This is a genomic window from Parabacteroides faecis, from assembly GCF_014647375.1.
Classification (GTDB): Bacteria; Bacteroidota; Bacteroidia; order Bacteroidales; family Tannerellaceae; genus Parabacteroides; species Parabacteroides faecis.
The window spans coordinates 230,687-461,372 of record NZ_BMPB01000001.1 but is presented as its reverse complement, the minus strand read 5'-3'; the positions used below and the strand labels follow the sequence as shown (position 1 = coordinate 461,372).

Annotated in this window: 144 protein-coding genes, 1 tRNA gene and 2 pseudogenes (2 of these 147 cut by a window edge); 96 read left to right on the top strand and 51 right to left on the bottom strand. The window is 43.2% G+C overall.

The window, feature by feature from the left end; genetic code table 11:
* The 26 genes from IEY67_RS01470 to IEY67_RS01345 all read left to right on the top strand — a co-directional run.
* On the top strand, window positions 1-1,266 hold the 3' portion of the coding sequence (locus IEY67_RS01470; protein WP_183670279.1) for a RagB/SusD family nutrient uptake outer membrane protein. Its footprint begins 444 nt before the window's first position; 1,266 of the gene's 1,710 nt are visible here — the last part of the coding sequence; the start codon falls outside the window, past its left edge; its stop codon occupies window positions 1,264-1,266.
* 59 nt (window positions 1,267-1,325) lie between these two features.
* A complete protein-coding gene (locus tag IEY67_RS01465; protein ID WP_183670281.1) occupies window positions 1,326-3,476 on the top strand; it encodes a TIM-barrel domain-containing protein in 2,151 nt (716 codons plus the stop codon).
* A 198-nt stretch (window positions 3,477-3,674) separates the two neighbouring features.
* A complete protein-coding gene (locus tag IEY67_RS01460; RefSeq protein WP_183670283.1) occupies window positions 3,675-5,651 on the top strand; it encodes a glycoside hydrolase family 97 protein in 1,977 nt (658 codons plus the stop codon).
* A 131-nt stretch (window positions 5,652-5,782) separates the two neighbouring features.
* Window positions 5,783-7,018, top strand: coding sequence for a glycoside hydrolase family protein (locus tag IEY67_RS01455; RefSeq protein WP_183670285.1), 1,236 nt, complete (start codon window positions 5,783-5,785; stop codon window positions 7,016-7,018).
* Between the two features lie 77 nt (window positions 7,019-7,095).
* On the top strand, window positions 7,096-9,927 hold the full coding sequence (locus IEY67_RS01450; protein ID WP_183670287.1) for an NPCBM/NEW2 domain-containing protein: 2,832 nt from the start codon (window positions 7,096-7,098) through the stop codon (window positions 9,925-9,927).
* A 317-nt stretch (window positions 9,928-10,244) separates the two neighbouring features.
* Window positions 10,245-13,229 (top strand): glycoside hydrolase domain-containing protein, encoded by a 2,985-nt coding sequence (locus tag IEY67_RS01445; protein WP_183670289.1) that lies wholly within the window; start codon window positions 10,245-10,247, stop codon window positions 13,227-13,229.
* Between the two features lie 59 nt (window positions 13,230-13,288).
* Window positions 13,289-16,456: a DUF5107 domain-containing protein gene (locus IEY67_RS01440; protein ID WP_183670291.1), complete on the top strand. Its 3,168-nt coding sequence runs from the start codon at window positions 13,289-13,291 to the stop codon at window positions 16,454-16,456.
* Between the two features lie 175 nt (window positions 16,457-16,631).
* Complete coding sequence (locus tag IEY67_RS01435; RefSeq protein ID WP_183670293.1) at window positions 16,632-20,273, top strand: family 78 glycoside hydrolase catalytic domain; 3,642 nt, start codon at window positions 16,632-16,634, stop codon at window positions 20,271-20,273.
* Window positions 20,274-20,715: 442 nt separating this feature from the next.
* The gene (locus IEY67_RS01430) at window positions 20,716-23,847 is read left to right on the top strand and encodes a SusC/RagA family TonB-linked outer membrane protein (RefSeq protein WP_189086816.1); all 3,132 of its coding nucleotides are present in this window, start codon (window positions 20,716-20,718) and stop codon (window positions 23,845-23,847) included.
* A gap of 13 nt (window positions 23,848-23,860) precedes the next feature.
* Complete coding sequence (locus tag IEY67_RS01425; protein WP_183670297.1) at window positions 23,861-25,405, top strand: RagB/SusD family nutrient uptake outer membrane protein; 1,545 nt, start codon at window positions 23,861-23,863, stop codon at window positions 25,403-25,405.
* A 75-nt stretch (window positions 25,406-25,480) separates the two neighbouring features.
* Window positions 25,481-28,381, top strand: coding sequence for a glycosyl hydrolase (locus IEY67_RS01420; protein WP_183670300.1), 2,901 nt, complete (start codon window positions 25,481-25,483; stop codon window positions 28,379-28,381).
* A gap of 98 nt (window positions 28,382-28,479) precedes the next feature.
* The gene (locus IEY67_RS01415) at window positions 28,480-31,032 is read left to right on the top strand and encodes an alpha-L-rhamnosidase-related protein (RefSeq protein ID WP_183670302.1); all 2,553 of its coding nucleotides are present in this window, start codon (window positions 28,480-28,482) and stop codon (window positions 31,030-31,032) included.
* Between the two features lie 51 nt (window positions 31,033-31,083).
* Entirely contained in the window at window positions 31,084-33,756 is a 2,673-nt protein-coding gene (locus tag IEY67_RS01410; protein ID WP_183670304.1) for a glycoside hydrolase family 78 protein, read from the top strand.
* Window positions 33,757-33,764: 8 nt separating this feature from the next.
* Complete coding sequence (locus IEY67_RS01405; RefSeq protein WP_183670306.1) at window positions 33,765-36,422, top strand: alpha-L-rhamnosidase; 2,658 nt, start codon at window positions 33,765-33,767, stop codon at window positions 36,420-36,422.
* Window positions 36,423-36,533: 111 nt separating this feature from the next.
* Window positions 36,534-39,650: a glycosyl hydrolase gene (locus IEY67_RS01400; RefSeq protein ID WP_183670308.1), complete on the top strand. Its 3,117-nt coding sequence runs from the start codon at window positions 36,534-36,536 to the stop codon at window positions 39,648-39,650.
* 213 nt (window positions 39,651-39,863) lie between these two features.
* Complete coding sequence (locus tag IEY67_RS01395; RefSeq protein ID WP_122353607.1) at window positions 39,864-40,748, top strand: TIM barrel protein; 885 nt, start codon at window positions 39,864-39,866, stop codon at window positions 40,746-40,748.
* A gap of 4 nt (window positions 40,749-40,752) precedes the next feature.
* Window positions 40,753-41,895 carry a glycoside hydrolase family 43 protein gene (locus IEY67_RS01390; RefSeq protein WP_183670310.1) on the top strand — a complete coding sequence of 381 codons (1,143 nt, stop codon included), beginning with the start codon at window positions 40,753-40,755 and terminating at the stop codon, window positions 41,893-41,895.
* A 136-nt stretch (window positions 41,896-42,031) separates the two neighbouring features.
* Complete coding sequence (locus tag IEY67_RS01385; RefSeq protein WP_122353605.1) at window positions 42,032-42,922, top strand: YitT family protein; 891 nt, start codon at window positions 42,032-42,034, stop codon at window positions 42,920-42,922.
* Window positions 42,923-43,551: 629 nt separating this feature from the next.
* Entirely contained in the window at window positions 43,552-44,100 is a 549-nt protein-coding gene (locus IEY67_RS01380; protein ID WP_122374755.1) for an RNA polymerase sigma factor, read from the top strand.
* Window positions 44,101-44,166: 66 nt separating this feature from the next.
* Window positions 44,167-45,249: a FecR family protein gene (locus tag IEY67_RS01375; protein ID WP_183670312.1), complete on the top strand. Its 1,083-nt coding sequence runs from the start codon at window positions 44,167-44,169 to the stop codon at window positions 45,247-45,249.
* A gap of 123 nt (window positions 45,250-45,372) precedes the next feature.
* Window positions 45,373-48,897, top strand: a complete 3,525-nt coding sequence (locus IEY67_RS01370; protein ID WP_183670314.1) for a TonB-dependent receptor — start codon at window positions 45,373-45,375, stop codon at window positions 48,895-48,897.
* A 91-nt stretch (window positions 48,898-48,988) separates the two neighbouring features.
* Window positions 48,989-50,731, top strand: coding sequence for a RagB/SusD family nutrient uptake outer membrane protein (locus IEY67_RS01365; RefSeq protein WP_229800929.1), 1,743 nt, complete (start codon window positions 48,989-48,991; stop codon window positions 50,729-50,731).
* Between the two features lie 110 nt (window positions 50,732-50,841).
* A complete protein-coding gene (locus IEY67_RS01360) occupies window positions 50,842-51,264 on the top strand; it encodes a hypothetical protein (protein ID WP_122374759.1) in 423 nt (140 codons plus the stop codon).
* 140 nt (window positions 51,265-51,404) lie between these two features.
* Window positions 51,405-52,346 (top strand): endonuclease/exonuclease/phosphatase family protein, encoded by a 942-nt coding sequence (locus tag IEY67_RS01355; RefSeq protein WP_183670316.1) that lies wholly within the window; start codon window positions 51,405-51,407, stop codon window positions 52,344-52,346.
* 2 nt (window positions 52,347-52,348) lie between these two features.
* Window positions 52,349-53,308 carry a metallophosphoesterase family protein gene (locus IEY67_RS01350; protein ID WP_229800928.1) on the top strand — a complete coding sequence of 320 codons (960 nt, stop codon included), beginning with the start codon at window positions 52,349-52,351 and terminating at the stop codon, window positions 53,306-53,308.
* Window positions 53,309-53,327: 19 nt separating this feature from the next.
* Window positions 53,328-55,805 (top strand): outer membrane protein assembly factor BamB family protein, encoded by a 2,478-nt coding sequence (locus IEY67_RS01345; protein ID WP_183670321.1) that lies wholly within the window; start codon window positions 53,328-53,330, stop codon window positions 55,803-55,805.
* A 58-nt stretch (window positions 55,806-55,863) separates the two neighbouring features.
* On the opposite strand, the gene IEY67_RS01340 is transcribed toward IEY67_RS01345, so the two are convergent.
* From IEY67_RS01340 to IEY67_RS01305, 8 genes are all read right to left on the bottom strand, one after another.
* Window positions 55,864-58,101: a glycoside hydrolase family 3 C-terminal domain-containing protein gene (locus IEY67_RS01340; protein WP_183670323.1), complete on the bottom strand. Its 2,238-nt coding sequence runs from the start codon at window positions 58,099-58,101 to the stop codon at window positions 55,864-55,866.
* Between the two features lie 6 nt (window positions 58,102-58,107).
* Window positions 58,108-59,373 (bottom strand): glycoside hydrolase family 5 protein, encoded by a 1,266-nt coding sequence (locus IEY67_RS01335; RefSeq protein ID WP_183670325.1) that lies wholly within the window; start codon window positions 59,371-59,373, stop codon window positions 58,108-58,110.
* A 5-nt stretch (window positions 59,374-59,378) separates the two neighbouring features.
* Entirely contained in the window at window positions 59,379-61,631 is a 2,253-nt protein-coding gene (gene bglX / locus IEY67_RS01330) for a beta-glucosidase BglX (RefSeq protein ID WP_183670326.1), read from the bottom strand.
* A gap of 56 nt (window positions 61,632-61,687) precedes the next feature.
* Entirely contained in the window at window positions 61,688-63,253 is a 1,566-nt protein-coding gene (locus IEY67_RS01325; protein WP_183670328.1) for a RagB/SusD family nutrient uptake outer membrane protein, read from the bottom strand.
* A 19-nt stretch (window positions 63,254-63,272) separates the two neighbouring features.
* The gene (locus tag IEY67_RS01320) at window positions 63,273-66,455 is read right to left on the bottom strand and encodes a SusC/RagA family TonB-linked outer membrane protein (protein ID WP_183670330.1); all 3,183 of its coding nucleotides are present in this window, start codon (window positions 66,453-66,455) and stop codon (window positions 63,273-63,275) included.
* A 216-nt stretch (window positions 66,456-66,671) separates the two neighbouring features.
* Entirely contained in the window at window positions 66,672-68,381 is a 1,710-nt protein-coding gene (gene susR / locus IEY67_RS01315; RefSeq protein ID WP_229800927.1) for a SusR family glycan utilization regulator, read from the bottom strand.
* Between the two features lie 197 nt (window positions 68,382-68,578).
* Complete coding sequence (locus IEY67_RS01310) at window positions 68,579-71,389, bottom strand: M16 family metallopeptidase (protein WP_183670334.1); 2,811 nt, start codon at window positions 71,387-71,389, stop codon at window positions 68,579-68,581.
* Window positions 71,390-71,400: 11 nt separating this feature from the next.
* Window positions 71,401-71,988: an HU family DNA-binding protein gene (locus tag IEY67_RS01305; protein WP_183670336.1), complete on the bottom strand. Its 588-nt coding sequence runs from the start codon at window positions 71,986-71,988 to the stop codon at window positions 71,401-71,403.
* Window positions 71,989-72,246: 258 nt separating this feature from the next.
* Between IEY67_RS01305 and IEY67_RS01300 the strand changes: the two are divergent.
* Window positions 72,247-72,441, top strand: a pseudogene (locus tag IEY67_RS01300) (Fic family protein); the annotation flags it as partial.
* Window positions 72,442-72,662: 221 nt separating this feature from the next.
* Here the strand turns inward: IEY67_RS01300 and IEY67_RS01295 are convergent.
* Window positions 72,663-72,998, bottom strand: a complete 336-nt coding sequence (locus IEY67_RS01295) for a hypothetical protein (RefSeq protein ID WP_229800926.1) — start codon at window positions 72,996-72,998, stop codon at window positions 72,663-72,665.
* Between the two features lie 164 nt (window positions 72,999-73,162).
* Here IEY67_RS01295 and IEY67_RS01290 point away from each other — a divergent pair, with 164 nt between their 5' ends.
* The 3 genes from IEY67_RS01290 to IEY67_RS01280 all read left to right on the top strand — a co-directional run bounded on the left by IEY67_RS01290 (window position 73,163) and on the right by IEY67_RS01280 (window position 76,805).
* Window positions 73,163-74,950 carry a tetratricopeptide repeat protein gene (locus IEY67_RS01290; protein ID WP_229800925.1) on the top strand — a complete coding sequence of 596 codons (1,788 nt, stop codon included), beginning with the start codon at window positions 73,163-73,165 and terminating at the stop codon, window positions 74,948-74,950.
* 161 nt (window positions 74,951-75,111) lie between these two features.
* Window positions 75,112-75,501: a DUF3244 domain-containing protein gene (locus IEY67_RS01285; RefSeq protein ID WP_122353255.1), complete on the top strand. Its 390-nt coding sequence runs from the start codon at window positions 75,112-75,114 to the stop codon at window positions 75,499-75,501.
* A 32-nt stretch (window positions 75,502-75,533) separates the two neighbouring features.
* Complete coding sequence (locus tag IEY67_RS01280; protein WP_122375789.1) at window positions 75,534-76,805, top strand: C10 family peptidase; 1,272 nt, start codon at window positions 75,534-75,536, stop codon at window positions 76,803-76,805.
* Between the two features lie 140 nt (window positions 76,806-76,945).
* On the opposite strand, the gene IEY67_RS01275 is transcribed toward IEY67_RS01280, so the two are convergent.
* Window positions 76,946-77,323: a hypothetical protein gene (locus tag IEY67_RS01275; RefSeq protein WP_183670340.1), complete on the bottom strand. Its 378-nt coding sequence runs from the start codon at window positions 77,321-77,323 to the stop codon at window positions 76,946-76,948.
* A 211-nt stretch (window positions 77,324-77,534) separates the two neighbouring features.
* Between IEY67_RS01275 and IEY67_RS01270 the strand changes: the two genes are divergently transcribed.
* The 8 genes from IEY67_RS01270 (at window position 77,535) to IEY67_RS01235 (ending at window position 83,124) form a co-directional block, all read left to right on the top strand.
* Window positions 77,535-77,936, top strand: coding sequence for a DUF4377 domain-containing protein (locus IEY67_RS01270; protein WP_183670342.1), 402 nt, complete (start codon window positions 77,535-77,537; stop codon window positions 77,934-77,936).
* Window positions 77,937-77,999: 63 nt separating this feature from the next.
* Window positions 78,000-78,896: a M12 family metallopeptidase gene (locus IEY67_RS01265; protein ID WP_183670343.1), complete on the top strand. Its 897-nt coding sequence runs from the start codon at window positions 78,000-78,002 to the stop codon at window positions 78,894-78,896.
* Between the two features lie 413 nt (window positions 78,897-79,309).
* Window positions 79,310-79,666, top strand: coding sequence for a DUF3244 domain-containing protein (locus tag IEY67_RS01260; protein WP_229800924.1), 357 nt, complete (start codon window positions 79,310-79,312; stop codon window positions 79,664-79,666).
* Window positions 79,667-79,766: 100 nt separating this feature from the next.
* Window positions 79,767-79,997 carry an NVEALA domain-containing protein gene (locus IEY67_RS01255; protein WP_183670345.1) on the top strand — a complete coding sequence of 77 codons (231 nt, stop codon included), beginning with the start codon at window positions 79,767-79,769 and terminating at the stop codon, window positions 79,995-79,997.
* A 94-nt stretch (window positions 79,998-80,091) separates the two neighbouring features.
* A complete protein-coding gene (locus tag IEY67_RS01250; protein WP_122375785.1) occupies window positions 80,092-81,204 on the top strand; it encodes a 6-bladed beta-propeller in 1,113 nt (370 codons plus the stop codon).
* Window positions 81,205-81,220: 16 nt separating this feature from the next.
* Entirely contained in the window at window positions 81,221-81,565 is a 345-nt protein-coding gene (locus IEY67_RS01245; protein WP_122375784.1) for a hypothetical protein, read from the top strand.
* A gap of 83 nt (window positions 81,566-81,648) precedes the next feature.
* Window positions 81,649-82,761: a 6-bladed beta-propeller gene (locus IEY67_RS01240; protein WP_122375783.1), complete on the top strand. Its 1,113-nt coding sequence runs from the start codon at window positions 81,649-81,651 to the stop codon at window positions 82,759-82,761.
* Between the two features lie 18 nt (window positions 82,762-82,779).
* Window positions 82,780-83,124 (top strand): hypothetical protein, encoded by a 345-nt coding sequence (locus tag IEY67_RS01235; RefSeq protein ID WP_122375782.1) that lies wholly within the window; start codon window positions 82,780-82,782, stop codon window positions 83,122-83,124.
* Window positions 83,125-83,247: 123 nt separating this feature from the next.
* Here IEY67_RS01235 and IEY67_RS01230 read toward each other — a convergent pair.
* Window positions 83,248-83,652: pseudogene (locus IEY67_RS01230) on the bottom strand (ATP-binding protein); the annotation flags it as partial.
* A gap of 278 nt (window positions 83,653-83,930) precedes the next feature.
* Between IEY67_RS01230 and IEY67_RS01225 the strand changes: the two are divergent.
* From IEY67_RS01225 to IEY67_RS01200, 6 genes are all read left to right on the top strand, one after another.
* Entirely contained in the window at window positions 83,931-84,638 is a 708-nt protein-coding gene (locus IEY67_RS01225) for a hypothetical protein (protein ID WP_122375781.1), read from the top strand.
* A gap of 127 nt (window positions 84,639-84,765) precedes the next feature.
* A complete protein-coding gene (locus IEY67_RS01220; RefSeq protein ID WP_122375780.1) occupies window positions 84,766-86,328 on the top strand; it encodes a PD-(D/E)XK nuclease domain-containing ATP-binding protein in 1,563 nt (520 codons plus the stop codon).
* Window positions 86,329-87,650: 1,322 nt separating this feature from the next.
* A complete protein-coding gene (locus tag IEY67_RS01215; protein ID WP_183670347.1) occupies window positions 87,651-90,359 on the top strand; it encodes a type I restriction endonuclease subunit R in 2,709 nt (902 codons plus the stop codon).
* A 1-nt stretch (window position 90,360) separates the two neighbouring features.
* Entirely contained in the window at window positions 90,361-91,806 is a 1,446-nt protein-coding gene (locus tag IEY67_RS01210; RefSeq protein WP_183670349.1) for a type I restriction-modification system subunit M, read from the top strand.
* A 4-nt stretch (window positions 91,807-91,810) separates the two neighbouring features.
* Entirely contained in the window at window positions 91,811-92,944 is a 1,134-nt protein-coding gene (locus IEY67_RS01205) for a PDDEXK nuclease domain-containing protein (RefSeq protein WP_183670351.1), read from the top strand.
* Window positions 92,945-92,978: 34 nt separating this feature from the next.
* Window positions 92,979-94,445: a restriction endonuclease subunit S gene (locus IEY67_RS01200; protein ID WP_183670353.1), complete on the top strand. Its 1,467-nt coding sequence runs from the start codon at window positions 92,979-92,981 to the stop codon at window positions 94,443-94,445.
* Here IEY67_RS01200 and IEY67_RS01195 read toward each other — a convergent pair.
* Window positions 94,440-95,051 carry a restriction endonuclease subunit S gene (locus IEY67_RS01195; protein WP_229800923.1) on the bottom strand — a complete coding sequence of 204 codons (612 nt, stop codon included), beginning with the start codon at window positions 95,049-95,051 and terminating at the stop codon, window positions 94,440-94,442. The genes IEY67_RS01200 and IEY67_RS01195 overlap by 6 nt on opposite strands.
* Here IEY67_RS01195 and IEY67_RS01190 point away from each other — a divergent pair.
* On the top strand, window positions 95,035-95,838 hold the full coding sequence (locus tag IEY67_RS01190) for a tyrosine-type recombinase/integrase (RefSeq protein ID WP_183670355.1): 804 nt from the start codon (window positions 95,035-95,037) through the stop codon (window positions 95,836-95,838). The two genes, IEY67_RS01195 and IEY67_RS01190, sit on opposite strands and share 17 nt — an antisense overlap.
* Before the next feature lie 25 nt (window positions 95,839-95,863).
* On the opposite strand, the gene IEY67_RS01185 is transcribed toward IEY67_RS01190, so the two are convergent.
* The 3 genes from IEY67_RS01185 to IEY67_RS01175 all read right to left on the bottom strand — a co-directional run bounded on the left by IEY67_RS01185 (window position 95,864) and on the right by IEY67_RS01175 (window position 98,884).
* The gene (locus tag IEY67_RS01185; protein ID WP_183670357.1) at window positions 95,864-97,063 is read right to left on the bottom strand and encodes a restriction endonuclease subunit S; all 1,200 of its coding nucleotides are present in this window, start codon (window positions 97,061-97,063) and stop codon (window positions 95,864-95,866) included.
* A 194-nt stretch (window positions 97,064-97,257) separates the two neighbouring features.
* Complete coding sequence (locus tag IEY67_RS01180) at window positions 97,258-97,626, bottom strand: RhuM protein (protein ID WP_183670359.1); 369 nt, start codon at window positions 97,624-97,626, stop codon at window positions 97,258-97,260.
* Complete coding sequence (locus IEY67_RS01175) at window positions 97,610-98,884, bottom strand: site-specific integrase (protein ID WP_183670361.1); 1,275 nt, start codon at window positions 98,882-98,884, stop codon at window positions 97,610-97,612. The genes IEY67_RS01180 and IEY67_RS01175 overlap by 17 nt, the downstream gene beginning before the upstream one ends.
* Before the next feature lie 401 nt (window positions 98,885-99,285).
* Here IEY67_RS01175 and IEY67_RS01170 point away from each other — a divergent pair, with 401 nt between their 5' ends.
* From IEY67_RS01170 to IEY67_RS01150, 5 genes are all read left to right on the top strand, one after another.
* On the top strand, window positions 99,286-99,717 hold the full coding sequence (locus IEY67_RS01170) for an ATP-binding protein (protein WP_183670363.1): 432 nt from the start codon (window positions 99,286-99,288) through the stop codon (window positions 99,715-99,717).
* Between the two features lie 220 nt (window positions 99,718-99,937).
* Window positions 99,938-103,180 (top strand): DUF2723 domain-containing protein, encoded by a 3,243-nt coding sequence (locus IEY67_RS01165; RefSeq protein WP_183670365.1) that lies wholly within the window; start codon window positions 99,938-99,940, stop codon window positions 103,178-103,180.
* 3 nt (window positions 103,181-103,183) lie between these two features.
* Window positions 103,184-103,795, top strand: coding sequence for a polysaccharide deacetylase family protein (locus IEY67_RS01160; protein WP_122353243.1), 612 nt, complete (start codon window positions 103,184-103,186; stop codon window positions 103,793-103,795).
* Between the two features lie 3 nt (window positions 103,796-103,798).
* Window positions 103,799-104,752 (top strand): tRNA epoxyqueuosine(34) reductase QueG, encoded by a 954-nt coding sequence (queG, locus tag IEY67_RS01155; RefSeq protein ID WP_183670366.1) that lies wholly within the window; start codon window positions 103,799-103,801, stop codon window positions 104,750-104,752.
* Complete coding sequence (locus tag IEY67_RS01150) at window positions 104,749-106,038, top strand: S28 family serine protease (protein WP_183670368.1); 1,290 nt, start codon at window positions 104,749-104,751, stop codon at window positions 106,036-106,038. The genes queG and IEY67_RS01150 overlap by 4 nt, the downstream gene beginning before the upstream one ends.
* A 122-nt stretch (window positions 106,039-106,160) precedes the next feature.
* On the opposite strand, the gene IEY67_RS01145 is transcribed toward IEY67_RS01150, so the two are convergent.
* From IEY67_RS01145 to IEY67_RS01110, 8 genes are all read right to left on the bottom strand, one after another.
* Window positions 106,161-106,610: a YqaA family protein gene (locus IEY67_RS01145; RefSeq protein ID WP_122353240.1), complete on the bottom strand. Its 450-nt coding sequence runs from the start codon at window positions 106,608-106,610 to the stop codon at window positions 106,161-106,163.
* The gene (locus IEY67_RS01140) at window positions 106,598-107,605 is read right to left on the bottom strand and encodes a hypothetical protein (RefSeq protein ID WP_122353239.1); all 1,008 of its coding nucleotides are present in this window, start codon (window positions 107,603-107,605) and stop codon (window positions 106,598-106,600) included. Before IEY67_RS01140 ends, IEY67_RS01145 begins: the two co-directional genes overlap by 13 nt.
* Window positions 107,606-107,749: 144 nt before the next feature.
* Window positions 107,750-109,018, bottom strand: coding sequence for a phosphoribosylamine--glycine ligase (gene purD, locus IEY67_RS01135; protein ID WP_183670370.1), 1,269 nt, complete (start codon window positions 109,016-109,018; stop codon window positions 107,750-107,752).
* A gap of 125 nt (window positions 109,019-109,143) precedes the next feature.
* Window positions 109,144-111,345 carry a S9 family peptidase gene (locus IEY67_RS01130; RefSeq protein WP_183670372.1) on the bottom strand — a complete coding sequence of 734 codons (2,202 nt, stop codon included), beginning with the start codon at window positions 111,343-111,345 and terminating at the stop codon, window positions 109,144-109,146.
* Window positions 111,329-112,939, bottom strand: coding sequence for a THUMP domain-containing class I SAM-dependent RNA methyltransferase (locus IEY67_RS01125; RefSeq protein ID WP_370449253.1), 1,611 nt, complete (start codon window positions 112,937-112,939; stop codon window positions 111,329-111,331). The genes IEY67_RS01130 and IEY67_RS01125 overlap by 17 nt, the downstream gene beginning before the upstream one ends.
* Window positions 112,940-112,963: 24 nt before the next feature.
* Window positions 112,964-113,863 (bottom strand): serine O-acetyltransferase, encoded by a 900-nt coding sequence (locus IEY67_RS01120; RefSeq protein ID WP_122375773.1) that lies wholly within the window; start codon window positions 113,861-113,863, stop codon window positions 112,964-112,966.
* Between the two features lie 59 nt (window positions 113,864-113,922).
* On the bottom strand, window positions 113,923-114,393 hold the full coding sequence (locus IEY67_RS01115) for a hypothetical protein (RefSeq protein WP_183670374.1): 471 nt from the start codon (window positions 114,391-114,393) through the stop codon (window positions 113,923-113,925).
* Window positions 114,394-114,413: 20 nt separating this feature from the next.
* The gene (locus IEY67_RS01110) at window positions 114,414-114,890 is read right to left on the bottom strand and encodes a pyridoxamine 5'-phosphate oxidase family protein (protein ID WP_122353234.1); all 477 of its coding nucleotides are present in this window, start codon (window positions 114,888-114,890) and stop codon (window positions 114,414-114,416) included.
* A gap of 1,125 nt (window positions 114,891-116,015) precedes the next feature.
* Between IEY67_RS01110 and IEY67_RS01105 the strand changes: the two genes are divergently transcribed.
* Window positions 116,016-117,842, top strand: a complete 1,827-nt coding sequence (locus IEY67_RS01105) for a heparinase II/III domain-containing protein (protein ID WP_183670376.1) — start codon at window positions 116,016-116,018, stop codon at window positions 117,840-117,842.
* Here the strand turns inward: IEY67_RS01105 and IEY67_RS01100 are convergent, their stop codons facing one another.
* The gene (locus tag IEY67_RS01100) at window positions 117,843-119,204 is read right to left on the bottom strand and encodes a phosphatase PAP2 family protein (RefSeq protein WP_229800922.1); all 1,362 of its coding nucleotides are present in this window, start codon (window positions 119,202-119,204) and stop codon (window positions 117,843-117,845) included.
* A 274-nt stretch (window positions 119,205-119,478) separates the two neighbouring features.
* On the opposite strand from IEY67_RS01100, the gene IEY67_RS01095 reads away from it, so the two are divergent.
* The 3 genes from IEY67_RS01095 to IEY67_RS01085 are packed head-to-tail and all read left to right on the top strand — an operon-like array spanning window position 119,479 to window position 122,962.
* Entirely contained in the window at window positions 119,479-120,204 is a 726-nt protein-coding gene (locus tag IEY67_RS01095) for a succinate dehydrogenase/fumarate reductase cytochrome b subunit (RefSeq protein ID WP_122353231.1), read from the top strand.
* A gap of 31 nt (window positions 120,205-120,235) precedes the next feature.
* Window positions 120,236-122,179 carry a fumarate reductase/succinate dehydrogenase flavoprotein subunit gene (locus tag IEY67_RS01090; RefSeq protein WP_075559508.1) on the top strand — a complete coding sequence of 648 codons (1,944 nt, stop codon included), beginning with the start codon at window positions 120,236-120,238 and terminating at the stop codon, window positions 122,177-122,179.
* Between the two features lie 27 nt (window positions 122,180-122,206).
* Window positions 122,207-122,962 (top strand): succinate dehydrogenase/fumarate reductase iron-sulfur subunit, encoded by a 756-nt coding sequence (locus tag IEY67_RS01085; RefSeq protein ID WP_183670381.1) that lies wholly within the window; start codon window positions 122,207-122,209, stop codon window positions 122,960-122,962.
* A gap of 391 nt (window positions 122,963-123,353) precedes the next feature.
* Here the strand turns inward: IEY67_RS01085 and IEY67_RS01080 are convergent, their stop codons facing one another.
* Entirely contained in the window at window positions 123,354-124,199 is an 846-nt protein-coding gene (locus IEY67_RS01080; protein ID WP_122353228.1) for a helix-turn-helix domain-containing protein, read from the bottom strand.
* A 239-nt stretch (window positions 124,200-124,438) separates the two neighbouring features.
* Between IEY67_RS01080 and IEY67_RS01075 the strand changes: the two genes are divergently transcribed.
* From IEY67_RS01075 to IEY67_RS01035, 9 genes are all read left to right on the top strand, one after another.
* Complete coding sequence (locus IEY67_RS01075; RefSeq protein ID WP_122353227.1) at window positions 124,439-125,653, top strand: radical SAM protein; 1,215 nt, start codon at window positions 124,439-124,441, stop codon at window positions 125,651-125,653.
* Between the two features lie 170 nt (window positions 125,654-125,823).
* Window positions 125,824-126,408: a DUF417 family protein gene (locus IEY67_RS01070; RefSeq protein WP_122353226.1), complete on the top strand. Its 585-nt coding sequence runs from the start codon at window positions 125,824-125,826 to the stop codon at window positions 126,406-126,408.
* 395 nt (window positions 126,409-126,803) lie between these two features.
* Window positions 126,804-127,532 (top strand): LiaF transmembrane domain-containing protein, encoded by a 729-nt coding sequence (locus IEY67_RS01065; protein WP_183670383.1) that lies wholly within the window; start codon window positions 126,804-126,806, stop codon window positions 127,530-127,532.
* Window positions 127,533-127,534: 2 nt separating this feature from the next.
* Window positions 127,535-128,332, top strand: a complete 798-nt coding sequence (locus tag IEY67_RS01060) for a LytR/AlgR family response regulator transcription factor (RefSeq protein ID WP_183670385.1) — start codon at window positions 127,535-127,537, stop codon at window positions 128,330-128,332.
* Between the two features lie 446 nt (window positions 128,333-128,778).
* Window positions 128,779-130,983 carry an alpha-galactosidase gene (locus IEY67_RS01055; RefSeq protein ID WP_183670387.1) on the top strand — a complete coding sequence of 735 codons (2,205 nt, stop codon included), beginning with the start codon at window positions 128,779-128,781 and terminating at the stop codon, window positions 130,981-130,983.
* Between the two features lie 17 nt (window positions 130,984-131,000).
* A complete protein-coding gene (locus tag IEY67_RS01050; RefSeq protein ID WP_183670389.1) occupies window positions 131,001-132,998 on the top strand; it encodes an alpha-galactosidase in 1,998 nt (665 codons plus the stop codon).
* A gap of 21 nt (window positions 132,999-133,019) precedes the next feature.
* Window positions 133,020-136,112, top strand: a complete 3,093-nt coding sequence (locus IEY67_RS01045) for a SusC/RagA family TonB-linked outer membrane protein (protein ID WP_122353278.1) — start codon at window positions 133,020-133,022, stop codon at window positions 136,110-136,112.
* Window positions 136,113-136,133: 21 nt separating this feature from the next.
* On the top strand, window positions 136,134-137,711 hold the full coding sequence (locus IEY67_RS01040) for a RagB/SusD family nutrient uptake outer membrane protein (protein ID WP_122353221.1): 1,578 nt from the start codon (window positions 136,134-136,136) through the stop codon (window positions 137,709-137,711).
* A gap of 261 nt (window positions 137,712-137,972) precedes the next feature.
* Window positions 137,973-140,315, top strand: coding sequence for a hypothetical protein (locus IEY67_RS01035; RefSeq protein ID WP_183670391.1), 2,343 nt, complete (start codon window positions 137,973-137,975; stop codon window positions 140,313-140,315).
* A gap of 373 nt (window positions 140,316-140,688) precedes the next feature.
* Here IEY67_RS01035 and bamJ read toward each other — a convergent pair whose 3' ends face one another.
* From bamJ to IEY67_RS01015, 4 genes are all read right to left on the bottom strand, one after another.
* The gene (bamJ, locus tag IEY67_RS01030; RefSeq protein ID WP_122353219.1) at window positions 140,689-141,288 is read right to left on the bottom strand and encodes a BamJ family beta-barrel-assembly machinery protein; all 600 of its coding nucleotides are present in this window, start codon (window positions 141,286-141,288) and stop codon (window positions 140,689-140,691) included.
* Between the two features lie 5 nt (window positions 141,289-141,293).
* Window positions 141,294-142,838, bottom strand: coding sequence for a glycine--tRNA ligase (locus IEY67_RS01025; protein WP_122353218.1), 1,545 nt, complete (start codon window positions 142,836-142,838; stop codon window positions 141,294-141,296).
* Window positions 142,839-142,992: 154 nt separating this feature from the next.
* A complete protein-coding gene (locus IEY67_RS01020; RefSeq protein ID WP_122353217.1) occupies window positions 142,993-144,657 on the bottom strand; it encodes a SusD/RagB family nutrient-binding outer membrane lipoprotein in 1,665 nt (554 codons plus the stop codon).
* A gap of 21 nt (window positions 144,658-144,678) precedes the next feature.
* Complete coding sequence (locus IEY67_RS01015; RefSeq protein ID WP_183670394.1) at window positions 144,679-147,969, bottom strand: SusC/RagA family TonB-linked outer membrane protein; 3,291 nt, start codon at window positions 147,967-147,969, stop codon at window positions 144,679-144,681.
* A gap of 574 nt (window positions 147,970-148,543) precedes the next feature.
* On the opposite strand from IEY67_RS01015, the gene IEY67_RS01010 reads away from it, so the two are divergent.
* Together IEY67_RS01010 and IEY67_RS01005 are read left to right on the top strand one after the other, a co-directional pair.
* Window positions 148,544-149,098 carry an NAD(P)H-dependent oxidoreductase gene (locus IEY67_RS01010; protein WP_122353215.1) on the top strand — a complete coding sequence of 185 codons (555 nt, stop codon included), beginning with the start codon at window positions 148,544-148,546 and terminating at the stop codon, window positions 149,096-149,098.
* Between the two features lie 140 nt (window positions 149,099-149,238).
* A complete protein-coding gene (locus IEY67_RS01005) occupies window positions 149,239-150,675 on the top strand; it encodes a Gfo/Idh/MocA family oxidoreductase (protein WP_122353214.1) in 1,437 nt (478 codons plus the stop codon).
* 143 nt (window positions 150,676-150,818) lie between these two features.
* On the opposite strand, the gene IEY67_RS01000 is transcribed toward IEY67_RS01005, so the two are convergent.
* On the bottom strand, window positions 150,819-151,292 hold the full coding sequence (locus tag IEY67_RS01000; RefSeq protein ID WP_122353213.1) for an arsenate reductase ArsC: 474 nt from the start codon (window positions 151,290-151,292) through the stop codon (window positions 150,819-150,821).
* Between the two features lie 51 nt (window positions 151,293-151,343).
* Window positions 151,344-151,727 carry a helix-turn-helix domain-containing protein gene (locus IEY67_RS00995; protein ID WP_122353212.1) on the bottom strand — a complete coding sequence of 128 codons (384 nt, stop codon included), beginning with the start codon at window positions 151,725-151,727 and terminating at the stop codon, window positions 151,344-151,346.
* Between the two features lie 366 nt (window positions 151,728-152,093).
* Here IEY67_RS00995 and IEY67_RS00990 point away from each other — a divergent pair, with 366 nt between their 5' ends.
* Genes IEY67_RS00990 through IEY67_RS00975 form a run of 4 tightly spaced genes read left to right on the top strand, consistent with a single transcriptional unit; the run spans window position 152,094 to window position 159,808 of the window.
* On the top strand, window positions 152,094-155,291 hold the full coding sequence (locus IEY67_RS00990; protein ID WP_229800921.1) for a SusC/RagA family TonB-linked outer membrane protein: 3,198 nt from the start codon (window positions 152,094-152,096) through the stop codon (window positions 155,289-155,291).
* A gap of 20 nt (window positions 155,292-155,311) precedes the next feature.
* Complete coding sequence (locus IEY67_RS00985) at window positions 155,312-156,976, top strand: RagB/SusD family nutrient uptake outer membrane protein (RefSeq protein ID WP_183670396.1); 1,665 nt, start codon at window positions 155,312-155,314, stop codon at window positions 156,974-156,976.
* Between the two features lie 24 nt (window positions 156,977-157,000).
* Window positions 157,001-158,434 (top strand): DUF3863 domain-containing protein, encoded by a 1,434-nt coding sequence (locus tag IEY67_RS00980; RefSeq protein ID WP_183670398.1) that lies wholly within the window; start codon window positions 157,001-157,003, stop codon window positions 158,432-158,434.
* Window positions 158,435-158,440: 6 nt separating this feature from the next.
* Window positions 158,441-159,808 (top strand): DUF3863 domain-containing protein, encoded by a 1,368-nt coding sequence (locus tag IEY67_RS00975; protein WP_183670400.1) that lies wholly within the window; start codon window positions 158,441-158,443, stop codon window positions 159,806-159,808.
* Between the two features lie 63 nt (window positions 159,809-159,871).
* Here IEY67_RS00975 and ilvA read toward each other — a convergent pair whose 3' ends face one another.
* A complete protein-coding gene (gene ilvA / locus IEY67_RS00970; RefSeq protein WP_122353208.1) occupies window positions 159,872-161,071 on the bottom strand; it encodes a threonine ammonia-lyase in 1,200 nt (399 codons plus the stop codon).
* A gap of 277 nt (window positions 161,072-161,348) precedes the next feature.
* Here ilvA and IEY67_RS00965 point away from each other — a divergent pair, with 277 nt between their 5' ends.
* The 5 genes from IEY67_RS00965 (at window position 161,349) to IEY67_RS00945 (ending at window position 166,540) form a co-directional block, all read left to right on the top strand.
* The gene (locus IEY67_RS00965) at window positions 161,349-163,946 is read left to right on the top strand and encodes a DNA gyrase/topoisomerase IV subunit A (protein ID WP_373292230.1); all 2,598 of its coding nucleotides are present in this window, start codon (window positions 161,349-161,351) and stop codon (window positions 163,944-163,946) included.
* A 3-nt stretch (window positions 163,947-163,949) separates the two neighbouring features.
* Window positions 163,950-164,819 carry a DUF3316 domain-containing protein gene (locus IEY67_RS00960; RefSeq protein ID WP_122353207.1) on the top strand — a complete coding sequence of 290 codons (870 nt, stop codon included), beginning with the start codon at window positions 163,950-163,952 and terminating at the stop codon, window positions 164,817-164,819.
* 9 nt (window positions 164,820-164,828) lie between these two features.
* Window positions 164,829-165,839: a S41 family peptidase gene (locus IEY67_RS00955; RefSeq protein ID WP_183670404.1), complete on the top strand. Its 1,011-nt coding sequence runs from the start codon at window positions 164,829-164,831 to the stop codon at window positions 165,837-165,839.
* Window positions 165,840-165,921: 82 nt separating this feature from the next.
* A tRNA-Leu gene (locus IEY67_RS00950) sits at window positions 165,922-166,003 on the top strand.
* 243 nt (window positions 166,004-166,246) lie between these two features.
* Window positions 166,247-166,540 (top strand): nucleotidyltransferase family protein, encoded by a 294-nt coding sequence (locus IEY67_RS00945; RefSeq protein ID WP_122353205.1) that lies wholly within the window; start codon window positions 166,247-166,249, stop codon window positions 166,538-166,540.
* A 399-nt stretch (window positions 166,541-166,939) separates the two neighbouring features.
* On the opposite strand, the gene IEY67_RS00940 is transcribed toward IEY67_RS00945, so the two are convergent.
* The 4 genes from IEY67_RS00940 to IEY67_RS00925 all read right to left on the bottom strand — a co-directional run bounded on the left by IEY67_RS00940 (window position 166,940) and on the right by IEY67_RS00925 (window position 170,003).
* Window positions 166,940-167,332: a BSAP-5i family immunity protein gene (locus IEY67_RS00940; protein WP_122353204.1), complete on the bottom strand. Its 393-nt coding sequence runs from the start codon at window positions 167,330-167,332 to the stop codon at window positions 166,940-166,942.
* Window positions 167,333-167,426: 94 nt separating this feature from the next.
* Window positions 167,427-167,996, bottom strand: coding sequence for a Crp/Fnr family transcriptional regulator (locus IEY67_RS00935; protein ID WP_122375753.1), 570 nt, complete (start codon window positions 167,994-167,996; stop codon window positions 167,427-167,429).
* A gap of 214 nt (window positions 167,997-168,210) precedes the next feature.
* A complete protein-coding gene (locus IEY67_RS00930) occupies window positions 168,211-168,789 on the bottom strand; it encodes a GNAT family N-acetyltransferase (protein ID WP_122375752.1) in 579 nt (192 codons plus the stop codon).
* 812 nt (window positions 168,790-169,601) lie between these two features.
* Window positions 169,602-170,003, bottom strand: a complete 402-nt coding sequence (locus tag IEY67_RS00925) for a hypothetical protein (protein WP_183670406.1) — start codon at window positions 170,001-170,003, stop codon at window positions 169,602-169,604.
* Between the two features lie 551 nt (window positions 170,004-170,554).
* On the opposite strand from IEY67_RS00925, the gene IEY67_RS25495 reads away from it, so the two are divergent.
* The 12 genes from IEY67_RS25495 to IEY67_RS00865 all read left to right on the top strand — a co-directional run bounded on the left by IEY67_RS25495 (window position 170,555) and on the right by IEY67_RS00865 (window position 188,899).
* Complete coding sequence (locus IEY67_RS25495; protein ID WP_506330611.1) at window positions 170,555-171,124, top strand: HEPN domain-containing protein; 570 nt, start codon at window positions 170,555-170,557, stop codon at window positions 171,122-171,124.
* 275 nt (window positions 171,125-171,399) lie between these two features.
* The gene (locus IEY67_RS00915; protein ID WP_221267777.1) at window positions 171,400-172,005 is read left to right on the top strand and encodes a class I SAM-dependent DNA methyltransferase; all 606 of its coding nucleotides are present in this window, start codon (window positions 171,400-171,402) and stop codon (window positions 172,003-172,005) included.
* A 378-nt stretch (window positions 172,006-172,383) separates the two neighbouring features.
* A complete protein-coding gene (locus tag IEY67_RS00910; protein ID WP_183670410.1) occupies window positions 172,384-173,277 on the top strand; it encodes a HEPN domain-containing protein in 894 nt (297 codons plus the stop codon).
* A gap of 127 nt (window positions 173,278-173,404) precedes the next feature.
* A complete protein-coding gene (locus tag IEY67_RS00905; RefSeq protein ID WP_122376457.1) occupies window positions 173,405-174,013 on the top strand; it encodes a type 1 glutamine amidotransferase family protein in 609 nt (202 codons plus the stop codon).
* A gap of 124 nt (window positions 174,014-174,137) precedes the next feature.
* A complete protein-coding gene (locus tag IEY67_RS00900) occupies window positions 174,138-175,064 on the top strand; it encodes a HEPN domain-containing protein (RefSeq protein WP_183670413.1) in 927 nt (308 codons plus the stop codon).
* Complete coding sequence (locus IEY67_RS00895) at window positions 175,036-175,662, top strand: RNA polymerase sigma-70 factor (RefSeq protein WP_308425739.1); 627 nt, start codon at window positions 175,036-175,038, stop codon at window positions 175,660-175,662. Before IEY67_RS00900 ends, IEY67_RS00895 begins: the two co-directional genes overlap by 29 nt.
* Before the next feature lie 113 nt (window positions 175,663-175,775).
* Complete coding sequence (locus tag IEY67_RS00890; protein WP_183670415.1) at window positions 175,776-176,711, top strand: FecR family protein; 936 nt, start codon at window positions 175,776-175,778, stop codon at window positions 176,709-176,711.
* A gap of 199 nt (window positions 176,712-176,910) precedes the next feature.
* On the top strand, window positions 176,911-180,279 hold the full coding sequence (locus tag IEY67_RS00885; RefSeq protein ID WP_183670418.1) for a TonB-dependent receptor: 3,369 nt from the start codon (window positions 176,911-176,913) through the stop codon (window positions 180,277-180,279).
* Window positions 180,280-180,330: 51 nt separating this feature from the next.
* A complete protein-coding gene (locus tag IEY67_RS00880; RefSeq protein ID WP_187576628.1) occupies window positions 180,331-182,004 on the top strand; it encodes a RagB/SusD family nutrient uptake outer membrane protein in 1,674 nt (557 codons plus the stop codon).
* A 29-nt stretch (window positions 182,005-182,033) separates the two neighbouring features.
* Complete coding sequence (locus tag IEY67_RS00875) at window positions 182,034-185,615, top strand: glycoside hydrolase family 2 TIM barrel-domain containing protein (protein WP_183670420.1); 3,582 nt, start codon at window positions 182,034-182,036, stop codon at window positions 185,613-185,615.
* A gap of 35 nt (window positions 185,616-185,650) precedes the next feature.
* Window positions 185,651-187,612 (top strand): glycoside hydrolase family 97 protein, encoded by a 1,962-nt coding sequence (locus tag IEY67_RS00870; RefSeq protein ID WP_183670422.1) that lies wholly within the window; start codon window positions 185,651-185,653, stop codon window positions 187,610-187,612.
* A gap of 192 nt (window positions 187,613-187,804) precedes the next feature.
* Window positions 187,805-188,899 carry a tyrosine-protein phosphatase gene (locus IEY67_RS00865; protein ID WP_122353192.1) on the top strand — a complete coding sequence of 365 codons (1,095 nt, stop codon included), beginning with the start codon at window positions 187,805-187,807 and terminating at the stop codon, window positions 188,897-188,899.
* Here IEY67_RS00865 and IEY67_RS00860 read toward each other — a convergent pair whose 3' ends face one another.
* From IEY67_RS00860 to IEY67_RS00840, 5 genes are all read right to left on the bottom strand, one after another.
* The gene (locus IEY67_RS00860) at window positions 188,900-191,485 is read right to left on the bottom strand and encodes a hypothetical protein (RefSeq protein ID WP_183670424.1); all 2,586 of its coding nucleotides are present in this window, start codon (window positions 191,483-191,485) and stop codon (window positions 188,900-188,902) included.
* Between the two features lie 141 nt (window positions 191,486-191,626).
* The gene (locus tag IEY67_RS00855; RefSeq protein WP_183670426.1) at window positions 191,627-192,511 is read right to left on the bottom strand and encodes a BT_3987 domain-containing protein; all 885 of its coding nucleotides are present in this window, start codon (window positions 192,509-192,511) and stop codon (window positions 191,627-191,629) included.
* 39 nt (window positions 192,512-192,550) lie between these two features.
* Window positions 192,551-194,572, bottom strand: a complete 2,022-nt coding sequence (locus IEY67_RS00850; protein WP_183670428.1) for a RagB/SusD family nutrient uptake outer membrane protein — start codon at window positions 194,570-194,572, stop codon at window positions 192,551-192,553.
* Between the two features lie 11 nt (window positions 194,573-194,583).
* On the bottom strand, window positions 194,584-197,667 hold the full coding sequence (locus IEY67_RS00845; RefSeq protein ID WP_122375640.1) for a SusC/RagA family TonB-linked outer membrane protein: 3,084 nt from the start codon (window positions 197,665-197,667) through the stop codon (window positions 194,584-194,586).
* A gap of 22 nt (window positions 197,668-197,689) precedes the next feature.
* A complete protein-coding gene (locus IEY67_RS00840; RefSeq protein WP_183670430.1) occupies window positions 197,690-199,063 on the bottom strand; it encodes an IPT/TIG domain-containing protein in 1,374 nt (457 codons plus the stop codon).
* 1,004 nt (window positions 199,064-200,067) lie between these two features.
* Between IEY67_RS00840 and IEY67_RS00835 the strand changes: the two genes are divergently transcribed.
* Window positions 200,068-200,610, top strand: a complete 543-nt coding sequence (locus tag IEY67_RS00835; RefSeq protein WP_183670432.1) for a hypothetical protein — start codon at window positions 200,068-200,070, stop codon at window positions 200,608-200,610.
* A 10-nt stretch (window positions 200,611-200,620) separates the two neighbouring features.
* Here IEY67_RS00835 and IEY67_RS00830 read toward each other — a convergent pair whose 3' ends face one another.
* Entirely contained in the window at window positions 200,621-201,256 is a 636-nt protein-coding gene (locus IEY67_RS00830; RefSeq protein WP_183670434.1) for an HAD family hydrolase, read from the bottom strand.
* Between the two features lie 107 nt (window positions 201,257-201,363).
* On the opposite strand from IEY67_RS00830, the gene IEY67_RS00825 reads away from it, so the two are divergent.
* Entirely contained in the window at window positions 201,364-202,140 is a 777-nt protein-coding gene (locus IEY67_RS00825; RefSeq protein ID WP_122375644.1) for a nitrilase-related carbon-nitrogen hydrolase, read from the top strand.
* 7 nt (window positions 202,141-202,147) lie between these two features.
* Here the strand turns inward: IEY67_RS00825 and IEY67_RS00820 are convergent, their stop codons facing one another.
* Entirely contained in the window at window positions 202,148-202,975 is an 828-nt protein-coding gene (locus IEY67_RS00820) for a permease (protein ID WP_183670435.1), read from the bottom strand.
* A 1,061-nt stretch (window positions 202,976-204,036) separates the two neighbouring features.
* Here IEY67_RS00820 and IEY67_RS00815 point away from each other — a divergent pair.
* Window positions 204,037-207,081, top strand: coding sequence for a SusC/RagA family TonB-linked outer membrane protein (locus IEY67_RS00815; protein WP_229800920.1), 3,045 nt, complete (start codon window positions 204,037-204,039; stop codon window positions 207,079-207,081).
* A 24-nt stretch (window positions 207,082-207,105) separates the two neighbouring features.
* On the top strand, window positions 207,106-208,764 hold the full coding sequence (locus IEY67_RS00810) for a RagB/SusD family nutrient uptake outer membrane protein (protein ID WP_122353178.1): 1,659 nt from the start codon (window positions 207,106-207,108) through the stop codon (window positions 208,762-208,764).
* A gap of 51 nt (window positions 208,765-208,815) precedes the next feature.
* Here IEY67_RS00810 and IEY67_RS00805 read toward each other — a convergent pair whose 3' ends face one another.
* Entirely contained in the window at window positions 208,816-209,580 is a 765-nt protein-coding gene (locus IEY67_RS00805) for a DeoR/GlpR family DNA-binding transcription regulator (protein ID WP_229800919.1), read from the bottom strand.
* 211 nt (window positions 209,581-209,791) lie between these two features.
* On the opposite strand from IEY67_RS00805, the gene IEY67_RS00800 reads away from it, so the two are divergent.
* A complete protein-coding gene (locus IEY67_RS00800; protein ID WP_183670436.1) occupies window positions 209,792-210,307 on the top strand; it encodes a 5' nucleotidase, NT5C type in 516 nt (171 codons plus the stop codon).
* 94 nt (window positions 210,308-210,401) lie between these two features.
* Here IEY67_RS00800 and IEY67_RS00795 read toward each other — a convergent pair whose 3' ends face one another.
* From IEY67_RS00795 to IEY67_RS00780, 4 genes are all read right to left on the bottom strand, one after another.
* Window positions 210,402-211,991, bottom strand: a complete 1,590-nt coding sequence (locus IEY67_RS00795; protein ID WP_183670437.1) for a S41 family peptidase — start codon at window positions 211,989-211,991, stop codon at window positions 210,402-210,404.
* Window positions 211,992-212,014: 23 nt separating this feature from the next.
* On the bottom strand, window positions 212,015-212,476 hold the full coding sequence (coaD, locus tag IEY67_RS00790; RefSeq protein WP_183670595.1) for a pantetheine-phosphate adenylyltransferase: 462 nt from the start codon (window positions 212,474-212,476) through the stop codon (window positions 212,015-212,017).
* Window positions 212,477-212,616: 140 nt separating this feature from the next.
* Window positions 212,617-214,482 carry a DNA topoisomerase IV subunit B gene (locus IEY67_RS00785; RefSeq protein ID WP_183670438.1) on the bottom strand — a complete coding sequence of 622 codons (1,866 nt, stop codon included), beginning with the start codon at window positions 214,480-214,482 and terminating at the stop codon, window positions 212,617-212,619.
* Between the two features lie 9 nt (window positions 214,483-214,491).
* Window positions 214,492-215,622 carry a hypothetical protein gene (locus IEY67_RS00780; RefSeq protein WP_122375650.1) on the bottom strand — a complete coding sequence of 377 codons (1,131 nt, stop codon included), beginning with the start codon at window positions 215,620-215,622 and terminating at the stop codon, window positions 214,492-214,494.
* A gap of 433 nt (window positions 215,623-216,055) precedes the next feature.
* Here IEY67_RS00780 and IEY67_RS00775 point away from each other — a divergent pair, with 433 nt between their 5' ends.
* Window positions 216,056-216,991: an SMP-30/gluconolactonase/LRE family protein gene (locus IEY67_RS00775; RefSeq protein ID WP_183670597.1), complete on the top strand. Its 936-nt coding sequence runs from the start codon at window positions 216,056-216,058 to the stop codon at window positions 216,989-216,991.
* Between the two features lie 94 nt (window positions 216,992-217,085).
* A complete protein-coding gene (gene rnr, locus IEY67_RS00770) occupies window positions 217,086-219,266 on the top strand; it encodes a ribonuclease R (RefSeq protein ID WP_122353172.1) in 2,181 nt (726 codons plus the stop codon).
* 117 nt (window positions 219,267-219,383) lie between these two features.
* Here the strand turns inward: rnr and IEY67_RS00765 are convergent, their stop codons facing one another.
* The 3 genes from IEY67_RS00765 to porX all read right to left on the bottom strand — a co-directional run bounded on the left by IEY67_RS00765 (window position 219,384) and on the right by porX (window position 221,649).
* Window positions 219,384-219,596, bottom strand: coding sequence for an immunity 17 family protein (locus tag IEY67_RS00765; RefSeq protein ID WP_183670439.1), 213 nt, complete (start codon window positions 219,594-219,596; stop codon window positions 219,384-219,386).
* 3 nt (window positions 219,597-219,599) lie between these two features.
* Window positions 219,600-220,019 carry a tRNA (adenosine(37)-N6)-threonylcarbamoyltransferase complex ATPase subunit type 1 TsaE gene (tsaE, locus tag IEY67_RS00760; RefSeq protein ID WP_122353169.1) on the bottom strand — a complete coding sequence of 140 codons (420 nt, stop codon included), beginning with the start codon at window positions 220,017-220,019 and terminating at the stop codon, window positions 219,600-219,602.
* A gap of 79 nt (window positions 220,020-220,098) precedes the next feature.
* Window positions 220,099-221,649 (bottom strand): T9SS response regulator signal transducer PorX, encoded by a 1,551-nt coding sequence (porX, locus tag IEY67_RS00755; protein WP_122353168.1) that lies wholly within the window; start codon window positions 221,647-221,649, stop codon window positions 220,099-220,101.
* Window positions 221,650-221,952: 303 nt separating this feature from the next.
* Here porX and IEY67_RS00750 point away from each other — a divergent pair, with 303 nt between their 5' ends.
* From IEY67_RS00750 to IEY67_RS00740, 3 genes are all read left to right on the top strand, one after another.
* Complete coding sequence (locus IEY67_RS00750; protein WP_183670440.1) at window positions 221,953-226,095, top strand: hybrid sensor histidine kinase/response regulator transcription factor; 4,143 nt, start codon at window positions 221,953-221,955, stop codon at window positions 226,093-226,095.
* Between the two features lie 19 nt (window positions 226,096-226,114).
* Window positions 226,115-228,382 (top strand): beta propeller repeat protein, encoded by a 2,268-nt coding sequence (locus IEY67_RS00745; RefSeq protein ID WP_229800917.1) that lies wholly within the window; start codon window positions 226,115-226,117, stop codon window positions 228,380-228,382.
* A 213-nt stretch (window positions 228,383-228,595) separates the two neighbouring features.
* On the top strand, window positions 228,596-230,686 hold the 5' portion of the coding sequence (locus IEY67_RS00740; RefSeq protein WP_229800916.1) for a SusC/RagA family TonB-linked outer membrane protein. The gene runs 1,134 nt beyond the window's last position; 2,091 of the gene's 3,225 nt are visible here — the first part of the coding sequence; the start codon lies at window positions 228,596-228,598; its stop codon lies beyond the right edge, outside the window.

Genomic DNA, 230,686 nt, shown 5'->3' with positions numbered 1-230,686 from the left:
ATGCCGATGATCCTCAGACCACAGAAACTGACGGATGATCTGTTGGTGACTCGTAATAAAACCTCCGAATGTATAGATATTATCCTGCAGGATCTGGATTATGCTTATGAAAATTTACCTTGGAGCTGGACTGGTGATGATCTCGGCAGGGCTACTAAGGCTGCTGCACTTGCATTCAAAGGACGTGTGTTGTTGTATTATGCAAGTCCGCAGTTTAATCCGGATAATCATACCGATCGTTGGGAAACTGCCTATAAGGTGAATAAACAAGCAAAAGAAGAACTGGAAGCAAATGGCTATGGCCTATACCCCAGTTACGAGAATTTGTGGTATGATGAAATGAACAAAGAAGTCGTTTGGGGACGCAGATACCAGGAACCGGGTGCTGTAAATTATTGGAATGCATCTACACGTCCAATTTCTGAGGCACAGAATCATGCGGGAGCAAATCATCCGACATTGGAAATGGTTGAGTCTTATCCGATGGTTACAGGAGTACCTATTTCAGAATCGAAGGACTATGATCCTGTTCTATATTGGAAAAACCGTGATCCGCGGTTTAAAACAACAGTTGCATATAATAGTTGTACATGGGAATTAAGCGGTAAAAGCGGAAGAAAGCAGTGGACTTACGTTGGTGCTGAATTAAATATGCCAACTGCAACAGGATTTTATTGCAGAAAGGCTGTCGATCCGTCTTACACACCCTATTATACGGAACGAAGCAGTACGGACTGGATCGAAATCCGTTATGCTGAAGTGTTGTTGAACTATGCAGAATGTGCAGCTATGTTAGGCAGAACAGATGAAGCTTACGCTGTTTTGAAAGCGATCAGAGAAAGGGCAGGAATACTTGCCGGAAATAATGGAATGTATGGTTTGAAGGAGGGGATGACATCGGATCAGATGATTGATGCAATCATGCTTGAAAGAAAGATCGAGCTGGCTTTTGAAGGAAAACGTTATTGGGATTTGCGACGCAGACGTATGTTTGCTTCGGAATTGAATGGTAAAGTTCGTCACGGCGTTCAGCCAAAACTGAATATTCCTGAAGAAGAATTCAATAAAATAAAGGATACGGTTGACTTTGAGAATGATTATGGCACTTACTTCAGAGACTCATTGGTTGTTCTGGATAAGAAGTTTACAATCGATTTTAAAGATAACTATTATTTTTATGCCATACCGAACAAATATCTGGAAACTAATTCCAAGATGGAGCAGACACAAGGATGGAGCGGCGGAACATTCAATCCGTTAGATTGATTTTAATAATTATGGAGGCGGGGACGGCGTTCCTGCCTTCTTATCAAATATGTAGTATAATGAGAAGATACCTGACACTAATTTGTGTACTTGGTTTTCTAAGTGCATGTAATCATTCTACAGAGAAAAAGACTGGAGTAGAATGGCAAGAAAAAGCGGCTGGAGTATGGAATATTTCTGTCGGGACGCCTGAGAAGGTTAATTTATTGAGTGAATTACACATAACTCCGAAGTTGGATGCTATCCGAAAGATGGGAGATGTTTCACTGCCGGTATCTGAAGAGGATATCAGTTTTGAGCAGATCGACGGAAAGACCTATATCCGTTTTCCGCTGGAGAAAGGGGAAAAGATATTTGGTTTAGGATTGAATTTTAAAACGGTAGAACAGAGAGGGCGTATCATGCGTTTACATGTGGACCATTATGGTGGTAAGGACGATGGCCGTACGCATGCACCTGTTCCTTTCTTTGTCTCTTCCCGGGGGTATGGTGCATTAATCAACTCAGCCCGTTATATAGATGTATGGGTGGGTACTTCCGTGCGTAAAGACAGTAAAAATCCTCCGGTTGTGAGAGACCGGAATAGTGATAAGAATTGGGAAGCTCAGCCTTATTCGGATAATCTGGAGTTTCTGGTACCGTCAGATGGTGTTGAAGTCATTCTTTTCGGCGGACCGACGATGTTAGATGTGGTACGCCGTTTTAACCTCTATAACGGGGGAGGAACATTGCCGCCCCGATGGGGATTAGGATTCTGGCATCGCGTACCTTCCTTATTTTCTGATAAGGATGTGAATGATGAAGTTGCCGAATTTGAAAAGCGTGGTTTTCCTCTGAGTGTGATTGGCCTTGAACCTGGCTGGATGAGCCGTTCATATCCTTGTACCTATGAATGGGATCCGGGACGTTTCCCAGACCCGGAAGGCTTTGTGAATGGATTGAATGATAAGAATATCAAAACAAATGTCTGGATAAACCCATATGTATCTCCTGATGGAGAACTGTATGATAAAATAGAACCCTATACCGGCTCCCATACTGTCTGGTGTGGTATCGTTCCCGATTATTCAATGCCGGAAGCAAAAAAGATCATGACGGAACATTTTGAAAAGCACCAGCTGGATAAAGGTGTTAGCGGATATAAGATGGATGAAAACGATGGCTTCGATTCTTGGCTTTGGCCTGATGTTGCAACCTTCCCATCCGGACATCCAGCCGAACAAATGCGTCAGATTTACGGTTCCCTGATGCAGGATATAACCACGCAAATGTATCATAAACGGAATGAGCGAACATACGGACTGGTTCGTGCCGGTAATGCAGGAACGTCTTCTTATCCGTATGTAATTTATAATGACTATTATAATCATAAAGATTTTATTACAGCATTGATTAATAGTTCGTTTATCGGAGTTTTGTGGACTCCTGAGGTGCGTGCTTCTAAGACTTCAGAAGAGTGGTTGCGTCGTATGCAGACGGTTTGTTTTTCTCCTTTGGCAATGCTGAATGCCTGGGCAGACGGAACAAAGCCCTGGTCGTTCTCGGATGTGACGGATGAGGTGAATGAGATTGCAAAATTACGTATGCAACTGATTCCTTACCTCTATACGGCTTTTGCCGATTATGCTTTTGAAGGAATACCTCCTGTTCGTGCCATGAATCTGGAAGAAGGTTATCAGGCGGATGCCCAAACAGAAAAAGGGGTGTTGGATGCGACAGCCAATCCGTATGCGATGGCTGTAAGGAAAGAGGTGAAGGACCAGTTTATGGTGGGTCCGAACCTGCTTGTCGCCCCTCTGTTTGCAGGTGAGAAAGAACGTCAGGTGATCCTGCCGCAAGGTAAATGGTATGATTTCTATACAGGAGAGTTTGCTGGAGAAGGAGAGGTGATAACAGTTTCTCCCGGGTTGTCAAAAATTCCAGTATATGTGAAAGATGGAGGTATTATTCCTCTATGGCCGGTCGTGACAAAGGTGAAGGATGAAAAACTGCCGCTGGAAGTACGTCATTATGGCAAAGCAGCTTCTTCTTATAATTTGTATGATGATGACGGGAAAAGTTTTGACTATGAGAAAGGAGACTTCTCCCGTATCGTTCTGAAAGTGGATGTAGATGCGGATGGAAATAAAACGGGAAGAGCTGTCATTCCTGAAGGGGCTAAAGTCTGGTCATTCAGTGATTATAATTTCCGCTTTATGACTGTCAAGTGAGTATCGACAACTGCTAATAGTCTGTCGGTGACCAGAGCTGCAAATTATAAAACATCTATATCCGGGATTAGGGCGGTAGTGAAACAGATCTCCCTAATCCCGGATTTTGCAAAATAATACTCGTATTTTATAAAAGTCTCAACCGGATTGTTTCCTATTTTTACCATTTCAAAGTTTGGAACCCTAATATAACTTGAGATGAATAATCATGTATCGAAAATTTTAGTGATAGCATTGCTTTTACTGAGTGTTGATCAGCTCGTAAAAGGGAAGGATGCAGAGGGGGTTGATGCCATGTCTGGTGCTACCCCGGTAAAGTTGAAAGTAGAGGCGAATGCCGATAAGCAATTGGTGCTGGATGTCTCTTATGAGGAAAATCCAGTTATCCGGGAAGCCCCTTTGGGGCTGAATATCGACCACCGTCAGCTGGGGAAAGACGTTCAGCTGCTTAACAAGGAAAAAAAGGAAAATAATACGCTTGTCTATGAGTTACAGCAAGCCGACGGAAGCCGTTTTTATATGGATATCCGAATATTTCAGGACGGTATCGCCTTGCGTTACCGTGTTCCGGCAGAGGGACCAGTCTGTATTTACGGAGAGGAAACATCATTTATTTTTCCGTCACAGACGAAAGTCTGGTATGCCAGCGGCCCTTTCCAATATGGCTGGTTACAAGAGTACCAGGAGCGGGAGACCGACCGTATAGAAGGTGAACTACTGGCTCCGCCTGCCACTTTCCATCTGCCGAATGGGATTTATGCAGCGATCACGGAAGCGAATCTGTTCAATTATCATGGAGCCGTACTATTTGGAACAGCTCCGAACACGGTACAATTCGGTTATGTAGAGAATAAAGGGCATATGGAAACGGGGATAATAACCGGCCTTCCACCTGCAAAATACTGGCATGAAGCTGTACGTAATGTACCGTGGACCATCTCTCCGAAAGGGCAAAGCGGGGAAATCGTAACTCCCTGGCGCGTTCTTATGCTGGCAAAAGATCTGAATGGTCTGGTGAACAACCGGATTATCGCTCAGGTATCCGACCAACCGGATAAAACGCTTTTCCCTGACGGGGCGAAGACCGACTGGATCAAACCGGGCAGAGCGACCTTTACCTGGTTGGTGGAAGGCAATGATCGGCTGAGTGTTGCCAATCATAAAAAATATGTGGACGGATGTGCCGAACTGGGTATCGAGTCTGTTGTGGTAGACGACGGCTGGGAGTTGTGGCAGCAAACGGAAAAAGAGGCAAACGGACGAACCAAGTGGGAGATGTTGAAAGACCTGGTAGATTATGCCAAAGCAAAGAATGTAGATATCTGGGTATGGCGTTCTTCGTCTCCCCGGTTTGGAAATAAATCCGATGTGGGTCTGGTAGATGCGGAAGAGCGTGCCGATTTTATGAAGAAGTGTGCGGAAGTAGGAGTGAAAGGTCTGAAAATAGACTTCTTCCATACGGAGAATGTCTTTACGGTCAATCTGATGGAAGATATTCTGAAAGCTGCAGCCAAAGAAAAATTAATGGTCATCTTTCACGGCGTGAATAAACCGACAGGTGATTCGTATACCTATCCGAACTTACTGGCGAAAGAAGCAGTAAGAGGACTGGAGTGTGTAGGCGGAGAGAATAGCTGGGCTCCGGGTCCGCCCTGGCCTTATCATAATACGGTATTGCCGTTTACCCGTTGGCTGGTAGGTCCGGCTGACTATACACCTTTGAATTTCCGTGGTTTTTGTCATCCGTCCGTAACTTTTGGCCATCAACTGTCATCGATCTATATGTTCACTTCTCCGATGTTGATCTTTGCGGCAGACATGGAAGATATGCTGTCGTGCCCCGGTAGATCGTTCATAGAAAGTGTCCCGGTGACCTGGGATGAGACAATCGTGTTGCCGGAAAGCGAGATCGGGCAACTGGCTGCTTTAGCACGGAGAAAGGGAGATGTCTGGTATCTGACCGTTCTCAACGGAGAGACCGCCAGGACGTTTGATGCAAAGCTGGATTTCTTGCCAAAAGGTAAATATCATATGGAAATAGCCTCGGATACTCCCGGTAACCGGAAACAGATCGGGGTAAAGAAGAGTAAAATACGTTCCGGACAGCGAATAAAGGAAGAACTAATGTCGGGAGGAGGTTTTGTGGCACGCATATCCGTAAACGGTAAGCAATAATTATCCACGTAATAGGCAATTATTTGCTATTTCCGGGAGGAAGATGAAGACCTATTTTTGTATTAAATATCATGCAGATATTACCCCTGGGTACAGCCAGTCTGGTTAATAGAATTTGCAGAAATTGTCAGATGAAGAAAGAAAGTTTGTTCATTATAGCACTGACCGGGTTGCTACTGGGTGGCGGTTGCCGGTCTTTATCTCCGGAGGAGAACTGTCGGTATCAGTCGGAGGCGGTAGGTCTACGGATCATATCGGCTGATAGTTCCCGGGTGACCGGGCATTCCTGCTTTCAGGTGGACGGGCATTTTGTCTGGGGGGCATCACCTATTCAGGGGGAAGACGGTAAATACTATCTTGTTTTTACCGGGTTTGAGGCGGGTACTTATAAGTTTTCCGATGCCTGGGTATTGGGTTCAAAACTGGGACTTGCCGTATCCGACAGGCCCGACGGCGGTTTCCGTTTTCTCGGGTTCTTCCTGAATCCGGACGGATATGCCCCCGATACCTCATCATGGGATGCCCAGACAGTCCATAACCCGCATATACGGCGGTTCAACGGTAAATATTATCTGTATTATATCGGAGGAACTGATCCTGCAGGACAGGTTCCCATACGATGTTCTTCCGGTGAGCTCGACCGGCGTAGCCGTATCCAGCAGTGGCTGAAAATCGGGGTAATAGAGTTCGAGTCGTTCGATCGCCTGTTGAAAGGAGACTATACTCATTTCGACCGGCCTTTATTGACACCCCGAACCCGGGTGAAACAGGATGCTATCGTAGACCCTTCCCCCGAGGGAACGAAACCGTTGCCGGATAATATTATCGTAGTGAATCCTTCGGTCGTTTATCGTCCTTCCGATCAGAAATATCTGCTTTATTTCAAAGGGAATATCTATGACCCTACCTGGAGAGGTGTGCACGGAGTGGCTATTGGCGATTCGCCGGTGGGGCCGTTCGTCCCCCTCGACCGGGAGATATTTACCGTAGAGACGACAGGTGGCGAGAAGTTATCTGCCGAAGATCCTTATGTCTGGTATAATCAGACCGACAAACTCTTTTATGCCATATTCAAGGACTTTACCGGGAAGTTCACGAAAGGAGAGCCTTCTCTGGCCCTGATGTATTCGAAAGACGGTATCGACTGGTTACAGCCTGAGCACTCCCGGTTCCTCAAAAAAGAGTTGATACTGGACTCCGGCGATACTATTCGGGTAGACCGTCTGGAACGTCCGCAACTATTGTTGGATGACAAGGGGAATCCTTTGATATTATATGCTGCCTGTGCAGTTGTCGATGTCAATCCACGTACGGACGGAGGATGTTTTAATGTACAGATCCCGCTGAAACGAATGACAGGGAAATAAAACGATTATTAATCATAAGGTCGCCGGATATATATTTGAGTATCTTTGGGGGACTTATACATATGTTGAATTTTACCATGAAAAAGACAATCTCTTTATTTCTCCTTCTGGGAGGATTTTTCTTATCGGGGCTGACTGCTAACGCCCAGAATACCCTCTCCTTGCCGGAGATGGATTTATCTCTTGCCTATCAGCAGTACGGCTCGCCTATGAAGAATATGGCAGTTACCGGCGAAGCGTTGACGATAGCCGGTGAACAGTTTAAACAAGGAGTCGGCGTACAGGCAAACAGTAAGATCAAACTGAGCCTGCGTAACAACACCTCCCAATTTACCTGCAAAGTAGGGGTGAACGATCGTTCGCTCGATTACAGGAAAGAAGATTTCAGTAAGATACCTATGACGGACGGGACGATGCTGTTCTACCGGACAGATGGTACCGGAGGGAAGAAACAGTTTGTCGGAGTAGGTTCCGGTGACGGTTCCCTGGGGAAAGGGAGTGTTGTCTTCCGCCTGGTAGGTGACGGGAAAGAGATGTATAACAGCGGGATGGTTCGTGGAGGCGAGAAAGCCCGTGAAGTATCGTTGAACGTATCCGGGGTGGATGTCCTGGAGCTGATCGTGGAAGATGGCGGAGACGGTGTAAGCGGCGACCATGCCGACTGGATCGAGCCGGTCTTCTCTTACAACGAGATCAAACCATCGCTGGTTAATGCCGATTATAAAGGAGCTGTCGAAACGATGCCGGCAGCGGTGGAAAAGAAATTACGTAATAAGATCGCCGCATTACCGGTTATCGATCTGCCGGTGGCACGTCCCGGGAAGGATTGGCTGCTCGATGCCAAAGGGGTGAAAGCCGGTATCTTCCAGACGCATAATGGAAAAGATATTGTCCTTTCCAACGGCCTGGTAAGCCGTATCTTCCGTGTCTACCCGAACCTGGCAACGGTCGACCTGATCAATCAGATGACCGGTGAAAGCATGCTGCGTGCCGTCAGCAATGAAGGTATTTTGAAGATAGACGATAAGGTGTATACGTTGGGCGGCCTCGACGGGCAGTTCGAATACGGATATACCCAATATAAATGGATCGACAGCCTGACCATCCTGCCGAACTCGTTCCGGGTGACAGGATTCGATATTACCGAACTGGCACCTCGTATCGACTGGGCGAACAAACGCTGGTCGCTGGTGAAGCCGGGTGAAACGACCGGGAAGGTACTCTCTTTCTATCTCGAAGGACCGGACTACCTGAAAGGGGTAAAGGTGAAACTCAACTACGCCCTCTATGACGGCATCCCCTGCATCAGCAAATGGATGGAGATCGAGAATACAAGCGACATGCGTATTACGCTCGACGAATTTACGCTGGAGCAGTTGGCTATGGCGGAACCCGAGTCTCCGGTGGAAGCCAAGCGTCCCGAACAATTCCTGAAACCGAATATCCATGTCGAAAGCGACTGGGCGTTCCTGGGCTTTACCGAGCGGGAAGCCGATCGGACCGAGTTCTGGAATACCGACCCGCGCTATACTTCCCAGTGCAACTATCCCTTGCTCACCCCTTGCCTGCTGGAGGTAAAGCTCCCGATGGGACCGGATGAAGATATTGCTGCCGGTGGCAAGTTCAGGAGTTTCCGCACCTGGCTGATGCCTTTCGATAGCGATGACCGTGACCGGAAAGGTCTTTTCCTGAAACGGATGTACCGTAAGATAGCTCCGTGGACGACTGAGAACCCGATCTTCCTCCATTGTGTATCGTCAGACCCGAAGGTGGTGAAGACGGCTATCGACCAGTGTGCGGAGACCGGTTATGAGATGGTTATCCTCAGTTTCGGCTCCGGACTGAATATGGAGGATGAGAGTGAAGCCAACATTGCCAAGTTTAAGGAATTTACCGAATATGCCAATTCCAAAGGCATCGAACTGGGCGGTTATTCCCTGCTGTCGAGCCGCTGGATCAGCGATGAGGTGGATGTTATCAACCCGGAAACAGGAAAGCGCGGAGGCATGATCTTCGGTAGTTCGCCTTGTCTTTCCAGCGAGTGGGGGTATGACTATTTCCGCAAGATACGCTCTTTCTACGAGAAGACGGGAATGACGGTCTTTGAGAACGACGGCTCTTACCCGGGCAACGTCTGTGCTTCGACCAGCCATGCCCATCATAAGGGTTTGAAAGATTCCCAGTGGAAACAACGCCAGCAGATCGTGAACCTGTACCAATGGATGTGTGAGAAAGGTATTTATACGAATATCCCCGACTTCGGTTATATGCTGAACGGTGGGACGAAGGTCGGTATCGGTTACCGGGAGGTGAACTGGTCGCTTCCGCGTGAGCGGCAGTTGGTTCTGGGACGCCAGGTGATGTACGACGGCCTGTGGGAACGTCTGCCGGGTATGTGCTGGACATTCGTTCCGCTAACCCAATATCATGGCGGTGGGGCAGCCGCCACACTCGAGCCTTTGAAAGATCATATCCCCGATTATAAAGCACATATGATCCAGAACTATGGGGCCGGTGTACAGGCTTGTTACCGTGGTCCCCGTTTGTACGATACCCCGGAGACGAAAGCTGCCGTGGTGGAGGTGATCGACTGGTACAAGAAATACCGGAATATTCTGAACAGCGAACTGATCCACCTGCGCCGTGCCGACGGACGTGACTGGGATGGCTTTATGCATGTCGATCCGCAAGGAAAGGAGAAAGGCTTTGCCTTGTTGTTCAACCCGACCGACCAGGCTATCACCCGTACCATCCAGCTTCCGCTTTATTACACCGGCCTCTCCGATGTGGCGAAGATCAGGGAGAAAGAGAATGCTCCGGTTACCTATAAGCTGAACAGAGACTATACGGTAGATATCAAGGTGACTATTCCCGCCCGAGGAAATACATGGCTGGTGGTTGAAAAATGACTTACCTTGTTTTTTCAACGTCATATATTTTATATTGTGATAGAATGAAAGGGATCAGGACTGATACGCAGTCCTGGTCCCTTTTACATGCGTATGTGAGCACCGTCGGAATAGTAGTGCAAAAGGAGTTGAAACAGCTATTCCGCCAACAAAAAGTAAATGATAATAAGTTTTGCATAAGCAACTTAAGAAGATATTATTATCTTTGATGAATAGAATTATCGAAAGAAAAGTTTATCCGGTAAGCAGAGGATAAACACTTTTATAAGGCACTTATGATACTGGTCAGCCGGATTTGAATCTTAAATACTAAGTATATGAAACAATTACTATTTACTTTGTTGGGTTTGTTAACCTTCGGAGGCTTGCAAGCTCAGAGCATACCTGCCGGCGAACTGTATGGTTTGGGTTCCTGGGATGCCGACTCGTTGGGAAATCACCGCGTTGTCGTATCGGTGGAGAAGCCGGCAGACGCAGTGTTTGCAACTGTAGAATGGCGCCGCCGCGATCTGAATCCGGAAGATAAGAACCTGATCGTTGTGGATGCAGCTACCGGGAAGCAGGTTACGAACGTTTGCCGCTTTACAATGAATCGGGAGAAAGGAGAAATCGCTTTCCAGCCACAGACCGTTCCGGGAACCTATTATATTTATTACCTGAAGAATGTGATGAGCGGCAGTCGTTATTATCCGACCGTCGATTACCCTCCTTTTGAAAATACGGCTTCACCCGAGTGGATGAAGAAGAATAAGTTGTCAGGGAAGAAAGCCCCTTCGCTGCCTGCGGCTAAGGTGGTGCAATTCCAGGCGATTGATCAGTTGAACAGCTTCTACCCGATGGAGGTGATCGCAACGGCAGCAGAGACTGCCCGATTGTTGAAAGAACATCCTTCCGGGAAGTATATCCTGTTTACCGAAGACCGGAAATATCCGATCCGGATGACTACCGATATTCCCTATAAATGGATTGAGGAAGACCGTCATGACCGATTCACCGGGCAGGCGGATAAAGGCGAATATTATGTGTTCCAGTTGGGAGTATGGGCGGCCCGTTCCAATGTGGAGAACCTGCATGTCGACTTTTCCGGCCTGGCTAATGCGGCGACGGGCGAACAAATCCCGGCTTCTTCTTTCACTTGCTTCAATACGGAAGGGACAGACGTGACCGGTACTGTCTTCAAAAAGAACTGTTCGGTGGATAAAGGGAAGGTCCAGGCCTTATGGATCGGAACCCAGCTGCCGGAACATCTCTCTGCGGGAACTTATCAGGGAACAGTAACCGTGTCTGCTGCGAATGCGGAAACTAAAACGGTACAGGTCGCTTTGAATGTTTCGGAGAATGTGATTGCCGATCATGGGGACAACGAACCCTGGCGTCATTCCCGCCTGCGCTGGCTGAACTCACAGATCGGTTTTGACGATGAAGTGATCGCCCCGTATACACCGTTGGTACTGAAGGATAAAACCATTCGTTGCCTGGGACGTGAAGTGACGCTCTCTCCTTTAGGCTTGCCTGCAAATATTACCAGTTATTTTAAAGAAACGATAACCGGTATCGGCAGCGACGGCCGTTCCATACTGGCAGCCCCGATGGTACTGGCAGCTGACGGCGGTGCGTGGGAGAACCTGAATTTTGAGATTACGAAACATAAACAGGGAGCTATTGCCTGGAAGGCTCTGAATCAGAACAGTCGTTTCCTGATGGATCTGGAAGGAAAGATGGAATCGGATGGAAATATCGAATATAAAGTGACTCTGGTTGCCCGCGAAGATGCGGCTGTGGAAGATATCGGCCTGCGAACTCATCTGGCTTCCGGTATTGGCCGTTATATGATGGGGTTGGGTGAAAAAGGCGGTTATTGTCCGAAAGATATCCGTTGGAAATGGGATGTGGAAAAGAATCAGGATGGACCGTGGATAGGAGATGTCAACGCCGGACTTCAGATCCGTTTCTATGACGATACATACGAACGTCCGTTGAATACGAACTTCTACCACCAGAAACCGTTGCACATGCCTGTTTCCTGGTGTAACAACGGGAACGGAGGTATCGATATCAATCAGGCTGCCGACGGGACACGCATCAATGCTTATTCCGGTAAGCGGCAGGTGAAGAAAGGCGATAAGTTGTACTATTATTTCAATGTGGCTATTACTCCGTTCCGTACGATCGATACGGATAAGCAATGGCGTGAACGCTACTATCATAGTTATGATTTTATAGAGAAGGTTGAAAAGGTGGGTGCTAATGTGATTAATATACATCATGCAAACGGCATCAATCCTTTTATTAACTATCCGTTCCTGCGGACAAAGGAGATGAAAGCTTATATCGACGGTGCTCATGCACGGGATATGAAGGTGAAAATTTATAATACGGTGCGTGAACTGTCTAATAGTTGTGTGGAGATGTACGCTTTGCGCAGTTTGGGGAATGAAATATTTTCGGAGGGGCCCGGCGGAGGCTTCTCCTGGTTGCAGGAACATCTGGATCCGAATTATATAGGTGCCTGGTTTGTGCCTCATCTGAAAGATGCGGCAATCGTTAACAGCGGTGTTTCCCGCTGGCACAATTATTATCTGGAGGGTCTGGATTGGCTGGTTCGGCACGTTGGTATCGACGGGTTGTATATCGACGACCTGGCGTTCGACCGTATGACGATGAAACGCATCCGTAAGATACTGAACCGTTCGAATCCGGGAGCGATGATCGATCTGCATTCGGCGAACCAGTATAATCCGAGGGATGGTTTTGCCAATAGTGCGAATCTTTATCTCGAACATTTTCCTTATCTCGATCGCCTGTGGTTCGGTGAGTATTTCAACTATGATTATCCTCCCGAGTTCTGGTTGATAGAGGTTTCAGGTATCCCTTACGGTCTGATGGGGGAAATGCTGGAAGGTGGCGGTAACCCGTGGCGCGGTATGCTGTATGGAATGACAGGACGTAGTCCCCGTGTGGATAACGGACCGTTATGGAAATTGTGGGATTCATTCGGTATGCAAAAGAGCGAAATGATCGGTTACTGGGTGAAAGATAATCCGGTGAAGACAAACAGTGAAAAGACGTTGGCTACCGTTTACCGTCATATGGGAGATAAGACGTTGATCTCATTGGCAACCTGGGAAGATACAGATGCGAAAGTAACACTTTCCATCGATTGGGCTAAACTCGGTCTGGATGCTTCTAAAGTGACATTACATGCTCCCTCTGTTGAGAATTTCCAACAGGAAGCCAGTTGGAAACCCGGTGATGAAATGGTTGTACCCAAAGGTAAGGGACTATTAATTATTGTGAAATAAAGTCTTCCGACATAGTATAATTTATCCGGAATGTACTCCTTATATATAAATGAATTACCATGAAAAAGATTCTCATCCTTCTTTGTGCAACCTCTTTGTTGCAACCTTTATTTGCACAGCAGCAAGCGACTGTGACAGAGACGGTACAGACAGTTAAAACCTATCCGTTCTCTGATCCCGACCCTGTGGCAGATCCTTCCGATCTGTTCTATCCCTATTTCCGCTTTGACGGTTTCTCCGCTGAAGGGATCGATAAACAATGGAAAGTCGTTTCGCTTGAAAACGACTATATCAAGCTGACGCTCTTCCCGGAAATCGGAGGAAAGATATGGGGGGCGACGGACAAAACGACCGAAAAGGAGTTTATCTATAACAACCATGTCGTGAAGTTTCGCGATATAGCCATGCGCGGTCCCTGGACATCGGGGGGGATCGAGTTTAATTTCGGTATTATCGGCCATGCTCCGACTTCCAGTACGCCGGTAGACTATGTGACCCGGCAGAAGCCGGACGGAAGTGTGAGTTGTTATGTATCCTCTTATGAACTGGTTACCCGGACACTCTGGACCGTGGAAGTGAATCTGCCGAAAGATAAAGCTTATTTTACGACAACGACGACCTGGCATAACGGTTCTTCCATCGATCAGCCTTACTATCAGTGGATGAATGCCGGATATGCGGCAGCAGGGAATGCGCAGTTCTGTTATCCGGGAACCAATTATATCGGGCATGGCGGCGAACTCCATTCGTTTCCTTTGGATGAACAGGGCCGGGATATCTCCTGGTATGAAAAGAATGATTTCGGCAATTCCAAATCATACCATATAGTAGGAAAATATAACGATTTCTATGGTGCTTACTGGCATGAGTATGATTTCGGTTCGATCCATCATGCCGATTATGACGAGAAGCTGGGTATGAAGATCTTCCTTTGGGGACTTTCCCGTGAAGGAGGCATCTGGGAAGATCTGTTGACCGATACCGACGGTCAGTATATCGAATTGCAATCCGGACGTATGTATAACCAACCGGCTTCCAATAGCAGCTTTACTCCCTATAAACATACGGCATTCGGTCCGCAGGGTACCGACCGGTGGACGGAGTATTGGTTCCCGGTAAAAGGAATAAAAGGAGTTTCGAAAGCCAGCCGTGTCGGGGCGCTTAACGTGTTGAGGGAAGATGGCTTCCTGAAGTTGTATTTTTCTCCTTTGCAGAAACTGTCTACGACGCTGAAGGTCTGTGAAGGAGACAAAGAAGTACGTTCCGTCCCGTTGAATTGCGGTGTGCTTGAAACATGGAAAGATTCAATCCCTTTGAGTGAAGCAGTGGCTGCCGGAAAACTGAAAGTGGTGGTGGGAGAAGATTTATTGGTGTATTCGGAAGTCCCGTCGGATAATATAATCAATCGTCCGAAACAGCTGCCTGCCGACTTTGACTGGAACTCGGTGTATGGTCTTTATACGCAGGGAGAACAGTGGATGAATCAAAAAGTACTTGATAAAGCAGAGACGTTTTTGTTGGCATCTCTGGATAAAGATCCTTATTTCGTACCTGCGCTGACAGACCTGGCTTCCCTGTATTATCGCCAGGGGCGTTATGACGAGGCTCTTGCCCGTTGTAAAACGGCGTTGAGCATTAACACGTATGATGGAGACGTCAATTATCTGTATGGGTTATGCAATAGGGCGCTGGGGAATAACACGGATGCCAAAGACGGCTTTTCGATAGCATCCTATTCGCCGGGCGTACGCAGTGTTGCTTATGAAAAATTAGCCGAAATGTTCCTGATCGATAAGAATTGGGCGAAGGCGGAACATTATGCATTGAAGAGTAAAGAGTTCAACGGGATGAACCTGACTGCCGACCATGTGTTAATGGTGGTCTACCGTAAGACTGATCGACCGGAAAAAGCAAAAGCACTTATCGAGTCGTTGTTGGAAGACCTTCCGTTATATCATGCCGCACGTTTTGAACAGCTCTATCTGGGTGAAGGTTCCGGACATCCGATCGATGATTTCCAGTCGTTGATACGTAATGAACTGCCGTTTGAAACCTATATGGAGTTGTCTGAATGGTATGAGTCGGTTGGGTGCACGGAAGAAGCGCTGTCTCTTTTGTCATGCGCGGGTAGTTATCCGGTTGCCCTTTACAAACAGGCTTACTTGTTGCACCGGACAGGCAACGAGGATGAAAGTCGGCAGATGTTGCAACGAGCTGCCGGGATGTCCCCCGCGATGGTATTCCCTTTCCGTCCCTCCTCTTTGAAAGCGCTGGAATGGGCGAGGACAGTGCGCCCGGACTGGAAGATCGATTATTATGAAGGGCTGATCCGGTGGGCTAATCAGGATAAGGCAAAGGCGTTCGCGTTGTTTGAGCGTTGTGGAGACGTGGACTATGCACCGTTCTATTTGACCCGTGCCTCTTTGAAAGAAGGTGAATCCCGGTTGGCCGATCTGTTGAAAGCGGAACAGGTCGGGCTGTCATGGCGTACCGGTTTTGCCTTGATCAACTATTATGTAGCCGGCAACCAATGGCAGAAAGCAGTCGAGACGGGAAAAAAGTATATGAAGAAGTATCCGTCGAACTATTATATCGGTTTGAAATATGCGAAGGCATTGTGTGAAACGGGCGAGTATCAGTCATGTATCTCCTTGTTGAGCCGGATGCAGGTACTTCCGAATGAAGGCTCGTATGCCGGACGGGCTGTTTACCGGGAGGCTAATCTATATCGGGCAATGGAACAGTTGGGCCGTAAAAATTATAAGCAAGCGATGAAAAGCGTGGAGGCCTCTAAGGAATGGCCGGAAAATCTGGGGGTCGGGAAACCTTATGACAACATGATCGACAGCCGTCTGGAAGATTATATGGAAGCGAAAGCGATGGCAGGGCAGGGGAATGACCGGAAAGCTGCTGCCTTATTCGCTGCTGTAGCCGGATATAAGACATCACGTTCGTATTTCGGTTCCGGTAACTTGTTAAGTGCGCTGGCTTTGCGTGAGTCAGGAAAGGAGCCGGAGGCAGACCGTATGGTAACTGCCTGGAGTACGGATTTTCCGGAAAACCGTATTGTACAATGGTGTACTGCTATTTATCGGGGAGAAAGAGAAAAAGCTGCGGGAATGATTAAATCACGGAATGATCAGGCGGATACGACACCCTGGGAAACCTCTTTCCGTGATTCCGATTTTGACCTGATCGTACGCCTGTTTTCAATAGCCGGATTATAATCCGGTATAAAAGGCTTGGTTCTTGTCAGCCCTGTTATCGGCTTTACCGGTAACAGGGCTGACTATTTCTGCTACTGTCAAAAATGAAAAGATAAACATCAAAATTGAATGTCGGATAACTTTGTGCTATGTTAACTTTGTATTTGTAAAATAACCTCTTAATCTTTTTGTCTCAATGAAATACACATTATTGCAACTACATTGGATATATTTGTTGGTAGGCTGTCTGTTTCTTTGTCCGGCATATGCCTGGTGCACTACTTCCATTCTTTCTCTAAAGGTACAAAATAAGGTGGAGCCACTTGCTGTCGAAGATAAACATCCGGTATTCAGTTGGCAGATGCAATCGGATGAAGTGGGACAAAAGCAAACTGCCTACCGGATAGTCGTCACACGTAAAAGCGATAACCGGGTGGTGTGGGACAGTCGTAAAGTCGATTCGGATATTTCTACCCAGATAAAATATATGGGAGTGGCATTGCAGGCTGAGATGGCCTATGACTGGAACCTGACGGTCTGGGATGCACAAGGTAAAAGTTATACGGCATCTTCCTTTTTTGAAACCGGATTGATGAATCCCCATATTTCGGCCTGGGACGGTGCGGAATGGATCGGCTCGAAAGAGTTGATACTGGATGCTGCGGCTACCAACTATTTTATGATCTCGACCCGGTTCAAATTACTCAAGGGGGATAGGGCTTCGTTCATATTAGGGGCAAACGACTTTCGCCTGATCGATTCTTTTCAGAATGCTGATAACCTGCAAGGGGAAAACTATGTGCGTGTCGAATTGGATCTGTCCGGTGTAGGTAGTGCTCAGGGGGCAGCTTTACATATTTACCGTGTCGGCTATGCGAAATCCGACCGTGCCGATATTCCTTTCCTGACTGTTTCCGCAGAGAAATATCCGGAAACCAATATCAACTCCCTTTTTACATCAGACAATAAAAATACGGAACATACGATAACCGTAAAAGTCGAATCCAGCAATCTCACTTTTACTATCGACGGAAAGGCATTGACTACCACTGCTGCCTCCGGAAATACACCGGCTCGTTTTAATGTCGGTCCCTGGGGAGATACACATGACCAGAATACATTACCGCATCTGGCCTCGATCGGTTTTGCGGCTATGCCGGATTGTGAGGTCCGTTATTCCGGTTATCGGGTACAGAACTGCGGACGTAGTGAGGATAACGTAACTTTTGATAAACAGCATTATAACATTTTTGAAACATTGCCGAATGTCCGTGTGGAAGGAGACGATATTCTTGTCCGGAACGATACGGAAAAGATGACAATAGGGTATGCCGATCCAAGTCATGGCGCTTTGACGATGCTGCGCTCTTCATTCTCGACCCGGAATGGGAAGAAAATGACCCGGGCAAAATTGTATGTGACGGCCATGGGTGCTTATGAGTTGTTTATGAACGGGAACCGTGTCGGTGAAGATTGGTTTGCACCCGGTAATAGCCAGTACCGGGAGGTATTGGGCTATTATGCATATGATGTTACCGACCGGTTGGCGGAAGGTGATAACTGCATTGCTGCCCGGTTGAATCCGGGGTGGTATACCGGCTATATGACCTTTACGATGCCTAATTTTAATTTCTTTGGAGATCACGAAGCTCTGTTGGCCCGTCTCGTCATATCTTATGAAGATGGAAGCGAACAGGTGGTAGTGACCGATAAGGATACCTGGAAGATTTACAAAGAAGGGCCGGTCCGCTCCGGTAGTTTCTTCCATGGGGAACGTTATGATGCGAACCGGGAACCGGCTGTAGAAGGGTGGACTACTACGGCCTATAACGATTCGGCATGGGGGCAACCGGATATCATACAAAAAAGAGACTGGATACATTTTGATATAGTATCACGCTACGATGATCCGGTACGCGTCCGTGAAGTATTGACTGCCAGACAGGTTATGCCGGTACATAGTGCCGATAAGCATACCTATGTATATGATATGGGGGTGAATATGGTCGGTGTTCCGTCAGTGACTATTCCGGCAGGATGGCTGAAAAAAGGGGATGTTGTTATCATGCGTTATGCAGAACAGCTCTATCCAGGTTTAAAGGGAGATGATGCCTGGTATATCGGTGAATACGGGAAGAAGGGAAGAAATATAGCCGGCCGGCCGTTGCATGAAACGATGCGTGCTGCGCTGGTTTCTGATTTTTATATTGCGAAAGATGACGGAGAAGTGACTATCCGGCCTTCGACGACCTACCGGGGCTATCAGTATATACAGATTACGTTGCCGTCTCATTCGGGGGCTTTACCCGTCAGCAGTGTGAAGGGATTGGTCCTTTCTTCAGACAACTTGCCTTCCGGAAAGTATGAGGCTGTTACGGCTGATGGCAGGACTGGTAAACTGGTAAATCAGTTATTCAAAAATATACAGCGTAGCCAGATGGGTAATTTCTTTACGATCCCTACCGATTGTCCGCAACGGAATGAACGTATGGGGTGGACTGGCGATGCACAGGCTTACACGCGTACAGCTACTTACAATTCGGATGTACAGAATTTCTTCCGGCAATGGATGGTGACCTTGCGGGCAGACCAGGGAGTGGGTAGTGCTACAGAAGCTCCGGGTGGAATAGGCAGTACGGTCCCGACTTATAACCTGGCAGACGATACGACGTTTGCCGATGGTACGACTTGGGCGGCTGCTGTCTGCATGGTGCCCTGGCAACTCTATATCCAGTATGGCAACAAACAGGTCATAGAGGAAAATATGGAAGCGATGATGGATTGGTTGAACGGTATGGATTTTTATGATTTTAGTGAGACCTATCCTCATTTGTCGAGCAAAGCAAGCGGATTGTCTGACTGGCTGGCAATGGACCCGAATACTCCTGCTGATCTGGTTAATAATGCTATTTATATGTATATGATGGAAGTGACCGCTTGTATGGCCGATGCGATCGGTCGGGCAGACTATGCGGAGTTGCTCCGTGAGCGCCATGCCTTGGTAAAAGAGGAATGGAATAAGGCATATGTAGATGAAGCCACAGGTAAAACCAAAAATGTAGACGGAAAACTGGTTCATTCACAGTCTTCTTATGCCACACCGCTGAACTTCAATTGTTTTTCCGATAGGAACAAGGCCAGGGCGGAAGCCTATTTGGCAGAATTGGCTGCTAATCCATCTGCAAGTGGTCTGGGTGACGCCAGCTATCCGGCTTATACGATTACGACCGGTTTCTCCGGAACACCGAATATCCTGCCTGCATTGAGTCGTTCCGGTCATGTTAAAGAAGCATATCGGATGTTTACCTGTACTGATTTTACATCCTGGTTATATCCGGTTACTAAAGGGGCTACTTCTATTTGGGAGCGTTGGAACGGTTATGAAGTCGCCTTTGCTAAAGGTCATAGTAATGCTATGAATTCATTCAATCATTTTGCTTTAGGTGCAGTCGGGCAATGGATGTATGAATATCAACTAGGTATTACAAGCGATTACGGTCAGGGAGAAGCCGGATATAAGCATTTTGTTCTGCAGCCTTCAGCCGGTGCCGATTATCTTTCTTTAGCAGGAAGTTATGTCTCCTGCTACGGTGTTATCCATAGTGCCTGGACTGCCGATGGGAAGGGTACATTGACCGCTTATCGCACGACAGTACCGGCAAATACGACGGCAACCCTTTATTTGCCTGTCTCTGAGTCTGTTTCTGATTGTAAAGAAATTAAAGGAGTGAAATTTGTAAGAAAATCTTCTCGTAATGGAATACCTGTTGCTGTTTATGAACTGGAATCCGGCTCTTTCGAGTTCCTGGTACAGGACGGTCAGGTAGAGGTGCGTTAATAGTCTTATTCGGGTTTTAGCTGTGTGTCGTATGTGATTCAATCCTTTGGATCATCTTACACTCCCTGGTGATGCCTTCACCGGGAAGTGTGAATATATGTTATTACATCATTCTTTATAAAAGTCTTTTAATGTCTACGAAGCTTAACGGATAAGTGGGTTTTGTATGATATAAACTATTCTGTCATTTTTATAATATCTAAAGTCATTTTTCTAAACATTCTTTATTTTTAAGTGAATAATTTTGTTGCAATAAATGCGCTAGCCATGTGAAATAAAGAATTGAAGATGTTTAACATTAATATAATATGCCTATGGTTTAATTCCTTTTGAAAACACTAGTATCAAATTTATGTAAAGTACAATTTTGATAATCTTAAACGTATCAGGTAAGACTGATAAAATACTCTATTCTTAATAACATAATAAATGTGAAATAAGTATGAAAAAATGTTTAACGGGGGGGGGGGGTATATATACTCCTATATTAAGATCTACACTCCCATTATTACTTTTAAGCGTGCTCTCAGGAGCAAATGTATCTGCGGCTAATGGCTCCAATTTAAAAGATGCGTCTGTGACGATTAGCCAGCAACAAAAGAAAATCACGGGTGTTGTGACGGATAAAACAGGAACCCCGATTATCGGTGCAAATGTGCTGGAACAAGGCACGACGAACGGAACCGTTACCGATGTAGACGGACGATTTTCTTTAGAAGTTTCTCATAATGCGACATTGCAAATTTCTTATCTCGGTTATAATACACAAAACATCGTAGTAGGTAATCAAACAACTTTTTCAGTAAAGCTATCGGAAGATTCAGAAGCGCTGGATGAAGTCGTTGTTGTGGCTTACGGTACTCAGAAAGCCCGTTCGGTAACCGGCTCTATGAGTAAATTGAATAATGAAGAACTGGAAGACATTCCTGTTCCGAATATCAGCCAGAAGATGCAGGGTAAATTCTCGGGTGTACAGATCACTCAGGCAAACGGTGAACCCGGCGGTGGTATGGCTATCCGTATCCGTGGCGCTGCTTCCGTGAATGGTGGTAACAGTCCTCTTGTAGTAGTAGATGGATTCCCGATCACTCCGAACGAAGGTACGGGACTGGAGTCGATAAGTCCTGAAGAAATTGAAAATATTACAATTCTTAAGGATGCTGCTTCTACCTCTTTGTATGGTTCCAGGGCTGCCAACGGTGTTATCTTGGTAACGACCAAAAGGGCGAAAGAAGGAAAAACAGATGTAGAGTTCAGTGCTTATTTCGGTGCAACACAAGTATCGAAAAGAGGACGTCCTGATGTGATGAATGCTCAGGAATTTGCTCAGTTCAAAAAAGAATATTACGAAGATCAGGCTAAGTATGAAGGCTATACCGGAGGAGTTCCTGAATGTTATCGGAATCCTTCTTCGTTACAGAATGGAACAGACTGGTACGATGTGCTTTTGCAGACTGCATTGACGCAGAATTATAACCTGAGTTTACAATCAGGAACCACAAAAGTGAAATCGGCTGTGAACCTGAACTACAACAAGCAGGATGGTGTTATTATCAATACCTATTCGGAACGCTTCTCGGCACGTGCCAATAATGTATATGAAGCTTCGGACCGCGTAACGTTTGGCTTGAATTTATCAGGTTCTTATATGAGCGGGCAGATTATCCCCGGATTGGGTGGCGGACGTTATATAATTGGTTCTGCCTTCTTGATGGATCCACAGTTGAAATATAAGAATGATGACGGAACATATCCGATATCTTATTCACAACCAGGTATGTTTGCCAATCCGAACTTCTATCTCGTGTTGAGTGAACGTGACGATCCTAAAAGGAAAATGAGAGGAACGCTTAACACCTATGCAGATGTCAAGATTATAGACGGATTGAAATATCGTATCAGTGCGAATGCCGATTTAGGATCGGATCAAACCGAATCCTGGGTGCCTTCTATTGCAAATGGTGCCATGTTCACTGCTCCTCCTCAACCGGCTGTCGGTTCTTATGGTACCAGTAAATATGTGAACTGGTTGATCGAAAATACGTTGACCTACAATAAGACATTTGCGGATAAGCATAATGTAGATCTTTTGCTTGGATATTCAACCCAGAAGACAACCTCAGAAAATGCAAAAATCAATGCATCAGATTTTCCTGATGATGAAGTGGGGTGGTTCAATGTTGCCACGACAAAAACAGGTGAAGGTGACAGAAGTTCATGGGCAATGATCTCTTATCTGGCACGTGCCAATTATGATTATATGGGTAAATACTTACTGTCTGTATCTTTCCGTCGGGATGGTTGTTCTCGTTTTGGTATGAATGCGAAGTGGGCTAATTTCCCCTCTGTTTCTGCAGGTTGGATTGCTTCGGATGAAAGCTTCATGGAGAGATTCGATAGGTTGAGTTATTTGAAATTACGTGGAAGTTATGGTATCGTAGGTAACTATAATATCGGTAACTATAATCATTTGGCTACGATCGGAACTTACAACTATGTCTTCAATAACGGAATTTCTGCCGGACGTGGAACAAGTGGTATCGGTAATGCGGACCTTACCTGGGAAACAACCAAACAACTCGACTTCGGTGTAGATTTAGGATTATTCAATGACCGTGTATTCTTGGTTTATGACTACTATTGGAAGAAAACGGATGGTTTGTTGTATCAGATTGATATTCCTTATTCTTCCGGATTCGAAAACATCCAATCCAATATTGGTGAATTCAGATTCTGGGGACATGAAGTTGGCTTGGAAACGAAGAATATGACAGGCAAGTTTAAATGGAATACCAGCTTGAATTTGACATTTAATCGTAATAAAGCAATGAAGCTGGGTACGAACAATACGCCGATTGGCGGTAATAACAATCAGGAAGATTACAACCGTACGGAAGTCGGTAAACCGTTAGGTCTGTTCTACGGCTACGTCTATGATGGTGTTTTCATGACTCAGGAAGAATATGAAGCCGGACCTAAGCATGCCTCTTCTATGGTCGGTACTGTCCGCATGAAAGATTTGGATGGAAATGGTATTATCGATAACAATGACCGTACTTTCATCGGGGATCCGAATCCGGATTGTATTTTCGGTATGACGAATACTTTCTCATGGAAAGATTTTGACGCGAGCGTTGTATTTACCGGTTCATTAGGCGGAGACATTATAGACGGAACTTATGAATGGACGGAAAATATAGACGGTGTATTCAATGTTCGTAAGGAAGTTGCAGAACGTTGGCGCTCAGAAGATAATCCAGGTAACGGTAATATTCCGAGAACAAGAACAGGTACGACGGAATTATTCCGATATACCAATTCTCGTTGGGTATTCAAGAATAATTACATAACATTGAAGAATATCACGTTAGGATATACGATTCCGATGAAATCAAATCCTTATATCAAGGGAATACGTGTTTATGGAAGTGCTCAAAACCTGTTTACCGTAGGTTCTTATCCGGGAATGAATCCGGAAGTAAATAAGAATACAAGCGGATTATATCAGGGAGTGGATCATACAACATATCCTGTTGCCAGAATTTATACAATTGGCTTGAATGTTAAATTTTAAAGAGCATTAGAATATGAAAAAGTTAAATATATATATTTTTGCGGCAAGTGTGTTGTCTCTTTCTTCTTGCAGTGACTCTTTCCTGAATCTGACTCCTGAGACAACTATTACGACGGAAACGTTCTATAAGACTGCAGATCATTTCGAGCAAGCTACGGTTGCTTCGTATACAGGTTTGAGAAATATCGCCTTAAGTGGTATATTTATGGATGAGATGCGTTCGGATAATACATTTTATACCTACTATAGCGGTGATAGAGGTCCTTATAACTCGACTGAAAAACTAGCTTTGTTTTTAGATGACGAAACTGTCGGTTGGAGTCCGGACCGTTATAAAGGCGTTTATTCTAGTATTGCCAAGGTAAATACGATTTTGGGTAGACTGGATGCTTCCGAATTGACGGAAGAAGAGAAGAAAACGGTAAAAGCAGAAGCTTTGTTCCTGAGAGCCTTCTATTATTTCGATTTGGTACAGCATTGGGGCGGTGTTCCTCTTATGTTGCAAGAGGTTACTACCGAAGCAGAAGCTTTTGCTGCTAAATCTCCGGCAGAAGATGTTTATAAACAAGTACTTACCGATGTCTCGGAAGCGATTTCTTTGGGATTGCCGGTAGCAAGCACTTTCCCGCAGAGTGGCCGGGCAACGATGGGAGCTGCTAAAATGCTGCGTGCTTATTGTTATATGTCACAACCTACTCGTGATTACAAAGCTGCTGAACAGGATTTGAAAGATATCACACAGATGAATTACGGTCTTTTGGACAGTTATGAAGCTGTATTTAATCCTGCCAATAAGAACTCGAAAGAATCTATTTTTGAAATACAGTACATCGAAGATGGCTCTAATGCAGGCGTACATAATGATATTCCTTGGCGTTTGATTCCGAAATGTAGTAATAATGACTTCCTGATGGGTATCACCTTTTCGAACTATGCAGGTACAAGCGGTGGCTGGTGTGTTCCTACGGAAGAGATGATTCAGTCTTACGAACCGGGTGACAAGCGTTTGGATGCTTCCATTGCTGTAGCAGAAGGTAAGACAGATGACGCTGAACAGTTTACTTGCGAAGAAGTCAAGACGGTATCGGATTTTACTCCGACAACTGGTAAAAATTTCTACTACTTCATCCGGAAGTATTATCATCCTCCTTATCAGTATGCTGGGCGTGCAGGAGATAACTTCCCGGTTTACCGGTATGCAGGTGCTTTGTTGTTACTGGCAGAAAACTTGGTAGCGCAGAATCGAAATGCAGAGGCTTTACCTTATGTTAATGAGGTAAGAACCCGTGCCGGATTGGAGTCGCTGACCAGCGTTACTGCAGAGGATGTAGCTGATGAGATGCGTCATGAGCTGGCCTTTGAAAACCATCGTTGGACAGATCTGATTCGTACAGGTAAAGCGATAGAAACAATGACCGCGTTCGGAAAGACGATGAAGGCGAAGTATCAGTGGATTCTTCCTTCCGCATTTGAGGTAACGGAAAACCGTTTGGTATTCGCTTTCCCGTTAAGAGAAAGACAGATCAATTATTTGCTGGAACAGAATCCGGGATATTGATAAATAGATAATAGCAAGGAGATTGTTATAAAGAACGATCTCCTTGCTTTGTTCATATTTTTAAAGAAAAATACCATGAAACATACTGGATTAAAGTCTATCTTCTTTTTACTGGTCATATTTCTCTGCTGCAATTCGGTTGTAGGTCAGCGAGCAGGCGATCTTAGTGACTTGTTTGTCTCACCGCCGGATCATGCAAAGCCAAGAGTCTATTGGTGGTGGCTCTATAATCGTGTAAATGAAGGCTCTATTACCCGTGATTTGGAAGAGTTTAAAGCAAAAGGGATCAGTGGTGTCAATCTGATATGTACGGGTGGATATGCCGGGGAAGGGGCTTTATTAGGTGTTGAATGGCTGAGTCCTGAGTGGCGTGCTCTTTATCGGCATGCTATCCGGGAAGCTAAACGTTTGAATATTGAAATAGGATTTAACCTGGCGGGAGGCTGGACCATGATGGGGCCTTGGGTTACACCGGATAAAGCGATGAAGAAAGTAGTTCAGAGTGAACAGCTCGTTACCGGACCTGTAACCTTTTCCAAAGAATTTCCTCAACCTGAAACTGTCGATAATTATTACCATGATGTATGGGTTCAGGCATTTAAAATAGAACGCCAAACAAAAACAGTACATCCGGAAACAGCTATAGATATCACGGACTGTATAAATTCTGAAGGGAGATTGCATTGGGATGTTCCGGAAGGCGACTGGCTCATTTTACGGACAGGATATACATTGACAGGTCATCCCTGGAGCAAATGGTATGCATATCCTAAAGGCGATACGTTCGAAGGAGGAGACGGATATGAAATAGATTATTTGAGTACGGTTGCTTTGGATGATCATTTTGATCATTTAGGTAAGTTAGTTATTGAAGAGACCCGACAGGCCGGCGGTAAATTGGCTTATTTGTGGTCGGATAGCTGGGAATGCGGAAAACTGACATGGACTCAGGATTTCCCGGAGCAATTCCGGCGTTTCCGGGGATATGATTTAAAGCCATATATGGCTATATTAGCGGGATATACAGTGAATGATTCTGTCTTTTCGGCTCGTTTCCGGGATGATTTTGACAGAACGATACAGGATTGTGTCGCAGAGAACTTTTATGGACATTTCTATGAATTATGCCATGAGAATGGCATGGATGTAGGTAATGAGGCGGGAGGACCGAATGATACGCCTCCTCAGGATGCACTAAAAAATTTGGGGCGTTGTGATATTCCGGCAGGCGAATTTTGGGTACATTACAAATTGCCTGAAGACGGAATGAATTCGCGTAAAAGCGCAAGACTTAATTTGAAACAAACAGCTTCGGCTGCACATATATATGGCCGGCGTGAAGCGCAGGCGGAAGCTTTCACACAGATGGAACAGGACCGTACGCATTGGTCTCTGGGTCCCTACGAGTTAAAACCCTATGCGAATGATGCTTTTTGTGAAGGTATAAATCGTTTTATGTTACATCAGGCAACCTGCCAGCCTCCGGAAGATGGGAAACCCGGATATGAATTTTGTGCCGGTCAGCATTTTACTCCTAATATAACCTGGTGGGAACAGTCTTCAGCCTTTTTTTCTTATTTGTCTCGTTGCCAGTCTTTATTGCAGGAGGGTAAGTTTGTGGCCGATGTCTGTTTCTTTTTGGGTGAACGACCGCCGACGCTGGTCCCGCCTAAATATGTTGTGCCGACTCTCGGGGTAGGCTATGACTGTGATTATACGAATGCAGAAGTACTACTGACACGTATGTCCGTCGAAGATGGAAGGATCGTATTGCCAGATGGTATGAGTTATCGTCTTTTATATCTTCAGAATTGTGTTTCTCCTGTAGAAGAGATATGTAAGGCAGTTGGGCATTATCAACAGTTGAAGGTTTTATCTGATCCTTCGGATGCCATGTCTCTGCCAGTAATCAAGAAACTTCGGCAATTGATCAGGGATGGGGCTACTGTAGTTGGGGCGCCTCCTAAAAGGTCGGCAGAACTGAACGGGTATCCGGATTGTGACAAAGAGGTACGGAAGATTGCCGCAGAAATTTGGGGTGACCTGGATGGGAAAACTCGTACGGAACGGAAGTTTGGTAAAGGACGTATCATCTGGGGGAAGACAGCACGTGAAGTTTTGCTTGCGGATGGAATACAACCTGATTTTTCTTATACGGGTCAGACACGTGAGCCTGAAAAGTTCGATTATATCCATCGGGTGGATGGACAGTCCGAGATTTATTTTGTGATTAATCGTACAGGAGGCACCGAAGTCGGAGACTTTTCCTTTCGAGTTACCGGAAAACAACCGGAGATATGGGATCCGGTAACGGGTGAGATGAAAGAGGCGGGTTCTTTTGAGCAGAAGGGCGGACTTACCGGTTTGTCGTTGGAGTTGGCGCCGTATGGCTCTTGTTTTATTGTATTCCGCAAATCTATCTCTAAGAACAGCTCCGGCAAAGGAGTTCCTAATTTCTTGAAATATGAGAAGGTCAAAGAGTTAAGCGACTCATGGCAGGTTTTATTTGACAAAGACTGGGGTGGTCCCGGTGAAGTACATTTTGATAAGCTTTCTAACTGGATCGATAGCCCCGAAGAAGGGATTAAGTATTATTCGGGTAAAGCAACTTATCGGAAAGTATTTGACATGGGGAATGTGCAGAAAAAGCTTTCTCACGCAGGTGAAAGACTTGTCCTCGATTTGGGCGATGTTAAGCATGTGGCGGCTGTTCGTTTGAATGGTAAAGAGCTGGGTGTTTTGTGGTGCTCTCCCTGGCGTGTCGATATTACGGATTGTATAAAGGATACAGGAAATATTCTGGAGATTGATATAGTCAATTTATGGGCGAACCGGGTGATTGGAGACTGGAAATTGCCGGTAGAGAAACGTTTTACAAAAACACATGATGTTTTCCGTTTCGATATGCTGAGGGGAAGTACCCCGCTGACTGACGCAGGTTTACTCGGTCCGGTTAATATATTGCGGGGATTATAGTGTGAATAGTTTTTCATTTGTTTACTTTTATAGTCCTTTTATGAAAAGATAAATAAGCTGTTGATATTTGTTTCATCCGGATAAAATTGTTTTGTAGTATGGCAATTCATAAGGTATTATTTATAACACTTTTATTTTTCGTAGGTATGTCTTCCTTTGCAAAGGAAGACCGGAATGGAGCTTTGGATCTGTCTCCTGCGAAATGGATTTGGTATCCGGCCGGTCGGACGCTGCAAAACACTTTTATTTTATTCCGGAAAGATGTCATACTGAAAGAAAAGCCGTTGAAAGCGAATGGATGGATACTGGCGGATAGCAGATATCGTTTGTTTGTGAACGGGAAAAGAGTGCAATGGGGGCCTGCTCCGTCTGATCCCCGCTGGCAGGAAGCCGATCCGCTGGACCTGGCGGGATATTTGGTCGAAGGTAAAAATACAATAGCCGTCGAAGTCTGTTATTTTGGAACCGGTGATGGAACTTCTCCGATGGGAAAGCCCGGATTTATCCTGAATCTGGATATCGATGGGCAAAAAATACTGACGGATGACTCGTGGTTCAGCTATTTATCCCGCAGTTGGCAGCCCGGAAAATACAAACGATGGTTTCTGCGCTCTTTACAAGAGACTTTTGATGCCCGACTGTATCCGTATGGATGGGATACGCCTGACTTTATCCAGAATGCGGACTGGGTAAAAGCATTGGTTGTGAGTGATGACGGATGTCATCCGTCTGTCTGTAACGGAGTCTCGGAATATGCCTGGGAGATATCCGGGGATAAAAACGTATCAGAGATCCGCCGGAGGAGTATTCCTTTAATGCGGGAATATTCGGTGATCCGGCCCAAACTGGAAGAATCCATGTGGATTCATTGGAAGAGACCGGCGGAAGATTATTTTGATATGTTGGTCAGTGATGCTTTCGATGTTATACATCAGCCGGTTGTCAGACAGTCCGGAGACGAGTGGCTGGTGGAGCCGAATGGAAACAATGCGGCTGCGCTGACCTTTTCTTTTAGTGAACAAGGCGTCGGGTGGCCTTATTTTACTATTGACGCTCCGGAAGGAACTGTGGTGGAATTGTTGGTACATGAAGCACATCGGATCGGAGGTCCTGCTATTATAAATTCTCATTTTAACTCCTGGACCCGGTTTGTTTGTAAAGAAGGGGTTAATACATTTGAAACATTTGATTTCGAGAGTTTCAGATGGCTTCAGTTACATATTCGTAACTTTAATCGTCCGGTCAGGATATCTTCGGTCGGTATGCGCCGTAGAATATATCCCTGGCATAAAGAACCTGATATATTCATAGCAGACGATACTATTCAAAAGGTGGTCGATGCTGCAGTAAATACATTATATAATTGTGCCCAGGAAACACTGGTCGATGGAATGGCGCGGGAAAGGCAACAATACAGCGGAGATGGTAGTCATCAGTTACATGCTGTTTTTCAGACAATGGGAGATTGTTCGCTTCCTTTCCGGTATATAAATACATTCAGCCAGGGATCTTCCATAGACGGATACTTTATGGATAGTTGGCCTGCCTGGGATCGGTTGGCACGTACGATGGAACGGCAGATGCAACTGACCGGTTGGGGCCCTATTCTGGATCATAGTATCGGATTTTGTTTCGATGCTTATCATTATTACATGTATACCGGTGATTTAAAGGGATTGGAAGAAGTCTATCCGAGACTTCTTAAGTTTTTTGTTTTTCTCTGTTCGCTGACGAATGAAGAGGAGCAATTGGTACCGGCAGAGAACTTAGGAATGTGTTCGGTTTACATCGATCATGAGGCATATAAAAAGAACCGTCATAAACAATTGGCGTTAAATCTTTATATTACAGCAATGTGCAGGGATGCTTTGGCTCCTTTGTGTCGTTTGTTTGGAGATAAGGAAGAAGCTGACAAGATTGAAGCTTATGGCAATAGGATACTTCAGGGATGTATCCGTAAGTTTTGGGATGAGGAACGAAAAGTTTATGTGAATAATCTACCCTGGATAAAGGAAGAAGGAGAGATACGTTATTGTGACCGTTCTTTGTCTACGGCATTGGTCTATGATTTGTGTCCGGGTAATTCTGTAGATAAGTCATTGGAAATATTGGAACAGACTCCTGCAGAGTTGGGTATATCATACCCGTGTAATGCCGTGTGGCGTCTGTGGGCATTGGTTAAATACAGGAAGATTGAATCCGTTCTGTCTGACTTGAGAACGAAATGGGGACGAATGAGCTCTGTTTGGGAAAATAACACATTACAGGAGTTTTGGACTGCTTATCCGGATGAAGGCTCTCAGTGGAGTCATTGCGCCATGCATCCTTTGATCGCTCTCAGTCAGGGGATAGCCGGTATTTGCCCGATAGAGGGAGGATCTGGTAAAATAAAAATAGAGCCGCAGCCCGGTAGCCTGGAGAAAGTAGATTTTGATGTATACACAGCAAAAGGGGCAGTACATTTTTATTCGCAGGGAAAGAAAGGGAAACGGACCCTTCGGTTGAGGATCCCGGATACAGTGTCTGTCGAATTATGGCTGGATGCACGGGAAGAAATCAAACTACCGTTCTTACGGACTGAGAAAAATGGAATCAAAGTATATAAGATGGAAGGTCAGGAAAAATACGAATTTCATTTGAAATATACTTGATGCGTATCTTTGCATGACAAAGAATAATTTGTTAACTAAATTCATTAGGAGATGAAAAAGGATAAGATTATTAGGGGGATGGTTATGGCGTTTCTATGTTCTGTAAACATCTGTGGACTAAAGGCGCAGGAGAAAGCCGAAGAGTGTGTGCCTACGGATTTGAAGTGCGAGCATCTGATTGCTCCGTTAGGTATCGACCGCCAGGCTCCGCGTTTTTCGTGGCATCTGGAAGATAGCAGGGACGGAGCCGTTCAAACTGCCTACAGGATCACTGTAGGAAAAGATTCTGTCGCTTTGTCCAAAGGAAAAAAGATCCTGTGGCAGGAGAAAAAAGCAGACGGGAAAACGATGGCTGGTTATAAGGGGAAAGCCCTGGAGCCTTTTACGAAATATTATTGGAGTGTTACTGTTTGGGACAAAGACAAGCGGGAATCCCGGAAAGTAATTTCTTCTTTTGAAACAGGTATGTTGACGCCTTCAAACTGGAAGGGTACATTTATTTCAGATGGACAGGATATAGAGTCTCGTGAGACTCCCTATTTCCGGAAAGCTATTCGATTAGACAAGAACATCCAATCGGCAAGGGCGTACATAGTGGCAGCCGGATTATATGAACTATCCATTAACGGGCAGAAGGTCGGTGACCATTTTTTAGATCCGGCTTTTACCGATTATGACAAGCGGTTATTGTATGTTACGTATGATGTCACCGATCTTTTGAGTAAAGGAGATAATGCCGTGGGGGTAATTCTCGGAAATGGTTGGTATAACCATCAGCCGGTTGCTGAATGGTCCTTTGATAAAGCTCCATGGCGTAAGCGTCCTTCTTTCTGCCTGAATTTGCATATAACATATACGGACGGGACAAAAGAGATTCTGGCATCCGATGAAAGTTTCAAGGTGAAAGGCGGCCCCATTACATTCAATGCTATCTATGTGGCGGAAAATTATGATTTCAGAAAGGAATTACCGGGTTGGAATACCGTATCTTATGACGATTCATCCTGGAAGAATGCAACGGAAGTCGCTATCCCCTGTACGAATATAACCTCTCAGGCGATGCATCCGATCCGTATCACGGAATATTGCAAACCGGTCGACCTGAAGAAAATAAGCGATACACTCTATCTATGTGATTTCGGGCAGAACTGGTCTGGTATTACGAAGTTCACAGCGAAAGGCATACCCGGCACAAAGGTGAAAGTACGTCATGGAGAACAACTGGATTCCCGTAAAAAACGATTATTCGACGATAATAACACCCAGTTTTATCAAAATGTAAATGAACCGTTGAAGTATGGCGTTCATCCGGAAGACGAGCTGTTCCAGACGGATGTATTGATATTGGATGGCAATACGAATGAATATATGCCCCGTTTTAATTATAAAGGGTTCCAATATGCAGAGATATCTTCGGATAAGCCTTTGCATCTGTCGACAGAAAATCTTACTTCTTATTTTATACACACGGATACTCCGGTAAACGGTTCTTTTGAGTGCTCTGATGCGTTTGTCAACAGATTATTGAAAGCGACCAACTACTCGTATCTGTCGAATCTGGTCGGATATCCGACAGATTGCCCTCACCGGGAAAAGAACGGTTGGACAGGCGATGCCCATCTGGCGATTGAAACAGGACTATATAGCTTTGACGGGATTACATTGTATGAAAAATGGATGGATGACCATCGGGATAATATGTATGACGGAGGACGGTTGCGCTGTATTATACCTTCAGGTGGTTGGGGTGGTGACATTGCCGACTGGACATGCTCGATGACCATTATTCCCTGGGCTTTGTATGAGTTTTATGGTGACCCGACCTGCCTGAAGGATAATTATGAAGCCATGAAAATGCATACGGATTACTGGTTGAAAAAGTATCCGGAAGGACTGATCAGTGATTATTGCCTGGGAGATTGGGTACCTCATAAATCTGTCTCAGATAAGAAATTGACAGCTTCGATTTATCATTATAAAAATGCGGATATCGTTTCCCGTACTGCCAAACTGTTCGGTTTTGAGAAGGATTATGAGTATTATAAGGCAGCGGCAGAAAAAATAAAGAATGCGATCAATGAGAAGTTCCTGAATAGGGAAACCGGTATTTATGCCAACGGCTATCAGACGGAGCTTAGTATGCCTTTATATTGGGGTATAGTCCCGGAAGACTGTAAAGAAAAGGTTGCAGAACAGTTGACCAAACGGGTAAAAGCGGACAAAGATCATTTGGATGTGGGTATTATGGGATGTAAAACGATCCTTAATGCATTGACGGAAACGGGAAATGTAGAACAGGCTTACCGTATGGTAACCCAGCAGGATTATCCTTCATGGGGAAACTGGTTACGTCAGGGGGCGACAACCCTTTACGAGAACTGGGATTATAACGGCCTTGCCTGGGGATATTCGCAGAATCATATCATGTATGGTGAAATTGGAGCATGGTTCTATAAGGCATTGGCGGGGATTAATGTCGATCCGCAGAACCCTGGTTTTAAGAATGTGATCCTGAAGCCTCATTTTGTAGAAGAACTGACCTATGTAAAAGCTTCTTATAATTCTCCTTACGGGTTGATAAAATCAGCCTGGGAAAGAGTGGGTGATAAAGTTATTTATAAAGTAACTGTGCCTCCCGGTACAACGGCTACATTACATCTGGAAGGGGAGAATACTCCTAAAGAATTGATTGCAGGTACTTATAAGTTTGAGGTAAATAAATAATTACGGATATGAAAGGCATTTATTTAAAAGTATTATTTGCGTTTGTCTCGCTGTTAGCCGTTTCGTGCAGTACCCGTTCGTCGTTGGATATCGATGGTTTGCAGTGTGAGAACTTAAATGAGCCGTTGGGAATCGACAATACCTCTCCTCACTTCAGTTGGGTGTTAAACTCAAAGGAACAAGGTGCCGAACAAACAGCTTATCAGATACTGGTCGCTTCGGATAAAAAGTATTTGTCGGAAGGAAAAGCAGACCTGTGGAATTCGGGAAAGATGGAGTCAGACAAATCCGATGGGGTTTTATACCAGGGTAGTCCTCTGAGTTCCAGGAGCTTTTCCTATTGGAAAGTGCGTGTCTGGGATGGAAAAGGGAATGTGTCCGCATGGAGTGAACCTGCTTGTTTTGGAGTGGGATTGCTGCATCCGGAAGATTGGACTGCCCGGTATATCGGTATGAACCAGGCCGAAGGCCAAATGGAATCACCGCTATTCCGGAAAACATTCCAATGTAATACACTTGGAGAAAAGATGTTGCTCCATGTGAATTCGTTGGGTTACCATGAGGTATATGTCAATGGAAAACATGTCGGCGATGCTGTATTGACGCCGGCTGTCTCCCAGTTCGATAAACGTTCCCTGATCGTTACTTATGATGTTTCCGGACTTGTTCAGAAAGGTAGTAATGAGATTGTTCTCTGGTTAGGTAAAGGCTGGTACCGCGACGGACTTCCGGGCGTTGTGGAAGGCGGTCCGTTTGTCCGTGCCCAGCTGGAAAGCAGAGACGAAGGAGATTGGACTACGGTTTTGGTTACGGACGATTCCTGGCTGGCTCGTAAAAGCGGTTATGTCTCGACAGGAAACTGGAGACCGCATCAGTTTGGCGGGGAGGTTGTAACGGCTTCCGAACTGCTTCCCGATTTAACTGCTTCTACATTGAATAGCGTTGAATGGGAAAAAGTAAAAATAGCTTCGATACCGGTCCATAAGGCTACGCCGCAAATGGCAGAATTGAACCGGATTCAGAAAGAGTTCCATCCGGTATCATGCCAGGCATCCGGTGATACCGCCTGGATCTTCGATATGGGAACGAACTTTACGGGGTGGACGAAAATAAAGTTTCCGGCATTGGCTTCCGGTCAGAAGATACGGATTAGCTATTGCGATTTTCTGAACGAAGAAGGGCAGTTCAGAGACAGACTTTATGAAGATTATTACATCGCTTCCGGTAAAGCAGGGGAGAGCTTCGTTAATAAGTTCAATTACCAGGCCTATCGGTATCTGAAACTGACGAATCTGAGTGAGGCTCCGGCGCTAACCGATATAACAGCTTGCCTGGTTCATACGGATTATAACGGAAGTGCCTCTTTTAGTTGTTCGGATGAAGACTTAAATGCAATTCACGATATGATCCGCTATACACTCCGTTGTTTGACGTTAGGTGGGTATATGGTAGACTGTCCCCAGATCGAACGACTGGGGTATGGTGGCGACGGGAATGCCTCGACGCAGACCGTTCAGACAATGTATAATCTTACTCCTTTATACATGAACTGGATGCAGGCATGGGCAGATTGCATGAGAGAAGACGGAGGTATGCCTCATACGGCCCCTAATCCTTATATGGCAGGAGGAGGCCCGTACTGGTGCGGATTTATCATTACAGCTTCCTGGGCTACCTATGTAAATTATGGCGACAGCCGTCTGATAGAACGTTATTATCCTTATATGCAGAAATGGCTGGAGTATGTGGATGAATATACCGTGAACGGTCTGCTGAAAACATGGCCGAACACCGATTACCGGAATTGGTATCTGGGTGATTGGGCTACTCCGACCGGGATCGACCAGACAAATCCTTTATCGGTTGATGCCGTTGATAATTGCTATATATCGGTTTGCTATCAAACGATGTGTAAGATAGCGAATGTATTGGGTAAGGAACAGGATAAACAGGCGTATGCGGCTAAATATAAAGACCTGAATACGCTTATCCATAAAACGTTTTATGATCCCGGGCAGAAGAGTTATGCTACAGGTACGCAGATCGATTTGATCTACCCGATGCTGGTCGGTGCAACACCGGAAGATGAACAGTCTGATGTCAGGAATACCCTGTATCGTGTCACGAAAGACCGTTTTAACGGACATCTGGCAACAGGACTGGTGGGGATTCCTGTAATAACCGAATGGGCTGTGAAGAATAAACAGGCCGATTTTATCTATGGAATGTTGAAGAAGAGAGAGTATCCGGGCTATTTGTATATGCTGGATAATGGAGCGACTACGACCTGGGAGCACTGGAATGGAGAGCGTAGCCATATCCATAATTGTTATAATGGTATCGGCTCCTGGTTTTACCAGGCTTTGGGAGGTATCAACCCAGACGAAGCGAATCCGGGATACAAGCATGTATTTATTCAGCCTCAACTGGTAAAAGGTATTTCATGGGTGAAAGCAGCGAAAGAAACCCCTTTCGGAATGTTAGATGTGAAATGGGAAAAGACGGACGTAGCCTTTACCCTGGATCTGAGTATTCCTGTTGGCTGTAAAGCTACGGTTTTGTTACCCGTTAAAGCCAAAAGTGTTTCGATTAATGATGTAAAGTCGGACAAATTGGATCAGCTGGAAATACAATCGGGGAATTATCGGATTACATGTGCTCTGTAGGAATGACAGGCAGTAGTGAAATATCATTTTTATCAACTAAATTGTCAATTTTATAATTTAGAAGAAAGGCTTAACCTATTCTTTTGTACAAACGAATAAATCTTTAAGTATATGAAAGCACAAAACATTGTAAAATACTTATCCGGTGTTATTGCAGGAAGTGCCCTATCATTCGGTTTGGTTAGCTGTCAGAATACCAGCGTGCAAACGCAGGATTCTTTTACCACTATAGAAAAGGATTTTAAAGATCCGCCTGCCGATTTTAGAAGTGCTCCGCTGGCAGTCTGGAACAGTAAAGTGACCGAGGCCGAAGTAGAGCGTACGATGCGCGAGCTGAAAGAGGCCGGTTTCGGAGGTCTTTTCATTCATCCCCGTCCGGGTATGATCACTGAATATTTGGGTGACGAATGGTTCTCTCTCTATAAACATGCGGTAGAGTTCGGGAAAGAGATAGGTATGAACGTCTGGATTTATGATGAAAACTCCTATCCCAGCGGATTTGCCGGTGGCCACGTGCCGCAGGAAATGCCGGAATCTTATAATCAGGGCCAGGGATTGGCTTTGACAAAGGCTGAATTACTTCCGGAGGATACAGCCCCTTATTACATGTGTTTAAAAAAGGAAGGCGATGCCTGGAAAGATATTACAGCCCAAATGGCTGAATATAAAGGAACCAAAGGAGAATATTACCTGTATAAGAAAACTTATATGGGGAAATCGGATTGGTACGGCGGTTATTCGTATGTGGACCTGTTGGTTCCGGGAGTAACGGAAAAGTTCCTGGAAGTAACGATGAAGAACGGATATGAAAAGACGCTGAAAGGAGAATTCGGTTCATCCATTAAAGGTATTTTCTCTGACGAGCCGAATATCAGTACTCCGGGCGGATTGCGCTGGACTCCGGATCTGTTCGATGTCTTCCAGCAAAAATGGGGTTATGATTTAAAACCGTTGTTGCCGTTGCTGGAAGAAGAGACCGGCGACTGGAAGAAGGTGCGTCATAACTATATGGAGACTTTGTTGCAGTTGTTTATCGACCGTTGGTCAAAACCTTTCCATCAGTATTGTGAAGAGAATAACCTGGAATGGACCGGTCACTACTGGGAACACGGATGGCCTTATATGAATGACGGACCGGATAATATGGCCATGTATGCCTGGCATCAGATGCCTGCGATCGATATGCTATTCAACCAGTTTGATGAGAAAAGCCCTGTAGCGCAGTTTGGTAATGTCCGTTCGGTAAAAGAATTGCGTAGCGTCGCCAATCAGATGGGATATTCACGTACGTTGAGTGAAACGTATGGTGGCGGTGGCTGGGACGAAACCTTCAAGGATTTCAAACGGCTCGGAGACTGGGAGTATGTCCTGGGAGTAAACTTTATGAATCAGCATCTGGCACATATGACTCTTACGGGTGCCCGTAAATACGATTATCCGCCGGTATTTACCTACCATTCGCCGTGGTGGGCCGATTATAAGTCGCAGAATGATTACTTTGCCCGTCTGTCTTTACTTATGAGCAAAGGGGTTCAGCAGAACGATATATTGATCATAGAGCCTAATGCTACATTATGGAGCTATTATTCACATACTAAGAGCAGTCCGAAACTGATGGAAATCGGTCAGGCTTTCCAGACTTTTATAACGACTTTGGAAAAGAGCCAGGTAGAATATGATCTGGGTTCAGAGAATATTATAAAAGATCATGGGACCGTTGCCGACGGTAAGTTTATTATCGGTAAAGCGGCATATACGACAGTCGTATTACCTCCGATGATGGAAACATTGAATAAGCCGACATTCGATTTATTGCAGAGCTTTGTGCAACAGGGCGGACGTGTGGTCACTTTCTCTTCTCCTTCCTTGATCGACGGTGCTGAGAATGCGGATTGGAAAACGATACTTTCTGCCCAGTCTGTAACTTCCGTTCCCCAGTTGACGGATGCAGTTATTCAGAATACATTTGCGGATGCAGATTGCCGGTTCTCGTTTAGCGGAGGCGATTTATACCACCAGCGCCGTCAGTTTACCGATGGGGAATTATTGTTCCTGGTAAATTCATCCCTGGATGAAGCTGTGGACGGAACGGTTACTGTCAACGGGAAATCAGCTGTTCAGATGGATGCGATGAGTGGAAATATCTATACGTATCCTTCGACGAAAGCAGACGGTAAATTGACAATGAAGTTCCATCTGGAACCAGCCGGAAGTTTACTGTTGTATAGCTCCAAAGGTTCACAGAAGTCTTATCCTGAAATGCCGGCCGTTGCAGGCTCTACTCCGGTTCCGGCTGTTAGTCCGCTTCAGGTTAACCGTTTGAAGGATAATGCACTGAATATCGATTTCTGTGATGTGAGTGTCAATGGAAAGACAACAAAGAATGTTTACTTTGCACAGGCAGCCGATATCGTTTTCCGTGAATATGGTTTTGCGAATGGTAACCCCTGGAATACTTCCGTACAGTACAAGCGGAATATTTTAGATCGGGATACCTTTAAGAACGGTGGCTTTACGGCGATTTACCGTTTTACTGTAAACGATAAGTTCGATTATTCAAATATGAAACTGGTTTCGGAACGTCCTGAATTATTTACTGTTAAGATCAACGGCGAACAGGTGAAACCGATACCGGGAGAATGGTGGCTGGATCGTTCGTTCGGCGTTTATGCTATAGGAAAACAGGTGAAGACAGGTCTGAATACTGTGGAATTGAGTGTTAGTCCTATGAGCATCTTTGCAGAGATAGAGCCGGTTTATGTCCTGGGAGACTTTGCCGTTGTCCCGGAAAAGTTAGGATGGAGTATCAGTGCTCCGGTTGAAAACCTGACATTGGGTAGCTGGAAAGCACAGAAGCAACCGTTCTATTCCTGGGGGGTAAGTTATTCCAAAGATTTTGAGGTAGAATCTCTTTCAACCCCGTATGCTGTTCAGTTGAACGACTGGAAAGGAACGATTGCCGAAGTCTATGTCAATGATCAGAAAGCAGGTATTATTGCATACGATCCCTATCGTTTGGATGTAACATCTTATCTGAAGGAAGGTAAGAATAAGATAGATGTCCGGGTAATCGGCAGCCATAAGAACCTGTTAGGCCCGCACTATCGTAATCCGGCCCCGGGCCTGGCTTCTCCGTGGCATTGGAAAGGAATAGAAAAGCCTATTCCTGGTAATGAATATCAAATGATGGATTATGGTCTGATGACTGATTTCGATTTAGTACATTAGTACTTCTTCGGTCCATATAAACAACACAATAGTCCTGAATGGCTTATAACTATAGTCCTGATCATAGTAGCACTATAGGATGGCAGCCATTCTCACTATTGTGTTGTTTTATTATTTTAAGGAAGAATGGGTGTTGCCGTGGATAGACAAGGTGCTGAAATAGATTCTTTTCTTATATTTGTACCATCTAATTAATTATCAATTCTGAATAACATGGAAAACATCTCAAGAAGAACAGCCATTAAGACCGCACTGGTGGGTGGGGCTGCGTTAGCCGTATCCGGACTGGATGCAGCGAATCCTGCAAAGAAGAAAAAAGTAGAAACAAAGGAACCGCTTAAGGGGAATATACGTCACTCCGTTAGTAAATGGTGTTTCGGCGACTATCCGCTGGATGAATTTTGCGGAATATGTAAGAATATAGGCATTGAATCGATCGAGTTACTCGATCCGAAAGATTGGCCGGTGGTACAGCAACATGGGTTGACGGTAGCTATGTGTCAGGGAGCCGGTTTAGGGATCGACCGTGGGTTTAATGATCCTAAACTGCATGATGAACTGGTTGCCAGTTATGAACAGGTAATTCCTTTGGTAGCAGAAGCCGGATTGACCAATCTGATCTGTTTCTCCGGTAAACGGAACGGCCTGACCGATCTTCAGGGATGGGAAAATTGTGAAAAAGGTTTGAAGCGTCTGATGCCTTTGGCAGAGAAGCATAATGTGGTCCTGACAATGGAATTGTTGAATAGTGTGGGACACAAAGATTATCAGTGCGATCATACAGTCTGGGGAGTGGAACTGTGCCGCCGTGTCGGTTCGCCTAACTTTAAACTTCTGTATGATATCTACCATATGCAGATCATGGAAGGAAATATTATTGAGAATATTCAAAAGTATCACGAATATTTCTCCCATATCCATACCGGCGGTAATCCGGGACGTGCGGAGATCGACGAGACACAGGAACTTTATTATCCGGCTATCATGAAAGCGATAGTGGAAACCGGTTATAAAGGGTTTGTCGGACAGGAGTTCGTTCCGCGCCAGCAGGATAAGATCGCCTCTCTTGAAAAATGTATACGTATTTGTGACGTCTGATCGTATGAAGAAAGGTCAGATTATACAGTTGTGTATCCTGTTGTTTGCCGTTGCTTTTGTGAGTTGTAAAAGTAAAACAGGGGCAGAACAGGCAGGGGGCGTATTTACTCCCGGTGAACTGTGGCCGGATAACAACGGGACGCATATCAATGCTCACGGTGGCGGTATTCTTCATGCCGGTGATACCTATTACTGGTTTGGCGAGCATAAGACGGAAGGAACAGCCGGAAATAATGCCCTGGTCGGTGTTCACTGTTATTCCTCCAAGGATCTGTATAATTGGAAAGACGAAGGTATCGCTCTGTCTGTCGTGGCGGATGATTCGACACATAACATAGCGAAAGGCTGTATTCTGGAACGTCCGAAAGTGATCTATAATAAGAAGAATAACAAGTATGTCATGTGGTTTCATCTGGAGCCGAAAGGGGCGGGATATTCCGGTGCTCTTAGCGGTATTGCCGTAAGCGATCGAGCGGTTGGTCCTTATACGTTCCTTCGTGCCGTACGTCCGAATGCCGGTCATTGGCCGATCAATGTGCAGGATATTCATAAACAGCGGGTTCCGGAATCGGATAGGAGTCAGTTTACAGGCGGTAGTTTGCCAGCTCATCCGGACAGTCTGAATTTACTCGGACGTGACATGGAAGGCGGACAAATGGCCCGCGATATGAATCTGTTCGTCGATGAGGATGGTAAAGCCTATCATATCTATTCTTCCGAAGAGAATAGTACGCTGCATATCTCTCAACTGACGGACGATTATACCGGTTATTCCGGTGCTTATGCCCGTTTCTTCCCCGGTCGTTTCATGGAGGCTCCGGCTATGTTCAAACGTGACGGGAAATATTACCTGATCATGTCCGGCTGTACCGGATGGGCGCCGAATGCGGGACGCTCGGCCGTCGCTTCTTCTGTTTGGGGACCCTGGGAGGAACTGGAGAACCCGTTTGCCGGGGCGGATGCCGACCTCTCTTTCCATTCCCAAAGTACGTATGTTTTACCGGTTCCGGGCAAACCGGGGCAATTCATTTATATGGGTGACCGATGGACTCCCGACAATGCGATAGATGGCCGTTATATCTGGCTTCCTATCCGTTTCGATGGTGACCAGCCCGTCATTGAATGGCGTGATAAATGGAGTTATTGACTGCCTAATCCGTCGTAATAGAAATTTAACAATCTGTTTTTTATAAATTCATTCGAATCATACCGATAAATTGATTTAATCTTCATTAATTTTGCAGCTTCGTTTTTGCGGAGCTGCAAATTAATAAACTTTTAAAATGAAACCAACTTTATCGATTACCTCAAGGCAGTTAATGCTGAGAGAGCTGCACGATTACCTGATGATCGCTCTTGGCATGCTTTTCTATGCTATTGGGTGGACAGTTTTCCTTTTGCCCAACGACATAACTACCGGTGGGGTGCCAGGTATTGCTTCTATTGTGTATTGGGCGACCGGACTGAATGTTCAGTACACGTATTTTGCAATTAATGGCGGGCTATTGATCGCTTCTCTGATCGTTCTGGGGTGGAGGTTCAGCGTAAAGACCATTTTTGCCGTATTGGTCATGACTTTTATTCTGCCGATTATTCAAGGGGCGACAGCCGGTTTGCATTTACTTGGTGATCAGCCGTTCATGGCTTGTGTTATCGGTGCTTCTTTTTGCGGAAGCGGTATTGGTATTGCTTTTTCTGCTAATGGCAGTTCCGGCGGTACGGATATTATTGCTGCCATTATCAATAAGTACAGGGATATTACGTTGGGGCGTGTCATTCTGATGACGGACATGATCATTATCTCTTCCAGTTATTTCGTACTGCATGATTGGGAAAAAGTGGTTTATGGTTTTGCTACTCTGTATATCTCCAGCTTTGTGCTCGACCAGGTGGTGAATAGTGCCCGCCAGTCAGTGCAGTTCTTTATTATTTCCAAAAAACATGAAGAGATAGGACGTCGTATCAATAAAGATCTCCACCGGGGTGTAACGGTAATAGACGGAACCGGCATGTATACCGGACTCGGTGTGAAGATGATGTTCGTGTTGGCAAAAAAGCGGGAGTCGACTACAATTTTCCGTTTGATCAAAGATATAGATCCGGAGGCATTTGTTTCACAGAGTGCTGTTATCGGTGTGTACGGGGAAGGTTTCGACCATATCAAAGTAAAATAAATAACTCTTTATATTCACTTTCTTTCAGGCATGGAATTTATATATTCCGTGCCTGAATAGTTTGTAGAAAAGCCTTTTCTACTTAGTTCTCCCCACTGCAATGGGGAAAAGAACCCACTATAATGGGGATTTATCCCCACCGGTGCGGGGAAAATTCCCCACTCATTTTTTTGAGTGGGGAATTTTTATGGTAATTTAAGACGGTAAAGCAGGAAGAACAGGTTGCGGTATTAGATTTGTATGTTAATGCCATCGTTCTGTTAGAACTATAGTATATATTGCTACTTTTTACTGAAAACAATGATTTACTCCTATGCATAATACTTCGATTGTTAACAAACGTTCCTTAAAACGTTCATTCTTCTTCTCAATTTAACCTATTATAATAAAAATGAGCTATATTTGCATCCGTTGGGTTATTAGTTCTAACAGAACTATTTCCAACCTTTTATTTTCAAAGAGATAGATATGTTGAAAGTGTAATACTATTTATGGACTTATGAAATTATACGATCTGAATACTAATACTTACTTAATTTTGATGTAATATGAGTGTAATAATGCGTGTTTACTTTTGCACACCAATTGTTGTTGATAGGCTATTACAATAATTATAAGTAGGTATTTATATGCAAATATCCGATGAGAAATTATGGGGATTATGTTTGACAGGGGATAAAGAGGCTTTCAGGGAAATCTATTGCCGCTTCTATTCTTTATTGTATAATTATGGCTCCAAATTGGTCTCGGATAAGGATTTAGTAAAGGATTGCATCCAGGATATTTTCATAAAACTAATTCAGAACTATCAGTCTCTTTCCGCTACCCCGAATGTGAAAGGATACCTGATTAAAGCCTTACGTAATAAATTGTATGATACACTTGAAAAGGAGAAAGCCACGGATGATATCTCCTTGTATGAAGAAGTGTTTGTGACCGATGAACTGATGCCTTTACTTTCTTTTGAAGATTCGGATGCTGATAATCGGGCTAAACATCTGATGCAGGTCTTTTCGCAATTATCTCCCCATCAACAGGAAATAATTTATCTATATTATGTCAATGAACTAAAGCATGATGAAATAGCCGAGATAATGGGAATAAATTATCAGTCTAGTAAGAATCTGCTATTCAGGTCTTTGACGTGTCTTAGGAAATTATATCTAAAAAAGAATTGATTTTATTCAAAAAAAGTGAGTACCAAATGAGACCTATCCCGTAATAAGGATAAAAAGAGGTTACTTGTGAATAAAAAACAAAACATATTAAGTAAGAAATCATTTGGGCAGGCCGGGAAAGACTTACTCAGGAAAGTTCATGAAGCGGAGTCGGATAAATTACCGGAAGCTCTGGCATCATGGCAGGAGATAGAAGCCCGGTTGGATCAGCCACATACTTCATTCAGATTACGCTACCGTTATATATGGTCTGTTGCTGCATCAATAGCCATACTTCTTTCTGTCGGTCTTTATTTTGTAATGGATACGAAGAATGATACTTCTATGTCGCTTGCTTTGCTTGAAAACAACACTTCTTCTTTGTCCGGCGATGAAATCGTTTTGATCGAAAGTGAGGATAAGATGCAACTGAAAGATGAATCGTCTATCAGATATGATGTGGATGGAAAGTCGAATGCAGAGGAACACGTTGTAAAGAAGGAGACAGCAGAAGATAAGAAAGAGAAAAAAGAGGAAATAAACCAGATCATTGTCCCGAAAGGTAGAAGGGCGGATATCACTTTCTCCGATGGAACAAGGATGTATGTAAATGCCGGTACGCGTGTATTTTATCCGGCAGTATTCAAAAAGGAAAAAAGAGAAATAATTGTGGAAGGAGAGGTTTACCTGGATGTAACGAAAGATCCTTCACGTCCTTTTATTGTCAAAACAAATGGTTTTGATGTAAAAGTGCTCGGTACACAGTTTAATGTTTGCGCCTATAAGGAAGATGCTTTTGCTTCGGTCGTGTTGGTTGACGGACGGGTGGAAGTTAATTCCGGTAAGAATAACAAGTCGGAACTCTCTCCTAATCAAATGTTTGAGATAAATGATAAAGGTACGGCAATCAAGGAGGTGGATGTTTTTGAGTATATCTGTTGGAAGGATAATATGATGATGTTGAGCGACCGGAAGGTTGGAGAGACCTTGGACCGGTTGTCCCGTTATTACGGGCGTACCATTTGGTATAATGAAGAGATAGGAGATATCCCCATTTCCGGAAAACTGGATTTGCGGGAGAACATGGAAGATGTGATCAATATCATCTGCCAGTCCCTGTTCCTTCAATATAAGACGGATGCGAATAACAACGTAATAATATCAAAATAGAATTGCCTATGTGAAAGACGTCGAATTAAAAAAAGAACCGAACGATACGGCCATATCACTCGGTTCTCAAGTTTCTTGTTTAATCTATTAATTTATGTATCAAAGAAAAAACGTTACAAATGTATGAAAAAGAATGAAGAATTCAGCCGAAAACCGGCTCATTTTCTTAAAAGTGCATGTTTAGCCTTATGTCTGGTAAGTTATGGGGGATCTGTAGTCTATGCAGAATCAACCTATGCGGAACAAACCACATTGACCGTTCGCATGAACAACCGGACTGTAAAAGATGTATTTTCTTACATCGAAAAGAACAGTGAATTTATTTTTGTGTACCACGGTTCAAATATCAATTTGAACAGGAAAGTAAATGTGGACGTCAACAATCAGACCGTTGAATCCATATTGAAAAAAATGTTCGAAGGAACGGACATTGAGTATATCATTAATGACCGCCAGATTATTGTTCGTAAGAACGAAACGAACAGAAAACAAGTTGCTGTTGCCGCTCCCCAGCAGGAAAAGAAAATTACTGTAACAGGTAATGTTAAAGACGGGACAGGAGAACCGCTGATCGGTGTGAATATCCTGGTAAAAGGAACCACTATCGGTGGTATAACTGATGTCGATGGTAATTTCTCTTTACCGGAAGTTTCTCCGAATGCTGTTATCAGTATTTCTTATATCGGTTATAAGACACAGGATATTCCTTTGAATGGAAAAAGTGCATTGAATGTGACTTTGAGTGAAGACAGCGAAACACTGGACGAAGTGATCGTTGTTGGTTACGGTACACAGAAGAAAGCTAACCTTTCAGGTGCTGTAGATGCTATTACTTCCAAAGCGTTGGAAAACCGTCCTATCACAAATGTGGGGCAAGGTTTGCAGGGAACAATCCCTAACCTGAATATTACCGTTCCCAGTGGTAGTGCCAATGAAGCCAGTAAATTCAATATTCGTGGTAAAACGTCTATTAACGATGGCGATCCGCTGATCTTGGTGGATAACATTCCGACTACAGCCGGTGAACTTTCCCGTTTGAACACTAATGATATCGAGAGTATTTCCGTATTGAAGGATGCGGCTTCTGCTGCCATTTATGGTGCGCGTGCAGCTTTCGGTGTGATTTTGGTAACGACTAAAACAGCTAAGACTGATAAAATTGCTATTGGTGTAAATGCATATTATTCAACCAGAAAGATCAGCCGAGTACCTAAGCATGTAACGGATCCTTATGTGACAATGGATTTGAAGAATCAGGCAGCATGGCCGTTGTATAACCCGCTTTATACACAGGAACAGATGAATGAGGCCAAAAAATATTCAGAGAATCCTTCTTTGAATCCGGTGGCTCTAAATCCTACCGATCCTAATAAATGGGCTTACTATGGTCATACGGACTGGATGGATGAAGTTTATAATTCAACCGCTCCTTCTTACACGGTAAATTTCAATATTTCTCAGAGAGGTAAGAAAGTTGGTTACTATTTCTCCGGTGAATATTATGATCAGGATGGTATGTTCCGTTACGGTAATGACCTTTACAAGCGTTATAACATGAGAGGTAAGGTGGATTATCAGATTACCGACTGGTTGAACGTTAGTAATAATACTTCTTTCACATATCGTACATACGATGAACCTTCTTTCGGTGAATCAGGATGGTCAACCAAAGACTTCTTCCATATGGTGAACAGAACTAACTCTTTGGATGTTCCTAAAAACCCTGATGGAACCTGGACCAGTAGTGGAGGTGCACTGTTGGGAAAACTACAAGATGGTGGTCGCAAGGTAAACAACAGCCGTGAGTTCCAGACTTCATTTGCAGCAACAATTGACTTGATGAAAGATGTATGGCAGTTGAAAGCTGATGCTACATTCAGAAGAGACAGCGAAATAACAAGAAAATCATTCTTGCCTTATACTTACAAGACCGGTCCGGAAAGACCGCTGGAAACAAGCAACGTGACTCCTTCTGCAAGAAATGAAAGTGCTTTCTATGATTACAATGTATTCAATGTCTATACGGACTTCCACAAGACATTCAATGAGAAGCATTATTTGCAGGCAATGGTCGGTTTTAACCAGGAATATCGGAAGACAAATAGCTTCTGGGTGTCTCGAGACCAGTTGATCAGTGATGGCTATCCTACTCCGGAGCTGGCTACCGGTACGGTGAAGACTAGCGAAACGATAAAGGAATGGGCCGTTCGCGGTACTTTCTTCCGTTTGAATTATATCTATAACAATCGTTATATCCTCGAATTCAACGGACGCTATGACGGAACATCTAAGTTCCCGAAGAATGACCGTTACGGTTTCTTCCCTTCTGCATCTGCTGCATGGACTGTTTCTGAAGAATCATTCTTTACCAATGTTAAGGATGCTTTGAATATGACTTCTTTCAAACTGCGCGGATCTTATGGTAGTCTGGGGAACCAGGGTGTAGATGAGTATACTTATCTTCCTAGTATGTCTACTTATGAAATCGGTTCTATTCTGGATGGAAGTCGTCCTATCGGTATTTATATGCCATATATCGTTGCTCCTAACCTGACATGGGAAAAGGTATCGACTGTGAATGGTGGTATCGACTTGTCGTTCCTGGACAACCGGTTGACGGCCAATTATGACTACTATGTACGTTATACAACCGGCATGCTTACAACTGGTAAAACATTGCCTAACGTAATAGGTATCCGTGAACCGAAAGAAAATGCGGCAGATATGAAGACTAGAGGTTGGGAATTGTCTTTGATGTGGAGAGATCAGTTTAATTTGAAAGACTCGCCGTTTAATTATAGCGTACGTTTTGTGCTGGCCGATAGTCGTTCGTTTATTACGAAATTTGATAACTATGTGAATATTACAGATAAGAATGGTAATGTAATAGGTAGAACATCCAAATGGGATAAGTATTATGTTGGACAGGAAATCGGAGAGATGTGGGGATTGACAACCGAAGGATTCTTCCAAAGTGAAGAAGAACTGAAGAATCATGCCGATCAGTCTAAAGTGGGTGAAGACGACCAAAGTTATCAGTTCTATGTTGGTGACTTGAAATTTAAAGATATAAATGGGGACGGTAAAATTGATAATGGTGCTGGTACATTAGCGGATCCGGGAGACTATAAGAAAATCGGTAATAAATCTAACCGTTTACCATTCAGTGTTGACCTGAATGCTGATTGGAAAGGTTTTGATATACGTGCTTTCTTCCAGGGTATCGGAAAGAAAGACTGGTATGCAGAAGGTGGTAACCATTATTTCTGGGGAATTTATGCACAGCCTTGGACAAACGTTCAGGAGCAAAACCTGGATCACTGGACTCCAGAGAATCCGAATGCTTACTTCCCGAGAGTAAAAGCTTATATTGCCGAATCTACAGGTCATGAACTGGCCGCCGTTCAAACAAAGTATTTACAGAATGCAGCTTATATGCGTTTGAAAAACTTTACTTTCGGTTATACATTACCTAAGTCTGTAACTAAGAAAGCGGGTATCGAACGTCTGCGTTTCTATTTCAGTGGTGAAAACTTGTTTGAAGTGAGTGGATTGAAAGCAAATCTAGACCCGGAAGCATTGGACGATGATGGTAAAGTTTATCCGTTGCAGCGTTCTTTCTCTTTTGGATTTAATCTTAATTTCTAAATAATAACAATACTGGATAATTATGAGATCATTAAAATATATACTAACTGTTGGAGCAAGTTTATTTCTGGTAGCTTGTAACGATAGTTTTATGGAGAGATACCCACAGACAAGTATTAGTGAGGAGAACTTTTTCAATACTCCTCAGGACTTGGAAACATACACGAACGGGTTGTATGAAATCTTACAGTATAGTACAGATGATGTTTATTCGGATAATATCAGTACATACAGTGGTTCCAATGAATGGGATAATATGTTGAGAGGTAAGATCGATGAAAAGAATGTCGGAGGATGGGCGAATGATGGTCGGCCAGACTATGTTAACGGTAGCCATAGTGATTGGGGTACATTGCGTAAATGTAATGTATTGTTGGTTAACGGATATAGGGCACAGGGAGATGAAAGTGAAGTTAAGCATTACGTTGGTATAGGAAAATTCTTCCGCGCTTGGTTCTATTTCTCTCAAATCAAGAAATACGGATCTTCTCCTTGGTATCCTAAACCACTACAGACCTCTGATGTGGATTTGTTGGAAAAAGGCCAGGATTCAAGAGAGTTAGTGGTCGATTCGATTATGGCTGACCTACAATTTGCTGCTGAAAATATTAAAGCAATAGAGAGCCGTACACGTATTAATAAATGGGCCGCTTTAGCTTTGATGGCTCGTGTTGCGTTGTATGAAGGTACATATCGTAAATATCATACGGAACTGAATCTGCAGGGTACTGCCAATGCGTTTTTGGAAAAAGCAATATGGGCAACCAATGAAATTATGACAAAGGGTGGCTTTGAAATTACCGGAAACGGAGCAGAAGGGTATCGAAACTTGTTTATTAGCGGAGACTTGTCTGGAAATAAAGAAATGATTCTTTATGCTGATTACGATCGTACAATCGGACATGGTAACAATACATCTTCCGTATTAGACTGGCAGTGGCATTTGAGTAGAAGCTTGGCTGATAGCTATCTGAAACTGGATGGAACCCCTATCTCTTTGGATCCTTCTTATGCTAAAAGACAGTTCACTCAGATTTTTGAAGACAGAGATCCCCGTATGGCAGAAACAATTATGCCGGCAGGTTTCATCGCTTCGGGTGACGTTCAGGCTAAGAAAGTAAACCCGACTTATGGCGGGTTGGGACAGGTAAAGTTTTATCCTAGAACACAGGATCTGAATGGTGGATACGGTAAGAATTATAACGATCTTCCTATCTTCCGTTATGCGGAGGTTTTATTGATTAATGCAGAAGCAAAAGCAGAGTTGGGATCGATTACTGCGAACGATATCAATAATACGATTAATTTGTTAAGAAACAGGGTTGGAGTAACTCCGATGGATATGGGTAATCTTCCGAATGACCCGGTGATTGCTGCCCAGTATCCTAATGTAACAGGTGCCAATGCAAAAGTTATTCTTGAGATTCGGCGTGAAAGACGTGTCGAAATGGCTTGCGAAGGTCTGAGAACAGATGATATCAAAAGATGGTGTGTTGGTGAGTTGATGGAAAGACCTTCTGAAGGTATGTATATTCCTGGCTTCGGACCGCTGGATATTACAGGTGATGGCGAACCTGATATTGCTATTTTCAAAACTCCGGCAGATAATAATCTCTCAGGCGAAGATAAGGATAAGCTGACTGTTTACACATTGTTCGATGAAACAGGTAAAGAACAAGGTATCTATTTGAGTGAAGGAGATAAAGGATATATCCGTTTTGTAAAAGATAAGAATATCCCTATTACATTCATCGCTCCTAAATATTATTATTATCCGATACCATTTACACAGGTACAGTTGAATCCTAATCTGAAACAGCCTACCGGCTGGTAATAATCTTTGTTCTAGTTATTATTCAACATAATAAATTAGATTGCACCAAGAAAAATATCTTTTATTGAGTATTGGTGCAGTCTTTATCTTAATAATCTAATATAATTAACATGAAACGTTATATAATTATAGCTGTAAGCTTTGCATTATGTTTGTTATTCAATGATAAGGTAGCTGCTCAGTCTATTGTAGAGCAGGCTGTAGAAACTTTAAAAGTAGATGCCAATCAACAAGTACAGGACCTTATTGAACGATCTGTTGCAAGATGGCAATCTGAGGGATATACAGTTGTCCCTTATACTGAATTTAAGACATCTTCTAATCCATTACCACAAGAAATAGAAGTTCGTTTTCAGGAAAATCTTGTTAAATATGCAAATAAGGAATTTGGTGGCGAACATAATTCATTTGTAATATATAAACGAGAATATTATTATAGTACTGTTTATATATTACAAGTAATTGAAGATTGTCCTAGTGGAATTATTCCAAATAAATTTACTAAGGCAGATACATATTCACTATTAGATTAGAAGGCTATTTTTTAATAAAGATATATAGCTATTTATTTGGTATAAAAGAGTGTATCAAAAAGATATTTTATTTTTTGATACACTCTTTTATTCTATCTTTGTGATAATATTTTAACAAAACATTGATAAGTATTATATACATGAAAACACAAAGTCTTGTCTGTATTATATCTGTAATACTCTTTATAAATATGTTCCTTTCTTGCTCAGAACAGAAAAAAGAGCAACAACTCACCGTCCTGTCCTGGAACGTCTGGCATGCAGGTCACTCAAAAACTTATGGACAAAAAGCCTGTGACGGCATCATCGGCATTTTGAAGAAAAGCCAGGCGGATGTCATTCTGATGGTTGAAACTTATGGGGCGGCTCCGATGATCGCGGACTCGCTCGGATACGAACATTATCTGATTTCCAGTAACCTTTGTATCTTTAGCCGTTATCCGATCGTAAAGAGATATTCTTATCCCGATGTGATCGATACGTTTAATTTCGGAGGGGTAGAAATAGATATGGACGGGACACCGGTCCGCTTGTTCGATACCTGGATACATTATTTACCTGATATGCGTTTGACCCCCACCGATAAGTCGGAAGAAGAAATACTGGCCTGGGACGATGCCGGTACACGTGACGACGAGATACGCAAAATATTGGGTGCCCTGAAACCGATGATAGCGGAGACAGATAGCATTCCTATCATTATGGGAGGCGATTTCAACAGTCACTCTCATCTGGACTGGACGGAAGCGACCAAAGACATGTACAATCATGGCGGCGCTGTTGTCAACTGGACGGTATCCAAAGAGATGGAGGCAGCCAATTTCAAAGACAGTTTCCGTGAGATCAACCCCGATCCGGTGAAGAACATCGGAACGACCTGGCTGACAGATGCCGACTCGCTGGAAACGGTGAACCGTCAGGATCGTATCGACTTTATCTATTATCAGGGTAAAACGATACAGGCAGTAGAGTCCCAATGCTATGACAATATCCTGGGTGAAACATTCTCCTTTAAAGGAGATGACTTCTTCTATGCTTCCGATCACGGATTCGTATTGACAACCTTCAATATCAAAAAATAGTTATGATGAAACACTTATTCTTATCCCTTCTTATCTGTCTGGGATTCGGTTCCTGCCAGAAAGAAACGAAGCCTGTTACATTTGCCATCGTATCGGATATACATCAGGATATTGCCCATGATGCGGAAGAACGTTTGAGTACCTTTTTACATGCAGCCGAAGAGAATCAGGTCGACTTTATCATCGAACTAGGTGACTTCTGTATGCCGAAAGAAGAAAACAAGCCTTTCCTGAAGCTCTGGCAGGATTATCCCGGCGAGAAGCACATGGTGTTTGGAAACCATGATATGGATAACTGTTCGAAAGAGGAGTTTATCCGGTTCACAGGGATGCAGAGTCCGTACTATTCTTTCGATAAGGGAGATTTTCATTTTATCGTTCTCGATCCGAATAATATCTATGACGGAGAAAAGTATCTCCCTTACGACAAAGGGAACTATTATAAAGCGGAAAAGATTTCGTTGGTGGATCCCGAACAAATGGAATGGCTGAAGCAAGACCTCCAGGCTACCGATAAACGTTGTATCATCTTCTCGCATCAGAGCTTTGAATGTTCTTCAGAGAACCGTGAAGATATCCGGAAGATCTTTGAAGAGGAGAACCGGCGTGCCGGATATAAAAAGGTGGCGGTCGCTTTCAGCGGGCACGATCATACGAATTATATGAAGGAGATCAACGGTATTGCCTATATCCAGATCAACAGTGCTTCCAATCAGTGGGTAGGCGAGAAATATGCCTGTCCGGAACGTTTCAGCGACGAGATCAATCAAAAAAGACCGGCTTTGAAATATACGCTGCCTTATAAAGACGCCCTTTACGGGATCGTTACATTGACAGATAAAGGTATGAACCTGAAAGGAGTAAAGAGCGAGTTCATTGCTCCCGGACCTGAAGAACTGGGTATTACCGACCGCTCGCAACCTTTAGTACCTTGGATAGAAGATTTACAACTAACATTCTGAATATAAACACATCAATCACATGAAAAAAACATTTCTGAACATCGCCCTGTTGAGCTGTGTGGCATTCTCTGCCAGCGCTGCCTATACAGGACGGGTCTTTGTAGATAAGAACAATAACGGAGTTTTTGATAAGGGAGAGAAACCGATGGCTGGTGTAGCTGTTTCCGACGGACTGAATGTCGTGAAAACGGCTTCCGACGGTTCGTTCTCCTTGCCGGGACATCCGAGGGAACGGTTTATCTTTATCACCACTCCTTCGGGATATAAGACGGATAATAAACATTATATCCGTATCGACGGTGAACAGAAAGGGTATGAATTCGGTTTGCAGCCTTATAACGGAGGGATCAAAAAAGATGGCAGTCATAAATATGTCCATATCGCCGATACGGAGATCTTCAATACGGAGAATCACGGTGATTGGGTAAATAATGTGCGCGATTATGCAGCCAACGAACAGGTTGCCTTTATTATGCACACAGGCGATATCTGCTATGAAAAAGGTCTGAAGGCACATATCCAAATGATGAATACCGCCAATATGGATTGCCCGATGTTTTATGCCATCGGTAACCATGACCTGGTGAAAGGGAAATATGGTGAAGAACTTTTTGAAAGTATTTACGGTCCTGTTTATTACTCTTTCGATGCAGGTAGCACGCACTATATCGTGACTCCGATGGCCGGAGGCGATTATCAGCCCGGTTATACGAAGGAAGATGTCTATCGCTGGCTGAAGAACGACCTGGCACAGGTTCCGCAAGGCAAGCCGATCGTCGTTTTCAACCATGACCTGCTGACGTATGGCGACCAGTTCATTTTCGGAATCAACGATCAGGAACAGATCAACCTGAACGAACATAACCTGAAAGCCTGGGTATACGGACACTGGCATATCAACTATATGAAGAAGCAGGGAGATGTATATTCCGTTTCTACGGCAACGTTGGATAAAGGTGGTATCGACCATTCAACCAGTGCTTTCCGTGTCTTGCATGTCGATAAGAAAGGAGATTTCGTTTCCGAGCTTCGTTATACTTATCTGAATAAACAGATTCAGATAACCTCCCCGGTTGAGGGACAGGTGCCTGTATTGGCTTCGGGTGCCGTACCTTTGGCGGTAAATGTCTATTCATCCGTAACGCCGGTAAAAGAGGTGACTTATACCTGTCTGGTAGACGGTAAGGCCTTATTCAGTAATAAGAAACTGCAAGAGGCTACCGACTGGTGCTGGAATGCCGAAGTTCCTTTGACTGCCAAACAGGAGGGAAAGGCTGTTACTTTAAAGATAAAAGCCCGTTTTAATAATGGAGAAACAGCTGAAACAGAAAGTGCCTTTACATATCATGCTGCTCCTGTGGAGGTGAAACTGGGCGGTAACTGGGTGAACCTGCTGGAGAATCCTCAGCATGCCGTACCTGCTCAACCTGCACTGAACCAGCCTTTACAGATGGCCTGGATAAAGAATGTAGGAGCGAATATTTATATGACATCGCCTTTGGTTTATAACGGAAAGATCTATATCGCTTCTGTGGATGAGAACCTGAAAGGGGAGGCCCATGTATATGCCCTCGACGGTAAGACCGGCGAACTTATCTGGAAATATCCGGTACGCAACTCAGTTAAGAACACGATTGTTATAGATAATGGTCAGGTTCTGGCACAAGATGCACAGGGGTATTTATATGCCATTCATGCCGAAAGCGGTAAACTCAGCTGGGAAAAACAGTTACCGATAAACGGTCTGCCTTCCTTGATCGAAGGGCTGGTTGCTTCCGACGGTGTTGTTTATGCAGGTACAGGTAAAGGGCTTTGTGCTATCGATACGAAAGACGGTCGTGAAATCTGGCGGAATAAAGCCTGGGGGCAGGGTGAAGGAACAACAACGACATTCTCTATAGCAAAGAATGTATTGGTCGGTTCTTCCCAATGGCGTGCACTTTACGGAAACGACCTGAAAACCGGAGAATTGAAATGGGAAGCCAATACGAACGGCCTGCGTAACCGTGGTGCTTCGGCAGCTGTCCATGGTGACCTGCTGTATATCATTTCGAGTGAATCGTTCTTTATTCTGGATGCCAATACGGGTCGCGTGGTTGTGCGCAAGGAGTTACCTTTCAGTGTGGATGTGACTTCTACACCTTTGCTGACGGATAAAGAGATCATCTTCGGTTCAGCTAAAGACGGCTTGATCGCTCTGGATAACGAGACACTGGAGTTGAAATGGAAGTTTGCAACCAACGACGCTTTGGTATTCACTTCTCCTTATTCCCGTAAACCTTCCGCAACGATCGAAACCAGTCCGGTTCTGGCAGGTAATACGGTTTATGTAGGCGCTTCCGACGGAACTATCTACGGAGTGAATAAAGAAGACGGTAAACAGGTATGGAAACATGCGACAGGTGCTCCGGTATTCGGTTCGGTGACTGTTTCAGGGAATGCTTTGATCGCTGTTGATTTCGGTGGAAATGTTTATACATTTGTGGCAGGAAATTGATATATATATATTTGATAAAATAGTAAGAGGGAAGCTTGACTGACTTCCCTCTTTTCATCTATTTTAATTCAAACACAACTTTTTCCCGGATATCCGTAGAGGAGGCTCCGATGAGAATTTCGAACTGTCCGGGTTCGGCAACCCATTCATGTTTGCCGTCATTAAAGAAGCTCAGGGCATCGGTGCCGATGGTGAAGGATATCTGTTTTATCTCTCCCGGTTGCAGGTAAACCTTTTGAAAACCTTTCAGCTCCTTGACAGGGCGGGGGAGTGATGATTTTTTGTCGCTGACGTAAAGTTGTACGACTTCTGCCCCTTCACGGTTACCTGTGTTTTTTACGGTTAGGGTGAAAGTGATAGGTTCATTTTTCGTAATCGTCTTCTTGTCAGCTGTTATTTTTCCATATTCGAATGTAGTGTAGCTCAGACCGTGACCGAAGCTGAAGAGCGGTTTGACTTTCTGCTTGTCTGCCCAACGGTAGCCGACGAAGATACTTTCGTTGTACTTCTCGTCTACTATGCTACTACCGTCATTTCTGGGAGTACCCGGATATTCGCCTAACCGGTGTGCACCTACGTCCTGTAAAGAGACAGGGAAGGTAAACGGTAACTTACCGGATGGATTTACATCACCGACTAATACCGAAGCAATGGCATTTCCCGCTTCCGATCCCAGATACCACGCCTGTACGATGGCCGGAACATCTTTCACCCACGGCATGGCGATGGCATTCCCTGAAATATTTACCAGGATCAGATTTTTATTCGCCTGAGCCAGGGCTGTTATTACCTGATCCTGTCCGTAAGATAAGCCTAGTTCCTTGCGGTCCGCGTCCTCACAGTCCTGATGCGCACTCTTGTTCAGACCACCGATAAAGATCACATAGTCGGCCTCCCTGGCTACAGCCACGGCTTCGGCTATTAATTCCTCCGGCGAACGGTTGTCTTCCAGATCCTGTCCGGACTTCACCCCATTGTATTCACCACTCGGATCGCCTACATAACCACGTGCATAAACAACTTCGGCTTTGTCACCCACTCTCTTCCGGATACCATCCAGCGGGGAGAGTTCGTATTTTACTTTCAAAGAAGAGGAACCGCCGCCTACGGTCATCATCTTGACGGCATTTTCACCGATAACGGCTATTTTCTTTGCACGGTTCAGGTCGATAGGGAGTACATTGTTCTTGTTTTGCAGCAAGACAATACCTTCTTCCCCGATTTGGCGGGCTGCGGTAAAATGTGCTTCCGAGCAAAGTGACCCGTAAGGACGGTTTCTATCCATATTCGTGCGATAAGCCAGGCGAAGGATACGTCTTACCTTGTCGTCCAGCTCTTTCGTTCCGACTTTACCCTCCCGGATCAGCTGAAGATAGGGATCTGCCAGGTAATAATTATCGTAAGCGTTGCTTGCTCCGTTGGATAATCCGTTGGTCCAGCTACCGAACTCCATATCGAGTCCCTTGGTTATGGCTTCCTGCGTATTATGAACGCCTCCCCAGTCGGAAACGACAACGCCGTCAAAACCCCAGTCGCCTTTCAGAATGTCATTCAACAGATATTGGTTATGGCAACCGTGCTGGTCTTTGTACAGATTATAAGAGCCCATGATTGCCCAGGCTTTTCCTTCCTGAACAGCGGCTTTGAAAGCTGGCAGATAGATTTCGTGCAGAGCACGGTCATCTACAATTACATTGGTTGTATGACGGTTTACTTCCTGATTGTTTAGTGCATAATGCTTTACACAGGCTGCCACGCCATTTTGTTGAACACCTTGTATATAGGGAACCACCATCTTTCCGGCCAGATAAGGGTCTTCACCCATATATTCAAAGTTACGTCCGTTCAGTGGTGAGCGGTAAATGTTTACACCGGGACCTAGTAACACTGTTTTGTTACGGTAGCGGGCTTCTTCGCCGATGCTCTTTCCGTACAACAAAGCTATTTCCGGATTCCAGGTAGCAGCCAGGCAGGTCAGCGCCGGGAAAGCGACACAAGAGTCGTTGGTCCATCCGGCTTGCTCCCATTCATCCCATAATACTTCGGGACGAATGCCATGAGGGCCGTCGGTCATCCAGAATTCTGGAATGCCCAGGCGTGCCACCCCCGGCGAACAGAATTTGGATTGCGCATGTGTCAGCGCCACTTTTTCTTCCAGTGTCAGACGCGACAGGGCATCTTCTACACGTTCTTCCATCGGTTTGTTGTTATCCAGATAAACCGGAATGCTTTGTTGCGCCTGGCTGAAAGAGGGCAGCAGCAATAGGAAGCAAGCAATATATTTAATCGGTTTCATGTTGTTTTATTGTGTTTTTAAACTTAGTGAGCGGATATATTCATTCTGAATGATACAGTTCTGTAACCGGCTGTTCTCTATAAATTCCATCAGGGCAGCTTTTGCCTCTTCCTGGTTGGGACGGGCCTCGCGTATTTCCTGGTAGGTACTTCGGGGAGCTTCTGAGAAGGCTATGATACGGTCCCAGTTCTTAGGTGCTTTGATACCGGCAAAAGATGAGTCGTCGATCTTTTTATAGGGCCAGAAGGTCCAGCCGATGTTGTTCTCCTGCATGACGTGGCAGAATGCATTTTGCCAGGCTGCCGTGTTGTGACCGATCTCTCCCATGTACATCGGCAGGTTCACGCGGTCGCGGAAATCGATGATCTCCTGGATAGCGGCCTTTGTTGCTTCTCCGCCGTAACGATGGCAGGTGTACATGATCTTATCATCGAACGTGGAATCGGTAAACGGACGGAAATTACCGTTCCACTGGGCACCTCCCAGCAGGATGATGTGGTTGGTATCTGCCTCCCGGATAGCCGAGACAGCCCGTTTATATAACGGTTCCAGTTTCGCATTCAGCTCTTCCATATTGCTGAAATAAGGAGCGATAGGTTCGTTGGCCAGTTCGTATCCCAGGATAACCGGTTCGTTCTTATAGTATGTAGCTATTTTTTTCCAGATATTGCAGAACTGTTGCTGGCTGGCTTCGCTTTCAAACAGCCAGGGATAACCGTAACTGTCATCGATATTATCACCGGTCTGTCCGCCCGGGGCATCGTGCATATCGAGGATCAGGTACAAACCGGTTTCCCGGCACCAGTTGACAACACTGTCTATGCGGGCGAAACCGTCCTGGTTGGCTGTCAGCCCCATATAATCCTCATCGGTAAAGAGTTTATAATGGAAGGGGAGGCGGATCGTGTTGGCACCTGTCCCGGCGATGAACTGCACATCGTCGCGGGTAATATAATTGTCTTTGAATGATTTCCAGAACTCAGCGGTGAAATCAGGTCCGACCATTTCGCACAACATCTGGTTGATCCGTCCCGGTGAGTTCGTCTTGCTAAAGCCGAACATGTAGCCTTCGGGATTCAGCCAGTTACCGAGATTGGTCCCTTTGATAAAGAACTTCTGCCCCTTGGGGGTAATCAGGTCTGTTCCGGATATGCGCATAAATGCCTCCGGAGGCATATCGGTCGTGTCCGTACCTGCTGTTGTTGCGTCCTGCTGACATCCGGTACAGGATACCAGTAAAAGCATGATTATTAAATATAGATTCTTTTTCATATCTGTTATTCTACTGTGAATGTTGTTTGTAATCCTTCTGCACTGCTGGGACCGACCCAAAGGTTGAACTCACCCGGCTCCACTACTTTCTGCATGTCTATGTTCCAGAAAGCCAGCTCTTCGACTGGAAGAGAAAAGGTGACGGTTTTCTTTTCACCCTGCTTCAGCGGAACACGTTGGAAACCTTTCAGCTCTTTGACCGGACGGGTAACAGAGCCAAAGGTATCTTGTACGTACAATTGTACCACTTCTGTCCCGTCATATTTACCGGTATTGGTCAGGTCGAAACTGATTTCCAGTGTTCCGTTGGCAGCCAGCTTATCGTTGGCCAGTTGCAGGTTGTCGTATCCGAATGTGGTGTACGACAATCCGTAACCGAAGGGGAACAGAGGATCGAAACCGGCATCCATATAGAAAGATGTACAGCCCAGTGAAGTCTGCCCGGCTTCCAGCGGGATAGCGTCGATCAGCGTTTCCTGGCGGGATGCGGGGCGGCCTGTATTATTGTGAGCATAGTAAACGGGTATTTGTCCTACCATCTTCGGAAAGGTAACCGGTGTTTTACCGCTCGGTGCCACTTTACCGAAAAGCAGGTCGGCAATAGCCGGGCCACCCATAGTACCCGGGTGGAAAGCGTAGAGAACGGCATCGGACAGGTTTACTTCCTGCTCGATCGTCAGCGGACGACCTGCCATGATAACCGTTACGAGAGGTTTTCCAGTCTTTGCCAGGGCGGCAATCAGTTCGTTTTGCGCTCCCTGCAGATGTAAATCTGCTAAAGAATGGGCCTCGCCCGAGAGGATAGACTCTTCTCCTACGCATACCAATACGACGTCCGCACGTGTGGCTGCACTTACGGCTTTGGAGATATTGCCTGTGTTCTTGTCGCGGCTGTATCCCAATCCGGGTTCGTAGATAAACTGAACCTTGTCGCCATACATTTCTTTCAAGGCTGTCAGTACGGTTTGAGTATGTGCTTTTTCTCCGTCGAATACCCAGGTACCCATCTGGTCGTGAGGGGCATCCGCTAACGGACCTACGACCGCAATGGTACGGATCTTATCGGTGAAAGGTAAGGTTTTCCGGTTGTTCTTTAACAGGATAACCGATTGTTCTGCTGCTTCTTTGGCTTTGGCTAGATGTTCAGGTGCATATTTTACATGTTGGTCTGTGTTTACATAAGGATTGTCGAACAGTCCCAGACGGAACTTAAGACGAAGGATGTTACGTACTGCATTATTAATGGTCGCTTCCGATATTTCCCCATCTTTTACAAGTTCTTCCAGATGACGGATAAAGGTACCACTGACCATTTCCATATCGATACCGGCATTAACCGATTTCAAGGCAGCTTCCTTCTCGTCTTTGCAGAAGCCGTGGGAGATCATTTCGGCTGTCGAAGCCCAGTCGGTAACGACCATGCCGTCGTATTTCCACTCATTGCGCAATACATCTTTCAGGATAAAGGTATTTCCTGTCGAAGGAACACCGTCATTATCGTTGAAAGACGTCATAAAGGTGGCACATCCGGCTTTCGCAGCCGCTTCGAACGGAGGAAAATAGACGTTACGCATCTGGCGTTCGGGAATGAATGTCGAATTATAATCGCGTCCTCCTTCTGCTGCTCCGTAGCCGATAAAATGTTTGGCACAGGCTGCAATGGAGGTCGGATCGTTCAGGGAATCGCCCTGAAAACCTTTCACCATAGCTACACCCATAATGGAACTCAGGTACGGATCTTCACCACAGCTTTCAGCGATTCGTCCCCAGCGGGGATCGCGAGAGATATCGATCATCGGGGCAAATGTCCAGCGGATACCGTCGGCTGATGCTTCTATTGCGGCTACACGCGCACCGTCTTCCACAATTTGAGGATTGAAAGTAGCGGCCTGTCCCAGGGGTATTGGGAATATTGTTTTATATCCGTGAATGACATCACGCGATATTAACAGGGGGATACCCAGCCGGGATTCTTCCACCGCTACTTTCTGTATCTCATTGACTTTTTCAGGGTCCGTCACATTCAGTAACGACCCGATCTCTCCTTGGCGAACCTGCCCTGCGATTTCATCCATGCTGCCAAACGGACTCAATTGGTTCATCTGACCGATCTTTTCGGGTAAGGTCATTTTGCCGAGTAGTTCTTCTACCTGTTTTTCGATAAGAGAATCTTTACCAGTTCCGGAAGGCTGGCTGCACGCCGTCAGAATAAGAGCCATCAGACCGGTATTGAATATCGTTGATCTTACTGTTTTCATGGTTGTTATATTATTGTTGTAAAGGGCGGATAAACGCCGCCCCTACATGGTAACTGTTAATACGGATTTTGAACGATAGTCCCTTTGGCCGCTTCTATTTCACTCTGCGGGATGGGAAGATATTTCTTGTTTATCGTCCATTGAACGCGTTCGGGGATACCGTCTTTCACGTACGATCCGCCTTTCTTATCCAGTACTTTTCCGCCTTTGGGCTTTAAAACTTCTTCCGCTTTGCCGAAACGGACCAGGTCGAAATAGCGTTTGCCTTCACCGACGAACTCGCGGCGGCGTTCCTGTAGGATATTATCCAGTGTCGGATCGATCGAAGCTACTCCGGCACGTTCACGGACCTGGTTCAGGTAGCTTTTGGCAGAACCTGTATCGTTGGTGCGTGTTGCCAGTTCGGCTGCGTTCAGTAATGTTTCCGCGTAACGGTAGATACGGAGATTGTTATCCCAGTTCAGGTCGGGATCACCTACACAACCGGCATTGCCCCCAATGCGTCCCAGGTATTTACGAAGGAACAATCCCGTGTTCTGATAACGGCCTCCGTAAGTAACTGTTATCCCTTTTGCCGCATTGTCTGCTATATATTTATCCATATTCAGAATACCGGTGTCACGGCGTTTGTCATTTTCCTCGTAGGCATCGTAAGCCTCTTTGGCCACTGCTTCAAATCCCCAGCCGCTAACATAGTCGGGACTGCCGCTCAGTCCGTCGATACCGATCATGGCAGGGACTACGGTGCCTCCGGTAAAGTTGGCATCGCCCCAGGTTCTTTTACCGCCTTTGGCTATATAATTGATGTCGAAGATCGTCTCGTTATTCCATTCGAACTCTGTTTCCCAGAGATTTTCGAACGGCTGCAGGGAATATTCGCCGGAAGAAATGATATCTTTCATATATCCCAATGTTTTTGCATACTTACTTTCATCCTGCTGGTACATCACATATTCTGCATATACCATCGAAGCCATAGCCTGTGTGACACGTCCTGCCCATTCGGCCGGTTGTTTCATCGGAAGCACTTTGCTGTCGAGTACTTCAGCCAGATCTGCTTCCACCAGGTCGTACATTTCTTTCGCTGTTTTCTGCTCTGCGATATACGGGAAAATCAGGTTCACATCATAATAAGGAACATTTCCCCATAATTTCCACAGGACAGAATAATACCAGGCACGCAGTACGCGGGCTTCTGCGATCAGTTTTTTCTTATCCGTATCGGACATATCCGAAGCTTCGACATCGGCAATCACAAGGTTTGAACGGTTGATACCCGAATAGCTGGTAGTCCATGCACCGCTGATCGTCTTGATCGGGTCCGACAGGTATTGTGAGATCAGATGGATCTCACCCTGGTCGCTGGTGCTGCCGCCACCTACGTAAACATCGTCGCTCATGCAATCGTATACCAGGCTTAGAGGTGCCCAGCCTGAGAAGTAGTCATACCATTGCAACGGATCGTAAGCAGCGGTCACCGCCTCCATGATACGGCTTTCCGTATTGTAATATCCGTCGATAGGTACACTGCTGGAAGGATCAACGGATAAGAAATCATCTCCGCATGAGGTAGCTCCGAACAGGGTGAGAGCTACACAAGAAATCGTTATTATCTTTTTCATTTGTCTTGTCTTTTTAATGTTAGAAATTAAGGTTCAAACCAACGGTGAATGTACGTGCCTGCGGGTAGATTCCACGGTCGATACCGGCAGAAGCGTCGTAGGAAATTTCAGGATCGAATCCCTTGTATCCCGTCAGTGTAAGCAGGTTCTCTGCCGCTACATAAATGCGCAGGCTGGATATGAATGCCTTTGAAGTCAGGTCTTTCGGTAAGGTATAACCTAACTGGATATTTTTCAGACGCATGTATGAACCGTTCTTGATATACAGGTCCGATACACGGTAGTTGTCATTGTTGTTTGCCCAGGTGAAGCGGGGAACTGTATTGGAAGTTCCTTCTCCATGCCAGCGATCCATCATCTCGCCAGACAGGTTGACATATCTCAAGTCGATACGGCGGGTGGCATCGAATATATCGTTACCGATAGAACCGGCGATCAGCATGCTGAAATCGATGTCTTTCCAGGAAGCCTGGAAGTTGAGGCCGTATGTCCAGTCGGGAGTACCTTTACCTATCTTCGTACGGTCCGTATCGCTGATCGCACCGTCTTTGTTCGTATCTATGAAAATTACATCACCGGGTTCGGCATTCGGTTGCAGTTTCTCACCTTTGTTGTTCACGTAGGCATCGATCTGTGCCTGGTTCTGGAAGATACCGGCTGTTTTGTAACCGTAGAAGAACGGATAGACTTCCCCGTTTTCTGCGCGGCTGACATTACCCAACTGGTGTACGTTGTCTTTCATTTCGAAACCGTCGGAGTTTCCTAAGTTGATCAGTTTGTTTTTCAGGTAACTGATGTTACCACCTACTTTGAAGTTCCAGTCGCCTGTATTGAATTTATATCCCAGGTCCACTTCAACGCCCGAATTTTCCATAGAGCCTACGTTACCCCAGGGTTTGGATTCACCCAGGTAAGAAGGGATACTCATTTCCTTCAACATGCCGTTTGTTCTCTTATTGAAATAATCGGCACTGATTGTCAGTGAATTATTCAGGAATCCGAAGTCAAGACCTGCATCGTATTGTTCTGACTCTTCCCATCTCAGGTCGGCATTCGGAGTGCCCGACGGTTTGCTACCCATAATAATCTGCTGGCCTGATCCGTCACCGAATACATAGTTGTTGCCGGTTGCCACGTTCGCTGTATAGCGGAATGCTCCGATATTCTCGTTACCGTTCTTACCCCATGACAGGCGGAGTTTCGTACTGGTCAGCCAGTCCGGGCGTTCTGCCATGAAAGATTCGTTGGTGATATTCCATCCCAGGGAAACGGAAGGGAAAGTAGCCCATTTATTGTTCGGTCCGAAATTGGACGAACCGTCACGGCGTACCGTGAATTGCAGCATATAGCGTTCATTGTAATTGTAGCTGATACGGCCGAAGTAAGAAGCCAGTGTGGAAGGATCGAACATACCGCCGTATACATCGCGTTTACCGTCGGATGCCAGGCCGCTTGTAAAGTCGAGATTCGCTTTATCTTCCAGTTCCGCAATCATGTCGTATGCGCTGCCGCCTATTTTACGGCCGGTATATTTCTTTGCCGATTGTCCCAGTACGACTGAGAATGAATGAGCGCCGAATGTCTTGTCGTACGTCAGGATATTTTCCAGCTGCCAGGTGCAGCCGCGGTTCATTTCCGACCATACTTTCGATTTGTCGTTATGGCTGTTTACTGCCAGGTAATACGGTTTGCTCCATCCGTCGGTTCCCCAGAATGCCAGGTCGGTCCCGTAGGATGTTTTGAATTTCAGATTATCCCAAAGTGTCAGTTCGGCGAAGAAATTGGCTACGAACTTGTCTGAATTGAATTTTTCTCCTGGCAGGGACAGATATCCGAGCGGATTGCTTATCTCATTGAAATCTTTGCTTGGAATGGTTACCAGGCGTCCGGTTTTCTTATCTCTCACCAGGTCGCCATATTGTTTGATTTCGTCCGCATACTGATTATACAGTGCACTCTCGTCATCGGCATATACCCCCATGATAGGAGAAAGGAACATCGCGTTACCCAACGCGGAACCTGTCAGCGAGTTCGTCTCGATGGTCGTATTGTTGATACGGGAATAAGCGGCATTCACACCGATCACTATTTTATTCAGCCAGCTGCGTGTCTTGCTTTCGTCGAATAAGGTGTAGGTCGAATTGGTACGCATGGTCATACGTTTGTAGTTGGAACGGTCGTAATCGCCGCCTACGATACCTTCCTGGTTATAATAACCGAGTGAAAGAAAATAATTGACCTTTTCACTGGCACCGCTTACGCTTACCTGGTGGTTCTGTACCGGAGCGTTGTAGTTGAACGTTTCTTTCTGCCAATTGGTTCCGATACCGTATTGCGACGGATTCTGGTACATATCGCCTTCGCCTGCATAGTTGCTGGCTTCGTTCATCAGGGTCGCATATTGAGTGGCATTCAGCATATCGCGTTCTTTCCAGGGACGCTGCCAGCCGAAAGAAAAGTCATAAGTGACTCTTACCTTCCCTTCTTTACCACTTTTTGTCGTTACAAGAACGACGCCATTGGCGGCACGTGCACCATACACAGCACCTGAAGCTGCGTCTTTCAATACTTCGATAGAGGCGATATCATTCGGGTTCAGATAATCGATCCCGCCGTCGATAGCCATCCCGTCTACGATATAGAGCGGATCGGAATTATTGATAGTACCTGTACCGCGGATGCGTATCTTGGCTGCTGCTCCCGGTTGACCGTTGGTAGTCGTTACCTGTACCCCCGAAGCCAGACCTTTCAGTGCATTATCCACACGTACAGGAGCAGTTGAACTCAGGTCGTCGGCAGAAACGCGGGCGATGGAAGCCGTTACCACACTCTTCTTCTGAACTCCGTAGCCGATAACGACCACTTCATCCAGTGCCTGGTTGTCTTCTACCAATGTAATGAATATAGGAGCATTTCCCGACACCTTTACAGACTGGGATAAATAACCGATAAAAGAGATATCCACCGTGGCACCTACTTCTACATCAGGAATACTGAACATACCGTCCAGATCCGTTATGGCTCCGGTCGTAGTACCTTTTATCGCGATATTCGCACCGATGACCGGTTCTCCCAGGTGATCTTTTACCTGTCCGTTGACAGTCACTTTTTGGGCAAACACAAATACTGGGAATAATAACAGGCATAGGAATAAAGGAATGATCCCTTTATAATGCCTCCTTTTTGCTAAAATGTCTTTCATACGATACATACATTTTTAAAGTTAACATACTAATTGTTTTTACACTTTTTGTACTTGCAAAAGTAAAGTGCAATCTGTAAGTCTCAATAGCCTGGTAAGCGGGAGAAGTAAACTCGGTTAAATTGTATATTGTTTATTATTAATTGGTTATGTATGTGTGGTTGTTCGAAAAAAGTAAGTTTCAATAGTAGGTAAAGGAGGCTTTCTGAGCCGTTTTCAGCGTTCTATTTTTCCCAAAGATTTTACAATATCTGCAAAATGCTCCTTAGGAACGACAGCTTTGCTGCGTGTTTTCAGCCGGTTGTTGTAAACGGTCTGTGGGGAACAATGCAGGAACTCGGCAATTTTTACGCTGTCGCTGATACCCAGGCGCACGAGGGCATAGATGCGGAGTTCGGTGTTCAGCAATTCTCCTTCCCGGGGTATGATCTGTTTGTCCGGTTGTAGCAAGGCATTGAAATCAGAGACAAAATCCGGATAGATATGCAGGAAGATGGCATCGAAGTTACTGTAAAACTCTTTCAGTTCGTTAGCTGCCAGGGTCGAGGTATCCGTCATCTTCTTGACTTCTTCTACCATGCCCGTTTTGATTTTCCGGTTGATATTCTTCCGGTATTCGTCCAGTTTGCTGATATAGCTGGAACAGATGTTGAATACGTAACCTATATATTCTTCCTTGACATAATTGGATTCCGTCAGTTTGTTGTTGGCATCCAGTAACTGTTCATTGAGCGACTGAAGCTGGTTGTTCACTTCCGCCAGCTGTTTATGAGCCTGTTCGAGTTCTTCTACATGCCTGTTCAGGTCCAGGTTGGCGCTGTTCAGCTTCTTGCGTGATTCTTTCAGCCGCTTCATTTGTGATCCGATAAGGAATACGGCTGCAAGCAGGACCAATAGCAATGTGCTGACAATGAACAGATACCGGCGCAGGTCGGCTTCCTGTTTCCTGTTCCTTTGTTCGTATGTTTTGTGGATGGCATCCAAAGCGGAGGAAATGCCGATCATACGTATCCTGTTCTTATATAATTGTGCGCATCCCAGACAATAGTTAAGATATGAATAGGCACGGTCTATGGATCCTTTTTCGTAAAGGATCTTTCCCAGTTCTTCCAGGGAAGCAATATCATGGTTCGCCGAGCGGATATCAGCCATGGCTGATAAAATGAGGTAACGAAAATATGCATCTTCGTTACCTTCGTCTCTATACATGATTGCCAAGATATAAGCATTCATGGCATCTTTTCTGGAGTCGAAAGAAGCAGAAGCAAGCACTTGTGTCAATTGTTCTTTTACTTCAGCTGCTTGTGGAGTTTTGTTATATTGCCATCCTTTGTACCATAAACCATAAGGATGGTTGTCGGGAATACTGGCGAAGATAGAATCCCGGTAGTTCCGTTCTTTTGCATAGTAAAGAGTGCTCTGTTCTGAATTCTCCCCGGAATATTGTCCGTAATGGGAATAGAGATACATCATTTGTCCGTAATAGTCCGTTCTGGAATAGGGCGACAGGTTTTCCGGTTTTATTTCGTTCAGTGCATCCAGCCCCTCTTTCAGAAAACCGGTGGCTGTCAGGATGAACGATTGTTCGATCTTCCACTGCGCAGCCCATTGGGGATTGTTCAGTCGCTGTGCTATTTCCAGGTTTTTATGGATATAACTAAATGCGGAGTCGCTGTCATAAACCATGTATTCTTCGTAAAACAATTTGTTCATCCAGTATTGCTCTTCCTCTGTCGCAACTTTCATCTCCATTTTCCTCAGATCCTCGATTCTTTTTTCTTTGGCAATGATAAAAGTCTCTTTTTTAGCCAGTAACGAGTCCAGGCTGTTCAACATTTTTTCAGTCTCGGCAGAAAAAGCTTGTCCGGATATATTCCCGGAAAGAATGAATAGTGGTAGCAGACAGAGAATTACTCGGATGTACATTGTATTCGATTTAAGGTTTACAAGAACAAAGATAAAAAAAGAGGATGAATTCATCCTCTTTTTCGCTTTAGATATCATCTGAATATCTCAACATATTTTTTTAAGATATAGATCCGTCCTCGTTTTCCACCTGTAATCTCTTTTAAAACGTTGGTTGATCGATTTCCTAATTGTTTTATGCACTCGTTATTATAGTCTTACGGCTCCATCACCACCTCGATACTATTTCCCTGGCCAAGTAGTTTCTTAGCGAAGGCCTGTATTTTGGCAGGAGTGATACTGTTGACCGTTTCAACATATTTTGTTTCCCCGTCGAATCCTTTGTAATAATAATTATCCAGCGTATTCAGCCAGTAACCATTTTCCTGCAGGTTTTCAGCATGACGTTTCAGGATGTTGTCCTGTGTTTTCTTGAAATATTCAGGAGTTGGGCCAATGTCGGAAATACGTTTCAGCTCGTTGCGGACGATCGTGTTCATCTTTTCGCGTTTGTCCGGGTCGGTATCGAAATAAGCCTGCAGGAATGTCTGTCCTTTGGGGAAGGAAGAGATGCGGGCGGAAGTCTGCACACCGTAAGTACCACCTTCGTCTTCACGTACTTTTTCTGTATATACCAAGTCGAGAACCTGTTTCAACATGGTTGCCGTAAGGATATTTTCCAGATTGTAATCCATCTGTCCGGAATAGAGATTCACGACGGATGCTTTCGGGGTTTCCATCGGGCGTTTGAAACGGTTTACGTAATCGCCTTTGCGGATGGGAGGTACTTCTTTCGGGTTACCCTGTTCGATCTTTCCGTTTGCCGGAAGGGTTGCCAAATATTGTTCAGCCAACGGGCGGATGCTGTCTATGTTGATATTCCCTACAAAAGTGAAAACGAAACCGGAAGCATCGCCGAAACGTTCTTTATACATCTCCATGATACGCGGATAACTGATATTCTTGAAATCGGCAGCGTCGATACGCATGGCACGCGGATTATTATCGTAAATCGCTTTAGTCAACGAATCACTGAAAGCGACCATTGGGTTTAGTTCCAGATTCTTCAACTGTGCCTTCATGCGGTTTTCAAAAGAAGTATATGCCTCTTCATCCATGCGTGGAGCCGTGAAGTTGAGATAAATCAGTTCGAATAACGTTTTCAGGTCGGCAGGAGTGGACGAACCGTTTACGTTCTCACTATCCATTCCCAACGAAGTGGAACAGGATACTTTCTTACCTGCCAGCATCTTGCTCAGGTCGGTCGCAGAGAAGTTACCCAGACCACCCAGGCCGATCACGTCGTTGAACACTTTCAGGTTGTCGATGTCCTTATTCCCGAACAAAGTACTTCCTCCCGGGCTGGTTGCCGTCATTTGGATCTCATCCTTCTTGAAGTCAGTGTGTTTTAATACCACTTTGATACCGTTACCCAATGTCAGGATCGTGGCACCGAACAGCGGGTCTTCCTTTGTCTCCGTGATCTTACCCGGAGCAGGGAGTTCAGCGATCAGCGGTTCGTTGGAGACTGTTTCCTTATAGGCTTCTACAGGAATGCGTTGCGCCTTCATAAAATCGCGGAGCAATTCTTCTTCTGTAGGAAGGGGGATACCTTCTTTTTCCGGACCGGTCAGGCTGATAACGATATTTCTGTCACCGATCATATCCTGTATATATTTGTTGATCTGTTCGACCGGAACAGCCTGTGCAACCTGGTTGATCAATGCATATTCGGCTTCGATGCCGGGAATATATCCTCCTTCGGTAAAGTGGCGGACATATTCATTGGTGAAAGTGCTGTTACGCTGTTTGTCGCGGTCATTGTAGAGCGATTCGTAGTCTTTCAGTACGTTGATACGGGCGCGGTCATACTCTGAAGGAGTGAAGCCGAAACGTTTTACCCGCTCTGTCTCTGTTACCAAAGCATTCATGGCCGAGTCGACCTCGTTATCTTTTACCAGGGCAGCAACAGTCCAGGCACCTTTTGTCTTGGAAACCATGAAATCACCGTCTGAAGCCTGGGCCGCAACAAACGGCGGATTGGCTTTCTGCACCATTTCGTTGAAGCGTTCGTTCATTATCGTTGCCGCTATGTTCTGGATATAATCTTTCACCAGTCCGGCAATCGTTCCGTACATATCCTGCGGCATTTTTTCATGTTTATATGAAATAGAGAGGATCGTGTTCGATGCCTCTTTGTCTGTCGCAACGGAGATCAGCGGCATATCGTTGTCAGGAACCTCGAACATGGTACGCGGAGCGGGGTTTACAGGAGCGGGGATATCGGCAAATATTCTTTTTACAGCGGCTTCCACCTTGTCGACATCTATATCTCCAACAATGATGATACCCTGCAGGTCGGGACGGTACCATTTATGGTAATAGGCGCGCAATTCGTCCGGCTTGAAATTGTTGATCACGTCGATCGTACCGATCGGCATGCGGTTGGCATAACGGCTGTTCGGATAAATTTTCGGCAACTGCTGTTCCCAGATACGCATTTGTGCATCCTGCCGGGTACGCCATTCTTCGCGGATCACACCACGTTCCTTTTCGATGGCCGAATCGGCAAGCGTGATGAAGCCGGACCAGTCATGCAGGATCAGCAGGCAGGAATCCACTACACTTTCGCGAGTCACCGGGGCATTCATGATCATATAAACCGTTTCATCGAAGCTGGTATAAGCATTGAAATTTTCCCCCATACGCATACCGATGCTTTCAGTAAATTCGTCCATTCCCTTATTCGGGAAGTTTTTGGAACCGTCGAATGCCATATGTTCCAGGAAATGTGCCAGCCCGCGCTGATTTTCTTCTTCGAGAATGGAACCGACGTTTTGGGCGATATAGAAATCGGCCCGTTCTTTTGGTAACTCATTATGACGGATATAATACGTCAAACCATTCGGAAGTTTACCGTAACGAACCTGCGGATCGATAGGTAACGGTTGCAGTTCCTGTTGTGCCGCCAGTTGGAAAAGGCAGAAGAAGCTCAGCAGGAAAAAGATAAAAGATCGTTTTTGTTTCATTTGTTCCTATTTTATTTATTATCAGCAGTTAATACATACATGACATGCGTGCCGCCTCCTATTTTGGATAAAACATTTTTTTCTGTGAATAGTTTCAGATCAGCGGTAGCACGATAGCGCGAGCAGCCGTTTAGCTCGGCATAATCCGGGGTTGTAATCTGTTTGTGCCGTTCCAGAAAATCCAACATTCGCTTTTCGCGTTCATCGAACGTTAATTTTTTAGGTGTTTTGACTTGTTTCAGTTCTGCATTTCTCAGTTCTTCTTTTAACTTTTCCGAGCAACGGAAGTTTACGTTGTCTACCGTTACGGTTATTTTCTTCCCGTCAACGGATGGGCGGGTACGCAATGAAGGCGAGAAATGTCCCAGTTCTTCCAACTCCACATGTTGCCCGCTTTCCAAAGAAAATCCGATCGCCCATACAAATGAGTCGAGTACTGCCTTCACATCGGCCGAAGAGATCGTCGACCGTGAGCAGATCATTTTACACAGATGATCCATTTTTACCGTGCTGTCGCATAATGCCCGTGCATGGATTAACTTCGGACCTTTCCTGCCTTTCGGCCGTGGCGTTTCGTGGATTTTGAATCTGATTCCCATTTTTATTTTGTTTTATACTTGTGTGCCTGAAAAACAACACGTAGTCTTTCCGTTTCTCTGCCGACGAAATTGCCTGTCGACAATTGTCTGCAAGCCTGTCGATAATTATGAGCAGGTCTGCCGAAGGTTGTGTGCAGACTTGCTCATAATTATCGGCAGGAAAAAAGGTTGAGGGCAAATATACGATGCAATAGCAGGAATTGTACTCAGGGTGGGTATAATTATGGAATATTTATACTATACCTTATTCCCATATGTTTTGAGGTGATTCACCCTTTTCAGGATGGTAATGGACGTGTCGGTCGCCTGATCCTGTTTAAAGAATGCCTTTCAAACGGACATGTTCCCTTTATTATCACCGAAGAATTGAAAATGTCCTATTATCGGGATACTTGTTTGACTGCGCAGGATAATTATAAAGAGGTATTGGATAAGTATCGGATTAAGTATTGAGATTCGAATATTTTATGGAATACCGGATGGCGTAAAGTCCCTTTTCGTTATATTTCTTACAAATGACAATATGATTATTATTTAAGTGTTTTGTAAACGGATTGATACGTTAAAAAATATTACCCGCTGGGGTATTTTTATTTATCCGGTATATTAATCCGATTTACCTGGTAGAGTAGTGACATTTTGATAATGGAGGGAATCTTTTATAAGAATTACGATTAGTTGCAAGTTGTTCGGTTAGCTTGTTCGGCGCTTGTTCGGTCAACATGTTGAGATGGATTGATAATCATAGTTCTATTTTTCAACTCATTATTTTCTCCCATCATCAGATTCCTGAAAAACAAAACTAAGAAACTCATATCCGGTTCAACGCCTTTTCGTATATTTCTGTAATTTGCACGCACCAACGCATTGCGGAAGTACCAAGAGTTGTCGGCAAACAGATCATTATTCACGTCAAAACCAATACTACGCAAATACTTTATAATAAAGACTGCCGTTGTACGAGTGTTTCTAAGTGATGAATATTCAAAAGAAATTGAAGTAAGTTTCAAAAAACATGTTTTGAACTCAGATAATTAGTTTGTGGCTGTATTGAAAAAATTGATTATTAATAGCTTTAGGTTGAATTGTTTCATTATCTTTGAGGCTATAACAATTATGCCGTGCAGCGATGAGATACCTATCTTATATAGTATTCTGTCTGCTCTCTTTCGTGATGTGTACTGAACAGCCAAAAGAGTTATTGCCGGAACTGTCTCGTGCAGAGTTGCTTATGCAACGTTGTCCAAACAGTGCTTTGGCGGTATTGGATTCAATGGAAGTACCCTCTCCATCTGATAAATTTCAATATGCGACATGGTGTCTGTTGATCACTCAGGCACGTGACAAGAACTATATCAAACATATTTCTGATTCACTCATCAATATAGCATTGGATTATTTTGAAAAACAGAATGATCCGGTAAGAAAAGCGACTGCGTTATATTATGAAGGGCGAGTTAACCATGATCTGAATAATGCGGAGGAAGCTGCTGATTATTATTTACGAGCGAGGGATGCGGCAAAGAATACGACGGATTATAGGTTGCTTTGTTTGATAAATATTCACTTAGGTACATTATATGCTTATCGTGGTTTGGCGGACTTGGCATTGAAAGCTTATGAGAATGCATATGATTATTCAATTCAATTGAAAGATAGCACATTGATTTCCAACTCATATTCTTGTTTGGGACGTGTTTCTACGCTTAACAATGATTGGACTAAAGGATTAGATTATTATAAAAAAGCAATAGGAATTGCAGAACAGGCAGGAAGTTTGAAAGCTTTAACATTGGCTTATGGGGAAATCGTGACTGTGTACAGATCTTTATCCATGCTTGATTCATGTATGTATTATCTTGATAAATCAAAGAAGATAGAAGAAAAACATAACATTTCTGCTTTGCCACAAACTTATTTAGGAATCGGAGAAACTTATTATTGCATGGGACAATCTGATTCAGCTTATTTTTATTTAGAAAAAGCATTGAATACTACTAATCCTTATACAAAACAAGATGCAACACAAACTTTATATTATTTATGTAGAGATTTAGGGAAATATGAAGATGCAATTCAATATAATGAACAATATTGGATTTATAAAGATTCTGTAGATAATATCAATCGCAGTTCGGAGATTGCGGAAATTCAAGTAAAGTATAAACAGGAAAAGTTATTGAATATAAATAATAACTTAGAAAACAAGTTGTTATGGGGAACGATAATATTATTAGTAATAATATCTATATTAATATATTTTTATCAACATAAGTTGCTCAAGAAGGAACGTACAATTCAAGAAAATAGAAAGCAGTTGGAGATGAGTATAAACCATTTACATGAAAATGAAAATATAATTTATGAAAATGAGACTCTTATAAAAGCCTTATCTTCTCAGATAGAGGACCATGTAGGCTCACAGGAGCATATAAATGATCAGATGAAAGAATTTGAACGAATTCGCCAAAACAATGCTTCATTACAGTCTCAAAATGAAATATTGCAGAGAAATATAGAGAAATATGTATCCCGTTTAAAAGAAAAAGGGGAGGAACTAAAAACGTATGAACGCTTGGTTACTGAAAATACTTATTTGTCCGAGCGGCAAAGATATCTATGTTCCCAATTGATTAAGCATATAAATATACTTAATTGTTTAAAATCCAATCCGGAATATATCGATGAATTCCGATGTTCTGAAATCTTTAATTTAATGAATATCGTTTATCCGAATCTGATTGACCGGTTGAGGAGAGACTTTTCATTAACGAATGATGACCTTTTGATTTGTTGCCTGATAAAATTACAATTGAATAATTCCATTATGGCTGAATTACTAGCTATTTCACCTTCATCCGTAACCAAGCGTAAGCAACGTTTGAAAGAGCGGATCAATCAGCATTTGGAAACCCCGTTAGAGGGAGAAAGGTCCATTGATGCTTACCTTTGGAAGTACTAGGAAACACCTTGTCCACATTTTGTGATTGCTTGATATTGATAAACGCCTTAATATTAGCGTTCTGGCTGTTCATGTCTGTCCACTTGCTGTCCGTTTATTTTTATCTGTTTCTATTATAAACCGCATACCTTTGTAGAGTAGAAATTAATAAAATTATCGTTATGGCAAAGAACCTCAAAAAGCCTGTTGGGGCAATGTGTGTATTTCTTTTTTTCAGTTGTTTACTACTACAGAGTATATCAGCGGAAGGGAGCAAGAGGGTTTCATTTTGGGGAGAATGGAGAGAAGATACTCGTTCCATTTCTCCTTCAATTCCAATCTCCGCTTTTATTAATGATGGTGTCTTATCCATTCATAGTAGTACTCAACGTTCTGATATAACAATATGTATATCGAAAGACGGAAAGGTACTTTATGAAGAAATGATTCCGGCATCGAAAACTGATTGTGTTACAATTGATTTGAGTGAATTTGAATCTGGAACTTATTCTATTGGATTGAAAAATCAATGGGCTGATTGTCTTTGGGGAGAGTTGTTTTTAAATGAATAGTTTGTATTATTATGAACTCAAAATATTAAAGTATGAAGACTATATTTAAATTAATGCCAGTTATGATGGTATTATTGTTTTGCAGTTGTAATCAAAGAGAAGTTGAAGAATTATCTCAAGTATCTCTAAAAGGTTCTATTGCGGAAAATTCTCTTGTAGAAAGCGTAACACTTGATCTTCTTAACAAGTTTAGCAAGTCTCTTCGAAATTCATCTCTAACAAAGTCTGAAAATAGCATTATCGTAGATGAATCAATAAAAACAACTTATCATTTTAAATGGAATCATGAAACAAATACTAAATCAAATGGTCCACAAATTCCTGATTCGGTAAGTGTTGATTTGTATTTAATGAAGTTTCATGAAGCAGACGGAACTTTAGGTTATTCAATTGCAACAGGAGATGAAAGAATAAATAAAGTTTATGTCTATTCACATGGGGATATTAGTGATACCGCCCGGATTTATCCTTTGGCTCATATTATAAAATCAATACCTTTCATTGTTAAAAATGATCTTGAAAATTATTATAAAAATCCGTCAGAAACTATACATACTTATGGTGCACGTCCTGATATAACTACTCATGGACCTTTACTTTGCACTCATTGGCATCAGGAATATCCTTATAATAGCCAAATTAAAGCTTTTCCTGTGATGAATGCACATCCGACCTTAAAGGGGCATGCTCCAGTGGGATGCGCGGCAACAGCAACTGCGCAAGTAGTGACTTTTTATTCAAAATTTAAATCAGATATTATGGCAAATGGAAAACCTTACGTTTATAATTTTTCAAAATTTGCATTTGTGGCAGTTCCTGGAGAAGATGCTCAATTTGAGGTTAGCCAATTATGTAAAGAGATAGGTATTGCACTTGGTATAGATTATTATCCAACCGTGGGGATTTTGTATGATCCTCGTAAAATTGGGACATACTTGGCTGATAAACAAGGATATTCAGTAGAAACAAAATATCACAAGAATATTGATATAAATAAATTGGCAGATCTTATCATGAAAAATAATCCACATATCACAGCAGGAGTTATGCATGGTACAACAAGTGGTCATGTATGGGTATGGGATGGCGTACAAATGAATTGGAATACAAATGAAGTTATGATGGTCCATTGTAATTGGGGGATGGGGATTCAAAAAGATTCTGATTTTGGCAGTGATACATGGTTTACACCAGCAACAATGAGTCAAATAGATTCACAACAGCCGGCATTGACTGATGATCAAGTCCAGATATATTTATCAAATAATAATTCATATTACCCCGGTGGAGGTGGTATATTGTAAAACTATAAGAATAAGAGAAATTGTCAAAAGCAATATGAATGTAATAAATGTATTTATTTTATCAATCAACTATTTTTTAATTAAAAAATAAACGTAGAGAAGTCTATTTATATACAAAAATATAAGAATTGTATTTCAAATTATTTTTCTTCTGCTTTTTGTATTATTGTTAAAAGAGAATAGTAGTTGATCTTTTTTATTCCAATAGACAATTTGCGCTCTTTTTCAGGATTGTTGGCTACTTTTATTAATATGGACTTACCGTCATTTTTTTTAATGAGCGTATACCAACTGCCATTAATTGTATCACCTTCAATTATAGAATTATTTTCATCAGTGACAGTCATAGTCCAATAAGTTGAACTTGCTTGAATCTCTGTCTCTTGTAGATCAGAATTTAATACAACTGGATTTTTTTCAAATGTTACAATAGTGGAAGTTTCTACTTCGTTTTCAGATTTATCACAACTACATATAATTGTAGGAAAAATTAATAATAGAAAATACAGTTTATTCATGATGTTATTCTTTTGTTTATCTATAATAATAGATGCATTTGTATGATAAAAAGCTGCATAAAATATATAAATACTATTTGTACTGGATAAAAATAGCAATACAAAAACTAAATCCAGTATTATTATATAGAACTGAATGATATATTTAACATATATAGTGCAGCAAATAAATCTCTAAAAGCATCATTTATGTAAATAAACAATTAAATATATGATTCGTATGAGATTATTTATAATAGTAGTTTTTGGTATTTTTTGTTTAGTTTCATGTAATGATAATGATTTGCCTGAAAATAATAAAAAAAGTGTACATTCGGTTGAAACTTATACGATTTTTGTTGCACCCAATACAGTAATTATTAAAGATTCAATTTCAAACTCAAAGAAAGAGTGTATATTGATCAAATATGCAAATGTTGATATGGATAAATGGATTCCATTTGAATCTGTAATAGACAGATTTGAATATGAGCTAGGATACGAATATACTTCATTAATAACAGTTGTTACATATAATGTATATTCATATGATAATAGTCAAAAAATGACAGAAAAATTTGAGAAGGAATATGTTCTAAGAAAAATATTGAAAAAACGAAAATTTCATAATTAATTTGTTTTTTATAATACTTATTTTATATATATTCACCACTATAATATTAAAATTGTATATGATATGAAAAGTGTTTTAGTTTGTATTACTTCATTTTTTTTATGGAGTTGTAGTGATGGTAATTTGCCTTTAGAAAAAAGTCTTTTGGAAGCCGATATAGGTGCCTTGGTAAAATCAACATTATCTGTTGAAAGTGATTCTGTTAATATTTGTCAAGAAATTGCATTTGAATCGCTAGTAAAAGATACCATAAGGCTTGCTAATGGTCTGCAGTTATCAAAAGTAAATGAACAATATGTATGTGGTGATATACTGTTGAGTGATAAACAAGTTGAATTACTTGCTAAAAAGAATGTATCCCGTGGAGTTTCTATTTCTGAGTTATCCCAAATATGGCAAGATAAAGTTGTTTATTTTGTATTTGCTTCTAACGTTTCTTTAGAAGATCAAAATATAATATATGATGCTATGTATGAATGGGAAAGTGCATGTAATATTTTATTTAGAGTGGGACAGGGTTCTGGAGATTATATCGAATTTATTATAGGTAATGGTAGCTACTCAAATCTTGGTCGAATAGGTGGAAAACAAACTTTAAGTCTTTCTATTGCAGGATGGAATAAAGGAACTGTTATGCATGAACTTGGACATGCATTAGGAATGTTACATGAGCATCAGCATCCAATGAGAGACAATTATATAATAGTAAATGAAAGGAATATTCAAATTCCTGCTAGAGATCAGTTCGACATTTGGCCTTATGGCTATGCGTCATCAAAATTTGATTTTGACTCTATAATGATGTATGGATCCTATGCATATTCAAGAAATAATCAACCTACAATGACGAAAAAGGATGGTACAACTTGGACTGCTAATAGGTCATATATAACATTTAATGATCAGTTAGTTGTTATGAATTTATATGGTCATTATTTGCCACCAGGTCCAATTGGATAATTTTTGATAAGTTTGCATGATTACAAAGTGATAAATTAAAAATTCGTATTTCTGATTTGTTCTATAAAGATTCATTTTAGATAGCTGGTTAAAACTGGCTATCTAAAATGAAAATACTTAAAAAGACTATCTTGTTTTTATCTTCTGATTATCTCTTTTCTGTCACTAAATGTAGGCAACGTTTAAAAGAGCGGATCAATCAACATCTGACGACTCCGTTAGAGGGTGAAATGTCCATTGAAGCTTACCTTTGGAAATACTGAGAAACAGGCTGTCCATATTCTACTTTGTTCAATTCTTTAAAAGCGTTTATTATCAATGCTTAGAGTGCTCTTGGCTGTCCACTTGTTGTCCATTGGTATTATATATAAACCTTATACCTTTGCAAGGTAGAAATTATTAAAATTATCGTTATGGTAAAAGCTCAAAAAAAGCTTGCTTGGGGAATGTGCACATTATTTGTTTTCAGTAGTCTATTGCTACAGAGTGTATTGGCGGAGGGAAAAAGAAGTATTTCTTTTTGTGGAAATTGGAAAGAAGGTGCTCGTTCCATTTCTCCCTCAATTCCGATCTCAGCTTTTGTTAATGATGGTGTTTTATCCATTCATAGTAATACTAAATGTTCCGATATAACAATATATATATTGAAAGGCGGAAAGGCTTTTTATGAAGAAATGATCCAAGCATCGGAGACGGACTATATTACAGTTGATTTAAGAGGATTTGATGAGGAAGATTATTTTGTTGAGTTAAGAAATCAATGTGGCTGATTGTCTTTGGGGAGAAATTAATCTTAAATAAATTGATTATAGAAAATTGTTTCATGAATGAGACAATGATAATGTTGTTAACTAACTAAATATTTGAAAAATGAAAAGAAAAGTAACTGGTTTTATTGCAATTGCTGCTATTGCATTGTTAGCAGGATGGAATGGTGTTCAGCAGGCAGATAATGTGAAGCTATCTGAGCTAGCTCTTGAAAATGTAGAAGCATTGGGGTGTGGTGAGGTAATTGGTTGGTGGCATGGTAATTATCGTGTTACTAATTATGGTTGTGCTTGGACTTGTACAGCAGGAGGTGTACTTAATTGTCCATATTAGTGCTTATAGGTGAATTTTTTAAGACTAATTTGAGTTATTAAGAAGATAATTCAAATTAGTCTTTCATTTTTTTATCAATATATTTATTTTACTTATGAAGAAATTTGTATTTATATTATTAAGTTTTTGTTTTTTATTCTCATGTCATCAATTTCAGAATAGGAGTATAGGACTTGTATATGTTGTTAATGTGGATGAAGCTCAGAAGAGTGATTTCTATTCAATGTTTGATAGTGTGGCCTATATCTCTTTGGAGACAATAGATGATAATGAAATTGGTCAGATTGACAGAATTTTATATTATAATGAGAAATATATAATTACAGACAGACTGACTAATAGGGTTTTTATCTTTAATGATGATGGCAAATTTTATTCTGCTATAGATGCTATTGGTAATGGACCGGGAGAATATGTACAAATAACAGATGTTGCTGTAGATAAGTTTGAAGATATGATTAAAATTCAAGATGCTATGCAGGGAAAAATTGTTTCTTATGATCTGGATGGTCATTTCATAAAGGAAACAAAATTTCCTATATTTCCTGCTCCTATGCAGTTTTGTCAAGTAAACAAAGATAAGTATGCATTTGATTATCAGCGTTGTTCGAAAGAAAAGGAATGGCAATATAATTTGTCGATAAATTCGGAGGATTTTTCCGGAAAGATCAGCAAATATTTACCTTATGATAAGTCTTTGGATGTTTGCTTTTCTCCGAGGGTTACTCTTCAAGATGTAAATGGTGAGATTCTTTATATACCTTTATATAGTTCTACTGTATATACTATTGATTCTTCAGATGTAAAGCCACGTTATATATTTGATTTCGGAAATAAATGGGTTAGCCAAGAATTTATAGATACAAAATGGAAAGATGCTCTTGAATTCAGAAATAAATTAAACGATGTGAATTTTGTTTACTATTTCAATTTGTTGGAATCGGGATCTCATATTTGTGCTGAATTTATGTACAAAGAAAATAAGTATCATATGGTGATAGATAAAGAAACAGATCATTTATTTCTACAGCAAGAAACAGAAGCCTATAAATGCCATTATACGGAGAATCCTATGTGTTGTATCGGGAATCAGTTTGTAATTCCTCTGACTCCCTTTGAATATAATTCTATGATAGGTGAAGATGCCGTTCAACTTCCTGACGATAATAATCCGGTACTGATGTTTGCTACCTTTAAAAAATTCTGATTATAAACTTATTGATATGAAATTATTATTGCTATTGTTTGTTTTAATGCAAGGTTTAGTAGGAGATAAACCTGATTGTAAGGCGTTTTATGAGGAAACATTGTATCCAATATCTTTATCCGCCAGACTTTTCAAAAAAGAAAAGACAGATGAATACTATCTCTTATATTTAAAGGGTGAGGACGATGGCGATAAAGAAGTTGTTGTCCGGTTACTTAAGAATCAAATGGGAAAAAGTATATTTCTCTTTGCTGTAGACAAGAGCTTGATCAGTAAAAGAAAAGGAGAAACGGCCCTTCATATCTTAGCTCCGATGAAAGATGGTTTCAATGTCCGGATATTTACGGATCTTTGTGAATAAGTATCAGAATAAGAAATTGGATATGAAAGTTATTCAAATTTTAATTAGTTGATATCTTTTAGGTTTTGAAAATTATATTCTGTATGAAAAAATCTATAACTTTATTATTAACCATCTGTTTTTTATTTTCGTGCCGTTCATCTCGGGATGGAAATGCGGAACATATATACATTGTAAATGTTGATGAAGCTCAGGACAGTGAATTTTATTCGATGTTCGATAGTGTCGCTTATATCCCTTTGGAAACAAAAGAGGATCTTGAAATCGGCAAAATCAATCGGATCTTATATCTCAATGAGAAATATATAGTTTGGGATGGATTGACTAATATGGTCTTTATCTTTAATGATGATGGAACATATTATTCCAAAATAGACGCAATCGGTAATGGGCCAGGGGAATATGCACAGATTATAGATATTGCTATAAATAAGTATGATGGAACAATCAAAATCTTAGATGCTATGCAGAAGAAAATCGTCACTTTTGATAAGGAAGGGCAGTTTGTAGGAGAAACAAAACTGCCAGTCTCTTCTACACCTCAACATTTTTGTCAAGTAAATAGGGAAAAGTATGCATTTGATTTTCAGCGTTGTTCTTATGAAAAAGAGTGGCAATATAATGTATCTGTGAATTCAGAGGACTTTACCGGGGAAATCAATAAGTATTTTCCTTATGATAAACCTCTGAGTATTTGTTTTTCTTCAAGAGTTACTCTTCAGGATGTAAATGGTGAGATCCTTTGTTTGCCATTATATAGTCCTACTGTGTATACAATTGACTCTTTGGAAATGAAACCTCGTTATTCTTTTGATTTTGCCGGAAAATGGGTGAGTCAGGATTTTATAGATACTGAATGGAAGGATGCTCTTGAATTCATGAATAAATTAAACGATGCGAATTTTGTTCACTATTTTCATTTACTGGAATCCGGATCACATATTTATGCTGAATTTATATATGGAGAAAATAAATATCATCTGGTGATAGATAAAGAAACGGATCATCTATATTTGCAGCAGGAATCAGAGGCTTATAAATGTCATTATTCGGAGATACCAATGTGTTGTGTTGGGAATAAGTTTGTTATTCCTTTAACTCCTTTAGAATATAATTCGATGGTTACTGAAAATACTGTTCAACTGCCGGAAGATAATAATCCGGTGCTTATGTTCGCTACATTTAAGAATTTCTAATTATAAACTGGTGTTGATATGAAACTATTACTTTTATTATTTCTTTTTCTGCAAGGCTTGACAGGGAATGAATCTGATTGTAAAGCCTTTTATGAGAAAACATTGTATCCTATATCTCTAAAAGGTAATCTTATTAAAAAGGAAAAAACGGATGAATACTATCTGTTATATGTGAAGAATGAAGAAGAGGGTGGGAAAGAGGTTATTGTCCGGTTGCTTAAGAATCAAACAGGAAAAAGTATATTCCTCTTTGCTTTAGATAATAGTCTGATCAGCAAACGAAAAGGGGAAACAGCTCTCCATGTCCTGGCTCCGATATCAAACGGTTTCAAAGGGCGGATATTTCCGAATCTCTGCGAATAAATTTTAAGATCCGAAAAGCTATCATGTTGGACCAGGCTCGCAAAGAGATAAAGAAATAATTATCAGATAGCGAATGAAGTTTATGGTTTCCGGTAAATTTGTGTTTAACTAAGAAGCTGTCTTTCAATAAATCTCATTCGCCAGTTTCCATGCCTGAATATGTTTTATCCCCTGATTTAAAGGGAATGAAATATCATCAAGGGAAACTACATATTTTTCATAATTATCAGGAATGGCTTCTAAAGATGCATATTCGCGACGGATTGTCTGTTCGTTGTATCCTGTACCATAAGCAAATCCGGGATAAAGATAATTTTTAAAAGACAGGTCGTTAATATAATATTTACAGTTACCGGAAATTGTATCTTTCCCTCTTATATCATATCGTTCTGCCTTATGAATCAAAAAAGTATCTTCGATGTATCCTATATAATTAGAAACAGTATCCTTAATAGCAGCAATATAATTTCGTTTAGTCTCATTGTTGGGTAAAACAAACAATTCCGGTAAAGCACCAGTTTCCATATATCTTATCAGTATAACTATGCCTGATAAACCCTAATTCCGGTACATTCCCATTCCAGAAATTATACCGCTGCATTAATGCAAAATATTCTTCCATACTCGAAAATATCTCCCCAAAGATAAAAATATTCTTCCACACTCGAAAATTTTGCATTGAATATTGGACTGTGTTAGCTCCAGATATACTCAAAAAGTAACTGAATATTTTTATTTTCAACGTATGCAGCGGTTTTGAATATAATCTCATCTTACATAATGTAAACTTAAATACAAGGTAGGTCATGAGAACTCTAAATTTGAAATTCCCTTTATTACTTTTGTTGGTTGCGGTGTGTGCTGTTTTAAGTGCGTGTAGGTTTGATGAGGATGAAAAGATGTACTCTTCAAGGAGTTATGATGAGACTTACGCATTGTTGCGACCTTATATATTAGTGAATGAATCAGATGAATTTGAACTAAGTGCAGGTAAGGAGGTGACCGATCTGTTGAGAATTTATCCGGGGCATATTTCAAAATTAAAAGGAGAGTTGTATGATATAAATCTGCAGATAAAGAAAGCATTGAATGATCCTTTGTGTTCACAGGTTCTGATGGTTACAGAACGTCAGGGTGCCCTTATTAAAAAAACTGCACCTAATCTTAAATATGAGATCAGTTCGAATGAGCCAGATATAATAACTACACGTGCTGACGCATATATGACTATCGATTCCGATCAGGGAGGAAGTGCTGTTTTTACCGGCGGAGCACAGGTAAGATCAGATATCAGTATGTATCCCGGATCTGCTTCTCCCTATGTGCTAAACTTTCATTGTAAAACCGGTGAGCTCAGGGAGGGTGAGAATTATATTTGCTGGACGGGGACGGTTGGCTCCACACTTACAAACTGGTGGTATGCCAATAACCCTGATGGAAATAATACTCGTTGGAGCTACAATGCAGATGATTTGGGTGGAGGTGCTTATGGAAGTGCTGTTTTTCAATGGTAAGGCGGGGAATTCCCAAATGTACGAGTATCGGATTTGACGTTGATTTATCGTCAAGAAAAGATTACTTGTCTTTTATGCCTGAAATTACTATCTTTGTTATCGTATCAAAATAAGTAAACTGAAGAATATGGAAGCGAACTACAGGCGTTATCCGATCGGGATCCAGAATTTCGAGCAGTTGAGGAAACGGAATTGTGTGTATGTGGACAAGACCGAACTGGTCTATCGGTTGGCGAATACCGATAGTGTATATTTCCTGAGCCGCCCGCGACGGTTTGGGAAGAGTCTGCTGGTTTCTACGCTGGAGGCTTATTTCCAGGGGAAAAAAGAACTTTTCTCCGGACTGGCTATGGAGCGATTGGAAAAAAGCTGGGAGATATATCCTATCCTGCACATAGATTTCAGTTTAACGAAATATACGAATCTGTTCGATTTGCAGGAACAGTTGAATCTCTTTTTGTTACGTTGGGAAAAGGAGTATGGGAAGGAAGAAGAGGAAACAACGCCTGCGGCCCGTCTGCAGGGGATTATAAGAAGAGCATACGAGCAGACCGGTAAGCCTATTGTCGTATTGGTAGATGAATACGATGCTCCTTTATTGGATAGTAATTCCGATATACCCTTGCAGCAAGAACTTAGAAATGAGATGCGGAAGTTTTTCAGTCCGCTCAAGGGACTGGGGCAATACTTGCGATTCCTCTTTATCACAGGTATCAGCAAGTTTAGCCAGATGAGTATCTTCAGTGAACTGAATAACTTGAAAAATATCAGTATGCGCGATGAATTCAGTACGATATGCGGTATTACCGAACAGGAGTTGCTGACGGAACTGGAACCTGATATTGAATGGATGGCTGCGGCTAATGGGGAGACTTTTGAAGAGGCTCGCGATCATTTGAAGCGGCAATATGATGGCTATCATTTCAGCAAACGGTGTGAGGATATTTACAATCCGTTCAGCTTGTTCAATGCTTTTGATTCGAAAGAATACAAGAATTATTGGTTCTCTACGGGTACACCTACCTTTCTCATCGATTTATTACAGGAAGTGGACTTCGATGTTCGTGAACTGGATGGGGTGGAAGCTACCGATGAGCAGTTTGACGCACCGACGGAACGTATCACGAGTCCTATACCTGTTCTTTATCAGAGCGGTTATTTAACGATAAAAGGATATGATCCGGACTTTCAAACTTATTGGTTGGCATATCCCAATGGCGAGGTGCGTAAGGGTTTTATCGAATCGTTGCTTCCCGCCTATATCGGGTTGCCGGGGCAGAGCAATACTTTTTATGTCGTTTCGTTTATACGCGATTTGCGCAAAGGTGATATCGAGAGTTGCCTGGAGCGTACCCGCTCTTTCTTTGCTTCTATCCCGAACGATTTGGAGAACAAGACTGAAAAACATTATCAGACTATCTTTTACCTGTTGTTCCGCCTGATGGGGATGTATGTGGAAACGGAAGTAAAGAGTGCTGTCGGTCGTGCGGATGTAGTTATAAAAATGCGGGATGCTATCTATGTATTAGAATTTAAATATGACGGAACAGCAGCAGAGGCTTTGGCTCAAATCGAGAGCAGGCAATATGCGATTCCTTATAACAAAGACGGGCGGCGCATTGTGAAGGTCGGTATTAATTTTGACAGTGCCACACGGACGATCGGGGATTGGATGATCGTCGAAGAATGAAATAAGGACTTTTAATCATAACTTATAAACTGACGATAACGGAGGTGTTTATAAGTTATACTTAATAAAATACCTATATTTGTACATTGAAGTTACTAACTTTTCTTGTAGTAATTGAAAGTAAACGAGTTAGGCAGTCTTTTTATGGATTACGAACCTTAATAGGTTACGATTTAGTTAGATACAGAATGTTTCGGTATTCCATGCTTTGCAAGACTTCAATCAACTCTACTATTTGCAAAAATAATACTTTTCTGCGGATATTCGAGTGATTCCTCTGCGTTTTTTGGAATTGTTTTGGCAGAATATTGTCCTTACTCATGATGTATAGACTTTCTTACCTATGGTTCATCCGTTTCTCTCTGTTTATCCTCCACGGAATACGTTTTCTACCCATCGCATCAGACAGTCATTTTCGTTTTGGATGCAAAGGTAATTCCGGGATTTTACGAAGATGCAAGGTCGGGCCTTCTGTTTTCGGAAGAAATCTCCACGCCTCAATCCTTTCGGGTAGTATTTCCTTCCGAAAAACCTTGCATCTTCTAATCCCGACCTTTTTAGAGCACCCGAAACGAAAACGACCGATGCGAAAAGAAAACGCATAAAAAAATGTCGGATAAACAAGAAACGGAAGTTTGGAAACTCAACTTCCTCCGCTCTTAGAGCCGCATTAAATCCTCTATCAATGTAGCACGTATGAAAGCAATGTTTCATCAATGATTGCAAGTTTTCTTCTGAGTATTCTTGTGTGTTCACAAAATTTATCGTTGTTCCACGTGTTTGCAATATTACAATCCTTCTTGCGGACATTCCTGCAAACGAGTTATCTTGCAGGCTATGCCATTTGCAAATTCTAACGTATGCAAGTAACATTGATTGCTTACGTAATGGCAAAGAAGAATACGTTCAATACAAAAATTCCAATCCGTTTCAGACGGATTTTTATGTTCGTCAAAGAACAGCAAGGTATGTTTTGAGTTACCCGAAATGATTCGGGTAACTTAAAACGCCTTGCCCTTGCAGGGAACTGAATTATCCTCCGAAGTCGGATAATTCCAAATAAGCGACACCTTGTGAGCATGGGTTGCACATATATACTTTCTCTTATACTTTTTGTCCAAATAAACAAGGGGAAACCGATAAAAATTGCTACCTTTGCACTCATTATCGGACTGCTAATGACCTGAGAAAACAATTAAAACAACATACGAAACTCCTTCGCTGTCTTATAGGCTTTGGTCAGCCTCGCAGGGATAGCGGAGGAGTTTTCGCTTTAATAGAAACTTCCGATAATATTGCATTATCGGCATTATATAGAAGCTATGACACCGGAAGAAAAGGCAAGAGTAAAGATAGACAAGCTGTTTCAAGAAGCAGGTTGGTCCGTTGTCGACCGTGACCAATATACGCCTGCATTTACAGCGGCAGCTATAAGAGAGGGGCTTCTTGAAAAAAATTTTAGAGCGGACTATTTTTTGTTTATTAATGGTAAGGCTGTGGGGGTATTGGAAGCCAAACGTGCGGAAATTGACCCTTCTACTTCTGTTGTAGCAGAGCAGGCAGAAGGTTATATCAGGTCTGTACCATCTTGTTACCAAGCATACCAAAGTCCTTTACCACTTATATATACATCTAACGGAGAATATACTTACTTTAGGGATAGCCGTGAAAAGGAATCGGAATTGACCGCCATTAACAGAATACACAAGCCGAAAGAAATTGTAAAAATGCTTGGTATCACTGACTTTTGGGCAGGGCTACCTACATTGCAGAAGAAAGGACTGCGTGATTGCCAGTTCGAGGCGATTACGGAATTGGAAACCAGTTTCCGCACGGGACAAGACCGTGCTTTAATGGTGTTGGCGACCGGGGCGGGAAAGACATACACTGCCGTAACCGCCGCTTACCGCTTCTTGAATTACACTTCGATACGCCGTGTATTGTTTCTTGTTGATAGAAACAACTTGGCGAAACAAGCGGAGGGCGAATTCGGTACGTACCGCCTTACCGAAAACGGGGACGCTTTCAATAATATTTATGGAGTCAACCACTTGCGTTCTTCCAAAATACCGAAAGATGCTAATGTGATTATATCCACCATTCAGCGAGTTTTCGCCTTGCTGACAGGACAAGAAATTGTGGATAACGAGGACGAGGAAGAAGAAACCAACGAAGACGGAAAAACCGTAGAGTTGTTGGGTAACCTCCAACTGCCGCATGATTTCTTTGACTTGATTGTCATTGACGAGTGCCACCGCTCTATCTATGGGCGTTGGAAAGCTGTTTTAGAATACTTCGACACCGCCCGGCTGATTGGCTTGACTGCAACTCCTATTCCTGAGACCAAAGCGTTTTTCAATAACAACATCGTTATCAACTATACCCTTGAAAAATCTATCATTGACGGGGTGAATGTGGATTGCAGGGTATATCGTATCAAGACCGAAGCGACTGAAAACGGAGGGGCTATCAGGAAAGGCGACCCTTTGCACCGTGAAACCCGATATACGGGTAAGGTTGAAACCATTCGCAATGTGGAAACCAGCACCTACACAAAGGAGGAATTGAACCGAAGCATCATCAATCCCTCTCAAATAAAACTGATATTGGAAACCTATCGTGATTCGGTATATACCGAGATGTTCACCGAACCGCAACGGGAAGCCAACTTCGACTATCTGCCCAAGACATTGATATTTGCGCTCAATGAAAAGCATGCTACCAACATTGTTAGGATTGCCAAAGAGGTGTTCAACCGTGAGGACGACCAATTTGTACAGAAAATAACCTACTCCGCCAATGATAGCAACGAATTGATACGACAATTCCGAAATAACAAGGAGTTCCGCATTGCCGTTACTTGTACGTTGGTGGCAACGGGTACAGATGTCAAGCCGCTTGAAGTGGTGATGTTTATGCGTGATGTGGCTTCCGAGCCGCTTTACATTCAAATGAAAGGACGTGGCGTGCGTACAATCGGTGATGAGCAACTGCGGGCGGTTACTCCTAACGCTGTCAGCAAGGATTGTTTCTTCTTGGTGGATGCGGTCGGTGTGACGGAAAGTGCCAAGGTGATTACTACACCGGACGAAGAACAACCCGCCACCATTACATTGGAACGGTTGCTCGAACTGCTCGCTCACGGCAATGTAAGTGATGACAACTTGCGACTGCTTGCCGCTCGTTTGGCTCGCATACACAACAAGTCTAACGAAGAACAGCGGAAACATTTTGTAGATTTGGCGCATATCGAAATGTCAGCCATTTCCGCTAATATATACAATGCATTGGAAAGCGGCACTTTGCCGGAGTACAAAAACATCAACGAGCCGAACAATGAACGTAAAGGTTTGGTGGCAGCAATAGTCAATCACCCCGAAGCCCGTAAATACTTGCTCATCCTGAATGCAGGTTTCGTGAACACGTTGCAACCGGGCGAGGATACGTTGATTTCAAAAGGCTTCTCGCAAGAAGAAGCAGCCGCCACGGTTTCGGCTTTCGAGGAATACTGCCATAAGCATTGTGACGAAATAGAAGCCCTGCGCATCATATACAACAATACGGGTGAACCTTTGACGTATACTTTACTCCTTGACTTGGAACGGAAATTGCGTCAATTTGATTCAAAGTTCACCACTTCGATGTTGTGGAACAATTATGCCATTCTCTATCCGGACAAGGTGAAGAAGCGTTCCACTAAAGAGGAACAAAAGGCGCTGACAAACATTATTCAGCTTGTCAGAAAGGCGTATCACCAAATAGAACGGTTGGAAAGTCTGTACCCGGCAGCAGCGCAGCGTTTCAACCTTTGGTACGGTCAGCGTCAAAGACTTTTGTCTGATGCACAAATTGAGGTCATACGACAAATAGTGAATTATGTAGCATCCAACGGTGCTTTGACAATAAAGGAAATACGGGAAATGGATAAGGATAAAGCCAATGCGCTGATTAGGGTGTTTGGCAATATGACTGTGGTGAACGAGACCATCGAATCCCTTTCTACATTTATATTAACAGCAAAAGCGGCATAACATGGCTAAAAATACAGATAACGCTATCAGCAATAAACAATCGGCTTTAACTCAAAAAGTATGGAACTTGGCTGACGTTCTCGCAGGTGCGGGCGTGGGCTTCACCGATTATATCACGCAACTCTCTTACTTGTTGTTCCTCAAAATGGATGATGAGAGTGTAAACTGTTACGGGGAAGAATCGGCTCTGCCCGAGGGCAACCGTTGGACGGACTTAATCGAACTTGACGGTGAAGACTTGATTGATAAATATGAGAAGATACTGAAAGAGTTGAGCGGACTAAGCAACCTTATCGGTACAATCTATTCAAAAGCCCAAAACAAGATAGACAAACCCGTACATCTTCAGAAAGTTATCTCCTTAATCAATGAAGAAAATTGGTTGATTATGGAAGGCGATGTAAAAGGGGCTATCTACGAAAGTATTCTTGAAAAGAACGGAAAGGATAAAAAGAGCGGTGCGGGGCAGTACTTTACGCCTCGTCCGTTGATTAAGGCGATGGTCGATGTAACGCAACCGAAAATCACCGAAACCGTATGCGACCCGGCTTGTGGTACGGGTGGATTCCTCCTTGCGGCATACGACTATATGAAAGGTCAGTCGCAAGACAAAAAGGAACTCGACTTCTTGAACAATGAGGCTTTGCACGGTGTGGACAATACCGCACTTGTGGTTACCTTGGCTTCAATGAACCTCTACCTCCACGGCATCGGCACAGACCGTAGCCCGATTGTTTGCGAGGACTCTTTGGAGAAAGCTCCCGAAAAGTTGGTGGATGTGATTCTTGCCAATCCTCCGTTTGGCGACCGTCCGTCCGGGTCTGTAGCATTGAACCGTGATGATTTTTATACCGACACGAACAACAACCAGCTGAATTTCTTGCAGCATATCATGGTTTCGCTTCGCAATGGCGGTCGTGCTTCTGTCGTCTTACCCGACAATGTGTTGTTTGATGGCGCGGGCGAAACCATCCGTAAAGAGTTGCTTAAAAACTTCAACCTGCATACCATTCTCCGTTTGCCAACGGGCATCTTCTACGCCAATGGCGTGAAAGCGAATGTGTTGTTCTTTACCAAAGGCACACCGACTACCGATGTGTGGTTCTATGACTACCGCACGGGGGTGAAGCACACGTTGGTGCAAAGTCCGATGGAACGCCACCACCTCGATGACTTCGTGAATTGCTACAAGGTGGGCGACACGCAGCATCGCGTGGAAACCTACAACGAGACCGATAACCCCAACGGACGTTGGCGCAAGTATTCGGTGAACGAACTTCTCGCGCGCGACAAGACAAGCCTTGACATTACTTGGATAAAACAGACGGACGAAAGCCTCGACCGTCCGCTCTCGGAAATGATTGCCGACATCAAGGCTAAGAGCGAAAATATCTACAACGCGGTCGCTGAACTTGAAAAACTTTTGGCTAATATTGAGGAGGAATAGTATTATGGAGAAAAAAATACAAAAAAAGGAAGAACAGCTTACGCCATCAGAAATTCGCTTTGCGGATGAATTGCGAAATATTGTACTTTCAAATTTACGAAAGGCGTATGCTGCCATCAACTATACTCAGGTCAATACAAATTGGAATTTAGGTCGCCGCATCGTGGAAGAAGAACAACACGGTGAGGCTCGTGCAGAATATGGGAAACGTGTAATAGCTATTGCTTCAAGGATTCTTACAGAAGAATTTGGTCGTGGCTATTCAGAAACTAATTGCAAAAGCTTTAGGCGTTTCTATCTCGAATTTCAAGGATTTACAATTGGGCAGACGGTGTCTGCCCAATCAGACATGGAAAATCGGCAGACACCGTCTGCCCAAATCGACAATCATCTTGAATTACTTTCGTGGTCGCATTACGAACGCCTGATGAGAGTCTCTGACAAGAAAGCACGCGATTGGTATATGCGTGAGGCTGCTAAGGAAATGTGGAGTTTTCGTACACTCAATCGCAACATAAACACACAATACTATGAGCGTATGATGCTGTCGCAGCTTTCTGACGATGTAAAGCACGAGATGATGCTTAAAACGTCATTTTATCAACATGATAAATTTGAGTTTATCAAAAATCCTACTGTTCTTGAATTTCTTGGGCTTCCCGGTAATTCCGGTTATACAGAGCGAAAACTTGAACAGGCTATCATTGACAACATGGAGCATTTCTTACTTGAAATGGGAAAAGGCTTCGCGCTGGTGGCTCGTCAACAATTAATTCGTACTCCGCAAGAGGATTACTATGTAGACTTGGTGTTCTATAATTATTTACTCAAATGCTTTGTCTTAATTGACCTCAAATTAAATAAGGTATCCTATCAGGATGTAGGCCAGATGGATATGTATGTGAAGATGTATGATGAACTTCGGCGTGGCGCGGATGATAATCCTACTATTGGAATTGTGCTTTGTTCTGAAACGGATGAGAATATCGCACGCTATTCTGTGTTAAAAGGAAACGAACAGCTCTTCGCTACTAAATACAAACTGATTCTTCCCTCAGCACAAGAACTGCAAGAAGAAATAAGCCGCCAAACTGCTATTTTGAAATTACAGTTTGGGAACGAAGATAGCAATATGTGAGACGCTGTCTCACATATTTTAAAAACGAAATCAAATGGACACCAAAAAATTACGTCAAAAAATACTCGACCTTGCCATTCGTGGAAAGCTTGTACCGCAAAACCCTGCGGACGAGCCGGCTTCCGTATTGCTTGAACGCATCAAAGCGGAGAAAGAACAACTCATCAAAGAGGGCAAGATTAAACGAAGCAAGAAATCATCTAAAACTACCGATACGCCCCATTATGGGAACGTGCCGTTTGAAGTGCCGAGTTCGTGGGTGTGGTGCAAGTTGGACGATTTAGCCTTTTACAAAAAAGGACCTTTTGGAAGTAGCTTAACTAAAGCTATGTTTGTTCCTAAAGGCGATAAAACATACAAGGTATATGAACAAAAAAATGCTATTCAGAAAGATGAGCATTTAGGAACTTATTATATAACGGAAGAAAAATATCAGTCACTCATTGGCTTTGCAGTTCAACCGTATGATATAATAGTAAGTTGTGCTGGTACGATTGGTGAATCCTTAGTTCTTTCGGAGAATCCTGATGAAGGAATTATCAATCAAGCTCTAATGCTAATAAGGTTATTCAATCGAAGTATTGAACGATTTTATTTGCTTTACTTTGATTATATCCTAAAGGAAGAAGCATATAAAGAAAGTAAAGGAACTGCTATCAAAAACATTCCACCGTTTGATGTTCTAAAGAATTTTTACATACCTATACCCCCACTGGCAGAGCAATTAAAAATCATTCAAGAAGTTGATAAATGGTTTGAATTTGTTGATGCGATTGAAAAAGATGCTGTACATCTTCACAACCTTATTGCCCAAGCCAAAAGTAAAATCCTTGACCTTGCCATTCACGGTAAACTCGTCTCGCAAGACCCTACGGACGAGCCAGCTATCGAATTGCTCAAACGCATAAATCCCGACTTCATACCTTGTGATAACGGGCATTATGAGAACTTGCCCAATGGGTGGTGTTGTACTTCTATAAATGAAATGTGCTCAAGTACTAATGGTTTATGGAAAGGCAAGAAACCACCATTCATAAATGTAGGTGTTATCCGAAATGCCAATTTTACAAAGGACTTCAAATTGGATTACACTAAGATTGAATTCATAGACGTTGAACAAAGGTCTTTTGAGAAACGTAATTTGCGTAATGGAGATTTAATTGTGGAAAAATCAGGTGGAAGCGAGAAAAATCCCGTTGGCAGAGCAATCCTTTATGAGGGAAAAGATAACGTCTATTCATTCAGCAATTTTACAATGTCTTTGCGAATTGAATATCCTGAAATCTTGCATTACAAGTATCTATATTACTTGCTGTTGCAAAACTATAACCAAGGGGACATGAAACAAATGCAAACACAAACTACTGGATTACACAATTTAATATTAGACAAGTATCTGTCCATAAAGATACCATTACCTCCTTATAAGGAACAGTTAAGAATGGTTGAAAAGATTGAGTACCTTAGCAAGATTCTTGATAGAATAACGGAAGAGCTATAACTCCTCCGTTATTTTATCAAGCGTAGCAAACAATAAATGTATTTTGTTTGCTATGCGTTCTTGCTCGGCAAGAGGTGGTATGCCAATGTTGATATTTTCGATAATTGCTTTACTTACTCGTTGTTGACCTACTACGCCATTGAATGTGCCTACACACTGATTAATAAAGTAATCCGACTTAAAGAAACATAGTCCGAAATGAGCGTCAATACATTGCGACCTAAATACGTGTAGTTCGGTCGTACCAGCACCTATTTCATTTGGCAAACCTTTTAATATCATTGATTTTCTGTTCTCAAGACAAGGAGATATTTTAGCTACTGCAATATCTCCATTTGCAAAGTGAGTGAAACCTGATTTTATTTTGCACCAAGGTCTCGTTTCATAAATAAAATCATTAGAATAACCTTCTGAAATCATTGCCATAGGAACGAAACCCGCATCAATGTTTTCATCATCGACTTTATTCCTTGGATTGATAGTAAATGCTTCTTTAATAGGAACACAGCACCACCCATCGGGCAAGTTCTCATAATGCCCGATAGATGCACATATATTACTGCCGTATTCACCAATAAACAAGAAGAATATGGTAGTAAAATTCAAACGACATTTAGCCAAAACCAACTTGGCTAAAAATACCGTTACATCGTATGTGTGGACGGTAAACTATTTCCTTGAACATTACAAGGAAGTCAACAAGAAGAACCTTTTAGCCTATAAGGGTTACTTGGTGGAAAACTTCAGCCCTCAAACTGTAAATCTACGGTTACAAGGTATCAACAAGTTCTTGGAGTTTACGAAGCAGGACAAGCTAAAACTGAAATTCGTAAAGGTACAGCAAAAGAATTTCTTGGAGAATGTAATCAGCGATGCGGATTACAAGTTCTTCAAAGCGAAGCTAAAGGCAGACGGCTATGATGAATGGTATTTCATTGTATGGTTTATGGCTGCAACCGGGGCGCGTGTCAGTGAACTGCTCCAAATCAAAGCAGAGCACGTGAAAGTCGGTTACTTAGATATGTACAGTAAAGGCGGAAAAATCCGCCGTCTGTATATCCCGAAAAACCTGCGCACCGAAGCCGAAAAGTGGCTGAACGGCATGGGGTTGACATCGGGATATATCTTCTTGAACCGTTTCGGCAAGCAAATTACCACTCGTGGCATTGCGCAACAACTAAAGCATTTCGCTGAAAAGTACGGTCTGAATCGTGATGTGGTCTATCCACATTCTTTCCGCCACCGCTTTGCCAAGAACTTTCTCGACCGTTTCAACGACCTTGCTTTGCTTGCCGACCTCATGGGGCACGAGAGCATAGAAACCACTCGCATCTATCTTCGCCGCACCGCCAGCGAACAACAAAAGATTGTGGATAAGGTAGTAAATTGGTAGCACCATTCCTTAGAAGCGTTCTCGCTTATGCTTCTAAGGAATTTTGAATACCGTCAAGAATAGAGAATGTTTCTTCAATCTTGGCTACAATGCGTTGTTGCTCGGCAAGAGGGGAAATAGGAAACGGGAAATCATCCAAATTTGACTTGTTGATAGACGGAGAATTATCCCCTTTCATAAAATGGTTCAATCCGCTTACTACATAGTCAGAAAGCATCATATTCAGACAGTACTTTGGCAATATAGAGCCATTGGAATGACACACATAAAACCCTGTTGAAGCAATACATTCATCACATTCTATCATTGCGATGTTGCGCAAATAAGGACGAACCATAGAAAACAGAACATCACCATTTTCAGTGTGTCGACTTGCTCGACTTGGAGCTAAAGAAACACTTATTGATTTCGGACGTACTATATTCAGATGGTTGTCAATACTGTCAATATCTGCATATAAGAATGTATCTCCCTTTGGTTTTGTGCTGCGCATCGAAGTAAAAATACATTTCCCTTGGGCAAAAATCCACCCGCTCGGTACATCAAACGGATAATGCCCGTTATCACAAGGTGTGAAGTCGGGATTTATACGTTTAAGCAATTCAATGGCGGGTTCGTCCGCAGGGTCTTGCAGGACGAGTTTACCGTGAATAGCCAAATCGAGAACTTTGCTTTTGGTTTGGGCTATAACCGTTTGCAATTCGGTGGCATTTGATTCAAGGTTGTCAATCAACTTATACCATTTTTCAATCTCGCCAACTATACGCAGTTGTTCTGCAAGTGGTGGAAGTGGCAACAATGTAGATGACGCAGTTTCTATTGACAACTTTGGTTGAGCTACTTGATGAAACTTGGAGCTAAAATGCTCTTGTGAATTTGTTGATAATAAAGCATACATCAGATACAATCTATTACAACCAATATCGGTCAATTTAGCTGCATTTTCCGTTAAACTCATACCACTAACCTCTTGGGGGATTTCCCCAACGTCACCGATAGTACCTGCTATAGTAAGATACAAGTCATTTGAAGAAATAGTGTAGTTTTTTATTTCTTGAAACACATCTTCTTCAATATATTTCAAATCATCGAGAGAAATAGTTCTGTTCTTCATGTTGGTAACACGAAGATAAATATGTTCAGTACATTGATTAGAAAAGCCTTTACCTTTGGGAATTCTTTTGCCACCTTTTATACTGCACAAATCTTCCAATTTGCACCACATCCAATTATCGGGTATCTCAAACGGCACGTTCCCATAATGGGGCGTATGTAATTGTCGGAAAATGCATTAAACTCCCAATAGAAGAAATTCAATATTCGGCGAAAAGAAAAACCGTCATTGGTGCTCTCTGATGTGAGAGTAACCAATGACGGCTTCCCTTTTGCGCTTATGTGCCTATAATAAGGTGAGAGTTTTTAGCAAAACCCACCCTTATCCGATTGTACAGAGGATAAGAACATAGGGATGATTTCTTTCCTTGACTCAAACATCCGTTTCATCATCCACTTGCGGAAAAGGTTGGTATAAAAGGTATTCCACTTGTAAGACAACACAATGATGAGTTCCATCGAGTAGAATTCCATCAGCAACCCGTTATCCAAACGGATGAGTTTCAATACCTCATAATCATTTAGTACGTCCGCTTTCAACACTTGCTTTACGGCACGGTTCACGCTTGTCGCCATGATGTTAAAAGGTCGGCTATCTCCCCGGCACTCATCCACACATTGCCACCCGTGGCGACAATGCGGTTGTCCTCTTCTACCATTATCGTGTCGCGCCACATACGTTGTCCTCCTTTCCGTTTTTGTGTGAATCCGACAGGAAACTTTCAATATTCCCCAATCGTTTTTCCAGATTTTCCATGTCTTGATTGAGCTTTTCCTTGGTGATTTTGGCGTAAATTTGGGTTGTGGAAATGTTCTTGTGTCCAAGAATGGAACTGACCGTTTCTATCGGTACTCCGTTGGAAAGCAACACGGTAGTGGCTGCCGTATGACGGGTGACATGCCAAGAAAATGACTTGGTTATGCCACATCTTTTGGCTACGGAACGGATACCTGCCAAGTAAACTGTATAGTGCGGAACGGGAAAAATCCTGCCATCTTCGCTCAATCCTCTATACTTCTCCAAAATGCGGAGAGGAACATCCAATAAGCGGATATTCGATTCCACTCCCGTCTTCTGTCGGTTGATTTTTATCCATTGGTGCTCGTCAAAGTAGGTCACGATGTTCTCTTCCCTCAGATTGCGCATATCCGAAAAACTCAATCCCGTGAAGATACAGAACAGGAACATATCGCGGTATAATTCCTGCTTGGCGTTCTTCAACTTGCCATCCATCAAAAGTTGGATTTCCTCTTTGGTGAGGAATGTGCGTACCGTGTCCTCCTTTTTGATTTCGTAATCACGGAAAGGGTCGTGCACCAACCATTCGTTGCTGATGGCTACCGAAATCATCGTGCGAAGCGGGCAGACGTAAATCCACGCGGTGTTGTTGCAACAATGCTTGTCCGTGCGCAGGAACATATCAAAGTCCATGATGAACGACTGGGTCAGTTCCTTCAAGGCGATGTCCTGCACATGGTAGCGTTGCATGAGAAACTCTTTCAAATGCTTGTACACCACAAGATATTTTTCGTATGATTTCTTAGACTTCATTCCGGCTTCCACCATTTTGGCATAGTCGGCGGTGAATTGCTCATAGACTTTCATCAACGTGTGGCATCGGTGTTCCAACCCCAAGAAAGCGTTCTTCACCTTTTCCGCCGTGACAAAGTTGTCCCTGTCCATGATTTCCTGATAATGGGTGTTTATCTTCACCCGGATTTTGTCCAGCATACGGTTCGTTTCCAACGCAACGGTACTCCTGCCCGTTGCCCGTCCCGTCTTGGTTTCCCAAATCTTGGGGTCGATGGTCAGCTTGCAACTGAATTGCGTCTGCGTTCCGTCCACCGTGATACGCCCCATGATGGGCACCGTCCCGTCCTTTTTCACTACCTGCCGTTTGAGGTAGAAGATTGTCGAAAATGTACTTCTCATTGCTCTACTCGTTTTTTGATTACAAAATTAGTTCGGGTAGAGCCGATGGAATGTATGCAAAACAAGGCAGACCGGAGAAGATAAATCCAAAGGCGAAAAATCTTTGCCAATTATTAGGTATTCAACCACTTATTGCCTAATATTGTGCCATAAAGTGCCTGAATTCCGTTGGTCACGAATAGGTAACGCAGCTCAGGCTTCAATTGGCATTTTCATGGCTTCTCGTGGCGTTCACACACCATTCAAAATTCCTTTAATCATCTGTATCTCAAATCATCTTCCTCGTTTTTCCGTATATCAAGAAAAAGTAGTACTTTTGTAAAATTTATCAAGTATAACTTATAAAAATATGAAGATTATAGAACATATAGTAAAAGAATAAAACCTTTTAAGAGTTCCGCATGATTCGAAATGATGAAGACTTATTTGCTTATCTGAAAGCATTGGGTAATGCTTATCTTATCAATAAGGTAGGGCGGGTTGATGTGAATGGTTTGAAGAAATTTGAAATCGGTGATAAATATTTTTTTGAAGATCTGGGTTTGCGCAATTGCAGACTAGGATCTTTCCTTCAATATGAGGTTTATGTAGGTCAGAAAGATAATCAGGAAATTGATTTCGTGGCGTTGAAACAAGGGAAAAAAGTGTATGTACAGGTCGCTTATCTTATCTCGGATGAAAAAACGCGTGAACGTGAGTTTGGTAATCTGATGACTATTCAGGATAACTATCCGAAATATGTAGTTAGCCTGGATGAATTTAACAGAGGGAGTGATGTAGAAGGAATCATTCATCTTCACCTTGCTGATTTTTTGAAGAGAGAGGTGTTATGAACGATGGAATGGCGTTTTTTGCTATCTGACATTTCTGTCATACAATTGTCATCTTCAGTCACTTAAAAATCAGGTTTTTTTTAATATAATTCTAATCTCTTCAATACAATTTATGGAGTATTAAGGCGTTGGTATTAAACGTAAATGCTTACCTTTGCGGCCGACTGTCCGTGTGAGGATAGCATATATTGACAATTTAATTATCACACTTTATACAAACATGAGAAAGTATAAACTAATCAACAACGTGTTGGGGTGGGTTGTTTTTCTGATCGCCTCTACCGTTTATTTGATGACTATCGAACCCACTGCCAGTTTCTGGGATTGTGGTGAGTTCATTTCTTCAGCTTTTAAACTGGAAGTAGGGCACCCGCCCGGAGCACCGTTCTTTATGTTGACGGCTAACCTGTTCACGCAACTTGCGTCGGATACTTCCATGGTGGCAAAAATGGTGAATTCGATGTCGGCACTTTTCAGTGGGCTGACCATTTTATTCCTGTTCTGGAGTATTACGCACCTGGCCCGTAAGATCATGGTGAACGATGAGGACGAAATCTCATTAGGTAAAATGATCACTATCATGGGTAGCGGTCTGGTAGGTGCGTTGGCTTATACCTTTAGTGATACATTCTGGTTCAGTGCGGTAGAAGGTGAGGTATATGCCTATTCTTCTCTGTTCACGGCATTGGTTTTCTGGCTGATCCTTAAATGGGAAGAGGCGGCAGACCGTCCGCATGCCGACCGTTGGATCGTACTGATTGCTTACCTGATGGGGTTGAGTATCGGTGTCCACCTGTTGAACCTGCTTTGTATCCCGGCTATCGTCCTGGTTTATTATTATAAGAAATTCCCGAATCCTACAATGAAAGGGACCATCTATGCGTTGTTGGTTTCTTTTGCTATCGTCGGATTGATGATGTATGGGGTCGTTCAGGGACTGGTCGAGGTATGCGGTTATTTCGAACTGTTGTTCGTAAATGTACTGGGTATGCCTTACAATTCGGGTGTCTTTGCGTATGTGATTGCTTTGTCGGGCGTCTTGGTCTGGGCCATCTGGGAAACGATGCGCGATGAGATAAATCCGACGCGTATGAAGATTGCTTTTATCGTAGCGATCGTGCTGGTAGGTGTTCCGTTTATCGGTAGCGGTTATGTGATCGCTGTGATCCTGACAGCTGCATTGACGGCTTACCTGTTCATGAGCAAGAAAGTCAATATCAAATTGCTGAATACTATATTGGTTTGCCTGATGGTGATCGTTGTCGGTTATTCTTCTTATGCACTGACGATGATCCGTGCAACGGCGGATACCCCGATGAACCAGAATGCGCCGAGCGATATCTTCACGCTGCGTTCTTATCTGGCCCGCGAACAATACGGTAAGACACCGTTGATCTACGGACAGACATTTGCCTCGGAGGTAAAACGTGAGAACCAGGGTGGTAACTGTGCTCCTGTCACTAAGGAAGGTGAAGCCGTTTGGAGCCGCGTGATCAAGAAAGATCCGAAAGAGAAAGATAAATATTTCGTTTCCCGTCACGATGTTGAATACGAATATGTGGATGAGTTGAATATGCTTTTCCCGCGTATGTACAGCAATGTCGATTCACATGTGGGGGCCTATAAGGAATGGTCGCAGTTTAAGGGAGAACCGGTGAAGTTCAACCGTTGCGGTGAGAATGTGACAGTGATGAAACCGACGTTTGCCGAAAACCTGCGTTATTTCTTCGCTTACCAGCTGAACTTCATGTACTGGCGTTACTTTATGTGGAACTTCTCCGGACGTCAGAACGATATTCAGGGAAATGGCGAGGTGATGAACGGTAACTGGATCACTGGTATCAAGGCGATCGACGAGGTGCTTGTCGGCCCGCAGGATAACATGCCGTCCGATATCGCGAATAATAAAGGACATAATGTCTATTATATGCTGCCGCTTCTGCTCGGTATCCTGGGCTTGTTGTATCAGGCTTATTCCGGTCAGCGGGGTATCCAGAGTTTCTGGATCACTTTCTTCCTGTTCTTTATGACAGGTATCGCTATCGTGCTTTATCTGAATCAGACACCGTATCAGCCGCGTGAACGAGACTATGCGTATGCAGGCTCCTTCTATGCGTTCTGTATCTGGATCGGGTTCGGTGTCGCGGCACTGGCCAAGCTGATCGAGAAGTATGGAAAGTTGCCTGCTGTGGCTGCCGGTTCCATTGCAACCGTATTATGCCTGTTCGTTCCTATCCAGATGGCAGGACAGAACTGGGACGATCACGATCGTTCAGGACGCTACGTTTGCCGTGATTTCGGTGCCAACTATCTGGAATCGTGTGAACCGAATGCGGTGATCTTCACCAATGGCGATAACGATACATTCCCGTTGTGGTATGCACAGGAAGTGGAAGGTATCCGTACCGATGTCCGCGTATGTAACACCAGTTACCTGCAGACAGACTGGTATATCGACCAGATGAAGAAACAGGCTTACGAATCGGCTCCGCTGCCTATCTCATGGGATCGTGCGGATTATATACAAGGCACACGTGATGCCGCCTATATCGTTCCGATGATGGATAAACCTATCGACCTGAGCACAGGTTTGAATTTCGTACGCAGCAATGACCCGAAATTCAAGAAGATACCGGGATTCAACCAGGAACTCGATTATATTCCTTCAGAGACACTGATCTATAAAGTCGATTCGGCTACGGCACTGGCGAAAGGTCTTGCCGACTCTACCGATCTGCTGACAGAGATGACTATCAACCTGAAAGGAAAGACAGCGCTGGGTAAACAGGAACTGATCATCCTGGATATGTTGCAAACCAACAACTGGGAACGTCCTATCTACTATGCGATCACAGTGAACCCAGACCAGTTCGTCGGCCTGGACGGTTACTTTGAACAGACAGGTCTGGCTTACCAGATCGTTCCGAAGCAAGCGGACAAAAACACCAACACAGAGAAGATGTACGACAATGTGATGAACAAATTCAAATGGGGTGGTGTAGATAAACCGGGTGTTTATATCGATGAGAACGTGATGCGTATGTGTAAGAGCTACCGTATGGCATTGTTCAATAAACTGGCTGAAGACCTGTTGAAGGAAGGCAAGAATGAGAAAGCGTTGAACGTGTTGAATAAGAGTATGGAAGTATTGCCGCCGGAAAATGTACCGTTGGATTATACGGCTCTTTCTACCGGTGAGTTGTATTATGCACTCGATGAGACAGAAAAGGCTGAAGAGATCTTTACCGGAATTGCAGAAAATGCCATGCGGAATATCGACTGGTTCTTCCGTCTGAGACCGTCTCAGTTGGCTTCTGTGACAAGAGAGTTGGAACATAACCTGGCCGTCATGCAGCAAGTTCTGGCAGTCAGCAAACATTATAACCCCGAATTTGCTAAGAAGTATCAGGAAGAGTTTGACAACTACCGGATGGCTTACGGTTCGGTTCGCGGAAATAAGTAATATATGTTTATAGAACAACCGCCCTGGTTCTACAGGGTCCTGTTCCCAGGGGTAATCTGGCGGATACCGGCCAAGGAGAAGTGTGTATATCTCACCTTCGACGACGGCCCTATTCCCGAGGTTACCCCTTGGGTTTTGGATATACTCGACAAATATGGTGTGAAGGCGACCTTCTTCTGTGTAGGAGACAATGTCCGCAAACACCCTGAAGTTTATCAGATGGTGCTCGATCGCGGACACCGGGTAGGCAATCACACCTTCCATCATATTCAGGGACTTCAATATTGGACGAAGAATTACCTGGATGACATCGAGCAGGCTGCCGGATATATCCACAGCGACCTGTACCGGCCGCCGCACGGTCATATGCGTTTCCCGCAGGTGGTAGCCTTGCGGAAGAAATACAAGATTATCATGTGGGACGTGGTGACCCGCGATTACAGTCCGCATATGACGCCGAACGGTGTCTTCAACGTGGTAAAAAACTATACCCGCAACGGCTCTGTCATCGTCTTCCACGATTCCCTCAAAGCCGAAACGAACATGCGTGAAGCGATGCCCCGTGCCATCGAATGGCTACAGAAAGAAGGGTATGTGTTCAAGGTATTCGAGTAGATAATGAATCTATCTGTCAGCATAAAGAAGAAAGCGAAAGAATTGGGCTTCGATGCCTGCGGAATAGCTGAGGTCTCTTCCGCAGACACCGAAGCTTTGTTTTTTGACCGCTGGATAGCTGAAGGGTATCATGCAGGGATGAAATATATGGAGAACTACCGCGATATCCGTCTGAATCCCGCCGGATTGATCGAAGGTGCCCGTTCCGTCATCTCTGTCGCTCTTAATTATTATCCGGCACAGAAACAATCTCCCGATGCTCCCCGTATCTCCTATTACGCCTACGGAAAAGACTACCATATCGTACTGAAAGACAAACTCCGCCAACTCTGGCAATACATCACGGAAGAACTTCTTCCGTCTATAGAACCTGCTCCGGAAGCCCGTGCCTTCACCGACTCCGCCCCCCTTCTCGAACGTTATTGGGCCTGGAAAGCCGGCCTTGGCTGGATCGGCAAAAATACTAATCTTATCATCCCCGGTAAAGGCTCTTTCTTCTTCCTCGGTGAGATCGTCACTACGCTGGAACTCGATTACGACAGCCCTCAGGAGAATCGTTGCGGCGACTGCCGCCGTTGTCTCGACGCCTGTCCGACGGGTGCCTTGGAGTCTGCCGGTCATCTGAATGCGAACAAATGTATCTCTTACCTCACTATCGAACATAAAGGCGATATCCCTTCCGAGCTTGCCTCCCGCCTGGGCAACCGTCTTTACGGCTGCGATACCTGCCAGGAGGTCTGCCCCTGGAACCGTTTTGCTGTTCCTACCCGTGAAGAGGCTTTTACCCCGTCGCCTGCTTTCCTTTCCTTTAAAAAAGAAGACCTGGCGGACTTTACCCGTGAAGATTATAATCGTATCTTTGCCAGGTCGGCCGTAAAACGGGCGAAATATGAAGGATTGATCCGTACGATCACTAATAAACGAAGAATTATAAACAACAAGAAAGATAAACCATGAGAAGAACATTTCATCTTCTGCTCCTCTCTTTTCTGTGTACCCTGGTGGCTTTTGCTTCACCGGGCGATTTGAAAGAGAAGCTTGCCTCCCTGAAAGGGATCAGTAACATCGAACAACTCGAATCGGATGTCTATCCGGAGAAGTACCTGGTACGTATCACCCAACCCATCGACCCGAAGCATCCGGAAGCAGGTACCTTTACCCAGCGTGTCGTTATCGGTCATGTCGGTTTCGATCGTCCGACTGTCCTGGTAACGGAAGGTTACGGCGGCGCCTATGCCCTCAATCCCAAATATGAGGAAGAACTGACGAAGCTGTTGAACGCCAACCTGGTCTTTGTGGAGTATCGTTATTTCCTGGAGTCTACTCCCGAACCTTGCAACTGGGATTACCTGACTGCCGAAAATTCCGCTTACGACCTGCATAACGTCAACCAGACATTCAAACAGCTTTATACCGGCAAATGGATCAGTACAGGTATCAGCAAGGGCGGCCAGACCACCATGCTTTACCGTGCTTTCTTTCCCGATGATGTCGATATCTCCGTTCCGTATGTCGGTCCGCTGTGTAAGGGAGTGGAAGACGGTCGTCACGAACCGTTCCTCCGTAAAGTCGGCACAAAGAAAGAACGTAACAGGATAAAGAATTTTCAAACAGAAGTGTTGAGCCGCAAAGCTGAAATGCTCCCTTTACTCGAAGCGCTCTCCAAAGAAAAAGGCTTGGAATACCGTATCCCGATGGCAGAAGTGCTGGATTATTGTGTACTGGAATATCCTTTCGCCTTGTGGCAATGGGGAACATCGGTTTCCGTAATTCCTTCCGTGCATGCCGATACGGAAGCGCTGTTCAAACATCTGATGGATATCAGTAGTCCCGACTATTTTGCCGAGAACCAGCCGAATATCTCTTTCTTTGTACAGGCAGCCCGCGAACTGGGCTATTACGGTTATGACACCAAACCCTTCAAAAAGTACCTGACCATAGAGAGCAGCAAAGGATACCTCAACCGCATCATGCTTCCGAAAGAACTGGTAGACAAGGTAGAATTCCGTCCGGCTCTTTATCATAAGATATATAACTTCCTGAAAGACAATGATCCGAAGATGATCTTCATCTATGGCGAGATCGATCCGTGGAGCGCTGCCCATGCCCCGGTATTCAAAGGGAAGAAGAATGAGCAAGTCTATTTCCAGCCCCGTGGCAGCCACCGTTCACGTATCGGTAATATGCCGGAAGACATCAAGGAAAAGATCTTGACGCAACTGAACCAGTGGCTGGCTGAATAATTTTCAAGCTACGGATAACATAGTAGTGCTGGACACTATAGGTTTATAGTGTCAGGTAGATTAGGATTATAGTGTCAGGTAGATTAGGATTATAGTGTCGGGTATCCTCTCACTATAGTCCTTTAAAACATGCTTTGCACCTTATACACGAACTCCATCCACACCCAGTAGCGGATGGCTTTGCCCAGGAACATGGAGATGGCGACGATCCAGATGTTGGCGCGGAGGAAACCCAGTGCCACCGCGATGAAGTCGCCGATGCCCGGCAGGAAGACGAAGAAGCCCATCCACGAGCCTTTTCCCGCAATCCATTCTTGTACCTTTTGCAGCTTTTTGGCATCCAGTTTGAGGTATTTCTCAATCCATTCCACTTTGCCAAGCATACCGAGCCAGTAACAACTCATGCCGCCCAGGAAATTACCCAAGGTCGCGGCTACCATACAGGGCCAGTAGGCCGAACCTGCCAGCAGTACGCCGGTCAGTACGACTTCGCTGCTGAAGGGCAGGATGGTGGCAGCGAGGAAAGAGGCGATAAACACCCCGATATATCCGTATTCTATCAGAAATTCCATATACGTAAAAATAAGAGGATAAAATAAAGCACGATTGTTGCATAGAATGTCCAGAAGACGATCCTGCCCCGCATCACGGTGAAGAAGTGGGCGATCAGTATCGAAGCCGGGACACAGGCTGTTTCCAGAAACTCTTCCGATGCTTGTTCGTAAAGGAAATAGAGCCCGAATGCCCATATCGACAGAACGATAAGGAAGGATAAGAATTGGCGTGTACGTAAAACATCCTCATATTCGTGCGTAATGATATTGATGGCGGAAACCGCTGTTAAAAGAGCTACGGCCGCAATACCTATCCAGTCGAGCAACCCGATCCCCGTAGCCATCAGGAAACGTATCTTAAACAAGCCCGCAAACGGGATGGTGAACGGCGTAAAGTCACGGAACCAGACGCACCAGGCGAACAGGAACCAGTAAACGGTACCTACTCCCAGCAGGGAGGCAAGGAATGTCCGGATATTCAGCGTCCTGAAATTATACATCCCTATCCAGAAGATGGGAATGAACCAAAGAATATGCACCCACAACAAACTCCCGATCCCGATCAGCAAGGCGGTATTGTAGGCGTTGCTTTTGGCATGGGGGTCGTGGTAGGAGGTGAATAGCTGGTAGATGGCGAGTATCAGGCAGAATACACCGAGCGAGGTGGACTTCAACGGCAGGAAGTCCGGATTGGTGCTGATGAACAGTACGTAGAACAGGAAAGGCAGCAGCGTCTTTTCGCGGATCAGCACCAGGATATAGTTGGCACGGTGGAGCAGGAAGGCTCCCCCGAACATCAACAGCATACCGATGGTATACGTGAAAGCTTTGCCGGGCAATACCTGGCAGATAGCATTCCACAGGGGAGGGGCTGTCACCTCTCCGTATACCGGATAGCCGACCGAGTTGAAATAGCTTACGATCCAGCAGGCAATACAGGCCACCAGCACAACCACAAAAGTGCCTGTGCCTGATATACTGTGCCTGCGGGAGTAATGGTATGTATTGTTCATTCTGAATTAGAAATAATTGAACCCAAATAACAGGTTCTGTAGGGGCGGGGTTTGCCCGCCTTTTGCGACAATAATATAACAACCGGTGAAGATGGGCGGGCAGACCCCGCCCCTACATTCACATCTGATAATATTTAAACTTACTTACAGATCGAACCCGATGTCTTTACGGAAATACTTCCGGTCGAATAGGATGGTCTTTGCTCCGGCAAATGAGCGGGCAAGGGCCTCTTCCTTGTTGGCTCCGTATGAGCTGACGGCGATGACGCGTCCACCGTTGGTCAGGATACGTCCGCTGGCGGCGATGGTGCCGGCATGAAAGAGGATATTGTCGGATGGCACGTCATCCAGTCCATAGATTATTTTGCCTTTTTCATACGCTTCAGGGTAACCGCCGCTTACCAGCATGACTGTAACGGCTGCACGCGGGTCGTGAACCAGGGTGCGGCTGTCGAGGTTACCTTCGGCTATCCCTTCCAGCAGGTCTACCAGGTCGCTCTGGATACGGAGCATGACTACTTCCGTCTCCGGGTCGCCCATGCGGCAATTGTATTCGATCACCTTCGGATCGTTTTCGTTGATCAGGCCGAGGAAGATGAAACCTTTATAGTCGATACCTTCCGCCTTCAGTCCTTCGATGGTCGGGCGGATGATTTGTTCGTCTACCTTTGCCATATATGCTTCGTCGGCGAAAGGAACGGGCGAAACAGCCCCCATACCGCCGGTGTTGAGGCCGGTGTTGCCTTCGCCGATACGTTTATAATCTTTGGCTACCGGGAGCACTTTGTAGTTTGTGCCGTCGGTCATGACGAATACGGAGCATTCGATACCTGTCATGAACTCTTCGATAAGGACTGTCTTGCTGGCATCGCCGAACATACCGTCCAGCATGTTGGCCAGTTCCTTTTTCGCTTCTTCCAGTGTGTCGAGGATCAGCACTCCTTTTCCGGCTGCCAGTCCGTCAGCTTTCAGCACATAAGGAGCTTCCAGCGATTCAAGGAATGCATATCCTTCTTCCAGGTTTTCGGCTGAAATACTCTTATAGCGGGCAGTCGGAATGTTGTGGCGCATCATGAATGCTTTGGCGAAGTCCTTGCTGCCTTCCAGCTGTGCGCCTTCCTTCGACGGGCCGATCACAGGGATATCTGCCAGTGAAGCGTCGTTTTTGAAGAAGTCGTAAACACCTTTTACCAATGGGTCTTCCGGACCTACAACTACCATATTCACATTGTTGGCCAATACGAAGTCTTTGATGGCCTGGAAATCGTCTGCCTTGATAGCCACATTGGTTCCCACCTGAGCCGTACCTGCGTTGCCGGGAGCAATGAATAACTTGTCCGTTTTCGGACTTTGAGCAATTTTCCAGGCTATTGCATGTTCGCGGCCGCCGGAGCCTAATAACAGAATGTTCATATCGTTGTAATTTATTATTATTGTTATATTGCAATATCGAATGTTTAGCCTCAGTTAAAGCAGACGGCAATTGAACTGAGCTTAAAGCCATCCTTGTAACTTAACTGTCAACTGTCACTTGTCAACTATTTAAGGTAGTCGTCAAAGTATCGCGTAATCTTCTCATACAGATGCGGGCGGTCTTTGCCGGTCACGTTGTGCGGATGGCGCGGGTAGACGAAATAGTCCGGATACGTATCGGCATCCACGCAGGCTTTCAGGAAGCCCAGGCTGTGTTGCCATACAACCACAGGGTCGATGTCGCCGTGGATCATCAGGAGGTGTCCTTTCAGGTTGCCTGCCTTCAGCTTCATGTTGGCATTCTTATATCCTTCGGGATTATCCTGCGGACGGTCCATATACCGTTCGCCGTACATGATCTCGTAGTTACTCCAGTCGATCACCGGACCGCCTGCAACGCCTACCTTGAATATTTCCGGGTATGAAAGCATCAGGTTGGTAGTCATGAAACCGCCGTAGCTCCAGCCATGCACACCGATACGGTCGGCATCCACATACGGGAGCGATTTGAGGAAGTCTACCCCTTTGATCTGGTCCGCCATCTCGTTGACACCGAGGTTGCGGTGGATAACACTTTCAAATTCAAATCCGCGGTTGGCCGATCCCCTGCTGTCTACCGTCAGCATGACGTATCCGCGTTGGGCCATATAGATATCCCATCCCCGTACGCCGTTCATAAAGTCGCCGGTAATCAGTTGGGCATGCGGGCCGCCGTACACATAGATAATGGCGGGATATTTTTTGTTTTCATCCAGTCCGACCGGTTTGACCAGGCGGTAGTTGAGATTCGTTACACCGTCGGCAGCTTTGATAGTACCGACTTCGATCTCGGGTAGGGCATAACCTTCGTACGGATTTTCAGCTGTCAGTAGGGTTTCTATCGTCTTTCTGTTTTTCGTCTGTACGATCTCTATCTTTCGGGGAACATCGGGAGTGGAATAATTGTCGATGGCATATTTCCCGTCCGGGCTGATCGAGAGGTTGTGTACCCCCCGTAAGCCTGTGCCTCCGGATATCAGATGAGTCTCTCCTTTCTTCATCTCCAATCGCCAGCCGTTGATGTTTAGCGGTGTCCCGTAACTAAACGAACTCAGCGGATGTGGTTGTGTGGACGTGATGAACAGGTTTTCACCTTTCGGGTCGAAGCCCAAAACATTCATTACGATCCAGTCTCCTTTGGTCAGTTGTTTGAGCAGCTTACCACTGGTATCATAGAGATACAGATGGTTGTAGCCGTCGCGCTGGCTCTGCCAGATAAATTTATCCGGGTCGTTGGGGAGGAAGAGCACCGGGTGTTGCGGCTCTACATACCGGTCGTTCTTTTCAGTGAACAGATCGGCCTCTTTCTCGCCGGTCAGGGCGGAATAACGGACCAGTTGCATTTCATTCTGGTCGCGGTTCAGCTCGGCGATATAGATACTTTTCTCGTCCGGACTCCAGGCTATATTTGTCAGATACTTCTCTTTCGGTGTTCCGGTTTGCAGCCAGACAGTCTCCCCGTTCGACAGGTTATAGATGCCGACGGTTACTTCATGGCTCTTCATGCCTGCCATCGGATACTTCCGCGGTTCCGCTTTGGCACAACGGGCATCGATATTCACGATGGGATAATCGGTTACCATACTTTCATCCATCCGGTAAAAGGCTAGGGCAGAGCCTTTCGGCGACCAGAACAGCCCTTTGTTAATACCGAACTCCCGCTGGTGAACGGTCTGTCCGCAGACAATACCGTCTTTTGTTTCACGTGTAACAATGCTGGTCTGATTGTCCGGTGAAAGGATTTTGATATTATTCCCGTCCGTGAATGCCAGGTAACTGTTTGCCGGGCAGAACTCGTAATTGCTTCCTGCTTTATCCAGTCGATAATCGGCAACGACTTTCCCTTCCTGCATATCGTAATGGATACGATGCTGTTTCTGGGTAAAGGCCAATATCTGTTTCCCTTTATAAGGAACCGAGAACGACGGCATACGGGCCACGGAATCGAGGCCGGCAGCCTGCAACGCCTGGTTCAGTCCGGAGCGGCTGACGCGTATTTCGGGATAGTGCTTTGGCTTGGCTCCTATTACACTGTTCTTCTCTACATATATATACATGTCGCCGGCCCATTGTAACCCCGGCCGATTCTCAGGAACAAAACGGCTGTGCGTTTTCCCCCCGGGGATCAGGTCGTGTAAGGTGAACTGTTTGTCCTGTGCCATCAATGTTATAGGTGTAGATAAAACAAATGCACAAAGTAGCAGTGATGATTTAATCTTCTGAATCATCCTCTCTCTTTTTGAATGTTTTCTTGAAGGAACTGTCGCCGAAATTCCGTTTGTCCGGACGGTCATCGAAGCGCTTCCGGTTGGAGTCGAACCTCTTCCGGTCGCCGTTTTTTCCGTCTTCCGTCTTATAGCGCATCTTTGCCGGTCTTTCGCCAAAAGGCTTGCGATCCGGGCGCTCGCCTCCAAACTGCTTACGCATCGGACGCCCGTCATTGCGCTCTTCTCCAAAATAACGTTTTCCGGGTGTTGCTGCTGCGCGTTCTTCTTCATCTTCGCTATGAGCGGCGGCAAAGCGGCGGGCAGGACTATCCATGCGGTCGTACTTCATGTTGGGGCGTGTTGAAGAGAATGGGCGGTCGTTATTCCGGCTTCCGTACTCTTTTCTTGGGAACTCAGTCTTGGGACGTGAGTCGGATGGTGTTTCTCCTTCTTCGCTCAGTGCTTTCTTATAGTCTTTGTTCTTTCCTTCAAAGATATCGTAGCAACGGTATTCACAATCGAGCGAACCGTTGATCAGTTTCATTTTCTCATTAGGGCGCAGGCCAATCTTGTCGAAGCATTCGTCTTTGTAACTTAGTATCCATACTTTATAACCGGTGAATACATGTTTGATGCGTTCGCCGATCATCGTATAGAGACCTAGTAAGTCGCGGGTGGAGATACGTTCGCCATAAGGCGGATTGGTAACCATGATACCCGGCTGCGGTGCTTCCGTAAATTGTTGGAAAGGCAACACTTTCAGGTCGATATATTTAGCCAGTCCGGCGCTGCGGATATTCTTCTGGGCGATCTCGATGGCCGCCGGGTTGATATCCGAGCCGTAGCATTTGAAGGTGAACTCGCGTTCCTTGCTCTCGTCGTTATAGATACGGTCGAACAGTTCCTGGTCGAAGTCGATCCATTTTTCGAAAGCAAACTCTTTGCGGTGGATACCTGGAGCGATGTTCAGGGCGATCATGGCTGCTTCGATCAGCAAGGTACCGGAACCACACATCGGATCGACGAAGTTCGATTCGCCTTTCCAGCCTGTTTTCAGGATCATACCGGCAGCCAGCACTTCGTTCAGCGGTGCTTCCGTCTGTTCCACACGATAGCCGCGTTTGTGGAGGCTCTCGCCGGAACTGTCGATAGACAAGGTACAATCGTTGTGGGAGATATGTATGTTGATATATAAATCGGGATTGTTCACACGTACGGACGGGCGCTTGTTGTGCTTCTCCATGAAGTAGTCGACAATTGCATCTTTGGTACGGTAAGCCACGAATTTGGAGTGATTGAAATCTTCCGAGTAGATCACGGAGTCGATCGCGAAGGTCTTATCCAGTGACATGTAGTTTTCCCATGCGACCTTTTTTACTTCCTTATAAACCGTATCGGCATCTTTTGCTTTAAAGTGATAGATAGGTTTCAGGATGCGTAAGGCGGTGCGGCAACAGAAGTTCGCCCTGTAAAGGACTTCTTTATCTCCTGTGAAGGATACCATACGACGGCCAATCTCTATGTCGTTGGCACCTATAGCTAATAACTCACCGGCCAGTATTTCTTCTAACCCGTACAGGGTTTTGGCCACCATTTCAAATGTCTCGTTATTCATTTGTGTGCGTTGTAAGAAAAGATATTATTTAGTTACTTTATTTTGTGTTATAACATCGCCGGGAGGAATATCGCCGGTGATCCATACGTTACCACAGACCGTAGCTCCCTTGCCGATCCGTATCCTACCCAGCAAAGTGGCATTGGAATAGACGGTTACGTCGTCTTCCAGAATCGGATGACGGGCTACGCCGCGGATAGCATTCCCGTTTTCGTCGGGGGGCAGTTTCTCTCCGGCAAGGCTGACGCCCTGGAAGATACGTACGCGGTTCCCGATGATACTGGTTTCGCCTATCACGGTTCCTGTTCCGTGGTCGATAGAGAAATAGTGTCCGATCTCAGCTCCCGGATGGATGTCGATACCTGTCTCGGAATGAGCCATTTCGGTGATCATACGGGGGATGAAAGGGACACGTAGCTTATAGAGCTGGTGTGCGATGCGGTAGTTACAGATTGCCCGGAATCCGGGATAGCAGAATATGACTTCGCTGATGTTCTGTGCTGCAGGGTCGCCGTTGTAGGCGGCTTCGGCATCGGTCGCGAGCAGGCTTCGCATTTCCGGCAGGGTAGAGATAAATGCTTCGGTAAGTTCCTCCGCATGGGCTTGTATTTTCTCTTCCGGACAGGATGTACAACTTGTGTCGGCCAGGCAAAGTCCTGCGTAGATCTGCTGGCAGAGTAGGGTGTGCAGGGTTTCTACGTTCACTCCGGTATGGAAACGGAGGGTTTGCTTGCTGATCCGTGCATTCCCGTAGTAACCCGGAAACAGGATTGCGCGGCACAGGTCTATGATGTCCTTCAGTACTTCTCCCGAAGGTAATGCCTCTTCGTCACGGTATGCATGAAACAGTTGTTTGTATGAGCTCTCGTCCGAAAGCTTCTCTACTGTTTCATTCAGTACCTTGCTATGCTTTTGCAATCCCATTATTTTGAACGTCTTATTTTGGGCAAAAGTACATTAAATATCTGATATATGCGTACTTTTTAATAGGTTAAAACAATTCTGAAATGAGACGTAGGAGGTCTTTGATCTAAAATGAAATCAGAATATTTTACTGTGAATATGACAAAACCGTCGGTTGTATATTCATAGCTGTAATATTCTCTCCATTGATAGTTGTCTTCTTCTCTCAAAGGTAGAATTGCAGGAAGAGGAGTTTGCGCCTCTATGTCGGTTTTATAATCCAGATACATATATGCTGTTACTAATCCGTCTCCATAGGTATCGAGATAGGTATTGAAATCAGTATCTTTGATTTTATAGTCGTATGAATAATAGGCCGGATCACCATTTTTGTCTTTCTGGACTTTCCATTCGTTCGACATTATTTCGACGTTTTCCACTCCCCAATAAGTTATACCACCATCTTGTCCGTCTCGTCCCGGAGGGCCTGCCGGTCCTTCACACGAAGCGAACAGGAACACCATTAAAAATATTGCTAACAAATTCTTCATAAATTCATTCTCTTAAATGTTTAGTATTTCTTGTGTGGAGCCCCGAACTCTTTGCATGTTACTTCATCGAGGTCTACCAGCCATATTTTTACATTCTTTACTGCCGGATCGGAATAACGAAATTCTTTGTCCGAATACTGCTTCATAATAATATTCAACGCCTCTGTTTTCTTGTCGAAATCCTCTTCAAACCGCACTTCTCCCCAGCCTATGACGCTTTTGGAACGCATGCGGTAACTACAAGCCACTTCGGGATGCTGGAATACCAGGTCGTGGTCGGTACTGAAGGTGACACACACCTTCGGGTTCCGTTCCAGGATAGAGATACTTCTGCCTTCCTGCGCTGAATGTAAATAAATAACACCATTCTGATAACCAAAGTTCATGGGAATGACGTAAGGTGTGCCATCTGTATCTGCCAGCCCGACAAAGCAGACGTCGCAGCTACGGATAATCTCCTCGATATGTTCTTTCTCTGTGTGTACCAGTGTTTTCATTACTTTTTTAATTATGCTTTTGCAAACATAGCTAAAAAAGTTCAATTCTCCTGAATTAGAGGGGCACTAAATAATTTTTAGAGGAAGGATAGGGGTATTATTCTATTGGAGGTGTTGCGGTGATTTGTCAAAAAGAAAGTCATGTTCAAAATGAAATGTCAGGATGTTGTGCTTCTATTTGGATGACAAAATGATAATTTATCTTTGTCTGGGTAGCTTCTGTAAGGAGAGTATAGGGACTTGTGTATTTTATGGGCTTGTGCAGGGATGGATGGTTGATGTTTTGCTATGTAAAAAGGAATTATTACGATATTGTGATTTTTATGTAGTCGTTTTTGGTGGCGTGGTCTTTTTAAATGACTGCGATGTGTGCTCTTTTTGATATTTCTTGTCTGGTCGTGTTATTAGCTATTCTGGCATGTCGAATATGCCGGATAACATGTTTTTGTTCTGTTATAGGAGCTTATCCGGATGGTTTATTAACAAAAATTCACCTGAAGAGAAGCCTCATTTCGTTTTAAATAAAATGTCAGTTCGTTTTAAACGAATTTTTAATCCGTTTAAAACGAGATGGGCAAGATGGTTTAGTATTCTCTGGTGTTAATATATGTTTATTTGGCTCTTCCGGAAGTGATAGGTGTGGATTTGCATGTGTTAGCAAATATGATCTTTTCTAATCATATAGAAAGTGAATATCCTGTTTGCTGATCATTTGTTGTTATTCTAAATGACAGCTAGAGTAGGCTTCTCCAACAAATTATTGTATTAAGCTGTTTCACAATTAGAAATAATTGAACTATCCGAGCAAGCGATCAGTCATACATAAAACATGCTTAGTTACAGGTTCATTTGCCGTTGGTTTTAACCAACGGATTAGTAAATGCTCTCTCTCTTTGGACTTTAGTCCCATTTAAGCAGTCTCTCTATTGAAGAGAAATGTGGCTGAAGCCAAAAAAGAGAGAAAACTTGTAAACCGTCAGTTAAAACTGACGGCAAATAGACCTGTAATAGCTAAGTCACTTTAATAAGGGGATAGCTCAAATCAGATAAAATGTGAGTCTATATGAATTTGCTGAGAGGTTATTTTATATATTTGTACCTAGTAACTCGTTAACATACTGACTTATGAATAAAGCTGCCCTTCTTGTTGTGTTTTGTATGACCTTGTTCGTCCCTGTTTGTGCGCAGGGGATACACTTTGATTCTTATCCTTCCCATCCCCGTTTGCTGGTTAAGCAGGGAGAAGAACAGAAGATAAAATCCGGTCTGGCACATAATCCGGAGATACTCCGGTTGCATGAATATCTTCTTCGGCAATGCGATGCTTTCGCGATGAAGCCGATGCTGACCTATAAAAAAGAAGGGAAGCGCCTACTTGCCGTATCACGGGAAGCTTTGCGGCGCATTTTCTATCTCTCTTATGCTTATCGCATGACAGGGGAGGAGAAATACCTCCTGCGTGCCGAGCAGGAAATGATTGCTGTTTGTTCGTTCAATGACTGGAATCCCTCGCATTTCCTGGATACAGGTGAAATGACCATGGCGGTTGCTCTCGGTTATGACTGGTTGTTCGATAAACTATCTCCGGATACGCGGAAACTGGTGAAAGAGGCTATTCTGAATAAAGGTTTTGCCCCGTCTCGCGATAAGCGGTATAACTGGTTCCTGAGTGCATCCAACAACTGGAACCAGGTCTGTAATGCCGGGTTGGTTTACGGTGCATTGGCTGTTCTGGAGGATCATCCGGGGGAGGCGCGCGAGATCATTGAGCGGGCTTTGTCTACAGTCGGTTTGACATTGAAAGGGTATGCTCCCGATGGTGCCTATCCCGAAGGATATAATTATTGGGGATATGGAACTACCTTCCAGGTACTTATGAATGCGGCACTCGAATCGGCTCTGGGGTCTGATGGCGGACTTTCTGAGGCAGAAGGTTTTCTGGCTTCCGCCCGCTTTATGCAATTTATGACCGGGACGACCGGCAAATGTTTTAATTTCAGCGATTCGCGTGAGTCGGTCTTTGCCTTGCCCGCTATGTATTGGTTTGCCGATAAATTGCAGGACCCTTCTTTGTTATGGAATGAGAAGGATATTTTAAGCCGGGCCGAGTTGTCGTTCTCCGATGAGGAAAACCGCTTTTTGCCATTGATCCCTATCTATGGATCGCAATATAAAATGAAAGAACTGATGCCTCCTGCAACTAAGTTGTGGGTTGGAAACGGACAAACGCCTGTCGTATTGATTCGTACGGGATGGCAGGACGGTGAAGGTTTTTATCTGGGAATAAAAGGAGGAACAGCTTCGACCAGTCATGCCCATATGGATGCCGGATCGTTTGTTTTTGATGCTTTGGGTGTCCGCTGGGTGCAGGATTTGGGCATGCAGGAATACTATTCGCTGGAAAAAGAAAATGTAGATTTGTGGAACTCTTCACAGGAAGGGCAACGCTGGGATGTATTCCGTTATAATAACCTGGCTCATAGTACGCTGACTGTAAATGGCAAATATCACCGTGTAAAAGGCTTCGTGCCTGTGACAAATATATACTCGGATGATCATAAGCTCGGTGCTTCTCTGGAAATGACAGGATTGTTCGGGGGAGATTTGAAAAGTGCCGTCCGCGAAGTCGCGCTAATCAATGAAAAATATCTTTCGGTGACCGACCGGGTACAGGCAGACGGCCAGCCTGCTTCCGTCAGGTGGACAATTGTGACCGGAGCCGTTCCCCGTGTATTGGACAGCCATATGGTGGAACTGAAAAAAGACGGTAAATGCATGCAACTGATCGTGGATAGTCCGTCTGCCACAGCCATATCTATTCTGGATAATGTATCGAAGAATAGTTATGATGCTTCCAATGAAGGAACATACCGGGTCGTTTTCGATGTAAACCTGGAAAGCGGACAGGGTGAAGAAATCAAGGTACGGCTCGTTCCTGCTACCGACCGATAACTACCAGAACAGGGCCGTCACTGTGGCACCGATCGTAAAATAGTGCATCTTATGTTTGCTTAAATGGGATTCGCCGTAGGTCGGTTTATCATTGGCGAGGCTGGTCAATAGCTGGTAAGGGGCTTTCAGAAAGGTATAATCGTAATCCACGAACATACGTATCCCCAAATTGCGATTGACTATTCCGGTTGCTGAAATACCTGTGCGCAGGATGTAATTACTGCTGCCTTCCCCTTTCATGAAAGCGATATTGTTCACGGTTGTGTAAGGAGCTTGCTTTTCCTGCAGGTCCATTTCGACATCATTTTTAACCAGGTGGGAATATCCTGCCTGGAACTTTGTTCCCAGGAGCAGTTTACCGGCTACCGGCAAGGAGAAATAAGGCCCTGCCGTAAAGGTAAAAATACCGGTAGGATCTGCATGGACACGGGTAATGTTGTATTTGGTCGAAGGGGTTGTCCCGGTGTATAGCGACATATCGAAAGCCATCGGACTGGCGAGCGCCGTCACTTCGCCTCCGATACCGAAATAAGGGTTGAAGAAATAACCACCTTTTACGCTTACGTTGGTTGCTCCCGGAGAACTGAGCCGTATATTCTTGCCGATCTCGACGCTCCCGTTGATGATGCTGTATCCGACTGAAAATTCAAGGAAAGACGGCCTTCCGCCTTTAGGGGCAGATTCCCTGAGCTTATCAGGCAGATTCAGTCCTTTGTCTTTGAAAATAAGGTCGGCGAGGAAATAACCCAGTTCGGCGGATAAGATACCGATACCGGCACCTGCCAGTACGTCGCTCAGCCAGTGGCGGTTGTTCAGTTGGCGGCTGAAAGCGGTGGCGGTCGCTACTGTATATCCTCCTATGCTGTATAACGGGCTGCGTGTCAGGCCATACTCCCGGTGCATGATGGTGGCCGCCATAAAAGCAGTTGCCGTATGCCCCGAAGGAAACGAATTGTTTTTAGAACCGTCCGGCCGTTCCCGTTTGATGGTGTATTTCATGCTGTTGACGGCTGTCGCCATGATACCGGCGGCAAACAGGTCCGATACAAGTAGGCGAGGCCACGAACTGCGGCTTTCCACACCTCCCAGTTTCATTCCGATCACGGCTGCCAGCGGGGCATATTGCAGGAAATCGTCATACCTGTAATGGAAATCAGGTACGTGGGTATTGCGTAATGTCCGGAATTTATCTCCCTGCCTGTAGGTGATGGCCGATATGACAAAAAGAGGCACGGGAACGCGCAGCATCTGGTATACCTTATTCTCTGATATTTTATTGTAAGTGGTTTCAAACTCATTTCTTGAATTCCTGAATATCAAGCTGTCTTTCCGCTGGGCATCGACAGTTGATGTGATAAGCATTATAAATAAGATGCTTAGTGCTTTACGTTGTAACATGCAATCCTCTAATTATTTTGCGAAGATATGAAAAAGCAGGTGCGTGCCTGTTACATTTTAGTTAAATTCTGTCTTGATCAAATATTGCGTTTTACTGCTCCCGAAATGTATGGGTTTGATTGGCGAAATATTTCTTTAATCGTTTGCGTGATACGTGTATTTAGCATACCTTTGCCTGACAATTGGGTACATTGATATGAATCTTTAAAAACAATTAAATAACTTAAATTATTATCTTATGTGGTTACTTAATTCTTCTATCGGGAAAAAGCTCATTATGAGTATTACAGGGCTTTTTCTTGTTTTGTTCTTATTGTTCCACTTGTCAATGAATGTGGCGGCTGCTTTCTCGGGAGAAGCCTATAACATGATTTGTTCATTGCTGGGAGCTAATTGGTATGCCGTTGCAGCAACACTGGTGCTGGCTGCAGGCGTTGTGATTCACTTTGTGTATGCTTTGATGTTGACACTTCAGAACCGTAAGGCTCGTGGTAACGACCGTTATGCAATCAACGCTCGTCCGAAAGGTGTGGAATGGGCATCTCAGAACATGCTGGTACTGGGCATTATCATTGTCCTGTTCATGGTGTTGCACTTCAGCCAGTTCTGGTATAAGATGATGTTCGCCGAACTGATGGGCAATCACACAGTAACTCTTTGCGACGGAACGACTACCGTATCTCCTCAGGACGGTGCAGCGTTTATCAACTACTATTTCCAGGGTAATATCCTGAACACAGTTCTTTACCTGGTATGGTACGTGGCTTTGTGGTTCCACCTGACTCACGGATTCTGGAGCGCTATCCAGACAATCGGTTGGAACAATACGATCTGGATGAACCGTTGGATCTGCATTTCAAAGATCGTAGCAACTGCTATCTGCGTGATCTTTGCTATTATTACTATCGTATTCTACCTGAATGGTGTAGGCGGTGATTATGTAGCTGTTTGTGCAGGACATTAATTTAAGGTGTAACAATTGAAAATAAATCATTATGACTCAGATAGATTCTAAAATCCCTCAGGGCCCGTTGGCTGAGAAGTGGAAAAATTATAAAGATCATCAGAAACTGGTGAATCCCGCAAACAAACGTCGCCTGGACGTAATTGTAGTTGGTACTGGTCTGGCCGGTGCTTCTGCTGCTGCCTCTCTGGCTGAAATGGGATTCAATGTATTGAATTTCTGTATCCAGGATTCTCCCCGCCGTGCACACTCTATCGCTGCACAGGGTGGTATCAATGCTGCAAAGAATTATCAGAATGATGGTGACTCTGTTTACCGTCTGTTCTACGATACAATTAAAGGTGGTGACTACCGTGCCCGCGAAGCAAACGTTTATCGTCTGGCTGAAGTGTCAAACTCTATTATCGACCAGTGCGTGGCACAGGGTGTACCTTTCGCTCGCGAATACGGTGGTCTGCTGGATAACCGTTCATTCGGTGGTGCTCAGGTATCCCGTACATTCTATGCCCGCGGTCAGACCGGACAGCAGTTGTTGCTGGGTGCTTACTCTGCTTTGAGCCGTATGATCGGTTTGAACAAAGTAAAAATGTACACTCGTCACGAAATGCTGGACGTTGTTAAGGTGGATGGCCGCGCTCGCGGTATCATTGCCCGTAACCTGATCACCGGTAAGATCGAACGTTTCTCTGCTCACGCCGTAGTGGTTGCAACAGGTGGTTATGTAAATACATTCTTCTTGTCTACTAACGCAATGGCTTCCAATGGTTCTGCTGCATGGCAGTGCTACAAGAAAGGTGCTTACTTCGCTAACCCTTGTATGGTGCAGATCCATCCGACTTGCGTACCGGTGAAAGGTGACTATCAGTCTAAGTTGACTTTGATGTCTGAATCATTGCGTAACGATGGTCGTATTTGGGTTCCGAAGAAACTGGAAGATGCAAAAGCATTGCAGGCCGGAACAAAGAAAGGTAAAGATATTCCTGAAGCAGACCGCGACTACTATCTGGAACGCCGTTATCCGGCATTCGGTAACTTGGTTCCGCGTGACGTGGCTTCACGTGCTGCTAAAGAACGTTGCGACGCCGGTTTCGGTGTAAACAACACAGGTTTGGCCGTGTTCCTCGATTTCTCCGACGCTATCAACCGTTTGGGTAAGGATGTTGTGAAAGCTAAATATGGTAACTTGTTCGACATGTACGAAGAAATTACCAACGACGATCCATATGAAACTCCAATGATGATTTATCCTGCATTACACTACTCGATGGGTGGTCTGTGGGTTGACTATGAATTGATGACTTCTATTCCGGGTCTGTTCGCTATCGGTGAAGCTAACTTCTCTGACCACGGAGCTAACCGTCTGGGTGCTTCTGCGTTGATGCAGGGATTGGCCGATGGCTACTTTGTATTGCCTTATACAATCCAGAACTATCTGTCTGACCAGATCCAGGTTCCGCGTTTCAGCACCGATCTGCCTGAGTTTGCAGAAGCTGAAAAGGGTATCAAAGACCGTATCAAGAAATTGATGAGTATCAAGGGTAAAGAGTCAGTAGATTCTATCCATAAGAAACTGGGTCATATTATGTGGGAACACGTAGGTATGGCACGTGATGCAAAAGGTTTGCAGGAAGCGATCCAGATGTTGAAAGACCTGAAAAAAGAATTCTGGAGTAATGTATATATCCCGGGGGAAGCCGATAACCTGAACGTAGAGTTGGATAAAGCATTGCGTTTGGCTGACTTTATTGAGATTGGTACATTGATGGCACACGATGCATTGGATCGTGCCGAATCTTGTGGAGGACACTTCCGTACAGAGCACCAGACCGAGGAAGGCGAAGCCCTGCGTCATGACGATAAGTTCATGTACGTATCTTGTTGGGAATACCAGGGTGAAGACAAAGACCCGGTTATGCTGAAGGAAGATTTGAACTATCAGTTCGTTGTTCCTCAAACACGTAACTACAAGAAGTAATAATCATCAATCACAAAAATTAGAATCATGGATAAAGATATAAAAGTAACACTTAAAGTTTGGCGTCAGAAAAGTCCGAAAGATAAAGGACAATTTGAGACTTACCAAATAGACAAAATCAATCAGAGTGTTTCTTTCCTGGAAATGTTAGACATTTTGAATGAACGTTTGGTCAGTGAAGGTAAAGAGCCGATCGTCTTCGACCACGACTGTCGTGAAGGTATCTGCGGTATGTGTTCATTGTATGTAAACGGACATCCGCACGGACCGGCAACAGGTGCTACTACCTGCCAGCTGTACATGCGCCGTTTCAACGATGGCGAAACAATCACGATCGAACCGTGGCGTTCTGCCGGTTTCCCGGTAATCCGCGACTTGATGGTAGACCGTTATGCTTACGATAAAATCATCCAGGCAGGTGGTTTCGTATCAGTGAACACAGGTGGTGTTCCTGATGCCAACTCAATCGCTATCCCTCGTGCAGATGCTGAAATGGCTATGGATGCTGCTGCATGTATCGGTTGTGGTGCTTGTGCTGCTGCTTGTAAGAACGGTTCGGCTATGCTGTTCGTTTCTGCAAAGGTTAGCCAGCTGGCTCTGTTGCCTCAGGGTAAGGTGGAAGCTGCTCGCCGTGCAAAAGCAATGGTTGCCAAGATGGACGAACTGGGCTTCGGTAACTGTACCAACACTCGCGCTTGCGAAATGGAATGTCCGAAGAATATCTCTGTCAGCAACATCGCTCGCCTGAACCGCGAATTCATCGTTGCTAAATTACAAGACTAATATACATTATAATATATGTATTGCTTGGGAGGCGTTGCTTTATGCAGCGCCTCTTTTTTTATGCCCAGCTTTTTTATTGTTTTATCATATTGACCGATGCAAACATTTCCCCTCTGGAGAGGGGACAGGGGGTGTGTCATTTCATGAACGAACGCCTCATTTTAACATTTCGAAATCTAATAATAAATATCTTGAACCTTGTTAGCCTTTCTTATATGCTATACAACACTAATTAGCATTTTAACTATTGACAAGTTGGAGAATACCTGTATCTTTGTACTGTGGTTTTTTCATAATAGTATTAGATTTAAGGTTAACAAAGTTGGTTAGGGCTTGTCGTGAGACAGGCTTTAATTGTTTATAGGGGTTTGCATCCGGCATATCCCTTTTTTTAGCTCTCCCTGTATTCCTGAGGGGTCATTCCCACGTGTTGTCTGAAGTATTTATTGAAGAACGACAGGTTGTCGAAACCCAGAGCGAATGCAATCTTCTTAACCGGCATATCGGTTGATTTAAGCTGTGCTTTCGCATCCATGATAATGATATTGCTCAGGATATCCAACGCGGTTCGTCCGCTGACTTTCTTTATTACGTAGCAGAAATGTTGCAAGGTGATATTAAGCCGCTTGGCATAATAGGAGACGCTATGCTCTTTCGTATAGTTCTCCATCGCCAGCTGCACGAACTCGCGGCATATCTCCATATTGCGTGTCATCGGAGCATTGCTATATGGCGTATGGTTTTTATACAGTTCGATTACTCCTTGCATGAAGATGGTGAAGATAGCCTTTATGATCTCTTTGTTCTCGATGGTCTTAGGCAAAGAATACGCCTTGATCAGCAAGGAAAAAGCCTCCTGGTATAACTGGGAGACCGGTACGGGCAGAGGCATCACCGGGCTGTCGAAGATAACGGGCAGATAGTTCGTGATAGTTTTGATATAGTTGATATGACTCACAAACGTAGAAGAAAATCCGGCAAAACATAGTTTGACATCGTCGGATACTTCGTGTATCTGGATAAAACATCCCGGAGGAAGCGTAATGAAATCATTGGGTTTGATAATAAATTTTGTCAGATTGACGGTGGCCTGTACACTGCCCTGTACACAAAGCACAAAAACACCGGCTTTGATCTTGCAGGGGAAGCGGCCGTATTGATTTAATATTTCACCCGTAATGCTGTCTCCGACGATAAAATCCAGAGGAATGTCGAATTTAGGAATGTTGTCTTCCATGTTGTTATCTCCACTATTTTAAATGTACAAATATAAGACTATTTAGATTTTCTGACTGATATTCTTAAATATAGAACATCGAATCCCACAAATGGAGATTGTTTTATGATATATAATAGGTGAAATTTGCGAATGTTTTCAAGTCTGGCTGATAGATTTATGGGTATGGTATATATTTGTCTGTCTGCTTAATAAGATATGGGAGCTAATACTAATAGAGAAATCTAATCATAATAACAATGGGTACAAAACGAACAAAGAGCTCTTTCAGAACAATGAGCACAAACAGAAAATTAGAATCTGTTTTCCTGTTTGTCACAGGGCGGTGTAATGCCAAATGTAAAATGTGCTTCTATGCGGAAGACATGGATAAAAAAGAAAAAGACCTGACTTTTGAAGAAATAAAGAAGATCTCCGAAACAGCCGGACAGTTCAATCGTTTGTGGGTATCCGGCGGTGAGCCGACACTGCGTGAGGAATTACCTGAAATTATAGAGATGTTCTATAAGAATAACGAGATAAAAGACGTGAACATTCCTACCAACGGATTGAAGCCCGACCGGATCATTGCCTGGGTAAAACAAATCCGTCGGAATTGTCCGGAACTGAATATCAACCTCAGTCTTTCATTGGACGGTTTCGGTGATACACACGATATACAGCGCGGTGTCCCCGGTAACTTCTACAAAGCGATGGGGACGTTGAAGATGATTGAAAAAAACTTTGCTGACGACGGCAGGGTGCTGAAAAACCTTGCCACCGTAATTACAAAATATAACCTGGAGGAGGTACAGGATTTGATGCTTTGGATTTTAGGCCGTTTCCATCTGTCCAACCATATTATCGAGGCTGCACGCGGAATGACGCGCGACGACGGGGTGAAGGTGCTTACCGAACCTACTTTACGTGCTTTGCAGGACGAGGTTGTGCCTATCTATAATGTCTATGGGGAACGTATGGCGGAAGAGACCGGTGGCTTCAGAAAACCGATTGCCCGTTTCTTCTATCTGGGCTTCATCCGTACATTATATAATGTACGTGCGACCAATATCGATCATCCGACTCCCTGGGGAATGGATTGTACGGCGGGAGAGACCACCTTGGTGATCGACTATGACGGCCGTTTCCGTGCCTGCGAGCTTCGCGAGCCGATCGGTAATGTAAAGGATTACGATTGTAATATCGCTAAGATCATGCAGAGTGATGCCATGAAGCAGGAGATCGCTGCTATCGGTCATGGGGATAAGGCGAATTGCTGGTGTACGCATGGATGCTGGATCACTTCATCGCTGGTCTTCAATCCGCGTAAGATGATCACCCATGTATATAAAGGATACCGCGAAATGAAGAAACTGAACCGTCCGCTGGATATCAGTGAAGACTTGTTGCAGAGCATCGAACGGAAGTATGCTTTGGACGAACAGAAACTGGTAGAACTGGGAATACGTAATTAAAAATAATTCGTTGTCAATAAGGCCGGTTAACGGGGAAATAAGCCTCTGTTAACCGGTTTTATTGTGTCTTAGGGAATAATTGTCAAGTTATCCGGCAGAATTGCCATTTCCTATGGGGTAAAAATGTCAGATCTTTGCATCATAAGTTAAACTGATAAACAAAGAAAGACATGACTACTAAACTAAAGGATTTATTTGACACATTTCTGAACATGGCAGCTTCTTCACAGAAACTGGGTATTAACCTGATCCGTGTTGCTATTCTGATCATATTCGTATGGATCGGCGGACTGAAATTCTGGAATTATGAAGCGGAAGGGATCGTTCCCTTTGTGGCAAACAGCCCGTTTATGAGCTTCTTCTATACCAAGAGCGCACCTGAATACAAAGAATATAAGTTGAAAGAGGGTGAATTCAATGAAGCCAAACATCAGTGGCATGTAGAAAACAATACATATGGTTTCTCACATGGGCTGGGTATCCTGATCATGGCGATCGGTATACTGACCTTTCTGGGGATCTTTTCTCCGAAGATTGGTCTGGTAGGCTCCCTACTGGCTATCATAATGACGATAGGCACCTTGTCGTTCCTCGTCACTACGCCGGAGGTATGGGTTCCGGATCTGGGTAGCGGAGAGCATGGCTTCCCGTTGCTTACGGGAGCAGGTCGTCTGGTGATAAAAGACACGGCGATTATTGCCGGGGCGATCGTTGTCCTGTCTGATTGCGCTCAGCGGATATTGAAGAAGAAATAGGAACAAAAAGTGTTTATTTTAACACTTCGGAAGTAAAAAATAAACATATTGAAACTTGTTAGCTTTTCTTATACGACACGAAACATGATTTAGCATAAAACCCCTTGACAAATTTGGATTAAGCCGTATATTTGTATCGTGGTTTTTTCATAATAGTATTAGATTTAAGGTTAACAAAGTTGGTTAGGGCTTGTCGTGAGACAGGCTTTAATTGTTTATAGGGGTTTGCATTCAGGACAGATGCAGGCCTTTTTGTTTTTCTGCACTGAATATTTCCTTTTTTTGTCGGTTATTTTCGGCGATTCACCGATCTTTGACTGTAATAGGACGTTTCTCTCTTGTCCGGGAGGTGGCTGATACCTACTTTTGTTTCAAACATTTAAACAATACAGATTATGAATCTTAGAAAAAACATCTTTTGGGCAATCCCGTTTATCGTAGTCGGGATTGTATGGTTACTGAAGAACATGGGTATGATTGCTACCGATATCTTTGATATTATAGTATCCTGGCAGATGCTGGTGATGTATGTGGGAGTTTCTACCTTTTTTTCCCGCCAGTATGTCGGAGGATTGATCACCTTTTTATTCGGACTATACTTTCTGATGCCTGAGTTGGACTGGATGGATGGCAGTGGAATGACTATCTGGCCGCTACTTCTGGTGTTGGCCGGTATCGTGATACTCTTTTCGCCACGGAAGAAAAACAATACTCATTGGAAAAATAGAGGGGGAACGACAGGTAACGAGGCAGACACTGGTACAAAAAGTGAATTTATCAATATAGACGGTTATGTGGAATCGGATAATACGTTTAGTTCCGTGGAGCAGATTATTCTGGATCCGGTTTTCAAAGGAGCACGGATCAAGGTTTTGTTCGGGGGAACCATTCTGGATTTGCGAAGAACAAAGCTGGAAGGTCCGCGGACCTATATTGACATCGATTGTACGTTTGCCGGGGTGGAAATATATGTACCCAATGACTGGCGGCTTCATTTTAATGTCCGTACCCTGATGGGAGGCTGTGAAGATAAACGTTTCAATGCTTCTGTAAACATGGATAACGAGCATGTATTGGTGGTACGCGGAAATGCTACTTTTGGCGGAATCGAATTCAAAAGTTGATTATGCAGACGCATCCGTTTATAAACTCTGTCTTTTATAGGATTGCCGGTATCATGCTGGCATCGATCGCTTGTTGCACAGGGGCCTTGTTGTTGTATTACTACGAACATACGGGGTGGCTGCTTGCATGGCTTGACAGTCTGGTTTCGGTAGGGTTATTCTCTGTTTCCGGTTTTCTGCTCTGGTATGTTACCGGAGTATTGCGTCCGATACAGGCCCAGATCGCATTAACCATCGGTGTCCTGGCGATTTCTACTATAGGAGGGTATATGGTGGGGACATTGATTTGTCCCGGTCGGATGGAATGGTTTGCTTCGACTATCCCTTTCCGTTTTCTGTTTGGTCTGCTGGGATGGATTATTCTGGCTCAATGGTATTTTATTCGCTGGAAGGAGATTCGGAAAGAAGAACCGTCTGAGGATTCTCTTGTTTCTGTTGAGACTGAAACATCACTGCCACCTGAAGAAGCGTTACTGGATCGTATCTCTGTGAAAGACGGCACCCGTATCCATCTGATCCGGTTGGACGAACTGCTCTATATCCAGGCAAGCGGCGATTATGTGACGTTGTTCACCTCGACAGGCCAATATGTCAAGGAACAGACGATGAAATATTTTGAAACGCATCTGCCGGAAAATGCTTTTATCCGTATTCACCGGTCTTGTATCGTGAATAGCGGGGAGATCATCCGTGTGGAATTGTTCGGGAAAGACAGTTACCAGGTTCGTTTGAAAACAGGTGTCTGTTTGCGTGCCAGTCTGACCGGCTATCGGTTGCTTAAAGAACGCCTTTCCCTGTAAAATAGCTCACTTTAATTGTTAAAATTAGCAGTTTTTGTCTGTATTGTATAAAGTTTTGTCTTCAGAAACATTTTTTAGCCGGAATGCGTGAAGAGCTTAACATATATTGTCTGTAAAAGGCTTGACAAACACTTGTCGTGAGTGTATCTTTGCATTGTGGTTTTTTCATAATAGTATTAGATTTAAGGTTAACAAAGTTGGTTAGGGGTTGTCGTGAGACAGCCTTTAATGTTTTATAGAGGTTTGCATTTTCGGATGCGAGCCTTTTTTGTTTTTTACCCTGTAACAAATGCGTCAAAAAATGACGTAAATGTTGCAATCCTGTTAATTCTCTATGAATTAAATGCATAAATACAAATTATTGGCGAATCCGTGCTTTCCGTACTTCTCTTTATTGGCTTAGTTTGCACCATCAACCTTGAATAAGTAAAATAAAACTGATAGACATGAAAGCACTATTGTTAACTGTAGCCCTTTTACTGGGGTGTATGAATGTTTCTTCCCAGGAGAAAGATGCGGACATCATATCCGTCTCTACAAATGACTTGAGCATGATCTTTTCTATCTCTTCGGATAAAAAAGTAGTATATAACTATTTTGGAGATAAATTCCGGCATGTTTCCCCTTTCCTTAATAAGAAGTATAAAGAACAACCGGATAACGGTATTGGTTATGCTCCGGTAATCTATCCTGCTTACGGAGGACGCCTTTTCCTGAATCCGGCATTGAAGCTGACGCATAATGACGGCGTTCAGACTACAGAATTGATATATGCGGACCATACCGTAAAGAATATCGATAATAATAGAATAGAAACCGTAATACAGTTGAAAGATCCTTTGTACCCGGTTTTCGTCAATCTCAATTTTGTAGCTTACCAAAAGGAAAATGTGATCTGTCAGTCTGTTTCCATCTCTCATCAGGAAAAGACCCGGCTGGCTGTCGAAAATATATCTTCCGCTTATCTTCCCTTACATGCAGACTCTTACTATCTGACTCATTTTCATGGCGCATGGGCCTCTGAAATGCAATTGGTGGAAGAGCAACTGACTCCCGGTGTCAAACGGGTGGAATCCAAGAAAGGCATACGGACCACGCAGTCTGAAAACTCTTCTTTCCTGTTGTCTCTGAACGGACCGGCTTATGAAGATATGGGTGAAGTCTATGCTGGTTCACTGGCTTGGTCGGGCAACTATCTGACCTCTTTTGAAGTGGATGAATGCGGCATGCTGCATGTGTTGACCGGTATGAATAATTTTGCCTCTACTTATAATCTGGAACCGGGTAAAATATTGCAAACCCCGGAAATGGTATGGACATATAGTTCTACCGGTAAAGGACAGGTTTCCAGAAATCTGCACGACTGGTCGCGTAACTATGCATTGGCTCATGGTGATCAGGAATTGCCGATCGTCCTGAACAGTTGGGAAGGTGCTTATTTTAACTTTACCGAGAAGACAATCACGGATATGATCGATGATGCGGCTGCTTTCGGTGTTGAAATGTTCGTACTCGACGACGGATGGTTTGCCAACAAATATCCGCGTAACTCGGATAAGGTCGGTTTGGGTGACTGGCAGGTAAATAAGAAAAAATTACCGCGCGGGATCGATTATCTGGCGAAGTATGCAGTAAATAAAGGACTGAAATTCGGCATCTGGATCGAACCGGAAATGGTAAGTCCAAAGAGTGAACTGGCAGAAAAGCATCCGGAATGGATTGTAAAGAGCGGTAAGCGTGATATTATCCCGATGCGTAACCAATGGTTGCTCGATCTGAGCAATCCGGCTGTACAGGATTTTGTGGTGAAGACTTTTGACGATGTAATCGCTTTGTCTCCTCATATTTCCTATATTAAATGGGATGCGAACCGCCACGTTGACAATTTCGGTTCCGATTACCTTTCTAAAGAGGATCAGACCCATTTCTGGATCGAGTATATAAAAGGACTGTATAGTGCTTACGAACGGATCCGTGCAAAGCATCCGGATGTTATGATCCAGTTGTGTTCGGCCGGTGGCGGCCGCCTGGACTTCGGAGCCTTGAAATATCACGATGAGTTCTGGGCAAGCGATAACACCAACTCGCTCGACCGTATATTCATCCAGTACAGCACCAATCTTTTCTTCCCGGCAAAAGCCACTGCTTCCCATGTTTCGACCACTCCGAACCATCAAACGGGTATGATGGCACCGCTGAAATTCCGTTTCGATGTTGCCATGACGGGGCGTCTGGGTATGGAATTGCAACCGAAAGATTTGACAGGTGATGAACTGCCTTTTGCAGAACAGGCCATAAAGAACTATAAACGTATCCGCCCGATCGTACAGCTGGGCGATCTTTATCGTCTCAAATCGCCTTACGACGGAACCGGATGGGCTTCGCATATGTATATATCCAAAGATAAAAAGGAATCTGTATTTTTTGCTTACAGCCTGAAATATCACGGACGTACAACATTCTTTGAGACCAAACTGAAAGGACTGGATCCGGCTAAAATATATAAGATCACTGAATTGAATAAAGCCGGAAACAGTTCCTTCTACGGCGACGGGCAGGTATTCCCCGGTGATTATCTGATGAATGCCGGTATCAGCCTGACAATCGGGAATACGTATGAAAGTACGGTCCTGCTGATTACAGAACAGTAATATTTAATTATCAATACATGAAACTCATCAATTTAAATCTGCTGCTATTGCTCGCCCTTGTTGTATCCTGTAGCGAACCTTCCGTCTCTTCGGGGAAATGGACGGTCAGCTACGATCAGGAGCAGAAAGGCCACCGTATCGAAAAAGAGAGCCAGCTTCTTTCCGATGGGGTCTACGCTTCGTATAAGTTAGGCGACAAATTGGTCACAACCCGTGACTACAGGAGTAGTCGCTCGAAAGCAACCGCTATCAGCGATGCATTCGGCGAAGGATCGTTATTACAGGTTACCTATACCGATAGCAACCTGCCTACACTGGTGCAATCTTTCTACATCTATCCGGAGAAAGATTATTTGTTGACGGAATTTACCCTTCAGGGAGGGAATGCCGATGTCGAATCGAATTATATGGCTCCGGTCAACATCGATCGTATGCCTGCTTTACTCGCCGAAGGGGATAACCGTGCGTTGTTCCAGCCTTTCGATAACGATTGCTGGATTCGTTATCAGTCTCATCCGCTGACTTTCGATCAGTTGCGTAGTTATGAAGTGGCTACCGTATTCAATAATAAGGATCGTAAAGGTCTTGTCATCGGTTCGGTAGAGCATTCCGACTGGAAGACAGGTATCGATATGGTCAAAGGCGACCGCAGCAATATCGGTTCGCTGGTTTGTTTCGGGGGTGTTGCCGATACGCTGACACGTGATTCGAAAGCACATGGTAGCCTGAAAGGGAAAACAGTGAAGTCGCCGAAGGTCTTTGTCGGTTTCTTTAATGACTGGCGTGCCGGACTGGAAGAATACGGAAAAGCGAATGCTGTAGTAGCTCCCGTGAAGAAATGGCCGGGTGCCGTTACGTTCGGTTGGAACAGTTGGGGTGCACTTCAGTTCAAGCTGACTTACCAGAAGGCGCTGGAGGTGTCCGATTTCTTCAGGGATAATTTGCAGAACAACCATTTTGTGAATCCCGACGGCAATGTGACGATCGGCCTCGACTCCGGCTGGAATAGCTTTAAGGATGAAGAACTGAAAGATTTCGTAGATCATTGTACGGCTAACGGACAGATTGCCGGCGTATACTGGACGCCGTTTACCGATTGGGGCAGACGTCCGGATCGGACCATCAAGGATGCTCCTGATTATAAGTATAAAGATGTTTATCTGTATGCGAATGGCCAGCCGCAGGAACTGGACGGTGCCTATGCGATCGACCCGACTCATCCGGCTATTGAGGAAATGATGAAGAAAACGTCTGAGCTATTCCATCGTTGCGGTTTCAAATACGTGAAGATGGACTTTATGACACACGGGGCGATGGAAGCCGACAAATGGTACAATCCGGAGATCCGGACAGGTATCCAGGCCTACAACTACGGCATGCAGCTGTTGAACAAATACTTCGGCGACATGTACATCAATCTGTCTATCTCTCCTGTATTCCCGGCTCATTACGCTAATTCACGCCGTATTGCCTGTGATGCCTGGAATAAGATCAAAGATACCGAATACACGCTGAATGCCCTTTCTTACGGCTGGTGGCAGGATGAGGTGTACCAGTATAACGATGCCGACCACCTGGTGCTGCGCGAAGCGACCGAAGGCGAGAACCGGGCCCGTATGACTTCCGGTGCTATTACCGGCTTGTATATCGTTGGTGACGATTTCAGTAAGGGCGGCAAACAGATCGACAAAGACCGCGCTCTGAAATTCATGACCAACCAAAGAGTGAATGATGTCGCCAGAGGTATTTCATTCGCTCCGGTGGAAGGAAATGGAGAACGTTCTGAAAATCAATTTATTCGCCATGATGCAGACGGATCATCTTATTTCGCTATCTTTAATTATTCGGAAGATGAGATGAATGCCACAGTTTTGCTTGAACGCCTCGGATTGGAGCCGACGGTTACTTACAGGGCAAGAGAACTCTGGAGTGGATATGAACAGCCTGTCAAGGAAAAACTCACAGTGACGGTCCCCGCCAGGGATGCGTTGCTTTACAAGATAGAAAACAACTAAATGTTCTTAAATTTATCAATTATGAAACAGATCAAGGTTTTTAGTATTTTGATGATGCTTGTAGTATGCTGCGGTACCGTTTTCGCACAAGGCATAACAATTACAGGTACGATCACCGACGCAAAAACGTCGGAGTCGCTCCCGGGAGCGAGCGTTGTTCTCAAGGGAACAACGCAAGGGACTATATCGGATATGGATGGAAAATATTCTTTGACAGCCTCACCGGGCGCCACCCTGGTGATCAGCTATATCGGATATGACACCAAGGAAGTAAAAGTCGGTAACCAGAACGTGATCAACGTATCACTTTCAGAAGACTCACAATCTATCGACGAAGTAGTGATCGTAGGTGCTTCCATGAAGAAAAGCGACCTGACAGGCGCTATTGCGCATGTCGACGCGAAAGTGTTGGAAGAACGCCCGGTAACGACCGTCAATGAAGCCCTTCAGGGACGTGTAGCCGGTGTTTTGATCACTAAAGGAACTCGTCCGGGTGACGATTCAAGTATCAAGATTCGTGGTGTGAATACGATCAATTCCGGTTCAGATCCGATCTACGTTGTCGATGGTTTGGTTATGGGCAACGGTTACGGCGGTTTTAACGCCATCAATGTGAACGATGTGGCTTCCGTACAGGTGTTGAAAGATGCCTCGGCTACAGCCCTTTACGGATCACGTGGTGCCAACGGTGTCGTTCTTATCACGACCAAAAAAGGTAAAATAGGCGAAGGACGTGTTACTTACGACGGTTGGGTAGGTTTCTCAAAAATTACCCAGCGTCCGAAGACAATGGATGCTTCCCAGTTGTTCGACCTGCGTATAGATGCTTTTGCCAATGGGTACATGCAGGACAATCCTACGGCAAACCGTCAGGATTACATCAATAACACATTGATGAAAACGAATACCGCTTTCTCCGATGAGGAGTTCGCCACTCACAATGCAGGTCAGAGCTATAACTGGTTGGATGAGGTGGCAAGCACCGGTTTCCAGCAGAACCACTCCGTAAGCTTCTCCAATGCAACGGAAAAGAACAATATTTACATCAGCTTCGATTATGCCAATATCGACGGTCTGATCGGTGATTCGAAAGAAAAGAAATATTCCGGACGTATCAATGCGGAATCGATGATCAAACCGTGGTTGAAGGTCGGTACGAACTCTTCTTTCTCCCGTACGGAAAATAACCTGCCGACAGACGATGTGTATGACAAGGCGCTGAATGCAAACCCGCTGCTGAATCCGGCACCTTACAAAGATCCGGCAACCCGTTACACCTGGGATTATCTGACATTGTACTACCGTGTGCACAACGAAGGAAACAATAACGATTACAACCCGTTCAACTCGCAGGAAGTAGCCCGCGAACGTGCCCGTAACCGTTTCCTTTCTTCCAATTATATCAACATCAATCCGATCGAAGGGCTGAATATCCGTTCTACGTTCGCATTGGATGTTTCTTCACAGACCTGGTTCGAATATACACCGAGCTATATCCAGGAAGCTATCCGTCACTATAACGGTGATGCGAGAGCAAAACACGAAAGATGGTCACAGTTGAACTGGCAGTGGGATAATACGATCACTTACGACAAGACGATCAACAAACACCGCATGAACTTCCTGTTCGGTACAAGTACGACCAAGAACTCGGAAAACTATACTAAAGCACAGGGCGACCGTTATGCCAGCGACGATTTGCTGTGGTATGACCTGAAAGGTGCTGCCGCTAACGATAAGAAAGAACTCGATTCTGACTTCAAGGGCAATACCCTCGTTTCTGTCCTGGGTAGAGTGAACTACAACTATGATATGCGTTACTACCTGACGGCAACGGCCCGTTACGACGGTTCTTCCAAGTTTGCCAAAGGCCACCGCTGGGGTATCCTGCCTTCTTTCTCTGCCGCATGGGATATAACGAATGAAGCGTTCATGGAAGACCAGACTATTTTCGACCGGATGAAGTTCCGTGTAGGTTATGGTGTGGTTGGTAACCAGGATATCGAAAACTATGCATATCGTACATTGTATTTCTCTTCTGTCAGCAACGGCGAAGCTTCCTACGCAACCAGCGGTTTGAGAGGTACGCCTGCTATTACCTGGGAAAAACAGAAACAAACCAATATCGGTGTCGATATGGCATTCCTCAATGACCGTTTGAACGTTTCTCTGGACGGATTCTTTATAAAGAATGATAATCTGTTGATGAAACACTCTCTGCCGTTGACTTCCGGCTACAGTGAAACATGGGAAAATATCGGTTCTGTAAAGAATAAAGGTTTTGAAGCGACGATCAACGCTACTCCGATACAGACAAAAGACTTTACATGGAATGTGAATGCCAATATCTCTTTCGATAAGAATGAGGTGTCTAAGTTGTATGGCCAGGTGACAGAGATCCTGAACGGTTCAGATCGTGAAAAGAATATCTTCCTGGGCGAATCATTGAATAACATTTATACTTATAAGACTGGCGGTATCGCGAACGAATCGAACCGTAGCGAATGGGAAAATCTGGATTTCAATGGAAAACATGTAAGCCTGGGTGATTTGTTCCCGCAAGATATTTCCGGCCCTGACGGTGTGCCTGACGGCGTAATCGACCAGCTTGACCGCACAGTGGTAGGAAAGAAGGATCCGAAGTTCTACGGCGGGTTTGCCACCGATTTCAGCTATAAGGGAATTACCTTGAATGCTGTATTCAACTATTCTTACGGTGCAAAGAAAATCAGTTCATATTACGAAGGTTTGATCAACAGTACAGGTACGGGCATGTCGTCTATCGACCTGCTGGACCGTTGGACTCCGGAAAATACCGGTGCTTCCGTTCCGCGTGTGATTGCCAATACGACCAGCGGTTATAACCGTTATAATCCGTCCGATATGGATTACACGATCCAGAATGCCTCTTATCTGCGTTTGTCTACACTGACATTGGCTTATTCATTCCCGAAACCTTTGTTGAGCCAGCTCAAAGTGGAAAACCTGCGTGTTTACTTCACAGCATCCAACCTGTTCTGTGCAACCAAATATAAAGGCTTCGATCCTGAAACAGGCGATTACGGATATCCTCCGACAAAAATGTATGTATTTGGTTTGAACTTTAGTTTTTAATGATTTAAAAGGATTACAATTATGAAAAAGAGATATAATTTGATCGGATTGCTGGCTTTGGCGCTTACTGCCGGAATCACCACATCTTGTTCCGATTTCCTGACACAGGAAAACAAGAAAGCATTGACAGAAGAGCAGATCTATTCAGATGTAGAGTTTATCGAACTGAATCTGAAGGGTATCTATAATACTTGGCGTGACAATACCCGCCAGGATGAACGTGCCTGGTTCCTGATGACCGGTACCGACGAAATACAGCGCGGTGCATTACAGAATAAAGGGGGTGGCGAAGGAGCGGCTATGGACCGTTACGATGCCAATATGAACTCCCTGCATAGCAAGGTGAAAGATCAGTGGAACAAACGTTTCCCGATAGTTACCGCTGCTGCCAAGATCGTCCGTGCGTTGGATACGCCTGATCTGGCAGAAGGAACCAAACAAGCTGAACTGTTGGGTGAGGCCTGTTTCGTGCGTGGTTTCGTCGATTATGAACTGGCGTTATACTGGGGTGAAATACCTATCATCGACCTGGATAAGCTGGAAGAAACCGGCTACGGCCGTCAGTCTTTGACCGATGTCTGGCAGTTTATTATCAATGACCTGGAAAAAGCGGCTAAATATGCTCCTAAGACAAATACGGCTGGACGGGCAACTTCCGGTGCCGGCTATACGATGTTGGGTAAGGCTTATATGTCTGCTCCGGTAGAAACCGGTCTGCGCGACTTCAACAAGGCGAAAGAATGTTTCGAGAAAGTAATGGGGATGGGCTATTCATTGGTAAACTATGCCGACCTGTGGAATTACGAGAAACCGAATACGGCGGAATCTATTTATGAATTTCAGTTCAATAATAATCCGAACCGTAACCAGATCCAGTTCCAGATCGGTTCACGTGTGGCGCAGAACTGGTGGAAAGACGGTTGTTACTTTGCCGGTTACGACCATGTCGTTGTTACTGAATATGGATATGAAACGGTGGAAAACGGTGGTATCTGGGAAGACGGTGATGTCCGTAAAGAGGAAAGTATCCGTTACGACTTTACGTATCATGGTGAAGTCCCTAACTACGAATGTGTTGCTTGGGAAGATCTGGGTGAAGACCATGACGAATTGAAACCGCACGTAAAGAAATATGAAGATTATCGTACCGACCAGTATTCAGGCTTGGGTATCAACAATATGTGGAACTCAGGGAAGAATATCCCGGCTCTCCGTTATGCGGATGTCCTTCTTAGCTATGCCGAATGTCTGAATGAATTAGGACAAACCGGACAGGCGGTAGAAAAGGTGAATGAAGTGCGTAACCGTGCATGGGGCTTTAATATCCCGGCTGATAAGAAATGGGATGCAGGTATGTCTCAGGATAACTTCCGTGTGAAGATCATGGATGAACGTATGCGTGAGTTTCTGGGTGAGAACTGGCGTCGTGCCGATCTGATCCGTACAGGCAAATTCGTTGAGTATATCAAAGCACGCAACAAATGGGCGAAACGCTCAGGTACGATCCAGGATTATAACGTTCGTTATCCGATCCCTAACGAAGAGATCGAACAGAATCCGGACATGACTCAGGATGATCAGAACCCCGGATACAGATAACTGTAAAGTTACTTCAGTTTCCTAGGGAAGAAACTCCGGTTTCCTCCTTAGGAAACTAGAGTTTCCCAGGCAGGAAATTACAGTTCCCTCCGCAGAGAACTACAGTTTCCAAATAGCGAAACTACGAGGAAACTGTAATTGATTGAAATTTAATAAACTAAAGGCAAAAGGATTGTAAAAGGAGAAAGCACCGGGAAGGCATGTCTTTGCCCGGTGTTTTGTTTAATAAAAAACCGAATCAAACTAATATAATAATAGGTCATGAAAAATAATTTAACAGGAACATCCCTGCTTTTTGGTCTTGTATGTCTCTTGTTGGGGGCAAAGGCTTTTGCAGGTGAACAGCAAGTGATCGCTTCCGGTAGCTGGAAGATCGTTTATAATGAAGGAACAAAGACATGCGACTTTATCCATAAGGAAAAGACCATATTGGCGGGTGTTTTTGTTCAGGCGAAAGAGAAGGAAACATGGTTGCGAAGCACGGAGTACGGACAGCCTGCTTTTTCGGAAGAAACTGTCGATGATGTCTTCGGTGCCGGACATAAATACACATTTACCTATGCAGCACACGATGGAAAACCGGCTCTGCAACAGTCGTTCTATTTCTATCCGGATAAAAGTTACTTTCTGACAGAAGCCTATATCGTTTCGGAGACTGCAACCTCAAGTAATTATATTGCTCCGGTTGTCACAGAAACGACCAGCTCTTTCCTGAATGCAAATGCCTCCAACCGGGTTTTATCCGTACCGTTCGACAATGATGCCTGGATCGGTTATTCCTCATTGGCATTGTCGGTAGACTCTGTTTCTTTCGAGGTCACTTCCATCTATTCTGGTGATACACGTGAAGGACTGGTGCTCGGTTCCGTTGAACATGATACATGGAAGACCGGCGTACGCTATTCTACCTCCGGCAACCAGCAGTTGAACCGCCTGGAATGTTTTGGCGGGATCAGCCATCGCCTTACCCACGATATCGATGCCGAAGGTTCAAAACCTCACGGCAGCATCTCCGGTACGAAACTGAAATCTCCGAAACTCCTGGTCGGCATGTTCGATGACTGGCGCAAAGGGCTTGAAGCATACGGCGAAGCAAATGCGTTGGTTGCTCCTCCCCGTAAATGGGCGAAAGGAAATATCTTCGGATGGAACAGTTGGGGCGCAATGGCCGAGAAGCTGAATTTTACCGGTGCTCTCGATGTATCCGATTATATCAGTACGAACCTGCAACCGAATCATTTCAATAATGACGGCACGGCTTATGTGATCCTCGATTCTTACTGGGATAACCTGAACGATTATCAGTTGAAGACATTTGCCAAGCAATGTGTCGATAACGGACAGGTTCCGGGCATCTATTGGTCTCCTTTCTCCGATTGGGGAGAAGACGGTAGCCGTTCTATGGAAGGTAGCAGCTACAGATACGGAGACGCTTACCTCTATGTGAACGGAAAACCGAAGAAGATTGCTTCCCGTGCGTTAGACCCGACCCATCCCGGTACCCGTGAACGGATGAGTTACTTCATCAACCGTTTTAAAGAGTTGGGATATAAATACATCAAATTCGACTTCCTGAACAATGCAATTCTTGAAGCGGACTCTTATTACGATAAGAGCGTTACGACCGGTGTGCAGGCTTATAACAGTGGTATGAAGTATCTGACGGAATTGTGCGGGGATGACATGTTCATGGCTTTATCCATTGCTCCTGCCTTTCCTGCGCAATACGGGAACTCCCGCCGTATCAGTTGCGATGCCTGGGGAGCTAAGGAAGATACGGAATATGTAATGAACGGACTTTCTTTTGGCTGGTGGCTCGACAAGGTCTACAACTTCAATGATGCCGACCATCTGGTTCTTCATAAAGATGCTTATAATGAAGATGAAAACCGTATGCGTATTACATCGGGAGTGATCACGGGAACTTATATTCTCGGTGATAATTTCAGCCAGAAAGGAACTTGTATAGGGGATCTCGCTGCCCGCCAGAAAGCAGAAAAGTTTGCGACGAATGCCGACGTGAACGAAATTGCGCGCATCGGTAAATCTTTTTACCCGGTGGAAGGTGCCACGGCTTCAGGTAAAAACAGTTGGGGAAGGAACCGTGGCGAGAGTCTTTTTATGTTGGATACGGATGATTATATGTATGTCGCTGCATTTAATTATAAAGCTGAATCAGTCTCGGAAGATATCAAGTTGTCACGACTGGGAATCGCTTCTTCCGATGTGAAAGGTATTAAAGAGCTCTGGACTGGTCAGGGCGTGTCGCTGAAAGGTGAAGAAATTCCTTTCTCTTTACCTAATTTTGGTGTGAAGTTATACAGAATAGATAAGAAAGGCACGGGAACGGGTGTGTCCGATCTTACTACGCCGGATAGAAAGATAACCGGCTGGGTAAAGGACGATCATTTGTTTATACAGACGGAAAAAGAACTGAAAGATATTCTTATCTACTCGACACAGGGAGCGTTACTGAAAAAGTATCCTGCTTTATCTTCGCAAACCTGCTATGACATCAATATTGCTGATCTGCCCAAAGGTATATTCCTGGTTCAGGCAGTCACTTCCCCACAGGATTCCGAATGTTTGAAGTTCATAAAATAAGATCCATGTCGATACAATCAAATCTACTGAAATTAGGGCTCTAGGCTGTTAATTTTAGTAGAATTTGATTGTAATCTATATAGTTTTGTGTTCGATAACAAAATTTGACTGGAATAAGTGTTCTGCTTAACGTTTATTAGTCAGAAAAGACTTGACAAAAGCCCTTTATTCCTGTATCTTTGTACTGTGGTTTTTTCATAATAGTATTAGATTTAAGGTTAACAAAGTTTGGTTAGGGCTTGTCGTGAGACAGGCTTTAATTGTTTATAAGGGTTTGCTTTATGAGGCAGCCTTTTTTATATCAAACTTATAAATAATAAAAAGGGGGCATCAAATATTTGATGTCCCCTTTTCTATTCATTCTAAAGTGAATTTAAGATGTTGGATAATCTTCTTTATCATCGGTTCCTGCAACTTCAGATGTTCTTTCCATGACCTCTATCTCAAAAATTAATGTAGAGTATGCAGGAATGTTATCCTTTTTATTAGAACCATATCCTAGTTTCTGAGGAATCCAAACTTCCCATTTGTCACCAACTACCATATTTTGCAAAGCAATGGTCCATCCAGTTATAGGAGAGGGAACTCCATAGCCATAAGTATAGTTATAGTTGGAGGAAGCGGAGCTTACAGCGAATTTAGCTGGTGCTGCATAGGGAACGCACTGATCGAAATACTCGCCTTCTTTGCTATCGATCAACCATCCTTTGTAATAAACAGTCACACGGCTGTTGTAATAGATTACAGGGCCGTCTCCTTGTTTTATCCTTTTAGCATAAACAAAATCATCTCCGGATCCTTGTATACTTACTTTAAAGAAATCGGTGTCTTTTTCCTTTGCCGCGAAAGCCTGTTCATTTTTCAGTTTGTATGCTTCAACGGCTGCATCATCACTGTCATCGTCATCTTTACAGGAGGTAAAGACTACGGACATACAAAAAATCATCAACGCGAATTGCAGGTACTTCTTCATTTAATTTATTCAGTTATCTTTTTTAATAATGACTTCATACTAACCTTTTCAGAAATAATCTCGTGCAGCTTGTCGATGCTTACACGTTCCTGTTCCATGGTATCACGGAAACGGATCGTTACACAATTATCCTTCAAAGTATCGTGGTCAACTGTAATACAGTACGGAGTTCCAATGGCATCCTGACGGCGGTAACGTTTGCCGATAGAGTCTTTTTCATCATACTGGCAACGGAAATCGAATTTCAGCATGTTGACAATCTCTTCCGCTTTTTCAGGAAGCCCGTCTTTCTTAACCAGCGGCAATACGGCTAACTTGATAGGAGCCAGAGCTGCAGGCAATTTCAATACTACGCGTGTTTCACCGTTTTCGAGTGTCTCTTCGCAATAAGATCCGGCCATAACGCTCAGGAATACACGGTCGACACCGATAGATGTTTCAATAACGTACGGAGTATAGCTTTTATTTAATTCAGGATCGAAATACTGTATCTTCTTACCTGAGAATTTCTCATGCTGGCTCAGGTCGAAGTCTGTACGGCTGTGGATACCTTCCACTTCTTTGAAACCGAACGGCATTTCATATTCGATGTCTGTAGCTGCATTGGCATAATGAGCCAGTTTTTCGTGATCGTGGTAACGATATTTCTGATCACCCAGTCCCATTGCTTTGTGCCATTTCAGACGAGTCGATTTCCATTGTTTGAACCATTCCATTTCTTCTCCCGGACGAACGAAGAACTGCATTTCCATCTGTTCGAACTCACGCATACGGAAGATGAACTGACGGGCAACGATCTCGTTACGGAATGCTTTACCGATCTGAGCGATACCGAAAGGTACTTTCATACGGCCTGTCTTCTGCACGTTCAGGAAGTTTACGAAAATACCCTGTGCAGTTTCCGGACGCAGGTAGATTTTGGAAGCGCCGTCGGCAGTAGATCCCATTTCTGTGGAGAACATCAGGTTGAACTGGCGTACTTCCGTCCAGTTGCGTGTTCCGGAGATCGGACAAGCGATTTCGCAGTCGATAATGATCTGGCGGAGATCTTCAAAGTTGGAATCGTTCAGTGCTTTCGCAAAACGGGTGTGTATCTCGTCGCGTTTAGCCTGATGTTCCAATACGCGGCCGTTGGTAGCACGGAATTGGGTTTCATCGAATGCTTCACCGAACTTTTTCGCAGCTTTGTCGACTTCTTTCTGTATCTTTTCATCGATCTTAGCCAGATAATCTTCGATCAGTACGTCGGCACGATACCGTTTCTTGGAATCCTTATTGTCGATCAAAGGGTCATTGAATGCGTCCACATGGCCGGATGCCTTCCAGATAGTCGGATGCATGAAAATAGCGGAGTCGAGGCCTACTACATTTTCGTGAAGCAGGGTCATGCTGTCCCACCAGTATTTCTTTATATTATTTTTCAGCTCTACGCCATACTGTCCGTAATCATACACTGCTCCTAAACCATCATATATTTCTGAAGAGGGAAATACAAATCCGTATTCTTTACAGTGTGAAACTAATTTCTTGAAAACATCTTCTTGTGCCATAAGTATATGTAATTATTATCAACCTGCAAAGTAAATGATTTTTTCTGTAAGTAACAGCATTTTCAGCGGCTTATTAGTTAATACATATAAAGAAAGGTGACCATCCCGGCCACCTTTCACCATCAAAAATTATATTGAAAATTTAGTTCTGGGTTTATTCTTTATCCCACCATATACGACCAAATTCGCTGTCCAGACGACCGAAGTTCGATTCTTTCTGCATGTCCTCAAGGCGTTTTACCTGATTTGCATAGTTGGCAGAACCATCGGCTGGCATGGTGAATTTTTTACGACGCGGTACTTGCTGCAATTCACCGTATACATTGATCGGTTCCCAGGTAACCAATGTAGATGTAGTGCTCGGATAGTTGGTACGTTTGTACATGGCCCATGATTCACTGTTATTCTTGAAATGTTCTACCCAAGTCTGGCAGTAGATCTGTTCTTTAGCCATGGCACTGTTCCATGCGATACCATCCTGTTTCAGGAATGCTTCGATTTCACTTTCTGTAACCGCTTCGTAGTCATTGATTTTGCAGTAGTCGGCAATTTTACTCCATTGTCTCAGAGAGGCTTTTACGCCTTCTTCATACCATTGCTGAGCTGTTTTGCTGTTGGCAACGCCTTCCAGCGTAAATTCGGAAGCCATGAAACAGAAGTCTGCATATGTTACCAAAGGAATCCAGCCACCGGCACTACCATTGTCTTGCGCACCTTTCCACAAACGAGTCTGAGGTCTGTTCATCGGACGCATGTCGATATCGTCCAGATAACGAGATGTGCGACAGGAGTCGGTTGCCCATTTGTCGTAACTTACGCTACCACCGGTCCAGCGACCTAAATGAGTCGGAATAACCTGTGCAGGAGTCGTTGTTTCTTTGGCATTGAATGCGGCTACGTTTTCCGGAGTTAAATTGTTGATTTGGAAAAACAGACGTTTTCTCGGGTCGTTATACTTCAGTAAGTAAGCCATAAAAGCAGCAGAAGCGCGATCCATGTCAATGACGGAATGCCAGTCGCCTTGGGTTGTCCAGTAGTTATCGAAATAAAGGATAAAACTATCGTCGATACTGCTGAAAATGTTGCCGGAAGATAATACCTCTTGTGCAATGGCTTTAGCTTCTGCCGGTTTCTGTTTTAACAATCTCAAAGCGATCCGCATACGTACGGCATTAGCAGCCTTCACCCATTTACTCATGTCGCCACTGTAAGCCAGGTCATAATTCTTGAAAGTCACCTGGTTGCTGGATGTTGCCAGCTTATTGGCAGCTTCTTTCAGTTCCTGGTTCCAGGTCGTCAACAACTCTTCCTGAGTTTGGAAAGTCGGTTCAAGAATTTCCACGTTACCGTTGCGGGTTCCCCAACCGTCGGTGTACACCAAAGAACCGTATACGTCGGATGCTTGAATACCTTTTGTAATCAAGAGGATACGGGCTACTTCGGTTAAGTCGCTGTAAGCAGCTTCCTGTTCCGGCATATTGGTTTTGACGTAATAAGGTATGTGACGGGCATATTTACCAGCGTTTACATAGTTGCTGTATAATGATCCGGAAAAACCGGCGCATTCGGTGAAGTTAGTTGTGCTATATCCCCAGATTCCGGCACAATACTGCATCCATCTCAAACGACAGGCATATGAGTCTGCCCATGTTTCTCCAGCATTACACATTACATTTTCAATCTGATAGAGGAACACTTCCGGATCAACTTCGTATACCGTATCAGGATTCTTGTTGATTTTGGTGAAGTCGGCATCGCAGGAGCTTAATGCAGCCATGGAAGCTAACGCTCCGAGAATATAATATTTAATTTTTTTCATTTTACTTAATTATAAAGGTGATTAGAATGAAACGTTAACACTGAAACCAATGTTGCGTGAGAATACGGCACCACCGCTTTCCATATATTCAGAGCTGTAAGATGTATTCAGGCCTTCCGGGTGAATATTGTCCGGCAGACTGTTATACAGGAATCCTAAGTTACGGGCCATTAAGCCGATACTTGCATTTTGAATGTAGGCTTTGTTCACCCATTTTTTAGGCAATTGCCAATGTACGGAAACTTCACGTAAGGCAACCCATGAACATTTATGGATACCTTCTTCACGGATACCTCCGGACCAACTGTACACGTTGTCATAATATTTGTAAGCAGATAACGGATCGACTAATCCTTGATCGTAAGCATACTGATAACTCTTGCCGGAAACGTCCACTCCTTTGATTTCCGTACCCGGTATAAATACGCCTTCCGGGATTACACCGTCGTTAACCACTCTTCCGTCGCTCAATGTACGAGGTAAACCGCCGTATTGTGTGTCACGACCAGTCAATGAAGATTTAACGTTCCCCGAATTCATACCATAATAGTAACTTGCCGAGAAGACGTCTCCGCCGAAACGGGCATCGATTACAGCATTCAGCGTAATGCCTTTCCAGCTTACGGAAGTGGTGGCTCCCCACAAGAATTTAGGCTGTAAAGAACCGATTTTCTCACTTTTATTTGAACGAGGATAAGAACCGTCTGCGTTCAACAGTTTTTCGCCATTTTCGTTGCGTGTGTAAGCATAAGAAGTGTAGATATCACCATAAGCGCCGCCTACGGTAGCCCATGCCTGTGTATCCGTACCACCTCCTACTAACTGGTATTTCTCAACGCCTTCAAACAAAGAGACGATCTTGTTTCTGTTGCGCGTCAGGTTGAAAGACAAATCCCAGCGCCAGTCTTTCGTTTCGATCGGAGTACCGGTAATCAATAATTCGATACCTTTGTTCTGGATGTCTCCGGCATTGATCCAACGTTTTGAAACACCGGATTCGGATGCGATCGGCAATGCCAGGATCTGGTTCTTTGTATTGGTCTTATACCATGCAAAGTCGAAACCGAGACGGTTTTTAAAGAAACGCATATCCAAACCGATTTCGATGGAGTGTTGTTTCTCCGGTTTCAAATTCAAGTTCGGTAATTCGTCCTTGTCGAATTTGTAATAAGGAAAAGTTCCGCCGTTAAGCTGGTTGTCGAATGTGTTGTCGAAAGCATAATAACCGGTACCGGTTGTCAGATAAGGAGCACAGTCGTTACCTACGATAGCATAAGAAGCTCTCAACTTACCGAAAGAGATAAATTCAGGTATCGCATCGCGCAAACCTTCGGCAAACAACCAGGAAGCACCAACCGACGGGTAGAAGTAAGAGGTGTGTCCTGTTCCGTTTTCATAGATCAATGCAGACGACCAGTCGTTACGTCCTGTTATATCCAGGAAATAAACCCCTTTATAATCCATATTGGCAAAAGCGTAGATGGAGTTGATGCGTTTTCTGTCAGTATTATATCTGACTTCGGTTGTCGCTTTATTAACGGAGTTTGTCATATCGAACAAACCAGGAACGCGCAAGCCATTCTCCGAGTTGGTTTTGTGGTATCCCCTTTTGGTATCCCACTGTTCTACTGCTACGCTACCGCTGATATTGAAATCATCGAAAGAATGGTTAGCAGTCAACATACCGGTAATTTTGTACTGGTCTTTCTTATTTTCATGGATTTTATAAGCCGCACCGTCGTACTTGCTGGCACCTGTAGCCATTACTTTTGATTCGTTAGTGGTATATAGCTTGTAAATATCGCCTTTCACTTTCAATGACAACCAATCCAATATTTTAAGATCCAGATTCAAGAAAGCACGTACACTCATTTCGTCCTGTGTATAGATGTTTTCCAGGTAGTCGTAGATCGTTTTGGAATAACCATACGGATCCAATGAGTTGTAACCGTCACCGGCCGGACTGATATAGTTTTTGTTATTCAACCAGTAATCAGTATCATATTCACGAGCAATGCTGTACATGAAGTCATAGATCGGAGATCCCGAGCCTCCCTGTCTTGTCGGATTCTGGGCAGTCGATTCGATATATGAGAATCCACCTTCAGCTTTCAAGCGTGAACTGATATCGTGGGATGCGTTTAAACTGAATGAATTACGCTTGAATTCATTGTTAAAAGTTAAACCCTCCGACTGCAGGTTTGAATAAGAGAAACGGAATGCACTTTTTTCAGAACCACCTTGTAAAGCAACGTTGGTGTTCATGTAGTGCCCGGTCTGATAAAGATTTTTCAAGTTGTTGTCTTTGGCGGAATAGATCATTTCCTGGCCATCCACATAGAACGGTTTACCGTCGAAACGAGGACCGAAGCTACGGCCGGCAGAAGTGTATCGGTTTTCGCTACCGTCGCTATTCAGAGCCCATGCCGGAGAAGAACCGGAACCGAATTCGTTTTGCAGATCCGGTGTCGCATAGATGTTTTCCCATTGCTGCGTATGTGAAACGGAAACACCTATACCCTCACCTTTACGGCCTTTTTTGGTTGTGATCAGGATCACACCGTTGGAAGCACGCGAACCGTACAAAGCGGTTGCGGCAGCACCTTTCAATACAGACATCGATTCGAAGTCATCGGCATTCAGGTTCTTCAGGTCATTACCCCAGTCTTGTCCTGCCCCTGTTTTTGTTACTTCATTGTCGATGATAATACCGTCGATCACGAAAATCGGCTGGTTGTTACCTCCCAAAGAAGTATTACCACGAATAATGATACGTTGTGAAGACTGTGGCCCGGAGTTACCCATGTTGATCTGTACACCGGCAACTTTACCTTGTAGTCCATTGATTGGGTTTGGAGAGTTTACTTTGGCGATTTCATCTCCCTTTAGTTCTGTCATGGCGTAACCGAGTGATTTCTTATCACGGGACATACCCAGAGCTGTTACAACAACTTCTTCCAGAGCTTGTGAATCTTCTTCAATAAAGATTTTCAGTGTTGCCTGGCCGTTGTAGACGACTTCTTTTGTTTTATAACCAACAAAAGATACCTGTAAGGTTTGACCTTTTTTGACATCGTTTAGCGTGAATTTACCATCGAGGTCCGTCATAATCCCACTTGTGGTTCCCTTAATAATAACAGATGCTCCAATAACCGGACCCATTGAATCCTCTACAACTCCGGTGACTTGTCCACTCTGTTGTGAAATGTTTACACTTTGCTTGTCGGGTACTACATCTGCATAGGCTCCTAATGGAGAGACCAATGCACCGGCAAGCAAAATCAAGCTTGGAAATGTTAATTTTTTAGACATAAGCGTTTGATTTATAGGTAAAAAAATAGATGTGTGTATGTTTGTTTCAGCATATTTAAATTGTTATAGTTCTAGTAGAACTATGGAATACTGTCAAAATGGAAGTATCATTAATTGGCTAAAATAGGCTAAATATGTTTTAAATTCGTCAACGGAACGGTTTTGTATCTTAAAAGAGTTAATTTTGTAACAAATTAGTTGTAATTAGTTTACGATATCAGGAGATCGAGAATTAAGTGTTAACTGAAAATCTGATTTTAATAGAATTTATGAATAAGTTCTACTAGAACAATATCACTTGGAAAACTATCAAATAGTAACTATATATTTGTGAACCATATAATTAATTTGAATTTTAATCGGAACTGCATAGGAAACATAGAATGTTTTTATATGTTAAAATTAGACGGTTTTCATTTCTCTCTCGTTCCGGAATAACTCTTTTTTCAGATCGATTGTAATTCCGATGATCGTTCGATCATAATTTATTTTATTTGTTGTAATTTCATAGATTTCTTTATTTTTGTAAAAACATAATTGGAATGCGACTTTACATTATTAAAAAAGTAATATTATGAATGACGGTTCAAAAAAAGTAGTAATTCTTCTGGCTCATCCTAACCTGAAGGAATCACAGGCAAACAAAGCTCTAGCCGATGCGGTAAAGGATATTGACGGTGTCATGGTATATGATCTGTATGAATATCAGGATCAATCTTTCGATGTAAATCTGTGGAGTACGATCATCTCTGATGCTTCGATGATTATTTTTCAATTTCCTTTTTACTGGATGTCGGCTCCTTCGCTTTTAAAGCGATGGCTGGATGAAGTTTTTACTTCGCTGGCGAAAACACCTGCAGTAGCCGGTAAACCGTTGCAGATCGTTACGACGACCGGGTCGGAGTATGCTGCTTATCGCAGTGGAGGGCGGAATGGTTTTACTATGGATGAACTTCTACGTCCTTACCAGGGTTGTGCGATACATGCCGGAATGACCTGGCACACGCCATTGGTTGTCTATGGAATAGGTAGTGCGGATGCTTCCAGAAACATAGTGGCCGGGGCTGAAGCTTATAAACAGAGGGTAGAAGCTGCATTGACAGACCATACGATGCAGAATATTTGGTAATTACTATATGATGAGGATCGGATTAATTTGAGAACTTTCTTCCTCAAATTCTTTTAAATCAATAAAAAATATCTATTTTTGCGAAGTTGATGTTTTTAATGTTTGCGCAAACAGTAATTAATTATCTAATAAAGAATACCATGAAATCAGAAGACATCTCACGTCGCTCGTTCCTGAAACGGGCATTGGCTTTATCGGCTGCAACTGCAATTCCTTCGTTTTGGATCCCTTCGAAAGCGGGTGCAATGCCGGGTGTACCGTTCGTTAGTGCGAACGAGAAAGTGAATATTGCATTTATTGGCATTGGAAACCGTGGTGGTGAAATAGCCAAAGAATTGTATAAGACCGGATTGTGTAATGTAGTGGCCCTGTGTGATGTGGATATGGGTGCAGCGCATACACAAGAGTTGATATCTATGTTCCCGAAAGTTCCCCGTTATCAGGATTTCCGTAAGATGTTCGATCAGATGGCCGGAAAGATCGATGCTGTGACGGTAGGTGTTCCCGACCATGCCCATTTCCCGATCACGATTGAAGCGATGGCACATGGAAAACATGTATATGTAGAGAAACCGATGGCCCGTACTTTCCAGGAGATAGAGCTGATGATGCGGGGCGAAAAGAAATACGGTGTTGTTACGCAGATGGGTAACCAGGGCCACTCGGAAGCGAATTATTTCCAGTTCAAGGCATGGAAAGAAGCCGGATTGATCAAGGATGTGACAGCCATCACCGCACACATGAACTCTCCGCGCCGCTGGCACGGATGGAATCCGAATATCAAACATATGCCGATGGGAGAGCCTGTTCCTGAAACAATGGATTGGGATACCTGGCTGGGTGTAGTGCAACATCACGATTATAACCATGATTATCATATGGGACAGTGGCGTTGCTGGTATGATTTCGGTATGGGCGCGTTGGGCGACTGGGGAGCACATATCCTTGATACGGCTCATGAATTTCTAGATATGGGATTACCTTCCGAAGTGAATCCGATCTATCTGAAAGATCATAACAATTTCTTCTTCCCGATGTCTTCTACGATCTTGTTCAAATTTCCGGAAAGAGGAAACATGCCGGCTGTTGATGTAACTTGGTATGATGGTTTGGATAATATTCCTCCTGTACCTGAAAACTTTGGTTCTTCAGATGTCGATCCGAACATACCGACTGTAGCCGGTGGAAAACTTCAGTTGATGAAACTGAATCCCGGAAAGGAAATATATTCAAAGACATTGACATTTAAGGGCGGTTCTCATGGTAGCACCTTGTCTGTTATCCCGGATAAAATCGCCAAAGAAATGAATCCGACTCTTCCTGAATACCAGAAAAGCCCGTCAAACCATTATGCAAACTTCCTGTTGGCTTGTCAGGGAAAAGAAAAGACACGTTCACCGTTCTCGATAGCAGGTCCGTTAAGCCAGGTATTCTGTCTTGGCGTATTGGCACAACATCTGAACCGCAAATTGGTGTTCGACCGCGATACCAAGGAGATCGTAAATGACGACTTCGCCAACCAGATGCTGTCCGGTCAGCCTCCGCGTAAAGGATGGGAACAATATTATAATGTATAATATAAAAAGCAGAAGCCCAAAGTGTATTAATCGAAATATATTTTGGGCTTTTATTTTTTCAATCTTCAAACATTACAAGTTATAAAAATATCCGGGAAAACAAAGTGGCTAAAGCCGGTAAATATAGGATCCGGCTTCGACTATTAATTACACCTGCAAAATCTGTTTGCTCCACAGGTGCATGTGGGACCACCATCGCCATTTTGTATTTCGTCAGTGTAAAAATCATACATTTTTGTTTTGATCTGATTACATATCCGACGAAATTCACTTTCTATAAATTCGGGTGTTCCTTTGGCTTTGGATGGATCGTAAAAACCGATATGCACACGATGTCTGACTTTTCCTTTGAAAACCGGACAGTTGTCATTGGCTTCACCGCAAACTGTAATGACATAATCCCAGGGTTCGTTCAGATATTCATTTATCGATTTAGGTATATGGTGACTTATATCGATACCGGAATTGCTCATCGTTTTGATAGCTAGCGGATTCACTTCTTTTTCCGGCTCTGTTCCTGCCGAACAAACGATCAGATTCTTGTCGAAAGACTGTAACCAACCTTGCGCCATTTGGCTGCGGCAACTGTTGCCGGTACATAATATTAATATTTTCACGTTTGGGAATATATATGTTTTTCAAAAAAACAAAGATATGTATTTGTTCCCTTATTTCTTCTCGAGATCCTCTATCCTTTTCAAAAGAACTTCGATAAGACGCGAATTTGACTTAACCAATTCGCGGAGATCATCATTGTTGTCGACATTTACTATGCTACTGTCACGTGTGATCCATACCCGACCATGGTCTTTGGGATAGTTATTATAGGTATCACCCTCTATTCGTGTGAAAAGTTCAACAGCCGACATATTGAGTACTTCTGCTATTTTGTTCAGACGGGTAAGAGTCAGATCTGTTTCTCCATATTCAATTTTACAATAGGCACTGGTAGAAAGATTGAGCTTTTCACTCATTTGTTCCTGAGTGAGATTTTTCTCTAAGCGAAGTAATTGAAGGCGTTGCCCCACTAATTTTTTTAAATCTGTAGCCATAGTAGTAAAAAATTGAATAATATTCTTCTTTTATCGGTCAAAAGTAACAAATTAGGTGGATATAATATAATCTCTTTTCAGTTTAACTTTGTAAAGTAAAAATATTTTATAATTCTTAATTCAATAAAAGAAGAAAATGCAGACTGATGCTAAGGTCTTTATATCTAATGTTCATCTTGTTAAAAAAGGAAGGCAAGCAAAATGACTATAATTATAAATCAATAAACTTATAGGAGGAGAGAATATGTAAAAAAGAAAACCAGGAAGATCAAAGTTTGCGACCTTTCTTCCCGGTTTTTGACATCAAAAGGATCCCACATTAATAATGCTATTAAAATAAAGTTTCACTTTTAATAAAACAAAGATATGAAATTAACTTTTCTAATACTATCAGATTATAATAAAAATAAAATCAGTCTGTTAGTTTTAACTGTTTTACTGTTTTCCTGCCTGGCCGGGAATGCAAAGGAACAAAAAGCTTCCTATCAAGATGATCAAATAATTATTACAAAAAGTAACTCAGCAGATAAAATTATCCGGATTACCGGGAAAGTTACAGATACAAATGGAGAGCCTATTATTGGAGCAAATGTTTCGACTAAAGGTACAACTTTGGGTACTATTACAGATATTAATGGAAGCTTTTTGTTGGATGTACCTTCGGAAACAGTTATTTCCATTTCTTATATAGGATATTTAACTCAGGAAGTTAAAGTAAAGCAACAAACGAGTTTGAATATAGTACTTAAAGAAGATACTCAAGCTTTAGAGGAAGTTGTTGTTGTTGGTTACGGTACTGTGAAAAGAGCAAATCTAGGTGGTGCTGTTGCTACAGCGGATGCCAAAGCATTTGAAGCTCGTCCTGTTCAAAACGCAGTGACAGCTTTGCAGGGTGAAGTTCCGGGTTTGACGATTACTCGTTCCGGAGGTGGTGCCCCGGGGGCGGAAACAACGATGAAGATTCGTGATGTGTCTTCTATTAATGGTGGTACTCCACTTGTCCTGATTGATGGTGCGGAAGGTGATATTAATTTGATTAATCCTTCTGATATCGAAAATGTATCTGTATTGAAAGATGGTACAGCTGCTATTTATGGAGCGCGTGCATCCGATGGTGTTGTTTTAATCACAACAAAAAGTGGTAAGCGCAATCAGAAAACTACAGTTAGTTTTGATGCTTATTATTCAGTGAAGACTCCTGCTCTGCTAAAGAAGACAGCCAGTTTGCTGCAACATGCAGAAATGGCATTGGAAATAACGGATGGTTCTTTCCCTATTGAATATACAAAAGAAGATTTGGAATTGATCAGGCAAAATAGTGATCAGATATTGACTGGAGTAGAATGGGGGCGTTGGGGTAATATTTATCCTAAGTTTTTTAAAAACCAGGATTGGAACGATATAGTTATCGGGAATGGTAATATGCAGAATTATAATGTAAATATTTCCGGTGGTGGTGAAAGATATTCTTATTTGGTTTCTTTAGGACATCAACGTGAAGAGGGATTACCTAAATTCGGGAAAGACCTCAACAAGCGCTATTTTGTTCGTGCAAAATCTAGTATTGAAATCTTTAAGAATTTGACTTATGACCTCAATCTTGCTTATGAAGCAAGTAATCGGGATTATTCTTCAGGCTTAACGGAGGGACAGAATATATGGGAGTTGATTTATAAAACTCGTTCATGGACACCATTACGTAATCCGGCTGGAAATTTTTATACATTTGAAGGTTTTGATAACCCGGCCCAGGTTTTGGAAGAAGGTGGTATGGCTAATAAAACGACAGGGAATGTCACTGTGAATAATCAGCTTCGTTGGAATGTTATTGATGGTTTGGATCTGGTAGGACAAGCTGTTATCCGTAAATATGACTTTGATGAGAATGTGACAAATAAAATTATTTATAGCCGTAATTGGGAAGATGTAAATCATAGAACAGCCCGTACACCGAATAATGCAGAACGCCGTTATTCGAAAACATTGTCGAAGAATTTCACATTATATGCTGATTATAAAAAGAATTTCAACGATTTACATGACCTGAGCGTAATGGTGGGAACTTCTCATGAATCTCAGAATTATGATAAGTTCACTGCTAAACGTATTAATTTTGATCAGCAGGAGAACATGTCTTTACAATTGGGTGGTTCTGAAAATCAATCGGCGTGGAGTGAAGGCAATGCATGGACGATCAATTCTTTCTTCTCGAGAGTAAATTATACGTTTAAGAACAGATATATTATTGAAGGAACACTTCGTGCAGATGGTAGCTCCAGATTTGATCCGGATCATCGCTGGGGATATTTTCCGGGAGTGAATGCTGCCTGGAGGCTTGGTGAAGAAGGTTTTATGAAAAATCTGAATCTGTTTGATGACTTGAAGGTGAGAGCTTCTTATGGTGAGATGGGTAATCAGTCCGGTATTGGCTTATATGATTATATCCAGTTGATTTCTTTGAGTAGCGATTATTATCCATTTGGTGGCGGAACAAAAGGGCAGATGGCAAAGTCCGGTAATATTGTTTCGACATCCCGTACATGGGAAACTATCCAGACGACAAATATAGGTTTGGATTTTGCAACATTGAAAAACCGTCTGTATGGATCGTTTGATTATTTCTGGAAAGAAAATAAGAATATGTTGATACCGAAAACGTATCCTTCCATGTTAGGAGCTGATGCGCCGAGTACGAACAGCGGACATTTGAGTATTAGAGGTTGGGAGGTTGCACTGGGTTGGAGAGATCAAATAAATGACTTCAGTTATTCTGTCCGTTTTAATTTGAGTGATGCTCGTAACCAGGTGGTAGAGAGAGTCGGCAGTAATTTGATCAAATTAGGACTGAATGAAACTCCGACCGACTATCCGCTAAATTCTTTTTTCGGATATGAGTTTGATGGCATTATCCAGGATGAGCAGGAGTTGAAAGATTATATTGCCCGTTTCCCGAATGGTGGTATTCCCGGAGATTTAAGCGTTGGTGATGCTAAATATAAAGATCTGGATGGCGATGGAAAACTTTCTGTTTTGGGCGATGGTAAAGAAGGGAGCGGTGACGTGAAGTATTTGGGTGATAAGAATCCACGATACAATTTCGGTATGAATCTGAGCGCAACATATAAAGGGTTTGATTTCAGTGCATTTATCCAGGGAGTTGGTCGTAGAACTATGTTCCTGGAAGGTGAGGCAAGCAAACCAATGGCAGAAGCATGGTTCCAGTCGGCAGCCTATTGGTATGGAAAGACCTGGACAGCAGAAAGAACTGATGCACAGTATCCTGCGATTACATCGACAAGTAAGCGAGGTTATAATTATTATTATTCTACGAACACAAAACATAATGTAGGATATGCTCGTTTGAAGAATTTGCAGTTAGGATATACTATTCCTTCATCTGTTACTGCCAAGATCGGATTACAAAAGCTTCGTGTTTATTTTTCCGGTGAGGATTTGTTTGAAATTCATAATACACCAGGAGGTTGGGATCCGGAAGAAGATGGTCAGATTACATCCTATCCTTTTGCCCGTAATTACTCTTTTGGCGTCAATGTTGTATTTTAAAAACTAAAAATCAAAAGATCATGAAGAAATATAAAATATTATTGGGAGGCTTAATCTCTGCGACTTTATTATTTTCCGGCTGCCAGGATATAGATTTGTTACCTAAAGACAATTTGCCTGACGAGCTTTATTGGAAAACTCCGGAGGATTTTATGAAAGAAGCAAATTGGCTATATTCCCGTACGGAATCATTCGATACCAAGGATACGGATAGTGATATTGGTTATGAGATGAGTGAGAATACAACAAGTAACGGGACATTGATAGCGCCGAATAGCGATACAGACTGGTCTGATCGTTTTGAAGATTTGCGCCATTGTAATATAATTATTGAAAAGGCAGCGCTATATGAAGGGAATCAGGCTGAGATAGAACGCTATGTGGCTGAGGCTCGTTTTTTTAGAGCTTACACGCATTGGCGTTTGATGAAAAAATTCAATGATGTACCTATTTTGACGAAAGTGCTGGATGTCGAGTCTTCGGAGTTATATGGTAGTCGTAACACTCAGGAAGAAGTCGAGAACTTTATTTTGTCGGAGTTGGATGCTGTCTGGCAGTCGTTACCATTGCAGAGTGAATTAACATCCGAAGAAAAAGGGCGTGTCACGCAGGGGGCAGCTCTGGCTTTGAAAGCAAGAGTGGCATTGTTCGCCGGAACCTGGGCAAAATATCAGCAACATCGTTCAGACTATCAGCAATTATTACAACAGGCGATTGATGCAGCGCAAAAAGTCGTTGACAGTAAAGAGTATGCGTTATATGAAGGTTCCGGGGATGAAAGTTATCGTTATTTGTTTATCGATGCTGGCGATGATTCTCCGGAAGGTATTTTGGATAGCCGCTATTATGAAGATATTCGCTATCATGGGACAGCCCATTCTGTTTATTGGGGTTGGAGAGGTACGCCGACGAAGAAATTGGCAGATATGTACCGATGCAAAAGTACCGGTTTACCGATTGAGAATGCTGATTCCGAATTTAAAGGTTATGCGACAATTGAAAGTGAATATGAAAATCGGGATCCGCGTATGAAGCAAACATTTCTTATGCCTAAAACCATTTATTGGAGTCCGCAGATCGGAACAGATTCTTGTACAGCATCATTTACAGTGCGTCCTGAAACTCGTACAGGATATAAATTATACAAATTTATGGCGGAAACCTCAAATCCATCGGACAAGGATGCTTTCGACTATCATATTATCAGATACCCGGAAGTACTGTTGATTTTGGCAGAGGCTACTTTTGAAAAGGAGGGAGCGATTAGTGATGAGTTGTTGAATAAGACGATCAATGTTATCAGATCTCGTAAAGGCGTGGAGATGCCTCCGTTAACAAATGCTTTTGTCACAAGTAATGGCTTAGATATGCAGACAGAGATTCGTTGTGAACGTACTATAGAGTTGGCATTCGAAGGTTTCAGGCGGGATGATTTGAGACGTTGGAAAACTGCCGAAAAAGAATTAACTGAAGCTCTTCGTGGTATTAAGCTGAAAGGTTCTGAATATGAAAATCTAAATGTACTGAACGATGGTAATCCGGGTTTGACGGATAAGGATGGTTTCTTAATTGTAGAACCTGCCGAAAATCGTCATTTTGAAACTCCGAAGCATTACTATTATTCATTGCCTTTGGATGAACTATTCTTAAATCCGAATTTGGCACCGAATAATCCTGGTTGGTAATTTGATTTGTTTTAGTTTTGTAACATGAAAAACATAATAACTAAAAATTTATCAAAAAGCTGTTTGGTCGCATTGGTTGGGATATGTCTGTCGACTTTTGTTGTTGAAGTGAAGGCTGAGACACCCGTGGTACCGGAAATATCTGTAAAACCAATGCAACTGAATGGGAGTCGGTTTGTGACATTATGTTTCATGATCCGAACTACACCTTGGGAAGTATCTAGAGATGTCAAGCTGCATCCGCGTGATGAGGTGGACTGGCATACACTTGAATCGGTTCGTGATTTGCGTGAATCATTTGCTAAAAATAATCCGGATGGTCGTTTGACATGGGGATTTACATTGAATGCATTGGAAGACCAGCGCAAAAATTATTGTGAAATTCGTGAATATGTGGTGGAATGTCAAAAGAGGTATGGTGATGAAATCTCTTATTTTCCAGGTTATTTTCCTGCCATGTATTTACCCCGCGAACGTATCAACCGTGAAATGTCGGAAGCCATTCAGATTATTTCGAATATGGTAGGTCATGGTTATCGTCCTAAATGTATTATGGGGGGATTCCTTTCTGCAGATAATTTGAAGTATTTGGCTGAAGAAGAAAATATCCATGTAGCCCATGCTGTTATTTGGAGCCAGCATAGTATTGATGGTGGTGGGGCTGATGGCTCACCTTCTTATCCGTTTTATCCATCTACTGAACATTTCTGTAAACCGGCTCAGGGGAAGAATGATTTTATCGATTGTGTCAATCTGGATGGTTGGACAATGGATTTTATCTGTGCCCGTCGTGCAGGACAGAGCGGACATGAAATTACAGGCTATAATAGTCGTCGTGGTGTCGGACCGATCGAAACGTATAAAGGTTGGGGGTTGGATTTAGGACATCGTGAAGTAATGCATACGCAATCTATTCATTTTGACAAGGGAATGGAGCTGAATGGTTTTGGATGGGTTACTAATATTTGGGAAACACAGATGTATTATGAGTTCGGTAAAGATTTGATTTGCGGAGCTTTAGAAAAATGGGTCGGTGATACAAAAAGACGTTGGCCGGATGTCCATTTTGTAACTTATGGTGAATTTGGTGAATTATGGAGAGCCGAATATAAGTCGAATGACGATTGGAATTATAAATTCATTGAAAGAGGTTCCGGTCTAGGCGATTCTTATAATAATCTGGAAATCCGTTGGTTTATGAACAAGGAATTTCGTTTGGCATTGTTGCGTGACTGGCATAACAAGAAATCTCCTACTTTGGTGATTGATTTTACTCGTTATGATTTACCTGCTGAAGAACCGAAAGATCCCTCGCCTGAACATCCGGTTCGGGACTGGAGTTTGATAAACAGAATCAACCAAAAGAATCTTCGCCCGCAGGATGAACCTAAAGAGTTGAATGCTTTGGATTCAGAGGATCAGGCATTGATTAAAAAGTATTATCCGGAATTATTTTAATAACATATGAAAAACATAAAAACTATACTTTTCTGTTGCTTATTCGCATCATTTGTGTCGAATAATATATGTGCGGAAGGAACTTCTTATAGTTCAGTGGATGCTGATCAATCTAAACTTACTTTAAAAGAGAATCGTTTTCTGACATTTAATACGATTATCCGAGTCAATCAGATTGAAGTGACCAGAGATAAAAGTGTTGGAGAGGATGAACGGGCATGGCATACACCTGAAAGGGTAATACAGTTCCGTGATGCGATTGAAAAAGGTTTTCCCGGTTCTAAGATAACATGGGCATTTAGCTGGTTGGCTTTGCATGACACGACTGCCAATTATCAGAAAATTCGTCAGTTGGTGGTGGATTATCATCATAAATATGGTGATGAGATTACCTTTATTCCGGGTGCTTATTTTGCAAATGCGTATAATTCAACGGAACAGGTTAATATGGATTTGCATGAAGGCTTACAACGTGTATCGGAAATTGTAGGTGATTCGTACAGGCCCAATAGTATTGTTGCCGGTTTTTTGTCTGCCAAGAATCAGCAATATTTAGCTGAAAAAGAGGGTGTTCATGTTTGTCAGGGGAATATTTGGAGTCAATATGCAATCGACAACCAGGATGGTGACGGGGCGGTTAGTTATCCGTTTTATCCTTCTATAGAACATTTCTGTAAACCGGCTCAGGGAAAAGAGGATTTTGTCGATTGTGTGAATCTGGATGGTTGGACAATGGATTTTTTAGCTGCCCGTCGTGAAGGTTTTGCAGAAGGATTTAACAGTCGTATGGGAGTCGGTCCGATCGAGACATTGCGAGCTCACGGGTATGATAAAGGTTTACAAGAGATGATGCACTCAACTGCAATTCACTTTGATGATGGTTTCAAGAGAAATGGTTTTGCATGGGTGACAAATTGTTGGGAGCTCTCTTTGGATATCGATACAAAAGGACTGACAAAATGGTTGCAGGAAATTCGGAATCGTTGGCCGGAAGTTAAATTTATTACTCAGGGTGAATTTGGATTGTTGTGGAGATCTGAATATAAAGAGAATAACTTTGATTATCGGTTTTATGAAAAAGGTTCTGGAATTGGCGGTTCTGACGCTGATAAAGAGATTTATTGGTATATGAATAAAAGTTTCAGATTGGCTATTTTAAAGGATTTGAATACGCAAAAAGAGCAGATTATCGATTTTACTCGTTATGATGTAAAGGCGCAGGAACCAAAATCCGGATCTACTCGTAACTGGACTTTGTTTGGTGATATTAATCAAAAGCAAACTCGTAAACAGGATGCTCCAATTTCTAAGAATCAACTATCTGAGGAACAGAAGGCGCTGATCCTTAAAGAAGGTATTAATCTTGGTTTTTAAAAAGAAAAACAATAGCATCTACTAAAATAATCAGGCAGGATCGATTGATCCTGCCTGATTATTTTACCCCGGAATGATTTTATACCCTGCTGCCGTCAACGTGTACTGTATCTGGTCGATATGTTCCTGGTTGCGGGTTTCCATTTCCAGACGGAGATAACAACCGTTGATGTCGGCTGTATGGCTGACCCGTTCATGGTGAACGGATACTACATTCGCTCCTGTACGGGCAATGATCTCGGAGACATGTTGCAACTGTCCGGGTTTATCTACCAGTTCGATAGTCATGGTATAGGAACGGCCGGATTTCTGTAAACCACGTCCGATAACGCGTGACAGGATCGTAACGTCGATGTTACCGCCCGAAACCAGGCAGATCGCCTTTTTCCCTTTGATAGGAACTTTATTGAACATCGCAGCGGCTACAGCTACCGCACCGGCACCTTCTGCAATTAGTTTATGCTGTTCGATCAATGCCAGGATCGCTGTCGATATCTCGTCGTCATTGACCGTAACGATTTCATCCACATACTTACGGCAATACTCGAAGGTATGCTCGCCCGGTTCCTTCACGGCAATGCCGTCGGCTATGGTACGGACGAACCCCATACGCTCAATTTTGTTATGTTCGATCGAGTTCAGCATACTTGGGGCACCACTGGCCTGTACACCGTATATTTTTACGTTCGGATTCAAATGCTTGATCGCAAAAGCCACCCCGGAGATCAGTCCGCCACCACCGATCGGTACGATCACAGCATCCAGTTCCGGTAGCTGTTCCAGTAATTCCAGTCCGATTGTACCTTGTCCGGCAATAACGTCTTCATCGTCGAAAGGATGGACGAAGGTGTATCCCTTTTCATCTCTTAATTTCAACGCCTTCTGGTAAGCATCGTCATACACGCCTTCCACCAGGCAGACATCTGCTCCATACCATTTGGTGGCTTCTATTTTAGAGATCGGAGCATTATCCGGCAAACAGATAAGGGATTTGATACCATGAGTGGTCGCAGCCAATGCAACTCCCTGGGCGTGGTTGCCGGCAGAGCAGGCTACGACACCTTTTGCTTTCTCTTCTTCTGTAAGTTGTGAGATTTTGAAGCAGGCGCCACGGACTTTAAATGATCCTGTGATCTGTAAGTTCTCCGGTTTCAGATAAATATGTGACTCCGGATTGATATTTGGTGCACTGATCAAGTCTGTGCGACGGATAACCGTTTTCAGGGCAAAAGATGCCTGATATATCTTATCGAGTGTAAGCATGAATGTAATTTTGAGGGAGCAAATATAGCCAGAAATCAGATATCTCACTGAAACTGGAATGCTTTTTTATTATCTCGCCAATATTTCGTATATTTACACGCTGGAAATTGTTTTCCGGTTAGAGGCTGAAAAAGAAGAAAGAGCACCATATAAGTATATGAAACCAGAGGATATTGAAGAATTCACAGAGGAAAACGAAAACGAGGAAATAGAGCAAACAAATACAGATTCTCAGGAAAACGGGCAATCTGATGCTGCTACACATTCGGAATATAAAATACCCGGGAAGGGCGAAGGCCGTGTGTCCTATCATCTGTCAGGGATGTATCAGGATTGGTTTTTGGATTACGCTTCGTACGTGATCCTTGAACGTGCCGTGCCGCATATTAATGACGGACTGAAACCGGTACAGCGTCGTATCCTTCACTCGATGAGGCGATTGGATGACGGCCGGTATAATAAGGTCGCTAATATCGTGGGGCATACCATGCAGTTCCATCCTCACGGAGACCAGTCTATCGGCGATGCGCTGGTACAACTAGGGCAAAAAGACCTGTTGATCGACTGTCAGGGGAACTGGGGTAATATTCTGACCGGTGACGGTGCTGCCGCTCCCCGTTATATCGAAGCGCGTCTTTCTAAATTTGCTCTTGAAACGGTATTCAACCCAAAGACAACCCTTTGGCAACTCTCCTATGACGGACGTAACAAGGAACCGGTCACTTTGCCGGTGAAATTCCCGTTGTTGCTGGCCCAGGGTGTGGAAGGGATTGCTGTCGGTCTTTCTTCTAAAATACTTCCGCACAATTTTAATGAATTGCTGGATGCCTCAATCGCTTATCTGAAAGGGGAGGAATTTGCTTTATATCCGGACTTCCAGACAGGTGGCTATATCGATGTCTCTAAATATAATGACGGCGAACGGGGTGGCTCGGTAAAAGTACGTTCCAAAATTACGAAGCTGGATAACAAAACTTTGGTTATCAGTGAAATTCCTTACGGAAGAACAACCTCTTCCCTGATCGAGTCGATCCTGAAAGCAAACGACAAGGGTAAGATCAAGATCAGGAAGGTAGACGATAATACGGCAAAGGATGTAGAGATTCTTGTGCACCTGGCTCCGGGCGTTTCCTCGGATAAAACGATCGATGCGCTGTATGCCTTTACCGATTGCGAGATCAGTATTTCGCCCAACTGCTGTGTGATCATGGACAACAAACCTCACTTTCTGAAGGTTAGTGATGTGTTGCGCCATTCGGCAGACGATACGCTGCATCTGCTGCGTACGGAACTTCAGATCCAGAAGGCCGAGCAGGAAGAAACCTTGTTCTTCGCCTCTCTTGAAAAAATCTTCATTGAAGAGCGTATCTATAAAGATGCCGAGTTTGAAAACTCCAAAGATATGGATGAGGCGGTTGCTCATATCGACTTGCGCCTGACTCCGTTCAAGCCTGATTTTATCCGGGAAGTGACTCGCGATGATATCCTCAAACTGATGGAGATCAAGATGGGACGTATCCTGAAATTCAATTCGGAAAAGAGTAATGCCCTGATCGCCCAGATCCGCGAAGAAATAGAGCGTATCAATCACCATCTGGATAACATTGTCGATTATACGATCAACTGGTTTACCATGTTGAAAGAAAAATACGGCAAGAACTATCCGCGTATGACCGAAGTGCGCAACTTCGATACGATCGAAGCAACGAAGGTGGTGGAAGCGAACGAAAAGCTATATATCAACCGTGCAGAAGGTTTCATGGGTATGAGCCTTAAAAAGGACGAATATGTTTGTAATTGTTCGGACATAGACGATATCATCCTGTTCTACCGGAACGGAACTTATAAGATCGTAAAGGTCAGCGACAAGATGTTTGTCGGGAAAGACGTTTTGTATGTGAATGTCTTCAAACGGAACGATACCCGAACCATCTATAATGTTATTTACCGCGACGGAAAAGTCGGATTTAATTACATCAAACGTTTTGCCGTGACCGGAGTGACCCGTGATAAGGAATATGACGTAACTAAAGGAACGGAAGGTTCACGTGTACTGTATTTCAGTGCGAATCCGAATGGAGAAGCCGAAACGGTTAAAGTGATTCTGAAGCCGAAGCCACGCCAGAAGTTGCTTGTCTTTGAAAAGGATTTCAGTGAGATTGCCATTAAAGGACGTGGTTCGATGGGTAATATCCTGACGAAAGCGGATGTTCACAAGATCAGCCTGAAACAAAAAGGTAGCTCTACACTTGGAGGACGTCAGGTTTGGTTCGACTGGGATGTGCTGCGTCTGAACTATGACGGTCGTGGTGATGAACTGGGCGAATTCCAGAGTGACGACTTGATTCTGGTGATCTTGCGTAATGGTGATTTCTATACGACGAACTTCGATTTGAGTAACCATTACGACGACAATATACAGATTATAGAGAAATTCAATTCCAATAAAGTCTGGACAGCGGCTTTGTATGATGCTGACCAGAAATATCCTTATCTGAAACGTTTTGTGCTGGAAGCCGGAAGTAAGAAACAGAACTTCCTGGGTGAAAATCCGAAAAGTCGTTTATTGCTGCTTACGGATGAGACGTATCCGCGCATTGAAGTGGTATTCGGCGGGCATGACGATTTCCGTGAACCGATGGTATTGGATGCCGAAGAGTTTATCGGCGTGAAAGGTTTCAAGGCGAAAGGAAAACGTATCTCTACATTTGATGTGGAGACGGTCAACGAACTGGAGCCAACCCGCTTTGCCCCGGCGGAACAACCGGGCGGAGATAACGGAGAAACTCCTGATAATAATGATGCCGGACAGAATGAAAGTGATTCGGATATTATAGACGAGATAACCGGGCAGATGAAACTCTTTGACGAATAGCCTATGAAGACGGTTGCCTCTCTGATGATTTTGTTCTCTTGTCTGGTGTTTCCCTTAGCGGCTCAGACGGACGAAAGTGAGGAGGATGATATTCCGCGGTCAGTGAATGAGGCAACGATGATCGGAGTGGGTGGGTATAATGTAATGGATACGTATCTGACTCCCGGAATAGAAACTAAATATACGGGGTGGGGACTGAGGATATTGAACGAACGGATGAAGGTTGTCCGTCTGGCGAATTACAATGTCTCGCGGCAACAATTCCTTAATGTCGAGTTTGCCTCCACCCGGAATGCAGCCGATGTTGCAACTGATTATATCGGCTTCGTGGATTACTCGCTTGGATATCATTATCGTTTTACGAATATAGTACCGAACCTGAAAGTGCTTGCCGGTGCTTCGGCGCGCTTGTCGGGTGGTTTTATCTACAATACCCGTAACAGTAATAACCCGGCTTCGGGAAAGGCCGATCTGGATCTGAACTTTTCTGCTATGGGTATTTATGGTTTTAAAATCAGGAATTATCCCATAACTTTCCGTTACCAGATGGAGATACCTTTTATCGGTGCTTTGTTCGCTATCCATAAAGGGCAACCTTATTATTATCTTAGTCAGGGAGACCGTGGTGGCGTGATCAAATTCAGTTCGCTCCATAATAAATTCGCGATGAGGAATTACTTTACTTTCGATTTCCCAGTAGCGAATTTTACTGTCCGGGCGGGTTATCTGAACAGTATGTACCGGACGGATGTAAACGGGGTTAAAACGCATGTACTATCCAATTCATTTATGATCGGGCTGGTGAAGGAGTTTGTTTCTTTTGGAGGAAAGCGACTGAAAAAGACGCATGAGTACAGCAGTGCCTACTATTAAGAGCGGAAGATGAAGTTACGCATCATATATTATTTGTTGTTGGTCGGTATTCTTTTTTCGGCTTGTGAAAAGGCGGATAAATATAACCCTTCTCCCCGCGATAACTTCGAGGCTCTCTGGCAGATCCTGGATGAGAACTATTGTTTTTTTGAATTTAAGGATATCGATTGGGATGAGGTGCACGACCGTTACAGCGTGCAGATCAATGAGACGATGAGCCAGTATGACCTGTTTGAAGTCTTGGGTAAGATGTTGGCAGAATTGAAAGACGGGCATACCAATCTGTTCTCTTCCTTTGATGTGGCGCGTTATTGGGCCTGGTATGAAGATTATCCGGCGAATTTCAATGCAGAGATACAAAAGAATTATCTGGGGACAGATTATAAAATTGCCGGAGGATTGAAATATAAGCGCTTGTCCAACGATCAGGTTGGCTATGTATATTATGGTAATTTCTCCAGTGGAGTCGGTGAGAGTAATCTGGATAACATGTTCATTCATTTTAAAGATTGTAGGGGCCTGATTCTGGACGTACGTAATAATGGAGGAGGAGCCATGTCTAATTCCGACCGTATCACCCAACGTTTTCTGGAGGAAAAGATACTGACCGGTTATGTCACTTATAAAACAGGTAACGGGCATACGGATTTCTCCTCTCCTTATCCTCTATATCTTTCGCCTTCCGACAGGCTTCGTTGGACTAAGCCGGTGATTGTTCTAACGAATCGCCAGTGTTACAGCGCTACGAATAATTTAGTGAGTATCATGCGTTTATTACCTCATGTGACAGTTATGGGAGATTGTACCGGAGGTGGCAGCGGCTTCCCGTTCAGCTCGGAGCTGCCTATTGGGTGGAGTATCCGTTTTTCTGCCTGTCCCATACTGGATGCAGACAAAAAGCATACAGAGTTTGGCATTGAACCGGATGAAAAAGTATCCATGACCGAAGAGGATATGAAAAAGGGGAAAGATACTATTATTGAGGCTGCTATCGGACGTATTTTATCTACAGCCGATTAACCGGAACCTAACAAAAATAAAATCTCCACTGAAATACTTGCAAATTAATAAAAAAGACTTACCTTTGCACCGCAAACCAAATGCGGCTGTGGTGTAATTGGTAGCCACGCCAGACTTAGGATCTGGTGCTTCACGGCGTGGGGGTTCGAGTCCCTTCAGCCGCACAAAATGCAAAATCCTTCCGAATTCGTTCGGGAGGATTTTTTTGTTATACACTGTTTATTAAGTGATTACAGTATCTTCTTCCTTCTTTCTGAAATAGATAAATCATGTCGAAATAATACTTTTCAGGTGCCAAATCGGGGATTAGGTACTAATAAATAGGAAGGCAAAAAAGTGATTTGTGAGTAATCCTATTTGATTTTTCCATTTGAACACGTATTTTTGTATCAAATGATTAAGAAGATATGAAATCAACGGCTGAATATGTAAACATCTTGCGTGATTATATGGCGAAGAACGCTTCTAAATATAGCATTATTCGTATGGGGATATTTGGCTCTGTCGCCAGAGGAGAGCAAACAGAGGATAGTGATGTTGATGTTTATCTGGAGACTTCAAAACCAAATATGTTTGCTTTAGTTCATATAAAAGAAGATTTACAAAACCTGTTCGGTTGTAATGTTGATATTGTCCGATTGCGTGACCAAATGGATTCCTTTTTGAAAAATCGAATTGAAAAGGAGGGTATTTATGTGTGACAGAGTTAATCCGTTCTTCTTTAACGAAAATACAGACAGCTTTAGACAGAATATTAAAGAGGTCGGAAACGATACTTACTCCAGATGATTTCTTAACAACACCTAGTGGAGTTGAGAGATTGATACACAAATAAGATTGAAATAAATATTTTCATCAATAGATGCTACATTAACAAAAATAATTTACCACTGTCGTCAATGCTTCGGTGGCTCATCTTTGTTAATCTATTCGTCGTTTTTAATTTCTAAATGATTAATAATGAGATTGATATTGAGGATTTACGAACTTCCGAAAACAAGCAAAGGGATACTTTACTCCCATTTGAGAGCAAGTTCCCCCTTGCTTATGATTTCCTTTAATTATCAAATGGTAGTAATAATTGGCGATAAACAGTTTCGTTAATATCGTCGATTTAAGGTAAGTGTCGATTTATATGAATTAAGTGCTTCTAATACCATTTTATCTTTACTAAATTCTAAAATAGTACGTTTACTAAAAAGAGGTCCGTCCTCTATATTCATGATTTTACCTTCAATGGAATAGTTAAACTCATAGACCTCGGTTCCGAATCCGTCTTCCCGAAGAATATATTGACCATTCTGTGTATCAAAGAATTGCATCTCAATATTTATTGTCCTTAGAATTTTATCTCCATCGGTTACGAGATTAACTCCCTCCCATGTCGTCTGTTTCAATGATTCAGAGTCAAATCTAAAATCATTATTATTACTGCAAGAAGTAGATGCGATTGCCAAAAATAGTATTACAAATGTTCTGAATAAATTTTTCATGTAACTATATTTTAATTGATAATAATTCAAGGAATAATACTACCTGCAAAATTAGAGAACATGAATAAAAAAAGCTTGAAATACTTCAAGACTTTCATTTTTGCCGTAGTTTTCTCCGTATATGGCTGACGGTTTCAGGTGTCACACTAAGAAACGAGGCTATCTCTTTTAAAGTAATATGCTGAGGGAGGTTTGTGCAGCGTTTTAGTAGCGCAACATAACGCTGCTCTGCTGTCTCACAATAAAAGCCAAGTAGCCGTTGATACATTTCTACAAATATTTCTTCTGCAACCAATCTACCAAAACGTTGAGTATTTATGTTTGTTTCCCAAAAATCATTCAGTTCTTTCATAGATAACACACATACAGAACAATCTGTAACAGCTTGAATATTGGTTAATGATCCCATATGCTTAATCAGTGATGGGTAATCACACACAAACTCTTCGGTAAAACTATAACCGACAATAGATTCGTTACCGACAGTATTAATACGAGTATATCTAAAAAGACCACTTTCGACAAATCCCACATACTTACATGGTTCATTTTGTCTAACAAAATAATCCTTCTTTTTAATCTCAATAGACTTTCCCTTTTCTAAAAAGTACTTTTCAAATTCTGAGAAGTCAATCTCATTTATGTATTCATTGAAGTTCACCATATTGTAATCCGCTTATATTTGCAAAGATATGATTTTTCAATAGTGGAGGCTTCGGCAAGTATATCTAAAACCACATTTTGAAAAAGATGTATTGAATATTTACTATGACTATGTAAAGGAACAGGCTTTAATAACTCATTCTGTTGCTTATGATTGTGTAGTCCGTATGTTGAAACAGATAAGAGCATTTGAAGGAGGTGATGTTGTTGTCAATCTATTTGTTAGCCCAATCTTTATCGAGCATGGCATAAATAATATCGTCTACCCATTCGCCACGAAGGAAATAACTCTCTTTGAAATGAGCTTCTTTCCTGAATCCCAATTGTTCGATAAGTCGGATAGAGGCGGTGTTTCTTGGATCAATAGATGCTACAATACGATGTTTCTTTAGCGTTATGAAAAAATAATTTACCATTGCCGTTAATGCTTCGGTGGCATATCCTTTGCCTTGAAAAGTTTTATTCAACGTACAACCGACCTCTACCTGCATTCTTTCATGTCCCGTGAAGATTATTCCCATATCCCCGATCAGACGGTTTTCATTCTTGGTTAGAATGGCAAATTGAAAACATATGTCGGCTATATCTATAATCTCCGGCATATTGGTTATATAACTACGAACTTCCTCCTCAGATTCGGGGAACCAGCCCTGATATTGGTTTTCAATAGTATCAGAGCGGTAAGCGTATATTTCTTCCGCATCATCTGGGTTTGCTAACCGTATAATCAATCTGTCGGTCAGAATCTTGCCGATAGTAGTATCTGCTTTATCGACGTTTTTGGATTCAATCATATGTATTCTCTCTTCATTTGTTCTAAACTATTCCCTGGCAATAAAGTTACTACTTTATTCTCCTGTTGCTTATTTAATATTCAGGAAATTTTGCTCATGGGTCATTTCGATGATAAGATGGCAACATGGACTTTTGAAGTAAAATTGTGGGATTTGACAAAATGAAATAATATTACTTCTCTTTTCAATAGAAAGATTTTATTATAGACTTTTTTGTGACTTGTATGTTGTGCTAAATTGGTATTATAGAAGAGTGCTGAGTACAATATTTAACAATATTCTTTAGGTATATGACTTTTGTAATTCGTTTTAAACGAGATGGGGATTTATTTAAAGGGAAATTATTTGTTAATAAGTGTTGAATACAACATCTTTGGAAGTTATTTTGTAGTATAAAAGCATGTTGAATAACATTTTTCGTGTTCTATAACAAGATAAATGAGTGTTGTAAGTAAATTGACAATATGTGGTATGTACGATAAATATTTGGTCGATTGTTTTGTTTTATTTGATATAGGTGGCATAATGCTGTTTTATTTGATTAGAGCAAGGTGGTTATGTTATTTCTTAAGTTGCTGACAGTGGCATAAAAGGCTACAGGTGTTGATTCTCTCCCGTACAGCTTTTTCATAGGTGGGTTGAATTGACAGTTTGATATTTGTGAGTCCTTCATAATAATATAACTCAAGTACGGATTACACAGATTTCATTGTTCTGATCAATAAACAATTTGTCAAATCCGTATAATCCGTGCTTGTAAAAAAGTATAAAGAGGCTTTTGGGGTAGTCCTTTATTGTTTAGGGCTATGCAATTAATTATAAAACATCAGGCAAATATCACAGGGTAAATGGCTGATTGCTTCCGCTTTTATATAACAACTGGGTGCTGTCCATCTATTTTTTACATAGTCATTGCTCTGGGTTATCTCCAGATAAGAAATGAATTTTGTTACATATTCATTCTTATCAGGGAATAAATATACGGACTGGCATTTACCTTCATCGCTAAAAAGACAGGTTATCGTAAACTCTTCCTGGTCAAATCGTATCTCAATCGATTTTTCTTCCACATCTTTTTCGAAATAGTCAATTAAGCAATATGGATAGTTTCTATATTTTTGTCTGATTTCTGGCAATGACAGATCTAATAATGAAGTAATTTGTTGCAGTAGATAGTAATAGCTTTTTATACCAATTATATTATTATTGTCCATATGAATACGTTCCTTTTTATGCCTGATCCGGAAAAATCAAGCTTCTATTAATACTATGATATTTTAATTACCTGTATTATATAGGCTTATTTGTTTTCTACTGGTGGACAAAACAAATAACAACAGGAACGTAATGCAAATATATGATTTATAATCAAAAAGATTAAGTCAATCCGGCTTTTTTTATACATTTGTGTGTTTAATGTTGTACATAATCAAGCATAATGAAAGACTCGATAGCTTATCTGCCGAAAGACAAACAGGAAGATTTGGTATTTTTGGTTAAAGAGATACTGAAAAGATTACCTCAGACGGAGTATATTATTCTGTATGGTAGTTATGCTAGGGGTAATTATGTGCGTCGTAGCGTACGAATTGAAGACGGTGGTATTCCTACAGTCAAGATCTCTGATTATGATATCTATGTGGTAACAAGCGGTTTTAACAGTAAAAAGGCAGAAACGGTACTGGATAATGTAGAAGATATCTTCTTTTCTGGAAAAGATTTCGATCGTGATACACCTGTTGAGTTTATTACAGATGATATTAAGATGGTCAATAAGTATCTTGAAGAGGGGCGATATTTTTATACCCAAATAAAACAGGAGGGTATTGTTCTTTATAATAGTGGGAAATACAAATTAGCTCGTCGTCGAAAACTGAACTTTGCGGAAATAAAGGAACAGGCTCAGGAATATTTTGAAGAGAAGTTTAAGTCTGCGAATGATTTTTTGTTGGGTACTAGGTTTTTCAGTGAAGACATGAATAACAATAAGCTGGCTTCTTTTATGTTGCATCAGGCATGTGAGAATTTTTATTATGCCATTCGTTTAACATTTACTTTACGAAATAGTAAACAGCACAATCTATCCAAATTATCTTCCAATACCAGGCGTTATTGCGATGACCTAGGAACTGTTTTTCCACAGAACTCGCTCGAAGAAAAGCATCTTTTTAAACTTCTTAAAGCGGCTTATGTGGATGCTCGTTATAATCCGCATTTTGTTGTAACGAAAGAGGATATCGATGCCCTTATTCCGAAAGTCGAATTGCTCAGAGATATTACGAAACGGATTTGTGAGGCGAAGATAAAGGAGTATGGGGAGAAAAGTTATATGTAAAACGATAATGCTTCTTTTTAATTTTTCAGGATTATATGGTGAAAAACGCATCCAGGTATCATATTATTCGTATGGTAATATTTGGTTCTGTTGCCACTTTGATATCGTGCGATTGCGTGAGGATATGGATACCTTATTAAAAAGTAGAATTGGAAAGGAGGGTATTTATGTGTGATAAGGAATTAATTCCTTTATTGTCTGATGCCGATGATATCAGAACGGAAGAAACGATAGCTACTTATAATAGCTCTGCCGTAAATTATTAGGATAAGTTTATGAAGATGGATTTGTATAACGATACATTCGACCGCTTCTGTTGTTTGATCGATAAGGAAAGGGCGGAGGTGCTGGATATCGCGACCGGTCCGGGTAATGTGGCAAAATGCCTTTTGGATAAACGGCCGGATCTGAATGTTTTCGGGATAGACTTATCTCCTAATATGATCGAGCTGGCCAAAAAGAATAATCTGCAAGCTGAATTTGCTGTGATGGATTGCCGGACTATTGCAACGATAGGACGGAAATTCGATGCGATTATGTGTGCTTTTTGTCTTCCTTATCTCTCAAAGGAAGAAAGCAGAAAATTGATCTTTGATTCGGCTGAGTTACTGAATCCCGAAGGAATATTGTATATAAGTACAATGGAAGGCGATTATGAAAAATCCGGCTTTGAAACGACCAGCTTTAGCGGGCAAAGCAGGGTGTTTATATATTATCATCAGGAAAAGTTTATTTCCGACTGTTTACAGAATGCCGGATTGGAAGTGGTGGACTTAGAGCGAAAGGATTATCCGGAGCCAGACGGTACATTCCTTACGGATATGATCTTTATTGCTAAAAATAAAATATTGAAACACAGGATGATCCTGAAAGAAGTCTAATGAAAACAGAATCCGGACTTAAATCCGGATTCGAGCAATATGGATAGTTTCTATATTTCTGTCTGATTTCTGGTAATGACAGATCTAATAAAGAAGTAATTTGTTGCAGTAGATAGTAATAGCTTTTTATACCAATTATATTATTATTGTCCATATGAATACGTTCCTTTTTATGCCTGATCCGGAAGAATCAAGCTTCTATTAATACTATGATATTTTAATTACCTGTATTATATAGGCTTATTTGTTTTCTACTGGTGGACAAAACAAATAACAACAGGAACGTAATGCAAATATATGATTTAGAATCAAAAAGATTAAGTCAATCCGGCTTTTTTTATACATTTGTGTGTTTAATGTTGTACATAATCAAGCATAATGAAAGACTCGATAGCTTATCTGCCGAAAGATAAACAGGACGATTTGGTATTTCTGGTTAAAGAGATACTGAAAAGATTACCTCAGACGGAGTATATTATTCTGTATGGTAGTTATGCTAGAGGTAATTATGTGCGTCGTAGCGTACGAATTGAAGACGGTGGTATTCCTACAGTCAAGATTTCTGATTACGATATCTATGTGGTAACAAGCGGTTTCAACAGTAAAAAGGCAGAAACGGTACTGGATAATATAGAAGATATCTTCTTCTCCGGAAAAGATTTCGATCGTGATACGCCTGTTCAGTTTATCACTGATGATATTAAGGCGTTAAATAAGTATCTCGAAGAGGGTCGGTATTTCTATACCCAGATTAAACAGGAAGGTATTGTTTTGTATAACAGTGGTAAATACAAATTATCACGTAGAAGAAAACTGAACTTTGCGGAAATAAAGGAACAGGCGCAGGAGTATTTTGATGAGAAATTTGAAAAGGGAAATTTCTTTTTTGATGATGCTGTAACGAATAAAGGAAGAGAGAGATTTCAAATGTCTTCATTTTATTTACATCAAGCCTGTGAGAATTACTATTATGCCATTCGTTTAACTTTTACTTTACGAAATAACAAACAACACAATCTTTCTAAGTTGTCTTCTTCTGTAAGGCGCTATGCCGATGATCTGGGGACTGTGTTTCCACAAAATACACCTGAAGAAAAACAACTTTTTGTACTTTTAAAAGCAGCCTATGTGGAAGCGAGGTATAACCCGTATTTTGTAGTAACGAAAGAGGATATCGATACCCTTATCCCGAAAGTCGAATTGCTCAGGGATATTGCGAAACGGATTTGCGAGGCGAAGATAAAGGAGTATGGGGAACAGAGTACTATATAGATGATACCAGCCTGACCCCTGTACAACGTTTAAGTATTCTCGAAGAGCCGTAACGGTTTGTAGAGATTGTTAAATCTATATGTGAAAAACAGTTTATTAACAACAACAATTAAACAGCAACAAAATCATGAAAAAAGAGATTTTATTTATACTGCTCAAAGACTTTGCCGATTGGGAAGGCGCGTATATTGGCCCGTACTTAAATTTCGGCTGTGGACCTGATATTAAGAGTAAATATGTGGTCAAAACGGTGTCGGTGACAAAAGACCCTGTCATTTCGTGCGGTGGTTTCAAGATATTGCCCGATTACAGCATCGACGATATTCCTGCCGATTATGCGGGAATCGTATTGATCGGTGGTATGAGTTGGTTTACCCCGGAAGCCGAACTGATTGTACCGTTAGTAAAAAATGCCATCGAGAATAAGAAACTGGTTGCAGGTATCTGCAATGCTTCTGTTTTTCTGGGGATGCACGGGTTTCTCAATGAGGTGAACCACACCAGTAATGCATTGGAATACATCAAAGCGTTTGCCGGAGCAGGCTATAAAGGTGAATGCCGCTATATCGACAGCCCGGCAGTAAGAGATGGTAACATTGTAACAGCCAACGGATTTTCTGCACTGGAGTTCTGCCGTGAAATACTCTATGCTTTGGATGCATATACTCCGAAAATGATAGAGAAAAGCTATCGAATGAATAAAACAGGCGTTTGGGAAGCACCTGAGGTAGAATAAACATGAAATACTTGGATCAAGAAATAGAAACGTAATGCAAGTATATGATTTAGAATAAAAAGATTAAGTCAGTCCGGCTTTTTTTATACATTTGTGTGTTTAATGTTGTACATAATCAAGCATAATGAAAGACTCGATAGCTTATCTGCCGAAAGACAAACAGGACGATTTGGTATTTCTGGTTAAAGAGATACTGAAAAGATTACCTCAGACGGAATATATTATTCTGTATGGTAGTTATGCTAGAGGCAATTATGTGCGTCGTAGCGTACGAATTGAAGACGGTGGTATTCCTACAGTCAAGATATCAGATTACGATATCTATGTGGTAACAAGCGGCTTTAACAGTAAAAAGGCAGAAACGGTACTGGATAATGTAGAAGATATCTTCTTCTCCGGAAAAGATTTCGATCGCGATACGCCTGTTCAGTTTATCACCGATGATATTAAGGCGTTAAATAAGTATCTCGAAGAGGGTCGGTATTTCTATACCCAGATTAAACAGGAAGGTATTGTTTTGTATAACAGTGGTAAATACAAATTATCACGTAGAAGAAAACTGAACTTTGCGGAAATAAAGGAACAGGCACAGGAGTATTTTGATGAGAAGTCAAAAAGAGCAAATAATTTTTTGAAGTATGCAATAATAGCCGATAAAGAAACTGATTATAAAGAAGCATCTTTTTTTCTTCATCAAGCCTGTGAGAATTACTATTATGCCATTCGTTTAACTTTTACTTTACGAAATAACAAACAACACAACCTCTCTAAGTTATCTTCTTCTGTAAGGCGCTATGCCGATGACCTGGGGACTGTGTTTCCACAAAATACACCTGAAGAAAAACGACTTTTTGTACTTTTAAAGGCAGCCTATGTAGAAGCGAGGTATAACCCGTATTTTGTAGTAACGAAAGAGGATATCGATACCCTTATCCCGAAAGTCGAATTACTCAGGGATATTACGAAACGGATTTGCGAGGCGAAGATAAAGGAGTATGAAAATAAATCCGTAACTTTGTTCAATCGCAAGAAATTCAATTCGCAAATCTAAAATTATTACCACGGAAAGGAATCTTATAACACCTATTGAAGTAAATACGGATTGGAATTTTGGTTCGTTTTACAATATGTATTACAGGCGTTTTGTCCGGTATGCCTATTACTATGTCAATGATCAGCCTACCGCAGAAGATCTTACACATGATGCCCTTCTTTATTATTGGGAGAATAAAGATAAACTATCGGCAGAAACAGATGTGCTAGGTTATATTATGATAACTGTCCGGAATAAATGTCTGAACTATCTGAAACATCTTCAGGTAGAAGAAAGCCATAAACAAAAAATTGTAGAACTTCATGAGTGGGAGATCAATGCCCGTATTATGACGTTGGAAGATACAGGTTATGCCGATATATTTACAAAAGATATAATGGAACTCCTGACTGCCTCTCTGGCAAAACTGCCGAAGCAAACCCGCGATATCTTTATTCAAAATCGTTTGCAAAACAAACCGAGAAAAGAAATAGCTGCAGAAATGAATGTTTCATTGCAAAAAATCGACTATCATTTGAATAAGGCTAATGCGCAGATATATAAAGATTTAAAGGACTATATACCTCTTGTCCTTATTTTTTTTCAAAATATTTAGTGATTTCGTTTGGGATTTTTCCACCCTTAGTTGCTCTTATTATAGAACCTGATTCTTAAAAGAGATTGGTTTTCTTTGAGAGCAGGACACACCAGTATTAATATATAACAGGCATGAATATAGACCGCAACATGTTGACCCGTTATTTCCAGGGAGAATGCTCCGAATGGGAAAAAGAAGCTATTCGTGTATGGCTGGAAAGTGACGAGTCGCACAAACAACAATTTATCCGGGAGCGTATCCGTTTTGACGCCTCTGTGGTTATTGATGAAGATAAGCTATCGCCTGCCACTTCCAGTAGAAGGAAAATATTCCTATGGAACACATTAAAAATTGCATCAGCGATTTTTATTCTTATTGCAAGTAGTTATTGTTTCTCTCTTTATAAGTTTGGCAAGTCGGAGAGCTCGCTTCAAAGCATCTATGTCCCTTCCGGCAGCAGAACCTCTGTCACATTACCTGACGGAACACTTGTCTGGCTGAATTCCAACACCTCTTTCAAATATCCCACAACTTTTGCCAGCGAAGACAGAATCGTTGAACTGGACGGTGAAGCATATTTCGAGGTAACGAAAAACGAAAAGAAATCATTTATCGTTAAAACCAACAAATATAATGTAGAGGTGTTGGGCACTACCTTCAATGTGGAGGCTTATGCAAAGGAATCGACTTTCAAAACCGGACTGTTTACCGGAAAGGTCAAGCTCTATAAAGAACAGAAAGAGAATGAATCCCTTTATCTGAATCCGGGAGAGGCTGCCGAATTAATTGGAGATGTCCTGCATGTATCTTCTGCCAATCAGAATAGTTTCCGGTGGAAAGACGGATTGATCATCCTGGAAGATAAATCTTTTACAGAGATAATGCGCTTATTCGAGAAGTATTATGACCTTCAGATTATAATCAAAAATGACAAAACCAAGAAATTAGGATATAAAGGAAAACTTCGGATTTCCGATGGCATAGATCATGCGTTGCGTGTGTTACAAAAAGACTTCCGTTTCACTTTCAAGCGGGAAGAAGATACGAATATAATTTATATTTATTAATCATCTAAAAAGAATAGCCTATGTAGTAGTAGAAACAGATAAAAAAAGAATCGGCAAATGCGCCAACACTTACCGATTCTAACAAGTACATAAATTAACATACTTATTAATTATAATCATTTACAAAGATATGAAAAAACTTTTTTCATCTTGGATATTATTGTCAAAAAAACACTGGAATTATCACATATTCAGAGTCATGAGATTAACAACTTATTTACTGTTATTATTTACCTGTTTTGCTTTTGCTGAGAATACACATTCTCAGAATGCCCGGGTAAATCTGAATAAACGGCAAGCCGTACTGAATGAAGTATTGGAAGATATTGAACGGCAGACCGACTATCTTTTTATCTCCAACAGAGAAATCGATTTGGAACAAAAAGTGTCTGTCACAGCCAAAAATATGCCGGTTCGTGAAGTTCTGGACCGACTTCTGGAAAAGACTGATTTGTCTTATGCCGTGGAAGGAGTGAATATTATTCTTTCAAAAAAACATTTTTCAGAAGCGGCCGGACAGCAACAACAAAAAAAGACTATCACCGGGACGATTCTGGACGAAAAGGGCGAGTCTGTTATTGGAGCTAATATAACAATAAAAGGAAGTTCTAATGGAACAATCACTGATATCAATGGTTCTTTCAGCTTAAATGCCGCGGCTGGTGATATTTTGCAAATCTCTTATATCGGTTATATTTCTCAGGAGATTGCGGTTGGTTCTAAAACAAGTTTCCAAATTACGCTAAAAGAGGATTTGAAAACGCTCGATGAAGTTGTCATTGTCGGTTATGGTACCACCAAGAAAGCATCTCTTACCGCATCCGTTGCTTCTATGAAAGGAGAAGAAACGGCACTTAAGCCGGTGACCAATATCAGCCAGAACCTGGTGGGGCGTATGCCCGGACTCGTGGCCCGGCAAGGCAGTGGAGAACTGGGTTACGACAATCCGGATATTTTTATTCGTGGTAAAGGAACGACCGGATCGAAAAATAGCGCGCTTGTTGTGATTGACGGGATACCTCGCGACAATTTCGGCCAGCTTGATCCGACTACCATAGAATCGGTAACTATCCTGAAAGATGCGGCAGCCGTAGCCCCTTACGGAATAGGTGGTGCCAATGGCGTTATTCTGATCACTACAAAGAAAGGGAAAACCGGGAAACCTACTTTTTCGTATAACGGATATGTCGGTTTCCAAAACCCAACCCGTATCCCGGAGATGGTAAACTCGTATGAGTATGCTACTTTACTTAATGAAGGTGCCAGAAACAGCGGACTGACAAACATGCCTTATTCGGATGATCAAATAGCTATGTATAAGAAAACCGTTGACGGAGCAGCCGATGCCGACCCCGACCGCTATCCTAACAGCCGTGGGATCAGGGATATTATACAGCGTAATACGATAATGACTTCTCACAATATTGAGATCTCAGGAGGTTCGGAGTTTGTCAACTATTATATATCATTGGCTTATACTTCACAAGAGGGGATGTATAAAGGTACTGATATGAAGCGTTATAACGTTTCGTCCCGTATGGATGTAAAAGCTACGAAGACCACGAATGTGTCACTCTCTCTGAGTGGATATGTGGCCAACCATCACTTTCCGGGTGAATCAGCCGGAAGTATTGCCTATGCGGCGGTCAGGCAGCCTGCAACCGAAGCGATATGGTATTCCAACGGACTGTGGGGTAATTATCTGGGGCGTTCTCCGGTTGCCTTAGGTAGTACTCTCAGCGGATATACCAAAGAAGAACGTACACAACTTTATACTACGCTTTCGGTAGAACAGCAGTTGCCGTTTTTAGAAGGATTGAGTATCAAGGGGGTAGTAAGCTACGACCCGTATAAATTGTTTAAGAAAGAATGGCGGAAACCTAGACTTTCTTATACGCCTGATTTTTCAACAACTCCTTATACCTTTAATGAAACAAGGGAGGGCGATCACAGTTTGTATGAAAAAGATGAAGATGATAAGAGATTTACATTTCAGGGATATCTTAATTATCAACACCGCTTCAATGATTTGCACGATGTTACTTTCCTGGGAGTAGTGGAAAGCCGGCAAAGGGATAAAAGATGGTTTGATGCCAAGCGGACAGGTTTTCCTATCGCGATGGACGAAATGGACTTGGGTAGTACGGCCGCCGGGAAAGTGACCAACGGTGGATCGTCATCAAAGGAAACCTCTGTCGGTTTGCTTTACAGGATAGGATATACGTATAATAGCAGATATATGATTGAAACTGCCGGGCGGTATGATGGTAATTATTATTTTGCTCCGGGTAAAAAATGGGGCTTTTTCCCTTCTGTATCTGCCGGTTGGAATATATCAGAAGAGGATTTCATGAAGAATAATATCCGTAATCTGGACATGTTGAAACTGAGGGTGTCGTACGGAGAGTCCGGGAATTTGGCCGGTGATCCTTTTCAATATATGTCCGGTTATGAAATGTCTTCTAACTCTGCTTATTTTGGTGACCCGACTACTGGTATATATGAAACGAAGCAAAGTAACCCTTTCATTACGTGGGAGAGAGCTAAAAAGTTTGATGTGGGTATCGATGGCGTTTTATGGCGAGGATTGCTTTCTTTCTCTGTCGATTATTTCTATGATAAACGAGACAATATGTTAATGTCGCCTAAAGTGACGGTGCCACTGGAGTATGGTATTGAGCTTCGGGATGTAAACGGTGGAAAGATGAGTAATCAGGGTATCGAGATAATGCTCTCCAGTACACATACATTCCCCAACAAGATGCAATTGGATCTGTCTGGTAATTTTACTTATGTACACAACAAATTGTTGGAGACTTATGAAACGTCCAGTACATATAATAATCCGAACAGAAGATTGACGGGGCGGTCTTTCGAGACGCAGTTCGGTTATAAATCATTGGGGTATTATACAGCGGATGATTTTAACGCCGATGGTAGTTTAAAACCCGGTATCGCGTCTATCAGAGATGCAAAAGTGCAACCCGGCGATATAAAATATGCCGACCTGTATGGCCCGGACGGAGTGCCGGATGGCGTGATCGACTCATATGATAATACGGTAATCGGTCGCCCTAAAAATTCGCCTCAGATTATTTATGGTTTTACACCGACACTCTCCTGGAAAGGATTTGATTTGAATATGCTATTTCAGGGTGCGGCGATGAACGACATATATCTCGAAGGTACGATGGCGCATCCTTTTGAAAGTCAGGGATCGGCCACTAAACTACAGTATGAAGATCATTGGACACCCGAAAATACAGATGCCAAGTATCCGCGTGTGTATAATGCTCCTGTGGATCATAATAAAGTTACTTCATCCCATTGGATGCGTAATGCGGCTTATCTTCGCCTGAAGAGCCTGGAATTGGGGTATACTTTGCCTGAGCAAATAACAGCAAAAGCGGGCATGTCGAGAGTTCGTTTCTATTTCGCAGGACAGAATCTGTGGACATGGACTCCGTTTATGGATGAAAAAATCGACCCTGAAGCGGGTAATACCGACGGACGCTACTATTATCAGCAGCAGGCATTCTCTTTTGGCTTAAATGTAACCTTCAAATAATTATCGATGAATATGAAATCTAAAATAACATATATAGGCCTGTTTATATGTATGGCTTTAATTAGCAGTTGTTCAGATTTTCTGGAAGTTGAAAACCGAAACTCTGTCACTGATGATGTACTCTGGTCTGAAGAACAGAATGCAGACCTGTTTCTTAATGATATGTATAATGACCTGTTGCCGGATGCCAATAAAGTTACGCAACATCTCGATCAGTTTTCGGATAACTCCGATGTTGGCACTAACTGGATGGCCGGATATGCGAATATCGGAAACGCGCAGATTACCCCGGAGAATTACCCGACAGGTTTCAGCGACGTATGGGACTGGGAAAAGGCCTATAAAAAGATTCGTAAATGCAATGTGTTTATAAAGAAAGTGACGGAATCGACTCTGTCGGATAGTTATAAACAACACCGGATATCTGAAGCACGTTTTTTGAGAGCTTTCGTTTACCATTGGTTATGGATGACATACGGAGGCGTTCCGTTGATCACGGTGCCGCTCGATAATCAGAATACCGACATACCGTTGGAAAATCCCAGGGCCACGGCACAGGAAACGTTTGATTTCATTGTTTCTGAGTTGGGAGAAGTTGCCCCCTTGTTGAATGAAACAGAAACAGGAAATAATGCAGGCCGGGCTACCAAAGGGGCTGCCCTGACCCTGAAAGGATGGTGCGAACTTTATCATGCCAGTGCCCAACGAAATCCTGCGAATGATATCGAACGGTGGAAAACTGCTGCAAAAACTTGTAAATCGGTTATGGAAATGGGTGTCTACAGCCTGGCTTCGGACTTCGATGTATTGTTTATGACCAACAATAATAGTGAATCTATTTTTGCCCGCCAGTACGGACCTGACAAAGGAAATAATAAAGAAATGCATTTCGGACCTCCTGCTATTGGCTCAAGCAGATCCGGATGGGGAAATTTCCAACCGACACAGCAGCTTGTAGATGAATTCAGTATGGAGAATGGATTGCCGATTACGGATCCGGCTTCGGGATATGATCCTAATAATCCATATGAAGGACGGGAAAAAAGATTTTATGCGACTATTCTATACAATGGCTCCAAATGGAGGAATGAGTTTGAGATCATGACACAGTTGGGTGGCAATAATTCAATAGATCTGGGTTATTCCAACGATAACACACATACCGGTTATTATGCTCGTAAAAGGTTGAACGAGAATAAAGAGTTGTCTATGTTTGGTAATGAAACATCGTACGAAAATTACATGTTTTTCCGCTATGGTGAAGTATTACTCAATTTTGCAGAAGCGGAAAACGAAGTAAATGGTCCTACAAAAGAAGTACTGGATGCGATAAATTTGGTACGTACCCGGAATGGTAATATGCCGAAGGTGGAAGATACTTTTAAATCTTTGAATAAAGAAAGTATGAGAGAAATCATCCGGCGTGAAAGACGCGTGGAGTTGTGTTTTGAAGATAAGCGTTGGTGGGATATTCGCCGGTGGGAAATAGCAGATAAGTTACCTGACGGTAGTCCGGGTGTGATGAATGTACCTTTAAAGGGTATGCTGATTGAAGAAAATAACGGAACCCTTACTTATACTATCGTAGATGTAAGAGACCGGAAATTCTTACCGAAAATGTATCTTATGCCGCTTCCGCAAGGAGCTATTGACCGCAACTCGGTGATTGCTGCACAAAACGGCGGGGTAGACAATTGGGTGAACGGACAGAATCCGGGTTATTGACCTTGAATAATAATTATTAATTCAATATCATGAAGAAGTATAATCTTATTTTTCTAATGTATGTCGTATTTATCTCTTTTTGGAGTGTGTCTGCACAAAGCCAGGAGATAAATGCAGAAGTATTATACAAAATAGTGAGTCCGTCGGGACTGGTGATAGATAATAAGCAAAGTGATCAGAATGGGGATGGCTTTGTCTTGTCGAAAAATAATGGAAATAATAAAGGGCAATTGTGGAAAATAACCCGATTGAAGAATGGGTACTACACAATTGCTAACCCCTTTGTCAGGCAAAGTATGGACAACGGGAATATCCATGCAGGAGAAGGCAGTGAATTAATGCAATGGGAATCGAGCAACTCCAATGGCAATCAGCAGTGGACAATTCATGTGACGGGAACAGGGGCCTATGCTATTACACAAAGAATAAGTAATATGTCTTTAGCTTATAACGGAGAAGATGTTGCCGGTAGTAAAATCTTCCAGTTACCCAATTCCTCACAGGTTTGGCGATTGGTGGAAACTTCGGTAAAATCTCCTAAAGAAGTGATTGTTCGTGGTAAAACCGAATGGGAGAATGAATTGATTTTCGGGGTTAATAAAGAACCCGGTCACAATACATACATTCCTTATCCTTCCATTGAAAGTCTCAAAGCTGATAAAACTTTTGAGAAACCGTGGGAAATGCCTAATTCCGATTATTACCTTTCCCTGAATGGGAACTGGAAGTTCAATTGGGTGAAACAGCCTTCCGAACGGCCTGCCAACTTTTATAAAATGAACTATGATGTATCTGCATGGAAGGAAATCCCTGTTCCTTCTAATTGGGAAATGCACGGATATGGTACTCCTATTTATACCAATATAACTTATCCTTTTAAAAATAATCCTCCTCTTATCCAACCGCAAAAAGGGTATACCAATGAAATTGAGGTAAATCCTGTCGGCTCATACCGTCGCGAATTTACCATACCTGCCGGATGGGACGGAAAAGAAATAATGCTGCATTTTAATGGTGTATACAGTGGTATATATGTCTGGATAAATGGGCAGAAGGTAGGTTATAGTGAAGGGGCCAATAACGATGCGGAGTTCAATATTACCAAATATGTAAAGACTGGAACAAATACGATTGCTGCAGAGGTCTATCGTTTTACAGATGCCAGTTATATTGAAGATCAGGATATGTTCCGTTTGAGTGGCATCCACCGTGATGTATATGTATATGCTACCCCAAAAGTACATGTACGTGATTATTTTCTGAAATCAGAGTTTAATGGGAATGATTTTAGTGATGCTACCTTTAAAGCTGAATTGTCTGTTAGAAATTATGGAAATAGTACGGCAAAGGCAGAGACAGCCGAGCTGTCGTTGCTTGACCCGTCAGGAAAAGAGGTGGTCACTTTGTCGCAATCGATCGCTTCCCTGAAAGGCAGTACAGAGCAGAAATATGACCTGCAGGCAAAAGTAAATAACCCATTGTTATGGTCTGCAGAAAATCCCCATCTCTACACGGCCATTGTTTCTTTGAAGAATAGCGAAGGAGAGGTGACTGAGGCCATGTCGTCTAAATTTGGTTTCCGCAAAATTGAAATCAAAAACAAACGAGTATATATAAATAATAAAGCCGTCTTTTTCAAAGGCGTGAACAGGCATGATATACATCCTCAATATGGTAAGGCTGTTCCTAAAGAGTCGATGATCGAGGATATTCTGTTGATGAAAAATCATAATATTAATATGGTGCGTACAAGTCATTACCCTAATGATCCTAAAATGTATGCGATGTATGATTATTATGGTTTGTATATTATGGATGAAGCCGATCTGGAAAATCATGGAAATGGTTCCATATCAGATAAACCAAGCTGGATACCTGCATTTGTAGACCGTATAGAAAGAGTTATCGAGCGGGATAAAAACCATCCGTCAGTCATTTTCTGGTCCTTGGGCAACGAAGGAAGTAACGGGGAGAATTTTGCAGCCATGAGTAAACGTGCCAGAGAAATGGACTCACGTCCGATTCATTATGAAGGTAAAAATGAAGTCGCCGATATTCGTTCACAGATGTATCCTGACATGAAAGACTTGAACCGTATCGACCAGATGGATGAAGATAAACCGTATTTCTTCTGTGAATACGCCCACTCGATGGGTAACGCTCCGGGTAATCTGGGTGAATACTGGGATTATATTGAAAAATCGCAACGCATCATTGGTGGTTGTGTATGGGATTGGGTAGACCAGGGTATCAATAAGTATGGTGATTCTGCTGATAAATATTATTATGGTGGAGATTTTGGAGACAAACCCAATGATAAAGATTTTTCATGCAACGGATTGACTACTCCCGACAGAAGAGTTACGGCTAAGTTGCTGGAAGCTAAAAAAGTTTTTCAATACATCAAAATGACTCCTTTGGCTCTGATGAGTGGTAAGATTGCAATTGAAAACAAATATGCATTCACGAATCTGGATCAGTTTGATATAACATGGGAAATTATAAAAAACGGTGTAAAATCGGAATCAGGAACCATCCCTTCGATAAATCTGGAGCCTGATGAAAAATTACCGGTTGTTATTCCATATGACAAAAATCTGGAAATAGGGAAAGAGTATTTTCTAAATGTCTATTTTTCTTTGAAGAATAAAACGAGATGGGCTGATAAAGGTCATGTGGTTGCCTCTGAACAATTCGCATTAACCAGCAGGCCGGTGGTGCCGATGGTGGATGCCAATACGCTTAATGCTTTGGATATTAGTACCCAGGGGAAAGACCTTGTAATAAAAGGCGGGGATTTTGGCATTACGTTTGATACGAACTCAGGAGTTATGAAATCATTGCGTTATGACGATCAGGAGATGATTCATCAAAACAATGGCTTTGCTCTCAATTGGTATCGTAGTATCAGTAATGATAAGTATACGGACCAGAACTATTATCCGACTACATATGGAAAACCCCTGTTTAGTTATCAGGTAGCAGACGATAAGAAGTCGATTACTATTTTGTCGTATATGGATGCAACAATAGCTTACCGTAATCCGGTAGTAATACCCCATCTTGTAAAATATGTAATCTATGGCAATGGAACCGTAGATGTGGATGCCAGCTTTACGCTGCCCCAGAATAGTGCTATTGTACACCGTTTGGGCTTACAGGTCGTTCTGCCCCAGGAATTTGAAAATATCCAATGGTATGGCCGTGGTCCTCATGAGAATTATTGGGACAGAAAGCGTTCTGCTTATTTCGGTCAGTTCGATAAAACGGTGAAAGAGATGGAGGAAGAGCATTATGTTCGTGCACAGAGTATGGGGAGCCGTGAAGATGTGCGATGGTTTATCATTTCCGATAAGAATAATCGTGGATTGAAAATAACGTCTAAAGACCAACTTAGTTTTAGTGCATTGCATTTCTCTGACAAGGATTTATGGGAGGCTGAACATGACTTCGAATTGAATAATATCCGCAAGCCGCAAGTTTATCTTAGTTTGGATTGTATCCAGCAGGGGTTGGGTAATGCCAGCTGCGGTCCCCGTCCGTTGCCTGAGTATATGATTCCTGTGAATCAACCTGTCGGTTATTCATTCAGAATAGAGCCTGTCAGATAATCGGATGTGAAAATTCATTTTTAATTAAAGATAGTATGAAAAACTGTAAAACTTTTTACATCTTATTCCTTGTATTGGTATTCTTTTCGTCAACTCAGGCTGCCGAAAAGAAGGTGGAATTAGTATCTCCCAACAAGGAGATAAAAGTAAGTCTCCGTATTACTGATAAGATTTATTACTCCATTTCATACAATGGTGACGTGATCCTGAAAGATAATTATCTCCGGTTAACGCTTAGAGATGAAATGTTGGGTGAAAATCCTAAATTGTCGGGACAAAAGTTCTCCGATGCGGATGAGATGCTGTCTCCGGTAATTCCTCTGAAATTCTCGACCGTACGTAATCATTATAATCAGTTGAGAATGGATTTTAAAGGGAATTATTCCGTAGAGTTTCGGGCTTATGATGATGGTATCGCTTACCGTTTCCTTACTAATAAGAAAGGTGACATAGAAGTGATGAACGAAGATTTGGCAATTAATTTTCCTGCTCCTTATCTTCTTCACATGCAGCAACCCGGAAGTTTTAAAACTGCTTACGAAGAGAATTATACTCATGTAAACAGTAACGAATGGACTCCTGAAGATAAGAAGGCTGTTCTTCCATTACTGATTGATACCAGGAAACAATACAAGATATTGATTTCAGAATCTGATCTTTCGGATTATCCATGTATGTTTCTTAAAAGTAATGGACAAAACGGCCTGATTTCCACTTTCCCGAACAATCCGCTGGAGTTTGGTGAAGATGGCGACCGTAGCCTCAAGTTGTTGAAGGAAGCTGATTATATTGCTAAGACTTCCGGAAAAAGAACTTATCCCTGGCGTTATTTTGTCATTACCAAAGATGACAAACAACTGATCGAAAACACGATGACCTTCAGGCTGGCAACGAAAAGTGTAATCGGGGATCCTTCCTGGATTACCCCCGGACAGGTAAGTTGGGAATGGTGGAACGATGCTTGCCCTTATGGTCCGGATGTTAATTTTGTTTCGGGATATAACCTGGAGACTTATAAGTATTATATCGATTTTGCGTCTAAATATGGTATATCTTATATTCTTATGGACGAAGGTTGGGCCCAAAGTACTCGCGATCCTTTTACTCCTAATCCCCATGTAGATGTACATGAATTGATTCGTTATGGCAAGGAAAAGAACGTCGGTATCGTTTTGTGGCTTACCTGGTTGACTGTAGAGAATCACATGGATTTATTTAAAACTTTTGCCGAATGGGGTGTAAAAGGTGTGAAGATCGACTTTATGGACCGCAGTGATCAATGGATGGTCAACTACTACGAAAGAGTGGCAGAAGAGGCTGCCAGGTATAAGCTCTTTGTAGACTTTCACGGCTCGTTCAAACCTGCCGGATTGGAATACAAATACCCCAACGTACTTTCTTATGAGGGTGTGAGGGGCATGGAGCAAATGGGCGGTTGTACTCCGGATAATAGTATTTATTATCCTTTCCTGCGTAATGCTGTGGGGCCTATGGACTATACTCCCGGAGCCATGAACAGTTTCCAACCCAATGTTTACCGTGCTGACCGCCCCAATTCCGGAAGTATCGGGACGCGTGCTTATCAATTGGCTTTGTACGTTATCTTTGAGAGTGGTTTGCAAATGTTGGCTGACAATCCTACTCTCTATTATCGTAATGCCGATTGTACGGAATTTATTACTCGGGTACCGACAACCTGGGATGAGACCATTGCTTTGGCCGCTGAAGTAGGAGAAGTGGCTGTTGTAGCTAAACGTAAAGGGGATAAATGGTTTATCGGTGGCATGACCAATAATAGCAAGGATGTGCGTGAGATAGATATCTGTCTTGATTTTCTCAACGATGGCAGAAACTATAAGATGACCTCTTTTAAAGATGGTATCAATGCAGGTCGTCAGGCCATGGATTATCGTCGGAACGAATCGTCTGTTAAGAAGAATGATATAATCAAAATTAAGATGGTCAGAAACGGAGGCTTTGCTGCTGTAATAGAGTAGGTATCCATCTCTGTCCGGAATACCCCTCGCGATTACTATCTGTCGCGAGGGGTATTTTTTTATATTCTAAAATAAATAAACGATATTCTATATTTCATTTATGAGGCTAAAAGGTTGGCTGTCTTTGAGTAATTAGTTTTAAATCTGTATCTTGCGCGCCTTTAAATTATTTATTAATGAGTAAAAAGCGTTATGAAAAAGAATTTATCTTACTATTTATTGCTGCTGTTTTGTGTCTCCGGACTGTTTGTCTCTTGCGGAGATGATGATGATGATAAAACAACAATCGGTTATTCCGGAAAAGATGTAAGCGGAGATGCCGGGATTGCCCGTGATAAGGAAACGAAAAAGGCTGTGCTGAGTGTGACTTCCGATAAAGCCTGGGAGTTATATGCCGGTACTACAGCAGAAGATATCGATATGAATACACCTTGCCTGACCGGTGACGGAAAAGGCTCTTTCGATTTGAGTGTCGATGCTACGAAGAGACAGCTTTTCCTGTTCAAGAACTCCGAAGGTCAGGCTTTGTTGGCTGAAAGACTTTTGCCGGTTAACGGGTATAATTTCAGGGATCTGGGCGGTATAAAGAATAGTGAAGGTAAATATGTACGTTGGGGAAAATTGTTCCGCACGGATGAGATGAATAAATTATCGGATGCCGACCTTGCCTATCTGGCAAGTACCGGATTGAAAACTGTTGTCGATTTTCGTACTGCCACGGAAAAAGAAGGTGGATTGGGCGGTATGCTGCCTGCTGCTCCTGATAAGCTACCGTCTACGGTAAAGAATCCTTATGATCTGGAGATCAATGCCGGTAATATATTTTCAGATGAGATTATCGGAAGTATATCAAAGGGGCTTAGTGAGGAAGAGACTGCTCAGATTATGGTGGATGCTTATATCGAAATGGTGAGTTATGATGATTATGTAGCTAAGTATAAAGAGTTTTTTAAATATGTTCAGGATGAAAGTTCTTTGCCGTTGAGTTACCATTGTTCGGCAGGCAAGGACCGTACAGGGGTTGCAACCATGCTTATTCTGTCGGCTCTCGGTGTAGATAAAGAAACGATAATGAAGGATTATATGCTTAGTAAGAATTATATCGCAGGTAAGTACGATACCTATTTGAAATTTTATCCTCAAATTGCTCCGTTAGTTACTGTCGATGAGAAATATCTGAATGCCGCTTATAATAAGATAGACGAAAAGTACGGCTCCATGGCTAAGTTCCTGACGGAGACGTTAGGCGTGGATATTCAGAAAATGAAACAGTTATACTTATATTGATCATTTATAAATACCGATTATTCCGTCTGCGGTAATCGTTTCAGCACTGATGCTGAACTTTTTGCAGCTACTGTTATTATAGAACCTGATATCAGCTTTACCCTTTTCATCGGGTGTCACTGAAGGATTCCAGTAGAGTGTGCGGCGGTAATCGGGTTCCGGCGGAAGGATGGAATAATCCGGATTGTAAAATTCTTTAACCTGGCTGTAGCCTTCCAGCCAGGTTTTTCGTACCCCTTTACCGGCATCCGTCGGTATCTTATCTTCCGGAAATGTCTCGATAAAAACGACACAACTGTAAAAATCGTCTACCTCCAAAGGTGACATTCTGGGATCTGCATATTTACACATGATAGAAAGTTCCTCATTGATATAAATGGATTTGATGGCTTCGAGGCGTATCAGTTTGTATTTGTTGTAGTCCATTTCAGTAGCCATGGTTGGTTCGTAGTTGATGACGAAGAGAGGCATTTTCCCTTTGTATTGCAGATATTCGTCTTGTCTGGAGAAGGTTTTTCTGAAATTGTTATTCATATTTATCATCAGTTCATGTATATCTTTTCCGATATATTTCCCCTGGTCTGTTATATCGTCCCATTCGGACTGAACATCATAAAAGGCAATCGATTTGGAACGGTTATTGAAAATATCCTTTTCCCGTGATCTCTTTTTGGCGGTTACAGTCACTTCGTCCAGACGGAGAACTTTCTCCTTATTCCCCGCTTTGGCCAAAGAGTCTTCATAGGCTGTCAGGAAAGCATTGATATCTTCCTCCGGTTCTTGTATTTCTGGAACTTCTTCTGCATCTGTTTCTTCTGCTTTCTCTGTTTCCTGATCAGCAACAGTGACCTGCATTTCCGGATAACGGTATCTTTTCGGCTCCGGGGTGAAAAGGCGGTCGAGTATGATCCGGTGGTCTTTTTTCTTTCCTTTCTCGCTCACGGCCAGTATCATATTCCATTTCCCGGTTATATCGGCCCGGAAAGCGAAATGTCCCAGGCTATCGGTTGTAAATATATCGAATGCGCTGGCAGCCTCTTCTTCCTCGCCTCTTTTGAGAAGGAAGGAGGATATCGTAACATTGGGTTTAGGTTTTTTCCGGACGAAGGAAACAACCTGGCCGTGCATCTCGATACCCTGTTCCGGTGTGTATTTCAATTCGAATGGTTCTGTTCCTGCCATCTGCTTCCAGGAATAGCGGTGCCAGCCTTGTACCATCATCAGCAGGTCGAGAGAGGAGCGGTGGACGGAATCGTTTGCTTCAAAATAGTAAGACGGGTTATGAACGTATCCTTTTATATCGGATGCAAGTAACATGTCTGTCAGGATATTGCAATCCGATTTGACTTCGTTCATGCCGTCCCTTACCGATAAGGAGAAAGATGTCTGTACCGGGTTCTCATTTTGATCGGTTACCGTGAACTCCATATCGACGGCTTCATACGGTTCGTATGTCTCTTTTCCGGCTTTGGACCTGATCGTCAGCTGTTCTTCTTTATGAATGAATATCAAACGGTCACAAAGTATATCTCCGTTACTGTTGAATAAGACAATTTGCGAAACGCCTGAAGGTAATATCGTTTTGTCCACTTTGAAACGGACCGGTTCATTGTGCAGCACGTTGGCAAGGCAATAATTATATAGTTTTCCTCTGCAGATAATGACCATTCCCAGCATCTCTGCCGGTGTCTGTTCATTTTTCTGTAAAGATATTTCAAGGCTGTCGGAAGATGAAAGGTTATCTGCCTGCAAGGTAAATCCTTGTGGCAACGGCTGAGGCATGTCGAACTGGTATTTCTTACCGTTGTAGTCGACCACCGCTTTTCGTTTACCCGCGTTCGGGGTGTAATTGAAGAAACCTCTTCCGTCGTGTGTTACGGCAAAATCTGCTATTTCTTCTTTGTCTTGGTTTATGATCTTTCCGGTTGCTTCCAACGGGTTTCCGAAAGCGTCTGTTATTTCGAATGCAACCCGTGAAGGTATATTTTCGATCAGGTTTCCTCCTTCCGGATAGAATTTCAGATTGACCTTTTTCCCTTTTTGAGGCTTTTCCCGTTTCTTCGGATATTTGCCGTATCCGTATTTCAGCATATCTTTTTCCTCATAGTTCCCTTCTGTTTTCGGCTTGTTGAATACCGGCAGCAGGCGGGAGAAGATAGCATCTTCGCCAAAGTTCAACATATATTTTGTGTAGGCACGGACTTCATAGAAACCGGAATAAAAAGGAAGTTGCCCTAATGTGAAATCTCCGTGGCACTGTCCGTTCTCGACCTTCAGCACCCGTTTATCTATGATTTCACCGCCGGGATTCAATAGTTCTACATATAGTGTTTTGCTTAATCCGGTCGCTTCGTGTAGTTCGGAAGTTACCACATAACAGTTGAACCAGATATTATCACCCTGGTAATAACTGGTATTGTCAAAATGGAGATACACTTTTTCCCGTGGTATATATTGCGAAAACTGATCCGTAGCACGGATATAGTGGGTGAGTTTGTTGATCACACTGTCTGTTTCCTGCCCTGGAGCCTGCAGGCAAAACAGTAAAAGGGAAATATAACCGATAACTTTTCGGAGTGTTTTCATGGGAACTTCATATCTTCCTTACATGGAAGAATTTACGAAGTTATAGAGAATTTAGGAAGTGGCAAAGTAAATAAGATATTTTTAGATGAAGGTGTTGTAAAAAGCGAAATGCTATTTTTGCAACACCTTCATTCTATATCTTTATTGCTCTTCGGTATCTGTTACCGGAGCATTTATATTGATTATTTTCTCTTCAATATCGAATGTTTCCCCTTCTTCATTCGTATAAGTATATCTCAGATAGAAGCTTTGTTTTTTCCTGTCGTAATAACTTTTCCCGGAATCTGTTATTTTTGCATCCAGCCAGGGTTTTATAGTAACGGAGGTGCTATCTGTACCGATGTTAAGAAGCATGAAGTTTGTTTTTATATATTTTGCTTCTCCGGATAATGTGTGAATCGGCATACGGATAGAATTGGAAGAGATGGCTTTCAGAACAGGCTGTACCGAGCGAATCGTTTTAGGTAGTTCTATTGAACTGCCTGCAAAATCACCAGAAAATCCATTGATCATTTTTACTTCATAAACCATCGTGCTTAGTTCCTCATTTACATCATAACCCGCACTGTTTGAGACGATCGTGATAGGAAGTGCATACGAAACATCAGGATCCAGGTTTTGTGGATCGAACGGTATATCCAATACGCCATATTGTTCGTTTGCCCGAATGGTCACTGATAGGTCTGTCGATGTATAGTTTTCTTTGGGTAACAATTGCTTGTCGGTATATAAGGGATTCCCTAATGCACTTTTTTTGTTGAGTGAGTCGAGTGCTTTGGGATTGATCTCCAACTGAACTGTCAGGTCGGACTTGATAGGTTCGGAGGAAGCACAATAGACTGAAAATTGCATGGAATTATTTTCGCTACCATATGCATGTTCGCCGACATAGAGCATATCGCGGCTATTTACAATATAAAGTGTTTTCTTGTATTGTTCACCGAAATCAGCAGGTTCACTCGTACAACTCCAGAAGAAACAGGCTGACGAGAAAAGTAATATATGCTTTAATATATTTGATCTCATAATAAATGGTATTAATATGTATATGTGTAAAACATGTTGTTAGAATCCGGGCATTTGGTCCAGATTCGGATTTTTGTCTACCTCACTTTTAGGGATCGGGAAGAAAGTCTGCCTGCGGGTAAAGACCTTATAGATCCAGTCTCTTTCTTTCACCTGGATGATGTTATAGAATTTATCTTTTTCAGCTTCTGTCGCACTGACATCGCATCCCATAACCGGTGCATTTTCATAGATGATCGCTTTTTTCGTACGTCTGAGATCGTGATAACGTCGTCCTTCCCAGGCAAACTCTATCTGGCGTTCACGGGCAATCAGTTCTCTCATTTTATCAGCATTGGCAACATCGGCATCTGTGATACCCGGTAGACCGGCACGATACCGGATCAGGTTGAAGCAGCGTTTCATTTCACTCGTATTGCGTGTCACGGTAATGTCGTTGATCGTGTACGACTGGTCCAGTTCATTCATTGCTTCCACATAATTCAAATAGACTTCTGCCATGCGGTAAGCCGGGCAATATTTTGTTTTTTGTCTTCCTCCGCTGATCCATGAATCTTCATAATGAAGGAATTTCCGGCAAAGATAACCTGTCATCGGATATTCCTCGGCTTCACCCTGCGGACGGTTCAGGGCATAATCCCTGCCGCTTTTTGAATCGCTGAAATATTTAGCAACTTTACCATCTTGCTGGTCGATTTTATCAGGTGGGGTAGAAGTGGAAGGAAAATAGGAATTGTTAAAGGCGATTGTGGCATAAAAGCGCATCTCACGATTTGCATACCATTTGTGAGTTCCGCTCAGCAGGGTAAAACCATTGCTGCTTTTTTCTCCTGAAAACACCAGGTCCGTATTTGTATAACCTTCCTCATAGGGGTAAGATTCACTTGCATTGTTGATAGTACGGCCGTCGATCATGTAGTAGGCGTCGACCAATACCTGCGGAACGAAGAATACATTCCAGGCATTCAGCACACCAGGAGCACTGTATTTGTTCATTCCGTTGATCCCCGTATTTTGGCGGGAAAACAGAATCTCCCGGTTGGATGAAGCCAATACACATTCGCCGTTGAACATATCTATATAGGAATGATAAGGATCGATACCCCCTACGCCGTCCGGAAAATCAGCTTGTTCGGCAGCCGGAACCGGGAAATGAGGTGTGTTTTCCATTCGGGGGACAGTATACAGATCATTGGGCTTGATGTCGACGAGCCGTTTGGCATTGGCGGCTGCGACGGCCCATTTCCTTATGTCTTTGACCGGATTAAGATACGGTACGCCTGCATTGTTCGTAAAATCGCTGAACTCACTATTTTCACCGTTATAAAGCGGACTTGCTGTATAAAGAGTGAGGCGTGACAGTACTGCCAGTGCAGAATTTTTTACTGCCTGTCCTATTTCTGAATTGTCTCTGACCTGTGTGGGTAGTAATTTGATTGCTTCTTCCAGTAGGGCAGATACATAATCGCTACATTCGTCCCAGGTATTGCGCTCTACCATCATCTGGTCGATAGGGGTGTCGAAATCTACCGGCGTATCAGGTACAATCGGGACCGGGCCGTAAGCCAGCATCAGTTCAAAATAGATCATCGCTTTTATAAATGTGGCCTGACCGATCCATTCCGACCGTTGCAGGGCACTTACTTCCTGGCACTCGTTCACTCTTTGAATAAATGTATTGGCTTTGCGGATCCCTTCGTAGAAATAATTCCAGTAATCGAAATGATCCAGATCTTCCGCTTTCATTTCATTATTGCAGAAGTAATTGTAATTATGTCTGTTCCGTTTGTATCCGGCTACACCCTCATCGCTTATTAATACCCAGGGTTGCGCATTGTCTGTCCAGGCACTCGGCGAACCGTAGTCTATCAGATAACTATATACATTGTTCAGATATTTCTGTGTATATTCCTTTTTGGCAAAGACTGTATCGAGAGTGAAAAGGTCGGCCACATACGGGTCTATGTCCAAAAAACTGCACGATTGGAATGTGATGCCTGCACTACTGAGGATAACAAATAAGAAAGCAAATATTCTTGTTTTTATTTTTTTGCTAGTCATGATCCGATATATTAAAATGAAACTTGTAAAACCATAGAATAGGAACGGGTGATGGGATAAACAGCTCCATTGTCGCTTGCTTGTTCGGGATCCCATAATTTCACTTTATCCCAGACACATAAGTTGTCGCCGAGGAAAGAGATACGCAGGTTTGTCATGTTTATTTTCGACAAAATCTTTTTAGGGACCGTGTATCCTATTTCAAGCGTTTTCAAGCGAAGATACCCTGCATCGGCGAGCCAGAAAGAAGAGGGACGGTTGTTATTTATATTTTCTCCGTATGTAAGACGAGGGAAACGGGCATTCGGATTTTCTGTCGACGGATCTCCTGAATATGAAGCCGGTGTCCAGCGGTTACTCTGATCGTTTACAATAGAAAGAACGTTACCGGTCACACCTCCGGCGAACGGATAATATCCGTTACCCCCCATAAAGTAATCCACCTGTGCGGCTCCTCTGAAAAAGACGCTGATATCGAAACCTTTCCAATTGGCACTGGTTGCAAACCCGTATTGGATTTTCGGGACGTTGGAATTACCGATAGGTGCGATATCATAATCGTCTATACGGCCATCGCCGTTGATATCCTGATATTTGATGTCTCCCGGAAGGACTTTCCCGAATTGTGTAGGACTGTTCTTCACATCATCTTCATCTTTAAAGAGTCCTAAGGCGATCAATCCCCGGGTCACACCATAGCTGGTTCCCTTTTTGGCCAGATAAGGATAGCGGGGAGGAACCTCATCATAATCTATGATTTTATCTCTAGTCAGTGTGAAGTTACCGCGTAATTCAACCGCTACATTGCCGAAACGATGGGTATAAGAGGCAGTTCCGTCAGCTCCCCAGCTTTTCATTTTACCTACATTTCCCCAGGGTTTGGTGCCGACACCGATAGTGCCTGGTAGAGTTGCACGTTCCATAAAAATATTATTACGTTTGTCGATGAAAGCATCTACTGTGATGTCGAGTGCTTCCCAAAGTGTCAGGTCGATACCGAAGTTCTGCTTGATTGCTTTTTCCCAGACCAGGCCGGTCGATCCTAATACGGCGTCGGTTACTCCACCTCCAGAGTTCTGATGCTGGTCGCCGAACACATATCCCGGTGCACTCATATTTACGGTTGTGAGGTAGGGGAAGCGGACATCGTTGCTGATCTGGTCGTTTCCTACTAATCCGTACGAATAACGGAGTTTCAGAGTGCTGATGAACGGAGCTTTTTCTTTTATCAGCGGATAGTTGGAAAGCACATAACCCAAGGCTCCCGAAGGGAAAAATCCAAAACGTTCCCCTTTAGGGAAGTTCTCAGACCCGTTGTATCCGAAATTACCTTCTATGAAGTAGATATCATTATAAGAATAGGTAAGACGTCCGGCAATACCCTGGTTACGATGAGGGATAGAGGCCAGTTCGCCATCCGCATCTGTTCGTTGATAGTCTTTCTGGTTGTATAAGAACAGACCTCCTATACGGTGCTTTTCGGCGAACAATCGGTTGTATTCGACTTTCCCTTCTATATAAATAGTACGGATCCCATATGAAGTACTTTTGAAAGTCATCGGTTGGGCAACCACTGTTTTGAGTGTCATCAGTTCGCCGGTGTTCCAGTTGCGATCAGTAGCTTTATACAGGTCCGGCATTTTAGTCCGGCTGGTAAGGTGATTGTTGTAATTGTCGAATGACAGAGAACCGGTTACTTTTAATCCTTTTGTGATGAAATCGAGTGATTGTTCTATTTTCAGTAATGATTCGATGGAGTTGTCGCGGTCGGTCAGAAATCCGGTTTCATTCAGTAATACAGATGGAGAGGTTTGTTCCCCTTTTCCGTAAGCTGGAAGTTGCCCGTTTGAATAGACAACCGGGACTGTCAAGGGAGTTAAGGATGCCTGTGCGCCCCATATCTCTTTGGTTGTACCCATACCCGGCCGGTTCATGTCGACCAGTTTGGCGGACAAAAGCAAGCTCACCAGTGTACTTTTGGTCAGATCGACGTCGATATTACTTCTGAAGGTATATTGGTTACGTCTGACATTCGAGTGGTAACGGTCCATACCGGTTTGATTGTAAATGGCATCGTTGGTCCGGTAGAATGCACTCATATAGTAACGAGCCAGTTTACTACCACCGGAGATATTGATATTTCCTTGTACACCCAATGTCCGTTTTTTCAATATCTCGTCCTGCCAGCTGACATCCGGATACAAATCAGGATCCATATGATATTTTATGATATCGAATATTTCGGGTGAATAGACCGATCTGTCGCCTCTCACCACTTTTGCTTCGTTGGCTAGTTTGGCATAATCATAAGCCCGTAGATAGTTCGGAAGCCTGGGAAGTGTTTCGATCATTGTTTTTACGCTGGCATTGATCGATACTTTCCCTTCTGCGCCACGCTTGGTGTTGATCAATACGACTCCGTTGGCTCCTTTGGCCCCATATACTGCCGTAGCCGTAGCATCTTTCAGGACAGAAAAACTTTCGATATCTTCGGGTGCGAGTTCGTTCAGGCTGGAACTTCCCCGGTCTATTCCGTCTATCAATATTAATGCGCTGCTGTTAGCACCGAAGGTACTGATACCGCGAATCCAGAATTCAGAGACGTCATTGCCCGGTTCGCCGCTTTGCTGGATACCGATCAGTCCGGCCACACGTCCGGCAAGGGCGTTACTGACGGAGGTAACACCACCGACATTCAGTGAAGTAGGTTTAACACTTGTGATGGCCCCGACCACACTCACTTTTCGTTGTGTACTATATCCGACAATACTCACTTCTTCCAGTTGTTGGGCATCGGTATCCAGTACAACGTTGATTGTTTGAGACTTGGCTGTTCCGATTTTGATTTCCTGCGATTTGAATCCGATGTAGGAGAAAACCAGTGTCGTACCGGGTTTAACCTCAATCGTGTATTTCCCGTCCAGATTCGTGACAGTTCCCTGCGTCGGATTATCGCGTGGGTAGATGTTCACACCGATCTGTGTCTCATTATTAGCATCTGTGACTACTCCTTCAACTTTAATCGTTGTCTGTGCCAGGGCAAAAGCCGGTAGTATCGTCATAAATATGACGAACAATGCGATATATTTTTTCATTCTTATGTATTTTAATCTATGGTTATTGAATAGCAATACAACGGATCAAATAATTGTAGGTGTCGGCTACATAAAGGATGCCGTCGGGGGTAGCTGCTACATCATAAGGGGTATTAAAGAGTGCTTCCTGCGGTTTCCCGTCCTTATATCCGGCTTCTCCCGGGACTCCGGCGAAGATGGTAGCATTGAATTCTTCGTCTACTTTCCAAATAACATGATTGGTATAGTCAGCCAGATAGACGTTTCCTTCCTGATCGGTGGCCATTCCTTCTATTTTACCTAATTGTGCAGCCTTCCCGTTACCTTCTATAGCATCACCTCTTCCTGTCCCAACAATATGTTTTACTTCATTTTGTGTTATCCACGGGGTGGTATGTCCGGCCGGAGTATGATAAGGGTCCAGGCGGTAGAGACGTCCCCAAGCTTCGGAAGTGATATATAGGTATCCGTTCACTTTGTTATAGGCAATGTGTGCCCATGAATCCATGTTCAGATTTTCTCCGATCAGTTCTACCTTTTTGGTCGCTATGTTCACGCGGATCAGTCGTTTACCCGATGAAGATAACAGGAAGACATAATCGTTGTCAGCAGCTAGTCCGAAATAATCCATAGCACCGGCGATATAGTCTCCTTTCTCATTTTTTTGATCATAGTAAGCCTCGGCTTCCTGCCAGTTACTCGATTTATACAAACCGTAGAAAAGAAGCGGGCGCATGGCTGTACGTCTTTCCAATACATAATAGTTTGTAAAATCCAGATTAAACGAACATTGCCAGGGTTCGTGCATTCCTGAAAGAACAGTGCTGAGTTTGTTGTCCTGTATAGATAGCATCCGGACCATTTTGCCCCCGTCGTCGGCAACCAGTACTGTCCCTTCATTGTCGACGGCTAGCATGACAGGGCGTCCGAATGATCCTTCCAAAGCCGGACCGTCTGCTGCCGTTTTCACGTCTAATTGTCCGGCTACGGTAGTGACGGTGGATTTAATATTGTATTTGAATTTTTTGTCTTTAAGTGTCTCCTCCCTGTATTTGGGTGATCCGTCTCCATTTTTCCCTTCTTCTACTGCAACTTTGATAGTAGAGTATTCTCCAGGTTGTTTGGGCACCATTGCATAGATGGCGTTACTTTGTAGTTTTAAGATCAGGGCTTCTTTCTGGTTGAAAAACAGCTTCACTTTAGATATGTCGTCTCCAAAGTTAGAACCGCTAACCACTACACGGGTTCCGATCCCTCCTTTTTCCGGTCCGATATTCGTTACAACCAATGGCTTATCAGGTGAATAAGGTTCATTTCCGGAGGAGTTATTCTCGTTATTACAGGCAATAAATCCTCCCATAAAAAGAAATATGGTGAATAGATAGAATAAGGTTACATTTATTTTCGAGGTTTTCATTTTCTCTTGTCCTTTTCATAAATATAAATACTAGGTGCAAAAAATATCATTTGTACAATCAGTGATTACTTATTTGCAACTAAATAATAATGATTGTATGTAAGCAGGCTTTTGCCTGGTATAGCAAAAGATGATTATATTAGATCTAATTTAACAAATTAAGATTACACATTCTTTTAGAGCATGTAATTGAATAATACGACTACGGAACTTTCAGGTCATGTTATAATTTTATTTGTGAAAGACTGTAGTCTTTCTGGTTTGTAATTAGATTTTGTTAACTCTATTGCTATAGTCTTCATAGAACTATGGCATTAGGCTAAAATTGGGTGTTGCAAACTGTTATTTATTTGATCTTTTTACGGCAAATCGAAATATTATCCATTAGTTTAGTGATATTGTCCATTTTTATAGTCTTTAAAAGCTTATTATTTTGTATTATTAATAAAATAATATAAGAAAAAGCGCCATAGTTCTATGAAAACTATGGCGTTTTTATCTGAGGAAGTTAGGCTGAATCAAATTAGTTTATTTCAGTTTTTACTAAATTTGAATCTGATATGGGGGACGTATTACCTCTTGATAATTTATCTTATTATTATAGAGGCATTATTATTCAATTATAAGTTGAGGTGTGTATAATGTATTGCTTGTATTGTTACTTTTAGTTTCATACCGAATGAGAGTTTAATGTTGTGTGTTTCCTATCTTTCTTCTTATTTCTTAAAATGATTATTTAAAATTAATTAAAACATAAGGGCGTTTTACTTATTTGTCTGCAATATTGTTACATTTGTGCGTGACATACCTGTTATCAATAGATTTATGAAATTCGATAATTGCAAAATAATAGGGCCGGCTCCTGTTGTTTGTATTTGAAGTCAATAATATCCACAAGTAAATTAAACTAAGCCTATAAAAAGAATCGATCGTGTTTGATGGGGTCTCATAGAAACCATATGAGGATTGTAATTTCGCATATTTCTAATTAATACTCAAACATTATGAAAACAAGAATAATCATTATCAGCTTTTTCTTTTGCTTATTCATGGGGATATCTTTTTGGTGTGGAGCTACAACGCACTTGTCCGGCAGTCAGTCGGCCGATTCCGTTTTATGGAAACAACAACTGGATGCGATAATGAAAAATACGGTTGAATATCACCTTGAATATGTCCTTACAGATTATAAATACCTCGGCAAGATTTCTACGGAAGAGGATCTGGAGAGGGTTAAGCTTGCGATACTTGATGGTACAGGCTATCCTGCTGAAGCGTATGGGAAAACAAGATTGGTGAGTTTGAAAGAGTTCTCTTCTATTGATAAAGAAAAGGCAGAAAATATCAGGAAAGATGTAAAGAATAGTTTGGATCAAATGTTGCTGTTGCGTCTTGGACTGGAAGAAGTGGAATTAGAGTGGACATGCAATGGCACTATTTATAAGACCACCTGTGTCGTTTCCGACACATTAGGGGTCCTCTACGAAAATGTTTTTATGAATAGCTTTATGACTGGCCAAACAAAGACGACAGTACGTAGTTATTAATGTCTCAAATTTATATATCTATGTCTTTTAAGTTGGCGATGACTTTGGATTCACTTTTTAAAAGATCATAACTGTTATGTCCACCGGCATAAAGAATACATTTTATCCCTAATGTTTTTGCTACTTCTGCATCATGTACCGTATCTCCGATTATAATTGCTTTGTCGGGATTCAGGGAGTTGTCTTTGATCAGTTTCTGTCCGATCCCGACTTTACCGGTTGCACAAATATCTTCTGAACCGTATATCCCTTTGAACTTATCTGTTAAATGGAAATGGTCGAGCATACGTAACAGATCGTTTTTTCCAGCGGCAGATAATATGTATTGGTCTATGCCTTTTGCGTTTATCGAGTCCAGTATAAAAGGGGCGTCGGCATTTAATTTCAGACAGCTTTCGTAACTTTTATAAAGCTCCATATATTCGGCTGAAATTTCTTCGATCGATTCTTTACTAAAGTCGATACCTATCCGGATATGAAACTGTTTGACCGGGAAGCAGAATATATCTTTATAAGTATGTAAATCCAGCAGAGGCAAGTCCCTTTTTAAAAGCATTTTGTTGATAACCTTGACATTCGCATCTACATCATCCAGCAACGTCCCGTTCCAATCCCATATTAAAGTCTCTGTCTCAGATAGATTCATTTTTTTAGAAGCAAAGATATATAGATTCCCGCTATAATCCTGTACTTCCGGTCATATAGTGATGTATTATTTTTCTATATTTGCGACCGTCTCTTAATTCTGAATATATGAAATATTTGTTCGTTGCCTTTTTTGTACTGGTTAGCATTGCCATCCCGGCCCAAAATAAAGAAACCTGTCGCGTTGCTTTGGTGCAGGCTCATCTTGCATGGGGAAACGTGGAAGCAAATCTGGATGCTTTTCAGAAACGGGTGGAGCAATGTAAAGGTTGTGACGTGATCGTATTTCCCGAACTGTTTGTTTCCGGTTGTGAAATGAAGAAAAAGGATAAAGAAATAGCGGTGCAGAACAAAGATGAGGTGGCGAGCTATTATCCGGCAGTTATCGGGAGGATGCAAGGATGGGCGGCAAGTAGCAACGCATTGGTGATCGGCTCTACGATTTATAAGGAAGCAGGGAAATTTTATAATCGTTTACTGGCTGTGTTCCCGGATGGGCATTATGAGCATTATGACAAGCATAATTGTTTCAGGAAAGGTAGTTTCTCTCCGGGGGAAGGGCAGTTGGTACTTCATTGGAAGGGACATCGTTTTGCCACTTATATTTGTTATGATCTCCGTTTCCCGGACTGGAGCCGGAATGACGACCGGTATGATACGGCGATCTATATTGCTAACTGGCCGGAGTCGCGCCGTGACGATTGGAACCGTCTTCTCCGTGAACGTGCCGTTGAGAACCGGGCGAATATCATTGCCGTCAACTGTGCCGGAACCGATCCTACCGGTATCATCTATGCAGGCGACTCCTGTTTACTCACTCCCCAAGGAGAAACGGCAGGAGAATGTGAAGCCTACAAAGATGATATACGGATTGTCGGGTTGTGACTGCCGGTTAGTATTTTATCTCCATACTCTCGTTCCCATTGTCTACCGATACCGGATATGACTGCTTATTGTAAGCATATTTATAATGTATGGTTTGGGTGTTCCCGGTCTCACCATCCGTTATAGTTTCTTCCGTAAGTGTGTTTTGGTGGCTGAGGTATTGGCGGGGATATACCCCTGTTGAATATAAACTTTTCTGGAACCAGAAACCGAAGAACCATGACGGCAGTTCCACCTGGCTCATTGAACCGGGTTGATTGTTGTATGTAAAGGTATGGGTTGTAATAAGCTTCGAATCCTCAAGGCTGAATATTTCGAGCTTTGCCAGGTTCTTTGTCGACGGGTCGAAGGTCAGTATCGAATAATTTCTCCCATCTCCTATCTTCTTATATCCTTCGCCGGTCATTTGAAATGCACCCAGGTCCGTTATTTTGATCGGTAATCCGTTTTCGTCCAGTTCGATTTCCTGATTATAGGAAACGTCCATGCTCGGTTCTCCACCCTGTTTTACGATGATTTTGTTTCCTTCCTTCTCAAAATCGACAAATCCATGTCCGTCTGCGATATTGGGGTCTGCAGGAGGGGCAAAGGAGACACCCTGAAATTCGTTTCCTTCATAATTGAAGGAGGTGGTGGAACCGTCTTTTTCCATCATCTTCAACAGTTGATTACCGGAATACGACAGGTAGATCGCTCGGTTGTCTGTTTTAAATGCACTGGGAAGGCCGTCTTTACCGGTAAAACCAAAACCTTCGCTGTCATTATCGCACGAAAACAGGCAAAAAGCTGCTGCAATCAAAGTTGTTGATACAAGAGTACGGATGAATCGTTTCATACTGATTTGTTGTTAATGTCTTTATCAATATGATGCTATCATAAATTGAATAGTTGCATCTCAGGAAAAAAACATAAGTATTCAATGCAAGATACATAAGTATTTGATTTGGAAAACATACGTATTTGTCGTTAAAAACATACGTATTTTTTATCTCTCCCATAGCATTTTATTTATTACCTTTCATCCTTCAGTTGGGCTGTGGGTATTGTTTCTCAATACTGTCGTACTGAAACATGGAACGTTACTCAAAAAAAACAGGTAGTTATTCAAAATAAATGGGTAAGCACCCGTCCGGGATTCGGCAGGTGCCGGAAAAAAGGTCCTATGTTTTGAAATGTTAAGTCAGGACTTTTGAATGCAAAGCATAGGTGTTTTGTTGTCAAAGCATATATGTTTTGAAAATGGTATTTTTATAGTGTTGTATCATTTTATTCACCCTTCAGTTGAAATGATTGTTTTTCAATGCAGATGGTTGGCTGAAGGCTGAAAGGATATCTGAAGAAATTTCTCCGGAGGACAGATTTCTTTTATTCTTTTTAATAATAAATAGTCTCTCTCTCGCCGAGATTCAATTCTTCTCTTTATATTTGTGGCGTGTCTGAACGGGCAAAGCGTTGCCGCTTACACAAATTTATTAGAAAACATAAGCGTTTAAAGATATTATCCAGGCTTCGAAATCTCGACAATTTCAGCAACAGTGGATGATAGACAACTTCAAAACGCTCATGTTCTTTTCCTTGTTATATACATCTACGGGTATATTGTATCCGTGGGTCTATTATAGGTAAAGAGCGTGGGCTGTTGTTTATACCTCTGTTGCGGGCAGTCGAGAGCCTAGAAGCCAGGTACGATCAACAGTTCCCACGCTTCTTTATTTATTAACTATCCACTTGGGGAATTGATGGATACCTTAAATCTAACTCCAGCATGAATACAAACTTATGCAAAGAGGTGTTTCCCTACATCAGAGGCCATACAATGTAACATGTCGCAAATGCAGATAGAGATATCATGCACTTTTCAAACACATTAGTATTGTTACATTAAACTTATTACAAATGAAAAAGTCGTTACAAATGATCCCGCAAAGATCGCATCATTGGAAGTTGATGGTGTTATTTTTGTTTCTGGGGATCAGCGTTGGTTATGCTGCCAACGAGGAATTGCCATCTGTCGGCAAAGTGGAAACAAGCGTAAACAGTAGCCCCGGTATTACCGATGACAGGTCCTGGACTATCCAGGGGCAGGTTTTTGAACAATCCGAACCTCCTTTACCTTTAGCCGGAGTAAATATCTCGATCAAAGGAACCCAGCTGGGAACGATCTCCGATGCGAGCGGATACTTTTCCATGAAAGCAAAGAGAGGGGATATTATTGTTTTTACTTATTTGGGTTTTAAAAATTATGAGTATGTTGTTTCACGTGCTATCAGCAATCTGAATGTCTCGCTTATTGAAGATGTCGAAGCGCTGGACGAAGTCGTGGTGACCGGTTTCTCGGAAGAGAAAAAACTGAACTCTATTTCTTCTATTTCCTCTCTGGACGTTTCTGCCAATCTGTCGAGTAAACCGGTGACTTCTATGTCGCAGGCATTGCAGGGAGGTATAACAGGGCTTTCTGTCAATCAAGGATCGGGGTTACCCGGAGCTGATGCGGCAACTATTAAGATCAGGGGTGTTTCCTCTTTGCAAACGAACAATGATCCGTTGGTCCTTGTAGATGGTGTTCCGATGGATATGAACAATCTTGATCCGACGACGATTGAAAGTGTTACGGTGTTGAAAGATGCCGCCGCTGCAGCTATTTATGGAGCACGTGCGGCAAACGGGGTGATTGTTATCAAAACAAAGCGCGGTACTCCCGGGAAAGTCAATGTCTCTTATAACGGATACTATGGTATTCAACAGGCTACTTATCTACCCGAGTTTATTGACGGGGCAGGATATATGGAAATGGTGAATGCTGCGAATGTGAATATCGGCGGTAATCCGGTTTATTCGCAGGAAGCGATCGACAAGACGAGGGATGGTTCCGATCCTATTAATTATCCGGATACGAACTGGACCGATTTCCTGTTTAAGAACGGTTCACTTCAAAGCCATTCCGTGTCGGTTTCCGGTGGTGGTAACCTGGCACGTTTTGCGTTGACCGCCAATTATCTGAAAAATGACGGTCTGGTACAGAATACCAATTCCGATCGTCTGAATATCCGTGCCAATACCTCTGTCAGTCTGTTGGATAACTTGTCGGTAAACATGGACTTTAATTCGTACCGGACGAACAGGGAGAAACCTCTGTTTGATAATGGAGGTAATATTTTTACTTATATTTATTCAACTCCACCCAATACGGTGATCCGCTATCCGATGAAAGAAGGAAACGATATCGTCTATTATGGGAATCGTCCGGAACAGCGTAATCCGGCTGCAATCCTGGATCGTGGCGGTATCCGTACCAATCTGGAAGATAATATAAGTATCAATATTGCTCCGCGCTGGGAGGTCATACCGAAGTTGATCCTTAGAGGACAATATTCATACCGTATCAGCAGTAGTGCGCAGCGGGATGAACGGAAAGCCTATAACTTTTTCGATTATAACTCCGGTGCGTTTCTCCAGACATGGGGAGCTTCCTACTCTGCGTCCAAGGACCGTTCCAGTTATTACTATATCGGTGCGACGGCTGAATATACCTGGGAAAAGAAAAAACATCGTTTATTCGGTATCGGGGGTTACAATCAGGAGCTGACTAATAATGGGGATTGGGACCGCTGGTCGATGACTTCTGTTTTTGCCAAAGTCAACTATACATTCGACCGTCGTTATCTGTTGGAAGGAACGATCCGCCGGGACGGTTCTTCCCGCTTCGGTAAAGGAAATAAGTTCGGAGTATTCCCTTCCATTGCTGCCGGTTGGAACCTGCATGAAGAAAGTTTTATGAAACCTTTGAAGGAACAGGTAAATGAATTCAAGGTAAGGGCTTCATACGGGTTATTGGGAAATGAGAATATCGGGTTGTATAAATATCAGACGTTGATCGATGCAGGCAACGGAAATGAAACAGTTTTCGGTAATCCGGATATTACCTGGGAAACAGTCCATATGTTGAATATCGGTGCTGATATTCGTCTGTTCAAAGATTGGACCGTTACATTCGATTATTATGACAAGCTGACAAAAGATATGATCATCACTCCTCCTATTTCTTTTATCGGCGGAACAAGTGCGGCCCCTCTTAATTCCGGAGAAGTAAGGAACAGGGGTTGGGAATTGGATGTGAATTATGGAAAGCAGTATAAAGCATTCGGATTCAATGTACATGCCGGCTTATCACAGAATAAAAATAAGATCGAATCTTTGTTCGGTGCTCCTTATGACAAAGGCGACCGTATTCATCAGGTTGGCTATGCATTAAACAGCTACTATGTTTATCCCACGGAAGGTCTGTTGCAAGAGAGTGACTTTACGAAAGATGCAGATAATAAATGGGTTCCTAAAGAGGGTGTTACCATCTTTGACGGTCAACAGCCCGGTGATATCAAATATAAAGATGTATCCGGACCGGATGGAAAGCCTGATGGAAAGATTACGACAGACGACCGGGTTATCCGTGGGGATGACCAACCCGATCTGAACTATTTTGCCAATATATCATTGAATTACAGAAAGTGGGACTTTGAGATTCTTTTCCAGGGTGTTACCGCTGTGGATGCTTACTATAGCGAGCCTTATTCCTTTGGCCTGAATGTGTCCGGTGACGGGCAAACTCCGCTGGCTGTCCAGACGGATTACTGGACTCCGACCAATACAGACGCCCGCTATCCGAGAATGGCTCCGAATTCTACCTATGGCAGTAATTATCATACGTCTGATTTCTGGCATTTCAATGCGAGTTACTGTCGTGTGAAATATATTCAGTTGGGTTATACTTTCGATCAGTTGGGATTGAAAAAGATCGGTATTTCTAATATCCGGTTATATGTGAATGCACAGAACCCTTTCACTTTTGCACAGGAGAAACTGACAGACCCGGAAAGCCGCGGACAGAGAGGTTCTTATCCGTTAGTAAAGACTTATTCGGCCGGTGTCAGCCTGAATTTCTAATTAAAAACTTCAAAAACAGAATATATGAAACTGTATAATAAAATAAATCCGAAAGCATTTCTGCTTACGTGTCTGCTGCTGGTTTGCAGTAGCTGTTCAGACTTCCTGGAGAAGGATCATCCGACCGGTGTTACCGATGATGATTTCTGGAAAACAATGAATGAGTGTGAGAACGCATTAGGACAATGCAAGCTGTGGGTGAAAGGTGCATACGGTGGGGATGAACTCGGTCTGGTGTTTCTTGAAGGGGCAACCGACAATATGTATTTTCAGTCGAACTTTGAACAGCGTATCGTTAGCTTAGGGAACGGATCGCTGGTTCCGCCTACCGATAATAATGCACCTTCTTCATGGGAATCGACATTTAATAGTTGGAAGAATTATTATCTCCGCATCCGTCGCTGTAACCGTTTCCTTAAATTTGTAGATAACGCTTATTTTGCAGATGAAAAGGAGAGATCACGTATGAAAGCTGAGATCAGGGTTTGGCGTGCCTGGTATCATATTCGTTTATTATGCTGGTATGGTCGAAATGATGGTATTCCAGTAGTCGATACGGATTTAACTCCAACTGAAATTTATAAACCGCGTAATACGGTTGAGGAATGTCTGGATTTCATTAATAAGGAATTGGATATGGTTATAAACTCTAATGACCTGGAATTTCTATGGGATGAAGGACGCCGCGACCGCATGTCGGTTTCTTCGGCTTTGGCATTGAAGATGGACGTAAACCTGCAATTCAAGAAATATGATGTAGCTAAAGAGGCTGCAAAGAAACTGATGGATTCGGGTAAGTTTGAATTGTATTATTCAAGTGCGACAGATGACGATCCGGGTAAGAATTACCGGGATTTATTCCGTTACGTCGGCGAGCAGAACAAGGAACGTATTATGTTCAAAAGCAGCGGTCTGGATAATATCTGGTTCCGTAATATGGGGACACCGCTGGGCGGACAAGGTGTATCTGCTGTCTTGAAGTCGTTCGTCGATGCCTATGAAACGATGGACGGCAAGACAATCCAGTCGTTGCCGGCGGATGAAAAGCTGAAATATGAGAAAGATCCTTTATATAAACCCAGAGATCCCCGATTGTATGCTACTGTATTTTTGCCGGGTGACAATACGACTATCTCTAATTATACGTATGAGCCTTTTAATGAAGACGGTAGCGATTATGTTGGTAAGACGGGGGCTGTCCGTTCAGGATATATGATGAAGAAATTCATTGATGAACAGGATCGTGCTACCGGAAACGGTAGTCTGGATTATCCGCTTTATCGTTATGCGGAGGTTTTGCTCGATTATGTGGAATGTTTGGTTGAGAGCGGCGACTGGCAAAATCCGGATGTAGAAAAATATATCAATATGATCCGCCATCGTGCCGGAATGCCGAATATGGATAAAAGTGTGTATAATACGCAGGAGAAAGTTCGCGAATTATATCGTCGTGAACGCCGTGTGGAACTTTGTTTCGAAGGGAAACGCTACGATGATATACGTCGGTGGGGCATTGGTGCGGAAGTAATGAACGGACCGATTTATGGAGCATGGAACCCGAAAGATAATGCGTTCGTAACAATTGAAAATCGTACTTGTACATTTCCTAAATATGATTCGTGGCCGCTTCCTCAGACAGAAGTGACATCGAATCCGAATATCAGTCAGCCGACAGGTTGGTAAAAGTAAAAGGGAAGTGCCCAATGGGACGGGCACTTCCTTTTCATTTTTTTCTTATAAAACCTTATATGAATAAGCCGGCCAATTCTCCCTGATATACTCTTTCTTGTTATCTTCCGTGACCAGATAATCTATATCTCCCAGCGAAGCAACATGATAAGCTTCTGCCGTATTCAGTTTATAACTGTCCGCCAGGACGATCCGTTTCCGTGCCCGTTCTATCATACATCGTTTTATCATGGCCTCTTCCCGGTCCGGGCAGGTTAATCCTTGTTGGGGATGCACATCGCTGATTCCCAGGATCAGCCAGTCCGGTCTTATCGTTTGTAATGCCTGGAAGACGGAAACTCCGAGCGTGACCTGGGAAGAAGGGAATACTTTCCCTCCCAGAAATATCAGGTCGAGCTTGGGATGGTTGAATAGCGTGTTGACTATCGGAAAACTGTTCGTATAAACCGACAGAGGAATATCGGTCGGGAGTTGCTTGGCGACTTCCAGGTTGGAGGTTCCCCCGTCCATCAGTAGGATATCTCCGGCATGGAATAACGGGATAACTTTGGTTGCCATCTGCTGCTTGGCGGCTATTCCCGTGTTCAGCCGGTCTGTAAATTCGATAGGAATACCGGATTTGGCGATTGCTCCTCCGTGTACCTTGGTCAGTAAGCCCCGTTCGTCCAATTCTGTCAGGTCACGACGTAAGGTGTCGTCCGACACACCCAGTTCTGCACTTAGTGCGGTAATATAAATCCTGTAATTCTGATTTATGCGGTTTAATATGTACTGATGTCTTTCTTCTTTTAGCATATATCCGAGAATCATATATTGCATATTACCGCAAATATACATATATTTCGTAGTAACAAGCGCCGGTTATGAGATATTTTATTTCTATTTGCGGACTTTTGCGTATTGTGTGATTCTTCTTTTGAATTCCTGCAAATTTGCAGGAAACTCCGCAATCGGATTTTAGAAGCTGGCTGGTTACATTTTGGAAAATATGATTGTTTAATTATTAATAATTCTAAAAAGTATGAAGTCACAGGTATTAGTAGACATGGATGGAGTTCTGGCGGATGTGTATGGCCAGTTTATTAAAATGGAATATAGAGATTCCGGTATCCGGTTAAAAAGGGAAGATTTGTGTGGAAAATCAGAAGAAGAGGCTTTCCCTTCATTTAACAGACATGTGAGGGAAGCCGGTTTTTTCAGGACAGCCCCTCTTATGGAAGATAGTGTGGAAGGACTGAAATTGTTGAATGATAAGTATAATGTCTTGATCGTTTCCTCCGCAACCGAATTTCCCGGTAGCCTGATCGAAAAGCAACAATGGCTGAACGAACATTTCCCGTTCATCACCTGGGAGCAAATGATCTTTTGCGGACGTAAGGATAGTATAAAAGGAGATATTATGATCGACGATCATCTGAAGAACCTTCGGTATTTTGAAGGCCGGAAGGTGCTGTTCAGTCAGCCGCACAATATGTGTGTTCAGGATCAAATGTATCAGAGAGTGACAGGGTGGAAGGATATTATGGAGATGTTGTGAAAAAACAATCGTGTCAGTAAAGTATTTATACACTTTGCTGACACGATTGTTTATAAAGCGGAGAAGATGTCTGTCTCCTTTTATTGTTTGTCTCTTATCTTCCCAGTTCCTTATTATAAACAGCCTCATCATTAATAATACGAAGAGCCTCCTTGAAACTTTCGTTATCGTCGTTGATGATCTGGAAGTATTCGGCCATATCGTACAGGTCGCGGGCAATCAATGCCTTTATCTGAAGGGTAATAAGCGGTTTGGAACGGTTGTATTGTTCTTCGTTGAACTCGATCTTTTCACCTTTACCCAGTTCGATCAGTTCCTGTAAGGTTTCTTCGGGAACAACGAAATCTTTCTTGTACTGGCTGAACTTCGGATAATTCTTGACCATCGCGGCACGGTTACGGTCCAGATAACTCATGGAAACGCGGTTTACCAGTCCGCTGGCTACCAGATTACGGTGGTAATCGGTATAGCGGGTCGTATCGACCGGGATAAATACGTCGGGCATGATACCACCGCCGCCGTAAACGATGCGTTTCGTTTCCAGTGTATTATATTTCATTGAATCCGGGAAATGGATGCTGTCGGCACTCATCAGTTCGCCACGGTTATAGCGGTCGATCAGGTCGTGCTGGTAGTCTTCCAGTTTACCGTTCTCATAGTGTTTCTGGATGCTTCGTCCGGTAGGCGTGTAATAACGGGCTACCGTCAGACGGATCATCGAACCGTCCGGCATAGGGATCGGTTTTTGTACCAGCCCTTTACCGAATGTACGGCGGCCGACAACTACACCACGGTCCCAATCCTGTACCGCACCGGACAGGATCTCGCTGGCAGAAGCAGACGATTCGTCTACCAATACCACCAGGCGACCTTCTTCAAAGTTGCCTTTAACAGTTGATTTTGCTTCATCGCGTGGCTGTTTGCTTCCTTCCGTATAAACGATCAGTTTGTCTTTATCCAGGAATTCATCTGCCAGTTCGATGGCGATATTGAGATAGCCTCCGCCATTTCCCTGCAGGTCGAGGATCAGGTTCTTCATTCCCTGTTTCTTCAGCTTGGCAAGAGCGTCACGGAATTCGTCGGCCGAAGAAGCGGCAAAACGGTTCAGTTTGATATATCCGGTCTGCTTGTCTGCCATATAGGCGGCATCCAGGCTGGTTACAGGGATCTTACCACGGATGATCTTGAATTCGATCAGCTCCGGATTCTTATTACGTAACACCTTTATGCTGACCTCGGTCCCTTTCGGTCCCCGCAGGCGTTTCATGATGTCCGTTGTTTTCATTTTAACACCGGCAATCAATGTATCGTCGACCATGATAATACGGTCGCCGGCTACCAGGCCTACCTTTTCGGAAGGACCGCCGGGTATTACCTGGATAACATATAATGTATCTGTCAGCATATTGAACTGGATACCGATGCCGTCAAAATTCCCTTGCAGCGGTTCGGTCATCTCTTTTGTCTCTTCCGGATCCATATAGTTGGAATGCGGGTCCAGTTTTTCCAGCATACCGGTGATTGCATCTTCCACCAGCTTGGAATCATCCACCGGATCTACGTACAGATTCGAGATAGCATATAATGCCATGGATAATTTGCGGGCATCCTGATTCGGTTTCTGGGCCACTGCCGTCGTGATGGCGATCATCAGGGCGAGCAGGGATACTACGATTCGTTTCATTTTAATCTTTGTTTCGTAAATAGTCAATATAAGTTGGTTCCCTTCGGAACGAACAGTGAAATATCTTTGCCATACCGCAACAGTTCGCGTACAATGCTGGAACTGATGTGAGTATGTTCGGGTTCTGTAAAAAGAATGAACGTCTCGATACCACTCAGTTTGCGGTTGACATCGGCGATGCTCTTCTCGTATTCGAAATCGTTGACGGTACGGATGCCTCGCATGATAAATTCGGCGCCGACTTCTGTGGCAAAATCGACAGTCAGCGAGTTGTACGACATTACTTTTACCCGTGGTTCGTCTTTATAAAGGCTGCGGATGGCTTCGATCCGTTTTTCGAGCGAGAAATATGTCTGTTTCTTGTCGTTGATACCGATAGAAATAATGATCTCGTCGACCAGTGCCAGCCCGCGGCTTACCAGCGATTGATGCCCGACCGTAAAAGGATCGAACGTTCCGGGGAAAAGGGCGATACGCTTATTCAGTTGACAGTTGACAGTTGACGGTTGACAGGTTTTGTCACGGTCTATATTCTCTACACTGTTCTGATTATTGCGCATAATATCTTTATTTTCCATATTTTCTTTTGTTGCATCTATAACTGTCAACTGTCACTTGTCAACCGTCAACTGACAACGTCTTCTTCTACAACCAGGTTGTCGATGATAAAGTTCTGTCTTTCCATGGTGTTCTTACCCATATAGAATTCAAGCATCTCCTTCACCAGGTCTTCTTTCTTCATTGTTACCGGGTCGAGACGCATGTCTTTGCCGATAAAATTGCGGAACTCGTCCGGTGAGATTTCTCCCAGACCTTTAAATCGGGTGATCTCCGGATTCTTTCCTACGGCCTGGATGGCGGCCAACCGTTCTTCTTCCGAGTAGCAATAATACGTCTTCTGCTTGTTACGTACACGGAAAAGCGGAGTTTGCAGGATATAGACATGATTCCGTTTGATCAGGTCGGGGAAGAACTGCAAGAAGAAAGTGATCAGCAGCAGACGGATGTGCATACCGTCGACATCGGCATCGGTTGCTATGATGACTTTGTTATATCTCAGACCTTCCAGGCCATCTTCGATATTGAGAGCGGCTTGAAGCAGGTTGAATTCTTCGTTCTCGTAAACGATCTTTTTAGTCAGGCCGAAACTGTTCAGCGGCTTACCGCGCAAACTGAAAACAGCCTGCAGGTTCGGATCGCGGCTCTTTGTGATGGATCCGCTCGCCGAGTCACCCTCGGTGATGAAGATGCAACTATCTTCCGTACGGTCGCCTTTGGCATCGTTCAGGTGGATACGGCAATCACGCAATTTCTTGTTATGCAGATTGGCTTTCTTGGCTCTTTCGCGTGCCAGCTTGGTAACACCGGCAATGGCCTTGCGTTCTTTTTCCGATTCCAGTATCTTACGGAGCAGGGCTTCCGAAGTATCGGTGTTCTTGTGCAGGTAGTTATCCAGCTCTTTCTTGATAAAGTCGCCGACAAATTTAGCGACTGTCGGGCCTTCGGGACCTATATCTTTGGAACCCAGCTTGGTTTTTGTCTGGCTCTCGAACACCGGCTCTTCTACCTTGATGCTGATGGCGGCAACGATACCCGCACGGATGTCCGAATATTCGAAGTTCTTGTTGTAATACTCTTTAATAACACGTCCCAGCGTTTCACGGAAAGCGGAAAGATGCGTTCCTCCCTGTGTCGTGTACTGACCGTTCACGAAAGAGTAATATTCTTCGCCGTACTGGTTGCTATGGGTGATAACCACCTCGATGTCTTCTCCGTTCAGGTGAATGATCGGATATAAAGGTTCGGTGGTCATATTTTCGTTCAGCAGATCGACCAGTCCATTACGTGAGTGGAATTTTTTTCCGTTGTACATAATGGTCAGTCCCGAGTTCAGAAAGACATAATTCTTCAGAAGACTCTCGATGAACTCGTCTTTATACTGATATTCCTTGAATATTTCCTTGTCGGGGATGAAATAAGTCAGTGTCCCGTTTGCTTCGGTAGTCGGTTGGATACCGGACTCTTCAGTGACGATCGCCTTGTTGTATTCAACCCGCTTACATTCTCCGTCACGGAAACTGGTGATCAGGAAATAGCTGCTCAGGGCGTTTACGGCTTTGATACCGACACCGTTCAGTCCGACAGACTTTTTAAAAGCCTTACTGTCGTACTTGGCTCCTGTATTCATCTTGCTGGAAACGTCGACTACCTTTCCAAGAGGAACACCGCGACCGTAGTCCCTGACGGAAACCGTACCTTCTTCCACGGTGACTTCTATGGTTTTACCATACCCCATCATGTATTCGTCGATGGAGTTATCGAGTACTTCTTTCAGCAATACATAGATTCCATCGTCCGGATAGCTTCCATCTCCCAGTTTACCGATATACATACCAGGGCGTCGGCGGATATGTTCCATCCAGTCCAGCGTCTTGATATCGTCGTCATTATACGCTGTCGGTTGTTGCATTGTCGAATTCAGTTCTTCCATAGAAAATCCTTATTTTAATTTTTTGATAAATGCTCTTCTCGTTTTATGATGTTCACGTTTGAAATAATCCCATTGGGCCTGTACGGCATTGTTGCTTGCCAGCTCCGGGTTACTCTCGGCATATTCGACTCCCAAACCGATGTATACAGGAATCAGGTCGTTGAATAATAATGCGTTGACTCCCTTGTTCTGATATTCCGGCAATACACCTGTCAGATACAGGTCGATTACTTTGGGTTTTGTCTTCAATGCCTTCAGCAGATGTATCCAGCCGAACGGGAACAAGTGTCCTTTCGCTTTCTGCATGGCGTGTGAAAGGCTGGGCAGTGAAATCCCGAAACCTACCACGGTATCGTCTTCTTCCCGGATAATAAGGGTTACCAGGTCCAAACGGATCATCGGGATATATTGCTTCACATAATAATCGATCTGCTTCTGTGTCAGCGGAGCAAAGCCGTACAATGGAGCGTAGGCTTCGTTCAGTGTTTCGAATATTTTCTGTGCATACGGCCATATCTCCTTTGTCTTTTTGAACTTCATAGTTTTCAGGCCGTATTTCTTTTTTACGATTTCTCCGATGCGCAAATGTTTTTCAGGAACACCTTCCGGAATATATATCTTAAACTCGTGCCAGTCCTGATCTTTCTCATAACCGATACGTTCAATATGTTTTGGATAATAGGGATAGTTATAGATCGCGGCCATCGTTCCGAGTTGGTCGAATCCTTCGATCAGCATTCCCTCATGGTCCATATCGGTGAATCCCATCGGTCCGTGTATCTCCTTCATCCCTTGTTCTTTCGCCCATTTTTCAACGGCACTGAACAGAGCGTCGACTACCTCGGCATCATCAATGAAATCAAGAAAACCGAAACGGGCACGTTCCTGGTTCCATACTTCGTTACTGCGGCGGTTGATCATCCCGGCAATACGCCCGACGATCCGGTCATCCTTGTAGGCAAGAAAATAGACGGCATCGCAAACTTCGAATGCCGGATTCTTTTTCTTATCCAGTGTAACCATCTCCTCTTCGATCAATCCCGGTATATGATAGGGGTTACCTTTGTATAAATCAATATTGAACTTAACGAATTTCTTCAGTTCCTTTTTGCTGGTAACTTCTTTAATTACTACGCTCATTGGTTCATTTTATTAGAACGGCAAATTTACATAATTAATTCGTTACTTAATAATTCGCTACTTAGTTAATTTGTTAATTAGTTAATTAGTTACTTGGTTAATTAGTTAATTAGTTGTCCGGAGACCGGGAAGACTTTATCCGAGGCTGTATTGTAGAAACTGTTTCATAGTAATGAAACAAGTGTTTCACTATGAAGAAACAACTGTTCCATTAGGGTGAAACACTTTTGGGGTTACTTATAAATTCAGTTGACTCTTGTATGTTCTGGTAAAGGATTCGGAGTGGCAAACGGATGTACTGTGATAAATACTCCTTGCTTTTAGGAAATTAATCGATTATACTTACCTAGGATTGTTAAATTAGCATTATATTTGCATATATAACAAGCGGCGAAATAGATTATTCACCATGAAAAACTTAATTAAAATAATTATGTTGACAGTACCTTTTATCACGGGTTCATCATGCAACTTTACTCCGAAAGAATTGAATTCGAATCTGGCCTTTAAAGTGGAAGCAACAACCGGCGAAGGCTCTATCTGGCATCCGGACAGGAATACGTTGTTCTGGGTTGACATCGAAGGACAGAAATTATACGAATATTATCCGGATAAACAAGATTGTAAAACATGGGAATTCGATCGCATGGTTTCGACTGTCGTTCCGGAAACAGACAGTACGGTCGTCGTTTCCCTTCAGGATGAGATCGTACGGGTGAATCTGAATGACGGGAGTTTATCGTCTATCGCTCCGATCCCGGATAAGGACGGGAAAGTCAGGTGTAACGACGGCAAATGCGATCCGGCAGGCCGCCTGTGGATAGGGACTATGGGATTCGGTGCTCCTAAAGGGGCAGGGACATTATACACGGTTGTACCCGACGGAACCGTGACGACCAAATTGGAAAAAGTGACTATATCCAATGGGATTGTTTGGTCGGCGAATAAGAAGTTCATGTATTATAACGATACACCGACCGGTAAAATTGCCCGTTACCGGTATGATGAAAAGACAGGAGAGATCTTGTTCGATGGTATTGCCGTCACTTTACCTGCAGGAAGTGGTGCTCCTGACGGGATGACAATCGATGGCAATGATAATTTATGGGTGGCTCAGTGGGGCGGTTTCGGTGTGTATTGCTATTGTCCCTATACTGGTGAGCTGCTGGCAAAAGTAGAAGTACCGGCTCCTAACGTCGCTTCCTGTGCATTCGGAGGCAAGGACATGGATACGCTCTACATAACAACGGCACGGGCCGGACTTTCGAAAGAACAATTGGAAGAATACCCCCTTAGCGGTAGTCTTTTTGTTTGTAAACCCGGAACAAGCGGACCGAAGCCTTACAAATTTAAACAACAGACAGAATAGGCAATATAATTTAACCTGTTTGTAAACAGAATATCAGTTATAATTGTTTATTTTGTGAGAGAGATTATTGTCTCTCATTAATAACGAGAAATATATGACGAAAAACAAATCCGGGAAGAAGGATAATAAAGAAAACAAACCGAAGAAGAACAAGGCAAAACGTATGAAGAAAGAAGCTATGCTTCATTCTGTGATGTCTGTCTTTCAATCCTCTCCCAAGGAACCATTTAACTATAAACAAATAAGCAAACTGATCGGCGTGGAAAGCCAGGTACAGAAATTACAGGTGGTAGACCTGCTGTATGATCTTTCGGCCGAGAACTTTATTACGGAAATAGACCGCGGCCGTTATCGTTATAACGGCTTGGGTACCACTGCGATCGGTACATTCGGACGCCGGAGTAACGGGAAGAACTCGTTTATACCGGAAGACGGCGGTGCGCCGGTTTTCGTGGCAGAACGAAATTCCGGACATGCGATGGACGGAGACAAGGTGAAAGTGCAGTTGTTTGCTAAGCGCAAAGGCGCTGAACCGGAAGCCGAAGTGATCGAGGTGCTGGAAAGTCAGAAAAAGACATTTGTCGGTAAGTTGCAGGTGACGAAAGGTTTTGCCTTCCTGATCACCGAGAACAAGACACTCGCAAACGATATATTTATCCCGAAAGACAAACTGAAGGGTGGAAAGAACGGCGATAAGGCCATTGTCCGTATTGTGGAATGGCCGGATGAGGCAAAGAATCCGCTCGGTGAGGTGGTCGACATTTTAGGTGTGGCCGGTCAGAACACGGCAGAAATGCACGCGATACTGGCTGAATTCGGTCTGCCGTATACTTATCCGGAGAGTGTGGAGAAGGCTGCAAATAAAATACCGGATGCCATTCCGGAGGAAGAGATCGCCAAGCGTGAAGACTTCCGTAAAGTCCTGACCTTTACCATCGACCCGAAAGATGCAAAAGACTTCGACGATGCTCTGTCTATCCGTCAACTGGATAACGGAAGCTGGGAAGTAGGTGTGCATATCGCGGATGTAACTCATTATGTAAAACCGGAAAGTCTGATCGACCGGGAGGCAGAAAGCCGGGCAACATCTGTTTATCTGGTAGACCGTACTATTCCGATGTTACCCGAACGTTTGTGTAATCAGATCTGTTCGTTACGTCCGGATGAAGAGAAGTTATGTTTCTCTGCTGTCTTTGAACTGGATGACGATGCGAATGTAAAGAAATCGCATATCGGACGTACCGTGATCAAAAGCGACCGCCGCTTTACGTATGAAGAGGCACAGCTGGTGATCGAGACAGGAGAAGGTGACTATAAAGATGAAATACTGGTACTGGACAGATTAGCTAAGAAATTGCGGGATAAACGTTTCCAGAACGGAGCCGTCAATTTCGACCGCTTTGAAGTAAGGTTCGAGATCGATGAGACCGGAAAGCCGATCAGTACATATATCAAGGAATCGAAAGATGCCAACAAACTGATCGAAGAGTTTATGTTGCTGGCCAACCGTACGGTGGCTGAATTTGTCGGTAAAGTGCCTAAAGGGAAGACGAAGAAGACCTTTGTTTACCGTGTCCATGATCTGCCTGATCCGGACAAACTGGAGAACTTTGCCGCCTTTATCCGCCGCTTCGGTTATAAGATGAAAACGGAAGGAAGCAGTAAGATCGATATTTCACGCAACCTGAACCGTTTGCTGGATGAAGTGCATGATAAACCGGAAGAAAACCTGATCGAGACGTTGGCTATCCGTTCGATGCAGAAAGCCCGTTATACGACAGAGAATATTGGCCATTATGGTCTGGCATTTGAATATTATACGCATTTTACTTCTCCTATCCGTCGTTATCCGGATATGATGGTGCACCGTTTGCTGGAACGTTATCTGGATGGCGGACGTAGCGTGGTAAAAGTGAAGTATGAAGAGAAATGTGACCATTGTTCAACGATGGAGCAGGTTGCAGCTAATGCCGAACGTGCTTCTATCAAATACAAACAAGTCGAGTTTATGCAGGATAAGCTGGGCATGGTGTTCGATGGTGTGATCTCCGGTGTTACGGAGTGGGGATTGTATGTGGAACTGAACGAGAACAAATGCGAAGGGCTTGTGCCTATCCGTGACCTTGGTGACGACTTCTACGACATGGATGAAGAAACATACAGCCTGATCGGTCGTCGCAAGAAACGTCGTTTCCGTCTGGGTGACCCGGTGACCGTGAAGATTGCAAATGCCAATCTGGAACGCAAGCAATTGGACTTTATGTTGATGGAGTAAGAACCGGATAACTATAAAATAAAAGAGACAACTAATCCATCGTGAATTAGTTGTCTCTTTTTTATTTGTAGGAAAGGTATTTTTGTTTCTTTTCGGAAATCTCACTAATATCTTTTATTACCAATAAATCAGACCAAGTACGCCGCATCCGATCAATGCCAGTCCCAACAAGGCATAAAAGATACGTGCTCCTTTTCTGCCGAATTTGTTGACAAAGGTAGTTGCTCCGCTGGTTTCAAAATACCAGTCGAAATTGAAGATCGCGGCAATCAGAGAGAAGGCTCCCAGAGCCATAAAGATGACTAATATGAAATAATCGGTCGGTTCCATCGGTTATTTTACTTCTACGGTCCGTGAGCCGTCAGGATTTTCACTGATCGTTACATCCACCACATCGCCGGGAAGTAAATCTTCGATCTTTTCCGGCCATTCGATAAAGCAAAGGGCACCGCTATAGAAATAATCTTCGGTTCCTATGTCTTCTGCTTCGCTCAGTTTGTTGATACGGTAGAAATCGAAATGGTAGATCAGTTCGCCGGTCGTGTCGCTACGGTATTCATTGATGATAGCAAATGTCGGACTGTTGATAACATCTTCTACTCCCAACTCTTCGCAAATAGCTTTGATGAAAGTCGTTTTACCTGCTCCCATATTACCATGGAAAGCAAAAACGGTACGGTCATCCATTCCGGCAATGAACTCTTTGGCTGCCTGGCGGATGGTATCTAAATTCTCAATCTTGATAATACTCATGATGTCTGTTGATTATTGATCATTTGTAATCTACCTGCAAAGGTATATTAATTTTCAATTCTCAATTCTCAATTTTCAATTATTTTGGTATCATGGTGATAAACGGTACCATCATTTCCTCCATAGAGATCCCTCCGTGCTGGAATGTATTCTTGTAATAAGAAACATAATAATTGTAGTTGTTCGGATAGGCGAAGAAGTCATCGTTCATCGCAAAAATGTATTTACTGCTCAGGTTGGGAGAGGGCAGGCCCACTTTTTCCGGGTCACGTATTTCCAGTACCTCCTTCGGGTTGTAATTCAAATTCTTACCGACTTTATAACGGAGATTTGTATTCGTGTTCCGGTCACCGATCACTTTGATCGGGTTGTTGACACGAATGGTCCCGTGGTCGGTGGTCACAATTACTTTATAACCTTTGTCGGAGATACGTTTGAACAGCTCCAAAGTGGTGGAATGCTGGAACCAGGAACGGGTCAGGCTGCGGTAAGCTGCTTCGCTCTGTGCCAGTTCACGGATCATTTTCATTTCCGTACGGGCATGCGACAACATATCCACGAAGTTGAGGACGACGACATTCAACTGGTTATGTGTCAGAGAAGAGATCATATTCAATAGCTTTTCTCCGTATTGCGAATCGTGTACTTTGTTGTAAGAGAAGCTATATTTCTTACGGAAGCGGTCGATCTGTGTCTGGATCAAAGGCTCTTCGTTCAGGTTCTTGCCTTCTTCACTTTCCTCATCCACCCATAAATCCGGGAACATTTTCTCTATCTGCAAAGGCATCAGGCCGGAGAAGATGGAATTGCGTGCATATTGGGTAGCAGTAGGCAGAATACTGTAATATAATCCTTCATCGAAAGTGAAATATTCAGCCAGCAGGTCTTTTACCACGCGCCACTGGTCCAGGCGGAAGTTATCGATCAGGATGAAAAAGACCTTCTCGTCGTTATCCAGCAACGGGAATACTTTTTTCTTGAACAGGTCCGGACTCATCAAAGGACGCTCGGCTGGGTTCTGTATCCAGTTTACGTAATTCTTCTTTACGAATTTGCCGAAAGCTTTATTCGCTTCTTCTTTCTGCATCCGGAGCATATCGGTCATTTGTACCTGGCTGCTTTCCAGCTCCAGCTCCCAGTAGACCAGTTTTTTGTATAACTCCATCCAATCGTCGGTGGTTAGCGAATCGTTGATCTGCATGCCGATACGGTTGAATTCCTGCTGGTAGCCGACTGTCGTCGTTTCCGAAATAATCACATTTTTATGAACGTTCTTTTTGATGGAAAGAAGCAGTTGATTCGGGTTGACCGGCTTGATCAGGTAATCGGCAATCTTATTCCCGATAGCCTGGTTCATGATGCTCTCTTCCTCGCTTTTGGTAACCATGACGACCGGAACGTTGGGATTGATCTCTTTGATCTGTGCCAGTGTCTCCAAACCGGTCAGACCCGGCATGTTCTCGTCCAGGAATATGATATCGAACGATTGATCCCTGCAACAGTCGATAGCATCCTGCCCGCTGATCACCGGAATCACTTCATATCCTTTATCCTGTAGAAACAAAATGTGAGGTTTCAACAAATCGATCTCATCATCTGCCCAAAGTACTCTGTCTTTTTTTACTGCCATATGTTACCTAAATTATTTCTTACAAATTTAATCGGAATAGTTTACATAATAACGATGCTTGTTCCGGTTTTGTATATTGATCCCTGTTTTTTTACGGTCTTTTATATCCTTGTGTTTTATTTTGTAAATATCATGATAATAGGTGAATAATAATACTTATTATCCCTGATATTCTGATTACAATAACAAAATAACCTGTAAAAAGTTACAAATACCCCCTGTCTGTACAGACAAAAAATGATAAGTTTGTAAACCTGTTATCAGGGATAAAGGATATGAAACCGATTAGTCTATTACTGTTGTATGAATAGAACGCGATTTATATATATTATTGTTTGTTTACTCTGTACGGTTACTCTCGTACAAGGGGTAGAGAATAAAATCCTGTTTAACCGTCTGGATGTAAACAACGGGTTATCGTCTAATGAAGTGACCTGTATCTATAAAGACCGGAAAGGATTTATGTGGTTTGGTTCGAGTTCGGGACTGAGCCGTTTCGACGGCTATGAGTTCCGCGCCTTCCGGCATGAAGTGGACGGTGCGCTATTTTCGGAAGCTTATGTGACCCAGATCACGGAAACGGCAGACAGAAATCTGTGGATCTCTTATGAAGACGGAAAGGTTGGAGTCTATAATCCGGTTAAAAATATATTTCTGACATTGGAAGAGGCCCGGAAAGAATTGGGTTTGCCAGCTAATATATCAGGTGTCTTTCAAGGGAAAGACCTGCAATTGATTTTCAGTACTTCAGATAATCAATTGTATGCCTATGATTATTCTACCGGAAAAGCGGTTGTTTATCCGGTTGATCCGTCGGAAGGGCAGGTGTGCGATGTATATCAGAAGGGAGAGATCCTGTATGTGATCCATACGTCCGGTGTGATCGAGATGATCGATTTGCAGCAGGGAAAGTCCATCTTGAAGAACGACCATCTGAAAAAGGCGTGTAAGGCCAGACGATTCATGCTGTTCGTAGATAGTGATAATGAGATCTGGGTTTATCCGGATCCGGAAAGTTATGGGGGATTGTACCGTTTCACTCCGCGGAATGGCAGGTGGAAACAATATAATACTTCTTCTCCTCTTCCCCTGAATTCTTCGCTGATACGGGGAGTGGAGGAAGATTCGGAAGGCGTGATCTGGATTGCTGCCGATCATGGTGGCCTGAATCTGCTGGACAAGAAGACGGAAACGATCCGTTACCTGAAGAATAACCCGTTCGACCTGCGGAGTATCAGTCAAAACAGTGTGATCAGTTTATATAAGGATGATACAGGGATTATCTGGACAGGTACTTACAAGAACGGTATCAACTATTATCATGAAAGTATCTTTAAGTTCCGTTCGCTCCGTTATCCGGTTATGGAGGCTGAGGATGCGGAGATCAATGACTGTAATTGCGTCCTGGAAGATCGTTCCGGGAATTTGTGGATCGGGACTAACGGGAACGGATTGTTATATTATAACCGGACAACCGGACAATACCGGAAGTATCGCCATGATCCGGCTGATCCGTCGAGTATCAGCAGTAACATTGTTGTTTGTCTGGAAAATGATGCCAGCGGTAATCTCTGGATAGGTACTTATGTCGGTGGACTGGATTGTTTTGACGGGAACCGTTTTAAACATTACCGTCCTCAGACCGACAGTTTGAAAGAGTTATCGAATAACAGTGTCTACAGTCTTTATGCAGATGAGGTCGGCAATCTTTGGATCGGCACGCTGGGAGGAGGTATGGATTGTCTGGAGCTGAAGACGGGGGAATGGTCACATTTCCATTCGGGCGACCCGGAGAATCCATTGGGCTCCGATTATATTTATTCCATATCCAAAGGTAATAAGGATGAATTACTGATAGGTACCTCGTTGGGTGTGAATATGCTCGATACGAAAAGCGGGCGTGTATCTTCTTTTAAAGGGGAGATGAACAGGGGGAAAGTGTTCAATGATAAAGCGATCAATACAGTTTACCGGGATAGCCGTAATCTGTTGTGGATCGGCAGTAATAACGGGCTGACCGTTTATGACCCTTCCCACGATAAACTATATCAACTGGATAAAACGAATGGTTTGCCTGACAACGATATTATGTCTATCCGGGAAGATGATACTTATGTTTTGTGGCTTGGGACGAAGAACGGTTTACTCCAGCTAACCCCACATTATAAGAAGGACGGAACATATCGGTTTAATTGTGTCACTTATTATGAGAATGAGGGTGTGCAGGGTCGTGTTTTTAACCGGAACAGTGTATGCCGCTCTGCTTCAGGAGAACTGATCTTCGGAGGAACGAACGGACTGACGGTTTTTAATCCTTCCCGGATAAAATATAATTTCTATCCTCCGGCAGTTGCCGTTACGGGTTTCCTGGTACAGAATGATCAGATTTTGCCCGGACAGCCCTATAACGGGCGTATCATCCTGCAGGATGATATCAGCTATTGCAACGAGTTGTCGTTGCAATATGATGAACGTAGTTTTTCTTTGAATATCGCGGCTCTTAGCTATTTTCTTCCGGAGAAGAACCGCTTTTCGTATATAATGGAAGGCTTCGACAAAAAATGGGCTACCATCGATGCGGTAAACCGGAATATTACTTATACCAATCTTTCTCCCGGAACCTATACCTTTCTGTTGAAAGCAGAAAATAATGACGGTGTTTGGGGGCAGGAGCCGATAAAACTAAAGATAACGATCATGCCTCCTTTCTGGGCGACCAACTGGGCGATCTTTTTATATTGTATCCTGGCTGCCATTATCGTGTTCGCCATTATCCGGGGTATTCTTCATATTCAGAAGCGTAAATTCGAGAAAGAACAGGAACGGATACGGGCCAACCAGCTTCATGAGATGGATGAGATGAAATTACGCTTCTTCACCAATGTCAGCCATGAGTTCCGTACGCCTTTATCCCTGATCATTACACCGATAGAGAAGCTGATGAAGAGCGAAAGTAACCCGGAGAATCAGATGATACTGAAGTTGATCTACCAGAATGCGAACCAGTTATTACGTTTGGTAAACCAGTTACTCGATTTCAGGAAGATCGATGTGCAGGGTGTCCAGTTGCTTTTATCCTCCGGAGATATCGTGTTGTTTGTCAGGAATATTACTTATTCATTTAAGGAACTGTCGGAGAAAAAGAATATTCGTTTTTCGTATACGACTTCCTTCCCTTCGTTGGTCATGAAATTCGATACGGATAAGGTTTTTAAGATCGTATCCAATTTATTAAGTAACGCTTTCAAGTTCACACCTGAAGGAGGGGAGATATCTGTTAACCTGAGCATGCAGCAGGATGAGGAAGGAAAAAGCATGTTATTGATCCAGGTCATTGATACGGGAATAGGGATTGAAGAAGATAAATACGATCTGATCTTCAATCGCTTCTATCAGATACCGTCGGAAGATAAATCCGGAACGGTGGTTGGAACAGGCATCGGATTACATTTATGCCGTGAGTTTGTCAAGTTGCATAACGGGGCGATTTCCGTTAGGAGCCAGGTTGGAAAAGGAAGTACGTTTACGGTATCGCTTCCGATCGAACTTCCGGAGATACAGGAGATTATCTCTTCGCCGGATAAATCGGATACGACCGGAGTCGGGGAAAGGACAGGAATATGGGAAGAAAACGAAATACTCGGACAGGCACAGCAAGAAAATACGGAGATGCGTACGGAACCGAATAAACCGACTTTACTCATTGTCGATGATAATGCTGATTTCCGTGAATTCATGAAGTTGAGTTTGAGTGGCTTGTACCATGTCTTTACGGCTGATGACGGTGAACAGGCCTGGAAAGTTATTCTGGCAGAACTTCCGGATATGGTAGTCAGCGATGTGATGATGCCGGTAACGGATGGGATCGTTTTGTGTAAACGAATCAAACAGGATATCCGTACATCTCATATTCCGGTAATTCTTTTAACGGCGAAATCGGCAGAAGAGAGTAAAATGACCGGTCTGGAAGCAGGAGCCGACGATTATATCGGCAAACCGTTCAATATGGATATGTTGATTCTGAAGATACAGCATCTGGTAGAAATGAAGAAACGGTTGCAGAAGCAGTTCATGCAATCATCGCAAACTGGTATTCAATTGGCCGATATCCCGATCAGTTCGATGGATGAGCAGCTGATGCGGAAAGCGATAGCCTATATCGAAGAACAAATAGCTAATCCGGAACTTTCTGTCGAGCGGTTGAGCCGGGAGATGGGGATGAGCCGTGTGAACTTTTATAAGAAAACACTTTCGATAACGGGTAAAACACCGGTCGAACTGATTCGTGCAATCCGTATGAAACGGGCAGCGCAATTGCTGGAGAAAAGTCAGATGCGTATCAACGAGGTTGCCAGTGAGGTCGGTTTCAACGACATCAAATTATTCCGTAAATATTTCAAAGATGAATTCGGGACGTTGCCGTCCGACTACATGAAAAGAGAGTAACCATTAATATACAATTACCATGAAAGCCATTTCAATGACCATTACAGGACTTCTGATTCTTTTGTCAATGGGCAGCCAGGGAATTATTGCCCAATCGCTTCGCCCTTCCGTTCCTGTGGAACACTATCGCTGGAAAAGTGTTCAGATCGTAGGCGGAGGATTTGTAGACGGGATTGTTTTTCATCCGAAGGAAAAAGATGTACGCTATTGCCGTACCGATATGGGGGGTGCCTATCGTTGGGATAAAGAAACGCAACAGTGGGTTTCTATGCTCGACTGGATCACTTATGACGATAACAATCTGGTCGGTGTGGAGAGTATTGCGGTCGATCCCAATGATCCTCAAACCGTTTATCTTTCATGCGGAACCTATACCCGTAGTACGAACGGCGCTGTCCTTTGTTCAAATGACGGCGGACGTACTTTTACCCGTACTGACATGCCTTTTACCATGGGAGGAAATGAAAATGGCCGTGGTAATGGCGAACGCATGATGGTAGACCCTTTGAATAGCGATATAATCTATCTGGGTACCCGTCTGGATGGTCTTTGGCGTTCAGCAGACCGGGGAAGAAGCTGGCAACAGGTCTGTTCATTCCCGGATGTGGCGGAAGTTATTCCCGAAGGAGGTAATCCGTGGATGCAGGATCGTGGTTGCGGTATTAATTTAGTTTTGTTTAATCCATCGGGCGGCACAGCCGGTAAAGGTTGTTCGACTTTGTATATCGGTGTTTCGCTAAAAGATCGTGATAATTTCTTTGTCAGCCATGATTATGGAGAAAGCTGGCGGCCACTTGCGGGACAGCCGGTACAGTACCGACCTACTCAGGCAACCCTTTCAGAAGACGGCTATCTGTATATTACGTATGGCAGTAATCCCGGCCCGATGCGGATGAATGACGGGGCGGTCTGGAAATATGATCCTCGTAGTGAAAAATGGCAGGATATTTCTCCGGTAAAGGCTGATCCGGATAAAGGGGCTGCTTTTGGATATGCCGCAGTGTCTGTCGACCGGCAGAATCCGAAGCATCTTATTGTCAGTACCTTCAACCGTCCGGTCGCCGGTTCGTATGCGGAAGATGATATTTACCGGACTACCGATGGCGGTAAAACCTGGAAGCCGGTCTTTGCAGGAGGTGCCCGCTTCGATTATGGCAAAGCTCCTTATGTGGAGTTTACCCCATTACATTGGATGTTCGATATTGAAATAGACCCGTTTGATCCCGATCATGCCCTGTTTACAACCGGATATGGCGGTTGGGAGACATTCAATCTCGGTAATATGGATAAAAAAGAACCGACACAGTGGCAAGTGATGAGTACGGGGATAGAGGAAACTGTTCCTTTGGAATTATACAGCCCGAAACAGGGTGCGCAACTGATCAGTGCGATAGGTGACTATGGCGGCTTTACCCATTTGGATTTGGATCGTCCCGTTCCGTCCGGTAGCCATGCCGATCCCTATTATTCCAATACGACCGGTATTACCGGGGCAGAAGATCAACCGGATCTGGTTGTCCGTGTGGGGACTGTTTCGCATCATCACCCTGAAGGCAAGCCGTTAGCCTATTCGATGGATGGGGGAAAGAGTTGGCTGGAGTCGGTTTCCCTGCCTCAGGAAAAAGCTCAAAATGGACATGTCGCTGTTTCTTCTGACGGACGAACCTGGATATGGACACCCGACCGCATGCCTGTCTATTATACGAATGACCGGGGGGTAACCTGGTCGACTGCAGAGGGAATCCCAGAGAATCTCCGTGTGATTGCCGACCGTGTCAATCCGAAACGTTTTTACGCTCTCGATCTTTCTGCCGCTGTTTTATATGAAAGTATGGATGGCGGTGTCAGTTTCCGGTCCCACCCATTGCCTTTTACCCCATTCGACAGTAAGGCACGCAATGCCCGTGGTGATCGCCGGGGAGGACAGGACCGTGTGTATGCTACGCCGGGAAAGGAAGGCGACTTATGGATTGCCGCTTTTGACGGCCTATATCATGGTCTTTCCGGAGAAGCATTCGTACCCCTGGATAAGGTGCGTCGCATCTACGCTTTCGGTTTTGGAAAAGCCGCGCCCGGTTCGGATTATCCGTCATTATATCTGGCAGGGATCGTGAACGGAGTATCCGGCTTTTTCCGTTCCGACGATGCCGCCCGCAGCTGGGTACGTATCAATGATGATGACCACCAATACGGATTGGTGTTGCAGATCTCCGGAGATCCGAAAAGATATGGGAGAGTATACGTCGGTTCGCATGGGCGCGGAATTGTTTATGCCGACCCTTATTAGCTATATATCAGATTGATAAATCTATGTGTTTTTCCACTAATGATGGAGGTAAAAACAGGGGAATGAACAAAATTCCCCCATAAAAAACACAATTTATCCCTCTTCATTTACCGTTTTACCCGCATCGTGAAACATTATTTCCTTCGTGTTAGAGGTACATGAACTAATTTTGTTTCAGTTAAAAATTTATTTTTTACTTTAAATCAATTCAGTATGAATAAACACGTTAAAATTTTGTTGACGCTGAAGTCTTTGGGATTTGCATTCTTATTTAGTACCGGTCTTGTTGCCCATGCGGCAGTAGATAACGGTGATGTGAATCCGGCAAGCACAACTGCTATGCAGCAGTCGAAAAAAATCTCTGGTATCATTACAGATGAGAAGGGCGAACCAATTATCGGGGCGAACATTGCTGTAGTCGGTACAACGATCGGTATAATCAGTGATATGGATGGCAAGTACGAACTGGAAGTTCCGGAAGGCGCTGAGGTGAAAGTCTCCTATATCGGTTATAATCCTCAAAGTTTTAAAGTAACCCAGAAGACTTCTTATAATATAATATTAAAAGAAGACTCCGAGATGATCGACGAAGTAGTCGTTGTCGGTTACGGTACGATCAAGAAAAGCGACATTTCCGGTTCCGTTGTTTCGGTCGACAAGGAACAGATGATGAAACGTAATCCGCTGAACCTCGCGCAAGGGTTGCAGGGCTCTGCCGCCGGTGTGATGGTTTCCAAGAACTCGGGTGACCCGGAAGGGACGGCGACAATCCGTATCCGTGGTGTCGCGACGGTGAACGGCTCGGCCGATCCGTTGTATGTAGTCGACGGAGTACAGGTCGGCAGTAATGCCAACTTTGTAAATCCAGCCGATGTGGAAAGCATCGAAGTCCTGAAAGACGCTTCCGCCACCGCTATCTACGGTGCCCGTGGTGCGAACGGTGTCGTTATGATCACGACGAAGAAAGGGGTGAAAGGGGCAACCCAACTCAACTTCTCTGCAAACTTCGGTATCCAGAACATGACCGGTAAGCTGGACGTAGCCGATGCCGACCTTTTTGCCTACTCTGTTCGCCAGGGACGTGCCAACGATGCCGCCTCTATCCAGAACAAAGCCTTCGGTGCAGACTATGCAGGCCGCCTGCGCACCATCGACTGGCAGGACGTTATGACCCGTACCGCTTTGCAGCAGAATTACATGCTATCCGTTTCCGGTGGCAACGATAAGACACAATCGACTTTCTCGGTCGGTTACCTGAATAACGACGGCGTGATACTGGATTCCAACTTCTCCCGTCTGACGGCCCGTGCCAATGTAACTCACAAGGTAAAAGACTTTATCGAAGTAGGCGGTAACGTCGCTTTCGTTCATTCTGAAAAGGTGGGAGGCGGAAACCTCCGCAGCTATGCGACATTGACTCCGACTATGGATTATGTGGATGAAACCACCGGCCAGTTCATCAGCAACGACTGGCGCGCCAATGCAGACGGAACTTACAACGCTTTCATGCAGATCAGCGGTGAAGGCGATATCCAGAAAGGTCAGGATAACCCCTATGCCGCCAAGATGGAAGAAGATAAGACCCCTACCTATGAAAACAAATTTGTCGGCAGTGCCTATCTGAACCTGAATCTGTTCAAGGGATTGCAATTCCGTACGATCGGCTCCTATACGCTTTCGACAGTAGACGGAAGCGGTTTCAATGTCGTCAATCCGCGAAGCATCACCGCAGCACAGACCAACTCCTTCTGGATGAACCAGTCGCAGGATAATAATATCGAGATCGAAAGCTATTTCACCTATAACTGGAAGAACGATATCCATAACCTGACGGTCATGGCAGGTAATTCGGTCACCAATTACTGGGGCCATTGGGTCTCTTCCAATGCAAGCAATTTCCTGGCAGACACTTATCGCCAGATGTCGTTGACCAGCGACCAGACTTCACGCATCGGCGACGGCGGTTATAATCTGAAGACGCGTTACATCTCCTGGTACGGCCGTGCCATGTACACCCTGATGGACCGTTATATCGTTACCGCTACCGTACGTCGTGACGGTTCATCCAACTTCGGATCGGGTAACCGTTGGGGTACTTTCCCTTCTGCCGCTTTGGCATGGCGTCTGTCTGAAGAAGACTTTATCAAGAATCTGGATATATTCAGCAACATGAAGCTACGTTTCGGTTGGGGACAAACCGGTAATGCAGGCAGTGCGACCAGCCTTTCCGTTGCCCAACTCTCTTCCAACCGCATTGCTTACGACTGGGGACAATTAGGCGGTTCATCTTCCAACTATAACAAG

Excerpts from the sequence above, each read along its gene's own strand:
- IEY67_RS00765 (WP_183670439.1), bottom strand. The coding sequence starts at position 219,596 with ATGGAACCGACCGATTATTTCATATTAGTCATCTTTATGGCTCTGGGA.
- IEY67_RS01380 (WP_122374755.1), top strand. The coding sequence starts at position 43,552 with ATGCAAATATCCGATGAGAAATTATGGGGATTATGTTTGACAGGGGAT.
- IEY67_RS00800 (WP_183670436.1), top strand. The coding sequence starts at position 209,792 with ATGAAGTCACAGGTATTAGTAGACATGGATGGAGTTCTGGCGGATGTG.
- IEY67_RS00780 (WP_122375650.1), bottom strand. The coding sequence starts at position 215,622 with ATGAGCGTAGTAATTAAAGAAGTTACCAGCAAAAAGGAACTGAAGAAA.
- IEY67_RS01210 (WP_183670349.1), top strand. The coding sequence starts at position 90,361 with ATGGCTAAAAATACAGATAACGCTATCAGCAATAAACAATCGGCTTTA.
- IEY67_RS00980 (WP_183670398.1), top strand. The coding sequence starts at position 157,001 with ATGAAAAACATAATAACTAAAAATTTATCAAAAAGCTGTTTGGTCGCA.
- IEY67_RS01350 (WP_229800928.1), top strand. The coding sequence starts at position 52,349 with ATGATGAAACACTTATTCTTATCCCTTCTTATCTGTCTGGGATTCGGT.
- bamJ (WP_122353219.1), bottom strand. The coding sequence starts at position 141,288 with ATGAAGAAGTACCTGCAATTCGCGTTGATGATTTTTTGTATGTCCGTA.
- IEY67_RS01175 (WP_183670361.1), bottom strand. The coding sequence starts at position 98,884 with ATGAGAAGTACATTTTCGACAATCTTCTACCTCAAACGGCAGGTAGTG.
- IEY67_RS01320 (WP_183670330.1), bottom strand. The coding sequence starts at position 66,455 with ATGAAAGACATTTTAGCAAAAAGGAGGCATTATAAAGGGATCATTCCT.
- IEY67_RS00975 (WP_183670400.1), top strand. The coding sequence starts at position 158,441 with ATGAAAAACATAAAAACTATACTTTTCTGTTGCTTATTCGCATCATTT.
- IEY67_RS01425 (WP_183670297.1), top strand. The coding sequence starts at position 23,861 with ATGAAAAAGTTAAATATATATATTTTTGCGGCAAGTGTGTTGTCTCTT.
- IEY67_RS01465 (WP_183670281.1), top strand. The coding sequence starts at position 1,326 with ATGAGAAGATACCTGACACTAATTTGTGTACTTGGTTTTCTAAGTGCA.
- IEY67_RS01255 (WP_183670345.1), top strand. The coding sequence starts at position 79,767 with ATGAAAAGAAAAGTAACTGGTTTTATTGCAATTGCTGCTATTGCATTG.
- IEY67_RS00805 (WP_229800919.1), bottom strand. The coding sequence starts at position 209,580 with ATGATTCTCGGATATATGCTAAAAGAAGAAAGACATCAGTACATATTA.
- IEY67_RS01185 (WP_183670357.1), bottom strand. The coding sequence starts at position 97,063 with ATGTGGTGCAAATTGGAAGATTTGTGCAGTATAAAAGGTGGCAAAAGA.
- IEY67_RS01050 (WP_183670389.1), top strand. The coding sequence starts at position 131,001 with ATGAAACTCATCAATTTAAATCTGCTGCTATTGCTCGCCCTTGTTGTA.
- IEY67_RS01280 (WP_122375789.1), top strand. The coding sequence starts at position 75,534 with ATGAAGACTATATTTAAATTAATGCCAGTTATGATGGTATTATTGTTT.
- IEY67_RS00925 (WP_183670406.1), bottom strand. The coding sequence starts at position 170,003 with ATGGACAATAATAATATAATTGGTATAAAAAGCTATTACTATCTACTG.
- ilvA (WP_122353208.1), bottom strand. The coding sequence starts at position 161,071 with ATGCTTACACTCGATAAGATATATCAGGCATCTTTTGCCCTGAAAACG.
- IEY67_RS01165 (WP_183670365.1), top strand. The coding sequence starts at position 99,938 with ATGAGAAAGTATAAACTAATCAACAACGTGTTGGGGTGGGTTGTTTTT.
- IEY67_RS00995 (WP_122353212.1), bottom strand. The coding sequence starts at position 151,727 with ATGGCTACAGATTTAAAAAAATTAGTGGGGCAACGCCTTCAATTACTT.
- IEY67_RS00910 (WP_183670410.1), top strand. The coding sequence starts at position 172,384 with ATGAAAGACTCGATAGCTTATCTGCCGAAAGATAAACAGGACGATTTG.
- IEY67_RS01065 (WP_183670383.1), top strand. The coding sequence starts at position 126,804 with ATGAATCTTAGAAAAAACATCTTTTGGGCAATCCCGTTTATCGTAGTC.
- IEY67_RS00865 (WP_122353192.1), top strand. The coding sequence starts at position 187,805 with ATGAAAAAGAATTTATCTTACTATTTATTGCTGCTGTTTTGTGTCTCC.
- IEY67_RS01355 (WP_183670316.1), top strand. The coding sequence starts at position 51,405 with ATGAAAACACAAAGTCTTGTCTGTATTATATCTGTAATACTCTTTATA.
- IEY67_RS25495 (WP_506330611.1), top strand. The coding sequence starts at position 170,555 with ATGGTCAATAAGTATCTTGAAGAGGGGCGATATTTTTATACCCAAATA.
- IEY67_RS00905 (WP_122376457.1), top strand. The coding sequence starts at position 173,405 with ATGAAAAAAGAGATTTTATTTATACTGCTCAAAGACTTTGCCGATTGG.
- IEY67_RS00890 (WP_183670415.1), top strand. The coding sequence starts at position 175,776 with ATGAATATAGACCGCAACATGTTGACCCGTTATTTCCAGGGAGAATGC.
- IEY67_RS01110 (WP_122353234.1), bottom strand. The coding sequence starts at position 114,890 with ATGAAAACACTGGTACACACAGAGAAAGAACATATCGAGGAGATTATC.
- IEY67_RS01115 (WP_183670374.1), bottom strand. The coding sequence starts at position 114,393 with ATGAAGAATTTGTTAGCAATATTTTTAATGGTGTTCCTGTTCGCTTCG.
- IEY67_RS01015 (WP_183670394.1), bottom strand. The coding sequence starts at position 147,969 with ATGTCTAAAAAATTAACATTTCCAAGCTTGATTTTGCTTGCCGGTGCA.
- IEY67_RS00900 (WP_183670413.1), top strand. The coding sequence starts at position 174,138 with ATGAAAGACTCGATAGCTTATCTGCCGAAAGACAAACAGGACGATTTG.
- IEY67_RS01090 (WP_075559508.1), top strand. The coding sequence starts at position 120,236 with ATGACTCAGATAGATTCTAAAATCCCTCAGGGCCCGTTGGCTGAGAAG.
- IEY67_RS01010 (WP_122353215.1), top strand. The coding sequence starts at position 148,544 with ATGAATGACGGTTCAAAAAAAGTAGTAATTCTTCTGGCTCATCCTAAC.
- IEY67_RS01080 (WP_122353228.1), bottom strand. The coding sequence starts at position 124,199 with ATGGAAGACAACATTCCTAAATTCGACATTCCTCTGGATTTTATCGTC.
- IEY67_RS01340 (WP_183670323.1), bottom strand. The coding sequence starts at position 58,101 with ATGAAACCGATTAAATATATTGCTTGCTTCCTATTGCTGCTGCCCTCT.
- IEY67_RS00775 (WP_183670597.1), top strand. The coding sequence starts at position 216,056 with ATGTTGACAGTACCTTTTATCACGGGTTCATCATGCAACTTTACTCCG.
- IEY67_RS01100 (WP_229800922.1), bottom strand. The coding sequence starts at position 119,204 with ATGCTTATCACATCAACTGTCGATGCCCAGCGGAAAGACAGCTTGATA.
- IEY67_RS01225 (WP_122375781.1), top strand. The coding sequence starts at position 83,931 with ATGAGAACTCTAAATTTGAAATTCCCTTTATTACTTTTGTTGGTTGCG.
- IEY67_RS01075 (WP_122353227.1), top strand. The coding sequence starts at position 124,439 with ATGGGTACAAAACGAACAAAGAGCTCTTTCAGAACAATGAGCACAAAC.
- IEY67_RS01395 (WP_122353607.1), top strand. The coding sequence starts at position 39,864 with ATGGAAAACATCTCAAGAAGAACAGCCATTAAGACCGCACTGGTGGGT.
- IEY67_RS01250 (WP_122375785.1), top strand. The coding sequence starts at position 80,092 with ATGAAGAAATTTGTATTTATATTATTAAGTTTTTGTTTTTTATTCTCA.
- IEY67_RS01035 (WP_183670391.1), top strand. The coding sequence starts at position 137,973 with ATGAAAAATAATTTAACAGGAACATCCCTGCTTTTTGGTCTTGTATGT.
- IEY67_RS00745 (WP_229800917.1), top strand. The coding sequence starts at position 226,115 with ATGAAAGCCATTTCAATGACCATTACAGGACTTCTGATTCTTTTGTCA.
- IEY67_RS01310 (WP_183670334.1), bottom strand. The coding sequence starts at position 71,389 with ATGAAACAAAAACGATCTTTTATCTTTTTCCTGCTGAGCTTCTTCTGC.
- IEY67_RS01130 (WP_183670372.1), bottom strand. The coding sequence starts at position 111,345 with ATGATTCAGAAGATTAAATCATCACTGCTACTTTGTGCATTTGTTTTA.
- IEY67_RS01455 (WP_183670285.1), top strand. The coding sequence starts at position 5,783 with ATGAAGAAAGAAAGTTTGTTCATTATAGCACTGACCGGGTTGCTACTG.
- IEY67_RS00880 (WP_187576628.1), top strand. The coding sequence starts at position 180,331 with ATGGCTTTAATTAGCAGTTGTTCAGATTTTCTGGAAGTTGAAAACCGA.
- IEY67_RS00885 (WP_183670418.1), top strand. The coding sequence starts at position 176,911 with ATGAGATTAACAACTTATTTACTGTTATTATTTACCTGTTTTGCTTTT.
- tsaE (WP_122353169.1), bottom strand. The coding sequence starts at position 220,019 with ATGAGTATTATCAAGATTGAGAATTTAGATACCATCCGCCAGGCAGCC.
- IEY67_RS01450 (WP_183670287.1), top strand. The coding sequence starts at position 7,096 with ATGAAAAAGACAATCTCTTTATTTCTCCTTCTGGGAGGATTTTTCTTA.
- IEY67_RS00935 (WP_122375753.1), bottom strand. The coding sequence starts at position 167,996 with ATGGTGAACTTCAATGAATACATAAATGAGATTGACTTCTCAGAATTT.
- IEY67_RS01420 (WP_183670300.1), top strand. The coding sequence starts at position 25,481 with ATGAAACATACTGGATTAAAGTCTATCTTCTTTTTACTGGTCATATTT.
- IEY67_RS01275 (WP_183670340.1), bottom strand. The coding sequence starts at position 77,323 with ATGAATAAACTGTATTTTCTATTATTAATTTTTCCTACAATTATATGT.
- IEY67_RS01200 (WP_183670353.1), top strand. The coding sequence starts at position 92,979 with ATGGACACCAAAAAATTACGTCAAAAAATACTCGACCTTGCCATTCGT.
- IEY67_RS01365 (WP_229800929.1), top strand. The coding sequence starts at position 48,989 with ATGGAGAGATACCCACAGACAAGTATTAGTGAGGAGAACTTTTTCAAT.
- IEY67_RS01265 (WP_183670343.1), top strand. The coding sequence starts at position 78,000 with ATGAAAAGTGTTTTAGTTTGTATTACTTCATTTTTTTTATGGAGTTGT.
- IEY67_RS01360 (WP_122374759.1), top strand. The coding sequence starts at position 50,842 with ATGAAACGTTATATAATTATAGCTGTAAGCTTTGCATTATGTTTGTTA.
- IEY67_RS00985 (WP_183670396.1), top strand. The coding sequence starts at position 155,312 with ATGAAGAAATATAAAATATTATTGGGAGGCTTAATCTCTGCGACTTTA.
- IEY67_RS01270 (WP_183670342.1), top strand. The coding sequence starts at position 77,535 with ATGATTCGTATGAGATTATTTATAATAGTAGTTTTTGGTATTTTTTGT.
- IEY67_RS01070 (WP_122353226.1), top strand. The coding sequence starts at position 125,824 with ATGACTACTAAACTAAAGGATTTATTTGACACATTTCTGAACATGGCA.
- IEY67_RS01285 (WP_122353255.1), top strand. The coding sequence starts at position 75,112 with ATGGCAAAGAACCTCAAAAAGCCTGTTGGGGCAATGTGTGTATTTCTT.
- IEY67_RS01190 (WP_183670355.1), top strand. The coding sequence starts at position 95,035 with ATGGTAGTAAAATTCAAACGACATTTAGCCAAAACCAACTTGGCTAAA.
- IEY67_RS00835 (WP_183670432.1), top strand. The coding sequence starts at position 200,068 with ATGAAAACAAGAATAATCATTATCAGCTTTTTCTTTTGCTTATTCATG.
- IEY67_RS00750 (WP_183670440.1), top strand. The coding sequence starts at position 221,953 with ATGAATAGAACGCGATTTATATATATTATTGTTTGTTTACTCTGTACG.
- IEY67_RS00785 (WP_183670438.1), bottom strand. The coding sequence starts at position 214,482 with ATGGAAGAACTGAATTCGACAATGCAACAACCGACAGCGTATAATGAC.
- IEY67_RS01020 (WP_122353217.1), bottom strand. The coding sequence starts at position 144,657 with ATGAAAAAAATTAAATATTATATTCTCGGAGCGTTAGCTTCCATGGCT.
- IEY67_RS01430 (WP_189086816.1), top strand. The coding sequence starts at position 20,716 with ATGAAAAAATGTTTAACGGGGGGGGGGGGTATATATACTCCTATATTA.
- IEY67_RS01095 (WP_122353231.1), top strand. The coding sequence starts at position 119,479 with ATGTGGTTACTTAATTCTTCTATCGGGAAAAAGCTCATTATGAGTATT.
- IEY67_RS01240 (WP_122375783.1), top strand. The coding sequence starts at position 81,649 with ATGAAAAAATCTATAACTTTATTATTAACCATCTGTTTTTTATTTTCG.
- IEY67_RS01290 (WP_229800925.1), top strand. The coding sequence starts at position 73,163 with ATGTGTACTGAACAGCCAAAAGAGTTATTGCCGGAACTGTCTCGTGCA.
- IEY67_RS01125 (WP_370449253.1), bottom strand. The coding sequence starts at position 112,939 with ATGAATAACGAGACATTTGAAATGGTGGCCAAAACCCTGTACGGGTTA.
- IEY67_RS01245 (WP_122375784.1), top strand. The coding sequence starts at position 81,221 with ATGAAATTATTATTGCTATTGTTTGTTTTAATGCAAGGTTTAGTAGGA.
- IEY67_RS01140 (WP_122353239.1), bottom strand. The coding sequence starts at position 107,605 with ATGAACAATACATACCATTACTCCCGCAGGCACAGTATATCAGGCACA.
- bglX (WP_183670326.1), bottom strand. The coding sequence starts at position 61,631 with ATGAAAACAGTAAGATCAACGATATTCAATACCGGTCTGATGGCTCTT.
- IEY67_RS00870 (WP_183670422.1), top strand. The coding sequence starts at position 185,651 with ATGAAAAACTGTAAAACTTTTTACATCTTATTCCTTGTATTGGTATTC.
- IEY67_RS01410 (WP_183670304.1), top strand. The coding sequence starts at position 31,084 with ATGAAAAAGGATAAGATTATTAGGGGGATGGTTATGGCGTTTCTATGT.
- IEY67_RS00825 (WP_122375644.1), top strand. The coding sequence starts at position 201,364 with ATGAAATATTTGTTCGTTGCCTTTTTTGTACTGGTTAGCATTGCCATC.
- IEY67_RS00850 (WP_183670428.1), bottom strand. The coding sequence starts at position 194,572 with ATGACTAGCAAAAAAATAAAAACAAGAATATTTGCTTTCTTATTTGTT.
- IEY67_RS00915 (WP_221267777.1), top strand. The coding sequence starts at position 171,400 with ATGAAGATGGATTTGTATAACGATACATTCGACCGCTTCTGTTGTTTG.
- IEY67_RS01235 (WP_122375782.1), top strand. The coding sequence starts at position 82,780 with ATGAAACTATTACTTTTATTATTTCTTTTTCTGCAAGGCTTGACAGGG.
- IEY67_RS00795 (WP_183670437.1), bottom strand. The coding sequence starts at position 211,991 with ATGAAACGAATCGTAGTATCCCTGCTCGCCCTGATGATCGCCATCACG.
- IEY67_RS00875 (WP_183670420.1), top strand. The coding sequence starts at position 182,034 with ATGAAGAAGTATAATCTTATTTTTCTAATGTATGTCGTATTTATCTCT.
- IEY67_RS01405 (WP_183670306.1), top strand. The coding sequence starts at position 33,765 with ATGAAAGGCATTTATTTAAAAGTATTATTTGCGTTTGTCTCGCTGTTA.
- IEY67_RS01345 (WP_183670321.1), top strand. The coding sequence starts at position 53,328 with ATGAAAAAAACATTTCTGAACATCGCCCTGTTGAGCTGTGTGGCATTC.
- IEY67_RS01415 (WP_183670302.1), top strand. The coding sequence starts at position 28,480 with ATGGCAATTCATAAGGTATTATTTATAACACTTTTATTTTTCGTAGGT.
- IEY67_RS01160 (WP_122353243.1), top strand. The coding sequence starts at position 103,184 with ATGTTTATAGAACAACCGCCCTGGTTCTACAGGGTCCTGTTCCCAGGG.
- IEY67_RS00845 (WP_122375640.1), bottom strand. The coding sequence starts at position 197,667 with ATGAAAAAATATATCGCATTGTTCGTCATATTTATGACGATACTACCG.
- susR (WP_229800927.1), bottom strand. The coding sequence starts at position 68,381 with ATGTACATCCGAGTAATTCTCTGTCTGCTACCACTATTCATTCTTTCC.
- IEY67_RS01335 (WP_183670325.1), bottom strand. The coding sequence starts at position 59,373 with ATGAAAAAGAATCTATATTTAATAATCATGCTTTTACTGGTATCCTGT.
- IEY67_RS00840 (WP_183670430.1), bottom strand. The coding sequence starts at position 199,063 with ATGAAAACCTCGAAAATAAATGTAACCTTATTCTATCTATTCACCATA.
- purD (WP_183670370.1), bottom strand. The coding sequence starts at position 109,018 with ATGAACATTCTGTTATTAGGCTCCGGCGGCCGCGAACATGCAATAGCC.
- IEY67_RS01260 (WP_229800924.1), top strand. The coding sequence starts at position 79,310 with ATGGTAAAAGCTCAAAAAAAGCTTGCTTGGGGAATGTGCACATTATTT.
- IEY67_RS00960 (WP_122353207.1), top strand. The coding sequence starts at position 163,950 with ATGAAGACGGTTGCCTCTCTGATGATTTTGTTCTCTTGTCTGGTGTTT.
- IEY67_RS01150 (WP_183670368.1), top strand. The coding sequence starts at position 104,749 with ATGAGAAGAACATTTCATCTTCTGCTCCTCTCTTTTCTGTGTACCCTG.
- IEY67_RS01440 (WP_183670291.1), top strand. The coding sequence starts at position 13,289 with ATGAAAAAGATTCTCATCCTTCTTTGTGCAACCTCTTTGTTGCAACCT.
- IEY67_RS00830 (WP_183670434.1), bottom strand. The coding sequence starts at position 201,256 with ATGAATCTATCTGAGACAGAGACTTTAATATGGGATTGGAACGGGACG.
- IEY67_RS01370 (WP_183670314.1), top strand. The coding sequence starts at position 45,373 with ATGAAAAAGAATGAAGAATTCAGCCGAAAACCGGCTCATTTTCTTAAA.
- IEY67_RS01005 (WP_122353214.1), top strand. The coding sequence starts at position 149,239 with ATGAAATCAGAAGACATCTCACGTCGCTCGTTCCTGAAACGGGCATTG.
- IEY67_RS01055 (WP_183670387.1), top strand. The coding sequence starts at position 128,779 with ATGAAAGCACTATTGTTAACTGTAGCCCTTTTACTGGGGTGTATGAAT.
- IEY67_RS00940 (WP_122353204.1), bottom strand. The coding sequence starts at position 167,332 with ATGAAAAATTTATTCAGAACATTTGTAATACTATTTTTGGCAATCGCA.
- IEY67_RS01435 (WP_183670293.1), top strand. The coding sequence starts at position 16,632 with ATGAAATACACATTATTGCAACTACATTGGATATATTTGTTGGTAGGC.
- IEY67_RS01105 (WP_183670376.1), top strand. The coding sequence starts at position 116,016 with ATGAATAAAGCTGCCCTTCTTGTTGTGTTTTGTATGACCTTGTTCGTC.
- IEY67_RS00930 (WP_122375752.1), bottom strand. The coding sequence starts at position 168,789 with ATGATTGAATCCAAAAACGTCGATAAAGCAGATACTACTATCGGCAAG.
- IEY67_RS01205 (WP_183670351.1), top strand. The coding sequence starts at position 91,811 with ATGGAGAAAAAAATACAAAAAAAGGAAGAACAGCTTACGCCATCAGAA.
- IEY67_RS01145 (WP_122353240.1), bottom strand. The coding sequence starts at position 106,610 with ATGGAATTTCTGATAGAATACGGATATATCGGGGTGTTTATCGCCTCT.
- IEY67_RS00815 (WP_229800920.1), top strand. The coding sequence starts at position 204,037 with ATGAAAAAGTCGTTACAAATGATCCCGCAAAGATCGCATCATTGGAAG.
- IEY67_RS01460 (WP_183670283.1), top strand. The coding sequence starts at position 3,675 with ATGAATAATCATGTATCGAAAATTTTAGTGATAGCATTGCTTTTACTG.
- IEY67_RS00955 (WP_183670404.1), top strand. The coding sequence starts at position 164,829 with ATGAAGTTACGCATCATATATTATTTGTTGTTGGTCGGTATTCTTTTT.
- IEY67_RS00945 (WP_122353205.1), top strand. The coding sequence starts at position 166,247 with ATGAAATCAACGGCTGAATATGTAAACATCTTGCGTGATTATATGGCG.
- IEY67_RS01170 (WP_183670363.1), top strand. The coding sequence starts at position 99,286 with ATGATTCGAAATGATGAAGACTTATTTGCTTATCTGAAAGCATTGGGT.
- rnr (WP_122353172.1), top strand. The coding sequence starts at position 217,086 with ATGACGAAAAACAAATCCGGGAAGAAGGATAATAAAGAAAACAAACCG.
- IEY67_RS01040 (WP_122353221.1), top strand. The coding sequence starts at position 136,134 with ATGAAAAAGAGATATAATTTGATCGGATTGCTGGCTTTGGCGCTTACT.
- IEY67_RS01400 (WP_183670308.1), top strand. The coding sequence starts at position 36,534 with ATGAAAGCACAAAACATTGTAAAATACTTATCCGGTGTTATTGCAGGA.
- IEY67_RS01215 (WP_183670347.1), top strand. The coding sequence starts at position 87,651 with ATGACACCGGAAGAAAAGGCAAGAGTAAAGATAGACAAGCTGTTTCAA.
- IEY67_RS00810 (WP_122353178.1), top strand. The coding sequence starts at position 207,106 with ATGAAACTGTATAATAAAATAAATCCGAAAGCATTTCTGCTTACGTGT.
- IEY67_RS01445 (WP_183670289.1), top strand. The coding sequence starts at position 10,245 with ATGAAACAATTACTATTTACTTTGTTGGGTTTGTTAACCTTCGGAGGC.
- IEY67_RS00860 (WP_183670424.1), bottom strand. The coding sequence starts at position 191,485 with ATGAAAACACTCCGAAAAGTTATCGGTTATATTTCCCTTTTACTGTTT.
- IEY67_RS01390 (WP_183670310.1), top strand. The coding sequence starts at position 40,753 with ATGAAGAAAGGTCAGATTATACAGTTGTGTATCCTGTTGTTTGCCGTT.
- IEY67_RS01325 (WP_183670328.1), bottom strand. The coding sequence starts at position 63,253 with ATGAAAAAGATAATAACGATTTCTTGTGTAGCTCTCACCCTGTTCGGA.
- IEY67_RS01305 (WP_183670336.1), bottom strand. The coding sequence starts at position 71,988 with ATGGGAATCAGATTCAAAATCCACGAAACGCCACGGCCGAAAGGCAGG.
- IEY67_RS01085 (WP_183670381.1), top strand. The coding sequence starts at position 122,207 with ATGGATAAAGATATAAAAGTAACACTTAAAGTTTGGCGTCAGAAAAGT.
- porX (WP_122353168.1), bottom strand. The coding sequence starts at position 221,649 with ATGGCAGTAAAAAAAGACAGAGTACTTTGGGCAGATGATGAGATCGAT.
- IEY67_RS01120 (WP_122375773.1), bottom strand. The coding sequence starts at position 113,863 with ATGGGATTGCAAAAGCATAGCAAGGTACTGAATGAAACAGTAGAGAAG.
- IEY67_RS01385 (WP_122353605.1), top strand. The coding sequence starts at position 42,032 with ATGAAACCAACTTTATCGATTACCTCAAGGCAGTTAATGCTGAGAGAG.
- IEY67_RS00820 (WP_183670435.1), bottom strand. The coding sequence starts at position 202,975 with ATGAAACGATTCATCCGTACTCTTGTATCAACAACTTTGATTGCAGCA.
- IEY67_RS01220 (WP_122375780.1), top strand. The coding sequence starts at position 84,766 with ATGGAAGCGAACTACAGGCGTTATCCGATCGGGATCCAGAATTTCGAG.
- IEY67_RS01060 (WP_183670385.1), top strand. The coding sequence starts at position 127,535 with ATGCAGACGCATCCGTTTATAAACTCTGTCTTTTATAGGATTGCCGGT.
- IEY67_RS01045 (WP_122353278.1), top strand. The coding sequence starts at position 133,020 with ATGAAACAGATCAAGGTTTTTAGTATTTTGATGATGCTTGTAGTATGC.
- IEY67_RS01025 (WP_122353218.1), bottom strand. The coding sequence starts at position 142,838 with ATGGCACAAGAAGATGTTTTCAAGAAATTAGTTTCACACTGTAAAGAA.
- queG (WP_183670366.1), top strand. The coding sequence starts at position 103,799 with ATGAATCTATCTGTCAGCATAAAGAAGAAAGCGAAAGAATTGGGCTTC.
- IEY67_RS00990 (WP_229800921.1), top strand. The coding sequence starts at position 152,094 with ATGAAATTAACTTTTCTAATACTATCAGATTATAATAAAAATAAAATC.
- IEY67_RS00855 (WP_183670426.1), bottom strand. The coding sequence starts at position 192,511 with ATGAGATCAAATATATTAAAGCATATATTACTTTTCTCGTCAGCCTGT.